The 164918-nt window shown below is 70.4% G+C and carries 155 protein-coding genes, 1 tRNA gene, 2 pseudogenes and 1 riboswitch; of the genes and pseudogenes, 94 read left to right on the forward strand and 64 right to left on the reverse strand.

The window, feature by feature from the left end; translation table 11 throughout:
* Positions 1–654: 654 nt before the first annotated feature.
* From disA to Ato02nite_RS26185, 4 genes are all read right to left on the reverse strand, one after another.
* Entirely contained in the window at positions 655–1845 is a 1191-nt protein-coding gene (disA, locus tag Ato02nite_RS26170) for a DNA integrity scanning diadenylate cyclase DisA (protein WP_213009280.1), read from the reverse strand.
* Between the two features lie 83 nt (positions 1846–1928).
* The gene (gene radA, locus Ato02nite_RS26175; protein WP_213009281.1) at positions 1929–3335 is read right to left on the reverse strand and encodes a DNA repair protein RadA; all 1407 of its coding nucleotides are present in this window, start codon (positions 3333–3335) and stop codon (positions 1929–1931) included.
* A 29-nt stretch (positions 3336–3364) separates the two neighbouring features.
* Positions 3365–4090, reverse strand: coding sequence for a hypothetical protein (locus Ato02nite_RS26180; RefSeq protein WP_213009282.1), 726 nt, complete (start codon positions 4088–4090; stop codon positions 3365–3367).
* Positions 4091–4172: 82 nt separating this feature from the next.
* Positions 4173–5000 carry a UbiA family prenyltransferase gene (locus tag Ato02nite_RS26185; RefSeq protein ID WP_213009283.1) on the reverse strand — a complete coding sequence of 276 codons (828 nt, stop codon included), beginning with the start codon at positions 4998–5000 and terminating at the stop codon, positions 4173–4175.
* Between the two features lie 46 nt (positions 5001–5046).
* Here Ato02nite_RS26185 and Ato02nite_RS26190 point away from each other — a divergent pair, with 46 nt between their 5' ends.
* The 4 genes from Ato02nite_RS26190 to Ato02nite_RS26205 are packed head-to-tail and all read left to right on the forward strand — an operon-like array spanning position 5047 to position 8448.
* The gene (locus Ato02nite_RS26190) at positions 5047–5760 is read left to right on the forward strand and encodes a methyltransferase domain-containing protein (RefSeq protein ID WP_438873074.1); all 714 of its coding nucleotides are present in this window, start codon (positions 5047–5049) and stop codon (positions 5758–5760) included.
* Positions 5757–6911 (forward strand): acyl-CoA dehydrogenase family protein, encoded by a 1155-nt coding sequence (locus tag Ato02nite_RS26195; protein ID WP_213009285.1) that lies wholly within the window; start codon positions 5757–5759, stop codon positions 6909–6911. Before Ato02nite_RS26190 ends, Ato02nite_RS26195 begins: the two co-directional genes overlap by 4 nt.
* Positions 6912–6925: 14 nt before the next feature.
* Complete coding sequence (locus tag Ato02nite_RS26200) at positions 6926–7990, forward strand: type III polyketide synthase (protein WP_213009286.1); 1065 nt, start codon at positions 6926–6928, stop codon at positions 7988–7990.
* The gene (locus Ato02nite_RS26205) at positions 7990–8448 is read left to right on the forward strand and encodes a DUF6023 family protein (protein WP_246607443.1); all 459 of its coding nucleotides are present in this window, start codon (positions 7990–7992) and stop codon (positions 8446–8448) included. The genes Ato02nite_RS26200 and Ato02nite_RS26205 overlap by 1 nt, the downstream gene beginning before the upstream one ends.
* Here Ato02nite_RS26205 and Ato02nite_RS26210 read toward each other — a convergent pair.
* Entirely contained in the window at positions 8445–9215 is a 771-nt protein-coding gene (locus Ato02nite_RS26210; RefSeq protein ID WP_213009288.1) for a hypothetical protein, read from the reverse strand. The genes Ato02nite_RS26205 and Ato02nite_RS26210 overlap by 4 nt on opposite strands.
* A gap of 334 nt (positions 9216–9549) precedes the next feature.
* On the opposite strand from Ato02nite_RS26210, the gene Ato02nite_RS26215 reads away from it, so the two are divergent.
* The 5 genes from Ato02nite_RS26215 (at position 9550) to Ato02nite_RS26235 (ending at position 12958) form a co-directional block, all read left to right on the forward strand.
* On the forward strand, positions 9550–10035 hold the full coding sequence (locus Ato02nite_RS26215) for a CarD family transcriptional regulator (RefSeq protein WP_026206027.1): 486 nt from the start codon (positions 9550–9552) through the stop codon (positions 10033–10035).
* A gap of 39 nt (positions 10036–10074) precedes the next feature.
* Positions 10075–10800: a 2-C-methyl-D-erythritol 4-phosphate cytidylyltransferase gene (ispD, locus tag Ato02nite_RS26220; RefSeq protein ID WP_213009289.1), complete on the forward strand. Its 726-nt coding sequence runs from the start codon at positions 10075–10077 to the stop codon at positions 10798–10800.
* Between the two features lie 4 nt (positions 10801–10804).
* Positions 10805–11278: a 2-C-methyl-D-erythritol 2,4-cyclodiphosphate synthase gene (ispF, locus tag Ato02nite_RS26225; protein ID WP_213009290.1), complete on the forward strand. Its 474-nt coding sequence runs from the start codon at positions 10805–10807 to the stop codon at positions 11276–11278.
* Between the two features lie 71 nt (positions 11279–11349).
* Positions 11350–11736 (forward strand): PPOX class F420-dependent oxidoreductase, encoded by a 387-nt coding sequence (locus Ato02nite_RS26230; protein WP_213009291.1) that lies wholly within the window; start codon positions 11350–11352, stop codon positions 11734–11736.
* A gap of 43 nt (positions 11737–11779) precedes the next feature.
* Entirely contained in the window at positions 11780–12958 is a 1179-nt protein-coding gene (locus tag Ato02nite_RS26235; protein ID WP_213009292.1) for a tetratricopeptide repeat protein, read from the forward strand.
* Positions 12959–13123: 165 nt separating this feature from the next.
* Here the strand turns inward: Ato02nite_RS26235 and Ato02nite_RS26240 are convergent, their stop codons facing one another.
* From Ato02nite_RS26240 to Ato02nite_RS26265, 6 genes are read right to left on the reverse strand one after another with little or no spacing between them, the layout of a single operon-like run.
* The gene (locus Ato02nite_RS26240; protein WP_246607429.1) at positions 13124–14272 is read right to left on the reverse strand and encodes an N-acetylglucosamine kinase; all 1149 of its coding nucleotides are present in this window, start codon (positions 14270–14272) and stop codon (positions 13124–13126) included.
* Complete coding sequence (locus Ato02nite_RS26245; protein WP_213009293.1) at positions 14269–15525, reverse strand: family 4 glycosyl hydrolase; 1257 nt, start codon at positions 15523–15525, stop codon at positions 14269–14271. Before Ato02nite_RS26245 ends, Ato02nite_RS26240 begins: the two co-directional genes overlap by 4 nt.
* Entirely contained in the window at positions 15522–16403 is an 882-nt protein-coding gene (locus Ato02nite_RS26250) for a carbohydrate ABC transporter permease (protein ID WP_246607430.1), read from the reverse strand. Before Ato02nite_RS26250 ends, Ato02nite_RS26245 begins: the two co-directional genes overlap by 4 nt.
* Positions 16400–17299: a carbohydrate ABC transporter permease gene (locus Ato02nite_RS26255; RefSeq protein WP_246607431.1), complete on the reverse strand. Its 900-nt coding sequence runs from the start codon at positions 17297–17299 to the stop codon at positions 16400–16402. The genes Ato02nite_RS26250 and Ato02nite_RS26255 overlap by 4 nt, the downstream gene beginning before the upstream one ends.
* 29 nt (positions 17300–17328) lie before the next feature.
* On the reverse strand, positions 17329–18600 hold the full coding sequence (locus Ato02nite_RS26260; protein WP_246607432.1) for an ABC transporter substrate-binding protein: 1272 nt from the start codon (positions 18598–18600) through the stop codon (positions 17329–17331).
* Positions 18601–18660: 60 nt separating this feature from the next.
* Positions 18661–19833, reverse strand: coding sequence for an ROK family transcriptional regulator (locus tag Ato02nite_RS26265; protein WP_213009296.1), 1173 nt, complete (start codon positions 19831–19833; stop codon positions 18661–18663).
* A gap of 192 nt (positions 19834–20025) precedes the next feature.
* On the opposite strand from Ato02nite_RS26265, the gene Ato02nite_RS52595 reads away from it, so the two are divergent.
* Genes Ato02nite_RS52595 through Ato02nite_RS26300 form a run of 7 tightly spaced genes read left to right on the forward strand, consistent with a single transcriptional unit; the run spans position 20026 to position 26410 of the window.
* On the forward strand, positions 20026–21249 hold the full coding sequence (locus Ato02nite_RS52595; RefSeq protein ID WP_213009297.1) for a chitosanase: 1224 nt from the start codon (positions 20026–20028) through the stop codon (positions 21247–21249).
* 48 nt (positions 21250–21297) lie between these two features.
* Positions 21298–21951 (forward strand): hypothetical protein, encoded by a 654-nt coding sequence (locus Ato02nite_RS26275; RefSeq protein WP_213009298.1) that lies wholly within the window; start codon positions 21298–21300, stop codon positions 21949–21951.
* Between the two features lie 57 nt (positions 21952–22008).
* Positions 22009–22854, forward strand: a complete 846-nt coding sequence (locus Ato02nite_RS26280) for a hypothetical protein (RefSeq protein ID WP_213009299.1) — start codon at positions 22009–22011, stop codon at positions 22852–22854.
* Positions 22851–23948 carry a fumarylacetoacetate hydrolase family protein gene (locus Ato02nite_RS26285; protein WP_213009300.1) on the forward strand — a complete coding sequence of 366 codons (1098 nt, stop codon included), beginning with the start codon at positions 22851–22853 and terminating at the stop codon, positions 23946–23948. The genes Ato02nite_RS26280 and Ato02nite_RS26285 overlap by 4 nt, the downstream gene beginning before the upstream one ends.
* A 46-nt stretch (positions 23949–23994) precedes the next feature.
* Complete coding sequence (locus tag Ato02nite_RS26290; RefSeq protein WP_213009301.1) at positions 23995–24453, forward strand: SRPBCC family protein; 459 nt, start codon at positions 23995–23997, stop codon at positions 24451–24453.
* Between the two features lie 14 nt (positions 24454–24467).
* Positions 24468–25616, forward strand: coding sequence for a PQQ-binding-like beta-propeller repeat protein (locus tag Ato02nite_RS26295; RefSeq protein WP_213009302.1), 1149 nt, complete (start codon positions 24468–24470; stop codon positions 25614–25616).
* Between the two features lie 2 nt (positions 25617–25618).
* Entirely contained in the window at positions 25619–26410 is a 792-nt protein-coding gene (locus Ato02nite_RS26300) for an SMP-30/gluconolactonase/LRE family protein (RefSeq protein ID WP_213009303.1), read from the forward strand.
* Here Ato02nite_RS26300 and Ato02nite_RS26305 read toward each other — a convergent pair.
* Both Ato02nite_RS26305 and Ato02nite_RS26310 read right to left on the reverse strand, forming a co-directional pair.
* Entirely contained in the window at positions 26403–26789 is a 387-nt protein-coding gene (locus tag Ato02nite_RS26305) for a VOC family protein (protein ID WP_213009304.1), read from the reverse strand. The two genes, Ato02nite_RS26300 and Ato02nite_RS26305, sit on opposite strands and share 8 nt — an antisense overlap.
* 10 nt (positions 26790–26799) lie before the next feature.
* Complete coding sequence (locus Ato02nite_RS26310; RefSeq protein ID WP_213009305.1) at positions 26800–27171, reverse strand: hypothetical protein; 372 nt, start codon at positions 27169–27171, stop codon at positions 26800–26802.
* Positions 27172–27273: 102 nt separating this feature from the next.
* Here Ato02nite_RS26310 and Ato02nite_RS26315 point away from each other — a divergent pair, with 102 nt between their 5' ends.
* Positions 27274–28635: an FAD-binding oxidoreductase gene (locus Ato02nite_RS26315; RefSeq protein ID WP_213009306.1), complete on the forward strand. Its 1362-nt coding sequence runs from the start codon at positions 27274–27276 to the stop codon at positions 28633–28635.
* Here Ato02nite_RS26315 and Ato02nite_RS26320 read toward each other — a convergent pair.
* The 3 genes from Ato02nite_RS26320 to Ato02nite_RS26330 all read right to left on the reverse strand — a co-directional run bounded on the left by Ato02nite_RS26320 (position 28632) and on the right by Ato02nite_RS26330 (position 32202).
* On the reverse strand, positions 28632–30290 hold the full coding sequence (locus tag Ato02nite_RS26320; RefSeq protein ID WP_213009307.1) for a fumarate hydratase: 1659 nt from the start codon (positions 30288–30290) through the stop codon (positions 28632–28634). The genes Ato02nite_RS26315 and Ato02nite_RS26320 overlap by 4 nt on opposite strands.
* Positions 30291–30360: 70 nt before the next feature.
* Positions 30361–31653 carry a PQQ-binding-like beta-propeller repeat protein gene (locus Ato02nite_RS26325; protein WP_213009308.1) on the reverse strand — a complete coding sequence of 431 codons (1293 nt, stop codon included), beginning with the start codon at positions 31651–31653 and terminating at the stop codon, positions 30361–30363.
* A gap of 63 nt (positions 31654–31716) precedes the next feature.
* Positions 31717–32202, reverse strand: a complete 486-nt coding sequence (locus tag Ato02nite_RS26330) for an Lrp/AsnC family transcriptional regulator (RefSeq protein WP_213009309.1) — start codon at positions 32200–32202, stop codon at positions 31717–31719.
* A gap of 88 nt (positions 32203–32290) precedes the next feature.
* Between Ato02nite_RS26330 and hppD the strand changes: the two genes are divergently transcribed.
* Genes hppD through hisC form a run of 4 tightly spaced genes read left to right on the forward strand, consistent with a single transcriptional unit; the run spans position 32291 to position 36078 of the window.
* The gene (hppD, locus tag Ato02nite_RS26335) at positions 32291–33421 is read left to right on the forward strand and encodes a 4-hydroxyphenylpyruvate dioxygenase (protein ID WP_213009310.1); all 1131 of its coding nucleotides are present in this window, start codon (positions 32291–32293) and stop codon (positions 33419–33421) included.
* Positions 33422–33432: 11 nt separating this feature from the next.
* Positions 33433–34002, forward strand: coding sequence for an RDD family protein (locus Ato02nite_RS26340; RefSeq protein ID WP_246607433.1), 570 nt, complete (start codon positions 33433–33435; stop codon positions 34000–34002).
* Positions 33999–35012, forward strand: coding sequence for an RDD family protein (locus Ato02nite_RS26345; RefSeq protein ID WP_213009311.1), 1014 nt, complete (start codon positions 33999–34001; stop codon positions 35010–35012). Before Ato02nite_RS26340 ends, Ato02nite_RS26345 begins: the two co-directional genes overlap by 4 nt.
* On the forward strand, positions 34990–36078 hold the full coding sequence (hisC, locus tag Ato02nite_RS26350) for a histidinol-phosphate transaminase (RefSeq protein ID WP_213009312.1): 1089 nt from the start codon (positions 34990–34992) through the stop codon (positions 36076–36078). The genes Ato02nite_RS26345 and hisC overlap by 23 nt, the downstream gene beginning before the upstream one ends.
* A 1-nt stretch (position 36079) precedes the next feature.
* On the opposite strand, the gene Ato02nite_RS26355 is transcribed toward hisC, so the two are convergent.
* Positions 36080–37285 carry an MFS transporter gene (locus tag Ato02nite_RS26355; protein ID WP_213009414.1) on the reverse strand — a complete coding sequence of 402 codons (1206 nt, stop codon included), beginning with the start codon at positions 37283–37285 and terminating at the stop codon, positions 36080–36082.
* Positions 37286–37338: 53 nt separating this feature from the next.
* Between Ato02nite_RS26355 and Ato02nite_RS26360 the strand changes: the two genes are divergently transcribed.
* Complete coding sequence (locus Ato02nite_RS26360) at positions 37339–38448, forward strand: ROK family protein (protein WP_213009313.1); 1110 nt, start codon at positions 37339–37341, stop codon at positions 38446–38448.
* Here Ato02nite_RS26360 and Ato02nite_RS26365 read toward each other — a convergent pair whose 3' ends face one another.
* Both Ato02nite_RS26365 and Ato02nite_RS26370 read right to left on the reverse strand, forming a co-directional pair.
* Complete coding sequence (locus tag Ato02nite_RS26365) at positions 38449–40227, reverse strand: calcium-binding protein (protein ID WP_213009314.1); 1779 nt, start codon at positions 40225–40227, stop codon at positions 38449–38451.
* 39 nt (positions 40228–40266) lie between these two features.
* Positions 40267–40782 carry a hypothetical protein gene (locus Ato02nite_RS26370; protein WP_213009315.1) on the reverse strand — a complete coding sequence of 172 codons (516 nt, stop codon included), beginning with the start codon at positions 40780–40782 and terminating at the stop codon, positions 40267–40269.
* Positions 40783–40947: 165 nt separating this feature from the next.
* Between Ato02nite_RS26370 and Ato02nite_RS26375 the strand changes: the two genes are divergently transcribed.
* From Ato02nite_RS26375 to rlmB, 3 genes are read left to right on the forward strand one after another with little or no spacing between them, the layout of a single operon-like run.
* Positions 40948–42345, forward strand: a complete 1398-nt coding sequence (locus tag Ato02nite_RS26375) for a class II fumarate hydratase (RefSeq protein WP_213009316.1) — start codon at positions 40948–40950, stop codon at positions 42343–42345.
* Between the two features lie 22 nt (positions 42346–42367).
* Positions 42368–43777, forward strand: coding sequence for a cysteine--tRNA ligase (gene cysS / locus Ato02nite_RS26380; protein ID WP_213009317.1), 1410 nt, complete (start codon positions 42368–42370; stop codon positions 43775–43777).
* Positions 43777–44901, forward strand: coding sequence for a 23S rRNA (guanosine(2251)-2'-O)-methyltransferase RlmB (rlmB, locus tag Ato02nite_RS26385; protein WP_213009318.1), 1125 nt, complete (start codon positions 43777–43779; stop codon positions 44899–44901). Before cysS ends, rlmB begins: the two co-directional genes overlap by 1 nt.
* A gap of 172 nt (positions 44902–45073) precedes the next feature.
* Here rlmB and Ato02nite_RS26390 read toward each other — a convergent pair whose 3' ends face one another.
* On the reverse strand, positions 45074–45742 hold the full coding sequence (locus Ato02nite_RS26390; protein ID WP_213009319.1) for a hypothetical protein: 669 nt from the start codon (positions 45740–45742) through the stop codon (positions 45074–45076).
* 812 nt (positions 45743–46554) lie between these two features.
* On the opposite strand from Ato02nite_RS26390, the gene Ato02nite_RS26395 reads away from it, so the two are divergent.
* Positions 46555–46854: a hypothetical protein gene (locus Ato02nite_RS26395; protein WP_213009320.1), complete on the forward strand. Its 300-nt coding sequence runs from the start codon at positions 46555–46557 to the stop codon at positions 46852–46854.
* 75 nt (positions 46855–46929) lie between these two features.
* On the opposite strand, the gene Ato02nite_RS26400 is transcribed toward Ato02nite_RS26395, so the two are convergent.
* Together Ato02nite_RS26400 and Ato02nite_RS26405 are read right to left on the reverse strand one after the other, a co-directional pair.
* Positions 46930–47628 (reverse strand): SPFH domain-containing protein, encoded by a 699-nt coding sequence (locus tag Ato02nite_RS26400; protein WP_213009321.1) that lies wholly within the window; start codon positions 47626–47628, stop codon positions 46930–46932.
* Between the two features lie 34 nt (positions 47629–47662).
* Positions 47663–49015 carry a glycosyltransferase gene (locus Ato02nite_RS26405; protein WP_213009322.1) on the reverse strand — a complete coding sequence of 451 codons (1353 nt, stop codon included), beginning with the start codon at positions 49013–49015 and terminating at the stop codon, positions 47663–47665.
* A gap of 474 nt (positions 49016–49489) precedes the next feature.
* Here Ato02nite_RS26405 and Ato02nite_RS26410 point away from each other — a divergent pair, with 474 nt between their 5' ends.
* The 3 genes from Ato02nite_RS26410 to Ato02nite_RS26420 all read left to right on the forward strand — a co-directional run bounded on the left by Ato02nite_RS26410 (position 49490) and on the right by Ato02nite_RS26420 (position 51649).
* Entirely contained in the window at positions 49490–49927 is a 438-nt protein-coding gene (locus tag Ato02nite_RS26410) for a sigma-70 domain-containing protein (RefSeq protein ID WP_213009323.1), read from the forward strand.
* Positions 49928–50750: 823 nt separating this feature from the next.
* Positions 50751–50996: a hypothetical protein gene (locus tag Ato02nite_RS26415; protein WP_213009324.1), complete on the forward strand. Its 246-nt coding sequence runs from the start codon at positions 50751–50753 to the stop codon at positions 50994–50996.
* Between the two features lie 200 nt (positions 50997–51196).
* Complete coding sequence (locus Ato02nite_RS26420; protein ID WP_213009325.1) at positions 51197–51649, forward strand: hypothetical protein; 453 nt, start codon at positions 51197–51199, stop codon at positions 51647–51649.
* 72 nt (positions 51650–51721) lie between these two features.
* Here the strand turns inward: Ato02nite_RS26420 and Ato02nite_RS26425 are convergent, their stop codons facing one another.
* The 3 genes from Ato02nite_RS26425 to Ato02nite_RS51875 are packed head-to-tail and all read right to left on the reverse strand — an operon-like array spanning position 51722 to position 53215.
* Complete coding sequence (locus Ato02nite_RS26425) at positions 51722–52699, reverse strand: hypothetical protein (protein ID WP_213009326.1); 978 nt, start codon at positions 52697–52699, stop codon at positions 51722–51724.
* A 2-nt stretch (positions 52700–52701) separates the two neighbouring features.
* Positions 52702–52926: a sigma-70 family RNA polymerase sigma factor gene (locus Ato02nite_RS51870; RefSeq protein WP_246607434.1), complete on the reverse strand. Its 225-nt coding sequence runs from the start codon at positions 52924–52926 to the stop codon at positions 52702–52704.
* The gene (locus tag Ato02nite_RS51875) at positions 52886–53215 is read right to left on the reverse strand and encodes a sigma factor (RefSeq protein ID WP_246607445.1); all 330 of its coding nucleotides are present in this window, start codon (positions 53213–53215) and stop codon (positions 52886–52888) included. The genes Ato02nite_RS51870 and Ato02nite_RS51875 overlap by 41 nt, the downstream gene beginning before the upstream one ends.
* Positions 53216–53522: 307 nt before the next feature.
* Here Ato02nite_RS51875 and Ato02nite_RS26435 point away from each other — a divergent pair, with 307 nt between their 5' ends.
* Entirely contained in the window at positions 53523–53660 is a 138-nt protein-coding gene (locus tag Ato02nite_RS26435; protein ID WP_213009327.1) for a hypothetical protein, read from the forward strand.
* Here Ato02nite_RS26435 and Ato02nite_RS26440 read toward each other — a convergent pair.
* The 4 genes from Ato02nite_RS26440 to Ato02nite_RS26455 all read right to left on the reverse strand — a co-directional run bounded on the left by Ato02nite_RS26440 (position 53654) and on the right by Ato02nite_RS26455 (position 64151).
* Positions 53654–56254 (reverse strand): LuxR C-terminal-related transcriptional regulator, encoded by a 2601-nt coding sequence (locus Ato02nite_RS26440; RefSeq protein WP_213009328.1) that lies wholly within the window; start codon positions 56252–56254, stop codon positions 53654–53656. The two genes, Ato02nite_RS26435 and Ato02nite_RS26440, sit on opposite strands and share 7 nt — an antisense overlap.
* Positions 56255–56420: 166 nt before the next feature.
* The gene (locus Ato02nite_RS26445; RefSeq protein ID WP_213009329.1) at positions 56421–59405 is read right to left on the reverse strand and encodes a TIGR03767 family metallophosphoesterase; all 2985 of its coding nucleotides are present in this window, start codon (positions 59403–59405) and stop codon (positions 56421–56423) included.
* Between the two features lie 31 nt (positions 59406–59436).
* The gene (locus tag Ato02nite_RS26450; protein ID WP_213009330.1) at positions 59437–61668 is read right to left on the reverse strand and encodes a hypothetical protein; all 2232 of its coding nucleotides are present in this window, start codon (positions 61666–61668) and stop codon (positions 59437–59439) included.
* 29 nt (positions 61669–61697) lie between these two features.
* On the reverse strand, positions 61698–64151 hold the full coding sequence (locus Ato02nite_RS26455) for a helix-turn-helix transcriptional regulator (RefSeq protein WP_213009331.1): 2454 nt from the start codon (positions 64149–64151) through the stop codon (positions 61698–61700).
* A 243-nt stretch (positions 64152–64394) separates the two neighbouring features.
* On the opposite strand from Ato02nite_RS26455, the gene Ato02nite_RS26460 reads away from it, so the two are divergent.
* The gene (locus Ato02nite_RS26460; RefSeq protein WP_213009332.1) at positions 64395–66149 is read left to right on the forward strand and encodes a PLL family lectin; all 1755 of its coding nucleotides are present in this window, start codon (positions 64395–64397) and stop codon (positions 66147–66149) included.
* Between the two features lie 695 nt (positions 66150–66844).
* On the opposite strand, the gene Ato02nite_RS26465 is transcribed toward Ato02nite_RS26460, so the two are convergent.
* Positions 66845–66918: transfer RNA gene (locus tag Ato02nite_RS26465), tRNA-Thr, on the reverse strand.
* Positions 66919–67053: 135 nt separating this feature from the next.
* On the opposite strand from Ato02nite_RS26465, the gene Ato02nite_RS26470 reads away from it, so the two are divergent.
* Positions 67054–68139 carry an ABC transporter ATP-binding protein gene (locus Ato02nite_RS26470; RefSeq protein WP_213009333.1) on the forward strand — a complete coding sequence of 362 codons (1086 nt, stop codon included), beginning with the start codon at positions 67054–67056 and terminating at the stop codon, positions 68137–68139.
* A gap of 48 nt (positions 68140–68187) precedes the next feature.
* On the opposite strand, the gene Ato02nite_RS26475 is transcribed toward Ato02nite_RS26470, so the two are convergent.
* On the reverse strand, positions 68188–71193 hold the full coding sequence (locus Ato02nite_RS26475; protein WP_213009334.1) for an Hsp70 family protein: 3006 nt from the start codon (positions 71191–71193) through the stop codon (positions 68188–68190).
* A 28-nt stretch (positions 71194–71221) separates the two neighbouring features.
* Positions 71222–71761, reverse strand: coding sequence for an SbtR family transcriptional regulator (locus Ato02nite_RS26480; RefSeq protein ID WP_213009335.1), 540 nt, complete (start codon positions 71759–71761; stop codon positions 71222–71224).
* 75 nt (positions 71762–71836) lie between these two features.
* Here Ato02nite_RS26480 and Ato02nite_RS26485 point away from each other — a divergent pair, with 75 nt between their 5' ends.
* The 3 genes from Ato02nite_RS26485 to Ato02nite_RS26495 are packed head-to-tail and all read left to right on the forward strand — an operon-like array spanning position 71837 to position 73850.
* Positions 71837–72223 (forward strand): nuclear transport factor 2 family protein, encoded by a 387-nt coding sequence (locus tag Ato02nite_RS26485; protein ID WP_213009336.1) that lies wholly within the window; start codon positions 71837–71839, stop codon positions 72221–72223.
* Between the two features lie 23 nt (positions 72224–72246).
* The gene (locus Ato02nite_RS26490; protein WP_213009337.1) at positions 72247–72675 is read left to right on the forward strand and encodes a GNAT family N-acetyltransferase; all 429 of its coding nucleotides are present in this window, start codon (positions 72247–72249) and stop codon (positions 72673–72675) included.
* Complete coding sequence (locus tag Ato02nite_RS26495) at positions 72672–73850, forward strand: low temperature requirement protein A (RefSeq protein ID WP_213009338.1); 1179 nt, start codon at positions 72672–72674, stop codon at positions 73848–73850. The genes Ato02nite_RS26490 and Ato02nite_RS26495 overlap by 4 nt, the downstream gene beginning before the upstream one ends.
* Here the strand turns inward: Ato02nite_RS26495 and Ato02nite_RS26500 are convergent.
* Positions 73843–74463 (reverse strand): TetR/AcrR family transcriptional regulator C-terminal domain-containing protein, encoded by a 621-nt coding sequence (locus Ato02nite_RS26500; protein WP_246607435.1) that lies wholly within the window; start codon positions 74461–74463, stop codon positions 73843–73845. The genes Ato02nite_RS26495 and Ato02nite_RS26500 overlap by 8 nt on opposite strands.
* Before the next feature lie 69 nt (positions 74464–74532).
* Between Ato02nite_RS26500 and Ato02nite_RS26505 the strand changes: the two genes are divergently transcribed.
* Positions 74533–75084: a peroxiredoxin-like family protein gene (locus tag Ato02nite_RS26505; RefSeq protein WP_213009339.1), complete on the forward strand. Its 552-nt coding sequence runs from the start codon at positions 74533–74535 to the stop codon at positions 75082–75084.
* Positions 75085–75097: 13 nt separating this feature from the next.
* On the opposite strand, the gene Ato02nite_RS26510 is transcribed toward Ato02nite_RS26505, so the two are convergent.
* Positions 75098–76003, reverse strand: coding sequence for a hypothetical protein (locus Ato02nite_RS26510; protein WP_213009340.1), 906 nt, complete (start codon positions 76001–76003; stop codon positions 75098–75100).
* A 116-nt stretch (positions 76004–76119) separates the two neighbouring features.
* Here Ato02nite_RS26510 and Ato02nite_RS26515 point away from each other — a divergent pair, with 116 nt between their 5' ends.
* A complete protein-coding gene (locus Ato02nite_RS26515; RefSeq protein WP_246607436.1) occupies positions 76120–77850 on the forward strand; it encodes a potassium channel family protein in 1731 nt (576 codons plus the stop codon).
* Here Ato02nite_RS26515 and Ato02nite_RS26520 read toward each other — a convergent pair.
* A complete protein-coding gene (locus Ato02nite_RS26520; RefSeq protein ID WP_213009341.1) occupies positions 77847–79064 on the reverse strand; it encodes a DUF4032 domain-containing protein in 1218 nt (405 codons plus the stop codon). The genes Ato02nite_RS26515 and Ato02nite_RS26520 overlap by 4 nt on opposite strands.
* Positions 79065–79179: 115 nt before the next feature.
* Between Ato02nite_RS26520 and Ato02nite_RS26525 the strand changes: the two genes are divergently transcribed.
* Together Ato02nite_RS26525 and Ato02nite_RS26530 are read left to right on the forward strand one after the other, a co-directional pair.
* Positions 79180–80601: a trypsin-like serine peptidase gene (locus tag Ato02nite_RS26525; RefSeq protein WP_213009342.1), complete on the forward strand. Its 1422-nt coding sequence runs from the start codon at positions 79180–79182 to the stop codon at positions 80599–80601.
* Positions 80602–80611: 10 nt separating this feature from the next.
* A complete protein-coding gene (locus Ato02nite_RS26530; protein ID WP_213009343.1) occupies positions 80612–81295 on the forward strand; it encodes a phosphatase PAP2 family protein in 684 nt (227 codons plus the stop codon).
* Here the strand turns inward: Ato02nite_RS26530 and nagA are convergent.
* The 3 genes from nagA to Ato02nite_RS26545 are packed head-to-tail and all read right to left on the reverse strand — an operon-like array spanning position 81246 to position 84162.
* Positions 81246–82343: an N-acetylglucosamine-6-phosphate deacetylase gene (gene nagA / locus Ato02nite_RS26535; RefSeq protein ID WP_438873076.1), complete on the reverse strand. Its 1098-nt coding sequence runs from the start codon at positions 82341–82343 to the stop codon at positions 81246–81248. The two genes, Ato02nite_RS26530 and nagA, sit on opposite strands and share 50 nt — an antisense overlap.
* Positions 82343–83251: an ROK family protein gene (locus Ato02nite_RS26540; RefSeq protein ID WP_213009345.1), complete on the reverse strand. Its 909-nt coding sequence runs from the start codon at positions 83249–83251 to the stop codon at positions 82343–82345. Before Ato02nite_RS26540 ends, nagA begins: the two co-directional genes overlap by 1 nt.
* Entirely contained in the window at positions 83248–84162 is a 915-nt protein-coding gene (locus tag Ato02nite_RS26545; protein WP_213009346.1) for an SIS domain-containing protein, read from the reverse strand. Before Ato02nite_RS26545 ends, Ato02nite_RS26540 begins: the two co-directional genes overlap by 4 nt.
* Positions 84163–84371: 209 nt before the next feature.
* On the opposite strand from Ato02nite_RS26545, the gene Ato02nite_RS26550 reads away from it, so the two are divergent.
* The 4 genes from Ato02nite_RS26550 (at position 84372) to Ato02nite_RS26565 (ending at position 88380) form a co-directional block, all read left to right on the forward strand.
* Positions 84372–85157 (forward strand): DeoR/GlpR family DNA-binding transcription regulator, encoded by a 786-nt coding sequence (locus tag Ato02nite_RS26550; RefSeq protein ID WP_213009347.1) that lies wholly within the window; start codon positions 84372–84374, stop codon positions 85155–85157.
* Positions 85158–85999: 842 nt separating this feature from the next.
* Positions 86000–86971, forward strand: coding sequence for an ATP-binding cassette domain-containing protein (locus Ato02nite_RS26555; RefSeq protein WP_213009348.1), 972 nt, complete (start codon positions 86000–86002; stop codon positions 86969–86971).
* A complete protein-coding gene (locus Ato02nite_RS26560) occupies positions 86968–87975 on the forward strand; it encodes an ABC transporter permease subunit (protein ID WP_213009349.1) in 1008 nt (335 codons plus the stop codon). The genes Ato02nite_RS26555 and Ato02nite_RS26560 overlap by 4 nt, the downstream gene beginning before the upstream one ends.
* An 81-nt stretch (positions 87976–88056) precedes the next feature.
* Positions 88057–88380: a DUF3263 domain-containing protein gene (locus tag Ato02nite_RS26565; protein WP_213009350.1), complete on the forward strand. Its 324-nt coding sequence runs from the start codon at positions 88057–88059 to the stop codon at positions 88378–88380.
* On the opposite strand, the gene Ato02nite_RS26570 is transcribed toward Ato02nite_RS26565, so the two are convergent.
* Complete coding sequence (locus Ato02nite_RS26570) at positions 88381–90591, reverse strand: AAA family ATPase (protein ID WP_213009351.1); 2211 nt, start codon at positions 90589–90591, stop codon at positions 88381–88383.
* A gap of 110 nt (positions 90592–90701) precedes the next feature.
* Here Ato02nite_RS26570 and Ato02nite_RS26575 point away from each other — a divergent pair, with 110 nt between their 5' ends.
* The 4 genes from Ato02nite_RS26575 (at position 90702) to Ato02nite_RS26590 (ending at position 97053) form a co-directional block, all read left to right on the forward strand.
* Entirely contained in the window at positions 90702–93458 is a 2757-nt protein-coding gene (locus Ato02nite_RS26575) for an alpha/beta fold hydrolase (protein WP_213009352.1), read from the forward strand.
* The gene (locus Ato02nite_RS26580) at positions 93455–94312 is read left to right on the forward strand and encodes an ABC transporter permease (protein ID WP_213009353.1); all 858 of its coding nucleotides are present in this window, start codon (positions 93455–93457) and stop codon (positions 94310–94312) included. The genes Ato02nite_RS26575 and Ato02nite_RS26580 overlap by 4 nt, the downstream gene beginning before the upstream one ends.
* An 81-nt stretch (positions 94313–94393) precedes the next feature.
* A riboswitch (SAM riboswitch) is annotated at positions 94394–94530 on the forward strand.
* Positions 94531–94541: 11 nt separating this feature from the next.
* On the forward strand, positions 94542–95822 hold the full coding sequence (gene thrC, locus Ato02nite_RS26585) for a threonine synthase (protein ID WP_213009354.1): 1281 nt from the start codon (positions 94542–94544) through the stop codon (positions 95820–95822).
* A 256-nt stretch (positions 95823–96078) separates the two neighbouring features.
* Complete coding sequence (locus Ato02nite_RS26590) at positions 96079–97053, forward strand: GNAT family N-acetyltransferase (RefSeq protein WP_213009355.1); 975 nt, start codon at positions 96079–96081, stop codon at positions 97051–97053.
* Here the strand turns inward: Ato02nite_RS26590 and Ato02nite_RS26595 are convergent.
* Positions 96992–97477, reverse strand: coding sequence for a hypothetical protein (locus tag Ato02nite_RS26595; RefSeq protein WP_213009356.1), 486 nt, complete (start codon positions 97475–97477; stop codon positions 96992–96994). The genes Ato02nite_RS26590 and Ato02nite_RS26595 overlap by 62 nt on opposite strands.
* Entirely contained in the window at positions 97477–97938 is a 462-nt protein-coding gene (locus Ato02nite_RS26600; RefSeq protein WP_213009417.1) for a GNAT family N-acetyltransferase, read from the reverse strand. Before Ato02nite_RS26600 ends, Ato02nite_RS26595 begins: the two co-directional genes overlap by 1 nt.
* A 144-nt stretch (positions 97939–98082) precedes the next feature.
* On the opposite strand from Ato02nite_RS26600, the gene Ato02nite_RS26605 reads away from it, so the two are divergent.
* Both Ato02nite_RS26605 and groL read left to right on the forward strand, forming a co-directional pair.
* Positions 98083–99009 (forward strand): hypothetical protein, encoded by a 927-nt coding sequence (locus Ato02nite_RS26605; RefSeq protein ID WP_213009357.1) that lies wholly within the window; start codon positions 98083–98085, stop codon positions 99007–99009.
* Between the two features lie 289 nt (positions 99010–99298).
* Positions 99299–100921 carry a chaperonin GroEL gene (gene groL / locus Ato02nite_RS26610; protein WP_213009358.1) on the forward strand — a complete coding sequence of 541 codons (1623 nt, stop codon included), beginning with the start codon at positions 99299–99301 and terminating at the stop codon, positions 100919–100921.
* Positions 100922–100969: 48 nt separating this feature from the next.
* On the opposite strand, the gene Ato02nite_RS26615 is transcribed toward groL, so the two are convergent.
* Entirely contained in the window at positions 100970–106228 is a 5259-nt protein-coding gene (locus Ato02nite_RS26615) for an Ig-like domain-containing protein (protein WP_213009359.1), read from the reverse strand.
* Positions 106229–106251: 23 nt separating this feature from the next.
* Positions 106252–107160: a GNAT family N-acetyltransferase gene (locus tag Ato02nite_RS26620; RefSeq protein WP_213009360.1), complete on the reverse strand. Its 909-nt coding sequence runs from the start codon at positions 107158–107160 to the stop codon at positions 106252–106254.
* 45 nt (positions 107161–107205) lie between these two features.
* On the opposite strand from Ato02nite_RS26620, the gene Ato02nite_RS26625 reads away from it, so the two are divergent.
* Both Ato02nite_RS26625 and Ato02nite_RS26630 read left to right on the forward strand, forming a co-directional pair.
* Complete coding sequence (locus Ato02nite_RS26625) at positions 107206–109005, forward strand: glycerol-3-phosphate dehydrogenase/oxidase (RefSeq protein ID WP_213009361.1); 1800 nt, start codon at positions 107206–107208, stop codon at positions 109003–109005.
* A pseudogene (locus tag Ato02nite_RS26630) lies at positions 109002–109259 on the forward strand (DUF4031 domain-containing protein); the annotation flags it as partial. The gene Ato02nite_RS26625 and the pseudogene Ato02nite_RS26630, both read left to right, overlap by 4 nt.
* Here Ato02nite_RS26630 and Ato02nite_RS26635 read toward each other — a convergent pair.
* The gene (locus tag Ato02nite_RS26635) at positions 109255–109896 is read right to left on the reverse strand and encodes an HD domain-containing protein (RefSeq protein WP_213009362.1); all 642 of its coding nucleotides are present in this window, start codon (positions 109894–109896) and stop codon (positions 109255–109257) included. The pseudogene Ato02nite_RS26630 and the gene Ato02nite_RS26635 sit on opposite strands and share 5 nt — an antisense overlap.
* 30 nt (positions 109897–109926) lie before the next feature.
* Between Ato02nite_RS26635 and Ato02nite_RS26640 the strand changes: the two genes are divergently transcribed.
* Together Ato02nite_RS26640 and Ato02nite_RS26645 are read left to right on the forward strand one after the other, a co-directional pair.
* Positions 109927–111093 (forward strand): FUSC family protein, encoded by a 1167-nt coding sequence (locus tag Ato02nite_RS26640; RefSeq protein WP_213009363.1) that lies wholly within the window; start codon positions 109927–109929, stop codon positions 111091–111093.
* Positions 111094–111122: 29 nt separating this feature from the next.
* Positions 111123–112643: a PrsW family intramembrane metalloprotease gene (locus tag Ato02nite_RS26645; protein WP_213009364.1), complete on the forward strand. Its 1521-nt coding sequence runs from the start codon at positions 111123–111125 to the stop codon at positions 112641–112643.
* A gap of 12 nt (positions 112644–112655) precedes the next feature.
* On the opposite strand, the gene Ato02nite_RS26650 is transcribed toward Ato02nite_RS26645, so the two are convergent.
* A complete protein-coding gene (locus Ato02nite_RS26650; RefSeq protein ID WP_213009418.1) occupies positions 112656–112952 on the reverse strand; it encodes a GroES family chaperonin in 297 nt (98 codons plus the stop codon).
* 192 nt (positions 112953–113144) lie between these two features.
* Between Ato02nite_RS26650 and Ato02nite_RS26655 the strand changes: the two genes are divergently transcribed.
* Entirely contained in the window at positions 113145–114419 is a 1275-nt protein-coding gene (locus tag Ato02nite_RS26655; RefSeq protein ID WP_246607438.1) for an AI-2E family transporter, read from the forward strand.
* 18 nt (positions 114420–114437) lie between these two features.
* Here the strand turns inward: Ato02nite_RS26655 and Ato02nite_RS26660 are convergent, their stop codons facing one another.
* From Ato02nite_RS26660 to Ato02nite_RS26675, 5 genes are all read right to left on the reverse strand, one after another.
* Positions 114438–114767, reverse strand: a complete 330-nt coding sequence (locus tag Ato02nite_RS26660; RefSeq protein ID WP_213009365.1) for a DUF1416 domain-containing protein — start codon at positions 114765–114767, stop codon at positions 114438–114440.
* A 2-nt stretch (positions 114768–114769) separates the two neighbouring features.
* Entirely contained in the window at positions 114770–115618 is an 849-nt protein-coding gene (locus Ato02nite_RS26665) for a sulfurtransferase (protein WP_213009366.1), read from the reverse strand.
* Between the two features lie 167 nt (positions 115619–115785).
* The gene (locus Ato02nite_RS53075; RefSeq protein WP_369076926.1) at positions 115786–115995 is read right to left on the reverse strand and encodes an Ms5788A family Cys-rich leader peptide; all 210 of its coding nucleotides are present in this window, start codon (positions 115993–115995) and stop codon (positions 115786–115788) included.
* Positions 115934–116728, reverse strand: coding sequence for an LmeA family phospholipid-binding protein (locus Ato02nite_RS26670; protein WP_246607439.1), 795 nt, complete (start codon positions 116726–116728; stop codon positions 115934–115936). The genes Ato02nite_RS53075 and Ato02nite_RS26670 overlap by 62 nt, the downstream gene beginning before the upstream one ends.
* A gap of 64 nt (positions 116729–116792) precedes the next feature.
* Positions 116793–117782 carry a hypothetical protein gene (locus Ato02nite_RS26675; protein WP_213009421.1) on the reverse strand — a complete coding sequence of 330 codons (990 nt, stop codon included), beginning with the start codon at positions 117780–117782 and terminating at the stop codon, positions 116793–116795.
* 292 nt (positions 117783–118074) lie between these two features.
* Between Ato02nite_RS26675 and Ato02nite_RS26680 the strand changes: the two genes are divergently transcribed.
* Both Ato02nite_RS26680 and mshD read left to right on the forward strand, forming a co-directional pair.
* Positions 118075–118791 carry a winged helix-turn-helix transcriptional regulator gene (locus Ato02nite_RS26680; protein ID WP_203812040.1) on the forward strand — a complete coding sequence of 239 codons (717 nt, stop codon included), beginning with the start codon at positions 118075–118077 and terminating at the stop codon, positions 118789–118791.
* 5 nt (positions 118792–118796) lie between these two features.
* Positions 118797–119666: a mycothiol synthase gene (gene mshD, locus Ato02nite_RS26685; protein ID WP_213009367.1), complete on the forward strand. Its 870-nt coding sequence runs from the start codon at positions 118797–118799 to the stop codon at positions 119664–119666.
* A 384-nt stretch (positions 119667–120050) separates the two neighbouring features.
* Here the strand turns inward: mshD and Ato02nite_RS26690 are convergent, their stop codons facing one another.
* Entirely contained in the window at positions 120051–120491 is a 441-nt protein-coding gene (locus tag Ato02nite_RS26690; protein ID WP_213009368.1) for a universal stress protein, read from the reverse strand.
* 9 nt (positions 120492–120500) lie between these two features.
* Positions 120501–122201, reverse strand: a complete 1701-nt coding sequence (locus Ato02nite_RS26695; protein WP_213009369.1) for an MFS transporter — start codon at positions 122199–122201, stop codon at positions 120501–120503.
* A 293-nt stretch (positions 122202–122494) separates the two neighbouring features.
* On the opposite strand from Ato02nite_RS26695, the gene pstS reads away from it, so the two are divergent.
* Genes pstS through pstB form a run of 4 tightly spaced genes read left to right on the forward strand, consistent with a single transcriptional unit; the run spans position 122495 to position 126567 of the window.
* A complete protein-coding gene (pstS, locus tag Ato02nite_RS26700; protein ID WP_213009370.1) occupies positions 122495–123589 on the forward strand; it encodes a phosphate ABC transporter substrate-binding protein PstS in 1095 nt (364 codons plus the stop codon).
* Between the two features lie 40 nt (positions 123590–123629).
* The gene (gene pstC, locus Ato02nite_RS26705; protein ID WP_213009371.1) at positions 123630–124697 is read left to right on the forward strand and encodes a phosphate ABC transporter permease subunit PstC; all 1068 of its coding nucleotides are present in this window, start codon (positions 123630–123632) and stop codon (positions 124695–124697) included.
* A gap of 32 nt (positions 124698–124729) precedes the next feature.
* Entirely contained in the window at positions 124730–125779 is a 1050-nt protein-coding gene (pstA, locus tag Ato02nite_RS26710) for a phosphate ABC transporter permease PstA (protein ID WP_438873077.1), read from the forward strand.
* Positions 125780–125790: 11 nt separating this feature from the next.
* Positions 125791–126567, forward strand: coding sequence for a phosphate ABC transporter ATP-binding protein PstB (pstB, locus tag Ato02nite_RS26715; RefSeq protein WP_203812058.1), 777 nt, complete (start codon positions 125791–125793; stop codon positions 126565–126567).
* Between the two features lie 30 nt (positions 126568–126597).
* Here the strand turns inward: pstB and Ato02nite_RS26720 are convergent, their stop codons facing one another.
* Positions 126598–127416, reverse strand: a complete 819-nt coding sequence (locus Ato02nite_RS26720) for an NUDIX hydrolase (protein ID WP_213009422.1) — start codon at positions 127414–127416, stop codon at positions 126598–126600.
* Between the two features lie 135 nt (positions 127417–127551).
* On the opposite strand from Ato02nite_RS26720, the gene Ato02nite_RS26725 reads away from it, so the two are divergent.
* From Ato02nite_RS26725 to Ato02nite_RS26740, 4 genes are all read left to right on the forward strand, one after another.
* Positions 127552–128529: a Gfo/Idh/MocA family protein gene (locus Ato02nite_RS26725; protein WP_213009373.1), complete on the forward strand. Its 978-nt coding sequence runs from the start codon at positions 127552–127554 to the stop codon at positions 128527–128529.
* Between the two features lie 14 nt (positions 128530–128543).
* The gene (locus Ato02nite_RS26730) at positions 128544–129590 is read left to right on the forward strand and encodes a LacI family DNA-binding transcriptional regulator (protein ID WP_213009374.1); all 1047 of its coding nucleotides are present in this window, start codon (positions 128544–128546) and stop codon (positions 129588–129590) included.
* 32 nt (positions 129591–129622) lie between these two features.
* Positions 129623–131248: a glycoside hydrolase family 13 protein gene (locus Ato02nite_RS26735; RefSeq protein ID WP_213009375.1), complete on the forward strand. Its 1626-nt coding sequence runs from the start codon at positions 129623–129625 to the stop codon at positions 131246–131248.
* A 262-nt stretch (positions 131249–131510) separates the two neighbouring features.
* Positions 131511–131648, forward strand: a complete 138-nt coding sequence (locus tag Ato02nite_RS26740) for a hypothetical protein (RefSeq protein ID WP_213009376.1) — start codon at positions 131511–131513, stop codon at positions 131646–131648.
* Positions 131649–131714: 66 nt separating this feature from the next.
* On the opposite strand, the gene Ato02nite_RS26745 is transcribed toward Ato02nite_RS26740, so the two are convergent.
* The 3 genes from Ato02nite_RS26745 to Ato02nite_RS26755 all read right to left on the reverse strand — a co-directional run bounded on the left by Ato02nite_RS26745 (position 131715) and on the right by Ato02nite_RS26755 (position 134429).
* Entirely contained in the window at positions 131715–132719 is a 1005-nt protein-coding gene (locus Ato02nite_RS26745; protein WP_213009377.1) for an inorganic phosphate transporter, read from the reverse strand.
* 3 nt (positions 132720–132722) lie between these two features.
* Positions 132723–133349, reverse strand: a complete 627-nt coding sequence (locus tag Ato02nite_RS26750) for a DUF47 domain-containing protein (RefSeq protein ID WP_213009378.1) — start codon at positions 133347–133349, stop codon at positions 132723–132725.
* A 117-nt stretch (positions 133350–133466) separates the two neighbouring features.
* Positions 133467–134429 (reverse strand): PI-PLC domain-containing protein, encoded by a 963-nt coding sequence (locus tag Ato02nite_RS26755; protein ID WP_213009379.1) that lies wholly within the window; start codon positions 134427–134429, stop codon positions 133467–133469.
* An 89-nt stretch (positions 134430–134518) separates the two neighbouring features.
* Between Ato02nite_RS26755 and sigJ the strand changes: the two genes are divergently transcribed.
* On the forward strand, positions 134519–135418 hold the full coding sequence (gene sigJ, locus Ato02nite_RS26760; protein WP_213009380.1) for an RNA polymerase sigma factor SigJ: 900 nt from the start codon (positions 134519–134521) through the stop codon (positions 135416–135418).
* Here the strand turns inward: sigJ and Ato02nite_RS26765 are convergent.
* Positions 135398–135904: a DUF402 domain-containing protein gene (locus Ato02nite_RS26765; protein WP_213009381.1), complete on the reverse strand. Its 507-nt coding sequence runs from the start codon at positions 135902–135904 to the stop codon at positions 135398–135400. The genes sigJ and Ato02nite_RS26765 overlap by 21 nt on opposite strands.
* A 56-nt stretch (positions 135905–135960) precedes the next feature.
* Here Ato02nite_RS26765 and Ato02nite_RS26770 point away from each other — a divergent pair, with 56 nt between their 5' ends.
* Together Ato02nite_RS26770 and Ato02nite_RS26775 are read left to right on the forward strand one after the other, a co-directional pair.
* A complete protein-coding gene (locus tag Ato02nite_RS26770) occupies positions 135961–138015 on the forward strand; it encodes an ATP-dependent DNA helicase (protein ID WP_213009382.1) in 2055 nt (684 codons plus the stop codon).
* A gap of 52 nt (positions 138016–138067) precedes the next feature.
* On the forward strand, positions 138068–138877 hold the full coding sequence (locus Ato02nite_RS26775; RefSeq protein WP_213009383.1) for a hypothetical protein: 810 nt from the start codon (positions 138068–138070) through the stop codon (positions 138875–138877).
* Here the strand turns inward: Ato02nite_RS26775 and Ato02nite_RS26780 are convergent.
* Positions 138871–139245, reverse strand: a complete 375-nt coding sequence (locus Ato02nite_RS26780; RefSeq protein WP_213009384.1) for a DsrE family protein — start codon at positions 139243–139245, stop codon at positions 138871–138873. The genes Ato02nite_RS26775 and Ato02nite_RS26780 overlap by 7 nt on opposite strands.
* A 14-nt stretch (positions 139246–139259) precedes the next feature.
* On the opposite strand from Ato02nite_RS26780, the gene mtfM reads away from it, so the two are divergent.
* Positions 139260–139364 carry a small membrane protein MtfM gene (gene mtfM / locus Ato02nite_RS52600; protein ID WP_275407434.1) on the forward strand — a complete coding sequence of 35 codons (105 nt, stop codon included), beginning with the start codon at positions 139260–139262 and terminating at the stop codon, positions 139362–139364.
* Between the two features lie 2 nt (positions 139365–139366).
* Entirely contained in the window at positions 139367–139969 is a 603-nt protein-coding gene (locus tag Ato02nite_RS26785) for a heme-binding beta-barrel domain-containing protein (protein WP_213009385.1), read from the forward strand.
* Here Ato02nite_RS26785 and Ato02nite_RS26790 read toward each other — a convergent pair.
* The gene (locus Ato02nite_RS26790; protein WP_213009386.1) at positions 139966–140703 is read right to left on the reverse strand and encodes an aminotransferase class IV; all 738 of its coding nucleotides are present in this window, start codon (positions 140701–140703) and stop codon (positions 139966–139968) included. The two genes, Ato02nite_RS26785 and Ato02nite_RS26790, sit on opposite strands and share 4 nt — an antisense overlap.
* A 62-nt stretch (positions 140704–140765) precedes the next feature.
* On the opposite strand from Ato02nite_RS26790, the gene Ato02nite_RS26795 reads away from it, so the two are divergent.
* The 8 genes and pseudogenes from Ato02nite_RS26795 (at position 140766) to Ato02nite_RS26830 (ending at position 146123) form a co-directional block, all read left to right on the forward strand.
* Positions 140766–141161: a Fur family transcriptional regulator gene (locus tag Ato02nite_RS26795; RefSeq protein WP_213009423.1), complete on the forward strand. Its 396-nt coding sequence runs from the start codon at positions 140766–140768 to the stop codon at positions 141159–141161.
* Positions 141161–142201 carry a CAF17-like 4Fe-4S cluster assembly/insertion protein YgfZ gene (gene ygfZ, locus Ato02nite_RS26800; protein WP_213009387.1) on the forward strand — a complete coding sequence of 347 codons (1041 nt, stop codon included), beginning with the start codon at positions 141161–141163 and terminating at the stop codon, positions 142199–142201. Before Ato02nite_RS26795 ends, ygfZ begins: the two co-directional genes overlap by 1 nt.
* Before the next feature lie 14 nt (positions 142202–142215).
* The gene (locus tag Ato02nite_RS26805) at positions 142216–143058 is read left to right on the forward strand and encodes a beta-keto acid cleavage family enzyme (RefSeq protein ID WP_213009388.1); all 843 of its coding nucleotides are present in this window, start codon (positions 142216–142218) and stop codon (positions 143056–143058) included.
* A complete protein-coding gene (locus tag Ato02nite_RS26810) occupies positions 143055–143969 on the forward strand; it encodes an asparaginase (RefSeq protein ID WP_213009389.1) in 915 nt (304 codons plus the stop codon). The genes Ato02nite_RS26805 and Ato02nite_RS26810 overlap by 4 nt, the downstream gene beginning before the upstream one ends.
* A gap of 68 nt (positions 143970–144037) precedes the next feature.
* A pseudogene (locus tag Ato02nite_RS26815) lies at positions 144038–144397 on the forward strand (helix-turn-helix domain-containing protein); the annotation flags it as partial.
* Between the two features lie 29 nt (positions 144398–144426).
* The gene (locus Ato02nite_RS26820) at positions 144427–144873 is read left to right on the forward strand and encodes a hypothetical protein (protein ID WP_213009391.1); all 447 of its coding nucleotides are present in this window, start codon (positions 144427–144429) and stop codon (positions 144871–144873) included.
* 54 nt (positions 144874–144927) lie between these two features.
* A complete protein-coding gene (locus tag Ato02nite_RS26825) occupies positions 144928–145242 on the forward strand; it encodes a DUF2516 family protein (protein WP_213009392.1) in 315 nt (104 codons plus the stop codon).
* The gene (locus Ato02nite_RS26830) at positions 145239–146123 is read left to right on the forward strand and encodes an alpha/beta fold hydrolase (RefSeq protein WP_213009393.1); all 885 of its coding nucleotides are present in this window, start codon (positions 145239–145241) and stop codon (positions 146121–146123) included. The genes Ato02nite_RS26825 and Ato02nite_RS26830 overlap by 4 nt, the downstream gene beginning before the upstream one ends.
* Here the strand turns inward: Ato02nite_RS26830 and Ato02nite_RS26835 are convergent.
* Complete coding sequence (locus Ato02nite_RS26835; protein ID WP_213009394.1) at positions 146120–147121, reverse strand: hypothetical protein; 1002 nt, start codon at positions 147119–147121, stop codon at positions 146120–146122. The two genes, Ato02nite_RS26830 and Ato02nite_RS26835, sit on opposite strands and share 4 nt — an antisense overlap.
* Positions 147122–147294: 173 nt before the next feature.
* On the opposite strand from Ato02nite_RS26835, the gene Ato02nite_RS26840 reads away from it, so the two are divergent.
* Together Ato02nite_RS26840 and Ato02nite_RS26845 are read left to right on the forward strand one after the other, a co-directional pair.
* Positions 147295–147708, forward strand: a complete 414-nt coding sequence (locus Ato02nite_RS26840; RefSeq protein ID WP_213009395.1) for a hypothetical protein — start codon at positions 147295–147297, stop codon at positions 147706–147708.
* 62 nt (positions 147709–147770) lie between these two features.
* Positions 147771–148565, forward strand: a complete 795-nt coding sequence (locus tag Ato02nite_RS26845) for an EI24 domain-containing protein (protein WP_213009396.1) — start codon at positions 147771–147773, stop codon at positions 148563–148565.
* Here the strand turns inward: Ato02nite_RS26845 and Ato02nite_RS26850 are convergent.
* The 3 genes from Ato02nite_RS26850 to Ato02nite_RS26860 form a co-directional block, all read right to left on the reverse strand.
* On the reverse strand, positions 148530–149540 hold the full coding sequence (locus Ato02nite_RS26850) for a LacI family DNA-binding transcriptional regulator (RefSeq protein WP_213009397.1): 1011 nt from the start codon (positions 149538–149540) through the stop codon (positions 148530–148532). The genes Ato02nite_RS26845 and Ato02nite_RS26850 overlap by 36 nt on opposite strands.
* A 4-nt stretch (positions 149541–149544) precedes the next feature.
* Positions 149545–150969 (reverse strand): GH1 family beta-glucosidase, encoded by a 1425-nt coding sequence (locus tag Ato02nite_RS26855; protein ID WP_213009398.1) that lies wholly within the window; start codon positions 150967–150969, stop codon positions 149545–149547.
* Between the two features lie 111 nt (positions 150970–151080).
* On the reverse strand, positions 151081–151845 hold the full coding sequence (locus Ato02nite_RS26860; protein WP_213009399.1) for a maleylpyruvate isomerase family mycothiol-dependent enzyme: 765 nt from the start codon (positions 151843–151845) through the stop codon (positions 151081–151083).
* A 68-nt stretch (positions 151846–151913) separates the two neighbouring features.
* Here Ato02nite_RS26860 and Ato02nite_RS26865 point away from each other — a divergent pair, with 68 nt between their 5' ends.
* Complete coding sequence (locus Ato02nite_RS26865; RefSeq protein ID WP_438873075.1) at positions 151914–152978, forward strand: UDP-N-acetylmuramate dehydrogenase; 1065 nt, start codon at positions 151914–151916, stop codon at positions 152976–152978.
* A gap of 43 nt (positions 152979–153021) precedes the next feature.
* On the opposite strand, the gene Ato02nite_RS26870 is transcribed toward Ato02nite_RS26865, so the two are convergent.
* Entirely contained in the window at positions 153022–153528 is a 507-nt protein-coding gene (locus Ato02nite_RS26870) for a CAP domain-containing protein (protein WP_213009401.1), read from the reverse strand.
* A gap of 381 nt (positions 153529–153909) precedes the next feature.
* On the opposite strand from Ato02nite_RS26870, the gene Ato02nite_RS26875 reads away from it, so the two are divergent.
* From Ato02nite_RS26875 to Ato02nite_RS26940, 14 genes are all read left to right on the forward strand, one after another.
* Entirely contained in the window at positions 153910–154608 is a 699-nt protein-coding gene (locus Ato02nite_RS26875; RefSeq protein ID WP_020513053.1) for a response regulator transcription factor, read from the forward strand.
* A 64-nt stretch (positions 154609–154672) separates the two neighbouring features.
* Positions 154673–157057: a chemotaxis protein CheW gene (locus Ato02nite_RS26880; RefSeq protein WP_213009402.1), complete on the forward strand. Its 2385-nt coding sequence runs from the start codon at positions 154673–154675 to the stop codon at positions 157055–157057.
* 1 nt (position 157058) lies between these two features.
* Positions 157059–157496 carry a chemotaxis protein CheW gene (locus Ato02nite_RS26885; RefSeq protein WP_203812089.1) on the forward strand — a complete coding sequence of 146 codons (438 nt, stop codon included), beginning with the start codon at positions 157059–157061 and terminating at the stop codon, positions 157494–157496.
* Positions 157496–158368 carry a hypothetical protein gene (locus Ato02nite_RS26890; RefSeq protein ID WP_213009403.1) on the forward strand — a complete coding sequence of 291 codons (873 nt, stop codon included), beginning with the start codon at positions 157496–157498 and terminating at the stop codon, positions 158366–158368. Before Ato02nite_RS26885 ends, Ato02nite_RS26890 begins: the two co-directional genes overlap by 1 nt.
* A gap of 13 nt (positions 158369–158381) precedes the next feature.
* The gene (locus Ato02nite_RS26895; RefSeq protein WP_213009404.1) at positions 158382–159563 is read left to right on the forward strand and encodes a protein-glutamate methylesterase/protein-glutamine glutaminase; all 1182 of its coding nucleotides are present in this window, start codon (positions 158382–158384) and stop codon (positions 159561–159563) included.
* Entirely contained in the window at positions 159560–160405 is an 846-nt protein-coding gene (locus tag Ato02nite_RS26900; RefSeq protein WP_213009405.1) for a CheR family methyltransferase, read from the forward strand. Before Ato02nite_RS26895 ends, Ato02nite_RS26900 begins: the two co-directional genes overlap by 4 nt.
* A gap of 16 nt (positions 160406–160421) precedes the next feature.
* The gene (locus tag Ato02nite_RS26905) at positions 160422–160799 is read left to right on the forward strand and encodes a response regulator (RefSeq protein WP_246607441.1); all 378 of its coding nucleotides are present in this window, start codon (positions 160422–160424) and stop codon (positions 160797–160799) included.
* A complete protein-coding gene (locus tag Ato02nite_RS26910) occupies positions 160796–161284 on the forward strand; it encodes a chemotaxis protein CheX (RefSeq protein WP_213009407.1) in 489 nt (162 codons plus the stop codon). The genes Ato02nite_RS26905 and Ato02nite_RS26910 overlap by 4 nt, the downstream gene beginning before the upstream one ends.
* Positions 161281–161643, forward strand: a complete 363-nt coding sequence (locus Ato02nite_RS26915) for a response regulator (RefSeq protein ID WP_203812095.1) — start codon at positions 161281–161283, stop codon at positions 161641–161643. Before Ato02nite_RS26910 ends, Ato02nite_RS26915 begins: the two co-directional genes overlap by 4 nt.
* Before the next feature lie 7 nt (positions 161644–161650).
* Positions 161651–162139 carry a hypothetical protein gene (locus Ato02nite_RS26920; RefSeq protein ID WP_213009408.1) on the forward strand — a complete coding sequence of 163 codons (489 nt, stop codon included), beginning with the start codon at positions 161651–161653 and terminating at the stop codon, positions 162137–162139.
* Between the two features lie 168 nt (positions 162140–162307).
* Positions 162308–162859: a flagellar hook assembly protein FlgD gene (locus tag Ato02nite_RS26925; RefSeq protein WP_213009409.1), complete on the forward strand. Its 552-nt coding sequence runs from the start codon at positions 162308–162310 to the stop codon at positions 162857–162859.
* 34 nt (positions 162860–162893) lie between these two features.
* Complete coding sequence (locus Ato02nite_RS26930; protein ID WP_213009410.1) at positions 162894–164156, forward strand: flagellar hook protein FlgE; 1263 nt, start codon at positions 162894–162896, stop codon at positions 164154–164156.
* 203 nt (positions 164157–164359) lie between these two features.
* A complete protein-coding gene (locus Ato02nite_RS26935; protein WP_213009411.1) occupies positions 164360–164644 on the forward strand; it encodes a flagellar FlbD family protein in 285 nt (94 codons plus the stop codon).
* Positions 164644–164918: motility-associated protein (locus Ato02nite_RS26940; RefSeq protein WP_369076927.1), on the forward strand; the 275-nt coding region annotated here is incomplete at its 3' end. The genes Ato02nite_RS26935 and Ato02nite_RS26940, both read left to right, overlap by 1 nt.

Below are 164918 nucleotides of genomic sequence, written 5' to 3' on the forward strand. Positions count from 1 at the left end.
GCGGCGGCACTTGAGGCGATCACACCGGCGGGCGGCCCACAAGCAAAACCCGCTTGCGCGCCACCCACCGGCGCGATCTTTGGGGCGTGCCGCCGCAAGGAGATCACCCAAGCCCAAAACCGCTGGTTGTGGCGTGAATGGGCGGTGCTTGCGTTTGATGCAGCCGCCAGCCGCCAGCCGCCAGCCGCCAGCCGCCAGCCGCCAGCCGCCAGCCGCCAGCCGCCAGCCGCCAGCCGCCAGCCGCCAGCCGCCTGTCTCCGGCCTGCTGCGCGCGTCCGCCTGCCTCGGGCTGCCTGCTGGCCTTCGGCTTGCTGCCGGCCTCCGGCCTGCTGCGCGCGTCCGGCCGCCTCGGGCTGCCTGCTGGCCTCCGGCTTGCTGCCGGCCTCCGGCCTGCCGCCCGCCTCCGCCCGCCCCGGGCTGCCCGCCCACCTCGGGCTTGCTGTCGGCCTCCGCCCGCCTCGGGCCGCCTGCCCACCTCGGACTGCCTGCCGGCCTCCGGCTTGCTGTCGGCCTCCGCCCGCCTCGGGCTGCCTGCCGGCCTCCGGCCTGCCGCGCGCCTCCGCCCGATCGCTTCCCGCCGACCTCGGGTCCGTCCGCCGTCCATCTGCCCGGTCGGACATATCTGATATGCCGGATCCGGTCGGTCAGGTTGCGTTAGACGTAGCGCTCCAGGATTGACGCCTCGGCCAGGCGGGACAGGCCCTCTCGGACTCCCCTTGCTCTTGCGTCGCCTACGCCGTCTACCGCCTGTAGGTCTTCTACTGTGGCGCCCAGCAGGCGCTGCAGGCTGCCGAAGTGGTCTACCAGGCGGTCGACGATCTGGGACGGGAGGCGCGGGACCTTGGCCAGCAGGCGGAAACCCCTCGGCGACACGGCCGCGTCGAGGGCGTCTGACGCTCCTGGGTAGCCGATCGCCTTGGCCACCGCTACCAGGTCGATCATCTCGGTGGCCGACAGGAGGTCCAGTTCTACGAGAGCCTCGTCCAGCGTCCTGGCCTTGCGGCCGGTGGGCAGGTAGTCGCGGATCACCAGGGTGCGGTCGGCGTCCACGCCGGCCATCAGCTCGTCCAGCTGCAGGGCCAGTAGGCGGCCGTCGGTGCCGAGCTCGACCACGTAGCCGGAGATCTCGTCGGCGATTCGGCGGACCATCTCTAGTCGCTGGACTACCGCGACAGCGTCACGGACTGTGACCAAGTCTTCGATCTCCAGGGCCGACAGGGTGCCGGAGACCTCGTCCAGCCGGAGTTTGTAGCGTTCCAGCGTGGCCAGCGCCTGGTTGGCGCGGGAGAGGATGGCGGCCGAGTCGTCCAGGACGTGGCGCTGGCCGTTCACGTAGAGGCCGATGATGCGCATCGACTGGCTCACCGAGATCACCGGGAAGCCGGACTGCTTCGCGACGCGCTCGGCGGTGCGGTGCCGTGTGCCGGACTCCTCCGACGGGATGGACGGGTCGGGCATCAGGTGCACGGCGGCCCGGACGATCCTCGTGCCGTCGCTGCTCATGACCACGGCGCCGTCCATCTTGCACAGCTCTCGCAGGCGGGTGGCGGAGAACTCGACGTCGAGCGGGAAGCCGCCGGTGCAGATGCTCTCCACGACGGCGTCGTGGCCCAGGACTATCAGGGCGCCGGTGCGGCCGCGCAGGATGCGCTCCAGGCCGTCGCGCAGGGCTGTGCCGGGGGCCATCAGCGCCAGATTGGCGCGTAGCGGATCGGCGGTCACGCCGCCGCCGGAGAGGCCCGGGGTGGACGTCGTCGACGCGGCGCGGTGCGCCGAACCGTTGACGCCGGGTCGCGGCGTCGGGGTGGCGGCAGCGGGCTTGGAACCATCGCGGTCGAGCGGCACCTGTACATTCTACGGAATGTCATCCAGGCCAACGAGCCGTGGTTCGATGAATGCTCCGTAGCGTGATGAAACATCACGCTGTGTCACCCGGCGGAGGCCTTGGCTGCGGCCTGTAGTGCGCCTCGCAGGTCGGAGACCTCCGTTACCCGCATCCCTTTCGGCGCGGTGCCCTCGGGGTCGCAGCCGGGCGGCACCAAGGCCTCCTTGAAACCCAGGCGGGCGGCCTCGGCCAGGCGGCGGCCGACCGCTCCGACCCGGCGGATCTCGCCGGTCAGGCCGACCTCGCCGATCGCCACCAGGTGTGGGGCCATCGCCAGGTCGAGGCCGCCGGACGCCACGGCCAGGGCCATCGCCAGGTCGGCCGAGGGCTCGGTCAGGCGGATGCCGCCGACGGTGGCGGCGAAGACCTCGCGGTTGTAGAGCTTCAGCTGTTTCGTGCGGCGCTCCAGGACCGCCAGGACCATGGCCAGCCGGGCGCTGTCCAGGCCCGACACCGTGCGCCTCGGGCTGCCCTGCACCTCGGCGCCGATCAGCGCCTGCACCTCGGTGACCAGGGCGCGCCGGCCCTCCATGGCGACCGTGACGCAGGTGCCGGGCACCGGCTCCTGGTAGCGGGTGAGGAACAGGCCGGACGGGTCGGCCAGGCTGGTGATGCCGCCCTCGTGCATCTCGAAGCAGCCCACCTCGTCGGCCGCGCCGTAGCGGTTTTTCACGCCGCGGACCAGGCGCAGCGACGAGTGCTTGTCGCCCTCGAAGTGCAGCACGACGTCGACCAGGTGCTCGAGCACGCGGGGGCCGGCGACCTGGCCGTCCTTGGTGACGTGACCGACCAGGACGGTGGCGATGCCGCGCTCTTTCGCCACCCCGACCAGGGCGGAGGTCACCGCGCGGACCTGGGTGACGCCGCCGGGGACGCCCTCGGTGCCGGGGGCCGAGATGGTCTGCACCGAGTCGAGGATGAGCAGGCCGGGCTTGACCGCGTCGAGGTGGCCGAGCACGGCGCCGAGGTCGCTCTCGGACGCCAGGTAGAGCTTGTCGTGCAGGGCGCCCAGGCGCTCGGCGCGCAGGCGGACCTGGCTCACCGATTCCTCGCCGCTGACCACGAGCGACGGTGTGCCGGCGCCGGCCGCCCACTGCTGGGCGACATCGAGCAGCAGTGTGGACTTGCCCACACCGGGCTCGCCGGCGAGCAGCACCACCGCGCCGGGGACCAGGCCGCCGCCGAGCACCCGGTCGAGCTCGCTGACGTTGGTCGGCACGGCCTTGGCGGGGGCCGCGCTGATCGTGGCGATCGGGCGGGCCGGCTCGGCCGGCAGGCGGGAGCTGACCACTCGCCCGGCACCCAGTGGGCTGGTCACCGTGGACTCGATCACCGAGCCCCACTCGCCGCACTCGGTGCACCGGCCGAGCCATTTCGGTGGCTGGTGCCCGCAGGCGTCGCAGACGTAGGCGGGGCGGGCTGCCTTGGCGGCCGTGCGGGAGGTGGTCACCCGGTCAAGTTAGCCGGGGGGTACGACAATTACTCCTCGGAGTTCTCGCCCTCGATACCCGGAGCGCGCGAGACCGGGGAGGCCGGGACCCCGAACGGGGCAACCACGTCGAGGGTCTGGCCGTTGTCGACCTGGATGGTGAGGCTCAGCGAGTAACCCGGGCGGAGCTTGCCGCTCAGGCCGGAGGCCACCAGCATCTCGTCGTCCTGCGGCAGGAAGGTGGCGCTGCTCAGCCCGGGGATGGTGATCTTGGCCGGCTGGAGCGCTGCCTCGGCCGGCTCGGCCGGGGCCGCCGGCTCCGACGACGTGCCGGCGGAAGGGCCTTCGACCTGCTCGGAGGGGAGGCCGGAGTTGGCCGGCGGGCGGCTGCCGGACGGCTCCGGGTTGGCGCTCGGCGAGGCCGCGGCGGCACCGCCGCTCAGGCCGATCTGCTGCGCCGAGACGACGCCCTCGGTGGCCTCCTGCTGCGGCTTGCTGGTGATCGTCACGGTCATCGGCTGCTCGGTCTGGTTGAACAGGCTGAGCTCGATCGGGGCGGTGCCGTTGGCTTCGTAACCCTCGGGGTTGTTGTAGATCACCTGGAGGTTGCGGACGAGCAGGGCGCCGTCGGGGCTCTGGGTGTTGAGGCCCGAGACCGGCGCCTTCAGGATGGCGGTCTCGGCCACCTGCCCGGCCGAGCAGCCGGCGAGGGCGATCACGGCGACCATCGCGGCACCCGCGGCCTGTGCGACGCGGCGGGTTCCCAGCGAGCGCATCACGATCCTCCAAGTAAAGACACCAATGGCGTGAGACTCAGGCTATCGGTCCGAGATCGGGCTCGTGCGCCGACCCGTCCATTCACACCACCGGGCCCGAGAAGATCAGCAAAAGGACGTCGATCAGGGCCACCACGATCACCGCGCGGAACATCGCCACCCGGCGTCCCGTCGCGCGCCGGGCGGCGTACCAACCGAGCGGCAGGACCACGACGGCGGCCGCGGCGGCCGACCAGCCGGACCACGACGGTGGCCCGGACGGTCCGAAGACCAGCGTGAGAGTCGCGCCGAGCAGGAGAAACGCGGCCGCCAGGGCGGAGCCGGCGGCGCCCAGGCGATGCGGCAGGCCGTGCACCCCGGTGGCCGCGTCGTCGTCCAGGTCGGGCAGCACGTTGGCGAAGTGGGCGCCGCCGCCGAGCAGGGCGCCCGCGGCGACCAGCCAGGCCGGCGGCGTCGGGTCGCCCGGCAGCGCGGTGATCACAAAGGCCGGGAGCAGTCCGAAGGTGACCAGGTAGGGCACCACCGAGAACACCGTGGACTTCAGCGGCCAGTCGTAGAGCAGGGCGGACGCCGCGGCGACGACGAGAATCAGCGTCGGCCGGAGGCCGAACGGCAAGGCCAGGAAGGGTACGGCGAGGGAGGCGAGCAGTCCGGCGACCCCGACCGTACGGCGGCCGACCGCGCCCGTGGCGATCGGCTTGTCCCCGCGCCCGGCGACCCGATCGCGCGGCGCGTCCAGCCAGTCGTTGACCCAGCCCACCGAGAGCTGGGTGGCACCCACCGCCAGGAAGATCCCCGGGAGGGCCCAGCCACGGTGGCCCGCGCCGGCCGCGAGCAGGGTCATCGCGACGGTGACCGCGCCGCCCGGCTCCGGATGCGAAGCCTTGATCAGGGCGAGCGCGCGTTTCATGCGGCCAGTGTGGTGGATGTGCCGGATGCGTGCCAGAGTCGATCACATGCGGTCGATGCCTCGTAACGATCCGCTCCAATACGACGAACTCGCCGACCAGTGGTGGCACCCGGGCGGCGGGTTCGAAATGCTGCACTGGCTCGCCGAGGCCCGGGCGGCCCTGATCCCGCCGGCCGGCCGGGCCGGCGCGGTGCTGGTCGACGCCGGTTGCGGGGGCGGGCTGATGGCGCCGCACGTGGCCGGCAAGGGCTACCGGCACATCGGTGTCGATCTCGGGCGGACCGGGCTGCGGCTGGCCGCCTCGCACGGCGTGCAGCCGGTCAACGGCGATGTCACGGCGCTGCCGCTGGCCTCCGGAACGGCCGACGTGGTGGCGGCCGGCGAGATCCTCGAGCACGTCACCGACCTGCCGGGGACGGTCGCCGAGCTGTCCCGGGTGCTGCGGCCGGGCGGCCTCGTGGTGATCGACACGGTGAACGACAACGCGCTGAGTCGCTTCATCACGATCACAGCGGGTGAGTGGCTGGGCCTCGCCCCGCCCGGGATTCACGATGCGTCACTGTTCGTGCGGCCGAGCCGGCTGATCGCCGAGTTCGCCCGCCACGGCGTGCGGCTGACCGTGCGCGGCGCCCGGCCGACGCTGGGCGGTGTCGTGCGCTGGCGGCTGCGCCGGCGACCGACCCGCGGGCGGATCGTGCCGACCGGGCTGACCGCGGTGCTCTACCAGGGGACCGGCCGCAAAGAGGGGGAGCGCTCATGATCGACGAGGCGAGGCGGCTCGTGCCCCGGTTCGCGGCCCGGGCCGCCGCGCACGACCGGGACGGCACGTTCCCCGCCGAGGACTTCGCCGATCTGCGCCGGGCCGGCCTGTTCGGGCTGATGGTGCCCGAGCGGCTGGGCGGGGCCGGGGCCGGCTTCGCCGACTACGCGGCGATCGCCTACGAGCTGGCCCGGGGCAACGGGGCCACCGCCCTGGTCTTCAACATGCACGCGTCGGTCACCGGGGCACTCAGCGGGGTCACCGACGAGCTGGCCGAGGCACTCGGGCTGCCACCGTCGGCGCTGGCCGCCCGGGACGCCTACCTGCGGGCGGCGGCCGAGGGGTCGTGGTACGCGGTGGCGATGAGCGAACGCGGGGCCGGCTCCCGGCTGTCCCAGATGTCCACCCGCTACACCGCGGTCGACGACGGCTACCGGATCGAGGGCGCCAAGACGTTCTGCTCCGGCGCCGGCCACGCCGACGCCTACCTGGTCGCGGCCCGCAGCAGCGCCGACCCGACCCGGGTGTCGCAGTTCCTGGTGCCGCCCGGCGACGGCCTGCGGGTCGAGGAGACCTGGGACGCCCTCGGCATGCGCGCCACCTCCTCGCACGACCTGCACGTCGACGTCACCGTGCCGGCCGATGCCCTGCTCGGCGGCGTGGAGGGTCTCGCCCTGGTGGTCGCCCAGCTCGCGCCGCACTGGATGGTGGCCAGCTACGCCGCGGTCTACGTGGGCGTCGCCCGGGCCGCCGTGGACGCCGCGATCGAGCACGTCAACGAGCGCAAGCTGGGCCACCTGCCGGCCATCCGGGCGCGGATCGGCCGGGCCGACGCCGCGGTCGCGGCCGCCCACCTGGCGGTGCTGGAGGCGGCCCGCCGGGTCGACGCGGCACCCGGTGACGCCGAGACGAACCGCTGGGTGTGGCGGGCCAAGCTGCTGGCCGGCACGACCGCGGCCGAGGTGGCGGCGTCGATGCTGGAGGCGGCCGGCACCTCGGCGATGCGCCGCGGCCACCCGCTGGAACGCCTCTACCGCGACGCCCGCGCCGGTTCCCTGCAACCGGCCACCAGTGACGTCTGCGCCGACTGGCTGGGCGTCGACGCGCTCGGCGGTGATCCCGATTCGGAGGGGTTCGCCCCGCGCTGGTAACAGGAGAGGACGACGTGGAGCACTACGCGACCATCGCGGGGCTCGGCATCGCACTGCCACCCTCGGTGGATCAGCGCGAGATCTGGGACGGTTACTTCCAGCACCAATATTCGGGTCCACGTCGCGCCCTGGCCAAACGGATCTTCGAGAACTCCGGGGTGCGCACCCGGCAGGCCGCGGTGAGCCCGCTGCTGGAGGACGTCGCCAACTGGTCGACCGAACAGCGGATGCGCCGCTACCAGGCCGAGGCCATCCCGCTCGGGAAGGAGGCGGCCGCCCGGGCGATCGCCGACGCGGGCCTGACCGCCGACGAGATCGGCCTGTTCGCGGTCTGCTCCTGCACCGGTTACGCCACCCCCGGCCTGGACATCCTGCTCGCCCGCGACCTGGGCATGGCGCCCGACCTGCAGCGGCTGTTCGTCGGCCACATGGGCTGTTACGCGGCGCTGCCCGGCCTGGGCACGGCAGCCGACTTCGTGGTGGCCCGCGGCCGGCCCGCCCTGCTGCTCTGCGCCGAGCTGACCAGCCTGCACCTGCAGCCGCCCGCGGTGCGGGCGGACGTGCAACAGATCGTTTCCCATGCGCTTTTCAGCGACGCGGCGGCCGCCGTCGTGCTCAAGCCGGGAGACGGCGGCGGGTACGCGGTACGCGAGGTCGCCGCGGTCACGGACAGTACGACCGCCGACCACATGACCTGGGAGGTGACCGACCGTGGCTTCCGGATGGGGTTGTCGCCCCGGGTGCCGGACGTGCTCGCCGTGCACGTCCGCGGTCTCGTCGTCGATCTGCTCGCCCGGCACGGCCTGACCATCGGCGACGTGGATGGCTGGGCCGTGCACCCGGGCGGCCCGAAGATCCTCGACGTGGTCGGCGAGCAGCTCGGCCTCGACGAGGCGGCGCTGGCTCCCTCGCGGGCGGTGCTCACGGCGTACGGAAACTGCTCCTCTCCGACCGTGCTCCTGGTGCTGGACGCGCTGCGCCGCCGTGCGGCGCCGCCGCGTCGCGTTCTCATGCTGGCCTTCGGGCCGGGTCTCACGCTGTACGGAACTCTGCTCGAGACCTCTACAGTCACAGCGTGATGGGGGAGCGGGACCGGGGTGTCGTGCTGTATGCGTGTGCCGCCCTGCTGCTGGCCGGTGGCGGCGCCTGGTGGTTCGCGACCGCGCCGCGGGCGGAGGCCGATCCGCAGATCGAGCAGTGGCGTGCGACGGCCGAGCGACTGCTGCCGGACATCGACCAGCAGGAGGAGGCCCACACGGTGCCTCTCGCGCCCAACAGCGACCGTGAGCTGACGGCCAACGTCGGTAACGGGGAGTACCTGGTGACGGTGCTCTGCGTGGGCGGCGAGCAGAGTCAGGTGCGGGTGAGCCTCGGCGACGCGGGAACCGACACCGGGCGCGGGCTTTCGTGCGGCGATGATCGGCAGAGCTCCGATTTCACGGTGGGCTCAGCCGGACAGTTTCGGATGAATGTGTCCGTCAACGACGCGGGGCCGGTCGTCTTTCGTTACTCCCTGCTGCGGCAGGCCGGTTCCTAGAGGCGGGCCAGATCGGGGCGGAATGTCTCGATCGAGGCGGTGCGCGCATCCGTCCGGATGATCTCGCCGTCCTTGTTGACCAGCAGAGCCGCCGCCGTGCCGTCGGGCGAACCGAGCTTGAGCTGAGTGCGCAGGCTGCCGGACGGGTCGTGCAGCACCCGCACGGTCTTGCCCTGCGCCTGCGGGGTGGCGCCGGTCGGCGGGATGGTGCCGGCCGAGGCGACGACCGTGCCGCCGACCGCGATCACGGTGATCTCGGGGCGGACCGCGTCGACGGTGTCGGCGACCAGCGTGGCACAGTCGCAGCCCTCGATCAGCAGGATCACGACGGGCAGGTCGTGGCGCAGCGAGACGGCCTGGCCGTCGGCGTTGATCAGCTCGAGGGCGGGCAGCGCGCTCGTGCGGACGTTGGTGGTGCTCGCGGTGCGCTGGGTGTTGGGCTGCAGGACCGGCCCGGGCCAGGCCGATGCGAAGAGGCTGGCCACGGTCACGAGCACGGCCATCGAGATGATCAGAACAGGGGCGCGGACCGCACCGGAGGCGATCTTGCGAAGACCGCGCATCACCGGGCGATCGGCGAAGCGGCGCCAGCGGGAGGGGCTCTGGGTGGCGCGCAGCTCGGCGCGCACGGCCTCGACCTCGTCGGAAAGCTCGGACAGATCGTCGGGAATGACGATCACGCCCCACTCCTCGGGGAGATCAGGCAGATCATCCGGCGAGCCGCCGTTCGACGACCATCCGCCGCCGTTATCGCTCGAACCAGCCATGACTCACCCTCCCCCCTGGCCGACCCACTGGTTCTTCGGTCGGGGACCCACTGCCAGCCTCCCTTAACCTCGGCCGAACCGCCAGTAGTGCGCGCTTCCGGACCTTAGCGATAAGCTTGACCTCACAAACGCCGTAGGTGCGAAATATCCGACTCGCTGGTCAAAGCGGTCACGCAATCGTCACATAGCGTCACCGAGGCAGCTCCCGCCGCTTCTGTCAAGCCGTAGAAAGGCCCGTCACAAGGCCCCTGAGCTGCACTAACAGTCACCGGCTGGGCGGGACATAGCTGCCTGAGCGTGTTACCCTAGACACAGCGAAAGGGGCTTCGAACCTATGGTTTTCAGTGTCGGCGAGACCGTTGTTTACCCCCACCACGGGGCCGCACTCATCGAGGCAATCGAGACTCGGGTCATCAAGGGCGAGCCAAAGCAGTATCTCGTTCTGCGCGTTGCCCAGGGTGATCTGACTGTTCGGGTGCCCGCTGAGAACGCCGAAATCGTCGGCGTGCGCGAAGTGGTTGGCGAGGAAGGCCTGGGCAAGGTCTTCGACGTCCTCCGCGCTCCGCACACCGAGGAGCCGACCAACTGGTCGCGGCGTTACAAGGCCAATCTCGAGAAGCTGGCCTCGGGTAACCCCCTCAAGGTTGCCGAAGTTGTTCGTGACCTTTGGCGTCGCGAGCGCGAGCGTGGTCTCTCGGCCGGAGAGAAGCGCATGCTTGCGAAGGCCCGCGACATTCTGGTCGGCGAGGTTGCTCTCGCGGAGAAGAGCACCAAGGACGAGGCCGAGGTTCTCCTCGACAAGGTCCTCACCGAGGCCTGACGACGCCTCGACAACACCATCTCTGCACAGGACCGCGACGTGACCGCGCAGCTTAATGCTCGGGGTGACGTCGCGGTCCTTGTTCCAGCGGCTGGTGCGGGGCTGCGACTCGGGCCGGGCGGTCCGAAAGCGCTCCGCCTGCTGGCCGGCGAGCCCCTGCTGGTGCACGCGATCCGGCGCATCGCCGCCGCCGGATCGGTGCGCGCGATCGTCGTCGCCGCCCCCGCCGGCGAGGTGGAAGCCGTTCAGGAACTGCTTGCCCCGGTCGCTCCGGTGACCGTCGTGGCCGGTGGTGCCGAACGGCAGGAGTCCGTCTCGCTGGCGCTGGCCGCGGTGCCGGCCGGTGTCGGCATCGTGCTGGTGCACGACGCGGCCCGCGCGCTCACCCCGCCGCAGTTGATCGAGTCGGTGGCCGCCGCCGTCCGGGCCGGCCATCCCGCGGTGATCCCGGTCCTCCCGGTGGTCGACACGATCAAAGAAGTGGGTCCCGGTGCGGCCGGGCCCGCCGATTCCGGTCCTCCGCTCGAAGTCGTTCTCGGGACCGTGGACCGGGCGGTTCTTCGCAGCGTGCAGACGCCCCAGGGGTTTCGGTATGACGTTCTCGCGGCCGCGCACGCGGCGGCGGCCGACCCGCTGACCGATGACGCGGGGCTGGTGGAGAAAGCGGGCGTGCCGGTCACCTGCGTGCCGGGGTCCGAGCTGGCCATGAAGATCACTCGGCCGCTCGACCTGATCCTGGCCGAGGCGCTGCTGCACGTATCGTGATCGGGTGATCAATCAGCGGGTCGGCATCGGCACCGATGTGCATGCGTTCGCGGCGGGGCGGCCCTGCTGGGTGGCCGGGCTCCTCTGGCCCGGTGAGGTGGGGCTGGCCGGGCACTCGGACGCCGACGTGGCCGCGCACGCCGCCTGCGACGCGCTGTTCGGGGCGGCCGGGCTGGGCGACCTGGGCAGCAACTTCGGCACCAGCCGGCCGGAGTGGGCCGGTGCCTCCGGGGTGGCCATGCTGACCGAGACGGCGCGGATCCTGCGGGCCGCGTCGTTCGAGATCGTCAACGTCTCCATCCAGGTGATCGGCAACCACCCGAAGATCGGCACCCGCCGCGCCGAGGCCCAGCAGGTGCTCTCCGCCGCGGCCGGCGCACCGGTCACCGTGTCCGGCACGACCGCCGACGGCCTCGGCCTGACCGGCCGCGGCGAGGGTGTCGCCGCCACGGCCGTCGCCCTCGTCACCGCGCCCTGACCCGGGGCTGTCGCTCGGAGCGCTCGACCTCGTCGTCGCACCCTGATCCGCGATCCGGCAAGATCCCGGGTATGACTGTGGGATTGCCGGAGGCGGCGCGGCGGCTGGTGGACGGGAACACCTTTGCGGTGTTGAGCACGATCAATGCGGATGGAAGCCCGCAGTCGACCGTGGTGTGGGTTCGGCGGGACGGGGACGACGTGCTTTTCTCGACCATTCGGGGGCGGGTCAAGACGCGGAACATGGAGCGCGATCACCGGGTTTCGCTGTGCGCCTACGACCCGGCCGATCCGTACGTCTATTTCACCGTCGAGGGGACCGTCGCGCTTGTCGAAGAGGGCGGGGACGCGCTTATCGACGAGTTGAGCCGGAAGTATGACGGGAAGCCCTGGATTCCTACGCCCGGCGCGGTGCGGGTGGTCGGCCGGCTCACGCCCACTCGGGTGATCTCGCGGTAGCCCCCGACCCGCGTGGGGTGCGGCGGGCGCCTACGCTCGACCCGTGGCCGCTCCACTGGATCCCGAGACCTCGCCGGAGGAGTACCGGCAGCGGGCACTGCTGCTCGCCGATCTCGGCCGCTACGACGAGGCGACCGAGGAGATCGCGGCCGGGCTGACCGCGGCGCCCGGCGAGCCGGGACTGCTGGCCACCCTGGCCCGGATCCACCTGGCCGCCGAGCAGCCGGCCGAGGCTCTCGCGGCGGCCGAGCGGGCCGTCTCCTCGGCGCCGGGCACCCTTCCGACGCTGGTCGTGCGGGCCATGGCGCTGACCGACTCCCGGCGCTACGCCGAGGCCGCCCGGGTCGCCGCCGACATCCTGCGCCGCTGGCCCGCCGACGCCTATGCCCAGCGCACCGGCGCGGCCCTGCTCAGCGAGTCGCGCAACGGGCAGGAAGCGCTGAACGCGGCCTGGAACGGGGTGCGGGTGGCGCCGGCCGAGGGCGAGGCGCACCTGGTGCTGGCCGTCGTCGCGGCCCGGCTGCGACTGTTCGACCTGGCCCAGCGCGCCTACGCGGAAGCCCTCGACCTCGACCCGGCGATCGGCGAGGCGCAGCACGACGTCGGGATCGTCCGGTTCGAGCGCCGCCGCTGGGCCGCCGCACTGGAAGAGCTGGCCGACGACGCCTCGCTGCCGGTTCCGGCCGAGGACGGCGGGCCGCCGGGGCCGACGGTGGACGACGGGGCCTACCCGACGCCGTTCCCGCGGCCCTATCCGGCGCCGGACCGGCCCGATCCGGAGGGACCGCCCGCGCACACCTCGGCCAGCTGGACCGGTCAGGTCAGCCGCCCCGGCAAGCCGGTGCTCGACATGTCGTCCGACGTGACCGCCGCGGTGCGCCGCGGCGCGCAGACCGGAGCCAACGCCACCTTGATCGCCGCCGTGGTGGTGGCCGGGATGATGCTGGTCAACGAGAGCATCTCCCGGATCTGGGCCGGCCTGATCGGCGTGATCATCCTGGTCGGCGTGATCGTCTGGCTCAACCGGATCGTGCCGGGGCGGCTGGCGCCGGCGCTGGCGGGTCTGCGCACGGGTAACCGGCCGCTGGCCGCGGCGGCCTACCTGAGTTTCGCGGCGCCGCTGCTGTTGCCGGTCTACGCGCTGGTCGGCGGGGTGATTCCGCTGATCGCCGGAATGGTGCTGGCGGCCGCGGCCAGCATTTTGATCTTGACGAGGCGCTGACCGGAAGCCAGGCGGACGGTCTTTCCAGGTGCGCGATTTCTTGAACGACACGTCCGGCGCCTGCCCACCGCGCGCCGGCTGACATGAGGATGGCGCCGGCTCGGAGGGGTGGACCTCCGGGCCGGCGCCGTCGTTCGCGGGGCACAGGTCGTGTGCCCCGGCGTCTCAGTCCGCGATCGGATCGAGCCGCGCGAGTTTCGCGGCCGGGGCGGGGATCGCGGCCGGCGTTGCGACCTGGCCCGGGAACGCTGTGAGGTTTGCGGTCGGGGCGGGAAGGGTGGCTCGGTCTGTGGTCGAGGTGAGGGTGACGGTGGGGACCTGGGGGGCGGGGGTGGGGGTGCGGTTGGCCAGGGCGGTCCGCAGGGTGGGCTCGGCGACTGGGGCCCGGCCCATCGCGTCCAGGGCCAGCAGGGCCGCGCCGGTTACCGGTGGGGTGGACAGGACGGAGACCTCTACCAGGGGGGCCTGGCGGCGGGCGCCGGCCTTGATCTGGTCGTTCAGTTGGGGGTGGCGGGCTCGCATCACGCCGCCGCCGAGGACCAGGGCGTGCGGGCGGGTGAGCAGGTCCAGACGGGCGGCGGCCACCCGGTGCTGGGCCAGGATCTCGGCGGCCTGGCGGTCGATCAGGGCCGAGGCCACCTCGTCGCCGGTCGCGGCGACCGCGAACAGCAACGGGGACAGTTCGTGGATTCGTTCCATCGGCAGGTCGCCCAGGTGCAGCGCGATGCTGACGGCCTCCACCGTGGGCAGGCCGAAGTGGGCCGCCACGGCCGCCGACAGGGCTGTCGAGCGGCCCCGGCCGTCCTCGCCGCGGACCGCCTCGCGCAGCGCGTGGTCGGCCAGGTCGTGGCCGCCGCCCCAATCGCCGGAGATCGGGCCGAGGGCCGGGAAGCGGGCGGTCCGGCCGTCCGCGGCGCGGCCCACGCAGTTGGTGCCCGCGCCGCAGACGACCGTTACCGCGTCCGGCATGGCGGTGCCGGCGCGCAGCAGGGCGAAGCAGTCGTTGTCGACGATCGTCGTGCCGGCCCACGCCTCGGCCGCGATGACCTCGTGCAGGCGGCTCACCTCGATCGGCAGGTCGGCGCCGGCCAGGTAGACGGCGATCGTGTCGATCGGGGTGCCCAGCGGCAGGCCGGCGTCGGCGTGCACGTCCCGGATCAGCCGGCCCAGCACCTCGACCGTGCCGGGTAGGCCGATGTTGTGCGGTGATGACGTGCCGCCCCGGACGAATCCCAGGACCTGGCCGGATGCGTCGCCGAGGACGACGTCGGTCTTCGAGTTGCCGCCGTCGGCCGCCAGATAGAGCGCTCTCATGAGGCCCACGCGAGATGCTGCCGACCGGCCGCGATGAGCCTGTCGGTCAGGGCGTCCGCGTACTCGTGCTGGCCGATCAGGGGATGGGCGAGCAGGGCGCGGTAGACCCGTTGGCGGCCACCCCGTAGTGCGGCGTCGATCGCGAGTTCCTCGTACCCCCAGACGTGCGTGATGAGACCGGCCAGGTCGGGCGGCAGTGCGGTGACCGGCAGCGTGGCCGGGCCATCGAGGCCCGCCCGGGCCGAGACCTCGATGACCGCGTCGGCCGGGAGGAAGGGCAGCGTGCCGTTGTTGCGCACGTTGACCGAGTGGACCGAGGTGTCGTCGTGACCGTGCAGTGAGGCGAGCAGGCCGACGGCGGCCTCGGAGTAGTAGGCGCCGCCGCGTTCGCCGAGGAGGGCCGGTTTTTCGACGAGGGTCACGTCGCGGTACATGTCGAGGAGGACGGCCTCGATCTCGGCGACGCGCTGCCCGCGGGTGGGCTGGCCGAGGGACTCCCGGACGTGCTTGTCGTGACGGTAGAAGTAGGACAGGTAGTAGGACGGGACGTTGCCGAGGGTGGTGAGGACCTCGGCGGCGATGTCCACCTCGTCGGAAATTTCGGATAGATGCCGTGCAAGCAGGTCAGGGAGGCGGTCTACGCCGTCCACATAGGCTGCCCGCTCCCACGTCAGGTGGTTGAGGCCTACGTGGTCGAGGACCACCGCGGACGGGTCGACGCCCAGGTAACCGGCGAAGCGGCGCTGGAAGCCGATCGCCACGTTGCACAGGCCGACGGCGCGATGGCCGGCGTCGAGCAGGGCGCGGGTGACGATGCCGACCGGGTTGGTGAAGTCGACGATCCAGGCGCCCGGCTTGGCGCGGCGCCGGATCCGGTCGGCCACGTCGAGCACGACCGGGACCGTGCGCAGCGCCTTGGCCAGGCCGCCGGCGCCGGTCGTCTCCTGGCCGACGCAGCCGCACTCGAGCGGGAAGGTCTCGTCGGTGATCCGGGCCTGCTGGCCGCCGACCCGCAGCTGGATCACCGCGGCGTCGGCGTCGGTGACCCCGGCGTCCAGGTCGGTGGTCCAGGTGACCTTGCCCGGATGGCCTTGAGCAGCGAAGATCCGGGCAGCGAACGCGCCGACGATTTCGAGCCGCTCAGCTGCCGGGTCGATCAGGACGAGTTCGTCGACCATCGAGCCGAGCCGTGCGAAACCGTCCACGAGTTCCGGCGTGTAGGTGGATCCACCGCCGATAACCGCAATTTTCACCCTTTGAACCCCGTTAACGTGATGCCCTGCACGAACGCGCGCTGGGCGAAGAAGAAGATGATGATGAGCGGGGCCATGGCCAGCACCGTTGCGGCCGTGACCAGGTTCCAGTCGACGTGGTGGACGGTCCGGAACGACGCCAGGCCCAGCGTCAGCGTCCACGAGTTCTCGTTCTCGCTGGTGTAGAGCAGCGGGCCGTAGTAATCGTTCCAGCAGTAGAAGAACTGGAACAGGCCGGCCGCCGCGATGCCCGGCCGGGCCATCGGCAGCACGACCCGCAGCAGCGTGCGCCACTCGCCGCAGCCGTCGACCCGGGCCGCGTCGAGGTATTCGGACGGGATGGTCAGCAGGAACTGGCGCAGCAGGAAGATGCAGAACGCGTCGCCGAACAGGGCCGGGATGATCAGCGGCGCGAGCGAGCCGGTCAGGCCGTAGCGGGCCCACATCAGGTAGAGCGGGACGGTCACCACCTGCGGCGGCAGCATCATCACGCAGATGATGGTGAGGAACAGGGCGTTGCGGCCGCGGAATTTCAACTTCGCCAGGGCGTACGCGGCGGGCACGCTGGACGCCAGGGTGAGCACCGTGGAGCTCACTGCGTAGATCATCGTGTTGAGCAGGTAGTGCGGCAGCGGCGTCGACCGGAACACCTTGACGTAGTTCTCGGGATGCCAGGTGTTGGGCCAGTAATCGCTGGTCAGCGCCTGGTTGCTGGTCATCAGCGAGAGCAGCACGAGGTAGATGACCGGCGTCAAGAACATGATCACCAGGACGATCGCGATGCTGTGCTTGGCGATCCAGGCGAGCCGGTTCTGCCGTTTGATCTTGCGGGCCGGCAGGTCCGCGATCGCCGGCGGCGCCTCCAGAAGAGTCGTCACGATTCCTCCCCGGAGAAGGCCTTGGCCCGGCGCATCAGGATCACGGTGACCGCGAGCGCGACCACGAACAGCGCGATCGCGAGGGCGTTGGCGTAGCCGAGCGCGTTGTACCGGAACCCGACCGTGTAGAGCCACAGTGGATAGGTGAAGGTCGAGCCTTCGGGATAGCCGAAGGACTGGGAGATCCCGGCCCCGACGGTGGCCTGCCCGCTGGCGATCGAGCCGGCCACCGCCGCCTGGTCGAAGTACTGCAACGTGTAGATCACGCCGGTGACCGCGGCGAACAGGATCACCGGGCGGATCGACGGCAGGGTTATCGACTTGAACCGGTGCCAGGCGTTCGCGCCGTCCAGCGACGCGGCCTCGTAGAGGCTCTCCGGAACGCCCAGCACCGCGGCCAGGAAGATCACCATCAGGTCGCCGATGGCCCACAGTCCGAGCAGGACCAGCGACGGCTTGGCCCAGGTCGGCGAGTTGAACCAGAGCGGACCGCTGATCCCGATCTTCTCCAGGAAGTGGTCGACCGGACCGGTGCCCGGCTTCAGCAGGTAGACGAACGCGATGGTGGCGGCCACCGGCGGCACCAGGGCCGGCAGGTAGAAGACCGTACGGAAGAAGCCGGCGCCCCGCCGCAGCTGGGTGAGCAGCATCGACAGGCCGATCGCCCCGATGATCCGGGCCGGGACGAAGACCGCCACCATCCACAGCGTGTTGCGTACGGATTGGAGCAGGAACGGGTCGTCCGCCATCCGCTTGTAGTTGTCCAGCCCTACCCACTGGGGCACGGAGAGCAGGTCGAACTTCGTGAAGGAGAAGTAGACCGCCGAGATCAGGGGGTAGACGAAGAACACGGCGATCCCGATCAGTGCCGGGGCCAGGAACGACAGCGTCGTCAAACTACGACGAAGGCGAATGGCGGACATGGTCAGCCGCCCAGCTGCATGACGCTGTTGACCTGCTTGTCGGCATCGGCGAGCCCGGCGTTCAGGTCCTTGACCTTGCCGGCCTGGTAGGTCAGCAGGAACTGGCCGAAGGTCTCCTGGTAGGCGGGTCCGGACGCGGACGGCGGGGTGGTCTGCGAGTTCGGGCTGTTGAAGATGTCGATGAACGCCTTGAAGTCGGGGTCGGCGTTGAGCGTCGGGTCGGCGATCGACTTCGTCGTGGTCGGCACGTTCTTGATCAGCCCGGCCAGCTTGGTGACGGCGGCGTCGTCCGTGGTCAGGTACTTGATCAGCGCCCAGGCCGCCTCGGGGTTCTTGGCGTTCTTGGAGATGCCCATGATGTTGCCGGTGACGTAACCGCCGCCGTACCGGGAGGCGTCACTCGCCGGGAGCGGAGCCACGCCGTACTTCAGGGAAGGTGCCTGGTCCTTGAGGAACGCCAGGCGGTACTCGGCGTCGATGTTGATCGCGACCTGGCCCTTCTGGAACGCGTTGTCCGCGCTGAACTCGTCGCCGAGGCCGGCCTTGAACTTGGTGAGGTTGGCGTAGCCGTACCAGTCGACGAGGTTCTTCTGCCAGGTCAGCAGGGTCTTCCAGGCCGGGTCGGTGCCGACCGCGGACTTGCCGTCGTCGGTCAGCCACTTGGCGCCGACGGCCGGGGCGAGGTGCGCGGCGGCGTTCTCGTAGAAGTCGTAGAGCGGCAGGAAGCCGACCGTCTTCAGCGAGCCGTCCGAGTTGCGTACGGTCAGCTTCTTGGCGTCCTCGGTCAGCTCGTCGAGGGTCTTGGGCGGGCCGGCGATGCCGGCCTTGGCGAAGAGGTCCTTGTTGTAGAACATGCCGTAGGCGTCGGCGAGGAACGGCATTGCGCAGCGCTTGCCGCCGAACTCGGTGTACGACCGGGTGGTCGCGTTCAGCTGGTTGAGGTCCACTTTGTCGCGGTTGATGTACGGGGTGAGATCCACCCACGCGCCGGACGAGCAGAACTTGCCGACGATGTCGGTGGAGTAGGAGAGGCCGATGTCCGGTCCGTTGCCGGCGCCGATCGCCTGGGTGACCTTGGAGTCGTCCTGCCCGGACTTGACCGTGACCTTGATGTTGGGGTGACTCGACTCGAAGTCCTTGATCACCTGGTCGATCGCGTCGGCCTCGCGTTCGGTGAAGAAGTGCCAGAGCTCGACGGTCCCGGACACCGAGGCGCCAGGGTCGGCGACCTTGTTCTCCTTCGGCGCGGGGGTGCAGGCGGCGGTGGTGAGCAAGGCAAGGGCAAAAAGGGCAGAGGGTAGCCGTTTGTTCACTTTGGGGCCTCTCAGGAAACGTCAGCTATCGCGGATGGCAGTGATGAGTGCTTCCCGGATCGCGGCGAGGCCGGCGTCGAGAGCGCCGAGCAGCACCGCGTCGTCGTCGATGGTGGTGACCGCGATCGAGCTCTCCAGCGGCGCGGCCCGGCGTACCGCGGTGTTCACCGCGGCCAGCAGGGTCTCGCCGCCGGCCTGGGCGATCGGGCCGGCCAGCACCACCAGATAGGGGTCGAGAACGGCGATCACCGCGGCCAGGCCGACCGCGACGCGGTCGGCCAGCGTGGTGAGGAATTCGCCGGACGCGGCCGTGGCGGCCCGGACGACCTCGGCCGGGGTGTTCCCGGCGATGCCGTTGTCCCGGGCCAGTTCCATGATCGCGGCGCCGCCGAAGAGGTCCTGCAGGTCGAGCTTGCGATCCGAGGAATCCGGCGAGTAGAGCGGCATGTAGCCGATCTCGCCGGCACCGCCGCGGGCGCCGCGGATCAGCTTGCCGGCGATGTCGATGGCCAGACCGAGACCGTCCTGGCCCATCCAGAGCAGCGCGAATCCCTCCGCGTCCCGGGCGGTGCCGCGCTTGCGCTCGGCCACCGCGGCCAGGTTGACGTCGTTGTCGACGCCCACATGGGTGCCGAGGGCGGCCGCGATCTCCGGCACCAGGCCGGCCCGGCCGAAGCCGGGCACGTCGACGTGCCGGATGGTCTCGGTGCGGGCGTCCCAGGAGCCGGGCACGCCGAGCTGCACGTGGCCGATCCGGTCGGCCGGGACGAGGGCCTGATCGCGCAGCCGGGCGACGACGTCGACGAGCGCGATGGCGGGTTCGGTGCCGAGGAAGTCGATGCGCGACTCGAACCGGGCGCGGACGGCGCCGGTCAGGTCGCAGAGGGCGGCGGTCACCGACGGCGTGCCGCTGGTGCCGATGTCGCGCACGGAGACCGCGACCGCGTACGCCGCATCGGGGTTCGCCGCGTAGATCTCGGCGTTCGGCCCCGGGCGGCCACTGTTGTGGCCCACCACATTGACCAGGCCGGCGTCGGTGAGTCGGCGCAGCACCTCGGAGATGGTCGGGGTGGACAGGGCGGTGAGCTTGCGCAAGTCGGAGCGGGTGAGCATCCCTGGGTCGAGCAGGTGCGCTAGAGCGGCGCTCTCGTTCATGGCGCGGAGCAGCTTGGACGAGCCGGCCAGACGCGTCAACGGGGCTCCCTGCGGATAGGCAAACTGACTAACAGTTGCTCGGACGGTAGACAGAGCCCTCCCCCATGTCAAGGCCCATCAAGCAGGCTAGACCACCTCATCGAAGCCTATTGATAAACCTGGTTAACTGTTCTAGCGTCACTGCCCATCACGCGCGTGATCCCCTTCATCCCCCCTCCCCACAGGAGTGCCATGAAACGCGTGCGGGCAGTCGCATATGCCTCACTTGGCCTGGTCGTCCCCGCTGCAGCCATCGCTTATGGGCTGCTTCCGGCCAGCGCCGCCGTAGCCGGCCCGATCAAGGGACTCGGCAGCAAGTGCATCGACGTCGCTGGCGGTTCCAGCGCCAACGGCTCCGCCGTGCAGCTCTACGACTGCAACGGCAGTGCCGCCCAGCAGTGGACCGTCGGGAACACCGACAACACCATCCGGGCGCTCGGCAAGTGCCTCGACGTCACCTCCGCCTCGACCGCGAACGGAGCGAAGATCCAGCTCTACGACTGCAACGCCACCGGCGCGCAGAAGTGGACCGTGTCCAACGGAGCGCTGGTCAACAGCGGGTCGGGCAAGTGCCTCGACGTGACCGACAAGAGCACGGCGAACGGCGCTCGGTTGCAGATCTGGACGTGCTCGAACACCGCGAACCAGACTTGGGCCATGCCCGGTGGAACCAGTCCCACAACACCGCCCACCTCGTCACCCACCTCTGCCCCTTCAGGCAAGAGCCTGGACGATCCGGCGAAGAAGGACGTCGCCATGCAGCTGGTCTCGGCGGCGGAGAACTCGTCGCTGAACTGGCGGGCCCAGTTCGCCTACATCGAGGACATCGGCGACGGCCGCGGCTACACCGCGGGCATCATCGGGTTCTGCTCCGGGACCGGCGACATGCTGGAACTGGTGGAGGCGTACACGGCCACCAAGCCGTCCAACGTGCTCGCCAAGTACCTCCCGGCGCTGCGCAACGTCGACGGGACCGACTCGCACTCCGGTCTCGACCCCAACTTCACCAAGGACTGGAAGACCGCCGCGGCCGACTCGGTGTTCCAGGCAGCTCAGGAAGCCGAACGCGACCGGGTCTACTTCAACCCGTCGGTGCGGGACGGTAAGAGCGACGGCGTGCGGGCGCTCGGCCAGTTCGCCTACTACGACGCCTCGGTCATGCACGGTTACGAGGGCTTCCGGTCCATCCGCAGCCGCGCCCTGACCAAGGCGAAGCCGCCCTCGCAGGGCGGTGACGAGCGCGCCTGGCTCAACGTCTTCCTCAACGAGCGGGTCGTCGAGATGAAGAAGGAGGAGGCGCACTCCGACACCTCGCGGGTCGACACGGCCCAGCGCGTCTTCCTCAACAACAGCAACTTCGACCTGAACACGCCGCTGGACTTCGCGGTCTACGGCGAGAACTTCCACATCGGCTGATATACCGGGCACCCGGGGCGCTTCGGCGCCCCGGGTACCTTGTCGGTCATGGTCGATCTTCTGCTCGCCGGCGCGGCGGTGGTGGTTCTCGTCGCGGTGACCGTGGTGCTGGTCCGGGGCGAGCGCCGCGGCCTGGTCGCCCTGGTGGCGCTGCTCGTGCTGGCGGCCGGCACGTTCGCGGTGGCGGTCTACCACCGCGCGTCCACCGGCGACGAATCGGACAGCGTTCTTCCTGATCTGCCGATCGCGGTGTCCAGCCCGGCCGCCCAGGGTCTCGGGGCGGCGATGCTGCACGTCGAGGTGCCGATGGGAAGCGGCGACAAATACCCGCAGGGTGCGATCTGGCTCGATCCGCCGCGGGCCGGCACCGACGCCTACACCGGCGACCTCTCGCTGCTCTGCTCGACGCCGGGCAAGACCGATCATGATCAGAACTGCACGGGCGGCGATCAACGCGTGTGGACCGTCGAACCGCTCGAGAAGCGGGCCCTGGTCAGCCCGGCCACCGGTGATCCGTTCGCCGATCCGGCGGCCTGCGACGAGGGCAACGTCAGCTATCAGCCGGGCTATCTGGAGCTGGTCGCCGGCAAGGGGTACTGCGCGCGCATCGCCGATCGCGTCTTCGCGCTGCGGATCCCGAGTTTTCCGGCCGATCAGCCGCTACCGAAGGCGCTGAGCGCCGAGGTCGCGGTCCTCGGGTGAAAACCGACATAGCGGGCCTGGTTGTCCGGCCTCTCAAGCGTCCATTAGGTTCAGATGGTGTCAACGATGGTGCCTACGCTGTTCGCCGGGCTGGTCGATGACGCCTCTTTGCTTCCGCCCAGTCTCATCGGCCTGCCCGATGCCGTGGCCAAGCACGTCGAGCACCGCGGGGCCTGGTTCGCCGGACTGCTCGGTCCGCTCCTGATCCCCGCCTCATTGATAAGCGTCGAAATGCCTCGGCGTGAGCTGCCGGTCGCGCTGGTCGGCGACGTCGCGGTCGGCGCGATGCCGATCGCGGTCGAGAAACTGCGCGCGGCCGGGGCGGTGGTCTTCCACCTCGAGGCGCCGGTGGCCCGGCGCGGCGAAGACCCGCAACCCGGGCTCAGTGATCTGCGCACGCTGGCCGAGCAGGACAAAGACCTCCAGGTGTACGCCGAGATCCCGCTCAGCTGGGGTCTCCTCGGCGCGCTGGACACGGTGGCCGAGTGCCGGGCCGCGAGCCTGCGGATGGCCCCCAAGTTCCGGGTCGGTGGGCTGGCCGCCGAGTTGTTCCCCACCCCGGTCGAACTGGCCGCGGTGATCTGCGCCTGCCGCGACCGGGAGTTGCCGTTCCGGCTGGCCGCCGGCCTGCGCCACGCGATCCGGCACACCGACCCGGAGACCGGCTTCACCCACCACGGCTTCCTCAACGTGGTGGCCGCCGGCATCCTCGCGGCCGAGGGCGCCGAGGTGGCCGAGGTGGCCGAGGTGCTGGCCGCGACCCATCCGCTGCCCCTGGTCGAGCCGTGCCGGCGGCGGCGCGACGACACCCGTCCGCTGTTCGTCGGCTTCGGCGCGGCCAGCGTGGTCGAGCCCCTGACCGAGCTGATCCGGCTCGGCCTGATCAACGGTGGTCCCGAATGAGCCGGTACGGCAGCGAAAACCTTCCCTACGGCGTCTTCAGCCGGCCGCGTGGCGAGCGCCGTCTCGGCGTACGCCTGGGGTCCTCGGTTGTTGATCTTTCGTCGTTGGGTGGGCAGTTGGCCGCGGCGACGCTGAATCCCCTGCTCGCGGCCGGTCCGGCCGAATGGGCGGCGGCCCGGGCCGCGGTCGCCGACCTGGTCTCCGGCTCGCCGGAGCGCATTCCGCTCAGCGAGGTCACCCTGCATCTGCCGTTCGAGGTGGCCGACTACACCGACTTCTACTCGTCCGAGCACCACGCGCGGAACGTGTCGGCGATCCTGCGGCCCGGTGAGTCGGGCCTGCCGCCGCACTGGAAACATCTGCCGATCGGCTATCACGGCCGGTCGAGCACGGTGGTGGTGTCCGGCACCCCGATCCGGCGGCCGCACGGGCAGCTCGGCGAGGGCGTGTTCGGGCCGTCCCGGCGGCTCGACGTCGAGGCCGAGGTCGGGTTCGTGGTGGGGGTGCCCGGCCGGCGGCTGCGCACCACCGACTTCGCCGACCACGTCTTCGGGATCACCCTGGTCAACGACTGGTCCGCCCGCGACATCCAGGCCTGGGAATACCGTCCGCTCGGCCCGTTCCTGGCCAAGTCGTTCGCCACCTCGGTGTCGCCGTGGGTGGTGCCGCTCTCGGCGCTGTCCTCCGTTGTGGCGTTGCCGCAAGATCCGCCGCCACTCGACTATCTGCAGCCGGCCGGGCCGGCCTTCGATCTGCGGCTGTCGGTCGAGTGGAACGACACCCGGGTGTCCGCGCCGCCGTTCGCCTCGATGTACTGGACCGCCGCCCAGCAGTTGGCCCACCTGACCAGCAACGGCGCCTCGGTGCGCACCGGTGATCTGTTCGCCTCCGGCACCGTCTCCGGGCCGGCTCGCGAGGAGGTCGGCTCGTTCCTCGAACTCACCCGCAACGGCGCCGAGCCGGTGAAGCTCACCGATGGCAGCGTGCGCGGTTTCCTCGAGGACGGCGACAAGGTCACCATCAGCGGTACGGCCATCGGCGCGGCCGGCGTGGAAATCGGTCTGGGCGAGGTAACCGGAACCGTAGTGCCCTAGCGCCCGCGCGCCTTACCCTCGTAGCGTGTACGCGGGAGGTCACTCTATGTCCACCGTCGCGGTGACACGCCTGATCGAGGCACCGGTCGCCTCGGTCTGGCAGGTGTTCACCGACCTGGCCCGGCGACGGGACTGGTTGTCGGCCGTAACGCGGGTCGAGGTGCTCAGCAAGGGTCCGTTCGGCGCCGGTACGGCATGGCGCGAGACCCGGCCGATGGCCGACGGTGGCGAGATCACCGAGGAGTTTCACGTGCTCGAATGCGTGATCCCGGATCGGTTCGTGGTCACCTCACCGGGCATCGGCGCCGACTACACGATGACCTACTCGTTCGTACCGGTCGTCTCCGGCCGGCACCGCGGCGGCACGATGGTCACCGTCGTACAGGATGGTGGCGCGACCCAACCGGGCGGCCGTCTCCTCGCGCTGATCTTCGGCGGTTTGGCCGCCGGCACCGCCGAGGTGGCGATGCGCCGCGACCTGGACGACCTGGCCGCCGTGGCCTGACATAGTCTCGGCTGGTGCAAAAGGTACTTCTGCGGGCGCTGGTCGCGCTGGTCGTGGCCGCCGCGGCGGTACTGGTCGGCTGGCGGGTGCTGGCCCCCGCCGAGGTCCTCGCCGTCGTCAAGCCGCCCTATCCGGCCGCCGGTCAGGCGCTTCCCGGCGTGACCGGCCGCCTCCCGGTCGCCCCGCTGATCGTCGACCAGCAGATCCGGGTCTATGCCTCGAAACGGCAGATCCGGGCCGACGCGCCGATCAACGCGAAAACCGTCCGCACCGCGATCTGGTCGTTCCGGCGCTGGCCGCAGCAACTCTCCGGAGTGGTTGCGGTCGGACCCACCGTGATCAGCCGATGGTCCGACGGCGCGCTGGTGGCCATCGACGGCCGCACCGGCACCATCGCCTGGCGGGCCGACGGGCCCGCGGCACCGGGTTGGTCCGGGCATCGGACCGGCGCCGGCGCGGTCTGGCGACCGGCCGGCCTGCACGTGGCCGGCGACGTCGTGCTGGTCACGGCCGCTTCCGAGTCTTCCGCGTACGCGGCTAGCACCGGCACCCGCCTCTGGACAGCGTCGGGTCTCTGCGCCGACGGCTTCACCACCGGCGGCGGCCGGTACGTCTGCCCGCTCGGTGCCTACGACACGGCGACCGGTGGTGCGGTCGCGTCCTTCCCGGCCGGGCCGTACACGCCGCTCGGCTGTGATGTCGCCGCGTCCGGCTGTGCCGGGCTCCGCGACGGCTCCGGCCGGGGCTGGCTCACCGACGGCTCGACGCCAGTGCGCGCGCCCACCCTGGATGCCGCGGGCAGCACGGTCGCTCTCGGCCTGGTCTTCCAGCCCACGGCCGACGCGCTGGTCGCCGTCGATCCGGTCACCGGTGTCGCGGTGCGGCGCTATCCCGCCGGCGCGCAGGTGCTCGGGGCGGCCGGCGACGTTGTCGTGCTGCTGACCGCGGACCGGCAGGTCATGGAGGTGTCGCCACGATCCGGGACGGTGCGGGCGACGTTCCCGGCCGCTTTCGGCACCGAGCGTCCACATTTCGACGTCGGCGGTGTGCAGGTGACCTCGCGGTATGTTGCGATCGAGCGGCTCGCTGTCGCGCGACCCGCCAACCCGGACACTCCCGGTTACTACTACTCGGCCGACACTGTGCTGATGGCGGCGATGTGACGATGGGTTCTCCACGCGAAGTGCTCACCGGGATCGTGATGGGCGAGTCGGCTCGCTGGCACGACGGGCAACTCTGGTTCTGCGACTGGGGTGCCGGCGAGGTGATCCGGCTCGAGGGTTCGTCGCCTTCGGTGGTCGCCAGGGTGCGCGGTCTGCCGTTCTGCATCGACTGGCTGCCCGGCGGTGACCTGCTCATTCTGGATGGGCCAGGGGCGCGGTTGCTGCGTGCCGGCTCGCTCCACGCCGACCTGTCGGACATCGACGGCAGCCACCCGTGGAACGACATCGCCGTCGACTCCCGGGGGAACGTCTTCGTCAACAACATCGGCTACGACTTTCCCGCCGGCCCCGCGCCCGGCCTCATCGCCGTGGTGACCCCGTCCGGTTCCGTTCGCCAGGTGGCCGACGGCCTGGAATTCCCGAACGGCATGGCCGTGACCGCCGACGACGGCACCCTTATCGTCGCCGAGTCGCACGCTTCCCGGCTGACCGCTTTCGACATCGGCGCCGACGGCTCGCTGACCAACCGCCGGGTGTGGGCCGACCTGCCCGGCGCGGCCCCCGACGGCATCTGCATCGACCGGGCGGGCGCGGTTTGGTACGCCGCCGTTCCCAACCAGCACTGCCAGCTCGTCCGGGAGGGCGGCGAGGTGCTGGCCACGATTTCGCTGCCGGACGGCGCTTTCGACTGCGCCCTGACCGACGACGGTCGGACCCTCTACGCGCTGACCGCCGACTACGCCAACTTGTTCGGCGGCCGCACCGGACGGCTGTTCGCGATCCCGCTCAGCTGACCTTCGCGACGATCTCCACCAGGTTGCCGTCCGGGTCCTTGAGCAGGGCGTTGCGATTGTTGTTGCCGACGTTGCGCGGCGCGATCAGCCCGGGGACGCCGGCCGCCGTCAGCCGGTCGAAGTCGGTGTCCACGTCGTCGGTCCAGAAGACCAGGGCCATGGCCGGACGGCCGGGCTCCGCCTCGACGCCGTGGACTCGCTCGGCGGCCTGCACTGTGCCCAGACCCAGCGTGAAGCCGCCGACCTGGAACTCGATGTGCTCGGGCGTGCCCTCGGTGGGCGTCCGGAACGTCTCGTTCAGGCCGAGCAGGTCCCGGTAGAAGTGGATCGCTGCCTCGATGTCGCGGGTATAGATGTTGATCAGCCCGTCGGTGAACATGGCCACCAGGCTAGATCTCGTGGATCCGGGCCGCACGGGCGATCTTGCGCTGCACGGATCGCAGCAGGCGGATCGTCTCCTCGTCGGACCGGCCGGTGGTGGCCGACCAGTCCCAGCCCGACCCGAACACGTCACTGGCGAAGACGATCTCGAACGAGACGAGGGCTCTCCGCCAATCGCGGCGAGTCAGAGGGCGGTCCTCCTTGATCAGGAGCCTCAGCCGTCGGGCTTCCTCGAACAGGTCTGCGGCGCTGCCGAAGTCCATGGCTACGGCGAGGGCATCGGTGCAGTGGGCTGGTCCGCCCCACTCCAGGAGGCTGCGAGCGAGCACCTGCCGCTCCTCGTCGGTCAGGTCGGGCACCGTGATCTCGTCGGCTGTCACGGCCACGATGATGCCGGATCAGGCACCGGCCGGCGCGTAAGGTCGCTGGTATGGCGACCATCAACCCGACCTGACCGATGCGGCGATCCTGGAGTTCGTGAAATGAGGGAAATACTCGACGGCCTCGAGGTGGTCGATGACCCGGACGTGCTGGAAAGCCTCAGCCACGACGACGCGGAATGGGCACCCTACGGGAAGGCGGTCGCGGCCGTCCGGCCACGGACCACCGAGGAGGTACGCCGGGTGGTCGCGGCCTGCGCTGGGCGGAACGTCCCGATCGTGCCGCGCGGCGCCGGCACCGGATTGTCCGGTGGAGCCAATGCCGTCGACGGCGCGATGATCCTCGATCTGTCCAAAATGAACAAGATCGTGGAGATCGACGTCGAGAACATGACCGCCACGGTGCAGCCGGGCGTGGTCAACGACGACCTGAAGCGGGCGGTCGCCGAGCACGGGCTGTGGTACCCGCCCGATCCGGCCAGCGCCCCCTGGTCGACCATCGGCGGCAACGTGTCGACCAACGCCGGCGGTCTGTGCTGCCTGAAGTACGGCGTGACCCGCGACTACGTACTCGGCATGGAGGTTGTGGTCGGCGGCCCGGCCGGCGAGTACGGCACCGTGGTGCGGCTCGGCCGGCGCACCACCAAGGGCGTCAGTGGTTACGACCTGGCCGGCCTGTTCACCGGCTCGGAGGGCACGTTCGGCGTGATCACCGAGGTCACCCTGCGGCTGCGCCCGGCCCGCCGGGAGGCACCCAAGACCGTGGTCGGCGCGTTCGGCAGCGTGGTCGCGGCCGGCGAGGCGGTCGCGGCGGTGACCCGGGCCGGGCTGCTGCCGGCCGCGCTGGAACTGCTCGATCGCACCTGTCTGAAAGCCGTGGAGGACTGGAAGCACCTGGGCCTGGAGTCGGACGCCGCGGCGCTGCTGCTGGCCCAGCTGGACACGCCGGGCGACGCGGAGGCGACCGCGGTGGCCGAGGTGTTCCGCGCGGCCGGAGCACTCTGGGCGGAACAGTCCACCGACGAGATCGAGGCCGAGGCGCTGTTCGCCGCGCGGCGGCTGGCCTACCCGGCGCTGGAGCGGCTGAGCCCGGTACTGACCGAGGACATCTGTGTGCCGCGGTCACGCGTACCGGAAATGTTGTCCTCGATCGAAGCGATCGCCGCCCACCATGGCGCGACCATCGCGGTGATCGCGCATGCCGGCGACGGCAACCTGCACCCGCTGATCCTGGCCCCGACCGGCGACGAGGCCGCGAAACGGGCGGCCCAGGGCGCGTTCGAGGACATGCTGAGCGCGGCCATCGCGATGGGCGGCACGGTGACCGGCGAACACGGCGTCGGCCTGCTGAAGCGGGCCGGCATGCGGCAGGAACTGTCCGCCGGGGTGCTGGCGATGCAGGTGGCGGTCAAGCAGACGCTGGATCCATTGAACCTCTTCAACCCCGGCAAGGTGATCGGCTAGCGGCGGCTGATGCCCAGGACCGGCTTGGTTACCTCGGCGAAGAAGTCGTTGCCCTTGTCGTCTACCACGATGAAGGCTGGGAAGTCCTCTACCTCGATCTTCCAGACCGCTTCCATGCCCAGCTCGGGGTATTCCAGGACCTCTACGTGGCGGATGCAGTCCTGGGCCAGGCGGGCGGCCGGGCCGCCGATCGAGCCCAGGTAGAAGCCGCCGTAGGACTGGCAGGCTCGGGTCACCTGGGCTGAGCGGTTGCCCTTGGCCAGCATCACCAGGCTGCCGCCGGCGGCCTGGAACTGCTCGACGTACGAGTCCATGCGGCCGGCCGTGGTCGGGCCGAACGAGCCCGATGCGTAGCCCTCGGGGGTTTTCGCCGGGCCGGCGTAGTAGACCGCGTGGTCGCGCATGTATTGCGGCATCGGCTGGCCGGCGGCCAGGAGCTCGGCGATCTTCGCGTGGGCGATGTCGCGGGCCACCACCAGCGGGCCGGTCAGCGACAGGCGGGTCTTTACGGGGTATTGCGAGAGCTCGGCGCGGATCTCGGCCATCGGGCGGTTGAGGTCGACCCGGACGACCGGGCCCTCGTTCAGCTCGACGTCGGGGAGGAAGCGGGCCGGGTCGGTCTCGAGGCGTTCCAGCCAGACGCCGGACGGCGTGACCTTGGCCAGGGCCTGGCGGTCGGCCGAGCAGGAGACGGCGATGGCGACCGGGCAGGAGGCGCCGTGCCGGGGGAGGCGGATGACGCGCACGTCGTGGCAGAAGTACCGGCCGCCGAACTGGGCGCCGATGCCGAAGTCGCGGGTCAGCTCGAGGACCGCGGCCTCCAGCTCGACGTCGCGGAAGCCGTGCGCCGACATCGTGCCGTGCCGGGGCAGGTTGTCGAGGTATTTGGCGCTGGCCAGCTTGGCGGTCTTGAGGGCGAACTCGCCGCTGGTGCCGCCGATCACCACGGCCAGGTGGTAGGGCGGGCAGGCCGAGGTGCCGATCAGCCGGAGTTTCTCGTCCAGGAACTCCATCATCCGCGCCGGGTTCAGCAGCGCCTTGGTCTCCTGGTAGAGGTAGCTCTTGTTGGCCGAGCCGCCGCCCTTGGCCATGAACAGGAATTTGTACGCGTCGGGCTGGCCGCCCGGGTCTTCCGCGTACAGCTCGATCTGGGCGGGCAGGTTGGAACCGGTGTTGCGCTCGTCCCACATGGTCAGCGGGGCCAGCTGCGAGTAGCGCAGGTTGAGCCGGGTGTACGCCTGGTAGACGCCCTGGGCGATGGCTTCCTCGTCGGTGCCGTCGGTCAGCACGTGCCGGCCGCGCTTGCCCATCACGATCGCGGTGCCGGTGTCCTGGCACATCGGCAGCACCCCGCCGGCCGCGATGTTCGCGTTGCGCAGCAGGTCCATCGCCACGAACCGGTCGTTCGGCGACGCTTTCGGGTCGTCGATGATCGAGCGGAGCTGGGAGAGGTGGGCCGGGCGCAGGTAGTGCGCGATGTCGTGCATGGCCTCGGCGGTGAGCTGGGTGATCGCGGCCGGTTCGACGGTGAGGAACCGGCGGCCGCCGGGACCGTGCACCACGTCCACGCCCTCGTCCGTGACCAGTCGGTACTCGGTCAGGTCGTCGCCGATCGGCAACAGCGGCGAGTACGAGAATGCGGCGCCTCTGCTCATGACGGGCAAGCCTAGGACAGCGGCATCGGGATATGCGAACCGCTCCCGCCGTGCCGACATACCAGTTCGGTCAAGTAAAGGGCAGGTAGGCCATGTCACGGCCGTCGACGACGATCATTCCGCCCGGTCCGGTGGCGAAAATCTTGGCATTCGTCCGAACCTCGGCGAGGACTCGGCCGCTGGACGGCGACAGGGCGGCCACCCGGCCAGGCTTTGTGGTGACGATCACCACGGCGTTGGGGGTGATCGCCACGGAGCCGGAGTTCGCGCGTGTCCAGGACACCGATCCACGGGACAGGGCCAGGCCGCGCAGCGAGGTACCGCTGCGGATGACCGCGAACGAGTCGTTCACCGCCTGCACCTCCTCTCCCTTGGCGCCGTGCCACAGGATCCGCCCGTCGTGGGCGGCGATGAGTTCCTGCCGGCCGACCGGGTCGACGCCGAGCACCACGTCCTCGCCACCGGCCGGGTCGCGGTCCTGTTTGCAGCCGGACCCGTTGGACGCGGTCCGCAGGTTGAGCCCGTCCCTCTTCCAGACCGTGCCACCGCCGGGTGGGTCGCTGGCGACCACGCCGAAGTAGCAGGTGCCGTCGGCGGAGGTGGCGGTGACGGTGAGGACCCGGCCGCCGGCGATCGCGACCCGCTGGTCGGCGCCCGGTTCGGCGGTCTGCACGAGTTTGCCGGTGGCGGTGTCGATGACCCGGACCTTGCCGTCGTCGGGCAGCCCGATCAGGGACGGCATCTGCCGGGGGCCGGCCACGTCGTCGTCGATGTTGTTGGCGGTCATCGGCTTGGTGTCGGGCAGGTCGGGGTTGGCGGCGTCGAGCACGAACCCGATGCCGCCGGTGCTGACCCGCCAGCGGGCTTTGCCGCGGGTGTCCCAGGCGGTCAGCTCGCAGTCGCTGCCCTTGCCGCAGCGCAGGTCGAGGATGCCGGTGCGGTAGGTCCACACGGCGGTGGCCTCGGTGTCGGCTCGCCGCACGGTGCCGCTGCGCGGGTCGAGGACCTGGTAGCCCTTGGTGAGCAGGCGGCCGGTGACGACCACCGCGTCGTTGCCCTCGCCGGCCACGCCGGCCCAGTCGGCGTCGTTGCCCCACAGCTTGACGCCGGCGGTGAGCCCGTACGCCTCGATGGAGGTGCGGTATTCGACGATCACCGCGTCGCCCGCGATGGTGACGCTCTGTGGGCTGCCGCCGATCGTGCTCTGCCATCGGGAGACGCCGGCGGCGATCGGGTCGCTGGTGTTGAACCAGGTCCAGAGCTTGGGCCAGGGGTTCCAGGTGTGGGTGGTGGCCAGCACGACCAGAACCACGACGACGGAGATCAGCATGTATCCCATACGGGAGTTGCCACCCGACGCCATGGGCGACACGCTAACTAGATCAATCCCCCGGACGAGGGATCGCGATTTGCCCGTGTCGTTGGCTTATGCGAGGGATGCGGCCTTCACCAGCGGCAACGTGCGGTAGTGGATCAGCTCGGCCAGGGCGATGATCGTGTGCGCTCGGACGATGCCCTCGTAGCCGACGATCAGGTCGATCACCCGCTGCAGGTCGGCGTTCGACCGGGCCACGATCCGGCACAGCACGTCGCCGCTGCCGGTGATCGTGTGCGCCTCCAGGACCTCGGGGATGTCGGCCAGGTGTTCGGCGACCGCGCCATGCCCGTACCGCTGGCTGATCTCCAATGTCACGAAGCTCATCACCCCGAAGCCGATGGCTTCGGGAATGACCTCGGGCCCGAAGCCTTGGATCGCGCCCCGCGCGATCAATTTGTCCAGCCGGGCCTGAACCGTCCCGCGAGCGACGGCCAACCGTCGGGACAATTCGAGTACGCCGATGCGCGGCTCGGCCGCAAGCATCTCCACCAGCCGCGCGTCGAGGGCGTCGAGCTGGACAGATCGCATAGTCATCCCCGGAAGTTACCGTACGAATTGCGCAGGCTGACCAGCGTGAAATGCAACTGTTGCCTACCTCGAAGGGTGCGGGCAGCCTCGGTTCATGACGCAGATGATGGAATCCGAGACCCGCCAAGCCGACGTCTTCCCCGTCAAGGGCGTCGACTACCTCCAGTTCCTCGTGGGCAACGCCAAGCAGGCCGCCCACTACTACTCCACCGCGTTCGGGATGACCTGTGTCGCCTACCGTGGCCCGGAGAACGGCTATCGCGACCATGCGGAATATGTGCTGGTCAGCGGCTCGGCCCGGTTCCTGATCACGGGTGCGGTGCACGCCGGTGCGCCCGGCGCCGACCACGTCACCAAGCACAGCGACGGGATCTACGACATCGCCCTCGAGGTGCCCGACGTCGACGCCGCCTACCTGCACGCGGTCAACGCCGGCGCCCGCGGCGTCACCGAGCCGCACGACGTCACCGACGAGCACGGCACGGTGCGGATCGCGGCGATCGCCACCTACGGCGACACCGTCCACTCGCTGGTCGACCGCTCGAAGTACGACGGCCCGTTCCTGCCCGGCTTCGTCGCCCGCGGCCCGATCGGCACCCCGCCCGCCAAGCGCTACTTCCAGGCCGTCGACCACGTGGTCGGCAACGTCGAGCTCGGCAAGATGGACGAGTGGGTCGAGTTCTACGGCCGGGTCATGGGCTTCACCAACATGGCCGAGTTCATCGGCGACGACATCGCCACCGACTACTCGGCGCTGATGTCCAAGGTCGTCGCGGACGGGCACCGCAAGGTCAAGTTCCCGCTGAACGAGCCGGCCGTGTCCAAGCGCAAGTCGCAGATCGACGAGTACCTCGAGTTCTACGGCGGCCCGGGCGCGCAGCACATCGCGATCGCCACCAACGACATCATCCGCAGCGTGGACGCCATGCGGGCGGCCGGTGTCGAGTTCCTGGACACGCCCGACTCGTACTACGACGACCCGGAGCTGCGCGCGCGGATCGGTGAGGTTCGGGCGCCGATCGAGGAGCTGAAGCGGCGGAAGATCCTGGTCGACCGGGACGAGGACGGTTACCTGCTGCAGATCTTCACGAAGCCGGTGCAGGACCGGCCGACCGTGTTCTTCGAGCTGATCGAGCGGCACGGGTCGCTGGGTTTCGGCAAGGGCAACTTCAAGGCGCTCTTCGAGGCCATCGAGCGGGAGCAGGAACTCCGCGGCAATCTGTAACACTGCTCCGCGTGAGCTACCCGCCCCTTCCGCCGGGTTACTACTACGTTCCCGTGCGCCCGCCGGTGCCGGCCAGCCCCGGCGGGCTGCCGCTCGCCGATTTCGGTACGCGTCTGGTCGCGTACATCATCGATGTGGCCGTTCTCGGCGCCGCCGCGATCGTCCTCGCCGTGCCCGGCTTCTTCCTGCTCTTCGCCCAGCTGCCCGACCCGCAGACGTTCGCCTACGACACCGGCCCGGGCCGGATGATGCGTGAGTTCCTGCTGCCGCTGCTGCTGTTCGAGCTGGCCTTCTACGTCCTCGTGCTGCTGCTCTACTACCTCTACGTGGTCGAGTACATGCACCGCAGCGGCCAGACGATCGGCAAGAAAGCCATGAAGATCCGGGTCGTCCCGCTCGACCCGACCAGGCGGCTCACCCGGGGCATGGCCGCCAAGCGCTACCTCATCGAGGTCGTGTGCGGCACCTTCGTTCCGTTCTTCAGCTACGTCGACGGGCTGTGGCAACTCTGGGACAAGCCCTACCAGCAGGCCCTGCACGACAAGGTGGCACAGACCGTGGTGGTTAAGGTTTCCCCATGAGCTCGCTGCCTGCCGGCTGGTACAAGGATCCGGCCGACCCCACGACCCAGCGCTACTGGGACGGTGAGGGCTGGCTCGGCAAGGCCATCCCGGCCGACGCGGTCCCGCCGGACGGACCGCCCCCGGTCGAGGAGGAGGAGCCGCCACCGGCCCCCGCTCCCGAGCCGGCGTCCCCGGCCGCCGCGGCCCCTCCGCCGCCACCGGCCTGGATGCCGCCGCAGCAGCAGGCGCCGCCCGGCTGGGGTCCGATGCCGCCACCGCCGCCCGGCTGGCAGCCGCCTCCGGGGTGGCAACCGCCCCCGGGCATCCCGACGCCGGGGACCGTGCCGCCCGGGGCCCTGCCGCCCGGGGCCCTGCCCCCGTCCGGGGTTCCGCCGCAGCCCGGCTGGCAGTACGCGCCCTACCCGGTCCAGGCCCGGCCGCACGGCTTCGCGCTGGCCGGGCTCGGCCCGCGGCTGGCCGCCCGGCTGCTCGACATCCTCGCCGTCCTGCTGCTCAACATCGTCGTCAACGGCTACTTCGCCTACCAGTTCTGGCAGGAGTTCCTGCCCACCTATCGAGCCAGCATGGACGCGGTGGCGAACGGCCAGAGCGCCTTCGACGTGCAGCCCGCCTCCGGGCGCACCGACTCGCTGCTCTGGGTCATGCTGATCGTGGCGACCCTGCTCTGGCTGCTCTACGAGGCGCCGTCCACCGCGAGCACCGGGCAGACCCTCGGCAAGCGGCTGATGCGGATCAAGGTGGTCGCGATCGAGAACACCGAGCCGCTCGGGTTCGGCCGTGCCTTCGGCCGGTGGGCCCGGCTCGGGCTGTGGACCCCGGCCTGGGGCTGTGCCGGCTTCGGCCTGGTCATGCAGTTCGTCGACTCGATCTCGCCGCTGTTCGACCAGCAACTGCGGCAGGCGTTCCACGACAAGACGGCGCGCACGGTCGTGGTCGCGCTGCCACCCGACTACCAGCCCCCGGTTCCCCGGAAGGACAACACCGATGACTCGGCTCACTCGCGCTGACCTGGACAGCCTCCCGGCCTACGTGCCCGGTCGCAGTCTCGCCGACCTCACCCGTGAGCTGGGGATCGCCGAGGCGATCAAGCTGGCCAGCAACGAGGTCCCCTACGGTCCGCTGCCCGGCGTGGTCGAGGCCGTCGCCGAGGCGATGCTGCAGTCGCACCGTTACCCCGACATGGGCGTGCTGGCGCTGCGCGACGCGCTGGCCGCCCGCTTCGGAGTGGCCGCCGACCGGATCGTCACCGGCTGCGGCTCGGTCGCCCTGGCCGAGATCCTGGTGAAGGCGACCTGCCTGCCCGGCGACGAGATCGTCTACTCGTGGCGTTCGTTCGAGGCGTACCCGATCATCTCGGCCGGGGTGGGCGCCACCAGCGTGCGGGTGCCGAACACGGCCGAGCACGGCCACGACCTGCCGGCCATGGCCGACGCGATCACCGATCGGACCCGCCTGGTGATCGTCTGCAACCCCAACAACCCGACGGGTACGGCGGTGCGGAAGGCCGAACTGGACCGCTTCCTCGCCGAGGTGCCGTCGGACGTGCTGGTGGTGCTGGACGAGGCGTATCGCGAGCTGGTCACCGACCCCGACGTGCCGGACGCCATCGACACGTACGCCGGGCGGCCCAACGTGGTCGTGCTGCGCACCATGTCGAAGGCGTGGGGCCTGGCCGGCCTGCGGATGGGTTACCTGGTGGCTCAGCCGGAGGTGGCCGCGGCCATCCGCAAGGTGCTCACCCCGTTCTCCACCAGCCTGGTCGCGCAGGCCGCCGCGCTCGCCGCGCTCCAGCAGGAGGACGAGGTCAAGCGCCGGTGCGCGCTGGTCGTGTCCGAGCGGTCGCGGGTCACCGAGGCGCTGCGCAAGCTCAACGTGGAGGTGCCGGAGAGCCAGGCCAACTTCGTCTGGCTGCCGCTGGGCGACAGATCCGCGCCCTTCGGCGCGGTCTGCGAGGGGCGCGGGGTCATCGTGCGGCCGTTCCAGCCCGATGGCGTACGGGTGACCATCGGCACCCCGGAGGAGAACGACGCGTTCCTGGCCGCCGCCGAGATCGCCCTCGACCAGCTCGGCTAGGTCAGTGTCGCGGACCGCCGGCCAGTTCGACGGCGGGCGCTTCGAGCCGGCTCGGGAACAATTCCCGGGCCGGCACCACCAGGGCCAGCGCGATCACCGCGAAGCCCGCGGCGAGCAGCGGCAGCGCGCCCAGGTAACCGGCCGAGGTGAGGCGCTCGCCGACGAACGCGCCGCCGCCGATGCCGATCTGGAACGACACGACGTAGACGGCGCTGGCCGCGTCCCGGGCCCGCGGCGCGATCCGCAGCACGGTCGCGGCCAGGCACACCGGGATGGCGCAGAACGCCCCGCCCCACAGCAAGGTGGCCAGCACGGTCGGCACCGGGCCGAGCACCGGGGCGAGCGCGGCCACCGACACCGCCATGACCCCGAGCAGCACCGTCAACGCGGGGCCCGGCCGGCGGTCGACGAACCGGCCGACCGCGTATCCGGCGACGAGCGCGGCCGCCCCGTACCCCAGAAGCAACGCACTCAGGCCGACGCCCTCCAGCCCGCCGTCGCGGCGGGCCAGCGGGGCGATGTAGGTGTAGGCCGCGAAGTGGCCGATCACGAGGAGACCGGTGATCGCGCAGAGCAGCGCCACCTTCCGGTCGCGGATGATCGCTACGGAGGCGCGCAGCTGGGTGCCGAGCCGGGTCTCGCGGTCGTGCGGGAGCGGGTCGAGCTTCGGCAGGAACCTCATCAGGAGCACCAGGCAGATCGCCGCGCCGACGGCCATCGTGCCGACCGCCACCCGCCAGCCCAGCCACTGCCCGACAGCGGTGCCGATCGGCACGCCGGCCACGATGGCCAGCGAGTTGCCGACGAAGACCAGCGCGGTGGCCCGCCCGGCCTGGCCGGGCGGCGCGAGCCGGGCGGTGATCGGCCCGATGATCGACCAGAACACACCGTGGGCGAGCGCGCAGATCAGCCGGGTCCCGCCGAGCACCAGGAAGTTGGGCGCGAACGTCGCCGCGGCCTGGGAGACCACGAAGATCGCCATGGTGACCGCGATCAGTACGTGCCGTGGAATCCGCATGGTGAGCGCGGTCAGCGGGATCGTGCTCAGAGCCGCTACAACTGCGTAGCTGGTCAGCAGCAGACCGACGTCGGCCTCGTCCACGTGCAGACCTTGGGAGATCTGCGGGAGCAACCCGACCGGCAGGGTCTCGGCGGTGACGAAGCAGAAGGCGGAGGCCCCTAGGACGGCCAGCGCCGGGCGGTTCATGGACACGTTGGCAGAATAAGCTCTTGATCAGAGTAAAAGGAGGAGGTCTGGCTGTGACGACGCGCTCAACCGAGCTGCTCCGGGTGGCCCACGCCCGCCCGGGAGTGACCCGGGCCGAGGCCGCCCGCCTGCTCGGCGTGGGCACCGGCGCCGCCACCGAGATCGTGGCCCGGCTCGTCCAGGCGTCGCTGCTGGCCGAGGCTCCGGCCGCGCCGAGCGGCAGCCGTGGCCGGCCGACCATGCAGCTGGTGCCGCACCCGTCCGGGCCGCTGGTGCTCGCGGCCGCGATCACCCACGAGGCCTGGCGGATCGACGTGGTCGAGCTGGGCGGCAACACCCTGACCTCGGTGGGCGGCCTGCACGACGGCGGCGGGTGGGATGCGGTCGCGGCGGCCGTCACGGCCGCGGTCGGTGAACTGCTTACGGCGTATGGTGATCGCCTGCGCGCCATGGGTGTCTCGGTGCCCGGCACGGTGTCACCGGAGCTGCGCCTGGACGCGAGCACCTCGGGCTGGCACGACGCCGACCTGACCGCCCTGTGGGCCGGCCCGGTGTTCGTGGCCGGGAACGACGCGACGCTGGCCGCGGCGGCCGAGACGGCCCGGGGCGCGGCCCTCGGCGCCACCGTGGCCCTGCACCTGCGGATCGAGGGCGGCCTGGGCGGTGCCGTGGTTGACCACGGCAAGGTGCTGGTGGGGGCCCGGGGCGCGGGCGGCGAGTTCGGGCACATGCCGTTCGGCGACCCGTCGATCGACTGCCCGTGCGGGGCCCGGGGCTGCTGGGGCACGGCGGTCGACGGCACCGCGCTCGCCCGCCTGCTCGGCCGGCCGGCCCCGCCCGACCCGGTGACCTACGCCCGCCGGGTCATCGCCGCCGACTCGCCGGCCGAACGGGCCGCCGTCCGGCAGGTGGCCGCCGCCCTGGGCCGCGGCATCGCCGGGCTGGTCAACGGGCTCGACGCCGACCTGGTCACGCTGGGCGGCATCGGGGTGGACCTGCTCGCGGCAGCGCCCGCCGAGCTGGACGCCGCCTACCGGGCCGGCCTCATGAGCGTCCACCGGGCGTCCCCGCCACCGGTCCGGCCGGCGGCCCTGGGTGACGACGGCCCGATCGCCGGCGCCGGCGAGGAGGCGTGGTCTCGCCTCCTCCCCGGGCTGGCCTGATCAGTACTGCCAGATGGTCTCGCAGTCGACGACCTCGTCGGCCCGGCCCACGGCGCAGCTGTCGCCGGCCGACCAGTGGATCCCACCGTCCAGCAGCACGCCGACGCCGGTCTGACCCGAGCCGTACAGCAGGTCGTCGCCCGCCTCGCCGTAGAGCTTGGCGTGACCGAGCCCGGCGGTGAGCGAGTCGTCGCCGCCCAGGCCGTGGATGACGTCGTCGCCGCCTTGCCCGTAGATCCGGTTGTCGGCCGCGCTGCCGGTCAGGGAGTCGGTGAACCGGGTGCCGGCCAGGTCTTCCACGTCGACGCCGATCGTGTCGCCCTCGCCGGCCGCGCCGTCGTCGCCCGCCTCCGCGTCCAGGTCGACGGTGACCGGCCGGTCGTGCTCGCCGTAGCTGACCAGGTCACGGCCGTCGCCGCCGACGAACACGTCGGCATCGACCGAGAACTGCTCGCCGGACAAGTACGTCTCCCCGGACAGCGTGTCGTCGCCGGCGCCACCGTCGAGGTGGTCGCGGCCGGGTCCGCCGGCCAGGCTGTCGTCGCCGTCGCTGCCCACCAGCGTGTCGTTGCCGGCGCCGCCCGTCAGCGTGGCACCGCCGGGCGGTGCGTACAGGGTGTCGGCGGCGCTGCCGCCGCCGAAACCGCCACGGAACGCGGCGTCGACCGTGTCGTGCTCGCCGGCCTGGCCGTCGTCGCCGCTGATCCCGTCGGCGTCCACGGTGACCGGCTGGGTGCGCAGAGCGTAGGTGAGCAGATCGTGGCCGCCGCCACCGACGATCAGGTCCGCGTCGGCCACCCCGGCCCGGTAGTCATCGTTCTGCCAGAACTCGTCGTAGTCCGGCCCGCCGTACTCCTTGTCGTTGCCCAGGCCGCCGCCGAGGTCGTTGTTACCCGGGCCGCCGTAGAGCGTGTCGGTGCCGTCGTGGCCGTACACGTCGTCGTTGCCGGCACCACCGCTCAGGTAGTCGTTGCCGGCCGAACCGTCCGTGGTGTCGTTGCCGGCCGCGCCCCAGATCCGGTCGTCGCCGGCGTCGCCGGTCAGTTGGTCGTGGCCGTCCTGGCCGAGGACGGTGTCGTTGCCGGTCCCGGCCGCCACCTGGTCGTTGCCGGCGCCCACGTCGATGGTGTCGTGGCCGGCGTCGCCGTACACGAAGTCGTTGCCGGTGCCGGTGGCGGCCCGGTCGTTGCCGTTGCCCAGCCAGACCCGATCGTGGCCGTCGCCGGCGCTGATGGTGTCGTTGCCGTCGTCACCGCGCGGGTAGTCGTTGCCGGCGCCGGTGTTGATGCTGTCGTTGCCGGCACCGCCGTAAACCACGTCGTTGCCGTCGCCGCCCCAGATCGCGTCGTCGCCGGCCTCGCCGTACAGGCTGTCGCCGGCCGTGCCGCCCAGGACCCGGTCGTTGCCGCTGCCGGCGTACGCGGTCATCGGCAGAGCCGCGCTGTCCTGTACCGAGTCGTTGCCGTCGGACAGGTAGACGGTGACTCGGGCCGGGGTGCGGCTCGTGGTGCAGCGCACCTTGGTGGCATCGCCGGAGACCGCCTTGCAGCCGATCCCGGCCCGCACCGTCACCCGGTCGTCAACGGTGATCGTGTTACCGGAGCGCGTCATCACGACCTGGTTGATGCGGCCCGGACCAGCCTTGTACTGCACCGTCGTGCCGGCCACCGACGCGACGCCGGAACTGGCCGCGTCGGCCGGATTGATCGCGATGACGGTCAGGACGACCGGGACGGACAGGACGGCACCGAGGCGGAGCAGGGCTCCTGGACGTAACACGCCGAGGATCCTAGACGCTCCACCGGCGACAGTGGATGGTTACGGCGTGGTGCAGTAACCGGCCACCGGGTTCAGCCACTCGGTGAACTGGGCCTCGACCGTCTTGTTGAGGTCGGTGAGGGTTTTCACCTTGTCGAAATAGCGGCGATCGGCGGCGCTGGACTCCAGTTTCGAGGCGGAGACCTTGCCGGCCGCGATGAAGTCCGGGTCCTGAGCCGATGCGGTCTCCTTGCGGATCTTGGTGGCCGCGGCCTTCAGCTGGGCCGCTGCCGCCGCCTCGGCCTTGTCCGCCTCCGCCGTCTGCTTGGCCTCCTTGTAGGTGACCATCTTGCCCATCGCCGTCCCGAAACTGCGCAGTTCGGCGGTGTAGAGCGTCTGCAGCTTGGTGCACACCAGCTTGGTGCTCGCCGAGTAGTCCGGGGCCGACGTGCTGGCGGCGGCGGTCGGCGCGGCCGACTGGGCGGCCGCCTCGGGAGCAGCGGGTGCGTCGCTGTCGCAGGCGGAGCCGGCCAGTACCACGGCACCGGCGATCACGGCCAGGATGGCGCGTCGCATGCAGAATCCTTCTCGTCGGGGACGTCCGAACCCGCTCGACGGTACGTTCCGGTTCGCGACTCGTCCAACCGAGAGTGATCATCGTGATACGAACAGCCCACCCGGGCGACGTCCGGGTGGCGCGGATCATCTGCGGCCGCGGCCACGCCGAGAGACGATGGTGGGGTGACTACCGAGCAGAGTGGCTATCGCGTAGAGCGGGACACGATGGGCGAGGTCCGGGTGCCGGCCGACGCCCTGTGGCGAGCGCAGACCCAGCGGGCCGTGGAGAACTTCCCGATCTCGGGGCGGGGACTGGAACCGGCGCACATCGTCGCCCTCGCGCAGATCAAGGGGGCGGCCGCGCAGGTGAATGCCGCCCTCGGCGTACTCGATGGGGAAATCGCCGAAGCGATAGCGAAGGCAGCGGCGCATGTCGCCGCCGGGGGTTATGAGGACGAATTCCCGATCGACGTGTTCCAGACCGGGTCGGGCACCTCGTCGAACATGAACGCCAACGAGGTCATCGCCACCCTCGCCGAGCGCGAGCTGGGCCGTCCGGTGCACCCGAACGACCACGTCAACGCGTCGCAGTCGAGCAACGACGTCTTCCCGTCGTCGATCCACCTGGCCGCGACCGAGGCGGTCGTGGCCACCCTGATCCCGGCCCTCGAGCATCTCGCCGCCGCCCTCTCCGCCAAGGCGGAGGAGTGGGCGACGGTGGTCAAGAGCGGGCGGACCCACCTGATGGACGCCACGCCGGTCACTCTCGGTCAAGAATTTTCCGGGTACGCCCAGCAGGTGGCCAACGGCATCGAACGGCTGAACGCCACGCTGCCCCGCCTGGCCGAACTGCCGTTGGGCGGCACCGCGGTCGGCACCGGCGTGAACACCCCGCCCGGGTTCGCCGCCGCCGTGATCGAGAAACTGCGGGAGACCACCGGCCTGCCGGTGACCGAGGCCCGCAACCACTTCGAGGCGCAGGGCGCGCGGGACGGGCTGGTCGAGGCGTCCGGGCAGCTCCGGACGATCGCGGTGGGCCTTTACAAGATCGTCAACGACATCCGCTGGATGGGTTCCGGGCCGCGCGCCGGCCTGCGCGAGCTGCGCCTGCCCGACCTGCAGCCCGGGTCGTCGATCATGCCGGGCAAGGTGAACCCGGTCGTGCCCGAGGCGGTCCGGCAGGTCTGCGCCCAGGTGATCGGCAACGACGCGACGGTGGCCTTCGCCGGCACCCAGGGCGACTTCGAGCTCAACGTCATGCTCCCGGTGATGGCCCGCAACGTGCTCGAGTCGATCCGGCTGCTGGCCAACGTCGCCCGGCTGCTGGCCGACCGCTGCGTGGCCGGCCTGGAGCCGAACGTCGAGGTCGCTCTGGGGTACGCGGAGGGATCACCGTCGATCGTCACCCCGCTCAACCGGTACCTCGGCTACGACGAGGCCGCCGCCATCGCCAAATCGGCGCTGGCCACCGGGCGCACCATCCGCGAGGTGGTGATCGAACGCGGCCACCTCGACTCCGGCAAGCTCACCGAGAAGCAGCTCGACGAGGCCCTCGACGTGCTCCGCATGACCCGTCCGTGACCGTTGTCGCTACCCTTGTACGGTGACGCTGCGCTTGTACGACACTGCGACCCGATCCGTCCGGGACTTCGTCCCGAAGACGCCCGGTCAGGTCGGGATCTACCTGTGTGGTCTCACCGTGCAGTCCACGCCGCACATCGGGCATCTGCGCTCCGCGGTGAACTACGACGTGTTGCGGCGCTGGCTGCTGCACACCAACCACGAAGTCACCTTCATCCGGAACATCACCGACGTCGACGACAAGATCCTGGACAAAGCGTCCGCCGGGCGGCCGTTCTGGGCGATCGCGCACGCGAACCGGCTGGTTCTCGACGCCAACTACCGCGACCTCAACGTCATCCCGCCCACCTACGAGCCGCTCGCCACCGGTCACATCCCGGAGATGCACGAGCTGATCGCGGCGTTGATCGCGCTGGGTCACGCCTATCCGGCGGCGGGTGGCAACGGTGACGTCTACTTCGATGTCCCGTCCTATCGGGAGTACGGCGCGCTGTCCGGGCAGAACCCGGATGACATGCGCCCGCCCACCGACGGCGGCGAGCCCGACAAACGGGATTATCGTGACTTCGCCCTCTGGAAGGGCGCCAAGTCCGACGAACCGGCCGACGCCACCTGGCCGTCGCCGTGGGGTCGCGGCCGGCCCGGCTGGCACATCGAGTGCTCCGCGATGGCCCGGCGCTACCTCGGCGACGAGTTCGACATCCACGGCGGCGGCCTCGACCTGACCTTCCCGCACCACGAGAACGAGATCGCCCAGTCCCGCTCGGCCGGTCTGCCGTTCGCGCGTTACTGGGTGCACCACGCGCTGCTCAACCTCGGCGAGGCCAAGATGAGCAAATCGCTGGGCAACGTGATCGATGTGGCGGCGGTGCAGGCGATGGGCATCCGCCTGGTCGAGTTGCGTTACTACCTGGGCACCCCGCATTATCGCTCCCGGATCGATTACTCCGACGACGCGCTGCGCGAGGCCGCGGTCGCCTACCGCCGGATCGAGGGATTCGTGCAGCGGGCCGCCGAGATCGTCGGGCCGGGCCGTCCCAAGGACGTCCCGCCGCAGTTCGCCGCCGCCATGAACGACGACCTCAACACGTCGGCCGCGCTGGCCGTCGTGCACGACACGATCCGCGAGGGCAACACCGCTCTCGCGGCCGGCGAGGAAGCCGGCATCCGGGGCGCGCTCACCGCCGTCCGCGCGATGCTCGGGGTCCTCGGCCTCGATCCGCTCGACGCGGCGTGGACCGGCGGCACCACCACCAGCGACCTCAAGCCCGTGGTCGACTCCCTGGTGAAGCTCGCGCTCGAACAGCGGGCGCAGGCGCGGGCACGGAAGGACTGGTCGGCCGCCGACTCGGTCCGTGATCAGCTCAAGAACGCGGGAATTCAGGTGGAGGACACTCCGGCCGGGCCGCGCTGGACGGTAGGAGAGCACTGATGCCGGGTAACTCCCGCAACGTAAGCAAGCGGGTCGTGTCCAAGAAGGGCGCGGTCAAAGGTTCCGGAGGCAAGAACCGGGACACCCTGAAGGGCCGGGGCAAGACCCTGCCCGCCGACGAACGTCCCTGGCACAAGGGCTACTCGGGCAGCGAGAAACTCCCCGAGAAGACCGCCCGCAAGCAGGACAAGGAACGCCGCGCCGCGGCCGCCGAGGGCCGTGCGCCCAAGATCGGTACGCCCGGCAGCAAGGACACCACCTGGGGTCGCGGCGGTGGCCGGGGCACCGGTCGTCCCGCCCCGCAGCGCGGTGGCCGGGGCGGCCAGTTCCGCAGCGGCCCCCGGATCGCTCCGGGCCGCCGTTCCAACCCCACCAAGGAGGGGCCGGAGCTGCTGCTCGGCCGCAACCCGGTGGTCGAGGCGCTGCGCGCGCTGGTGCCGGCCACGGCGCTCTACATCGCGCAGGGCATCGACATCGACGAGCGGGTCACCGAGATCGTCCGGACTGCCGGGGACCGGGGCATCCCGATTCTGGAGATCGGCCGGCACGAGCTCGACCGGATGACCGGCGGGGTGCTGCACCAGGGCATCGGCCTGCAGGTGCCGCCGTTCGCGTACGAGAACTTCGACGACCTGGTCGCCGCCGCTCTCGAACAGACCGCTCCGCTGCTGGTCGCCCTCGACGGCATCACCGACCCGCGCAACCTCGGCGCGGTGATCCGCTCGGTGGCCGCCTTCGGCGGTCACGGCGTGTTCATGACCGAGCGCCGCGCGGCCGGCATCACCGCCACGGCCTGGCGCACCAGCGCCGGCGCCGCGGCTCGGGTCCCGGTGTCCCAGGTGGTCAACCTGACCCGGGCCATCAAGACCGCGCAAAAGGAAGGCTTCACCGCGATCGGCCTCGACGCCGACGGCGAGACCGACCTCTACCAGCTGGAGGCCGCGGTCGGCCCGCTGCTGGTGGTGGTGGGTTCCGAGGGGCGCGGTCTGTCCCGCCTGGTCGGCGAGACCTGTGACCTGCGGGTGAGCATCCCGATGGCCTCCGATGTCGAGTCGTTGAACGCAAGCGTCGCGGCGGCGGTCACCCTTGCCGAGGTGAGCCGCCGCCGCATCCACGGTCGATGAGTCAGTAAGTACTGACACAAAGCGGTACCGCCGGGCGAGAGAAAGCCCGGCGGTACCGCTTAGACCCCATGAAGTTTTGTCGCAAGGCTTCCGGCTATATGCCTCCTGGTTTTCGCCTGCCCGCTGTCAGCGCGCTAAATCTCGAAAATCAGCGACCGATGGCCGGACCGATTCAGCGGATCGGACCGGTCCGAACCGGGCCGGTCTGGGTGCCGGGGCCGGTCTGAGTGCCGGGGCCGGTCTGAGTGCCCGGGCCGGTCTGGGGGCCGGTCCGAACCGGGCCGGTCTGAGGGCCTGTCTGCGTGGCCGGGCCGGTGCGCGGGAAGCCCGTGCCGGTACGCGGCGGGATGCCTACACCGGGACGCGGGAAGCCCACACCGGGACGCGGGAAGCCCACGCCCGGACGGGGGAAGCCCACGCCGGGACGCGGGAAGCCGATACCCGGGCCGGGCCGGAAGGCGCCCGGCCAAGACGGCCGGAACCGGGACGGGAAACCGCCGATGGCGCGGAAGGGCACGCCGAAGCCGATGCGGTCCCAGTCGTCATCACTGGCGACCTGCAGGGCCCAGGCACCGCGCCGGACGCCGACGTGGACCGGGGTGCAGTTGTGGTCGTCCCAGTTACCGACCCGCTCGCCGAAGTTGCCCGCGAGTTCGCAACCCTGCAGCGTCCGGTAATAGCCGACGACCTGTTCGCCCGACCGCCAGTGGATCTGGTGTTCAGCTGCCGACCTGGGCTCGTGGTTACCGCTCGGGGTCGCCGCGGTAGCCGGCCCTGCGGTTGCCAGGGCGGCGAGCAGACCAAATCCACCCATCGTCAGGATTCGGGTGAGCTTTTTCATCGCGATTCCTTTCATGCGGTATTTCCGCCGTGCATTTCGAAAGGGAAAACCCGATTAGCGCTACGTCGGTTGTCGCCAGAATGACCGCTGACGGATGACCGTTCGGATGACAGTTTTGGTGGCATTGAGAACATTAGGTCGGTTTCACGTTAGACACGAGATCGGTTCATGCTAAACGCGCTTAGTCGCCACTTCTCGCTCTCCGTAATTACGTGACTACTCGTTCGATGTAATGCGAATGGTTGAGACGGTCGACCGATCACCAGGTGGGACCGTCCATCCGGAGTCCGGGCGGCGCCGAAATCCCGACAATGGCTGGCCGGGCGGCGGTCTTGTTCGTCGTTCCTAACTCGAATGGTGGCATATCCGCTTTTGATCCCCATTGCCTTAGGTCCGGTCCGCTGATAGCGGTGCGCGGAGGGCCGGAATGGGCCCTCGTGACGTACCCAGACCCTTCTGGCATGTTTATGGAATGCCGACAAACGAATGGCCATTTGGCCACGCTGCCGCGTTGTCTGATCTGTACATTGTGGACAACAGAATTGCGGTGCGGACCGGAAGTTTGATCACCTGCGGTGCGCGACGGCGCCGTCGCTTCGCCGGAAAAGGCTGTGTGGTGTCCCGGCGATCATTGCCGGCGGCGTCGAGCCGGTTATAGCCGACAGCGCATCAGGGGGAGCCCGGGCGACGAGCTGCGGGCAACGGGGTCATCGGGGGATATCTACTTATCAGGTGCATACCGGACTGGCTGGCCTCGGGCGGGGTAAGGCCGAAGTACCGGACAGGCAACAACGCGACGAGGAACCAACTCCATGGAACACAGCAACAATCTCTTGGAACGCACCAACACTGCCCTGCCGGCTCGGTGGCGAGCGGCCTACCGGGCAGCAGTGGAGATGCTCGAGAGCGATCAGCCGTACAGCGATCCGTCGGACCCCGTCGCCCGCGCTCGGGTGCAGCGTCTGCGCACGGACACCCGCAGGTGGATCCGTGACCAGAAGACGCTCGCATCCGTCGGCGTCCTCGATCCCGTCCAGACCTTCTTCATCGCGCAGATCCCGGACAACTGGCGAGAGATCGACCTGCGGCGACGTCATCGTCGGCGGGCCTGACCACCGCCCGATCAACAGCGAAAGCGTCTGAACCGCGAGGTTTCGCGGTTCAGACGCTACAAAATGAGATCTCGCTCAGCCTTCCCCGGCCGAACCCACCGGTCCGCCGGGCAGTTGTGCTCGAGCCTCGTGTTCCCCGGCCGCCTCGGACCGTTCCCCCCACAGCACGCGCAGCTGGGTGTGCATGAACGAGGCGAGTTGATGCCGGTAGTCGGCATCGAAGACGACCAGCGTCTCGATCTGCTTCTGCAGCGCTTCCCGCTTGATCTCCAAGCTGCCGACGGCGTCCTCGTACCGGTGCCGGGCCCGGAGATCGGACTGCTCGGCCCGATCACGTCCGTCCGCGACGATCCGTTCGGCCTCCGCGCGCGCCTCGGCCAGTGCTGCCGCGGCCTGACGCCGGATTTCGTCGGCCTCCGCATCGGCGTCGCGTTTGAGCAGCTCGGAAGCGGCCCGCGCCTCGTCAACGAGCCGGTCCGCCTCGGCCTTTACCTGGTCGGCGTACGCATGAGCCTCGGCCCGGATCTGCTCGGCCGAGGTCTGGGCCTCGGACCGGACCGTCAGCGCGTGCCGGTTCGCCGCGGTGATGTGGTTCTCGGCCGTGCGCTGGGCCAGCGCCAGCACCTGAAGAGCTTCATCCGGCATCGCGGGTGACTCCGATGGCTCCGGCGGTGTCTCCGGCGCCGGCGTCGTCGGGATCACGACCGAAGCACTGCCGATGGCGATGTGATGGCGCGCGACCTTGACGCGCTCCACCGTCTGGTTGTCACTCACAACGGCCTCCATGATTCCGAGCAGGGGCGAGCGGTCATGATCCGTTGCCGTCGGGCAGGTAGCCGCTGTAGTAGACCGATCCGAGCGGCGTCACCGATACGGTCGAGGGCCCCGGACGATGGCCGGGCCGGGCTCGCCGGCCGCGCACCCAGAGCCCGATCAGGGCGAGATACCGGATCGGGATGACGAGCACCAGGTTGACCACCGCCTCGGCCGGAGTGAGCAGAAGCCAGGTGCGGAGCTTCTCCCGGCGGTTCATCGCGGGCAGATCGATCAGGTGCAGTGCGGCCGCGGCGTACCGCAGGAGCAGGTAGAACGCCGCGCCGAGAAAGATCGCCGGCCATTGCGGGCCGGCCCACCAGGTGCTCGTCGCGATCGCGGCGACCGAGCCGGCGCTCGCCGCCGGAATGACGACCAGGTGCATCAGCGCGAGCAGCCGGGAGATCCCGCCGCGGTCGGCGCCGGTCGACGCGAGCCGGACCAGGCGCCACCACGAAGCCGACCAGGCCAGCCGCTGGCGGTAGGCGGTGCTCGCGCCGACCGCCGCCGGGGTCCAGGCGAGTGCGTCGCTCACCCCCACGACCTCACCCTGGTCGAGGGCGAAGACGGCCAACTTGCAGCTGTCGTCGCTGCCGCCCCCGGCGAGATGGCGGCGCCGATGCTGGAAGGGGATTCGGGCGCGGTACAGGACCGGCATCCCTGCAATGATCTTGAAAAGACGTGCCGGTGATCTCCCCGCCACCGGTGTGGCGGCGGAGACGCCGAGGTTCAGGTCGGCGATCCGGGTGAGCAGCGTCGGCCGGGAGGTGCGGGCGATCGTCTTCCCGACGGTCGCCATCACCCGGGGCCGGGAGAACGCCCGGAGCTGACGCGCGATCGAACGTTCCTCGAGCACGCAACCGGCGTCGACGACCAGAACGAAATCCCAGTCGTCCGGCTGGAGCCGGTCGAGCACGTAGCCCGCGGCGGCGTGCCCGCCGGCGTTCTTCGTGCGATGCCAGCGGACCCGGGGATGCGAGAACGGTTTCACCGGCTGACGGGTCGATCCGTCGTCGACGACGTGCACCTCCTCGACCGTGACGCCGCGCTGATCGAGGATCGACCGGACGCAGGCCGCCAGATCCTCGGCGGTCTGCTCGTAGGCCGGAACGATCGCGACGATGCGGCCGCTCGCCATCGGCAGCCGGCGTACGTTGCCGCTCCTGAGGTAGGCGAGGACGAAGAACAGCAGCATGGTGTTGCCGAGCCACCAGACGACGAGGAAGGCCGGGCCGGAGATCGAGTGATGCAGGTATCCCGTCGCGACGGCCAGCACGAGGACGAGGATTCCCCCGGTCGGCGCGAGGGCCGGCCAGCCGCGCCGGACGAGGAGGCTTTCAGGCGACACGGATGGACCTCCCCCCGGTCACGAAGCGGAGAACTTGCACGGAACCGGTCGTACCGGCGTCGGGGTACATGCGCGTGGACCTTTCGGCTGGGAGTGGTGGGAGGCGTCCGCGTCCCGGCGCGAATGCTGGCAAAAACCCCCAAAATTGGCAAAGCCGATCAACGTGTTCATATTAAATTCAGCCTTTCAGCGTCAAATTCGAGCGCCGTGGAATCGGCCGGCTACGGGTGCCCTCGTCCGAACCGGCAACGCTGAATTCCGAACGGGCGATCGCGCTCGTCGGCCGGGGTGCGGGCAATCGAATACCGATCTTTCGATGGGCGCACCGCAGGTGTTCACGCCGTTGGGAATAATGCTTATGGGTGGACCTGCCTGAAGGATCGGTGCGGGTCGACGATGCGTACCGCCGAATGCCTACGTATATATCTCGCGGTTGTTCGGAGTGAGGGTCCAACGGCGAGAGGAAGCCGAGCCATGCGAGAAGTCGACCTCACCGATGATCGGCGCAGTCGGGAACCCGGCTGCGCCGGCGAGCGCTGGCGACCGCTCGCCCAGCAGCTCGCGGCCCGCTTCGTGGCGGCCGGGGACAGCGACGAAGGAATGGTCCGGACCGCCATCGAGGTGATCCTCGTCGTCGAGCGCCGCCTCGGTTCGCGCGGACCCGAGTTGATCTCCCTGGCCGTGCCGCTGGTCATCCGGGCTCTGCGACGTCTGCGGCGCGAGCGGTTCCGGATGTGGCCGGAATCCGTGCCGCCGTTCCCGCTGCTCCAACTGGCGATCGCCAACGCCGAGAGCGAGCTGTACGCGCGCCTTCGGCGATCGCCCACGGTCGGCGAGGTCGCGAGCCACCTGGACGTGGCCGAGGATCAGGTCATCGCCGGGCTGGAGGCCGCATGGCCGGCCGGCGGATGACACCCCACGGCCACTCTCGGCCGATCGGTCAGCCGCCGGCGTCCCAATTGTCGGCAACGGCGGACCCGCGACCGAGATCCGGCGTGGCCGAATGCGAGTTTCTCACCACGCAACACGCGGTTAGCGAAAAGTGATCGGGCCGATAAACCCTTAACCGGCAGCAGTGCCGGCGGGGCTTGAATCGCAACGCGAACCAGCCGGGGGTTCTCCGGTCACGACTCGTGAGAACCCCCGGTTCAGTCATGGACCGGAATACGGAATGACATAGCAGGTGACCGATGATCGCGCCCGGAAACTACCATCTCTATCTCGCTCTCACGCTCGGCATCCTCATTTCCAGCGGTTACGCCGTCGGGCGGATCCATCAGTGGCACAAGGACGGCCGAGAACGTGACGAAGCGTATCGCCGCGGATATGAAACGGCCTCGTTGTCCGTACTCAGCACGATGATTCGGGAAAATCCGGCCGGCGGCCCGCCGACGGCACACACCGTACCCCGGCACCACGGGCGGCACGTTCGCAGTAGCGCCGCCCCGGCCGATCGGCCGAAGGCCTATCCGCGGCGTACGGAACGTCTACGCGCCGGCAGCTGAACTTTTCTGAACCGTCCGAGAATGCGATGCCTCCCTCGCTAAATCGGACGCAAAGGGTGGCCCATCCTCCGCGAACCCGGGATGGGCCGCCCTTTTATTGCATATCGTGCCGCCCCGCCGCAAACCGCGAGAACGCTGGTCTGATCGGCTGACAAGGGCAACCCGAAAGTTCTGAATCAGGCGCCTCGGGCGGCATTACTCCCCGTGGTTCGGTGCTTTAAAATAGTCGAGTGCCGACCGTTGATAACAGTGCCTTTCAGATCATTGCCTACATGTTGGTAATAGTGCTGTGTGCCTACGGCGGCGGACGGGTCCATCAGTGGTACAAGCACAGCATGGACCAGGACCAGTCATTCCGGGACGGCTACAACCACGGCTATCGCGCCCTCTTCGCCCTCGCCGCCCGGCACGCTCAGCCGACGACCACTCGACCGAGCTCGATCGAGCAGCGCGACCAAGAGCTGTTTCGTGACTGAACCGAGCGCTTCTATCGTTCCGGGCCGCGGGCCGGGCGGTAATCGTCCGATTAACACCAAAAGAGCTACCGTCGTCTTATCGTTGGCGTGACGAGGGGTATTAAACGGGCACCTTGGGCCACTGATGATCGTTTGGTGGGCTGGACGGTCGTGCGTGATCGTCCATTCGCCAAGATGAGATGAGTTGCAGCATGTCAATCTTGCCCAAGGTTGTCCTCGCCGCCGCGGTTACCGCTGGTGCGCTCCTCCTGCCGGCCACGGCGGCCCAGGCGGCCGTTGACCACCGCCCGTGTGGCGGCTTCGGCGCCGGCCCCGGATTCGGTCCCGGTTTCGGCCCGGGATTCGGTCCGGGATTCGGTCCCGGTTTCGGTGGCCGTCACCGTTTCTGCGGCGGTCCCGGTTTCGGCGGCCACGCATTCTTCGGAAACCCGGGCTTCCTCGACGACGATGACGACTTCCCCTTCCTCGACGACGATGACGACCTGTTCTTCGACGACGATGACGACGACAACGACACCACGGTCGTGATCGTCAACAACGTCCCGGCAAAGCCGCACCACCACCACAAGCCGAAGCCGGCCACCGCCGACGACAACGGCGCCGACGCGGGCTACGAGAAGCCGGCCGACAACGACGGCTACAAGGGTTCCTGACGACGCAGTCCGACGGGTGACCACCCACCGGGGGCCGGCCACGAGGCCGGCCCCCGCATCAGTCCTAGTAGTTCAGAACTTGCCGTCGGCGACGTCCGCGATGGTCTCCCGGGTCACCGTGTAGTTGATCGCGACGTCGTCGGCGGCGTACTTGATCGGCAGGCCGGTGTCGGCGTTGACGGTCAGGCGTTCCTTGCCGACCGCGGCCGGCAGGCCCGCGGTCAGAACCAGCACCGGCTGAGCACCGATGGTGCTCTTCCGCACCGTGATCTCCGGCATCTGGCCCAGCAGGCGCAGCACACCGGCCCGGACGAGCGGGTCGCCGGCGCCGTCCCGCAGGGCGTCCATCGAGTTGGTCCAGACCCAGTTGTCAGTCTTGTTGACCTTGGCGAGTTCCTGGATGTCCTTGGGAAGCTTCGTGCTGACCGGCCCCGGCGGCGTGACGCCGGGCGCCTCGATCGTCGGCTTGACCTTCGGGTTCTTGGGCAGATAGGCGAGGGCCATCCGCTTGCGGGCGTCATTCAGGTTGCCCTGGGCCGCCAGCTTTGCCGCCGCGACCGCCTTCTTCCGCCCGGCCTCGTCCTCCTGCTTGTGCCCGCCCTTCACCTGCGCCGGGAGCGCGCCCCGGGTCTTGGCGAAGTAGTAATCGCCGTTGTCGGCGTGCAGGTCCCACACGTCGACCTTGAGGCCGTTCGTATACACCTGGTCACGCCGCAGCAGCGTCGCGTCGCCGGCGGGCTTTGGCGCGGTGGTCAGGTAGCCGACCAACTGGGCGAGGGGGGTCTCGGCCGCCGCACTGCTGGTTGCGGTCGGGTTCGGGGCCGCGAGCTGGGTCGCCGGCGCGTGGGTGCCGGAGCCGGTGGTGGCCACGGCGACCGCGGCGATCGCGGCGGCGGCGAACGTCGCGCCGCCGGTCAGGCGCCAGGCCGTCCGGCGGTGCCGCAGCTTGCGACCGCGGTTCTCGATCCGGTCCAGGTCGGGTGCGTACGGCCGGTCGCCGGCGATGTCCTGCATCGCGGCGCTGAGGCGTTCCTCGGTGTCGTACGACATGATCAGTTGTCTCCTCGGTTCAGGGCGGACTTGAGTTTGATCAACGCCCGGCTGGTCTGGCTCTTGACGGTGCCCTCGCTGCAGCCGAGGGTCTCGGCGGTCTCCCGCTCGCTGAGCCCTTCAAGAAACCGCAGGACAACGGTCGCCCGCTGCCGAGCAGGCAGCGACTGCAGCGCCTGCACCAGCTCAGCCCGGTCCACCACGCCGGTCAGACAGGTCCGCAACATTGCCTTCGGCTGCTGGCAGAGCAGTCACGGCCGGCCGATTCCGGCGCCAGCCACGTCGCGATTCGTTGATCAGGATGCGCCGCACGTAAGCGGACGGGTTGTCGGCCCGCTGGACCTTGCCCCAATGGCTGTAGGCCCGTGCCAGAGCCTCTTGGACAAGGTCATCAGCCAGGTACCAGTCCCCGCACAGCAGATAGGCAGTGCGGTGCAGCGATGCGGCAACCCCCTGGACGAAAGCCCGAAACTCCAGCTCCGCCCCGCGAGCCGTCCCACCCGGTCGGTGCTTCATAACGGTCGTCACACCCACCAAGACCCACCCCGACCCCCAGGGGTTGTCAACGACCCAGAACTTTCTACGCAAGCCCCGCACAGCCAAGGAACCAACCGCCACCACCCGGAGTGCGACCCACCCGGAGCGCGGCCACCGCGGAGCGCGACCAACACACCGTGGGGGGTTCGGGGGGCTCGGCCCCCGGCAAGCATGCGAGGCGGAAGGTCTGCGCTTTCCTCAGACAGACTTCGCCGCCGCCGAGCCCCCGGTCCTCTTCCACGTCCCGTGGGATGACGAGGTCTTCCCCCGCAACGGCCAGTTCCCGGTGTTCGATGCCATCGGCTCAGCGGAGAAGGAACTGATCGCGATGCCCGGCCACCACGCGGAGAACAGACCGTCGGCCGTCGCCCGCTGGCGCGACTTCATCACCCAGCACCTGGGCAGCAACGATTCGGCTCACTGAGAAACGTTCATCGCCTGAGCCAGCTCGCGGCGGCCGGCGACGCCCAGCTTCGTGTAAGCGCGGGTGAGGTGATTGTCGACGGTGCGCACCGACAGGGTCAGGCTGCGGGCGATGTCCCGGCTGGAGGCGCCGGACGCCGCCCGCAACGCGATCTCACGTTCCCGGCCGGTCAGCGGGACGATTGTGTCGCGCACGGCCAGCAGCGGGGTCGCGGCGCCGTCGTGCCGGGCGAGTGCGGTTGCCGCAGCCGCGCGGCGGGCCTCGCCGTCCGCCGCGAACGCCAGCGCCGCGCAGTTGGCCGATTCCGCCGCGACCAGTTCCGCACCCGTCTCGCGTAGCAACGCGGCCGCGTCGAGCAGCCGGTGCGGGTCGTTTGCCGCCAGCGCGGTGATGAACGCGACGCGCGCGGCGGCCAACCGGCCATCACAGGCCGCGGCCAGCGTCTCGGCCCGGGCCGAGACGTCGGCCGCGCCACCCAGCCGGGCGATCTCGGTCAGCAGGTACAGCTCGTCGGTGACCGCGCCGAACTCCCGCGCCACCGTGACCGCCCGGGTCAGCAGGGCGCGCGCCTCGGTCAGGGCACCAGACGCGGCCAGAGTCCAGGCCCGGCCCACGCGACCGTCGACATCCACCGGCCAAACCTCGGCCGTCGCATCGGGCAGCGCCTTGCCCTGCTGGCCGGCCACTGCGGCCAGGCCCGCCGTCGCTATGGCGTACGCCCGCCGGTAGCCGAGTCCGCGGGTGAGGCTGGCCGCCTCGCGGTACCACTGCTGGGCCGCGCCGAGCTGGCCGGCCAGCAGTTCGGTGCGGCCCAGCGCGATCGCCGCCCATGCTCGGGGCAGGCCGGCGCCGGCGTCGAGCAGTTCGGTGAACGCCCGGCGCAGTGCCTCCCGGGCCGCCACCAGGTCACCCGCCTCCGCCTGGGCCGACCCGAGTGAGGTCAGATGTGTGGCCGCGTGCGGCAGGAGAGCATGGTCGGCGTTGCGCAAATTGGCCTCGTACGCACGCCGGGCCCACTCGACCGCGTCCGCGGTCCGGCCGACGGCGACCAGGGCATCCGGCGTCGGGCCGGCGGCCAGCAACCACAACGGCATGCCCGCCGGGTCGATCGAGCCGGGGTCACCGACATCGAGCAGGCGTACGGCCTCCGCCGCGTTGCCGAGCGCGAACTGCAGGCCGCCCTCGTTCAGGTCGAGCACCGCGCGCAGGTCCTCGCTGGCCAGGCCGGCCTGGGTTCGGCGGCTGAGCTCCAGGGCCCCGGCCGCCGAGTGGCCGCGCCAGAAGAGATCACGGGTGCGGATGAGGGTGACCCGAACCCGGTCCTCATCGGTGGCGGCCTGGGCGGAGGCGGTGGTGAGGGCCTCCTCGGCCAGCTCCGCCGATCCCATCTGGACCAGTGAGTCGGCGACCAAAAGGGTGTCGGTGAGGGTACGCCCGGCTTCCGGAACCGCGCGGAGCAGCCGGATGGCGTGCGGGTAGTCGTGTGCCTGCCGGGCGATGGTGGCGGCACGCCGCAACAGTGCCGGGTCGGCGGTGCCGGTGGCAGCCAGCCGGTAGCTGGCGATACGCAGGGCGTCCTCGCGACGGCGGCCGCCGTACGACTCGATCTGGGCGACCGCCTCCAGCAGGACCGCCCGATGCCGCAGTACCGGTATGTCGGCGCGGGCGGTCTCGGCGTACAGCGGATGGGCGAAGGAAAGCATGGTCCGCCGGCCGTCCCGGTCCACCCGCAGCAGGCCGGCGGCTTCCACGTCGATCAGCTCCGGCAGCGGCGCGACGTGTTCGGCATCGGCCAGCGACACCGGCGCGCAGAGGGCGACCATTTCGACAAGCGGGCGGTTCGCCGACGCCAGCAGCCGGCGGACGATGTCGCGCAGCCGCGCGGTGCCGCACAGCTCGTACTCGGACACCTCCCACATCCGCCCGTCCGACCGGAACATCTGCCGGCGCAGCGCGTTGACCACCAGCTCGTGCAGGAACAACGCGTTCCCGCCGGAGGCGGTGAAGAACTCGTGCACGGTTCGCTGCCCGGCCGGCCCGCCGAGAACCCGATGCAGGAGTTCGGCGACGTCGTCGCGGGTCAGCGGCTGGAGATCCACATGCCGGACCGCGTCGCTGCCGCACAGCGCGCTGGTAGCGGCACAGGCCGGCGCCCCGCCGCGCAACGTGGCGACGTAACGGGCCACCCCGGTGTCGGCCAGCTGCCGCAGGAGGACGGCCGACGCACCGTCCATCAGGTGCAAGTCGTCGATCATGAGGACCCGACCCGGTTCGCCGGCCCGGACGGCGAAGGTGTCGGCGACCCGGTGAAACGCGGTGACCGGGTCGGCCAGGCCGACGTCCGGCGGCAGGAGGTGGGCGATCGCGCCGAACGGCACCGTCTGGGCCGCCTCGGAGCAGGTGACCCGGGTGGTCCGGAACCCGGCCGCGGCCGCCCGGGACAGGCACTCCGCCGCCAGCCGGGACTTGCCGGCGCCGAGCGGGCCGCGAAACACCAGGCCGGGGCGTACGCCGGAGAGCAGGCCGGCGCAGGCCTCGAGCTCGTCGTCCCGGCCGACCAGCGGCCATTCCCGGTCGTCGTTCCATCTGTACATGGGACCTCCGCCGGCCGACCCTACCGGCGCGAGCAGCGCGGCAGAGTCGGCCGGCGGACGCCGCCAGGGTGCGGCGGATCACTGAACTCTTCAACGTGGCCAGGCCGGCAGCGCCCGGCGCCGGTCATCGCGCCGGAACCGCAGGCCCGATGCCGGTTGAACAAATTCACTTGGTGATGACACAGCCCTCCCCGGTCTCCACCGTGAAGTGCACCGGTGAGTCCGGCAGCAGCTCGTGCGGCCCCGCATCGGGGTGCTGCGGCGCGACGATGGTGCCCGGCGCCTCGATGCACTTGGCGATGTGCGAGATGACCCCCACCCGCAGCCCGATCGCCTTGAGGGCGGCACCGGCTTGGTCCGGGGTCATCCCGATCAGGTCGGGAACGTTGTAGGTCTTCTTCGCGACCGGCGGCGGCAGGGTGAGCGCCAATGCCGCCGACAACGACGGGGTGGCGCCCGTCGCGACCGCCGCGCCCGTCGCGATCACCTGACCGCTCGCGGTGAGCCGCCGCAGTTTCCCGTCGCTGTGCTGGAACAGCACGTCGAATCCGGCGGCGGTGACCGCGATGCCCGGGCTCGCGGCCGACGCCATCGGCTGCCCGGTGGTGACCATTGAACCGGTCGGGCCGACCGTTGCCAGGACACCGCTCTGGTGCTGGAACGCGATGCGGTAGTCGCCGGCCGCGTTGAACGCCACGCTCGGGTTGGTTCCGGCGCGCATCGCGATGCCCGGCTCGACCAGGTCGCCGGCCGGATTCAGCCAGCGCAGGTTCCCGTCGGCGCCCTGGAACGCCACGACGTACCCGCCGTTCGGCGCCGATCCGACGGTGGGGCTCGCACCGGCCGGCATCGCCAGACCGGTCGGCACGCCGCCGCCGGCCAGGGTGGCGATCCACAGGGTGCCGTCGTTGGCCTGCATGGCGATCACGCAGTTGTCGCCGTTGGCGAGCGGTGCGATGGACGGGCTGGTGCCGGCCTTCATGCCGAGGCCTAGGCTGGTGTTCATCCAGGACGGGCTGACGAAGCACAGACCGCCGGTGTTCGCCGCCTGGTAGGCGATGACGAATCCGCCGGCCGGTAGGGCGGCGATGCTCGGGCTGGTCGAGGGGGCGACGACGATGCCGGCGATGCCGCCCAGCTGGCCGCCCTGCCCGCTGGGTGACCGGTACCAGAGCTTGCCGTTGTTGGCCTGGAACGTGGCCTGCCATTCGCCGGTCGCGTTCATGGCGATGCTCGGGCTGGTGCCGGCGGCCATGCCGAGGCCGAGGCTGCTCACCGAGCCGCCGGAGACGATGCACATGTTGCCGGTGGCACCGTCCTGCAGCACGCCCGGCCCCTCGACGACGACCGACTTCGGCAGCGGGAACGGCGTCTTCAGCAGCAGCTGGCTGTTGCGCTGAGCTGAGTTGGCGCCGCGCCGCCCGACCGTCATGTCATTCGGGTTGCCGTCCTCGTCGAGCCGCTCCTGCGGATCGTTGACGGCCAGCTCGCGGGCGGTGGCGGCGAGTAACGCCGGGGTGCCGTTGCCGGCGTCTCCGTTGAGCGGAGCATCGATGTCCACCACGGTGGTGAAGATCGAGAGGGTGCCGCCCCCCTCGGCGATCTCGATGGTCCGGCTCTGCGCCGGCCAGTCGATGTGCGACGCGGCGCTGACCTCCCAGAACCCGCCGTCGCCGACCAGCGCGTTGACCTTCGTGCCGACCTCCCGCAGGTGCGCCTTGACCTCGTTGCGGTGGGTGTGGCCATTGGCCATCAGGATCACGTTGGGGAACCGGCGCAGCAGGTCCAGGACGTCGGCCGCGCCGTGATTGCCGTCGCTGTCGTTGCTCATCGTCAGGATCGTGTGGTGGCAGAAGATCACAAAGAGCTTGTCCTGGACCTTCGGCTGGACGACCAGTTCGAATTCCGGATTCATGTAGCGGGAGCTGTTCGCGATGAGCTGCTGCGTCAGCCACTTGAATTGGACGTCGTCCACGCGGCCGTCGGCCGAGTCCTCGCTGGTGGTGTCCAGGACGATGTACCGGACGATGTCGTTCGGTCCGTGCGGGACGGCGTAGTACGCCTTCTTGCCCGATCCGGCGAAGCCGTGCCCGAGGGGGAAGCCGGCCGTGGCGAGGTGCTCAGCGACGAACTGTTCGCGGAAGAGCAGGCGACGGTACGGATCGGGCGTCACCGTGATGGCGTCGACCCCGTCCTCGACGACATCCCACCAGTCGAGTATGCCGTCCGGGACCTTCGGAAACGTCTTGAACAGCTTCCAGTCGTTGACCGCCACCCACTTGAGCGAGTGCAGGAACAGGATGTCGAAGTCGACCGGAACGTTTCCCTGGATCAGGGCGTCATGGTTGCCGTAGACGGCGTACCACGGCATCCCGAGCCCGGTCGAGGTGAATTGCTTGCGGGCCGCGGCAAGCAGGCCGGGCCGATCGCCGAAGCCGAGACCGGGATGGACGTCCCCGGTCTTGGCCTTCTCCGGGTGCCAGAAGAACTTCTCGCCCGCCGGGAACAGGCCGAATCCGCCGGACACGCTCTGCTCCAGAGCCGGGTTGCCGGAGTTCGGGACGATGTAGCGGCCGCCGTCGAGCAGGTCGATGTACCAGCGGGTCTCGTTGTACTGGGCGTTGTCGACCGCGTCGCCGGTGACGGCGGTGAAGCCGAGCGGCAGCCTGGTCACCGGCCCTCGGCCGATCTTGCGCAGCGCCCGGGCCATCGCGTCGACGACCTGGGTGGAGAGGAACTCGTGCGGCCGGTATGCCGAGCCGGTCGGCCACGGGTCCTCGCCGGGGTCGGCCAGGTGGTCGACGAACTCGACCCGCAGCGGTGACTGGTCATCGACGATGTGCAGGTCGCTCATGTGCCCGAACGCCGCGAGCACGGTGGCCGGAGTGGTCACCGGAAATTTGCCGGGGTTGTTCAGCACGTGCGGCTCGCCCGGCCCGGCCTTCAGCTTGCGGTAGCCGAGTGCGTTCGGCGCGTCGGGCAGCACCGTCTTGGCGAGCGTCGTGCCGGCCGCACCGACGCCGGTGGGGTTCGGTATGGGCTGGGCGGCCGCGTCCGCCTGGGATGCCAGGGCGATCAGAGCCGGGCCGGCCACGGCCGCCGCCGTACCCGCGCCGAAGGTTTTGAGGGCTTTTCTACGGGACATCGTCATGGTTGTCGTCTCCTCGATGGACGGATCGGGGTCAGCGCTGGTTGACGAAGACGGAGCCGCCGGCGACCACGTCGCAGCGCCCGTCGCCGTTGACGTCGCCGAGTTGGACAGCGGCCACCCGGGCCGCGGACTGGTCGAGGTACACCCAGCGGCCGCCCTGCGCGCTGGACGCGTACCACCAGGTCACGCCGGTGGCCATGAACGGGTCGGCGGTGCCGTCGGCGTCGAAGTCGCAGGATTTACGCTCGTCGAACGCGCTGGTGCCGAAGGTGTTGCCGAGGCCGGCGTGCAGGCCGGTCTCGGTCTGATCGAGTGCGCCGTCGGTGACCGCGGTGGCGAACTCGATGGTGTGCCGGAAGACGTTGTGCTCGACGTTCATCTGGTCGGTGGGGGTGCCGCGCAGCATGATCGAGGTGCCGTCGGTGTCGGCCACCGCGTTGTACTGGATGTCGGCGTACTCCCCGGCCGGGCCGCAGTTGTAGTGCGCGGCACCACAATCGTTGCGGCCGTGCATGTCGATCAGGTGGTTGTAGTGGACGTAGCCGAGCTTGCGGCTGTCGATCCCGGCGTGCAGCAGCAGGTTCCGGTACGCGAGATAGCCGGTGCCAACCTTGCCGTCACCGGTGATCGAGTGCCGGTTGTCGCTGAACACGTTGCGTTCGATCAGGGCGTACGCGCCGTCGGCCAGCGTCACGCCGTACCCGGCGCCGTGCCCGGACGCGGTGGGATCCCACGAGTCGACGGTCGGGTGCTGGTTGTCGTGCAGGTAGTTGTCGTGGACGTGCACGGTGCCGGCGTTGCCGCGGTTGATCCGGCCGAGTCCGTCGTGGACGTTGATCGCGGAGCCGCGCCACCGGCTGAACTCACTGTGGTCGATCTCTACACCGGTGCTCGACCACACCGTCACGCCGTCCGCGTCGGTGGTGCCGACCGAGGCGTACGGGTCGGAGGACGCACCACCGTCGAAGCGCAGGCCGCTGATCCGGACGTCGTCGGCAGTGGCCCCGCTCTCCGTGCCGATCTCGAACAGCCGGCGCGGGAAGGTCGTGGTGCGTAGCCGCGGGCCGCGCGGGTTCACCGACCGGTCGCCGGCGAGCAGCACCCCCGCGGCGATCGGCAACGATTCCAGGCCGCTCAGATCTAGCTCGACACCGCCGGCGACCAGCACGACTGCTCGGGGCGTCGCGATGCCCTGGAGGAACTGCTCGAGCTGGGCGCCCGACGTGATGCCGAAGAACGTGGTCATGCCCAGCCCCAGGTCGGTGGCGGTGCCCTCGGCGGAGCGGAACCACAGCTTGCCGTTGTTCGCCTGGAATGCGACCTGCCATCCGCCGGCGCCGGCCGCGGCACTCGGGCTGGTGCCGCCGAGCACGCCCAGGCCCAGCCCGGTGGCCGTGCCGTCCGGCGTCACCTGGCCGAGCAAGCCATCGCTGGTCTGGTAAAGGATGCGGTAGCCGCCGGCCGGGTCGGCGATGACACTGGGCGCGCTGCCCGGCATCATCGTGCGCGCGGCGCCGGTCGCCCGGCTCGCGGCCCCCGCCGACGTCCGGGTCCAGAGTGTGCCGTCGTTGGCCTGGAACCCGATCTGCCACCCGCCAGCCCGGGCGGCGATGCTTGGGCTGGTTCCGGCGGCCATGCCGAGGCCGAGGCCGGTCACCGCGCCGCTGGGCGCGACCGTCCCGAGCAGCCCGTCGGCGGTCTGGTAGGCGATCTCGAACCCGCCGTCCGGCAGCGCGACCGCGCTCGGGCTGGTCCCGGCCGCGACCGGGTGGCCGGCGCCGACCGGACCGGCCGTGCCCGCCGACGTCCGGGTCCACAGCTTGCCGTCGTTGGCGACGAACGCGATCGTCCAGTCTCCGGCCGCGTTCGCGGCCATGCTCGGGCTGGTGCCGGCTGCCATCCCCAGGCCCAGCCCGGAGACCGTGCCGTCCGCCGCGACCAGGCCGAGCACCGCGTCGGCGGTCTGGTAGGCGACCTGGAACGCGCCGTTCGGCAGCGCGACGATGCTCGGGCTGGTGTGCGGCGCGACCAGGTGACCGGTGCCGGCCTGGCCGGCCGCACCCGTCGACGACCGGGTCCACAGCTTGCCGTCGTTGGCCTGGAACGCGATCCGCCACGCACCGGAGGAGGCCACCGCGATGCTGGGGTTGGTGCCCAGCACCGGGTTGGCCGCGCCACCGGGCGCCGGGCCGGCCTGGGCGGGCCCGGCCACGACGAGGGTTCCGGCCACGACAAGGCCGGCCATGCTCACGAACAATTTCACGGAATGCCCTTCTTGAGAAGAGAGCGTGCTCAGGAACCGGCGACGCGTTGCAATGCACGCCGATTCAGCACGCCCATTTTTCGATAAATGCGATAAAGGTGATTGCCGACCGTGCGCGCGGAAAGGGTGAGCCGATCGGCGATCTCCCGATCGCTGAGGCCCTGCGCGACCAGCAGCACGATCTCGCGTTCCCGCAGGCTCAGCGGACGCGTGCTCTCGAGCAGCAGAAGGGCCGGGGTGATCGCCCCCGGGCAGCGACCGGCCAGCTCACGCGCCTGGGACGCGGCGGCAGTGGCGGCCCGGACCCGGCCGGCGGCCCGGTTGAGGCGGCTCAGCTCCGCGTATGCCTCGGCCGCGAAGAGATCCGCGCCGGCCCCGGCGAAATCGGCGGCGACCTGTCGCAGCCGCGGGATGTCGCCGGCCGCCAACGCTCGCGCGTACTCCATTTTGGCGCGCAGATACATTCCCTGCGGCTGCGGTGCGCCGTCGGCCAGGGACGGATCAGCCATGCCCATCCGCGCCATTTCGTGCATGAGCATCGCGAGGTCTTTTCCGGCGCCCGCGGCCCGCGCCCGGCCGGCCGCTGCCGTGAGCACCTCGCGGGCTTGACGGCGGTCGCCGGCCAGGAAGGCCGGCCAGGCCCTGGCCAGAGCTCCGGCCGGGTGGGCCGGCGCCGAGCCGGCGGCGACGTCGCCGGCCCGGCCGAGGTTGGCCAGTGCGATGGTCGCCCGGATCGCGACCTGCCCGTGCCACCGGGGCCACCCGAACTGGTCGTCGGTGTGAAACCGGAACAGTTCCAGCGCCCGCCGGGGCCGGCCACGTTCCAGCAGGGCCACGCCGAGCGCGTACCCGAGCTGCTCCTCGAGCCGCATCCAGCCCTCGCCGATCGCCCGTTCGTAAGCGTGTTCGAGCAGGTCGACCGCGTCCACCAGGCGGCCAAGATCCTGCAGCGCGGCGGCCCGCAGCTGCGGCAGCCAGTCGGCATGCAACGCGGTCACGCTCGCCCGGGACGCGGCGGGCAGGGCGCGATCGCAGAGCGCGAGGGCGTCCTCGGGCCGGCCCATCCGCAGCAGGGCCGCGGTACCGAACGCGGCCGCCTCGGCGAAATCCGCACCGTTCTCATCCGCCAGCATCGGCTCGGCCAGCGCGACGACCGGGGCGAACTCGTTCCGGAAGAACGCCGCCATCAGCCCGAGCAGGCCGCTGTCCGGGCCGGAGGGGTCTTCGTCGCCGCGGAGCAGGGCGATCCGGGCCCGTACCACGCCCAGCTCGGCCGCCTGCGGAAACGCTGCCTCGGCCGCGGTCAGCGCCTCGTCGGCCGCCGCCAGGTCGGCGGTCGAGACCAGCGACAGGATGTACGCCACAGCGGTACTCAGGTTGGGAAACGCCTGCCAGGCCACCGCGGTGAAGCGAACGGCGGCCCGCAGGTCGTGCGCGGCGGCCGCCTCATCCGCCGCCCGCAAAAGGTCGGCCTCGGCGACCGGCTCCCCGGTCTCCAGTCGCCACCCGATGATCCGGCGAAGGTCGCCGTCCGCGGGATACCGATCCAGCCAGGCGCGCAGATGAGCACGGCGGCGCAACGGCGGAAGGGTGCGCCGGATCAGATGGCCGACCAGCGGATGCGAGACACCCACCGCATCCGCCGGCCCGACCTCGATGAGGCCCTCCTCTTCCAGCCGTTGCAGCAGCTCGGTCGTGAAGGCCACCTCCAGCAGGCCCAGCGGGGCGGGTTCCACCAGGGCCACCAGCTCCAGGACGGAACGCGAGGCGGGATCCTGGCGGTCCACCCGGCCGCGGATTAGCTCGCCGAGCGGCACCGACAGCGGCACCCGCTCGGCGAGCTTCCAACCGCCGGCCGAACCGGCCAGCCCATCCTGTTCGACGGCGGCCCGGGCCAACTCGCGCAGCAACGCGGGGTTGCCGGCGGAGAGCCGGGCCAGCCGCACGGCGGAGCTGTGCGCGAGCCGCTCGCTGACCATCGAGCAGGCCAGCCGCCGGGTGGCCACCGGGTCGAGCGGCCGGAGCTCGACCCGGTGCAGGTGGTCGTCCTTCCACAGCGCGGTCACCCCGGCCGGGACCGGCACGGCGGTGTCCACCGTGACCAGCACCCGGGCATGACGGTGGCGGGCGACCTCCAGGAGCAGGCTCACCGACGCCGGATCCAGCAGGTGGGCGTCGTCGACGAAGACGACCGGGGTACGCCGGCCCGGATCTGGCTGCCGCAGCCGGCGGATCGCCTCCGGCATCGAGGTCCCGGCGTCCACCACGCGATGGGTCGCGGCCAGCGCCTCGAGAACCTCGCGAGCCAGCCGGGTACGTCCCACCCCGCCCGCCCCGGCCAGCAGTGCACCGGCGTAGTAGCCGCCCTGGCCGAGGAGCCGGACCAGCCGGGAGAGCTCACTCTCCCGGCCGACCAGCGGTACCTGCTCCGGGGACAGCAGGCCGATCATCGGGGCCTCGGTGGTGCCGGCCCGGTCGAACAACTTCGCACGCGTCAGGGGGCACTCCGCCGTATCCGGCCGGCCTCCCGGGTTCTGTCCAGTCAACTCGCTCTCCGTTCGAGATCCGAGTCTGTGGGCGGAACGGCCGGCGCCCATGAGTAATCACTACTCATCCGGTTCAGGCCGCACCGATTGAGTAGCGACTACTCAGGGTTCGCGTCGTTCGCGGTGTTTCGCTGGCCACCGGAAACACGCGAACTCTCAGGAGGAATCACAGCGATGCCGGTGACAAGAAAGAGGCGGCTGCTCAGTGCGGTCGTCCCGGTGGTGGCGGCGGTGCTGATCGGCGTGGGCCTCGTGCCCGCGCGAGCCGGCGTGGGCGACACCCTGTCGGCGTACGGCGGCTACCTCTCGACGGCCTACAACATCTACAACAAGCTGCTGGGCAACGAGGTCTCGGTCGCCGACGCGCTGGAGCAGATCACCGCCCAGATAGAACAGGTCCGGACCGAGGTCCTCGCCGAGGTCGGCCGGCTCGCGGCCGGTCAGGTCAAGTCCTGCACCGAGGACGCGGTGATCAACCTCGACGACCTCGACAAGTACAGCCCGGACGTGTCCCAGCAGTTCGCCCTGAACGCAACCAAGTGCGTGACCGATGCCAAGGCCGGGATCAGCGGCGTGTCCGAGCTGGCGGCGGCGGACGTCATGGGGACGGCGCTCAATGCGATCGGCCCGATCGCGCTGATCGCCCGCGCCCACGCCGGACTGAGCACCGGCGCACTGCGCCAGAGCCTGATCATCGCCAACCAGCAGTACCTCGCACGGATCACCCCGAAGCACGAGTACGTCCTGTGGTGGGGAGACGGCTACACCGAATACAGCACCATGGGTAAGTGGTACGCGGGCTCCCGGGGTTACGACGGCACCGTCCGGACCGATCCCAGCCGCATCTACAAGATCCCGTTCAAGGAGCCGCTCGTTGTCGGCAAAACCCCGGTGGTGGCCGACGGCGCCCCGCAGCTGGACTGGTCCGGCACGGACACGCAGGTCCTGGAGGCGATGAGCAAGGGCGCCCCGATCGCTCGCGCCGTCCTGCCGCAACTCCAGCTGATGGACACCCCGACCGTGGCCGCCCGCTTCCAGTCGGCCGGGCACGGCTTGGCGGTCAGCTCGGTTTCCGGCGTGACCGAGCAGCTCACCCAGCAGATGGCGGCCAACTCCACCCCGGCGGTCGCGGCCCTGCCCACCGGTGGATTCGTCACGGCCTTTCAGGCGCCGGACAACAACCTCGCGTTCGTCTCGCCGACCGGCGCGGTGAGCGGTCTGGGGCTCGGTATGGCGGCCGGGACCAGCCCGAGCATCGCGGTTTTGCCGGACGGATCCTGGACGATCGCGTTCATCGCCAACAACGGCCGCCTGTGGACCCGCTCCGCCAACGGCACCGGCGGCCCGGTCGGCCCCGGCGCCGGCCTCCTCGCCGACGACGGCAGCAGCCCGGCGATCAGCGTGAATGCGCTGGGCGGCTGGGTGATCGCCTACCAGTCGGCCGAGCATCTGCTGGTCACCGTCACCTCGTCGGGTGCCGTCACGAGCAGCGGCCTGGGCATGGACCACACCGCCACCCCGGCGGTGACCCGGTATCTGCCCGGCGGGTTCAAGGTGGCGTTCCGGGACTCGCACGACGGCCTGTGGACGTACGACCCGATCACCGGCGGCACCGACCTCAAGCGGACCATGGACCCGAACGGAAACCCGGCGATCACCACGCTTTCCGACGGAAAGACCGAGATTGCGTACGGAACCAGCGACTACCTGCTGGCCACCGTCTCCCCGGCCGGCGCCGTCGCCAGTGTCGGACTCGGCATCGTCCCCGGCACCAGCCCCGCCATCACCGCAACGGCCGGTGGCGCGTTCGTCATCGTCGCCCAGGGCCAGGACGGCCATGCCTGGCAGTACCCGTCAACGACCGGAATCGGCGTCCAGCTCAACCTGACCCTGGACCGCTACTCCAGCCCGGCCGTCACAGCGTCGGCCGGCTGAGACGTTCATCGGCCTGTCCGACCGAAGACGGACCAGGATCTACAGACCCGTGCCGGCTGCGGCCCAGCCAGTCCTGGGCAGCAGCCGGCCGCCGGCCTCGGCGTCGATCTTCCTCACCCGTCGACTCAACCGGAGTGCCCAGGTTGACGCTGTCAACCTGGGATGCCCGCCGGGCCCGGCTCGGGGCCGCCTGGCAAACGGCCAACGTTTCAGGGCGGAGTCGTTGTCTTCTGGGACGACCCAGCGGTCTGACCGATCACGCGCCCGCACCGTCGCGGCGAGGCGACGGCCAAGCACGGCGACTTCTTGCTCGCCGGTCGACAGCTGCTGCAGGTTCGCCAAAGCCATGGCCGACAGATCAGGCGCCAGCCGCAATCGCGGTCATCGTGAAGGCTCGAGCCGAAGTTCCAGCCAAGATCCCTACCCTCGCCGACCGTCGCCTCGGCAAGTAGCGATGGCTGGCCTAGAAATCATGCGCTTACCAGCGCAAACGTTCTGAGCGCGGAGTTCGCGGCCGAAGGTCGAACCGATGGCCACCCGTTTACCGGTGGGGCGCTGTTGTTTCGCGCTCCTGATGGCCCCTGACCTGGTCGTATGCGAACGCATGGAGCACGCACCAGGGCTGGAGACAGGGGGCTGGGCGCGCAGCGGCTTGAGTTTACGGGCGAGAGTTTCCGCAGGTCAGGATCCGTTTGAGCCCCCGGTCGGGATCGAACCGACGACCTCCCGTTTACAAGACGGGTGCTCTGGCCATCTGAGCTACAGGGGCGTGTGCGGGAAGCATAACGTCCTGAATCCTGGTGGCCGCCTTGGCAGGTCACGTAAAACGGTTTACGTTTACACAGCTGTTTCCACTCGGATCGTCCGGCACGTTCCTGCCGGTGGAAAGGAAGTTGGTTTCACCATGGCTACGGTCACCTATGACAAGGCCTCTCGTATCTACCCGGGCTCTGAGCGCCCCGCGGTGAACGAGCTCAACCTCGAGATCGGCGACGGGGAGTTCCTCGTCCTGGTCGGCCCCTCCGGTTGCGGTAAGTCCACGAGCCTGCGCATGCTCGCCGGCCTCGAGGACGTCGACAAGGGTCGCATCCTCATCGAGGGCAAGGACGTCACGAACCTCCCGCCGAAGTCGCGTGACATCGCGATGGTGTTCCAGAACTACGCGCTGTACCCGCACATGTCGGTGTACGAGAACATGGCGTTCGCGCTGAAGCTGCGCAAGACCAGCAAGGCCGAGATCGACCGCCGGGTCAAGGAGGCCGCCGCGCTCCTGCAGCTGGAGGAGTACCTTTCGCGCAAGCCGAAGGCCCTCTCCGGTGGCCAGCGTCAGCGTGTCGCCATGGGCCGCGCCATCGTGCGTGAGCCGCAGGTGTTCCTCATGGACGAGCCGCTGTCGAACCTTGACGCCAAGCTCCGGGTCCAGACCCGTTCGCAGATCGCCACGCTGCAGGCCAAGCTGGGCGTCACCACCGTCTACGTCACCCACGACCAGGTCGAGGCCATGACCATGGGTCACCGGGTCGCGGTCATGCTGGACGGCGTGCTTCAGCAGGTGGACACCCCGCGGGCGCTCTACGACACCCCCGGCAACGTCTTCGTGGCCGGCTTCATGGGCTCCCCGGCCATGAACATCAAGACCGTTCCGCTGACCGAGGCCGGCGGCCACTTCGGTTCGCTGGCCGTTCCGCTGTCCCGCGAGCAGGTGGCGGGCGCGCAGAGCGGTGGCGGCAAGGTGACCATCGGCTTCCGCCCGGAGGCGGCTGACCTGGTCTCGGAGACCGAGGGTGGCTTCCCGATCGTCGTCGACCTGGTCGAGGACCTCGGTTCGGACGCCAACGTCTACGGCCACGCCGAGCTCGAGGGTGGTTCGGAGCGCTTCACGGTCCGCACCGACCGGCGGCACATGCCCAACATGGGCGACACCGTCTACGTCAAGCCGCAGACCAACAGCCTCCACGTGTTCAACGCGGAGACCGGCGTCCGCATCTGACGCAGCTCTGGAAACCGGGCGGTCCCTGACGGGGCCGCCCGGTTTTTGCTATCCCGCGAACTGCTGCAGCACGAAGTTCTCGTCGGCCACGCAGGCCAGCATCGACGTGTTCCAGGCGCAGGTGTCGGAGCGGATGGCGTTGAGCGAGCCGAGCGGCACCGCCTGATCGCCGAGGTGCCGGCCGGCGAGCGCCGGGTCGCTGGGCGAGAGGCTCAGCGCCTTGGAGAACTCGAGCAGGTTGCCGCCGTCGAGCCGGGCCGCTTCCCCGGTGTGCGTCCAGATCCGCTTGCCGGTGCCGTCGATCAGCGTGGTCTCGGGCACCGTGGTGGTGACCAGGACGGCCTCGCCGACCGGGATGATCGTGTCGACGTTGGCCAGCTTGTACCGCCAGACCACGGTGTCGTCCTCGGCGGCCACGTCCAGCGCGACGACGGTGGTGGTCTTCGCGTCGTACGAGATCTCCTCGTCGAAGCAGACCCGGTCGTCGCCGCAGGGTGTGACGTCCTTCATCTCGCTGTCGGCCGCCTGGGTCGTGTAGACCACCTTCGGTTCGCCCAGTTTGTCCAGCCGGTAGGAGAGAATTCGCTGGTCGTCGGGCTGCAGCACGATGAGCCGGCCGTTGTGCGCGACCACCTCGTCCTTCGGTTCGGCCACGTTCTGCCGGGAGGTCAGGATCTTCCCGGTGTTCGCGTCGATCACCCGGGCCGACTTGTCGGCACCGATCTGCACGATCCGCGGGTCGTCGGCGAGGTCGGGCTCGTAAGGGCGGCCGAACACGGTGGCCGGCCCGCCGAGATCCTTCGGCGTGGTCACGGTGAGCACCTTGGTGTCGGTGGTCAGGGTGCTCACCGGGTCGGCCTGGGACCAGCGCTGGCTGCCGTCGGTGAGTTTGACCCCGATCAGCCGCTTGCCGGCCCGGTCGGCGATCACCGCGGAGTCCCCGGCGAAGAACACTTCGTCTTCCTGTTCGAGGGTGCGCTGCCAGAGCAGGTTGCCGTGGTCGGCACCGAGGACGACCAGCCGTCGCCGATAGTCGTTCGCCGAGTCCAGATCGGTGAACAGCGCCACCCCGACGGGCAGCGGCACCATCGATTTCCAGCGGGTCGCGGTGCCGGCTTCCCGGCTGGTCCAGGTGGGCTTTGTCGCGTTCAACCGGATTGCCACCACGCCCACCGCGCCGTTGCTCGTGGAGTCGGAGCTGGCGAAATAGGCCCGGTCGCGGTAAATCTCCGCATCGGACCAGTCGGAGGTGACCGGCACGAGCGGCGTGATCACCCGCGGCTCACTGAGCGGGTGATAGTCGAGGGCCCGATACTCGGGCCAGAAAACCCAGGCCAGGACGGCACCGGCGGCAAGGACGACGGTCACGGCCGAGGCAATGAAGATGTACGCCCTACGCCGGCGTCCCGTGGTTCGGGCGCCGGCTTCCGGCTTGGTCGCGCCCGCCGGCCCGGCGCCGGGCGGCGTGCGGGGTTGCGACGCCGCGGTCCCGGGCCAGGCCGGGCTCTGCGGCTGCGGGTTGTGGTGCTGCTGGTTGTGGTGCGGCGGATAGCCCGGCGAGGTGGGCGCCGCGACGTAGGGCGGCGAGGACGGCGTCGGCGCGGGCGTCGAGGGCCCGACGATCGGGTCGGCCGCGGTCGGCAGGGCGGCCGCCTCACCGGTGGCCCAGGGGTCGACGGGCGCGGCCCGCAGCCGCTCGTCGGTCTCCTCCTCGGGCGGCGCGGCCTGCGTAGGCGGCCCGGACTGCGGGGGCCCGGACTGCGGGGGCGCCGAGGTGGGCGCGGCCGGCTCGGCGCGCGTGTCGGTGATCGGCGGCGGCGAGTCCTGCCGAGTGGCCGGCGTCGGCGTCGGAGTGGCCGAGGTAGCCAGCCCGGCCGCAAACTTCACCGGCTCTGCTTGAGCGCCCGCGGATCCGCCTGCCGCGGCCTCAGCCGTGCCCGGCCTGGGCTGTGCGGGTGTGGGTGCTGGGGTGGCCTGGGCGGCGGCGATGATCGCGCCCTCGGCGACCGGCAGCTCGGGCTGCTCGAGGACGGTGGGGGCGATGCCCAGTTCGCTGTGCAGCAGGCGGGCCACCAGCGGGATCCGGGACGAGCCGCCGACCAGGAACAATCCCGCCAGGTCGGCCGGTTTCAGGCCGGCCGCCGCGATCACCTCGGCCGCCTCGGACACTCCGCGTCGCACCAGTGGGTCGGCCGCCGCCTCCAGCTCGTCGCGGGTGAGGTGCACCGCGTGCTCCACGCCGGGCACCGGCACCGGCGCGAACGAGCTGCGGGACAGCATCTCCTTGGCGCCGCGCACGTCGTCCCAGAACCGGCGGCGGGCCCGCCACTCGGCCAGCGTGGTCGGCTCGGTGAGCCGCTGCCACGCGGCCGGCTCGCCCCCGGCCAGGGATTTGCCGAGGTGGTCGACGAGTGCCGCGTCGATGTCGAGCCCGCCCAGGTCGTCGGCCCCGCCCGAGGCGGTCACCACGAAGCTGCCCTGGTCGGCGCGCACCACGGCCACGTCGAGCGTGCCGCCGCCGAGGTCGAAGACGGCGAGTGAGGAACCGGCCGGGACCGGCCGGCGCAGCACCTCGGCGAAGTAGCGCGCGGCCGCGACCGGCTCAGGCACCAGCCGGGTCTCGGCCGGCCAGCCGGCCCGGGTGAGCGCCTCGCCGAGCACCGCCCGGCGGCGGGCGCCCCAGGCGGCCGGGAAGGTCAGGATGGCCGGCGGCAGGAACCCGGTGGTGGCCACGGCTTCCCGGGCGACGGCGCCGAGCAGGGCCGCGAAGAGGTCGGCGACCGGAATGCTCTGGTCGGAGCCGAGCAGCACGGTGCCGTCGTCGACGTGGCGTTTCGGGTTGGGCTCGAGCCGGGCCGGGTCGGCGTGCCCGAGCCGCAGCGCGTCGGTGCCGACGTGCAGCCGGCCGGTGGTGTCCAGATAGACCGCGGAGGGCAGGAGCGGCTGACCGTCGAAGAGTAGAGGCCGGGTGCGCCCGTCGGGATGGCGCAGCATCGCCACCGTGTGCGATGTGCCCAGGTCAACCCCGAGCACGAAGCCATCGGTATCGGTCACGCTGCCCCCTCACCCCTCGGCCGTCATGCTACGACCCGGGTACGACGGTTCCGGCGGGGCGCAGGCCCGCGAAGACGATGGCGAGGGTGTCCCGCTGCAACGACGGCGACCATCCGCCCCGCAACGCACCCTGGCAGACCGCGACGAGCAACGCCATCACCTCGTCCGGTCCGATTTCGGGGCGCACCTCGCCGGCTTCCCGGGCGCGGGTGAGCAGCCCGGCGACGACCGCGTGGAACTGGGCGATCGACTCGGCGACCTCGAGGTGTGGCAGCAGGTCGATGACCGAGCGCCGGGCGGCGGCCGATGCGACCAGGTCGGTGAAGACGCCGAACAGGGTCGCGTCCGGAGCGGCCACCCGCGCGGCCAGGCCGGCCAGGGTGTCCTTCATGATCGCGGCGAGCAGGTCGGCCTTGGTCGGGAAGTGCCGGAAGACCGTGCCGATCGCGACGCCGGCCTCGGCGGCTACCTGCTCGGTGGAGGCCGAGGCGCCCTGTTCGGCGAAGACCCGGGCGGCGACCTCGAGGATCTTGGCGCGGTTGCGGACGGCGTCAGCCCGTGGCGACATGGACACTCCCGTTGACAAGATGAGTCGCGACTCATAATTTACCTGAGTCATGACTCACTTTATCGGAGGTGCGCGATGAACACGCGTGAGGTCTTCGAGCGGGCGATCACGAGCGGCGAGGTCCGTACCGATCACCTGGCCGACGATGTGGTGATCGAGTGGCCGTTCGCGGCCGGCGGTCCCCGCCGGATCGAGGGCCGGGCGGCGTTCGCCGCGATGGCCGGCACGGCCCGGGCCGCCCTGCCGTTCCGGGTCGACGCCATGGTGATCGACGTCGTCCACGAGACCGCCGACCCGGAGGTGATCGTGGCGGAGTACCACCTCGACGGCACCATGTCGGCCACCGGCGAGCGTCGCTCCAGCCCGCTGATCGCGGTGATCCGCGCCACCGGCGACCAGATCACGCACTGGCGCGAATATCAGGACACGCTGGCCATCGCCCAGGCCATGACCGGGTCGTGACCAACTGCACCTAGGGTGGCCGCATGCGGGTCGAACGGATCAAGGACGCCGCCCCGGTCCTGGCCGCGGCGGACCTCTTCGATGCGCCGCCGATACCGGCGGCGACCGAGCGATTTCTCGCGGCGCCGGGCCACCATCTGCTTTTCGCGTACGACGAGAGCGGTCGCGCCGTCGGCATGATCTCGGGAGTCGAGATGACCCACCCGGACAAGGGCACCGAGATGTTCATCTACGAGCTCGGGGTCGCCCCGGTGGCGCGCCTGCAGGGGGTCGGCACCCGCCTGGTGACCGAGCTGGCCGGCATCGCCCGGGCGAACGGCTGCTACGGCATGTGGGTCGGCACCGAGATCGACAACGAGGCCGCCCTGGCCACCTACCGCCGGGCCGGCGCGACCGACGAGACGTCGTTCACGCTGCTCAACTGGGACCTGCTCGAGGGAGTTGGCGAATGACCGCCCCGACCCGCAACTGGCTGATCCCGATGCGGGCCCGCAGCACCGACGAGCCGCACCGCGTCTCCACCCCGCTCGAGCTGTTCTTCGACCTCTGTTTCGTGGTCGCCGTGGCGCAGGCGGCCGCGCCGCTGCACCACAGCATCGCCGAGCACCACGTGCTGTCCGGCCTGCGCGGCTATCTGATGGTCTTCTTCGCCATCTGGTGGGCGTGGATGAACTTCACCTGGTTCGCCTCGGCCTACGACACCGACGACGACGTCTACCGCCTCACCACGTTCGTGCAGATCGCCGGGTGCCTGGTGCTGGCGGCCGGCGTCGGCCCGGCGTTCGAGGACGCCGACTTCCGGATCATCACCATCGGGTACGTGATCATGCGGCTGGCCCTGGTGGCGCAGTGGCTGCGCGCGTCCCGTTCCGACCCGGAGCGCCGCAACGTCGCCCTGCGCTACGCGATCGGCGTCACGGTGGTGCAGCTGTTCTGGGTCCTGCGCCTGTGGACGCCGGAGTCCTGGCCGATCGTGCCGGTCTTCGTGGTGCTCGCGCTGGCCGACCTCGCGGTGCCGATCTGGGCCGAGCGGGCCAGCGGCGGCCCCACCACCTACCACCCGCACCACATCAGCGAGCGCTACGGACTGTTCACGATCATCGTGCTCGGCGAGTCGATCGCGTCCGCGACGGTCGCCTTCCGCGGCGCCTTCGACGAGGGCAGCGACTACAACCAGGTGCTGCTCCGGCTGGCCGTGGCGGGCCTGGTGATCGTCTTCGCGCTGTGGTGGCTCTACTTCGACCGCTCGGCGCACGCCCTGGTCACGACGCTGCGTACGTCGTTCCTGTGGGGTTACGGCCACTACTTCATCTTCGCCGCGGCGGCCGCGGTCGGTGCCGGTCTGGGTGTCGCGGTCGACCACGCCACCCACCACGCCGAGATCTCCTCGACCCTCACCGGCTACGCGATCGCCGTACCCGTCGCGGTCTATTTGTTCTTCGTCTGGTTGTTGCACATCCGCCCGCACCAGAGCGGTCCGATGCTGCTGGCCTTCCCGGTCGCCGTGGTGCTGGCGCTGCTCACCCCGCTCACCCATGCCTCGCTGGAGCTGCTGGCCGTCGTCCTGGTCGTGCTGGTCGCGGTGAACGTGACGCTGGGCCGCCGGGTTCCCGACCGGATCAGCTGACCATCGCGGCCAGGCCGCGCAGGACGATGGCCAGCCCGCCGTCGAACTCGTCGTCGAGCGAGACGGTGACGGCGCGGCGGGCGGTGTCGCGCAGCAGCGGGAAGTCGGCGGCCGGGAGGGCCGCCATGACCAGCGTGCCCGGGCCGCCCAGCGAGCCGAGACTCTCCTGCAGGAGCGCGCCGTTCAGGTAGGCGACGAGTCCGCGCAGCGCCACCACCCGGTCGGCGTCGTCGAATCCGGCCTGGGTGAGCACGGTGAGCACCGTCTCGGTCCAGCGCAGCACGGCGCGGCACCGCTGGCGGTTCGCGATCAGCAACGGCACCACCCGCTGGTGGGCGGCGAGCGATGCCCGTACGCGATGGCAAAGGGTTTTGATCTTCTCGGTCCAGACCGGATCGTCCGGCACGGTGGTGTCGAGATCGCGTAGCACCCACTCGCAGACCAGCAGCTCGAGCTCGTCGCGGTCGGCGACATATCGATAGAGGGCCATCGTGCTCATGCCGAGTTCGGCGGCGGCGGAGCGCATGGTCAGGCCGGCCAGCCCATCGCGATCGATGATCGCGACGGCGGCCGCGGCGAGGCGGTCCGGTTGCAGCGAGCGGGGACGAGGCACGGCTTGACAGCGTACGCGATACGCCTACGCTATTAAACGTACGCTGTACGCCTACGAAGGGCAGCTACCGTGCGCGACCTGACCGCGGTGGACGGCACCACCGTGCCGATCCCCGACCCCGACCATCTCGTCCACCTGCAGTTCCGGCGGTTCGCCGGCTGCCCGATCTGCAACCTGCATCTGCGCGAGATCGTCCGCCGGCACGACGAGATCGAGGCGGCCGGTGTCCGCGAGGTGGTCGTCTTCCACTCGCCGGCGTCCGAGCTGGTGGAATACGACCTTCCGGTCGCCGTCATCGCCGATCCGGAGAAGCTGCTGTATGCGGAGTTCGGGGTCGGCGCCTCCCGGCGGGCGCTGCTCCACCCGCGGGTCTACGGCCCGCTGCTGCGCGCCGTCACCCGCGGCACGATCGCCGTGCTCCGCGGTCGCGAGAAGGGCCCGGCCGCCCATCAGGCCAAGGGCCGCCTCGGACTGCCCGCGGATTTTCTGATCGCCCCGGACGGCCGCACGGTGGCCAAGAAGTATGGCCGGCACGCCTACGACCAGTGGACCGTCGACGAGCTGCTGCGCCTGGCCGCCGAGACGACGATGCCCGCCCGGCGCGGCCGGACGGGCATCTGATTCGGCGTAGGTACTACTTGTACTGCTCGTCGATGCCGGCCACCGGGCGGCCGTCGGGGGAGAAGTCGCGGCGGGCCTCGCCGTCGATCGGCTCCTCGTGCAGGCGCGGGTCGTCGGGGGTGGCGGCCGGGGTCGGCGTCTCGTCGGCGGCCGGCTCGGCGGGGCTGCTCGTGGCCGGGGCGGGCTTGGCCGGGTCACTCGCGGCGGGCTTCGGGGTGTCGTCGGCGGCCGGCTCGGCGGGGGCCTGGCCGGTCGCCGCGGCCGGGATGACGGCCAGGCCGCCGGCCGGAAGGCCGGAGGTGTCCGGGGCCTCGCCGACCGGGTCGGCCGTCGGCAGACCGTTCACCGGCAGCAGGCCGCCGAGGCCGCCGAGCAGGGGAACACCGCCGCGGAAGGCCTCGGCCTGACGCGGGGTCGTGGGCCGCACCGCGCTCGGCGTGCCACCGTCCGGCAGCAGGCCGCTGAAGAGCGGGATGCCGCTGAAGACGCTGCGCATCGGCATGTCGCCCACGGACATGCCGCCCATGCCGTTCAGCTGCGGCACGTTGACGTTGCGGCTGTTCGCGTCGCCGATCGGGCGGCTCAGCGCGCCGCTCACCACGTCGGCCGCCGGCAGGTTTGGGCGCGGATCGTCTGCGGACTCGCCGGTCAGGGCCGGCTTGAGGTCGGTGCCGTTGTTGCCGCCGGCGACGTCCAGCAGCGGGGGTGCGCCCAGCGGTGTGTTGCCCAGCGTGCTGTGGCGGAGCGGATTCTCCACAGTGGCCCCGTTGGAGCGGCCGAGCAGGTTGGCGAGCTGCTCGTCCGCCTGCTGTTCCGCCGTGCCGGTTCCGGGCAGCAGGTCGGCCTGCGCGGGGGCGGCGGCACCGAACAGGAAGATCCCGCCAGCGACGACCGCACCGGCATACCAGAACTTGCGCACTGAATTTCCTCCAGGCAATCGGGATTGGGTGACAACTGTGCAAACTCGGGCGAATAGCGTCGGAAAGGGCAACGACTCGCCCCACCGGCGGGTTCCGGCTCGATAACATCGCGGGTGTGCCCGGCGAACCGATCAAGGACTTGGTGTCACGTCTGCGCGATCGTTCCGGGGACGACCGTCCACATGTGGTGGTCTGCGGTTCGGATGCTCTCGTCTACACCGTCGCCGAAGAGTTGATCAGTGCCGATCGGCCCCTGCGGATCACCGTCATCACCCCACCCGATCTGCGCCCTGACGTGCCGAACTTCGACGATCTGAAGGCCCGCGGCGTCCGGGTGATCACGGCGGCTCGGCTCGACGAGCGGACCTTCCGGGAGGCCGGACTGGCCGGTGCTGCCGGCCTCGCGCTGGCCATGCCGGACGACATGGTGAACCTGCACGCGGCCCTCTGCGCCCGCGCGGTGGAGGGCGATCTGCGGTTGGTGATCCGAATGTTCACCACCGGTCTCGCACAGAATGTGCGTCGTCTCTTCACCGACTGCGCGGTCCTGTCCGACGCCGCGATGGCCGCCCCGGCGTTCGTCTCGGCGGCGCTCGGCGAGGTCGCGCCCACCCACTTCCGCTACGCCGGCCGCACCCTCTACGTGACCCGGCGCGAGGACGCGGCGGACGGCAGCGTGGTGCTGCCACTGACCGCGCCGGCCGACGGTGGGCAGATCGTGGTGCTGCCGGGCAACGACGAGGGCCGCCCGGCCGACCTGGTGCTGGCCGAGGCGGTCGGCCGGTCGTCCGGGCCGGCGGCGGCCCGGCGGCGACCGGCAAGATCCAGGCGCCTTTCCGTACGCCGTGCGTTGCGGGTGGGCATGACCCGCAAGCTGACCGTCGCGGTGGCGATCGCGGTGACGCTGACGGTCGCGGCCGGGGCGGTGCTCACCCGATACACCGGGGTGCACGGCTTCTGGGAGTCGATCTACCTGACCATGCTGACCGTCGTCGGCTCCTCCGATGTGGAGCCGGACCGTCGGCCGATCGCCCAGGCCGCCCAGCTGGTGCTGACCGTGGCCGGGGTCGCGCTGCTGCCGCTGATCACCGCGGCGGTGGTCGACGGGGTGGTGAAGACCCGGCTGGCCCGGGAGCGGGGCGAAGTGTTCGGCGAGCACGCCGACCACGTCGTGCTGGTCGGTCTCGGCAACGTCGGCACCCGGATCCTGCGGCAGCTGAACGACTTCGGCGTGGACGTGGTCGGGATCGACGTGGCGCCGGACGCGCGCGGTGTCCGGGTCGCCGAGGAACTCGGCCGGCCGGTGATCGTCGGGGACGCGTCGCAGGCCGAGACGTTGCGGGCGGCGTCGATCGACACCTGCCGGGCACTCGTCGTGGTCTCCACCGACGACGCCGTGAACCTGCAGGCCGCGCTGCACGCCCGGGCGGCCCGCAGCGACCTGCGGGTGGTGCTGCGGCTGTTCGACGACGACTTCGCCACCCGCGTCCAGGACGTCTTCGACATCAACATCTCGCGCAGTGTGCCCCGGCTGTGCGCGCCGGCGTTCGCGGCCGCGCTCCTCGAACGCGAGGTGCTCGCCACCATCCCGGTCGGGCGGCACGCGCTGCTGGTCGCCACGGCCGAGGTGGCGGCCCGGTCCGATCTGGACGGTGCACCGCTCGGCCGGGTCGACCGCCCGCAGAGCGCCCGGGTGATCGCGATGCGTTCGGCCGGCGAACAGTGGGTCGACTGGCAGCCCGACCCGCGCCGGGTGCTCAGCCCGGGCGACGAGGTCGTGGTGGTGGCCCGCCGGGCCGGCCTGCGAGCACTTCGCCAGCAGGCGGCGGCACCCCTGACCGGCTAGACGGCGGGCAGTGAGCTGACCTCGACGCCGAGTACGGCCTGCTCGTCGGGCTTCTTGGCCAGCACGTCGGTCAGGTAGGACTGCACGGCCGGGGCCATGCCCACGTCGCGCCCGGCCTTCTCGGACAGCAGCCACTTGTGCTGGATGATCTGGGTGAAGATCTCCTGCGGCTCCAGCTTGCGGCGCATGCCGTGCGGGACGGCCCGCACGACCGGCTCGAACACCTCGGTGAGCCACCGGTGCGCGGCCTGCTGCTCGTCGGTGAGCGCGCTCTCGGCCCGATAGGTGTCCAGGTCGTTGAGCAGCTGCCGGGCCTGATTTTCCTCGGCGTCCAGGCCGGTCAGGCGCAGCAGGCGGCGGGTGTGGTAGCCGGCGTCGACAACCTTGGGGCGCACCCGGATGCCGCCGTCCACGGTGGACATCGCCACCTCGGCCACGTCGAAGCCGAGCTCGTTGAGCCGGCGGATGCGGCCCTCGAGGTCGTGCCGGGTGTCCCGCTGGGCGATTTCCTGCTCGTAGGTGACCTCGTGCCACAGCCGTTCGTAGCGGGCCACGATGTCGTCGACCACCTGCTCCGGGTCGATCGACTCGTGCAGCAGCTCGGCGGCCTGCAGGTCGAGGCATTCGCCGAAGACGTTCACCCGCATGATCTCGATGTCTTCGCTGCGCTGGCCCTCGGACAGCTTGGGATAAAGATTGCCGGTCTCGGCGTCCACCAGGTAAGCCGCGAACGAGCCCGCGTCCCGCCGGAAGAGGGTGTTGGACAGCGAGCAGTCACCCCAGAAGAAGCCGGTCAGGTGCATCCGGACGAACAGCGCGACCATCGCGTCGAGCAGCCGGTTGAGCGTGTTCGGCCGCAGCACGTGCGAGAAGAGCGCCCGGTAGGGCAGCGAGAACTGCAGGTGCCGGGTGACCAGCACGGTCTCCAGGGGCTCGCCGTTGACGTCGAGCCGGTCGGTGACGGTGGCTATCGCCTCAACCGACGGGAAGTCGATGCGCTCAAGGGCGCGCAGCAGGTCGTACTCCTTCTCGGCGATCCGTTCCCGGGTCTCCTTGAGGGCGTAGACCACGTCGTTGAGCTTGACGAACCGCACGATGTGCCGGGAGATGCCCTGCGGAAGCGCGACCAGGTGGTCGGCGGGCCATTCCTCCAGCGGGATGCTCCAGGGCAGCTCGAGGAGCGCCGGGTCGATGAGAGCGGACGTGATGCGCACCCAACCAGTGTGCCCGTCGCCGCGGCGCGTCGCGGCCGCAGGTGGCTCGTTACACAGGTTCGAGAACGCTGGATCGGTTCAGATTTCCCGTGATATGACGTGAATGGCGGTTGAGATGCGACGTAAGGCAGGCGTGGCCGCCGGGGCGTGCGCGGCCCTGGTGTTGGCCGGCGCGACGGGCGTCACGGCGTGGCGGTACGCCGGTGACGACGGCCGCCCGGTCGGCACCTGGCACGAGGCACCCGGCATCGCCCGTACGCCTGTCTCAGCGGGTCAAGCGGAACGCCCGAACCCGGCGTCACCCGGCGCCGCGCGGCTTGACGAGGCGGTGCCGGGCGAGGCCAAGGGCGACGTCGTCGCCCCCGCGCCGGAGCGATCGACGCCGGAGCAGTCGGCGGCAGAGGATGGGCCGGCGGCGGAGCGGCCGCTGGAGTCCGGCGCCGTCGACGGCCGCCAGCGCGTCGGCGAGCTGCTGCGCGTCGACCGGCTGCTCGGTTACCTGAGCCGGAGCCCGCGGAAGGAGACGTTCAGCTACCCGGGCGCGTCCTACGTCAAGCTGCACTTCAAGCGCATGGCGATGCTGCCCGGCGATTACCTGACCGTCTCGAACGCGGACGGCACCGAGTCCTACCGCTACGACGCTCCCAAGGTCACCGAGACCAGGACCATCGACAAGTGGGCGATGTCGGTCACCGGGGACACCGCCGTGCTGGAGATGCACCGCGCGGTCAACCCGCTGGGGGTCGGCGACCTGCTCGGCACCCTCGGCGTCGGCGTCGACCGGGTCGCGCGCGGCTTCAGCCGTACCGAACAGGAGCGGCAGCCGGAGTCGCAGCTCTCCCCGCCCGGCCGCACCGGCCGGGAGGAATCGGTGTGCGGCAGCGACACGTCGAGTGACGCGGTCTGTTACCGCTCGGCCGACCCGGTCGCCTACACCAAGTCCAAGGCCATCGCCCGGCTCCTGATCAACGGCACCGAGCTGTGCACCGGCTGGCGGGTCGGCATCAAGAACCGCATGCTCACCAACAACCACTGCTTCACCTCGTCGAGCGAGGCCTACGACACCGAGGTCTGGTTCAACTACCAGTGCGCGACCTGCGGCGGGTACGACGTCTTCCGGCCCACCAAGGTGTGGGGCAAGCAGGTGCTGTCGACCGACCACACCTATGACTACACGCTCTTCACGGTCGACGACTTCGAGGCCGTCAAGAAGTTCGGCTTCCTCGAGCTCGACGCCGCCCGCCCGGCCAAGAACCAGGAACTCTACGTTCCGCAGCACCCGGCCGGTGAGCCCACCCGGATCGCCGGTTCGCTCGGCGAGAAGGCCGGGAACTGCTCGGTGACCAACCCGGGCTACACCGGTTACACGGCCGGCTCGGACGTCGCCTACTACTGCGACACCGAGGGTGGTTCGTCGGGTTCGCCGGTGCTGTCGAGGAAGACCAACAAGGTGGTGGCGCTGCACCACTTCGGCGGCTGCCCCAACTCCGGCGTCCGCGGTGACCTGCTCCTCACCAAGTTGCGCAGCCTCCTCTAGTTTTGAGGGCGTGATCTCGTCCCTCCGACGCTGGTGGATCGACGCCGCCCTGGTGGCGGCGTTCGTGGCGTTGACCGCCGCCCTGATCGACGGCCATCTGCTGGGTTTCGACCAGCGGGTGGCCGACTGGTCGTTCGCCCACCAACCGGCCCCGATCTACTGGACCGCCCGAGTGTTCAACTACCTGGGTCAGGGCGGTCAGGTGCTGATGCCGATCGGCCTGATCCTGACCGGTCTGCTGTTCTGGCGCACCCGGTCGTGGCGGGCGGTGATTCCGTTCGCGGCCGCGTTCGTGCTCACCTACATCACCATCGGCCCGCTGAAGATCTGGGCCGACCGGGCGGCGCCGCGCTTCGACGGCCCGGACAAGACGATCATGTTCAACCCCGCCGCCTCCGGCGTCGAGGCGATGAGCTATCCCTCCGGCCACATGGGCAACAGCATGGTTTGGTACGCGGTGATAGCGCTGCTGGTGGCCGCGTTGCTGGGTCGCCCGCTGGGCCGCTGGGAGTGGATCGCGGTGCGGGTGGTGCCGGTGACGATCCTGTTCTGCACCACGGTCTACACCGGCTTCCACTGGGTCACCGACTCGGTGGCGGGCGCCCTGCTCGGACTGTTCCTGGCCCGGCTGATCGAGCGGATCCCTACCCGGTGGTGGGCCGAATCCAGGTCCCGCCCCGCATCACACGTCTGACCCGCAGGTCGGGGTCGAGCACCACCAGGTCGGCCTTCTTGCCCACCCCGATCTCGCCGCGGTCGGCCAGCCCCAGCACCCTCGCCGGGGTGGCGGTGGCCATGGTGACCGCGTCCGGCAGGGAGATCCCGGCGGCGACCGCGTTGCGCAGCGCCGCGTCCATGGTCAGCGTGCTGCCGGCGATCGAGCCGTTGCGGGCCAGCCGGGCCACCCGGTCCGCCACGATCACCTCCTGACCGCCCAGGTCGTAGACGCCGTCCGGCATGCCGGTGGCGTCCATCGCGTCGGTGATCAGGGCGGCGCGGTCCGGTCCGGCGGTCGTCGCGGCGAACGCCAGCATGCCCGGGTGCAGGTGGATGTTGTCGGCGATCAACTCGCAGACCGCGGTCGACGCGAGCAGGCCGATCACCGGGCCGGGCTCGCGGTGGTGCGGCGGGCGCATCCCGTTGAACAGGTGGGTGCCGACGGTCGCGCCGGCCGCGACGCCGGCCAGGACATCGGCGTACGAGGCGTCGGTGTGCCCGATCGCCGCGACCACACCGTTGTCCCGGAGGAAGGCGATGGCGTCCAGGGCACCCGGCAGCTCGGGCGCGACGGTCACCATCCGTACCGTGCCCTCGCCCAGCTTGACCAGCGCGGACAGTTCCTCGACCGACGGGTCCCGGAGGAACTCCGGGTTCTGCGCGCCGCAGCGCGCCCCGGAGAGGTACGGCCCCTCGAAGTGCACGCCCGCGATGACACCGGCCCGCACCAGCGGCAGATAGGCGGCGGTGGCGTCGCGCATCAGGTCGAACGGGGAGCTGACCAGGCTGGCCAGCAGGGAGGTGGTGCCGTGCGCGAGGTGGAAGGCCGCGGCCGCGCGGGCGTCGCCCGGGTCGCCCTCGGTGAAGGTGTGCCCGCCGCCGCCGTGGCAGTGCAGGTCGACGAAGCCGGGCACGATGATGTCGTCGCCGGCCCGGTCGTCCTCGGTGATCTCGCCGATCAGCGGGCCGTCGAGGTGCAGGTGGCCGCGGATCACGGCGCCGGGGCGGACGATCTGGCCGCTGATCAAGCTTTCTCCAGGTGGTCGAGGGCCAGCAGGGCCGCGCCCTTGCATCCGGCGGTGTCGCCCAGTTCGGCTTTGACGATCCGCGGCATCCGGTGGAAGGTCAGGCGTTTTTCCAGCTCGCCCCGCAGCGGTTCGAGAAGCGCCTCGCCGGCCTCGGCCAGCCCGCCGCCCAGGACCAGGACATCCACGTCGTAGAGGGCCTGTGCGGTCAGAAGGCCGTCGGCCAGGGCGTCGACGGCCTCCTGCCAGACCTGGCGGGCCGCCGGGTCCTGATCGAGTCGGCCGACGACGTCGAAAGCGGTTGCCTCCGGGTTGCCGGAGATCTCGGCGTAGCGGCGGCCGATCGACCGGGCCGACGTCACCGCCTCCAGGCAGCCGCGCGCGCCGCACGGGCAGGGTGTGCCGCCCGGTCGCACCACGATGTGGCCCAGTTCGCCGGCCGCGCCGTGGGCTCCGCCGTAGGTTTTGCCGTCGACCACCAGCGCGGCGGCGATCCCGGTGCCGATCGCGACGAAAAGGACGTAGCGCTGGCCGCGGCCGGCGCCGAGGCGGGCCTCGGCCAGGCCGCCGACGCGGACGTCGTGGCCGAGCGCCGCGGGCAACCCCAGCCGGTCGGTGAGCAGCTTCCGCAGGGGTACGTCGCGGAAGCCCACGTTCGACGACCAGACCGCGACGCCGTTCTCCTCGTCGATCACGCCCGGGACGGCGATGCCGACCGCGATCGGGTTCTCCGCCCGTGCCGCCAGGCCGGCCGCGATCTCCAGGATGTTCTCGGTGACCGCCTCGGGCCCGCGGGCGGCCAGGGTGGGATGCCGTTCCTCGTGCAGGACGGTGCCGTCCGGGCGGACCAACGCGCATTTCATGCCTGTTCCGCCGACGTCCAGTGCTACGACGACGGGCCCGCTCACGCCAGGACCACTGATCGGGTCAGGTTCCTCGGGTGGTCGGGGTCGAGGCCCTGACTGGTGGCGAGCAGCACCGCCACCCGCTGGGCCAGCACCAGGTCGGCCATCGGATCGAGCGGGGCCCGGCCGCCGCACCAGCTGCCCAGCGCGGCGTAACCGCCGTGGTGGCGGCTGTGCACGAACAGGGCGCCGGTCGCCTCCACGTCGTCGGCCAGCCCGACCGGGATCTCGCCGAACGCCCACACCACCCGGCGCGGCGCGGCGATCGAGATCGGCCCGTGCCGGTAGTCCATCGCCGGGTACGCCTCGGCCCAGAACATCGCGGCCTCGCGGCACTTCAGCGCGGCCTCCTCGGCCAGGCCGACCGTCCAGCCGCGGCCCAGGAAGGTGATCTGCTCGGCCAGCGCCGGGTGCACCGGCAGCGGCATCCGCACGGCCACCTCGGCGTCCGCGGCCACCGACTCGATGTCCTCGCCCAGGTGGGCGCGGAGCAGGGCCAGGGCGCTGGTGGCGAAGCGGGTCTGCACCACCGCCTGCTCGTCGGCGAAGTCCAGCACGATCGCCGCGGTGGCGATGGCCGCGGCCGGCTGCTCGCTGTCGGCGGTGATCACCGTCGTGGTCGGCAGGGTGCTGAGCAGCTCGACGACCTCAGTCGTGGTGCCCGAGCGGGTGATCGCGACGACCCGGTCGTACTTACGGGTGTGCGGGAACTCGGAAGCCTGGAACGCGTCGGTCTCGCCGTGTCCGGCCCGCTCGCGGAGCGCCGCGTACGCCTTGGCCATGAACCACGATGTGCCGCAACCGACCACCGCGACCCGCTCACCGCGGACAGGCAGGCCCGGTGAATCGGCCAGCTTCGCGGCGAGCCGCCAGCAGTCCGGTTGGCTTGCGATCTCCGCCTTGACGTACGTCATGGGCCACCCTTCGGTCTCAAAGGCAGTTCGCATCGTCGCGGCTGCGCATAAGCGCGCGGTTCCCGGCACTTTCGAGCGTTATTCTGCGCGGAGGGCAGGCGTGGACGCAACAGTCATCCCCCGACCGCGCAAGGGGCGAGCTTTGCATCCCGGCCTTTCGCGCACTAATGTGCACACACTTATCACGAAACGTGCATCGGGAGTGGTTGGTGGACCGGTACGCGCGGTGGAATGCCCTGCTCGAGTTACTCACGGAGACCGGTCGGGTCAGCGTCGAGGACGCCTCATCGCGCCTCGACGTCTCGCAGGCCACCATTCGGCGTGACTTCGACCAGCTCGCCCAGCAGCAGATGATCACCAGGACCCGGGGCGGCGCGGTCGCCAACGGCGTCTCCTACGACCTGCCGCTGCGCTACAAGAGCGCCAAGCACTCCGCCGAGAAACAGCGCATCGGCGAGGCCGCGGCCGGCCTGGTCACCCCCGGCACGGTGGTCGGCCTCAACGGCGGCACCACGGTCACCGAGGTGGCGCGGGCCCTGGCGGTCCGCCCCGACCTGAACACCGGCGGTGAGGGCTCCCAGCTGACGGTCGTCACCAACGCCCTGAACATCGCGAACGAGCTGCTGGTCCGCTCCCGCATGAAGATCGTGGTGGCCGGCGGCGTGGTCCGCCCGCAGTCCTTCGAGGTGGTCGGCCCGCTCGGCGGCGCGCTGCTCAACGAGGTCACCCTGGACATCGTCCTGCTCGGCGTCGACGCCCTCGACGTGGAGCTGGGCGCGGCCTCCCACCACGAGGGGGAGGCCGCGATGAACAGCCTGATGGTGGCCCGGGCCAAGCGCGTCGTGGTGATCGCCGACTCGTCCAAGCTGGGCGGCCACGCGTTCGCCCGGATCTGCCCCATCACCAAGGTCGAGACCCTGGTCACCGACTCGGGCGCGCCGGCCGCCACGGTGGCCGCCTTCCGCGAGGCCGGCGTCCAGGTGATCAGCGCCTAGGCACCTTTTGAGGTCGGGGTCGGGAGAATCAAACCCACTTTCCGGTACGGGAGACACCCTCGACAACCGCACCATCACCCGACCGCCGCCACCCCGCAAGCAGCGGGCCACACCAGCACGTGCCGCGACTCTCGCGCAACGACACACGCACGCAGCCCCGCGCGGCAACGCCCGGCAACGCAGATCTTGTGGAGTAGCCGCTCTGTCCTCACGGCAAGTCCACAAGATTGCGTCTGGCCGAGCGGTCAGCGTCGGACATGGGCGATATGTCATGTTCTTTTGACCGCTGGGTGGCCCAGGTTGTGGAAGCGCTGCTCATCAGGCAGGACTGTGCCCGTGATGCGGGACGTCGACCCGATATCCGAGAGCAGCGACCACCGTGCGGGAGGTCGATGGCCGTCGCCCGGGCTGTTCGTCCTGGCCGGTAGGTGGGTTGGGGTTGCGAGCTTGGGCCGGGCCCGCCCGCAGCGGGCGCGCGGAGGGTGAGTTGCACCGGCCGGGACCGCGTGCCACGGGAGTGGAGCGGCGCGTACGGCAAAGGTCTGATCTTCCGCGCCGAGCGGTTCGTGCCGCGTGGATAGCCGCAGGTCGGGCTGGACGTGCTGGTACCGATCGCCCTCGATGTGCTCGCGGCGGAACCGCTCGCCGAGGGGACTATCCGGGGGACCTGCTGGCCTCCGTGCTGCGGGTGCCGGGCGAGTACTGGCAGGTCCATCCCCTCGTGGGGCGCTCGTTTGAGGGACATCGTCCGGGTGGTCGAAGCCGAAGATGAGTACCTACAGCGGGAGATTTCGGCATTTCGTGCGAGCGGATATTGACGGTGCTGCCTAGAGTCTCGCGGCATGGACGCCGTACTCGAGATAGCTGGGCTGCAGAAGACCTATCGCAGCCGGAAAGGCGTGCGCCGGGCGCTCGATGGGTTCGACATGGTGGTCGAAGCCGGGCAGGTGCACGGATTCCTCGGGCCCAACGGGTCGGGGAAGACGACCACGCTGCGTACCCTCCTGGGGCTGATCCGGCCCAACGGTGGCCGGATGTCGATCCTCGGGCAGGAGGTGCCGGCGCATCTGCCGGCGGTGGCGGGGCAGGTCGGCGCGATCGTGGAGAGCCCGCAGTTCTTCGGGAACTTCACCGCGCGGGACACGCTGTCGCTGCTCGCCGACGCGGGCGGGGTGCGGCGGGAGCGGGTCGACGCGGTGTTGGAGCTGGTCGGGCTGCGGGATCGGGCCAAGGATCGGGTGCGCACCTACTCGCTCGGTATGAAGCAGCGCCTCGCGGTGGCGTCGGCGCTGCTCAAGGAGCCGAGGCTGCTGATTCTCGACGAGCCGGCCAACGGGCTCGACCCGGGCGGCATCCGGGAGATGCGGACGTTGATGCGCACGCTGTCCGAGTCGGGCATGACGGTGGTGCTGTCCAGCCACATTCTCGGAGAGATCCAGCTGATCTGCGACTCGGTGACGATCATCGCGGCGGGGCGGCGGGTGGCGGCCGGATCGGTGGCCGACGTGCTGGCCACGCACACGTCGTCGTCGGTGAAGGTGCGGCTGGAGCCGGGTATCGATCTGCTCGGGGCGGCCGAGATCCTGCGGACCGCCGGTGCTCAGGTGGACCTCGGCACCGACTTCTTCACGGTGGGTAACGCCGGCAACCCGGCGCAGATCACCCGGATCCTGGCCGAGCGGCAGATCTACGTCAGCGAGCTGACGCCGGTCGCGGCCGACCTGGAGAGCGTGTTCCTGGAGTTGACCGGCACCGCGCCGGTCGATGGGCAGAACCGTCAGGTGGATCAGGTGGCGGCGGGGTGGGGTCAGTGAGTCTGTATCGAGCGGAGACGCGCCGGCTGGTCAAGCGGCGGTTCACCAAGCTGTTCACGGTCGGCGCGCTGCTGATCCTGGCCGCGGTGCTGGCGGGTGTGTTCCTCACCAATGAGAAGGTGGGGCCGGATCAGGTTGCTCAGGCGACCGCGCGGGCGCAGGCCGAGTACAAGCAGTCGGTGGCCGCCACCGAGCAGATCAGGGCGGAGTGCGAGTCGGTACAGGGCACTCCGCGGGCCAGTGAGTTCCCGCCGAACTGCGAGATCAGCGCGCCGTCCGAGTCGGACTTCAACCCCGAGTGGTACATGCCGCCCACCTTCGGTTTGAAGGACAACCTGCCCGACATGATCACGACGTTGGCCGCGGTGCTGGCGCTGGCGGCGTTCGTGATCGGCGCGTCCTTCGTGGGCGCCGAGTGGAGCAGCGGCGGCATGATGAACCTGCTGCTCTGGCGTCCGCGCCGGTTGCAGGTGCTGTCCACGAAGCTGGCCGCGCTGCTGGTCGGTGCGACCGTGCTGACGGTGGTGGTCGCGGCGATCTGGACGGTGGCCTTCTGGGGCGTCGCGAAGACCCGCGGCAACACCATCGGCATGACGTCCGGGACGTGGCAGTCGTTCGGGCTCATGGAGTTGCGGGCGCTCGTGCTGGTGCTGGCGGCGGGTGCGCTCGGCTTCGGGCTGGCCTCGCTGGGCCGGCACACGGCGATGGCCCTGGGCGTCGCGATCGGTGTGATCGTGGTCTTCCAGTTCGGCGTGGCCGCGGTGCTGGGGATCGCCCACGTCAAGTTTCCCGAGCTCTTCCTCGCGCCGTTCTGGGTGATCGCGTGGATGAGCAAGGAGTACGTCGCCCAGGACTACGACGCCTGCAATTACGACGTGCGCGGGGCCTGCCAGCCGGACACGTTGACGATCACCTGGCAGATGGCGGGCAGCGCCCTCGTCGTCATTCTGGTGCTCGTGGTGGGTGCCGCTATGTGGACAATGCGTAAGCGGGACATTACGTGAGGTAACGTCGGGCGGGTCATGCGGCGGGGTCGTCGGCAACATATGCTGCTGGCGGCCCCTCGCCTTCGCATTTGGAGCACCATGCAGCCCGCCGCCGCGGACCCGTCCGAAGAAGAGTCCACCCAGCACATTCCGGCACCGCGGCCGGCGGAAAGCGCGCCGCCCGAAAACCCCGCCGGTCTCACCCAACGTGAGCGAGACATCCTCGCGTTCGAGGCCCGCTGGTGGAAGCACGCCGGCGCCAAGGAGCAGGCCATCCGCGACACCTTCAGCCTGTCCTCGACCCGTTACTACCAGGTGCTCAACGCCCTGCTCGACAAGCCCGAGGCCACCGAGCACGACCCGGTCCTGGTCGGCCGCCTGCGCCGGCTGCGGGCCACGAGGGCCCGCACCCGGCGTCGATGATCAGCCGGGCTGATGGGTCGAGGCGTACGCCTCGAGCCAGGCCACCTGAGTCGGATCGAGCGAGGGCCGCACCCGCTTACGGGCGGTAGCCACGTTCTCCGCGGTGACCGTCGACGCCTCCAGCGAGTCCCGCATGGCCGCCAGGGCCGACTCCCGGATCAGCGCCGCGCAGTCCGCCGCCGAGAAACCCTCCAGCGCGGCTCCCAGTTCGTCGAGATCCACCGACTTGTCCAGCGGCACCGCCTTCGACGACGCCCGCAGGATCGCGGCCCGGGCCGAGGCGTCCGGCGGCGGCACGTAGACGAGCCGTTCGAGCCGGCCGGGCCGCAGCAGCGCCGGGTCGATCAGATCGGGCCGGTTGGTCGCCCCGATCACCACGACGTTGCGCAGGTCTTCCACCCCGTCGAGCTCGGTGAGCAGCGCCGCCACCACCCGGTCGGTGGTGCCGCCGTCGGTGGCCTGCCCGCGGGTCGGCGCCAGCGCGTCCACCTCGTCGAGGAAGACCAGGGTGGGGGCCGCTTCCCGGGCCCGCCGGAACAGCTCCCGCACGGCCCGCTCGCTGTCACCCACCCACTTGCTGAGCAGTTCCGCGCCCTTGACCGAGAGCACGTTGGCCTTCCCCGTCCCGGCGATCGCCTTGACCAGGTAGGTCTTGCCGCAGCCGGGCGGACCGTAGAGCAGCACGCCGCGCGGTGGCGAGACGCCGAGCCGGGCGAACGTGTCCGGGTAGGTGAGCGGCCACAGCACCGACTCGGTGAGCATCTGCTTGACGTCCACGAGATCACCGACGTCGTCCAGGGTCACCGCCGCGACCTCGAGGGTCGACTCGGCCATCGAGGTCGGCCGCACCACGTCGAGCGCGGCCTCGAAGTCCGCCATGGTCACGGTGGGTGATTCGGCGTCCTTCTGACGAAGGGCCGCCCGGACCCCCGCTTCGCGGGCGAGAGCGCCGAGGTCGGCGGCGACAAATCCGGGTGTACGGCCGGAGACGTCGTCCAGGCGTACGTCCTCGGCGAGCGGCATGCCGCGGGTGAGCACGCCCAGCTGTTCCCGCCGCATGGCCGCGTCCGGCAGGGGGACGGCGAGCTGCACCGCGAGCAGGTCGGGCGCGCGCAGCGACGGATCGACCGACTCGGGCCGGCTGGTCGTGCACACCACCGCGACGCCGGCCCGCACGATCTCCTCGAGCACCTGGTGGAAGACGGTGGAGATGGGCCCCGGCTCCTCGCGCGGGGCGAGCGCCTCGACGTCGGCGACGAGCAGCACGGCCGGCCCGTCGCCGCGCGCGTCCCGGGCCAGGCCGCGCAGCCGGGCGGCGGCCGAGTCGTTGGTCAGCGCGGCCAGCTCGGGCCCCCAGACCGGCAGCACCCGCGCGCCGACCCGGGTGGCCACCGCCCGGACCAGCGCGGACTTCCCCGACCCGGACGGACCCGAGATGAGTACGCCGAGCGAGACCTTGGTGCCGAGCCGGGCCAGCACCTCCCCGTGGTGGAAGCCGAGGTCGAGCAGCTCTTCCAGCTCCTTGGCCTGGGCCCGCAGGCCGGGCAGGTCGTCGAGGCTGGGCGGCGGCACCTCCGGGTCGGTGGCCGCCGGTGAGCTCGCCGCCACCGCGACCGAGCCGGTCGGGCCGCCGGCGGTGTGGTGACCGCCCACCCAGCCCACCACCGTGTCGGGGCTGACCAGGGCGGCGTCGGCGTCGTCGACCGCGGTGACGTTGAGCAGGGCGCTGGTGAAGCTGTAGCCGAGCCGGTTCTTGAGGCTCGGGGTGACCGTCTCGACGAGCGCGCGGTGGTCGCCGGGCAGCACGTCCTGCGGCAGCAGCGAGACATCGTCGCCCGCGCTGACCACCTTGCCCAGCAGGGCCAGCCGCAGCATCTCGGGCGAGACCAGGGCGACGATCTCGGCCGGTCCGCCGAGGGTGACCTGGCGGGCGTGCACGATCGGCACCTTGGTGATGGTGACCTGGCCGCCGTCGCGCAGCCCGAGATTGCCGATGATCAGGTCGTCGGCGTAGAGCAGGCCGCGGCTCGCGTCGGCCGACTTGGTCGGTATCGCGCGGCAGGCGGTGGTGAGCCGGCCGACCAGGCGTACCGGATCTCCGGGGTTGATCTCGAGGGCTGCCATCACCTCGGGGTGCAGCCGGACGACGCCACGGCGGGCGTCCAGGGGCGCCGACTGGGTGGTGACGGTCAGCGTCAGTTCTTCGGCCACCGCGGGATGCCCTCCATCGTCTGGATGTTGTGGGTCCACGCTATCGCTGACACGCCCGCGCTGAGACCGCTCACAGCACGGACTCAGACTGCGCCGGATAGCTTTGCCGCATGTCACTGTCGAGCCGGCTGCGCCGTGCGCTGCCCCGGCCCACTCGCCGCCGTGTCGTCTCCGGTTCGGTGGTCCTCGTCCTGGTCGCCGGGTTGGTCGGCTGGGCGGTGTGGCCCGACCGTCCCGGCTGGACCAGCGCGGACGAGCGGATCACCGTCAAGACCGGGCCGGCCGGGGCCGAGAGCGTCGACCTCGACGCCCGCCTCTACCTCCCGCGCGACCGCGGCGGCAAGGTGCCGGCGGTGCTGCTCGCGCACGGTTTCGGCGGCACCAAGGAGTCGGTGAGCGACAACGCCGAGGAGTTGGCCGACCGTGGCTACGCCGTGCTGACCTGGACCGCTCAGGGTTTCGGCCGCAGTGGCGGCCAGATCCACCTGGACAGCCCCGACTACGAGGTGCGCGACGCTCAGGGCCTGCTCGACTGGCTGGCCGCCCGGCCGGAGATCCAGCTGGACGCGGCCGGCGACCCGCGGGTGGGTGTGGTCGGCGGCTCCTACGGCGGCGCGCTGGCTCTGCTGCTGGCCGGGCAGGACGCCCGGGTCGACGCGATCGTCCCGTCGATCACCTGGAACGACCTGACCAACGTCTTCCTCCAGCAGTCGGCCGACACCAGCGCGACCGGTGTCTTCAAGAAGGGCTGGGCCGGCCTGTACTTCGGCAACGGCGCGGCGAGCCTGCTCCCCGACGCGCCCGAGCCGGCGGACAGCGATCCGGCCTGCGGGCGCTTCGCGGCCGACGTCTGCGCGGCCTACCTTCAGCTCGCCACCAGCGGCACGGCCGACGCGAAGACGCTGGAGGTGCTCCGCAAGTCGAGCCCGGCCACCGTGCTCGACCAGATCAAGGCGCCGACGCTGCTGATCCAGGGCGCGGTGGACACGCTCTTCCCGCTCTCCGAGGGCGACGCCAACGCCAAGGGCATCGCCGCGACCGGCACCCCGGTGAAGGTCGCCTGGTTCACCGGCGGCCACGACGGCGGCGCCGGTCCGCAGACCGACCAGGACCGGGTCAAATACCTCACCGTCCAGTGGCTCGACCACTACCTGAAGGGCGAGGGCGGCACCCCTTCGGACGACTTCACCTACTCGCGCGTGGCCGGTTTCAGCGCACTCGACCGCGGCCTGGTCACCAACGGGTACTCGACGGAGGAGTACCCCGGATTGGGCGGAACCGGAAGCACCCAGGTCTCCCTCTCGGGGCCGGCGCAGCCGGTCGCCAACCCGCCCAACGGCAACCCGGCCGCGCTGTCCTCGCTGCCCGGCGCGGGCAGCCGGCTGAGCGAACTGCTCGGCGGTGGTGTCGCGGCCGACATCCCCGGCCAGCACGCCACGTTCGAGTCCACCCCGGTGGCCGGCGCGATCGACGTGGCCGGCGCGCCCACCGTGCGGCTGCGCGCGGCGTCGCCGACCGGCGAGGCCACGCTGTTCGTCAAGCTCTACGACGTCGACGAGGCCGGTGCCGAGACGCTCAGCGCCGGGCTGATCGCGCCGGTGCGGCTCACCGGCCTGCCGACCTCGATCGAGCAGGCCCAGCCGGTCACCGTGACACTGCCCGCGATCGTCCGGCGGATCGACACCGGGCACACCGTCCGAGTTGTCGTCGCCACCAGTGACCAGGCGTTCCTCACCCCGGCGAAACCGGCCGTCTACACCGTGCAGGTCGAGTCGGCGATCACCCTGCCGACCGTCGTCGGCACCCCGATCGCCAACCCGCAGACCGTGTGGCGCTGGGTGCTCGGCGGTCTGCTGCTGGTGATCGCGCTGGGTCTCGCGGTGGTCCTGCTGGTCCGCCGCCGCCTGCGGCGCCGCCGGCACGACGAGACGATCGAGGAGTACGCCGAGACGCCGCTCGTGGTGCGGGGGCTGCGGAAGGCGTACGCGGATGGCTTCGTCGCCGTTGAGGAGATCAGTTTCGCGGTGCAACGTGGGCAGGTCGTCGGCCTGCTCGGGCCGAACGGCGCGGGCAAGACCACGACGCTGCGGGTGCTGATGGGCCTGACCATGCCGACCGCGGGCGACGCGCTGGTCTTCGGCCACCGGCTGATGCCGGGTGCGCCGATCCTGTCCCGGGTGGGCGCCCTGGTCGAGGGGCCGGGGTTCCTGCCGCACCTGAGCGGCCTGGAGAACCTGAAGGCGTACTGGCGGGCGACCGGCCGGCCGGCGGCCGACGCGCACTTCGACGAGGCCCTGGAGATCGCCGGCCTGGGCGACTCGGTGCACCGCAAGACCCGCAAGTACAGCCACGGCATGCGGCAGCGACTGGCCATCGCCCAGGCCATGCTCGGCCTGCCCGAGCTGCTGGTGCTGGACGAACCGACCGACGGCCTCGACCCGCCGCAGATCGCCGAGATGCGCCGGGTGCTCAAGCGCTACGCCACCGACGGCCGGGCCGTACTGGTCTCCAGCCACCTGCTCGCCGAGGTGGAGCAGACCTGCACGCACGCGGTGGTGGTCAACAAGGGCCGGATCGTGGCGTCCGGCCCGGTCGAGGACATCGTCGGCGAGTCGCCGTCGGTGCAGATCGAGGTCTCCGACGTGCCGGCCGCCTCCTTGATCTTGGAGGAGCTGGGCGTGCGGTCGGTGACCCCCGACGGCGTGTCCGGCCTGATCGTGGACATGAACGGCACGTCCCGGTCCGAGGCGGTGGCCTCGCTGGTGCGGGCCGGCGTGGACGTGGACCGAGTGGTGCCACGCAGACGTCTCGAGGATGCCTTCCTGGCCCTGGTGGGCGACAACTCGCGGGGGAGTGGGGACCGATGAGCGCGGTCACGGGTTACCGGCCGGCGGCGACGTTGCCGATCTGGGCCGAGGTGCGTCGGCAGGCGTCGCGGCGGCGCACCCAGCTGGCGCTCGGCTTCATGGTGCTGCTGCCGCTGATCATCCTGGTCGCCTTCGAGTTCGGCGGGAACAACGGCGACGACGACGGCAACGGCGGCGGCGCGTTCGGCAGCCTGGTCGACCTGGCCACCTCGGGCGGCCTGAACTTCGCGCTGTTCTGCCTCGCCGTCTCGGCCGGCTTCCTGCTGGTCGTGGTGGTGGCACTGTTCTGCGGCGACCCGGTGGCCAGCGAGGCGAGCTGGGGCAGCCTGCGCTACCTGCTGGCGATCCCGGTGCCCCGGGTCCGGCTGCTCGCCGTGAAGCTGGTGGTGGCGCTCGGCTATTCGTTGGTGGCGCTGCTGATCCTGGCCGCGACCGGCCTGCTGGTCGGCACCCTGCGCTACGGCTGGCACCCGCTGGGCAGCACCGTCGCGGCCGCCGTGCCGCCCGGGCAGGGTCTGCTGCGGCTGCTCGGCATCGTCGCCTACCTGGCCGTCATCATGCTGGTGGTGGCCGGCCTGGCCTTCCTGCTGTCGGTGCTGACCGACGCGGCGCTGGGCGCGGTCGGCGGTGCCGTGCTGCTCTGGATCCTGTCCAGCATCCTCGACCAGATCACCGCCCTGGGTAACCTGCGCTACCTGCTGCCGACCCATTTCAGCGACGCCTGGCTCGGCCTGCTGTCCACCCCGCCGCAGGTCGATGACCTGGTCAAGGGCGCGATCGCGGCGATCAGTTACGCCACCCTGTTCTGGTCGCTAGCGTTCTGGCGCTTCACCCGGAAGGACATCACCTCGTAGGCGTTGTCCGGCTCACACCTCGGGATTCTGCTGGCGGAAAGTCCCTGAGGCAGACGTAAGGTGTTGGAAACACAACTGAATACCTCATCCAGAGGGGCAGAGGGAACGGCCCTGTGAAGCCCCGGCAACCACCGCGCAAGTCTCGAAGAAGAGGCCGCCGCGCGGCAGGTGCTAATTCCGTCCTCGCTCGGCAGATTGCCGCCGAGGAAAGATGAGAGGGAAGGCCTCGATGACGTCTGCCGTCAGTTCACCCAGTGCTACCACTTCGCCGGCCCGCGGCCTCGTCTGCCGCGCCTGTGGCGCCGAATATCCGCTGGTCGCGCAGCATGCGTGCTACGAGTGTTTCGGCCCGCTCGAGGTGGCCTACGACCAGGACGCCCTCGCGCGGGTAACCCGTGAGCAGATCGAGGCCGGCCCGCAGAACATCTGGCGTTACGCCGGTCTGCTCCCGGCCGGACAGGACCCGGCCACCCGGGTCACCCTCGACCCCGGCCTGACCCCGCTGGTCGAGTCGCCGGCCCTGGCCGCCGCGGTCGGCCTGCGCGCGCCGCTGTACGTCAAGGACGACTCGGCCAACCCGACCCACTCGTTCAAGGACCGGGTCGTCTCGGTGGCCCTCACCGCGGCCCGCGGCCTCGGCTTCACCCGTTTCGCCTGCGCCTCGACCGGCAACCTGGCCAACTCGGTCGCCGCCCACGCGGCCCGGGTCGGCGCCCCCAGCATCGTCTTCATCCCGCACGACCTGGAACAAGGCAAGATCATCACCACCGCGGTGTACGGCGGTGAGCTGGTCGCCATCGAGGGCTCCTACGACGACGTGAACCGGCTCTGCGGCGAACTGGTCGAGACCGACGAGTTCGAGGACACCGCGTTCGTCAACGTGAACGTGCGCCCGTTCTACGCCGAGGGCTCCAAGACACTCGGCTACGAGGTGGCCGAACAGCTCGGTTGGCGCATCCCGGCCCAGGTCGTCATCCCGATGGCCTCCGGCGAGCTGCTCACCAAGGTGGACAAGGCGTTCTCCGAGCTGGTCGAGATCGGCCTGGCCACCGCGCCCGAGGGCGGCTGGGTGGTGTTCGGCGCCCAGTCGGCCGGCTGCAACCCGATCGCGACGGCGCTGCAGCAGGGCACCGACCAGATCGTCCCGGTCAAGCCGACCGGCATCGCCAAGTCGCTGAACATCGGCGACCCGGCCGCCGGGGCGTACGCGATCGAGGCGGTCCGCCGCACCGGTGGCTGGATGGACTACGCCGACGACGACGAGATCCGGGACGGCATCCGGCTGCTCGCCGAGACCACCGGCATCTTCGCCGAGACGGCCGGCGGCACCACCGTGGCCGTGCTCAAGAAGCTGGTGGCGAGCGGCAAGCTCGACCCGGAGAAAGAGACGGTCGTCTACAACACCGGCGACGGTCTCAAGACGCTCGACGCGGTTGCCGACCTGGTCGGGCCCACCCACACGATCAAGCCGTCGCTCCGCGGGGCCCGCGAAGCCGGCCTGCTGGGATAACTCTCAGTAACCACTAGTCTGCCTTAAGTTGAAGATTCCATCCGCAGAGGACTTGCGCACCGATCTCAGTGTCGGCAGGATGCTCTCTGCGGGAGGGCCGACGCCGTACGTGGCCCCTCACCTCCGAGCTTGGCGACAATCTCTCGAGGTGCCCAACGACCCAGCGCCGGAGGCGCTGTGCGTTCGTCCTCCCGACCAAAATCGTTTAGCCAAAATAAGTGGCACAGCATGGCCGCTGCCCGGCAGGGTGGCGGCCATGTCCGTAATCATCGATCCACTCGTGTCACCCGACGATGCCTACGAGATCGACCGGGCCTGCACCGAGCACGATCAGCCGGACGCTCCGATCCACAGCCGCGAGGTGTTCGCCGCCCGGCTGACGACGCCGCCCGCCGGCCACACCGCCGAATACCATCTGGCCCGCCTCGACGACGAGCCCGCCGGTTACCTCGAGCTGATGTACCCGCAGGTCGACAACCTCGGCAACGTGCACGTCGACCTGCTGGTGGCGCCGTCCGCGCGGCGGCGCGGAGTGGGCCGCGCGCTGTACGAGGTGGCCGTCGAACGCACCCGGGCGCAGGGCCGGCTGCGCCTGCTGTCCCAGTCGATCCAGCGCCCGTCGAGTGTGGTCTTCGCGACCTCGGTGGGGGCCCGGGCCGCGCTCGAGGAGCTGCGCAGCCGCCTCGACCTGGGTGCGGCCGATCAGACGGGTTACGACGCGATGCTGGCCGCCGCGTGGGAGCGGGCGGCCGGTTACCGCCTGATCCAGTGGAGCGGGGTGCCGCCCGAGGAGGTCATCGACGACGTCGCGACGCTCGACTCGATGTTCCTGGAGGAGGCGCCGATCGGCGACCTGGACTGGGAGCCGGAGAAAGTCGACGCCGCCCGGGTGCGGGCCACCGAGGAGAGCCGCACCAAGCGCGGCCGGGTCACCTTCCACACCGGAGCCCTGCACGGCGATCGCCTGGTCGCCTGGACCACGCTGAACTGCGCGATCGAGGGCGGCGAGCATGCCTGGCAGAACGCCACGCTGGTCGCCCCGGCCCACCGCGGCCACCGGCTCGGACTGCTGGTCAAGCTGGCCAACCTGGCCCACGCCCGCACCCACCAGCCCGGCCTGAAGGTGATCGACACCTTCAACGCCGCGACTAACGAGCACATGCTGCGGATCAATCGGGAGATGGGCTTCCGGGTGGTGGAGTCGGTGGTCCACTGGCAGCACGACCTTTGAGCTTCTTCATCCACGGTCGCACCGGCGGATCGACGGGATAGCCGCCGGCGTGCAGGCCCGCCCGCTTCTCGAAGAAGTTCCGGCTGCCCCACGAGCCGGTGGCGGCGTAGGACCAGCCGCAGGCGGCCCAGTAGGCCGGCCAGAACAGCGGGCCGAGCACCGCGTACTGCCCGCGGTGGTGGCACTCGTGGCCGAACAGGGCGGACCGCTCCTCGGCCAGCAGCCACTCGGCGCTGCGCCGGCACATGATCACCGAGCCGACCGTGAAACAGGTCGCGGGCGGCACCCGGCGGCGGTAACCCTCCCCGATCAGCACGCCGTCTCGGCCGCGCCGGATCTTGGCCCCGCCCGTCACGGCGACCAGCAGCCCCACCGCGGTCGTGCCGTTGATCGCGGTGAGCAGGGTGCGCGCCCGGGGCCCCATCAGATCCGCCGGCGCATCCGCAGCTCGGTGAGGACGGGCAGCACCGGGTGCGGCACCCGCTCGCCGGTGTCCTCGAAACCGAGCTTCTCGTACGCCCGGACGGCGCGGTCGTTGCCGACCACCACCTCGAGCATCAACCGCTCCCGCCCGCACTCGTGCGACCAGGCGGCCACCGCCTCGACCAACTCGGCGAGCACCTTGCCGCCCCGGCTCGACGGGGTCACGTAGACCGCGAAGATCACCGTTTCGTCCGGTTCCTCCGGCAGGACCGTGCCGCCGGCGTGCCCGACCAGCCGGGACCGGCCGCCCGGGTCGGCCACGAACTGGGCCAGCTGGCAACCCTGCGCCGCGTGGGCGATGCGCTGCCGATAGGCCTCGTGCGGACGGGCCGCGGCGGCCGCGAGGGTCTCCAGGAACGCCAGCGGGGTGTCGGCGAGCATCTCCAGCCGCAGCGCCCGCATGCGCGCCGCGTCGTCGGCCGTCACCCGGTGCACCCGCCAGCTCTCCACGTGGTCCTGCCTACCCTGCCGGAGCAGCCCGGGCAACCTGTTGCCGGGAAGCCGACCGGGTGGCGGACTGCAGCTTCGCTGAGGCAAAGTGTGTCGATGGACCGCAACGACGCGCTGCACCTCGTCGGTGACGTGGTGGTCGAGCGCGCCGATCCGTTCGACCCGGAGTCGCGGACGGTCGAGCTGCCCCGCCCGGGCGGGCCGGCCGTTCCGGTCGCCGACGAGGACGATCCACTGGTCCCGCCGCTGGGCTCCGGGCTGCGCGGCTGGGCCGAGCGGTTCGGCGGCGTGGCGCTGCGCTGCGGGGTGCCGCTGTCGCCGGTCGGCCTGCTGGCCGCGGTCCCGACGCACTTCTTCGTCGGCCGGGTGGACGACACGGTGGTGGCCGCGCCCGCCCTGTCCGACCTGCTCGGCGGCTTCGCCCTGCTGCTGCTCCCGCTGATGTGGCTGGCCTTCTTCACGGTGTCCGCGCTGCCCCTGGTGATCGGCCTGGCCGGCACCGTCGGGGTGGCGGTCTATCGGGCGACCCTCGGCGTCCCGCCCCGGCCGGCCGCGGTGTGGCGCCTGGTGGCTTACCGGTTGCGGGCCCTCTGGCTGTGGTTCGCCGCCTTCGGCGTGATCACCCAGGCGCTGCCGCTGGTGCTCACCACCGATCGGCTCGGCCCGGCGGTGGCCGGTCCGCTCGCCGTCGGCCTCACCCTGGTCTCCACCGCGGTGCTCACCTTCACCGGGGTGCTCGGCTGCGTCGTGCTGATCGAGCGGGGCAACGGCCGGCGCCGGGCCGCCCACCTGACCTCGATGATGCCGCTGGGCGGACTGATCGTCGCCTCGCTGGCGGTCACGGTGCTGCCCCGGCTCGCCGAGGCCGCCTGGGGTGGCATCGCCTCGACCGTGGTGTCGGTGCCCACCGTTCTGCTCTGGGCGATGGCCGCGCTGGTGGCCTACTGCCAGGGTCGCCGGGCGGAGGGCCCGGTGACCAGCAAGTCCCTCTATGCCGCGCTGTCCGCGCCCGAGCTCGACTGACCCTCGCACCGGTGCGCGCAAGGTGGCGTTTTCTTGCACTCGACCCCTGGGAGTGCTAAACAGGTCCTTGGCACTCCTGACAGGTGAGTGCCAAGCAGGTCGGGACGGTGGGGTCTCGGTCACGGCGTCGCCATCGACGCCGCGGCACGGGGTCGGTCGTCGCGGGCTAATCCGGCTCGGCCTGAGGACGTCACATCGCCAGGTGGTGACGTCCGCAGATCTCCGCAACGTGCGGGTTATGCGGGGCCTCGCGGCCCGGCACCGCGAATGTCCAGGAGGACACAGCCGAATGGCCAAGATCATCGCATTTGACGAGGAAGCTCGTCGCGGCCTCGAGAGTGGTATGAACCAGCTCGCCGACGCCGTCAAGGTGACGCTCGGCCCCAGGGGCCGCAACGTCGTGCTCGAGAAGAAGTGGGGCGCTCCCACGATCACCAACGATGGTGTATCCATCGCCAAGGAGATCGAGCTCGAGGGCACCTTCGAGAAGATCGGCGCCGAGCTGGTCAAGGAGGTCGCCAAGAAGACCGACGACGTGGCCGGTGACGGCACGACGACGGCGACCGTTCTCGCCCAGGCTCTGGTCCGCGAGGGCCTGCGTAACGTTGCCGCCGGCGCCAACCCGATGGCCCTCAAGCGGGGCATCGAGGCCGCCGTGGCCAGCGTCTCCGAGGCTCTCTCGCAGCTGGCGAAGGACGTGGAGACCAAGGAGCAGATCGCCTCCACCGCCTCCATCTCCGCCGGTGACTCCACGGTCGGCGAGATCATCGCCGAGGCCATGGACAAGGTCGGCAAGGAAGGCGTCATCACCGTCGAGGAGAGCAACACCTTCGGGCTCGAGCTCGAGCTCACCGAGGGCATGCGCTTCGACAAGGGCTACATCTCGGCGTACTTCATGACCGACGCCGAGCGTATGGAGGCCGTCTTCGACGACCCCTACATCCTGATCGCGAACAGCAAGATCTCCGCGGTCAAGGACCTGCTCCCCGTCCTCGAGAAGGTCATGCAGGGCGGCAAGCCGCTCGTCATCATCGCCGAGGACGTCGAGGGCGAGGCCCTGGCGACCCTGGTGGTCAACAAGGTCCGTGGCACCTTCAAGTCCGTCGCCGTCAAGGCCCCGGGCTTCGGTGACCGCCGCAAGGCCATGCTGGAGGACATCGCCATCCTGACCGGTGGCGCCGTCATCAGCGAAGAGGTCGGCCTCAAGCTCGACAACGCCGACCTGAGCCTGCTGGGCTCGGCTCGCAAGATCGTCATCACCAAGGACGAGACCACGGTCGTCGACGGTGGCGGTGACGCCGAGCAGATCCAGGGCCGGGTCAACCAGATCCGTGCCGAGATCGAGAAGTCGGACTCCGACTACGACCGCGAGAAGCTGCAGGAGCGCCTGGCCAAGCTGGCCGGCGGCGTTGCGGTCATCAAGGTCGGCGCGGCCACCGAGGTCGAGCTGAAGGAGCGCAAGCACCGCATCGAGGACGCCGTTCGCAACGCGAAGGCGGCCGTCGAGGAGGGCATCGTCCCCGGTGGTGGCGTCGCGCTGGTTCAGGCCGGCAAGACCGCGTTCGAGAAGCTGGACCTGGTCGGCGACGAGGCGACCGGCGCGCAGATCGTGAAGCTCGCGCTCGACGCCCCGCTGCGCCAGATCGCCGTGAACGCCGGCCTCGAGGGCGGCGTCGTGGTGGAGAAGGTGCGCAACCTCGAAGCGGGTCACGGCCTCAACGCCGCGACCGGCGAGTACGTCGACCTGCTGGCCGCGGGCATCATCGACCCGGCCAAGGTCACCCGCTCGGCGCTGCAGAACGCCGCGTCGATCGCCGCGCTGTTCCTCACCACCGAGGCCGTCGTGGCCGACAAGCCCGAGAAGAACCCGGCTCCGGCCGGCGCCCCGGGCGGCGGTGACATGGACTTCTGAGTCCAGTCGTAACAACCGGTAAGGGCGGGTCGCTTCGGCGGCCCGCCCTTACTGCGTCGGCGGGGGTGCTGCCGCGTCCTTCGGCCGTGGCAGCCCCACCCAGTAGATGAGTCCCCCGGTCGCCACCGCGATCAAACCGGCCCGGGCCAGGACGAGCGCGTCGCTGCCGGTGATCGGCAGGGTGTCCAGCGTCCGCACCTCGATGGTCACCGTCGCGGTGGCGAGCCCGCCGCGCCCGTCGGCGATCGTGTAGGAGAACCGGTCCCGGCCGGCCTCGCCGGATCGGTAGATCACGGTGTCGTCCGGGCCGGCCGCGACCGTGCCGTGCGCGGGCCGGCCGAGCTTGACGATGGTGACCGGATCGCCGTCCGGGTCGGTGTCGTTGATGGTGGGCCGCAGCTCCACGCTCTCCCCGGCCGCCATGGTCACCGAGTCGGCCGCCGCGATCGGTGGCCGGTTGGCGGCGGGCGGATCGGTCACGGTCACGATCACCGAGGCGGTGGCCACGTTGCCGTCCGCGTCGACCACCTCGTAGGTGAAGGTGTCCACGCCGGTGAAGCCCGGGTCGGGGGTGTAGGTGACGCTGCCGTCCGGGTTGAGCACGGCCGTACCGTGCGCCGGCTTGCCGACCCAGCGGACGGTGACCGACCGGCCGCCGTCGTCGGTGGTCGGCAGCGGCACGCTGACCGACCCGCCCGGCTTGGCGACGGCCGACTTGTCCGGGACGGCGGGCGGCGCGCCGACCGTCACGGTGACTGCGGCGCTGGTGCGGTGCCCGCCGTCGTCGGTGGCGGTGTAGCTGAAGCCGGCGATGCCGCCGAAACCCTCCGGCGGCGCGTAGGTGACGCTGCGGCCGGCGAGCGAGGCCGTGCCACTGGCGGGCTGGGTGACCGAGGTGAGGGCCAGGGTGCCGGCCGGGTCGAAGTCGTTGCCGAGCACGCCGATGGTGACCGGCTTGTGATACGGCGTGTCGGCCTGGTCGGCCACGGCCACCGGCGAACCGTCGCTGATCGTGATCGTGATGGTGGCCGTGGCGGATCCGCCGTGGCCGTCGCTGATCCGGTAGGAGAAGACGTCCCGGCCGGTCCACCCGGCCGCCGGGACGAACCGCACGCGCCCGCCGGCCACGCTCGCCGTGCCGTGCGCCGGCGTGCCCACGCTGTCGATGGTCAGCGTCTGCCCGAGGTTCGGGTCGTCGTCGTTGGCCAGCACGTCCACCGTCACCGGCCGGTCGGCGAGCCCGGCACCCTGATCCGGCCGGGCGCGCGGGGCGCCGTTCGCCACCGTCACGCTGACCCGGGCGGAGGCGGTGTTGCCGATCGGGTCGCTGATCGTGTAGCCGAAGAAGTCGGTGCCGGAGAAGCCGGGCGCCGGGGTGTAGTGGACCGAGCCGTCCGGATTGAGCCGGGTGTTGCCGCTGATCGCGGTGACGCGCAGCGGCCGGGCCTCCGGGTCGGTGTCGTTGTCGAGGACCCGGATGTCGACCGGTGTCGCGTACGGCGTGGTGGCGGTGTCGTCGACGGCGGTCGGCCCGCCGTCGATGGTGATCGTGACGTCGGCCGAATCGGTGCTACCCCGGTCGTCGATGAGCAGGTAGGTGAATCCGTCCGGCCCGATCTGGCCGGCCGCAGCCCGGTAGGTGACCGTCCCGTCGGCGCCGAGCACCAGGGTGCCCTTGGCCACCGGGCCGACCGAGGCGACCCGCAGGTGCTGACCGGTGTTCGGGTCGGTGTCGTTGGCGAGCAGGTCGAGCCGGGTGGACACGTCCGGCCGGACCCGGAAGGTGTCGTCGGCGGCGACCGGGGGCGCGTTGCGCACGGTGACCGTGACGATGGCCGAGTCGGTGAGCCCGCTCGGGTCGCGGATCGAGTAGAGGAACGCGTCGGTGCCGAAGAAGCCGGTGGCCGGCGTGTAGGTGAAGGTGCGGTCGCCGTTGTCGGCGACCGTGCCGTGCCCACCGCCGCCGACCACGTCCAGCGTGATCGGATCGCCGTTCGGGTCTTCGTCGTTGGCCAGCGCCGGGATGATCACGGCGGTGTTCGTATCGGTGCTGACCGAGTCGGGCCGGGCCACCGGTGCCGTGTTCACCGCGGTGATCGTGACGGTCGCGCCGCTCACGCCACCGTGCTGATCGTCGAGCTGGTAGTGGAAGCTGTCGGTGCCGAGGAAGCCGCTGTTCGGCGTGTAGGTGATCCGCCGGTCGGCGCCGATCGAGTAGTTCCCGTTCGGCGGCGGCACGTCGACCGTGATCGTGAGGGCGTCACCGTTCGGATCGTCGTCGTCGTTCGCCAGCACGGCGATCACCACGGGATGGCCGCCGGTGGCGGTCGCGGCGTCCGCCCGGGCTATCGGGACGCCGTTGTCCACGGTGACCGTGACGGTTCCGGTGTCGGTGCCGCCGTTGCCGTCGTCGATCGTGTAGGTGAAGGTGTCGGTGCCGGAGAACACGACGTCCGGGAGGTAGGTGATCTCCCCGGTCGTCTCCAGGGTGACCACCCCGTGGGCCGGGTCGGTCACGCCGGTGACCTGCAGGGTGTCCGGATTCGGGTCGATCGCCCAGTGCACCGGGTCGAGTGTCACCGCGGTGCGGTAGGGCGTGGTCACCGGGAAGTCCGCCGCGGCCGGCGCGGTGTTGGCCACGGTGACCGTGACGGTCGCGGTGTCGGTGCCGCCGCTGCCGTCGTCGATCGTGTACGTGAAGGTGTCGACACCGGAGAAGCCGGCCGGCACCGCGGTGTAAAGGACGCTCAGCTTGTCCGCCGCGGGCGTCACCGTGCCGTGCGCGGCCGGACCGGCGGCCGAGACGGTGATGGTGTTGTTGCCGTTGGGGTCGGTGTCGTTGGCGAGCACCGGCAGCGACGTGCCGCTGGCCCCGGCCGGCGCGGACAGCGTGTCGTCGGCCGCCGTCGGCGCCGCGTTCTCGACATCGACGTGCACGTCCGCGGTCGCGGTCGCGCCGTGCCCGTCGTCGATCGTGTAGCCGAACGAGGCTGTCCCGGCGAAGGCCGACGTCGGGGTGAAGGTGACCGTAGTCGGCGTGAACGTGACCGTGCCCTCGTTGCCCGGCGGCTGGGTCACCGCGACGACGGTGAGCGTGTCGGCCGGGTTCGGGTCGGCGTCGTTGTCCAGCACGGTGAGCGTGACCGGGCTGTTCGACGGCGTGTTGATCATGTCGTCGCCGGCCGTCGGTGCGGCGTTCGCGGTGGTCACCGTGGCGGTGGCGGTGGCCGTGCCGCCGTGCGGGTCGGTCACCCGGTAGACGAACGGGTCGGCACCCGCCCACCCGCCGGCCGGCGTGTAGGTGACGGTCATGTCGGCGTTGACCACGGCCGCGCCGTTCGCCGGACCACTGACGATCGAGACGGTCAGGGTGCCGGTCGCGTCGTCCGGGTCGGAGTCGTTGGCCAGCACCGGGACGGTGACCTGACTGCCGTTGGTGGTGCCGGCGGTGTCGGCGACGGCGACCGGTGGCGAGTTGACCGCGAGGGTCGCGGTCGCGGTGTCGTTGCCGGCCGTCTGGTCGTTGCCGCTGCCGGCGGCCCGCAGTGCGGCGACCGCGCTGTCGGCGGCGGTGCTGTCCACGATCACCGGGATCGGCACGCTCGCCGAGGTGCCGGCCGCGAGCGGGCCGAGGGGGCAGGTGACCACCGCGCCGGACGCGGTGCAGCCGCCGGTCAGGCTGCCCGGGGTGACCCCGGCGGGCAGGGTCAGCACGGCCTGGGCGGTCGGTTCCAGGTCGCTCCCGGACGCGTTGGTGACCGTGGCGGTGTAGGTGGCGGTCACCGGGGTGGCCGAGCGCTGCACGAACGCGGGGCTCAGGGTCAGGGTGGCGGACCGGTCGACGTGCGGCTGCAGCACCGGGGTGGCCACCGCGCCGCCCAGGGCCGCGACGCTGACGCTGGTGGTGTGGCCCGAGTAGGCGACGTTCACCAGGTTGGTGATCGCGTAGCCGGCCGGGGTGGACACGTCGACGGTCACCCGGAAAGTGACGTACTTCGTGGTCAGGTAGGGGATGCTCCCCAGATTCCAGGCGGCCGTCCCCCCGGTGAACCAGCCGTCGTCGTCGCCGGTGGCGTCGGTGACCGCGGCGCCCTGCACGGTGAGCGACCCCGGCACGTAGGTGGTGTGCGGCGGCACGGCGTCCGACAGCAGCAGGTTGTCGGCCGTGTCGCTGCCGTCGTTGCGCACCGCGATCCGGTACTCGATGACGTCGCCGGGCAGCAGGTCGTTGCCGTTCACGTCGGTGCCGGTCACCGTGGTGGTGATCTTCGGGGCGTACAGGTCGATGCTGAACGTGACCACGCCCGGGTAGTAGGTGTCACCGACCGTGGTCAGGGTCAGCGTGGTCGACAGTTGGCCGTTGGTGAACATGCCGGTCGCGTCGACCTGGTCGATGTCGACGCCGAGCAGGTTGGGATAGGGCGGATCGCGGGTGGTCACGGCCATGCCGGCGTCACTGACCGTACTGTTGAAGAAGTTGTTGGCGGGGTTGAGGTTGGTCACGTCGTGCAGAGCCTGCCCGTCGACCTGCAGGCTGTCGCCGACGTTGCCGAGGTCGCCTTCGTAGGCGATCGCGCCGACCTTGGCGTGCACCGCGCCGGTGTGCGGGGTCTCGAAACCGCTGATCGGGATGTTCACGGTGCCCGACGAGATCGATCCGAAGCCGTCGTAGATCCGCAGGCTGCGCATGTCCTCGGCCGGATTCGAGTACGCGATGGCCAGCCCCCACCCGGCGTAGTAGCCGACTCCGAGGGTGGCCTGGATGTTCGCCACGCCGTACGCCCCGTTGCCGGCCCCCGCGACCAGTGCGGTCACGTCCGCGAAGCCCTGGTAGACCCCGCTGGCCGGCAGTGCGTGCACGGTCGACGCGGTGACCGTGGTCCAGGACGATCCGGCCGGCGTCCGGAACAGGACCTGATTGCGGCTGCCCGGGGTGAGCGCGAGCGACGAGTCGGCGCCCCAGTACAGGCCGGCGAAGAGCACGGTGCTGCCGCTGGGCATGCTGATCGTCGCGGTGCTGTCGTTGAACGTGGCCAGGCTGCCGTCCGCGTCGGTGTAGACCATCGCGAAGTTGTTGTTGTTCAGCGAGCCGCCGGACCCGTTCCGGGCGGCTGAGCAGGCCAGGCTGAGCGTGCACGTCAGGTTGCTGTTGCCGCGCAGCAGGATCGACCCGTTCGCGTTGGTATCGAAGCGCGACGTGAACGGCGTGGTGATGGCGGCGACTGCCGGACGGGTAGCAAAGGTCGTGGCCGCCAGCAGGAGCGCGACGGCCACCGCCAGGGCCGCGGCTACCCGGCGAACCCCCACCCCCGGAGCCTAGGGAGAGCGGGTCAAAGTTGTTTGCGATAAAGGAAAAACACTCGCTCGACCCGGGCGCCCACCGCCGACGAGTAGAACGGGACCGGCCCTACCCAGCCGATCTGGGCCGAGTCGAGCCCGCTGTCCCGCTGGTCGGCCAGGCAGCGGCGGAGCAGGATCGACCCGATCCCACGGCCCCGGGCCGCCGCGGTGGTGCCCATCGGGCCGAACCAACTGGGCCGCGACGACCCGTACGCCGCGAAGCCCAGCAGCGTGCCGTCCTTCTCCACGGCGATGTGGCACCCGGCCCGGTCGCGCCCGATCGAGTCGGTGATCTCGCCGGCCCAGCCGGAACCCCAGTTGGCCAGCGCGAACTCGGCCAGCCCGGCCGAGTCGGCCGGCTCGGCCCGGCGGATCGTCACTCCCTCGCCGGCCAGACGTTCCTCCGCGGCCGAGGTGGGCCGGAGGTGGCGCAGGTCGGCGGTCATGTTCCAGGCCGGCTGATCCTGGGCGAAGCCGAGCGCCATGGCCGCGCAGATCGCCGGTGTGTAGCGCACGTCGATGCCCGGCCAGGCGTAGTGCGGCGCGTTGCCGGCCAGCACCACGTCATCGGCGCCCAGCCCGGCCAGCGCGCCCTCGACCCGGGTCATCAGCGCCCGGCCGATGCCGCGGCGCCGCTCGGCCGGGTCGACCGCGATCAGGTCGACGTGCCCGATCGAGGCGTCCCGATGCGACACCGAGCCGAGCACCACCCCGATCACCCGCTCGCCGGGGGCGACGGCCAGGAAGCCCGTGCGGCGCGGACCGGTCTCGCGCAGCCGCCGGACTATCTCCGCCGCCTCGGTCGCGTCCTCGGGCAGGTCCAGGGCGTTCCGGCACAGGGCGATCACGGCAGGTAGGTGTTCGTCGGTCAGCTCGGAGATCCAGAACTCGCGGTCCACAACCGCCGAACCTATCCGACGGCTACGAGCGCTAACGTGGGACGGGTGCGTGAACCCTCCGTCTCCCGATACGCGGCCGGCCGACTGTCTCCGATCCGCCGGGTCGCCGACCTGAGGCGCCTCCGCGACGAGCAATTCGACGTGCTGGTCGTCGGCGGCGGTGTCACCGGTGCCGGTGCCGCCCTCGACGCCGCCTCCCGGGGGCTCAAGGTGGCCCTGGTCGAGGCGCGTGACCTGGCCGCCGGCACGTCCAGCCGGTCCAGCAAGCTGATCCACGGCGGCCTGCGTTACCTGGAGCAGCTCGAGTTGCACCTGGTGCACGAGGCACTCACCGAGCGCGGCCTGCTCTCCACCCGGCTCGCGCCGCACCTGGTGCGGCCGGTGCCGATCCTGGTGCCGCTGCCCGCCGCGAAACCGCCGGCCCGGGTCTGGCACCGGGCCTACTACGGCCTGGGCGTGGCGGCCTACGACGTCTTCGCCGGCATCTTCGGCTCCGGCCGGGGCATGCCGTTGCACCGCCACCTGACCCGCGACGGCGCCCGGCACCTGTTCCCGAGCCTGCGGGCCGACGCCATCACCGGCGCGATCCGCTACTACGACGGCCAGGTCGACGACGCCCGCCTGGTGGTCAACCTCGCGCGCACCGCGGCCAGCCTGGGCGCGGCCGTGGTGACCAGCGCCCGGGTGGTCGGTTTCGTGCGGGAGGCACGCGAGGTGGTCGGCGTCCGGGTCCGCGACCTGGAGTCGCCCGACTCGCCGGAGTTCGAGGTGCGGGCGCGCACGGTGGTGGCCGCCACCGGTGTCTGGAGCGACGACATGTCGCGCATGCTCAGCGACGTCGGCGTCCGTCCCGGCCTGCGGGTGCGCGCCTCCAAGGGGGTGCACCTCGTGGTGCCCCGCTCGGCGATCACCGGCGAGGCCGGCCTGATCCTGCGCACCCCGACCTCGGTGCTCTTCGTCATCCCGTGGGGCGGGCACTGGATCATCGGCACCACCGACACCGACTGGAAGCTCGACCGCTCCCACCCGGCCGCGTCGGCGCGCGACATCCGCTACCTCCTCGACCAGGTCAACACGGTGCTGGACCGGCCGCTGACCACCGACGACATCGAAGGCGTCTACGCCGGTCTGCGCCCGCTGCTCTCCGGCGAGGCCGACTCGACCTCCAAGCTGTCCCGCGAGCACGCCGTCTTCGAGCCGATGCTCGGGCTGCTGCTGGTGGCCGGCGGTAAGTACACGACCTACCGGGTGATGGCGGCCGACGTCATCGACCGGGCGGTGCGGCGGCTGGGTGGTGCGGTCCGCCCGTCGCGCACCGATCAGCTGCCGCTGCTCGGCGCGGACGGCTTCGCCGCCGCCTGGCGGGACCGTCAGGACGCGGCCCGGCGGCACGGCGTCACCGCCGGGGTGATCGAGCACCTCCTGGAGCGGTACGGCACGCTCACGGTCCACCTGCTCGCGATGATCGAGGCCGATCCCGCCCTGGCCACCCCGCTCACCGGTGCACCGGAATACCTGGCGGCCGAGGTGGCCTACGCCGCGCTCGCCGAGGGCGCGCTGCATCTCGACGACGTGCTGACCCGGCGCACCCGCATCTCGATCGAGACCCCGCACCGGGGCAGCGAGACCGCCGCCCACGCCGCCGAGGTCATGGGGGAGGCGCTGGGCTGGGACAAGGCGGTGCGCGAGCGCGAGGTCGAGCACTACCTGGCCCGGGTGGCCGCCGAGCGGCAGTCGCAGACCATGCCCGACGACCTGACCGCCGACGCGGCCCGGATCGGCGTGCCGGACGTCCGCGGTTTCGCCGCCGACCGAGGCGTCGACCTCCTGGAAGTCGATCTTTGATCCTCGTCGACGAGCCGCTCTGGCCGGCCCGCGGCCGGTTGTGGTCGCACCTGGTCAGCGACCTGTCCTACGCGGAGTTACACGCGTTCGCCGAGATCCTGGGGGCGCCGCGGCGGGCCTTCGACCGGGACCACTACGACATCCCGGAGCAGCGGTTCCGCAGCGCGATCTGGCTCGGCGCGACCCTGCTGCCCTCCCGCGAGCTGGCCTTCCGGCTGCGGGCGGCGGGCCTGCGCCGCCCGAAACACCTCAGCCCGCGAGTTCCCGCTCAAGGTTCCGTCGCGCCCGCTCTTCCCACCTCTCGCGCAGCGGCTCGAGACGGTAGATCGTCGGAAGCTCCAGCAGTGCCTTGAGCACCTGCGCCCGGCCGTCCTTGAACGCGGCGTCCGGCACGTGTGCGTACTCCCGGCGGATGGCCGCGGTGTACGCCGCGTACGCCTCGTCGTCGCCGGCCAGGATGGCCAGATCGGCGTCGCAGAGCAGTTCGCCGTCCGGGTCGTCCGCGCCGGTGGCGTGCCCGGCGGTCAGCCCGACCAGCCGGGCCACCTCGTCGGCCACCTGAGCCGGCACCCCCAGGGTGGCCAGCAGGCCGGCCGCGAACTCGGCGCTGTCCCGCTCGTTGGCGTCGCCGAGCGCCCGCGGGTCGTAGACCGCGTCGTGCATCCACGCGGCCAGCCGCACCCGTTCCGGATGCGGAGCCAGACCGGCAAAATCTTCAACCACTTCGAGTACGGCGGACAGGTGCGCCACGGTGTGGTAGTGCCGCTGCGGCTCCGACCAGCGGGAGAGCAGATATTCGCCGGCGGCGTCCAGATCGGCGGCGTCCGCGGTAGCACCGGCCGAACGGGCGGCCGCGCGGAACTCGTCCACGAGAGATGTCACGAGTCCCATCCTGACACGCTCGTAAGTAGGGTCTGGACCATGACGTCCGCAGTGGCCCGGCTTGCCGCCCGGTCCCGCACCGGGCTGGCCGCCGGCCTGCACCGGGTGCGCGGCGGCCTGATGCTGGCCGTGCAGGCCGGTGTCGCCGCCGCGCTGGCCTGGTTCGTCGCGCACGACGTGATCGGCCGCCCGATGCCGTTCTTCGCCCCGATCGCCGCCGTGATCACGCTGGCCTCCTCGGTCGGCCAGCGTGCCCGCCGCACTGCCGAGCTGGTGCTCGGCGTCGCGATCGGCATCGGCATCGGCGACGCGCTGATCCTGCTGATCGGCACCGGGCCGTGGCAGATCGGCCTGGTCGTGCTGCTCGCCATCCTGGTCGCCACCGCGGTCGGCGGCGGCACCCCGCTGGTCGTGCAGTCCGCCTCCTCGGCCGTCCTGGTCGCCACCCTGACCAGCAACACCGGCCTGCCCTGGACCCGCTTCTTCGACGCGCTGGTCGGCGGGGGCGTGGGCCTGGTGGTGATGACCGTGCTGTTGCCGCTGAACCCGCTCAACGTCGTGAAACGGGCCGCCGACCCGGCGCTGCGGGCACTCGCCGAGGGCCTGCACGAGGTCGCCGCGGGCCTGGCCGACCGCGATCCCGAGCAGATCCAGCTGGCGCTGGCCCGGCTGCGCGCCGCCGAGACCGCCTTCGCGGCGTTCGCCACGGCCGGCACCGCGGCCAGTGAGAACGTGGCGTTCGCGCCGGCCCGGTGGCGAACCCGGGGCGCCCTGGCCCAGTACGTCGACGGCGCCAAGGAGGTCACCTACGCGCTGCGGAACGTCCGGGTGCTGATCCGGCGGGTGGGCACCGCGCTCGGCGACGAGGAGAAGCTGCCCGAGGTGCTGGCGACCGCGGTGGGCCTGCTCGGCGACGCCGTCGATCTGCTGCGGGCGGAGTGGGCCAAGGGCGCCGAGCCGATCGCGGCGCGGGAACGTGCTCTGCGCGCGGTCACCGAGGCCGCCAAGGCGTACGACGAAGGGGTGGGTTTTTCCGGCGGTGTGGTGGTGGCCCAGATCCGCAGCACCGCCACCGACCTGCTGCGGGCCGCCGGTGTCGACTTCGCCGAGGCGCCGCGTCTGGTCCGCCGTGCGGCCGGTTGGCACAACCGCCCGCGCGCGAACCGGCGTCCCGGCCGCCGTCCGCCCGCCCCGGGGCACGCCTGAACCCGCTCGGGGTGACTACGCTGGCTGTCATGGCCGACGTTTCGCCGGGCGGGCCGCCGCCCGACCCCTACGCCGTGGCATACGCGTCACCGCCCACGCCCGACGTAACGCCGGCCGGAGCCGGTCTGCCGGCCGCCGCCGGTCGCAAGACCGGTTGGCGGCGCTGGCTGCCGATGGCCATCGTGATCAGCGGCCTCGGGCTGGCCGCCATCGCGATGCTGCTGTTCCTCGGCGTCGACATCGGCATCGTCGGCCTCACCGTCGGCCTGATCGCCGCGATGCTGCCGGTGCCGCTGCTGGTGGCCAGCTTCATGTGGCTCGACCGCTACGAGCCCGAGCCGGTGCGCTTCCTGGCGTTCTGCTTCGTGTGGGGAGCCGCGGTCGCCACCGGTGTCGCGCTGGTGGTCAACACCGCCGCCTCGGTCTGGTTCGACCGCTGGGGGCTGCCGGACGCCCTGGTCGCGGTGCTGGTGGCGCCGTTCATCGAGGAGTCGATGAAGGCCGCGGGCCCGATCCTGCTGAGCTGGCGGCGGCGCAGCGAGTGGTCCGGCATCACCGACGGCATCGTCTACTGCGGCATGTCGGCGATCGGCTTCGCCATGGTGGAGAACATCCTCTACCTCGGCAAACACGGCTACGCCACCGGCGTCGAGGAGTACGGCCCGGCCACCGGCCTGCAAAATCTCTTCCTGATCTTCATCGTGCGCATCCTGTTCACCGGCTTCGCGCACCCGCTCTTCACCTCGATGACCGGCATCGGCCTGGGCATCGCCACCCGCTCCGGCGACCGCCGGGTCCGCTGGCTCGCGCCGGTCGCCGGGCTGCTGCTGGCGATGATCCTGCACGGCACGTTCAACCTGCTGCCGACGCTCTCGGTGAGCTTCTCCCAACCCCTGATCATGCTGTACGGCTACCTGGGCTTCATGGTGCCGTTCTTCTTCGCCGTGGTCGGTTTCGCGATCGCGCTGCGCTCCTGGGAGGGCCGGCTGACCGAGCGGGTCCTGCCGCTCTATGTGCGCAGTGGCTGGTTCTCGCCGCCCGAGGTGGCGGCGCTGGGCAGCCTGGGCCGGCGGCACTCGGCCCGGCAGTGGGCCAAGCGGGTGGCCGGCCCGGCCGGGGCCAAGGCGATGCGCGACTTCCAGTTCGCCGCGACCCAGCTGGCCCTGCTCCGCGACGGCATGCAGCGCGGCCTGCACGCGCGGCCGCTGGAGCAGCAGGTCGACCTGACCGAGGAGCACCGTCTGCTGGTCGACCTGCAGGGTTACCGCACGGCGTTCAACGGGAAGGACCCGACGGCTCCGCAGGCCTTCTGGGACGGCGTCAACTACCAGCTGCTGTTCCCGGACGGCGTGGCCCGGACGGTCGCGGCACCGGAGAGCCCGGTGGTGCCGGTCCCGATCCGGCTGGCCCCGGCCTACCACCCGTACGGCGGCGGTTATCCCCAGCCGTTCTCGGCGCCGCCGGCCTACCCGCCGGGTTACGGCACGTGGGGGAACGGGCCTTCGGCCTACGGGGGCGGATATCCCGCTCCGCCGCCCCGCCAGAACTGATCCGGGGCGGTCTCAGAGGTAGAGGCCGGTGCCGTCCGGCTCGACCCGGCTCGCGGCCACCGCGTGTACGTCCCGCTCGCGCAGCAGGACGTATTCGCGGCCGTGCAGTTCCACCTCGGAACGCTCCTCCGGGTCGAACAGGACCCGGTCGCCGACCACTATCGACCGCACGTTGGGGCCGATGCCCACCGCGGTCGCCCAGGACAGCCGCCGGCCGACGGACGCGGTCGCCGGGATGACGATGCCGGACACGGATCGCCTCTCGCCCTCGGCGCCGTCCTGGCGAACCAGCACGCGATCATGCAACATCCGGATCGGCAGTCCGGCCTCGGTACGGGTGTCCGTGCTCACGATTGCAGACGGTACGCCGGTGATCCGAGACCCTTGCGCGCCGGTCCGGATGGTTTTGCCCGTGGTGCCGGAGGGGTCTGAGGGGCACTCGACCATTACGGTGGTTACCGCGTGCCGCGATGGTGCCGTTACCGCGAGGGGGTTGGCCGGTTGAGCCGCTTGCAGCGTGTCCGGGACAACTTGCGCAAGGCCTACGACTCGGGTCGGGAGTCGGTGCGCTCGGCCAGGACCGACGAGGTGGCAGCGGAGGGACCAAGCATCGACGACGACTACGAGCCGCCGCCGCGCGAGCCCGAGCTGGTGCACGATTCGACGAACAGCCGGGACGACGCGGAGGTGCCGCATTCGCTGCGCCTGGCCGCCGCCTGGAGCTGGCGGCTGATCGTGGTGGGGGTGGTCGGCTGGGCGCTGCTGCACTTCGTCGCGATCGTCAGCATCGTGGTGGTCCCGCTGGCCATCGCCCTGCTGCTGTCGGCGTTGCTGGCCCCGGCGGTGGGCTGGCTGCTGCGGTTGCGGCTGCCCCGATCGCTGGCCACGTTCCTGGTGCTGATCTGCGGCATCGGTGCGGTGGCCGGCACCCTGACGCTGGTGATCAGCCAGTTCGTGGACGGTGTGGGCGAGCTGACGCAGAAAGCCAGCGATGGTGTGCGGCAGATCCAGAACTGGGCCCGCACGGGTCCGCTGCACCTCTCCGACGACCAGGTCAACAAGGCGATCGATCAGGGTCAGCAGTGGGTCAACGAGCACACCTCGCAGCTGACCTCGACGGGCATCGCCACCGCGGCGACCCTGTTCGAAGTGGTCGCCGGGATGCTGCTGGTGCTGTTCTCGACCTTCTTCTTCCTGCGCGACGGCCGGAAGATCTGGCGCTTCATCGTGCGGCTGTTCCCGCTGAACGCGCGCTGGTCGCTGGCCGACGCGGGGGACGCGTCCTGGGTGACGCTGAGCGCCTACGTGCGGGCCACCGTGCTGGTGGCGTTCATCGACGCGCTCGGCGTCGGCATCGCCCTGGTGATCCTCAAGGTGCCGTTCCCGTTCCCGCTGGCCGCGCTGGTGTTCCTGGGAGCGTTCATCCCGATCGTCGGCGCGAGCGTGTCGGGTGCGGTGGCGGTGCTGGTCGCGCTGGTCGATCAGGGCTGGGTGATCTCGCTGGTGGTGCTCGGCGCGGTGATCCTGGTGCAGCAGGTGGAGGGCCACCTGCTCCAGCCACTGATCATGGGCCGCGCGGTGGCCATCCACCCGCTCGTGGTGATCATCGGAATCGCCTGCGGTGCCACCCTGGCCGGCATCATCGGAGCCCTGGTGGCGGTGCCGCTGATCGCGGTGCTCAACACCGGCATCCGGCGGCTGTCCCGAACCCGTCCCGAGGTGCCGCCGACCGCGGTCGTAGTAGGAGGCGGGACCCGAACGGATCCCGCCTCCTGAACTGCAACAGAGCGTGGGTCAGGCGGCGGCCACGCTGAGCGCGACCTCGTTGACGCCACGGGTGACGTCGACCGTCAGCTCACCGTTGCCGGCCCGGCTCAGCGCCCGCAGGGTCCACGAACCCGGCGCGGCGAAGAAGCGGAACACGCCCTCGGGCGAGGTGACGACCTCGGCGGTGAACTCGCCGGACGAGTCGAGCAGGCGCACGTACGCGCCCCCGACCGCCTCGCCGTCGGCGGTGTTCACGAAGCCGGTGATGACGGTTTCCTTCTCCAGGTCGACGCTCGCGGGGAGGGGCGCCGACTGGTCGGGGGCGGCGCAACCGGCCGCGATGTTCGGAGACGTCATGGTCACGCCTTTCCGGGCTCGTCGCCGAGCGCGATCGGCACGCCGATGAGCGAGCCGTACTCGGTCCACGAACCGTCGTAGTTCTTCACGTTCTGCTGGCCGAGCAGCTCCTTGAGCACGAACCAGGTGTGCGAGGAGCGCTCGCCGATCCGGCAGTACGCGATGGTGTCCTTGCTGCCGTCCAGGCCGGCCTCGCCGTAGATCTTGCCGAGCTCGTCGTCCGACTTGAACGTGCCGTCCTCGTTGGCCGCCTTGCTCCACGGCACGCTGATCGCCGTGGGGATGTGGCCGGCCCGCTGCGACTGCTCCTGCGGCAGGTGCGCCGGGGCGAGCAGGCGACCCGCGAACTCGTCGGGGCTGCGCACGTCGACCAGGTTCTTCACGCCGATGGCCTGCACGACCTCGTCGCGGAAGGCGCGGATCGACAGGTCGGGCGCGGAGGCCGTGTAGCTGGTCTTGGCCCGGCTCGGCACGTCCTTCGAGTACGGACGGGCGTCGAGCTCCCACTTCTTGCGGCCGCCGTCGAGCAGCACGACGTCGCGGTGGCCGTAGAGCTTGAAGTACCAGTACGCGTACGCGGCGAACCAGTTGTTGTTGCCGCCGTAGAGCACGACCTTGTCGTCGTTGCCGATGCCGCGCTCACTCAGGAGCGCGGAGAACTGCTCCTGGTTGACGAAGTCCCGCCGGACCGGGTCCTGCAGGTCCTGCTTCCAGTCGATCTTGACGGCGCCCGGGATGTGGCCGCCGTCGTAGGCGGTGGTGTCCTCGTCGACCTCGACGAAGACGACGCCCGGAGCGTCGAGGTTCTTCTCGGCCCAGTCGGCCGAAACGAGTGCGGTGTCGCGACTCATCGGTTCACTCCCTTGGTGAGGTGAGAGATGGGGGAGAGTCAGCGCACAGGGATTTGGTCGCACCCCGCGCGGGACCCATTACTGGTTGGGATCTCGGGCTGTGCGACGGCGCCACTGCCGGCCGTTCAGGAGATTCGAGCTAGAAAATGCTCAGCACAGTGGCCCCGTCAGATGACAGGGCGACACAGGCACGCGGCCACGCGACACAGGTCGATCGCGCGCCTTTTCGTGAGCAAGAGGCTCATAGAAATGGACCCTACCAGCGGTTCCAGACCGCGGAACAGCCTCGACCACCATCCGGGATCGAGTCGGGGGTCACAGGCCACTCGAGTTGAGCGGAACGTCGGTCGCGCCGGCCGTGACCCGCAGGCCCTCATCGGTCGCTTCGACGTTCTGAACGGTGAGTTTGAGCGGCAGCGCCGGAACTCGAAGATCAAAGGCCAACTTATTGACGTACGAGTTGACGAGGCCCTTGACGATCGGGTTGTCCGGCAGACCCTCGGCCGACACATTGCTGAAACGCACCTGAACCACGTTCCCGTTCTTGACGGTCAGCTGCGCGGTGCCGGTGACGTTGACCGTCTGGCCGAGCACCTGAACCGGCGCCGAGCCGGTCAGCTTGCCGTCCTTGGCGGCCAGCTTCACACCCGGCTGCCCGACCAGCTCGACGAGTTGCGCGTAGTCGACCAGGCCGACGCCGGTGACCGTGCCCGCCACGATGTCGCCGGTGCCGGAGCGGATCGTCTCCAGCGGCGCGACCACGTCCTTCGCCCGTACGTCCAGAAGCTTCATCTTGATCGTGCGGTTGTTCCCGGCCGGGCCGGCGAAGTTGGCCAGCTCGATCTTGATTTCGTCGTACCGGCCCCGGGCCACCTGGGTGATGAACGGGAAGCCCTCGATCGTGACGGCCGGTTTCTCACTGGTCGCCTTCTGATTGGTGACCTGCTCGGCCACCTTGTCGCTGATCATCCGCTCGGCGTAGGAGCGCCCCACCCGGTCGGCCACGAAGGCCGCGCCCAGCACGAGTAGCAACAGCACGATGAACGTGATCAACAGGCGTCGTCCCCACCGTCGCCGCGGCCGGACCTGCTCGCCGTATACCTCGCCCACCGGGCCTCCCGACCATCGACTGTGGTGGACCGTACATGCCCGGTTCTACCGGCCGCCGAAACAGCTATTGGAGATACCAGTGTGCGATGGCGTAGGCGGCCGGGGCGGCCAGCGCGAACGCACCCAGCGGGCCCTGCATGTGCCGGGCCACCCAGAACGTCGGCGCGTCCCCGGCCAGCCGCCGGCCCGCCTCACCGAAGTTCACCGCCAGGTCGACCAGGTTGGCGATCACCGCGGCGATCAGGCCGGCCACCGCGCCCTTCGCCGGCGTGAACGGCAGCACCAGCACGCTGCCCAGCGCCGCCGACGCGAGCGTGCCCAGCATGGAGCCCAGCACCACGCCGGTCGCGCCGCGCGGCACCTGAGCGGCGATCCGCGGCTTCGGGAAAACTGCGTCGGTGGCCCGGGCGACCAGCAACGCCACGCCCGCGCCCGCGGCGCAGACCACGATCGTCTGCGTGCCCAGCGACTGCCGGGTCATGATCACCGGGATCGCGTACGCCACCACACCGAGCACGATCCACAGCGTCGTCCGCCAGGAATCGGTGACCCGTTTACGGTCCTCGGCCCGGAACAACTGCCCGACCACCGCCGCCACGAAGCCGCCCAGCGCGATCAGGAACAGCGGGAACAGCCCCGGCGGCTCCCGGGTCACCGCGAAGTAGTCGGCCACCAGCGCCACCACCGCGCAGACCGCGGCGGTCGCCCCCGCCGCCGGCGGATGCAACGCCATGATCCAGGCGAGCAGGTAGAGCAACTGCACACCGAAGAGGACGATCGCGTACGGCAGTCGGTAGTCGGGTGCGGAGGTCTGCGCACCCAGCGCGAGACCGAGGCCGAGCAGCCCGGCGAAGCCCGCGATGGCCAGCGACAACTGCCGCCGGACCGGGACGACCTGGATCTCCTCGAACTCCTCCTCGTCCTCCGCGTCCGGATCGGTGGCGGGCGTGTCGGCGTCCGGCATCGCACCGTAAAAACCGGTTGGTGGTCGACCCGGGCCCGAACGCGCGATCTCGCGCGAGGCGTCGGGTTCCCAGGGATCTTCCTGCGGCACGGTGGGGAACACGCCTGCGATGGTGCCAGACCCGGGTGCGGTTCGGTCAGGCGCGCTGGGCGGTCCGCTCGGGTAAAAGGCTGGTTACGAATCGGCCGTTCGGCCACCTTACGAGCGTTTACTACATCACTTGCACACACGATGAGGGCGCTCAACCCGATGCATCGGTTAAGGTAACGCCAGCCCACCCGTCGGTGACGCCGGGGAAACAGTCCTCCGGGAGCGGTCCGTTCACATCGGCCGCAGACCGGGTCACCCGAGCGGCGATTGCGCCGCAAGGACGGAGGTGAGTGTGGAAATCCTTCTGTTGGTGACAGCACGCGCCGGCGAGCCCTCTGCCGTGCTGCCCGCGCTGGATCTACTTCCCCACTCCGTACGCACCGCCCCTCGCGACGTCCGCACCCTGGTTTCCGGGCCCAGCCCCGACGCCATCCTGGTGGACGCCCGCTCCGAGCTTTCCGAGGCTCGCGCCACGTGCCGCATGCTGCACGCGACCGGCGTCGGTGTTCCGCTCGTCGCGGTGGTCACCGAGGCGGGCCTGATCGCACTCAACGCCGACTGGGGCGTCGACGACGTCATCCTGGCCAGCGCCGGTCCCGCCGAGGTCGAGGCCCGTCTGCGCCTGGGCGTCGGCCGCCTCAACAACGCCACCGCCGGTGCCGGCGGATCGATCCGGGCCGGCGAGCTCAACATCGACCCGGACACCTACGCGGCGAAGCTCAAGGGCCGCCCGCTCGACCTCACCTACAAGGAGTTCGAGCTGCTCAAGTTCCTGGCCCAGCACCCCGGCCGGGTCTTCACCCGCGACCAGCTGCTGCGCGAGGTCTGGGGCTACGACTACTTCGGTGGCACCCGCACGGTCGACGTCCACGTGCGTCGCCTGCGCGCCAAGCTCGGCGTCGAGCACGAGTCGATGATCGGCACCGTGCGCCAGGTCGGCTACAAGTTCGTCGTGCCGCCGACCGGCCGCCAGCTGCCCGACAACGAGCCGGTCTCCCTCCCGGTCTGAAATCCATGACGAAAATCCGGTCGCTTGACCGGTTGAGTGACGCCGAGGTGGCCGACGTTCTCGCGTTGGCAACCTCGGCCTCCCTCGCCGACGGGGTCTATCCACTGTCGGAAGATGTTGTCCTCCGCGTCCGTAACGGGGGCGGACTCCACCTGCTGTCGCAGGCCGAAGACGGCGTGCTGGCGGGCTACGCCTTCGTCGACAAATCAGGCTCGGGCGAGCTGGTCGTCGCCCCCGCCTATCGCCGGCAGGGGCACGGCACTGCGCTGCTCGCGGCCGCCGGTAGTGGCACGCTGGCTTTCTGGGCGCACGGGGACGAACCCGGCGCTCATGCCTTCGCGGAGAAGAACGGATTCAGCCGGGCGCGGGTGCTGTGGCAGATGCGCCGTTCCCTGACCGACTTCACCGCCGAATCCGTGCTGCCCGAGGGCATTACTATTCGGCCGTTCAGTGTCGGGCATGACGAAGAAGCTTGGCTTGGGGTCAATGCCCGGGCCTTCGCTCATCATCCTGAGCAAGGGCGCTGGACCCTCGACGACCTGCGGTTACGCGAGACCGAGCCTTGGTTTGATCCGGCCGGGTTTCTCCTGGCCGTCGATATCTCGGACACTCTGGTCGGGTTTCACTGGACCAAGGTTCATCCGCCGTCGGGGAACGATCCGGCATTGGGTGAGATTTACGTCTTGGGCGTTGATCCCGGGGGGCATCGGCGCGGGTTGGGTGTTGCCTTGAGTGTCGCTGGTCTTCGGCATCTGGCTGATGCTGGGCTTACTCAGGCGCTTCTCTACGTCGATGAGTCTAATGCTGCTGCTGTGGCGCTTTATCGGAAGCTTGGCTTTTCGGTTTATAAGACTGACGTCAATTATCAGCGGTAAGCGCTTCGCTTTCGGGGCGCCCCGGACCCCGGCCGGGCGCTCGGAGATGCCTGCCTCTTCGCTTTCGCCTTGCTTGGTGTTGGGCTTTAGAGCTTGGCTTGGGGTGGGCTGTTGCTCGGGCTCGGCTGCCTGTCGTGGGGGTTGCTGCTTGGGGTCGGGCTTGGGCGTGGGGGCTGCTGCTGGGGTCGGGCTTGGCGCGGGGCGTGCTGCTTGGGCGCGAGCTTGGCGCGGGGGCTGCTGCGGCGATCTTGTTGAGTTTGGGTTCGGAGCGGACTGGAAGTCGACAACCTTGGGCTTTGGCCGCCTCGCATATCGTAAATAGGCGTTTCGTCGAGCGGAGTTTGTCCGCTTTCTGGGACGCTTCGCCGTCAGATGGGAAAGGCGCTAGGGGACTACCGTTACGGGCCACTTTCCGTAGCGGACCAGGCGGATTGCCAATGAGCCGGCTATGCGGTGGCCGAAGCTTGCTGAGGAACCCACTATCAGTGCGTCCGCCCTTGTTTCTTTTGCTACTTCGGCCAGCACTGTCATGGGGTCACCCTGGCGGATGATTACCTCCGAGTCTGCGCCCCAGCCGTGGATCTCGGCTCTCAGCTGTTGTTCCAGTTCCTCCTGGGCATCCAGGACCGCGTTCACCGCCATGCCGCTGTGGTCGGCGATGGTCAGCAGCGTGGTGGGGGTGGTGCGGGCGTAGACCGCGATCAGGCGGGTGCGCTGGCGCCTTGCCAGGCCGGCAGCGTAGGCGGCGGCTCGCATCGACGTGGGGGAGCCGTCCACCCCGACCACTATTGCGCCGGGGCCGTCGGTTCCTAGCTCGAATCCCATGGCGAGAACCTAAGCCTGGCGCAGGCCCGCCAGCACGGCCGGGTTCAGGGGGTGCGGAGTTTCGCCCTCGCTTAGCAGGACCACGGTGCTTCGGGTGGCGTGGGTCAGGGCCGAGGTGAAGCTTCCCTCGGCGAACTGGGACGCCGGGCCTCGTGCGGAACGGCCCACCGCGACCGTCCGGGCGTGCACCTCGTCGGCGTGCTGGGCCAGGACTCGGCCGGCCGCGGCGTGGTCGCCGACGCTGTGCAGCAGGAGGGCGGTGGCGGTTACGCCTTGGGCGGTCAGCTCGTCGACCAAATCGTTTACCGCCTGCCGGGCATCGCTGTCGTCCTCGGGGTCGATGGCCATCTCCTCGATGATGACCGTCTCCCGGACCCGGACCACCTCCAGCGGGGCGCCGGCCTCCCGGGCGATGGACGCTGCTGCCGCTACTACCTCGGCGGCGTCGGGGGTGGCGCCGATGGCTACCACCACCGGGCGCTGCACCGGAACAGCCTCGCCCACCGGCTCCAGGACGGGAGTCGGTGCCAGGTCGGCCTCGGCCGCGCTGATCAGTCTGTGGCCGCTGGCCAGCACGACTATGGCCAGCAGGAAGGCCACTCCGCCCAGGTAGAACGGGACGCTCAGGTCGAAGCGGTCGGCCAGCTTGCCGGCCACAAACGGGGCCAGGCCGCCGCCGATGAAGCGCACGAAGCCGTACGACGACGAGGCGATCGACCGCTCGACCGGAGCTACCAGCATTACCGCCTGGGTGGTCAGGGTGTTGTTGATGCCGATGAACGCGCCGCTGACGATGACCGCGACGATGACCACGGTGGGGGTGTTCACGCCGGCGGCGATCACGGCCATCACGATGCCCAGCGCGAACATGTTGGCGTAGAGGACCTTGGCCGTGCCGAAGCGGGCCTGCAGCCGGGGCGCGAACCAGACGCTGAACGCGGCTACCAGCAGGCCCCAGCCGGTGAAGACCAGGCCCAGCTTCTCGGCGCCCAACTCCATGGGGTACGGCGCGTAGCCGAGCATGGTGAAGAAGCCCCAGTTGTAGAGCAGCGCCATGATGCCCATGGTCAGCAGGCCGCGGTGGCGCAGCGCTTTGATCGGTGCGGCCAGGGCGGTGGGCTTGGCCGGCTTCGGCAGCTCGGGGACGAAGAGAACGGTGGCTACCAGGGCGATCGCCATCAGCGCGGAGACGCCGAAGAAGGGGCCGCGCCAGCTGATCGAGCCCAGCTCGCCGCCGAGCAGCGGGCCGACCGCGATGCCCAGGCCCAGGGCCGTCTCGTAGAGGATGATCGCCCCGGCGAAGCCGCCGCTGGCCGACGCCACGATTACGGCGAGGCTGGTGGCGATGAACAGGGCGTTGCCCAGGCCCCAGCCGGCCCGGAAGCCGACGATGCCGCCGACCGTGTCGGTGGTGCCGGCCAGGGCCGCGAACACCACGATGATCGCCAGGCCGGTGATGAGCGTGCGCTTCGCCCCGATCCGGCTGGAGACCCAGCCGACCACGAGCATCGCCACCGCGGTGACCACCAGATAGCTGGTGAACAGCAGCGAGACCTGGCTGGGCGTGGCGTGCAGGTCGGACGCCAGCGCCGGGAGGATCGGGTCGACCAGGCCGATGCCCATGAACGAGATCACACAGGCAAAGGCGACGGCCCAGACGGCGCGGGGCTGGCGGAACGGATTCGACGCGGGTTTGGCACCTGAGCTCATAACTGCATTATGCAGCTACCTGGGCGAGGGCGGCCAGTCTCATGCGTCACGGGACGGACACCGCGGGATCTCAGGGCGGTAAAGACTACGCGAAAATGTAGGATTTTTCGGACTTACGTCCCCCGGTTCACGGAACGGACAACTCGGGCTCAGCAGAAAGCAAACTTGAGGTGCGTACGTGTTCACCCTGCGTTCACTTGTGCCGGGGAAACCGGCTACCTGGCCCTTTTAACTTCGGGGTGCGCCGTTGAGATCGGCGCCTGTACCTCACCCCCCGAAGGGAAATTTTCATCGTGAAGCTCCAGCGGTCCGGTTACCTCGCCGGCATTGCTTTGACTGCGACGCTCGCGCTCGCTGCTTGCGGGTCGGACAACACCGCCGAGCCGAGCGGGAGCGACAACTCCGCCGCGCCTGGCAGCTGTTCCTCGGGCAGCCTGACGGCTCAGGGCTCGACGGCCCAGAAGAACGCCATGGACGAGTGGATCAAGGCCTACCAGGCCCAGTGCTCCGGCGCGAAGATCGACTACCAGGGCACCGGCTCGGGCGCCGGCATCCAGGCCTTCATCGCGGGCACGGCCGACTTCGCCGGCTCCGACTCGGCCCTCAAGGACGACGAGCAGAAGCAGGCCGACGCCAAGTGCGCCACCGGCACGGCTCTGAACCTCCCGATGGTCATCGGCCCGATCGCGGTCGTCTACAACCTGGACGGTGTCGACAACCTCCAGCTGGACGCCTCGACGCTGGCCAAGATCTTCGCCGGCAAGATCACCAAGTGGGACGACGCCGCGATCGCCGCTCTCAACAGTGGCGTCAAGCTGCCGTCGACCGCGATCCAGGCCGTGCACCGCTCGGACGAGTCGGGCACGACCGACAACTTCACCAAGTACCTGAGCAAGACCGCCGAGGCCGACTGGACCTTCGGCAACGCCAAGGCGTGGAAGGCTCCGGGCGGCACCGGCGCGGCCAAGTCGGACGGCGTGGCCAGCCAGGTCAAGAGCACCGCGGGCACCATCTCCTACGTGGAGCTCTCGTTCGCCGAGAACAGCGACCTGAAGAAGGCGAAGATCAAGAACGGCGCCGGTGAGTTCACCGAGCTGACCGGTGAGAGCGCCGGCAAGACCATCGAGGGTGCCAAGATCACCGGCACCGGCAACGACCTCAAGCTGTCGATCGACTACGCCACCAGCACCGCGGGTGCGTACCCGATCGTGCTGGTCACCTACGAGATCGCCTGTGAAAAGGGTTCCGCCAAGGCCGCCGACATCAAGGCGTTCCTGAACTACACCTCGAGCACCGCGGGCCAGACGGCGCTGAGCGAGCTGGGCTACGCCCCGCTGCCCGCGTCGATCCAGTCGAAGGTCGCGACCTCCGTCGCCGCCATCAGCTGACGCTGTAACACATCCCTCCGAGACGACAGCGAGCGAGCAGATGGGTGACTACCCCTCGAGCTCGACGAACGCCACCGCCGGCGGCTCGGGCGTGACAGGACGTCACGCCCGGTCCGCCGGCACCGGCGTTTCGCCGAGTAGTTACGAACCCCCGATCGGTGGCGGTGACGGCCTGCCCAAGAAGGCCCGTTTCTCGATGGAGAGCGGGTTCCGCGGGCTCTCCACGGCCGCCGGTGCCATGGTGCTCGTCATCATCGTGGCCATCGCGATCTTCCTGATCTCGAAGGCCGTCCCGGCGCTGCGCGCCGACACGGTGAACTTCCTGAGCTACAAGCAGTGGTTCCCGAACGACGCCGACCCCAAGTTCGGTATCGCGGCGCTCGCCTTCGGCACGGTGCTGTCCTCGGTGATCGCCCTGATCGTCGCGGTGCCGATCGCCCTCGGCATCGCTCTGTTCCTCTCGCACTACGCGCCCAAGCGGCTCGCCAACCCGCTCGGCTTCGTCATCGACCTGCTCGCGGCCGTGCCCAGTGTGGTCTTCGGACTCTGGGGCCGGGACGTCTTCCTCGAGCCGGTGCGTGACTTCTCGGTCTGGCTCAACCACTACTTCAGCTGGCTGCCGATCTTCGGTGGCGACGGCCCGTTCGGCCGGTCGATCCTGCTCGGCAGCCTGGTGCTGGCGATCATGGTGCTGCCGATCGTCACCTCCCTGTCCCGCGAGGTCTTCCAGCAGACCCCGGGGATGAACGAGGAGGCCGCGCTCGCCCTGGGCGCCACCAAGTGGGAGATGATCCGCACCGCGGTCCTGCCGTACGGCAAGCCCGGTGTGATCGCCGCGGTGATGCTCGGCCTCGGCCGCGCACTCGGTGAGACGATCGCCCTGGCGCTGACCCTCGGCACCGTCTTCAGCATCTCGTTCAACGTGATCGAGAACGGCGGCAACTCGATCGCCGCCAACATCGCCAACACGTTCGGCGAGGCCAACGCCACCGGTCGCGGCGCTCTGATCGCCTCCGGTCTGGTGCTGTTCGCCATCACCCTGGTGGTCAACATGGCGGCCCGGGCGATCATCTACCGTCGTCGCGAGTTCCGGGACAGTGCCGCATGAGCCTTCTAGATCGTGAGCTCGCCGGCGTCGTCATGACGCCCGACAACATCCGCACCAAGAAGCTGTCGTTGGTCGCCAACCTCGGCGTCGCGGTGGCCGCGTTCGTGATCGCCGCGGCCGTCGTGCTGGGCTTCGGCATCGGCAACTGGGTGCTCATCGTCGTACTGGGCTGGGTCTTCTACCTCGTCGGGCTGCTCTACGCGGCCGGCCGGGTCGAAGGCCGCCGGGCCGCCCGCAACCGGGCCTGGAAGTCGCTGATCTACTCGGCCTGCATCCTGGCGATCCTCCCGCTCGCGAGCGTCGTCTGGACCCTGGTCTCCAAGGGCGTCGGCCGGCTCGACGGCGACTTCTTCGGCACCTCGATGAACAACATCGGCGCCCGCGACCAGAACGGTGGCGCTTACCACGCCATCATCGGCACCCTCGAGCAGGTCGGCATCGCCGCCCTGATCGCGGTTCCGCTGGGTGTGCTCGGCGCGATCTACCTGGTCGAGTACGGCCGAGGCAAGTTCGCCGGCACCGTCCGGTTCTTCGTGGACGTGATGACCGGTATCCCGTCGATCGTGGCCGGCCTGTTCGTCCTGTCGTTCTGGGTGCTGATCGTGAGCCCGTGGTTCAACGACGGGAACCCGCGGTTCTCCGGCTTCGCCGCCTCGCTGGCACTGTCGGTGCTGATGTTGCCGACGATCGTGCGGTCCACCGAGGAGATGCTGCGCCTGGTGCCCGGCCCGCTGCGAGAGGGCGCCTACGCCCTCGGCGTTCCGCAGTGGAAGACGATCCTCAAGATCGTCGTGCCGACCGCGCTGCCCGGCATCGTCACCGGCGTCATGCTGGCGATCGCCCGCGCCGCCGGCGAGACGGCACCGGTCCTGCTGGTCGCCGGCGGTGCTGCCGCGATCAACTTCGACCCGTTCAACGGCAACCAGTCCTCGCTGGCGCTCTTCGTCTACCAGCAGGCCGGCGACGCCTCGAAGTACGCCCCGGCGCGCGCCTGGACCGCCGCGCTGACCCTGGTCGCGATCGTGCTGGTGCTGACGATCGCCGCCAAGATGCTCGCCCGTCGCAACAGTTTGACCCGTTAAGAGGTATGACCATGGCCAAGCGCATCGAGGCGAGCAACGTCTCCTCCTACTACGGTTCGTTCAAGGCGATCGACAGCATCTCGATGACCGTCGAGCCCAAGACGATCACCGCCCTGATCGGCCCGTCCGGTTGCGGCAAGTCCACGTTCCTCCGGTCGATCAACCGGATGCACGAGGTGCTGCCGAACGCCCGCATCGAGGGCCGGCTGACCATCGACGAGCAGAACATCTACGACCCGGACGTCGACGTCACCGCCGTCCGTCGGCTGATCGGCATGGTGTTCCAGCGCCCCAACCCGTTCCCGACGATGTCGATCTACGAGAACGTGGTGGCCGGCCTCAAGCTGAACGGCGTCAAGAAGAAGTCGGCGCTGGACGACGCGGCCGAGCAGTCGCTGAAGTCGGCGAACCTCTGGAACGAGGTCAAGGACCGGCTCAACCGGCCCGGTGCCGGCCTCTCCGGCGGCCAGCAGCAGCGTCTCTGCATCGCCCGCACCATCGCGGTCGAGCCGCAGGTCGTGCTGATGGACGAGCCCTGCTCGGCGCTCGACCCGATCTCGACGCTGGCGATCGAGGACCTGATGTTCAAGCTGAAGGACCGCTTCACGATCATCATCGTCACGCACAACATGCAGCAGGCCGCCCGGGTCAGCGACAAGACCGGCTTCTTCTCGATCGACAAGACGGGTGACCCCGGCCGCCTGATCGAGTACGACGACACCCAGAAGATCTTCAGCAACCCGACCCAGAAGAAGACCGAGGACTACATCACCGGCCGCTTCGGCTAGGTCTTTCTCCGCGTCACAGCGCCCTGCTGCTCATTCGATGTGCAGCAGGGCGCTGCCGTCTTCGCGAAAGACAACGCGAGGCATGACCGGCGTCGCGGCATCGCGGCGACTCGAGGCCGCGATCACTTCCGCAATTTTTTCGTACGGGCGGAAAGAGTTCACTGTCGACAACGTAGGCGGGAGCATCGGAAGCTCCTCGGCCGCCTGCGCGCGGGCCCACGCGGCCACCTCACTCTCACCGGACACGTCGCGCGCCGTCTGCCCTTCCGGCAGGAGAGCGACGAAGAACCAGGTGTCGAACCGCTTCGGCTCGAACTCCGGGGTGATCCAGCGCGCCCACGGGAACAGCAGGTCGTCGCGCAGCCGTAGGCCACGGCGCTGCAGGACCTCGGTCAGGGTCAGCTCGCGGGCGGCGATGGCGGCCCGGTCCGCCTCCCAGTCGGCCGCGCTGACGTCGCCCACCACCAGGTCGTCGTCGACCTCCCGGCCGTGCGTCACGGAACCGCCCAGCGTTCCGTCGCTGACCGTCCGGTCCGGTTCGTCGAGCGGCCCGGCCAGAAGGACGCCCGCCTCCTCGAACAGCTCGCGGGCGGCGGCGCCGACGATGGCCCGGGCCTGCTCGTCAGCGACGCCGAGCCGCGAGGCCCAGTCGGTGCGGAGGGTCTCGGGCCGGTCGGTGGGGTCGACCCCGCCACCCGGGAATGCGTAGAGACCGCCGAACACCATGGTTTTCGCGCGCTTCAGCACGTACAGCTGGAATTTGTCCTCGTCGGGGCGCAGGAGGACGACGGTGGCCGCGGGCCGCGGGGTGGCCGGCTCGCCGCGGAACTCGCGCGCCCGCCGGACCATCGCCTCGGGGATCGGAAAGGTCAGCGTGCCTGGCTCTGCGTCGGTCACCGGTCGATCCTCCCACCGGACCGGCCGTCAGCCCGATATTGGGCGGTCGTCGGGGCGGTCGGACGGGCGGCGGATAACGTTGTGATCATGACTGCTCAGAAGGTGCGCTGGGGCATCGTCGGCCCCGGCGGGATCGCCGCCCAGTTCGCCAAGGACCTCCCGCTGGTCGAGGGCGCCGAGCTCGCCGCCGTCGGTTCCCGGTCGGCCGAGACCGCGGCCGCGTTCGCCGAGCGCTACGGTTTCGCCCGCGCCCACGGCTCGTACGCGGATCTCGCCGCCGACCCCGAGGTCGACGTCGTCTACATCGCGACCCCGCACGCGCAGCACTTCGACGCCGCGTTGCGGTGCATCGAGGCCGGCAAGGCCGTCCTGGTCGAGAAGCCGATCACGCTGGACCTGGTCGCGGCGGCTCAGCTGGTGCAGGCCGCGCGCACCAACAACGTCTTCCTGATGGAAGCGATGTGGATGCGGTTCAACCCGGCCATCCGCAAGATCCACGAGCTGGTCGAGGAGGGCGCGATCGGCTGGGTCAGTGCGATCCACGCCGACTTCGGCCTGCAGGGCCCGTTCGAGCCCGAGCACCGGCTGCGCAACCCGCGGCTGGGCGGCGGCGCGCTGCTCGACCTCGGCGTCTACCCGATCAACCTGGCCCACCTGATCATGGGCGCGCCCACCTCGGTGCACGCGTGGGCGCACCTGACGCCGGAGGGCGTGGACGAGAACACCGGCGTGCTGCTCGGCTGGCAGCCCGGCGCGGTCGGCGCGCTGACCTGCAGCATCAACGGTGAGAGCCGCAACGCCGCGTCGATCACCGGCACCGACGGCCGGATCGACCTGCCGCCCGGCTTCTTCATGCCGCGGTCGTTCGTGCTGAACCGGGCCGGCCACGATCCCGAGACGGTCGAGGTCCCGTTCGAGGGAAACGGCTACCAGTTCGAGGCGGCCGAGGTGCAGCGTTGCATCCTGGCCGGTGAGCTGGAAAGCCCGCTCATGTCGCACGCCACCACGCTCGAGCTGATGGGCCTCCTGGACACGATCCGTGCGGATATCGGCGTCGTCTACTGACTAAAGTGGTCCGCATGCCGTCGAGAAGAGTCGGCGGCAAGCCGACTTCGAGCGATGTGGCCGCGGCCGCGGGGGTCTCCCGGTCCGCCGTCTCGTTCGCGTTCAACAACCCGCAGCGCATCTCGACGGCCACTCGCGAGCGGATTCTCGCGGTGGCCGCCGACCTGGGGTATGCGCCGAACACGCTGGCCCGGATGCTGCAGGCCGGCACCACCAACTCGATCGGCGTGCTGCTGCCGCAGCGGCTCGCGCAGATCCTGGAGAACCCGTACTACGCCCGCTTCCTGATGGGGGTCGGGCAGATCTGCGACCAGGAGGGTTACACCCTGCTGCTCACCCCGCCGCTGCAGGACTCGGTGCTCAAGGCGATTCCGTACGCCGCGGTGGACGGCTTCATCGTCTGCGGTCTGGAGACCGAGGGGGCGGAGGTGGCCGAGCTGATCCGGCGGGACATCCCGTTCGTGCTGATCGACTCGGACCGCTACGAGAACGCGCCGAGTGTCGAGGTGGACGACTGGGGCGGGGCCCGGGAGGTGACCCGCTACCTGCTGGAGCTCGGTCACCGGCGGATCGCCGTACTCTCCATCGCACCCGGACCGGACGTCGCCGAGCGGGGATATCGCGGCCCGTTGGGCCGCCGGATGAGTGGCATCGAGGATGCCCTCGCCGCATCCGGCCTGACCATGGCCGACGTCGCGCTGGCCGAGGTGCCGGTGACGCGGGTCGACGGTTACCGCGCGACCAAGGAACTGCTGGCCGCGCCGGAGCGGCCGACCGCGATCATGGCGCTCTCCGACGTGCTCGCCTACGGCGCGGTGGACGCCCTGCAGGAGCTGGGCCTCAGCGTGCCCGACGACGTCTCGGTGACCGGCTTCGACGACCTGGCCGAGTCGGCCTGGTTCCGGCCGCGGCTGACCACCGTGCGGCAGCCCATAGTCACCAAGGGCAGAAGTGCCGCTGCTTTCCTCATCTCTGCCGTTCGGGGGGAGGACCAGCACCCCCACCAGCTGCTCGGCACCAACCTGATGGTCCGCGACTCGGCGGTCAAACCGCTGATGTAACACGAGTTAGTAACCTGCTACGGTGCTGGCTTATGACTTCAGGGTTGTCTTCGTGGTGGCGCGATGCGGTGATCTACCAGATCTATCCCCGCAGCTTCGCCGACCTGAACGGTGACGGCATCGGCGACCTGCCGGGCATCCGCAGCCGCCTGCCGTACCTGCGTGATCTCGGCGTCGACGCGGTGTGGCTCTCGCCGTTCTACCTGTCCCCGCAGGCCGACGCCGGCTACGACGTGGCCGACTACCGCACCGTGGATCCGATCTTCGGCACCGTCGACGACGCCCGCGGCCTGGTCGCCGACGCGCACGAGATCGGCCTGCGCGTCATCGTCGACCTGGTGCCCAACCACTCCTCGGACCAGCACGTCTGGTTCCAGCAGGCGCTCGCCGAGGGGCCCGGCTCACCGCTGCGCGAGCGGTATCACTTCCGGGACGGCCGCGGTTCACAGGGCGAGCTCCCGCCGAACGACTGGCCGTCCATCTTCGGTGGTCCGGCGTGGACTCGGGTCGAGGACGGCCAGTGGTACATGCACCTGTTCGCCCCCGAACAGCCCGACTTCAACTGGGACCACCCGGCGGTCGCCGACGAGTTCCGTACGATTCTGCGCTTCTGGCTGGACCTTGGGGTTGACGGTTTCCGCATCGACGTGGCGCACGGCCTGGTGAAGGAAGAAGGCCTGCCGGACATCGGCCACGAGGCGACCTGGCACCTGCTCGACGTCGGCGAGAGCCCGTGCTTCGACCGCGACGGCGTGCACGACATCTACCGCAGCTGGCGCCGGATCCTCGACGAGTACCCCGGCGAGCGCATCGCGGTGGCCGAGGCCTGGGCGCCCACCCTCTCCCGGGTGGCCAACTACGTCCGCCCCGACGAACTGCACCAGGCGTTCAACTTCAGCTACCTGGGCACGGCCTGGGAAGCCGGCGCGCAGCGCGCCATGATCGACGCCTCGCTGGCCGCCAACGACGCAGTCGGCGCACCCACCACGTGGACGCTGTCCAACCACGACGTGGTCCGGCACACCCACCGCCTCATGCAGGTCAACGAGGGCGACGTGGCCGGCAGGAAGCCCACCGAGGTCGACCGGGTCGCCGGCCTGCGCCGAGCCCGGGCGGCGTCGCTGCTGCTGCTCGCGCTGCCCGGCTCCGCCTACCTCTACCAGGGCGAGGAGCTGGGCCTGCCGGAGGTCATCGACCTGCCGCCGGAGGTGCGTCAGGACCCGGCGTTCCACCGCGCGACCGGCCAGGACGGCTACCGCGACGGCTGCCGGGTGCCGATCCCGTGGTCGGGCACTTCCGCACCCTACGGCTTCGGTCCCGAGGGCGGCCCCAGCTGGCTGCCCCAGCCCGACTCGTGGGCGTCGCTGAGCGTGGAAGCTCAGGACGGCGTGGCCGGCTCCACGCTGACCATGTACCGCGAGGCGCTGACCCTGCGCCGCAAGGTCTTCGCCGCCGCCGACCCCCTGACCTGGCGCGACGCACCGGCCGGCGTACTCACCTTCGACCGAGGCGCAGGCTTCCGCTGCACGGTCAACATGAGCACCGAGCCGGCCCGGCTGCAAGCCCCCGGCCGGCTGCTGACCACCAGCGGCCCGGTAACGGTGGAAGACGGCACCGCCATACTCCCGCCGGACACCACCGTCTGGTGGTCGATCTAGGAGTCAAGCGGTGGGGTGCCGCCCGCCTGCGACGGCCGCCACCTCACCGCCCCGACGTCGCCCTGGCCGATCCTCCCGCGTGTCTGAGCTTCCGCTTTGGCGAGCCACCCAGCGTCAGCGCGGTACCGTCCTCGGCGCGGTTCTGCATGCCGTCCTCCTTCGGCGAGGCAACCTTGTCGCGCTATAGTCGCGAGTCAGCTAGCTTCAAGACTAGCGAATGCCCGCCTTGCGGTGCACCTGGCGGAGCCGGAGAGGAACGCTGATGAGCGATTTCACGGACTGGCGCGATGTCAAGGCGAAGGCTCGTGAAATCGATCCCCACTGGCATGACGCGGACCGCGTCGAGCAGCGGGCGCTGATGCGAGGAGATGCTCAAGTCGGTCCAGAACCGCGAGCATGACGACTTCCTGTTCGGAGCGAACAGCAGTTCTTCAAGATCGCGGCCCCCGCTGCTGCAACCGGCGGCTCAGTTGAAGAGGGGGCGGACGGCGAAGTAGCAGAGGGCGGCGATGCCGCCGGCGCCCGGGAAGGTCAGGATCCAGGCGCCGACGATGTTGCCGGCCACGCCCCAGCGGACCGCCGACAGCTTCTTGGTGGCGCCTACGCCCATGATCGCCGAGGTGATCGTGTGGGTGGTGCTGATCGGGGCGCCCAGGCCGATGCCGAACGTGAAGAGCAGGCTGCTCGCCACCGCCTCGGCGGCGAAACCCTCCGGTGGGCCCAGGTCGATGATCTTTCGGCCCAGGGTGCGGATGATGCGCCAGCCGCCGGCGTACGTGCCGAGCGCCAGCACCGTCGCCGACGTCCAGTACGCCCACTGCGGGATGTGGTCCTTGTCGCTCTGGAAGCCGCCTACGTAGAGGGCCAGCACCACGACGCCGATGGTTTTCGCAGCGTCCTGCAGGCCGTGCCCGATCGACATCAGAGCGGCCGAGACGGTCTGGGCCCAGCGGAAGCCGCGGTTCAGCTTGGCGGGGCGGCCCTTTCGGAAGGTCCACATCAGGGCGACCATGACCAGGAAGCCGAGCACGAAGCCGGCCACCGGGGAAAGGATCATCGGCAGGACCACTTTTTCGAGGATGCCGTTCCAGTGCACGCCGGCGCCGGCGACGAGGGCCGCGCCGACCAGGCCGCCGATCAGCGCGTGCGAGGACGACGAGGGCAGCCCGAAATACCAGGTGATCAGGTTCCAGGCGATGGCACCCAGCACACCGGCCAGGACCAGCGCCAGGCCGCTGAGTTCCTGCGGCACATCGATGAGGCCGCTGCCGACGGTCTTCGCGACCTTCTCGCCGAAGTGGGTGCCGATGAAGTTGCCGATGGCCGCCATGAGCAGCGCGACCCGCGGAGTCAGGGCCCGGGTGCTGACGCTGGTGGCAATGGCGTTCGCCGCGTCGTGGAAGCCGTTGGTGTAGTCGAACACCATCGCCGCCAGGATCACCGCGAGGACGGCGATGAGTTCGGCTGACAAGGTCTAGGACTCCTTGACCGCGATGGTCTCGACGGTGTTCGCCACGTGCTCGAAGGCGTCGCAGGCCGCCTCCAGCTCGTCGGCGACCTCCTTCATCTTGAGCACGGTGAGAGCGTCGTACTCGCCGGAGAAGAGGCGGACCAGCAGCATGCGGTAGGCGCGGTCGCCGTCGTTCTCCAGGCGGTTGACCTCGATCCAGTATTCCTCGAGGCCCTTCATAGAGCGCAGTCGCGGCATCGCCTCGGCGGTGATCTTCGCCTGCTGGTCGAGCACGTTGATCAGCTCGTGCATCTCGCGGGGCAGCGACGGCAGTTCGGTCAGCCCGTACAGGTAAAGGAGGTTGCCGACCGCTTCGAGGTGGTCCATCACGTCGTCGAGCTGGGAGCCGAGTGAGTAGATGTCGGCCCGGTCGAACGGGGTGATGAAGGTCGAGTTGATCTTTTTGTAGAGGTCGTGGGTGATCTGGTCGCTGTCGTGTTCCACATCGGTCAGGCGGTCGCTGACCGACTGCACGTCCACCCCGGGCAGCGCCAGCTCGTTGAGCAACTCGGTGCCCTTGACCAGGTTGTGCGCGGCGGACGTGAAGAGGTCGTAGAAGGCCCCCTCGACGGGGCGGAAGGAGAACTTCACGGCGCGGACCTCGATCGACGGGGGTGGGACGGATCTCCGGGCATGCTAGCGGTCGCTCGGGGTTCACTTTGCGTTCGCCCGGCCCGGCAGCCCACCGATGCCCTCTTTTGCCGGCGTTTACACCGGCTCGTGACGCCGGTCCGGCCGGGCCGGGTGTGGTCGCGGCGAGGAACGGCGGACGGCCCGGGTGGGTAGCGGCGCGCGCGGCACCCAGCGGCTCACCGGGTGGCGGCGCAGGTGCCGGACCAGTCCGAGCTGGTCGGTGTCGGCGATGACGTCGACCCCGGCGGCACCGAGTTCGGTCCAGATCGCCCGGCGGGCCCGGCGGGAGCCGTCCGGCAGGCCGGTGATCCGGACCGTACGGCCGTCCTCGTGGGCCTGGCGGACCAGGGCGTGCAGCAGGTGGCGTTCCTCGGCGGAGATCGGTTCGCGGCCGTCCCAGCCGAACCGGCGGGTCCACGGTTCGCTGATCATCGGGACCAGGGTGGGTGGCGCCGACCGGGAGCCGAGGTCGTCGAAGGTGCCGTCCGCGAAGGCGTACCGCTTCTCCTGGCCGGCGAGCAGTTCCCGCACGTCGACGATGCCGGTCACCGAGACGGTGACGGCGCCCGGCACGAGGCTTCCGCCTTCGCAGTGGCTGAGCAGGGCGGCATGGTCCCGCAGCTGCTGATCCAGCATGCGGTACGCGCGGAGCAGCGTCTCCGCCTCGCGGTTGGCCCCGACGAACTCGACGACCAGCCGGAACGGCACCTGCTGGTCACGGGCGAGGCGGCCACCACGGCTGCGGGCCCGCGCGAAGAGTGGCGTGAGGACCAGCCGGCGCAGCGTACGCCCGGGTTGTGGCCCGCCCGGGCCGAGGAAGAGCTCGCCGTGCGGTCCTGGGGTGACCGGGACGGTGAGGCCGCCGAGGCCGCGCCGGAGCACGTCGGGCAGCGGGTCGATCTGTTTGGGCAGGGCGATGGCGTGCCCGGTCGGCAGGAACGGGCCGGGCCGCCGCGCGAGGACGGTGCCGACCGACACCGCGCCCGCGAGACCGGCAAGGCCGGCCAGGCTGCCGGCGATCGTCGCACCGTTGCTCACAACGCTCCATCCGATTAGCCCGAAATGGGTGTTTACTACTGTGTCACATCCGGTACCCGAGCCCGGGTAATCTCGCGCAGAATTCCCCCATGCCGTCGCCGACCGCCGCCACCACCGCCGACGAGTTCGAGGCGGAGCGTCCCCACCTGCTGGCCCTGGCCTACCGGATGCTGGGCAGCCGGGCCGAGGCCGAGGACGCGGTGCAGGAAGCCTGGCTGCGATACGCCCGGGCCCGGGACGGCGGCGAGATCCGCGACCTGCGCGGCTGGCTCACCACGGTCACCGGCCGCATCTGCCTCGACGTGCTCAAGTCGGCGCGGGTGAGCCGGGAGGCCTATCCGGGGCAGTGGCTTCCGGCGTACTCCGTCGACCCGGACCCCGGGCCGAGCGAGCGGGCCGAGATGAGCGACCAGGTCGCCCTGGCCCTGCTCGTGGTCCTCGAACGACTCACCCCGGAGCAGCGTGTGGCGCTGGTCCTGCACGACGCCTTCGCGGTGCCGTTCGAGGAGGTCGCGACCGTGCTCGGCACCACCGAGAGCACCGCCCGCCAGCACGCCTCCCGCGGTCGCCGGGCGGTCAGCGAGGGCGGGGTGCGGCATTCGGCCGGGCTCGCCGAGCAGCGCGAGGTGCTCAGCGCGTTCCTGGCCGCGGCCAACAGCGGCGACCTGCAGGCGCTGGCCGCGGTGCTGGCGCCCGACGTGGTGGCCATCGGCGACGGCGGCGGGTTGATCCCCGGCGTCGGCACCCGGCCGGTCGTCGGCGCGGACCGGGTCGCCCGCTTCTACCTGGGCATTCTGGGCAACAAGCTGGGCGAGATCACGGTCGAGCCGGTGGTGGTCAGTGGCTCGGCCGGGGTTCTGGTGCGCGGCATCTACGCCGACGGGCGGCCGCTGCTGTCCGTGCTGGCCGTCGCGGTCGACGAGGGCCGGATCACCGGGCTGTTCAACCAGCTCAACCCGGACAAGATCCTATTGGGTGACCTCGGATAGGTATTTGTGGTACTGCGTGGCGAACGGCTCACTGCCGTCGCCGAGCGCGCCCATCAGCTTGGCCGCGGCCGCCTGGGCCTCGGTCACCAGGTCGTCGGGGTAACCGAACTGCACCCGGTGCTCGTCGAACTCGTCCTCGTCGCGCAGCTCCACCCGGCCGGACTCGCGCCGGCGCACCACATCGAGGTCCAGATCGATGATGTGCACCGTGTCGCCCTCCCAGCGGGCCGGCGTGGTGATGTCGCAGTAGACCTCGCTGGTCCGCGGCGGCGGGTTGAACATGCCCGTCCACCAGGCGTGATGCGGGATCAGCAGGACGAACGGGATCTGCTCGACCGACGGGCGGCCGTGGTAGACCGACGGCGTCCCGTGCGTCACTCCGACCCACACGCCGAGGTCGTCGGAGCCGAAGCGGCGAGCCGGATAGTCCCGGTGGGCCGAACCGTCGTACTTCGTGTAGACGACTCGGACCATGTCTTGCGGCATGACGAGAACCCTAACGGTGGTCGGCTTCTGTCGGTGGTGGCGGGTACCGTCTCTGCGTGCCCGCAGCTACCCGTAAGAAGGCGACCGCCGAGCAACTTCTAGCAGCCGCCGTCGGTGCGGTCCCGGGTGGCGGTGAGCGCCCCGGCCAGCAGGCCATGGTGGCCGCCATCGACCGCGCGGTCAAGGAGCGCGAGCACCTGCTCGTGCAGGCCGGCACGGGCACCGGAAAAAGCCTCGCATATCTGACCCCGGCCCTGCTCGTCGACGGCCCGGTGGTGGTGTCGACGGCGACCCTCGCCCTGCAGAATCAGTTGGTCGAGCACGACCTGCCCCGCCTCGCCGAGGCGGTCGAGCCGGTCCTCGGCCGCCGCCCCACGTTCGCCGTGCTCAAGGGCCGCCACCACTACCTGTGCCTGGCGAAGATGGAGCACGCCGACGAGGAGGCGCCGACCGACACCCTCTTCGACGACGCGCCGCCCAAGGCACAGTGGCTGGGTGAGGCCGGCAAGCTGGGCAAGCAGATCCAGCGCCTGCGGGCCTGGTCGGAAAAGACCACCACCGGCGACCGCGACGAGCTCGACCCCGGCGTCGACGAGACGGCGTGGCGGCAGGTCTCGATGCCGGCCCGGGACTGCGTCGGCGCGCAGAAATGCCCCTACGGCGCGGAGTGCTTCGCCGAGGCCTCCCGCGCCCGCGCTCGCGAGGCCGACATCGTGGTCACCAACCACAGCCTGCTCGCCGTCGACATGCTCGCCGACCGGCACATCGTGCCGCCGCACAAGCTGCTCGTCATCGACGAGGCCCACGAGTTGGCCGACCGCGTCTCGTCGGCGGCCCAGGCCGAGCTGACCCCCGACGCGATCGAGCGTTCGTCCCGGCGCGCCAAGCCCTTCATCCCGCCGGCCACCGCCGAGCAGCTGGCCGAGGCGGCCGACGCCCTCACGGTGGGCCTGGCCGAGACCCCGGCCGGCCGCCTGACCGGCGGCCTTCCCGACCTGTTGCGGCAGTCGGTCACGTTGCTGGAGGCGGGCACCCGGGCCGGCCTGACGGCCATCGGCGACATCAAGGGCGACGACCCCGATCCGGTACGCAAACAGCAGGCCAAAGCTTCCCTGAGCGACCTGTCCGACACCGCCCAGCGGCTGCTCGAGGAGTCCGACTTCGACGTCGCCTGGGTGGAGAAATCCGATCTGGGCAGCGGCCGCCGGGCGCTGGTCGTGGCGCCGCTGTCGGTGGCCGGCACACTGGCCCAGGGGCTCTACGAGGACCGCACGGTCGTCGCCACCTCGGCCACCCTGACCCTGGGCGGTCGATTCGACACGGTGGCCCGCTCGCTCGGCCTGCCCGCCTCCGCCCCGGTCGTGCCGTCGGCCCGCAGCGCGGTCGCCGAGACCGCCGCCCCCGGCTCGCTCACCGCCGGCGCCCCGCCCACCTCGGGTGACGGCTGGACGTCGCTCGACGTGGGTTCCCCCTTCGACTACCCCAAGCAGGGAATTCTGTACGTCGCCGCGCACCTGCCCCGGCCCGCGGCGTCCGGCCTGCCCGACGCGGCCGGCGAGGAGTTGCTGCGGCTGGTCGAGGCGATCGGCGGCCGCACGCTGGGCCTGTTCTCCTCCCGGAAGGCCGCCACCCAGGCCGCCGAGCTGCTGCGCGCCCGCACCGACCTGCCGATCCTGCTGCAGGGCGAGGAAGCGTTGCCGCTGCTGGTCCGCAAATTCCGCGAGGTCAAGGAGAGCTGCCTGTTCGGCGTGATGTCGCTGTGGCAGGGCGTCGACGTCCCCGGCGAGGCGTGCCAGCTCGTGGTCATCGACCGCCTGCCGTTCCCCCGCCCCGATGAGCCCCTGGCCGCGGCCCGCTCGGCCGCCGTCGACGCGGCCGGCGGTTCGGGCTTCGCCTCGGTGAGCGTCCCGATCGCGGCGATCCGACTGGCCCAGGGCGTGGGCCGGTTGATCCGCTCGACCGGCGACAAGGGCGTCGTCGCGGTGCTCGACTCCCGCCTGGAGACGGCCCGGGGCTACGGCGCTTTCCTGCGCAAGTCGCTCCCCCCGTTCTGGTACACGACGAAGCCCGAGGTGGCGCTGGGCGCCCTGCAGCGGCTGGGCAAGAGCTGATGCTGCAGATCGCCTGCGTCTTCCTGACCTCACCTGAGTACACCCAGCTGCCGTGACGGATCCCAGGAAGCGGCGGTGGTGGCTGGTCGGGCTGGTTGTCGCGTGGATCGCGGTGCTCGGCGGGCTGTCGGTGTGGTCGGTCGGGCATGAGAAGGCCAGCGTGCCCGAGCAGCGGGACATCGCCGATGCCGTGCCCGAGTTGCAGCAGGCGGCGGGGGTGCTCATCACCGCGGCCGACGGGGACGGGCGGGCTCTCGTGCTGGGCGGGCTGGAGCTGATCGGGAACTGCCGGATCACGCCGCTTCGCTCGGGGGTGGTGGCGGCCCGGGACCTCACCGTCTACGTGCCGGAGGGGGCGGCCCGGACGGCGCTGGAGGCCATCGCGGACGGGCTCCCGCCGGGTTACCGGGCCGAGCTGGCGTCGGACAAGGGTGGGACGCGGCTGGGCTTTCACGCCGACGCCGGGAACTTCATCGGGATCGACGGCAAAGCCGAAGCCACCGCCAAGGTGCTGACGTTGCGGCTGAGCAGCGGCTGTCGTCCGGACAGTGACCGGATTCCGGGCGAGACCGACCCCGATGCGGGTGCGCCGCCGGCCGCGTTCCAGGCGGTGCTGGCGGCGCTGGGTGGGGGCACCGCGGCGCCGGAGGTGCAGGCGGTGAACCGGCCGGACGGCGGCGTGGCGGCCAGCTGGAGTGTCGAGCTCGACGAGCCGGCCGATCTGGCCGGGCGGCTGCGGACGGTGAGCGCGGGCGCTGCGCTGCTGCGCTCGGACGCCAGTGCCTGGGCCTATCGGGCGGGGGACACCTCGGTGGTCGTGGTGCCGGACGGGAAGAACGTGCGGGTGACCGCCACTCAGTAGACGAGGGCCTGGGCGTCCGGTGAGGTCACTTCCTCGACGAAGACGGCGGCGCCGGCGATCCGGATGCCGGGCAGCACCGCCTCGGGCGTGATGTCGCGGCGGGCGGCGCACTGGGTGCAGGCGGTGACCCGGCCCTCGGCGAGCAGCAGGTCGATCAGGTCGGGCAGGGGAGCGGCGTGCGGCAGTTCGAACTCGGCGGCCCGGCCGGGCAGGGCGAACCAGGTCGACTCGCCGGTCAGCCAGAACGAGACGTCCACGCCGGACGCGGCCGCGGTCGACGCGACCGTGAAAGCCTGCGAGCAGCGCTCGGGAGCGTCGGCCCCGGCGGTTGCCTTGACGACCAGTAAGCGTGCCATGGGCGCCAGCATAAGATGGTCCGGTCATGGTTACCGAGATCGGGTTCGTGAGCCTGCTGGTCGCCGGTTTGGGCGCGCTGGCGGGTGGCATCGGCTATCTGGCCGTTCGTGTTTCCAGGGGGCGTTGGTAAGAGTGAGTGACGAGTCGGACAATCCTCTCGGGCCGCCGCCGTGGCTGAACGCCCCGCCGGTGGAGGCGTACCCGTACGAGGACACCCACGACCTGCGCAAGGGCGCTGACCTGCATCCGGCGCTGCTCGGGCTGCTGCCGTTCGTGGGGCTGTGGCGTGGGCGCGGGCAGGGCGGTTTCCCGGCGGACCACGACTACGACTTCGCGCAGGAGATCCGGATCAGCCACGACGGCCGGCCGTTCCTGCGCTTCGAGGCTCGGTCCTGGCTGCTCGACGAGGACTCCAAGCCGGCCGGTGAGTGGCTGTTCGAGACCGGATTCTGGCGGCCGGTGCTCAACGACGGCCGGGCCACCGACGAGATGGAGGCCACGATCGTCACCCCGGAGGGGACCGCCGAGATCTACCTCGGCAAGACGATCGGCCCGACCCGGCTGGAGATGGAGGCCGACGCGATCGCATACACGCCGTCCGGCCTGCAGTTGACCGGTGCGCACCGGCTCTTCGGCATCGTCGACGCCGCGCTGCTCTACGCGCACGAGGTCGCGGTCGGCGAGAGCGGCCTGCGCCCGCACATGTCGGCCCGGCTGCTGCGCATCGGCGGCTAATAGCCGAGCAGCGCCGACAGGCGGGGCGACCAGGGCGAACGAGCCCGGGCCACCCCGTCGAGCGAGATCACTTCGGCGAGACCGCGCAGGGCGGAGGCGAACCAGATCGCGTCCGCCCTGGCCAGCTCGTCCAGCGTGATCATGCGGAAAACGGGCCGGAGGCCCGCCGACCCGGCGCGGGACAACAGCTCGGCGGCGGTGGTGCCGGCCAGGATGCCGGCCTCTTCCGGGGGTACGGAACACAGCTCCTCGCCCGCCAGCCAGACCAGTGACGCGGTCGGGGCTTCCAGCGCGTACCCGTCAAGCGAAACCCACAAGCAATCGTCGCCTCCCTGAGCCTGCGCCCATCGCCGGGCGGCGAAGTTCGGTCCGTAGGACAGGGTTTTGGCCGCGGACAGCGACCACGGCGGTCGCGGGCCGACGGCCGCGCTGAGCACCCGGATGCCGGATCGCCGCTCGCGGCGGACCGAGTCGGGGATCGGCGAGACCGTCACGTGCAGTGATTCCCGGGTCTGGATGATCCGGAGTGCGCTCTCCGTGATTACCGGCGGTAATGCCGCGACCCGTGCCGCGGCCTCGTCGGTCGAGGCGGTGAAACCCAGCCGGGCGGCCGAGCGGGACAGCCGGGCCAGATGTTGATCTAGCAGCCAGGGGCCGTCCGGACGCAGGTGAACGGTCTCGAAGACGCCGTCGCCGAACAACTCGGCCGGCGAGACCAGAACTCGGTCGGTCACGGGCGGAGCGTAACCACGAGCCGAACTATGCTCGTAACGTGTCCGCCACATCGCTAGCCGAAATGCTCCGTGAGCGCGGGCTGCGGCTCACGCCACAGCGCCAGCTCATCCTGGAGGCTGTGCACGGTCTCGGGCACGCCACGCCCGAGCAGGTGCACACCGCGGTCCGTGAGCGGGTCGCCGGGGTCAACATCACCACCGTCTATCGCACCCTTGAGCTGCTCGAAGAGCTCGGGCTGGTCAACCACACCCACCTGTCGCACGGTTCGCCGACCTACCACGCCGCGGGTGAGGATCAGCACGTTCACCTCGTCTGCCGTGGATGTGGGTCGATCAGTGAGGTAGACCCGACAGTGATGCTGCCGGTGACCGATCGGCTGCTGGCGGAGCGTGGCTTCCGGGTGGACGTCGGCCACGTCTCGCTCTTCGGGGTCTGTGGCGACTGCAAGGAGCTGTGATGACCGTCGTGATGGTCGAGGACCTCGATCCGTCGTCCGCCGATGCGGGGGTGGCCGCGCACTACGGCGACCCCATGCGGGAGCAACGCACCCTGGCCACCGCCGTCGGCCTGGTCGACCGTTCGAACCGCGACGTGATCGCGGTGCCGGGCGACGAGCGCGCCAGTTGGCTGCACACCCTGACCACCCAGCATCTGTCCGACCTGTCCGCCAAGCAGGGCAGTGAGCTGCTGGTCCTCTCGCCGAACGGGCACGTCGAGCAGCACGCCTACGTGACCGAGGACGGCACGACGGCGTGGCTCGACACCGAGCCGGGCGCCGGGGTGGGGCTGCTGAAATACCTGGAGATGATGCGGTTCTTCACCCGGGTCGAGCCCCGCGACGCGACCTCCGAGATCGCGGTGTTGTCGCTGGTCGGGCCGGGTGCGGCCGACCTCTTCCCCGATCTGGCGGAACCCCGCCTGACGGCGGTGCCGGGCCCGAAATTCGCCGCCGGCGAGCTGCCGGGGCACGCCACGAGCACTTATGCCGTACGGGAATTTGAGGGTGGCCTGGCTCGTCGGGTTCCTCTTGGTGTTGATCTTCTGGTGCCGCGCGCTGCCAAGACGGCCGTGATCGAGAAACTGGGCGTGCCGCAGGCCGGGCTCTGGGCCTACGAGGCGATCCGGGTGGAGCACCGCACGCCGCGCCTGGGCTGGGAGACCGACCACCGCACCATTCCGGCCGAGGCCGACCTGATCGCCGCCGCCGTGCACCTCGACAAGGGCTGCTACCGCGGTCAGGAGACGGTCGCCCGGGTGCACCACCTCGGCCGCCCACCGCGCCGGCTGGTGCTGCTGCACTTCGACGGCATCGCCTCCGACCACCCGCCGGTTCGGGGCACCCCGGTGAACCTCGACGACCGCCAGGTCGGCTTCATCGGCACCGCGGTCCGGCACCACGAGCTGGGCCTGATCGCCCTGGCCGTGCTGAAGCGCAACGTGGCCGACGACGCTTCGCTTCAGGTCGGGGATTCGATGGCGGCCATAGATCCGGCCTGAAAAGCAATGGCAGGATGCGTCTCATGACCGGGACCGTGATCACCGTTGCTCCGACCGGTGCGGAGAACACCAAAGAAGACGTACCCGCCCTGCCTGTCACTCTCGACGAGCTGGTGCGGACAGCCAAGGAGTGCGAGGCGCTCGGCGCCTCGATCATCCACGTGCACATCCGGGACGCCGACGCCCAGCCGACCCTCGACCAGGGCCGGCTGCGCGACACGGTGACCGGCCTCCGCGAGGCCACCGACCTGATCGTCCAGCTGTCGAGCGGCGGCGCGGTGACCGACCCGGAGTCGGACCGGCTGGCCGTGCTCTACGCCGCCCCGGAGATGGCCTCCTGCACGATGGGCACGGTCAACTTCGGCGACGGCGTGTTCCTGAACCGCTGGGAGTTCATCGTCGACCTGCACACCCGCATGCAGGACCGGGGCATCGTGCCGGAGTACGAGATCTTCGACCTGGGCCAGCTCACCACGCTCCAGCGCCTGCTCGGGAGATATGGCCTGCCGGCCGGTGGCCACGTGCACGTCGACCTGGTGATGGGTGTGCCGGGCGGGATGCCGGGTACGGCCGCCGCCCTGGTCGCCTGTGAGCAGGCGATCCGCGACCTGCCGGCCGGGACGACCTTCTCGGCGACCGGTATCGGCCGCAGCACCATCCCGGTGATGCTGGCGTCGCTGTCGGCGGGCGGTCACCTGCGGGTCGGCATGGAGGACACGGTCACCTACGCGAAGGGCCAGGCGGTCGAGTCGAACATGCAGCTGGTGGCCCGGGCGGCCGGGTTCGCCCAGCTGGCCCAGCGCCCGCCGCTGACCACCGCCGAGACCCGCGAGCTGCTCGGCATACCGACCCGATGATCATCGCGGAGGTGGTGCGTTCCGGCTTCGTCGAGAGCGTGCACCACGGCTCGGTGGCGGTGCTGGCCGACGGCGGCGAGAGCCGCGGCGACGTGACGACGCCGATCTTCCCGCGATCGGCGCTGAAGCCGTTGCAGACCGTCGGCATGCTGCGGGCCGGCCTGGTGCCACGGGACGAGTCCGACCTCGCCATGATCAGCGCCAGCCACTACGGCGAGGTGCTGCACGTCCGGCGGGTGCGGGAGATCCTGGCGGCGGCCGGCCTGGAACCGGGCGCCCTGCGCTGCCCGCCCGCCCTGCCCCTCGCCGAGCGGGCCCGTGACGACTGGCTGCGGCAGCAGGGCGGCCGGGAGCGGATCCTGATGAACTGCTCCGGCAAGCACGCCGGGATGCTCGCCACCTGCGTGGCGAACGGCTGGCCGACCGAGACCTACCGGGACCGGGACCACCCGCTGCAGAAAGCGCTGGCCGAGGCGGTCACCGAGCTCACCGGCGAGCCGATCGCCGCGGTCGGGGTGGACGGGTGCGGCGCGCCCTGCTTCGCGCTGTCGCTGACCGGTTTGGCCCGGGCGTTCCGGCGGCTCGTCGAGGCGTCCCCGGGCACGTTCGAGCGGCGGGTGGCGGACGCCATGCGGGCGCATCCGGTGCTGGTCGCGGGCACCGGCGTGGACGACTCGGTGCTGATGGAGGCGGTGCCCGGCCTGCTGGCCAAGGGCGGCGCCGAGGGCGTGGTGGCGGTGGCCGTGCCCGGTGTCGGCGCGGTCACCCTCAAGGTCGACGACGGCGCGAGCCGGGCCCGGACCCCGGTGCTGCTGGCCGAGCTGCGCCGGCTCGGGGTGCCGGTGCCGATGATCGAGGCGCTGGTGCTGGGCGGCGGCGAACCGGTGGGCGACGTTCGTCCCGTACGGTGACTCGTTTCACGCTAGCTGTAGTTAGCGTTTTGCTTGCAACAGCTAGCACCCCGAGCTAGCGTCGAGACATGGCCACCCCCAAGGATCTGCCTCAGGACATCGGGAGTTTCATCCGTGACCTGCGGCAGACGGCGAAGATCTCGCTGCGCCAGCTCGCCGACAAGGCGGGCGTGAGCAATCCGTACCTCAGCCAGATCGAGCGTGGCCTGCGCAAGCCGAGTGCCGAGGTGTTGCAGCAGATCGCCAGCGCGCTGCGGGTGTCGACGCCCGCGATGTATTTGCGGGCCGGCCTGCTCGACAGCGAGGGTCAGCAGGGGGTGCTGGCCGCGATCGCGGTCGATCCGGACCTCACGATCGCCCAGAAGCAGTCGCTGTCGCAGATCTACGAGACGTTCCGTAACGAGAACATCCGGCACGCGCCCGAGACCGAGCCCAGCCCGAACTCCGAGGAGTCGAAATGACCGACCAGACCAACACCCGTATCCCCGCCCCGCTCTACGCCGCCGCCGGTGCCGGTGACCTCGCGGTCCAGCAGCTGCGCAAGCTGCCGGCCGTGGTGACCGAGCTGAGCGAGCGCGCCGCCGCCTCGCTGCGCGTCTACAACGAGCAGGCCAACGTCAAGGCCGCCCAGCTCCGCGAGAAGGCGTCCACCACCGACTTCGACGCCCTCCGGGGTAACGCCGCCAGCGTGGCGACCTCCATCGCCCAGATCGCCCAGGACCGGGCCGTCGCGGCGTACACCGCGCTGGTCGCCCGCGGCGAGAAGGTCGTCGGCTCCGGTGTCGTCGAGGCCGCCGACGTGGTCAACGCCGACATCGAGACCACCGAGGAGCCGAAGGTCATCGAGGCCGCCAAGCCGGCCCCCAAGCCGCGCAAGCGCGTCGCCAAGCCGGCCGCCGAGTAAAACATGATCAGCGGGCCCCGGCGGTTGCCGGGGCCCGCGTCATAGACTTCTCACATGGCCTACTCCGCGCCCATCTTCTACGGCGCCGTCCGGGACTACATCGATCTGGTCATCATGATCTTTTCGCTGATCGTCCAAGCGGTGGCGCTGATTCATTGCCTGACCCAACGGGGCGACGGGTTCCAAGCCATCGGCACGCTGCCCAAGGGTGCCTGGGCCGCGATCCTGGCCGTCTGCATCGTGCTCACGCTGCTGTTCAGCGGCCCGATCGGCATCTTCAGCCTGATCGGCATCGGTGCCGCCCTGGTCTACCTGCTCGACGTCCGGCCCGGCCTCAAGGACCTGTCGGACGGCAAAGGCTTCTGGTGAGGCGGTTCGGTCCGCCGCCACCGGACGGCGGGCCACGCCTGCAACGCCCCGATCGCACCGGCCCGCGTTCGGGCCGGCCGACCCTGCCCCCGCCGGTGACCGAGCTGGTCGCCACGACGTCCGGCGTCCGCCTCGAGCAACTGATCACCGGGGTGGGTGAGCCGGTCACCGTCTTCGCGCACGGCCTCGGCGGCGACATCGCCGGCAGCCGCCCGCTGGGCAGCGCGGTGACCGGGCGCCGGGTGTTCTTCCACTTCCGCGGCCACGGCCGCTCGGACGCGCCGCCGGGGCCGTGGAGCTTCGGTGATCTCGCCGGGGACCTGCGGGCGGTGGCCGACCTGTCCGGTGCCACCCGAGCGCTCGGCGTGAGCATGGGCGCCGGTGCCCTGGCCCGCTTGCTCAGCGAGACGCCCGACCGGTTCGAACGGGTGGTCTTCTACCTTCCGGCGCCGCTCGACGGCACCCGCCCGGCTGCGGCCGAGGCCCGGGTGGAGCGCCTGCTGGCCGCCGTCGAGTCCGGTGAGGCCGCCTCGATCGCCGCCGCCGTGGAGTCCGAGATGCCCACGGTCGTGCGCAACACCCCGACCGGCTGGAGCTTCCTGCGGCAGCGGGTCGAGCAGTTGCAGACCGACGGGCTGGCGCCCGAGCTGACCACACTGTGGCACGAGCCGGCGGTGCCCGACGAGTCGAAACTGGCGGCCTTCCGCGGGCGGGCGCTGGTGCTCGGCTGCCTGGGCGACGAGGTGCACCCGGCAGCGTGGGCCGAGCGACTGGCCGGGCTGCTACCGGGTGCGGAGTTGCACGTCTACGACCGGCCCGCGGTGCTCTGGACCAATCGGTCCGAGCTCCGCGAGCGCATCTCGTCGTTCCTGAATTCCTAGCTGGTCAGGGCGTAAGCCACGTAGTGGTCGTCGGAGATGTTGCCGACCTTGTCCCAGGCGTAGTAGTCGACCTCGAACGTCCAGCCCTTGCCCAGGCCCTTGGCGGCCACCGACCAGTTGCCGGCCGCGTCGACCGGGCGCAGCGCCTGCGCGGTGTACGGCAGGGCCTGACCGGTGGTGTATTTCACCCAGGTGCCGGTGGAGAAGTTGTAGTAGTAGATCGTGGTCTGGTTGTACTTGTAGTACTGGACGCCGACCACGTCGATGCCGGCCTCGCTGTCGGCGGCCCGGCCCCGGACGGTCGCCCAGGAGGCGGCCTTGTTGGGGCTGGCCGGGACGGTCAGCGAGACGGTCGGCCTGGTGGTGTCCTCCAGCACGGTCAGCTGATTGGCGGCCCGCGCGGTGGCCCTGCCCTGGCCGTTCTGCAGGGTGATCTTCGGCGTCCAGGTTCCGTAGCCGAACCAGTGGCGGGCGGTCGCCGACGTGCCGGTCCTCAGCAGGCTGGTCTCGCCGTCGCCCCAGGCGTTCCACACCTGGGCGGTGGCCGGCAGCCCGGAGGCCAGCATGGTGGCCTGCTCCTGGTAGGTCGGGAAGATGTAGATCGGCGACTTCTGCCAGGCGTAGGTGCCCGGGGAGGTCGTGACCGTGACCGCGGAGCCGGTGGTGAACACGCCGCTGCCGTCCAGGGCGCCGTCGTTCAGAGTGACCTTGACTCCGAAGGTGCCGGTCGACTGGTACTGGTGGGTGAACCGGCCGTCGGTGGTCCCGTCTCCCCAGTCGACGGTGCGGGTGATGGCGTCCGGCGCGGTGGTGTCGTCGGTGACGCCGCTTTCGGTGAGGATGACGCTCTGGCCGGCCCAGATGGCGGTGCTGTCCAGGGCGTACGACGCGGTGGGTGGGGTGTTGACCGGGTCGTCGGCGTGCGCCGGCGAGGCGATCGAGACGGCTCCGGCGGTGAGCGCCAGGCCGAGTAGGACGGGTAGTGAGCGACGGTTCATTTCTCCCCCGAGGTAACCCGCTCGTCCGTCCACATGGACGGAGGCCTGCGGACATTACCGGCTGCCCGAGCCATTGATCAAGCTGCTTCCCGACCGCTGGGCCGTAACCTTTTTCGCGCTGATGCGGTGTTCCGGTCGTGCGGTTATCCCCTAAATCCATCTTTATCGGACTGGTGGCCCTCGGCCTGCCGATCTCCGTGGCGATCGGCTGGACCCTGGCGACCCCCACTCGTGGTCCCTCCTCCATCGGCGCGCCCGGCGGCACCGGTGCTCTCGGCAACGCGGCCGGCAACGGTGCGGTCGGCGCGGCCCCGGAACGAGCCGCCGCTCGTCCGGTCACCACGGTGAAACTGTCGGCGCGGCCTACTCAATCGGCCGCTGCGGCACTGCCACCGGCCACGGCACCGTCGGCGGCGCCCACCGCCACCACGGCGCCACCGGTCATCCCGACGACGACGGCGTCCACCCTGCCGCCGCCGCTGCCGCCGCTGAACGAGCCACCGGTGCCGACTCCCACCGAGATCACGGTGCCGACCGGGTCGGCGAGCGCCTCGGCTTCGGCCGATCCCAGTGCCGCGGCGGGCTGATCTGGCGGCATGCTGATCTGGCGGCATGCTGATCTGGCGGGCAGGCAATAAGCTCCCGGATCGTGACCGCTGTTCGGCAGTTCCTGCAGGGCGCCGCCCTGCTCGCCCGTGGCCTCGGCCTGATCCTGCGCAGCCCTCGGCTGCTCGTGCTCGGCCTGATACCCGCGGTGATCTCCGGCGTCCTCTACACGGCCGGCCTGGTCGCGCTGGTCGACTTCCTGCCGCGGCTGTCCCGCGGCGTCACCTGGTTCGCCGACGACTGGGCCGAGGGCTGGCGTGACCTGGCCCGGGTGCTGGGCGGGGCCGGCCTGCTCGGAGTGGCCGTGCTGCTCGGCATCCTCACCTTCACGGCGGTGACGCTGCTCATCGGCGACCCGTTCTACGAGCGCATCTCGGAACTGGTCGAGGACCGCTTCGGCGGGGTGCCCGACGAGGTCGAGGTGACTTTCTGGCAGTCACTGCGCCGCAGCCTGGTCGACTCGCTCCGGCTCATCGGGCTGTCCATCCTGTTCGGACTCCCGCTCTTCGTGCTCGGGTTCCTGCCGGTGGTCGGGCAGACGGTGATCCCGGTGCTGGGCGCGATGGTCGGCGGCTGGCTGCTCGCCGTCGAGCTGACCGGCGTGCCGTTCCAGCGGCGCGGTAAACGACTGGCCGCCCGGCGGGCCACGCTCAAGGGGCAGCGGCCGCTCGCGCTCGGCTTCGGCGTGGCCGTCTTCTGCTGCTTCCTGATCCCGCTCGGCGCCGTCCTGCTCATGCCGGCCGCGGTGGCCGGTGGCACCCTGCTCGCTCGGACCGCACTGGGTCACCCGACCGCGGAGCCGTCACGCACTCTCGCGGATCACCAGCTCGGTCGGTAGCACCACGGCGTCCGGCAGGTGCGGCTCGTCGTTGATCAGGCCGAGCAGCTGGCGGGCCATCGTGCGGCCCATCTCCACGATCGGCTGGCGCACGGTGGTCAGCGGCGGCTCGCTGTAGCGGCTGATCTCGAAGTCGTCGAAGCCGATCACCGCGACATCGGCGGGCACCCGGCGACCGGCGTCCTTGAGGGCGGTCAGTGCGCCGTGCGCCATCATGTCGGAGGCCACGAAGACCGCGTCGAGGGCCGGGTCGTCGTCGAGCAGCTTGCGCATCGCCAGCATGCCGGACTCGCGGGTGAAGTCGCCGATCTGCACGTGCTGGGCGAGACCGGCCTCCTCGAGGGTGGCGCGGTAACCGGCGAGCCGATCGATGCCGGCCACCATGTCCTGCGGGCCGGCGATGGTGGCGATCCGGCGGCGGCCGGCCGCGACCAGGTGACGCACCGCCGAGCAGACGCCGCCGAAGTGGTCGACGTCGACGTACGGCACGGCGGCCTCGCCGATCGGGCGGCCGCTGCAGACCACCGGGATGCCGAGCCGCACCAGGGTGCCGGGCAGCGGGTCGGCGCCGTGCATGGACGCGAACATGACGCCGTCCACGTGACCGGCCACGGCATAACGCTCGACGCGGTCGTGGCTCTTGGCCGAGCCGGCCATCATCAGCACGAGTTGCTTGTCGGCGGCCTCGAGCTCGCCGCCGACGCCGCGGATGATCGCCGGGAAGAAGAGATCGTCGGAGAAGACCCGGTTCGCCGTTTCCGGCAGGATCAGCGCGATCGACTCGGTGCGTTGGGTCACGAGGCTGCGGGCGGCCTGGTTCGGCACGTAGCCCAGCTCCTCGACGGCCCGGGTGACCGCCTCACGGATGGAGGCGGCCACCGATGTCGAACCGTTGACGACTCGGGAAACGGTCGCCCTGGACACTCCGGCGCGTCGCGCCACCGCCTCCAGGGTCGGTCGTTCCCGCGTCACCACCAGGTCACCCCTCGCTCTCTCCCGGCTCGGCGATGCCGTTGCGGCGGATCACCTCCCGGTACCACTTCGCGCTGTCCTTGAGCCGCCGCTCCTGGGTGGCGTAGTCGACGTGCACGATCCCGAAGCGCTTCGCGTACCCCTCGGCCCACTCGAAGTTGTCCATGAGCGACCAGACGAAGTATCCACGCAGATCGACTCCGGCCGCCAAGGCATCATGGCAGGCCCGCAGGTGGCCGTCGAGATACTCGATGCGTCGGGTGTCGTGCACTTCCCCGTCGGCGCCCGGGCCCTCGGGGTATGCCGCGCCGTTCTCGGTGATCAGCATCGGGGTGCCCGGGTAGTCGTCGTGGATGCGCTTGAGCAGGCGGGTCAGGCCGGACGGCTCGATCGGCCAGTTCATGTCGGTGACCGGGCCGTTCGGTGCGCGGAACGCGATGCCCTCGCTGCCGGGCTGGTCCGGTGCGGCCGGCTCGCCGGGCTTCGCCGAGACGTACGACGGCATGTAGAAGTTGACGCCCAGTACGTCGATCGGGGCGTTGATGGTGGCGAGGTCGCCGTCCTGGATGTAGGACAGGTCGGTGAACCGGGCCATGTGGGCCAGCATGTCGGCCGGGTATTGCCCTTTCAGCAGCGGATCGAAGAAGACCCGGTTGGACAGCCCGTCGATGATCCGGACGGCCTCGCGGTCGGCCGCGTTGTCCGGGTCGACCGGGAAGACCGCGGACGGGTTGAGCGTGATGCTGACGCTGCGGGCGCCGGCCGAGCGCAGCGCACGAGCCGCCAGGCCGTGGCCGAGCAGGAGGTGATGCACGGCCGCGAAGGTCGCCGCCGGGTCCTGCTTGCCGGGCGCGTGCCGGCCGCTGGAGTAGCCCAGGTAGGCCGAGCACCACGGCTCGTTGAGCGTGGTCCAGGTGCCGACCCGGTCGCCGAGCCGGCCGTAGACGATCTGGGCGTACTCGCCGAAGGCCTCCGCGGTGAGCCGGTTGGCCCAGCCACCGAGGTCTTCCAGGGTCTGCGGCAGATCCCAGTGGTAGAGCGTGACCACCGGGTCGATGCCCTTACCGAGCAGTTCGTCGGTGAGCCGGTCGTAGAAGTCCAGACCCTTGACGTTCACCGGGCCGGTGCCGTCGGGCTGGATGCGCGGCCATGCGATCGAGAACCGGTACGACGCGAGACCGAGATCTGCCATCAGCGCCACGTCGTCGACGTAGCGGTGGTAGTGATCGCAGGCCACGTCGCCGGTGTGCCCGCGGTAGACCCGGCCCGGCTCACGGCTGAAGGTGTCCCAGATGGACTCGCCGCGACCGTCTTCCCGCGCCGCGCCCTCGATCTGGTACGACGCGGTGGCCGCGCCCCAGACGAAGCCGTCGGGGAAGGTGATCCCGGCGAGGGCCGGCTGCGCCGACGTGGACGTGACGGTTGCCGTCATGCGTTCCCCGCTTCCTGGTGTTGCGAAGTGTGTTCGCGAAGTCACTTAACCGGTTAATCATAGGGGCCCAAGTGGCCAGCACGAACCGCCGGTAAGACGAATTTAAACGGGTCAGCCGGTCCGCAAGGCCGAGATCAGGCGAGGATCACCGGTCACTACCAGGCGTTCCATCCGCAACCGGCCCATCAGGGCGAGCAGCAGGTCGCTGGCCGGGCCGGTCGCCTGAGCCCGCGCGTGATGGTCGTCGGAGTCCAGAATCGTGCTGGTGTCGAGCAGCGACACCCCGGCACCGCGCAGCCGCACGAACCACTCGTAGCCCGCGTCGCCGGCCACCAGGTGCACGACGCCGTGCAGGTCGGTGGGGCCTTTCCGCCGGCCGGCCGGCAGCCAGGTGTCGAGCACCTCGCTCACCCCGTCGGCCGCCAGCTTGGTCTCGATCGGCGTGGGGCGGCCGGCCGCGGCCTCCGCATCCCAGCGGTGCACCGAGACCTCGTGGGCCATCCGGCGGTGCCAGAAACCGGCCTGCTTGGCCTGCGGCGCCCAGTTCCACGCCGGGAAGTCGGCCTCGACGGCCTCGAGGGTCTCGATCGTGCCGGTCAGCTCGCGGCGCAGCTCGTCGAGCGCGACGTCCCACTCGGGGCGCTCGCCCTGGCGCACCGGCGCGGTGGTCGGGCCGCTGGTGACGCCGCGCGGCACCGTCTCGCGCACCCAGTGCATCAGGGTCGTGATGTGCTCGACCAGATCGGCGCAGGTCCAGCCGGGGCAGTGGGGCACCTCGGCGGACGGGCCGGCCTGCGCCACCGCGTCCTGCAGCGCGGGGCTGTCGGCCCGAAGGGCGGCGAGCCAGAACTCCTTGGTCGCGTGCAGCCTGTTCATCGCGATTCTCTCCCACTCCATCGGACCGCCGATGAGTGCCCCGGCGCCTTGAGCCTAGGGTGAACGTCGTGCCTGACGTTAGTCGCGACCGCCAAACCGACGCACCCGCGAATTCACCCCTCGCGGCGTACACGACGCTACGCCTCGGGGGCGAGCCCGGCACCTTGACGGTAGCCGCCGAAACGGACCAAGCGGTCACTACCCTGCGTAATGCCTCGGCCGAGGGTCGCCCGGTCCTCGTGCTGGCCGGCGGCAGCAACGTCGTGATCGGCGATGCCGGCTTCGCCGGCGAGGTGCTGCTGCTGCGCGCCCGCGGCATAGAGGTGGTCGGCCAACAGGCCGGGACCATCACGGTACGGGTCGCCGCGGGCGAGGTCTGGGACGACTTCGTGGAGTACGCGGTGACGAACGGCTGGTCCGGCCTCGAGTTCCTGTCCGGCATCCCCGGTTCGGCCGGCGCCACCCCGATCCAGAACGTCGGAGCGTACGGGTCGGAGGTCGCCGACACGATCGTCGCCGTGCACGCCTACGACCGGGAGCAGGACACCGTCCGGGCGATGTCGGCCGCCGAGTGCGCCTTCGCGTACCGCTCCAGCGTCTTCAAGTACAGCGACCGCTACCTGGTGCTGCACGTCGACTTCCGGCTCGCGGTCGCGGACGAGTCGGCGCCCATCCGCTACGCCGAGCTGGCCCGCAGCCTGGGCACCGAGGCCGGCGACCGGGTCTCCCTGCGCCAGGCCCGCGACACCGTGCTGAAACTGCGCGCGGGCAAGGGCATGGTGCTCGACCCGGACGACAGGGACACCTGGTCGGTGGGTTCCTTCTTCACCAATCCGGTGGTCACCGCCGCGCGCTGGGCGTCACTCGGGCTGGAGCAGGCGCCGCACTGGCCCGGCCAGGACGGCAGCGTCAAGCTCCCGGCGGCCTGGCTGATCGAGCACGCGGGCTTCCCGAAGGGCTTCGCCGGCGACGGCGTCTCGATCTCCACCAAGCACACCCTGGCGCTGACCAACCGCGGCGACGGCACGACCACGGCCCTGCTCGACCTGGCGAGGACCATCCGCGACGGGGTCCTCGAGAAGTTCGGCATCGAGCTGCACCCGGAGCCGGTCCTGATCAACTGCGAACTGTGAAGGTCTTCAGTCCGGTCAAGGAGGTGGCGGGGCCGGTGGTGGTTTACTCGTAGCCGAAGACCTGGGTGTAGTACGGCAGGCCGTTGTTGCCGTAGGCGACGCCGGTGCCGATCGAGCGGGCGCTGCAGTTGAGGATGTTCTCCCGGTGGTCCGGGCTGGCCATCCAGGCGTCCAGTACCTCCTCCGAGGTGCGGTAACCCCAGGCGATGTTCTCGCCGGACGGCTGCGCGTAACCGGCCGCGTGCGAGCGGGCCACGAACGTCGTGCCGTCCTTCCATACGTGGGTGAACTGGCCGGTCCGGGCCATGTAGAGGCTCTGCCGGATGGAGGCGATGGTCAGTTCCAGGTCGACGTCGAGCTTGCCGCACCCGTTGGCCCGGCGTTCCTGGTTGGTCTTCGTCACGACCTCGGACATCAGCTGGGCCGGGGTGAGCGCGGCGGCCGGCGCGTTCGCCGGGAGCGGTGGTGCCGGGACTCGGGCCTGGGCCGGCGTTCCGACCGCGAGCAGCGCCGTGGGCGCGGCTGCGAGCAGGGCGAGACGTCGTAACACCAGTGCCTCCCGGGTCCGGGTGGGGCCGAGTCGCCCACCTAGGTATATCGCAGCCGTTCTTTGGGCGTATGTCCCTTATTTGGCGGAAACCGGTATCGGCGTACGCAAAAGTGTCAGGCTGGTGGGATGGCCGAGTGCGTCGGCCCGTCCCTCGATTCCGGAAACGTGCGGACCGCCCCCGCTGGCCGGATAGCCCGCTAAACTGTCACTGTCCGTAAATAGACCGTGACATCACGCTATCGTGGCTTTGCGCGGTTAAATCCGTTGCCCGCTGTCGTGCGAGCAACGCCGAGCAAGACGCTGACTTCTTCGACGGGCCGCCTCCGGTGAGCCCGGCGGACAGCCGTGTGCAGCGAGGGGTGGGGCCAGGGTGAGGACACGATGAGTCGCCTTCTCGTCGTCGAGGACGACCCGGACATCGCGCTCGCCCTACGGCTGCTGTTCAGCCGGGCGGGCTACGAGGTGGCACATGCCGGTGACGGCCGTACCGGTCTGAAGGAGGCGTACGCCGAGCATCCCGATCTGGTGGTGCTCGACGTCGGCCTGCCCGAGATGGACGGCTGGCAGGTGCTCGAGCGGCTGCGCGACGTCTCCGACGTACCGGTGCTCGTGCTGACCGCGCACGGCCAGGAGGCCGAGAAGGTACGCGGCCTGCGCGGCGGTGCCGACGATTACCTGACCAAGCCGTTCGCCAACAACGAACTGCTCGCCCGGGTCGAGGCGCTCCTGCGCCGCTCCTCCAGCGGGCAGAACAGCTGGGCCAGCCAGGTCTACGACGACGGGCTCGTGCACCTCGACCCGACCAAGCGCCGGGTGTACGTCAAGGGTGACGAGAAACGGCTGACCCCGACCGAGTTCCGCCTGCTCAATGCGCTGGTTCGGCACGCCGGCGCGGTTCTGAGCCCCAATCAGCTGCTGACTCAGGCGTGGGACGACCCGACCGGTATCGGTCAGGAACGCGTGAAATTTGCCGTACTGCGGCTGCGGCGCAAGCTCGGGTGGTCAGACCCGGACGAATCGCCCATCGAATCGGTCCGAGGATTCGGCTACCGCTACCGCCGCCCCGGCGGCGAGTCCTGATTGCTCAGGTGACGGATGCAACCGTCGATGAGAGCTGTGGAAGCCGAGCAGGAGGTAAGTAAGCGTGGAAGACCTTGGTGAAATCGTTGCTGAATTCCTTCTGGAGAGCCACGAGAACCTGGACCAGATCGACCGCGACCTGGTCGCCCTCGAGCAGGAGCCGAACTCCCGGGATCTGATTTCCCGGATCTTCCGGGCGATCCACACGATCAAGGGCACCAGCGGCTTCCTGGCCTTCAGCAGGCTGGAGAAGCTCGCCCATGGTGGTGAGTCACTGCTCTCCAAGCTGCGCGACGGCGTGCAGCCGGTCACCCCCGCGACGATCACGGTCCTGCTCGCGATGATCGACGGGGTCCGGTCGATCCTCTCCTCGATCGAGGAGAACGGCACCGAGAACGACGTCGACATCGACAGCATTCTCGCCCAGGTGCACGCGCAGATGAACGCCGGCGAAGCGGCGGCCGAGGCCGCGGCCGCGCCGGCCGCCGAGGCGCCCGCGGAGACCGCGGAGACCGCGGAGACCGCGGCCGAGACGCCGGTGCCGCTCGAGGAAGCGCCGCCCGCGGTCCGGCCCGAGCCCGAGCCGGTCGAGGAGCAGCGCAAGCCGATCGGCGAGCTGCTGGTCGAGTCGGGCGGCGCGCAGCCGCAGGACGTCGGTTCGGCGCTGGCCCAGCAGCTCGAGGGGGACGAGCGCAAGCTCGGCACGATCCTCCTCGAGGAGGGTAAGGCCAAGCCGGCCGCCGTCAACGAGGCGCTGCAGCAGCAGGCGCCGAAGCGCAGCATCGCGGACAGCGCGATCCGGGTCGACGTCGACCTGCTCGACACCCTGCTGAACATGGTCGGCGAGCTCGTCCTGGCCCGGAACCAGCTGGTCCGGGGCGTGATGGAGATCGGCGACGCGACCCTGGTGCGCAGCGCGCAGCGGCTCGGCATGATCACGAGCGAGCTGCAAGAGGGCATCATGAAGACCCGGATGCAGCCCATCGAGCACATCTGGTCGAAGCTTCCCCGAGTCATCCGGGACCTGAGCAACTCGCTCGGCAAGAAGGTCGAGCTGGTCATGCAGGGCAAGGAGACCGAGCTCGACCGGAGTCTGCTCGAGGCGGTCAAGGACCCGCTGACCCACCTCGTGCGCAACGCGGTCGACCACGGCATCGAGGACCCGGAGCGCCGGATCGCGGCGGGCAAGGGCCCCGAGGGCACGCTGACCCTGCGCGCTTACCACGAGGGCGGGCACGTCGCGGTCGAGGTCGCCGACGACGGCGCAGGCCTGGACGTGGATCGCATCGCCCAGAAGGCCGTGGAGAAAGGCCTGCTGCGCGCGGAACAGGTCCCCAACATGGACAAGCGCGACATCATGGCAATGGTCTTCCAGCCGGGCTTCTCCACCGCTGCCAAGGTCACCAACGTGTCCGGCCGCGGCGTGGGCATGGACGTCGTGAAGACCAACATCGAGAACATCGGCGGCGCGGTCAGCGTCGACTCGACGCCCGGCGAGGGCACGGTCTGGCGGCTCACCATCCCGCTGACCCTGGCCATCATCCAGGCACTCACCGTCGACTGCGGCGAGCAGCGCTACGTCGTACCCCAGGTTGCGGTCTTGGAATTGGTCTTCATCGACGGCAATTCCACCAAGATCGAGTACGCCTCCGGCGCGCCCGTCTACCGGCTGCGCGGCAAGCTGCTCCCGCTGGTCCGACTGGACCGGACGCTCGGCCTTGACGTCGGCGGCGACCAGGGTGTCTACATCATGGTGCTGCAGGCCGACGGCCGCCGGTTCGGCCTGGTCGTGGACCGGGTGCTGAACACCGAAGAGGTCGTGGTCAAGGCCCTCAACAGCCGATTCAAGGACATCGGGCTGTACGCCGGCGCCACCATTCTGGGCGACGGCAAGGTCGGCCTGATCCTGGACGTGTCCTCGCTCGCCCGGCGTAGCCACCTGACCGCCGACGCTGATCGGAAGAGTCTCGAGGGCTCGTCGCGGGCCAACGCCGCCGCCGGCACCGGAGAACGGCTGCTGGTCACCGCGGTCGGTGAGCGGCGGGTCGCGATCCCGCTGGATACGGTCACCCGGCTCGAGGAGTTCCCGCGCGAGCGGATCGAGCACGCCGGCTCCCGCGAGGTCGTGCAGTACCGCGGGCAGATCCTGCCGCTGGTGCGGCTGTCGCACCTGCTCGGGGCGTACGGCGAAGAGCCCGAGGGCGACACCGTGTCGGTGGTGGTCTACAGCGAGGGCGGTCGCAGCGTGGCACTGGTGGTCGACCGGATCGTGGACATCGCCGAGAACTCCACCACGGCCCGCCGGGACGCGGAGGAGGACGGCCTGGTCGGCACCGCGGTCATCCAGCAGCGGGTGACCGAGCTGCTCGACGTCCGCCGCGCGATCCTCGCCGCCGACCCGAACTTCTACTCCGACCTGGAGAACGACGAGATGCTGGTGGAGGCCTGAGATGGCGAGCCGACAGTTCGCCACCTTCGAGGTGGCCGGTCAGCTCTTCGGCGTCGAGGTGGACACGGTGCAGGAGGTGCTCTCGTACAACGAGTACACCCCGGTGCCGCTCGCGCCGCCGGCCGTCGGCGGGCTGTTCAACCTGCGCGGTCAGGTGATCGCGGCGGTGGACCTGCGGGTCCAGCTGGGCATGGCCCGTAAGGCGCTGCAGGGCCCGGTGATGAACGTGATCCTGCGCGGCGACGGTGAGCCGGTCAGCCTCCTGGTCGACAAGATCGGCGAGGTGGTCGACCTGGACGACGAGCGGTTCGAGCCGCCGCCGGACACGCTCAGCGGGCCGACCCGGGAGCTCGTGGTCGGCACGTTCAAGCTGGACGGACGGCTGATGCTGGCCCTCGACGTCAACCAGGCCGTCGACACGTACCGCGCAACCACCTGATGTACAGCCTGGTCAGCGCCCCGGTGCTCGGCTTCGACCTGACCCGCCTGGCCGGCGGGTCGGCGACGGCCGAGGTGGTGCTGCGTGGCCTGCGGTTGCAGAAGGACGATCTGCACGTCCTCGCCGACCGGCTGCCGGACGAAGGAATCCGGGGGCCGCTGTGGGTGGAGGTGGAGAGCGCGGCGCGCCGGATGCCGTCGCTCAAGGGCATGTCGAAGGAAGACCCGGCCGGCAGCCTGGCACTGGTCGAGCGGGCGCCGATCGGTTCGGTCGACGCCTTGCTCACCTGCCTGCGCTACGACGTGATGGCCTGGACCTGGTCCGGGACGGGCCGGGATGCGCAGCAGAGCGAGACGGCGGCGGCCGCCACGGCGCTGCTGTGTGATGCCGCGGTTGCCAGTTACCTCCGCGAGGTGCTGGACACCGACTCGCGCCGAATGCTCGGCGCCGGCTGGGTGTCGGCGATGCGCAAGCTGCCGACCGGCGCCCCGATCGACCTGGGCCCGCATCACTACGTGGTGTCGGCCCTGCTGGACCGGCTGCGCTCGCTGCGGTCCAAGGACGTGAACCGGCTCGCCACCTCGGCGGAGGATGCGCGCCGGAATGCGGGTGGCTGGTCCCCGGCCGTCCACTCGGCCTCCTGGGCCGCGTATCTCTCGGATCGGGTCCGCACCGCCGCCGCGGCGCAGATGCTGTTGGTACAGGCCGTCGATACGGCCGACATTCCGCTGGCCGACCGGGCCGGCGGGGTCTGGAACATGCTCAGCGGTGCGGTGCAGGCGCTGGTGGTACGTGACCTCTTGGACACCTCCACCGCGCATCGGCTACTCGCACCAGTAGTCGCGGCATTGGGCCCGGCGTGGCTCGGGTGAAGGAGGTGGTCGGATGATTACGGTGCTGGTCGTCGACGACTCGGTCGTGGTTCGTCGGCTCATCGTCGACGCCCTGGGCGGCGCGGAGAACATTGAGGTCGTCGGTACGGCCTCCAACGGTCTGCTGGCCCAGGCGAAGATCGATCAGCTCAAGCCTGACGTGATCACGATGGACATCGAGATGCCCCAGATGGACGGCATCGAAGCGGTCCGGGAACTGCGCAAGCGGCACAAACAGATCCCCGTGATCATGTTCAGCACGCTCTCCGCGGCGGGTGCGTCGGCCACTTTGGAGGCTCTCGCGGCGGGCGCGACGGACTACGTCACCAAGCCGAGCAACGTCGGCTCGGTGAACGAGTCCATCGCGGCGGTCCGGAGCGAGCTGGTCCCGAAGATCCATGCGCTGGGCGGTAAGCGGCGCGCGGCAGGTGCGCCGGCCGGTCCCCCCGGCCGTCCGGGTGCCGCCGCGCCGACCCGGCTTCGCCCGGGTGCCGCGCCACCGCGGGCGGGTCTTCCGCCGGCCGGGCCGCCCGGCCGTCCGGGCGCGGCGCCGGCCGGACCGCCTGCTCGCCCGGCCAAGCGGGGTACGCCCGGCGGGAAGGTCGACATCCTGGCGATCGGCTCGTCCACCGGCGGCCCGGACGCGCTCACCAGGGTGCTGACCGGAATTCCGGCCGACATCCCGGTGCCGATCGTGATCACACAACACATGCCACCCGTCTTCACCCGGATGTTCGCGGAACGCCTGGACCGCAGCACACCGCTGCACGTGGTCGAGGCCACCGACGGGATGGAACTGCAAGCCGGATGGGCGTACATCGCCCCCGGCGACTCGCATCTGGTGCTGCATCGCCGGGGAACGGCGACGCTGACGCAGCTCAGCAGCGCGCCGCCGGAGAACTCCTGCCGCCCGGCCGTGGACGTCATGTTCCGGTCCGTCGCGGCTCTCTACGGGGCATCTGCCTATGCCACCGTACTTACCGGAATGGGACATGACGGACGAGGTGGTGCGAAGGTGCTGAGAGACGCAGGTGCCGAGATATTGGCCCAGGATGAGGCCACCTCGGTGGTGTGGGGTATGCCGGGTGCCGTGGTCGGTGCCGGTTTGGCGGACGAGATCCTGCCGCTGGACCGGATCGCCGCGCACCTGATCAGCCGGGTGAAGACCGGCCGGTCGGCGGCGGTGGCGCGATGACTCTCTCGCAGGCCGAATTCACCTACGTCTCGACGCTGGTCCGCAAGGAAGCCTCGATCGTGCTCGCCCCGGGCAAGGAATACCTGGTGGAAGCGCGGCTGATTCCGGTGGCCCGGGCGGTCGGGGCGGCGAACGTCAACGAGTTCCTCGCCGACCTCCAGCGCCGGCCGAACCCGGCGAACCAGCGCCGGATCATCGACGCGCTCACCACCAACGAGACCTCGTGGTTCCGCGACCGGGAGCCGTTCATGGCTCTCACCGACGTGGTGCTGCCCGAACTGGTCAAGGCCCGTGCCTCGACCCGCAAGATCCGGGTCTGGTCGGCCGCCAGCTCGAGCGGCCAGGAGGCCTACAGCCTGGCCATCACGCTGCAGGAGAACCTGCCGCCGGGCTGGTCGTACGAGATCATGGGAACCGACATCTCCACCGAGATGGTCAAGCGGGCCGAAGCGGCCGAGTACAGCCAGGTCGAGGTCAACCGCGGCCTGCCGGCTCAGCAGCTGGTGCAGTACTTCGAGCGGGCCGGCGCGCACTGGCGGATCACCGCGCAGCTGCGCAAGAACGTCTCGTTCCGGCTGATGAACCTGACCGCGCCGCTGCCGGCGATGCAGCCCTTCGACATCGTCTTCCTGCGCAACGTCCTGATCTATTTCGATGTCGCGACGAAGCGGACCGTGTTGCAGAACGCGGCCAAGCTTCTCCGCCCCGACGGATGGCTTTTCCTCGGCGCGGCCGAGACGACCATCGGGATCGACGACAACTACGAGCGGGTGGCCGCCGGCCGCACCTCTGCCTACCGAGTCCGTAACGGGGTGCCCGCGGGCGCTCCGAGAAGGGGATGACGCCGCGATGCGCGCCATGGTGATCGACGACTCCCGCGCGATGCGCATGATCCTCAAGCGCATTGTCACGAAGCTGAACTTCGATGCGGTGGAAGCAGGCGACGGCAAGGAGGCTATCGACCTGCTCGCCGACATGCCCGAGGTGCCGGATCTGGCCCTCATCGACTGGAACATGCCCAACATGAACGGGCTCGAGTTCGTCATCCACGTCCGCGCCGATCCGCGTCTGCGGGAGATGACGCTGGTCATGGTCACCACTGAGAGCGAACAGAGCCAGATCGTGCGTGCGCTCGCCGCGGGCGCCCACGAGTACGTGATCAAGCCCTTCACCGAGGGCGCGATGATCGAAAAGCTGGCCCTGCTGGGCCTCGTCCCGACCGGAGCGAACTCATGAGTGTCGAAGTCGAGGTCAATGAGGACGACCTCGCCGAGATGGTAGGACAAGTCTGGGAGTCGTACCTGGATCCGGAGGGCATCAACCCGCTGATCCCGACGTACGACGAGCACCAGCCCTCTGAGGTGCATTCCTCGGTCTCCATCAACGGTTCCTGGACCGGGCATCTGGTCTACGCCTGCTCCACCTTGGCGGCTCGTCGCGCCGCTGCCGCGTTCCTGGCCATGGAACCGGACGAGGTGAGCGAGGACGACATGTCCGACGTGCTCGGCGAACTCGCCAACATCGTCGGCGGCAACGTCAAGGCGATGCTGCCGCCCGGCGCCCTTCTCTCCCTGCCCCAGGTTGTCCTGGCTCCCGAGTCGTCGGCCCGGTATCCGAATACCGAGCGGATCGGGGGCGTCTACGGCCTCTGGGAAGACGAACCCGTGTCCATTTCCATGTGGCATAGCCGCGCGGAGAACAGTGAGGAGGACGGCGCATGAAGATTCTCATCGCCGACGACAGTCGGGTCATGCGGCAGATCGTGGTCCGCACGCTGCGGCAGGCCGGCTTCGGGGACCACGATCTGATCGAGGCCACGAACGGCCGGGAAGCATTCGACATGACCAAGTCAGAGAACCCTGATCTGGTGTTGTCCGACTGGAATATGCCCGAAATGACCGGTATTGAGGTACTTCGTCAGCTTCGGGCAGCGGGTAACGCCGTGAAGTTCGGTTTTGTGACGTCGGAGAGCACGCCTGAGATGAAAGACCAGGCGGACGCTGCCGGTGCACTCTTTTTCATCGTGAAGCCCTTCTCGGCTGAGCGATTCGACGAGGTATTCGCTCCGATTTTGGGATGATTAAGACATGTCCGACGTATCGGTTCTTCCTGGCACAGTGGCCGTTCGCAACCTCTTCGAGGACCTGCTCGGCCGAGAAGTGACCGTCAGCCCCGGCGATCCGATCTCCGCTGAGGAGATCGCGACGGCGACGGTCGCGATTTTCACCGACACCGCACAGAACATCTACGGCGTCATGGGTATGGATCTCTCCCTGTCGGCCAACGCGGGCGCCGCGCTCGGCCTGATGCCGGCCGGTGCGGCCGAGGACAGCATCGACGAGAAGAAGTTGTTCCCCAACCTCGCCGAGAACGTCTTCGAGCTCTGCAACGTGCTGACCAGCCTGCTCAACCGGGAGGGTGGCCCGCACATCAAGATGTACCAGGTGGTCTACCCCGGCGATCCGCTGCCGGCGGACGCCCGGGCGCATCTGATGGCGCTCGGCCGCCGGGTGGACCTCCTGGTCGAGGTCAACCGGTACGGCAAGGGAAAGTTCAGCCTGTCTCTCGCGCCCTGACAGCTCCACCAGCAGAGAATGCATCGCGGGTCCGCTTCGGCGGGCCCGCGATTTCTTTTTGTTGAGCCTTCAGTCCGGTCAAGGAGGCGGCGGGGTTGTGGACGGCCTAAGAAAAAATTGGGGGCCGCCGAAGCTTAGGTCGAGCGAAGCAAACGGACAGGAGCTGTTATGACCTCGCCGACCTCGGGAATATCGGGAAATTCGGGTGTTACGGGAGCAAATGCCCCAACGCCCTCGAAGAGTATCGGGGACAAGGCAAAGGACCTTGGGGACAAGGACACCTTCCTCAAGCTGCTCGTGGCACAGCTCAAGTATCAGGACCCCAGCAACCCGGCCGACTCGACCCAGTTCCTGGCGCAGACCGCGCAGTTCACCCAGGTCGAGAAGCTCGGCGACATCGCCGACATGCTCAAGTCACAGCGCATGATCGGCGTGAGCAGCCTGGTCGGGCACGAGGTCACCTACATGGACGAGAACGGCGGCCGGCAGACCGGCGTCGTCTCGGCGGCAAAGCTCAACGGAGACAGCGAACCGATGCTTCGGGTCGGGAACACGGATGTGCAGCTGTCCAAGGTCATGGAAGTCCAGACACTGGGTCAGGCGACCGGCGGCACCGTCGCCACCGCTGGTCCCACCGGCCTCGCCGGTATGACCAGCCCGCCTGCGCCCAAGCCGGAGGCCGACAAGGCCAAGCCGGCATCCGGTCCAGCGACCGCCTGATCGGCCTTCCCGACTCCGCAAAGGACATCGATTCATGCTGCGTTCTCTCTACTCCGGCATCAGCGGCCTGCACGCGCACCAGCAGATGATGGACGTCACCGGTAACAACATCGCCAACGTCAACACCGTCGGCTACAAGGCGAGCACCGTGCAGTTCCAGGACACGCTCAGCCAGATGCTGGGCGCGGCCGGTGCTCCGCAGAACGGCCAGGGTGGCACCAACCCGGCCCAGGTCGGCCTCGGTGTGCGTAACGCCGGCATCCTCTCCAACTGGGCCCAGGGCTCGCAGGAGACCACCGGCCGATCCGGCGACATGATGATCCAGGGCGACGGCTTCTTCATCACCCGCAGCGGCGGCGAAAACCTGTACACGAGGGCGGGTTCGTTCTCCTTCGACGGAAACGGCCTGCTGACCACCGCCACCGGCGAGCCGGTGCAGGGCTGGACCGCGGAGGACGGCGTGGTCAACGCCGCCGGCAAGCCGGGTGACATCACGATGCCGCTGGGCAGCACGATCCCACCCAAGGCGACCTCGACGGTCACCCTCAAGGGCAACCTGAGCAGCGACGACGTCCCGAACTCGACGGATCCCGACAACTCCGGCCTGAACTACACCACGACCATCCCGGTCAAGGTGTACGACGCGCAGGGCGCGACCCACACGGTGACGGCGAGGTTCAGCCGGACGGCGAACGACAACGTCGCCGACACCTCGGCCTGGACGGTGGACCTCTTCGCGGAGGGCGCCGACATGACCACCGCCACCCCGATCGGCACCACGACGATGAACTTCGAGAAGGGCAAGTCGACCGACGGCGCCGGTGTGGCGAAGGATGAGCTGACACTCGGCGACTACACCGTCGACGTCGGTGACATCACCTCGTTCTCGGGCCTCTCCGACGCACGTGTCTTCGACACCGACGGCCAATCGGCCGGCGCACTGACGTCGCTGTCGTACACCGTCTCCGACACCGGCCAGATCATCGGCGTCTACAGCAACGGTCTGAAGCAAGTCCTCGGGCAGATCGCCATGGCGACCTTCAAGAACGTCAACGGTCTCGAGAAGACCGGTGACTCCTCGTACCGCTCGACGGTCAACTCCGGCTACGCCCAAGTGGGCCTGCCGGCCAGTGCCGGCATGGGTCAGGTCATCAGCGGCGCACTGGAGATGTCGAACGTCGACCTCGCACAGGAGTTCACCAACCTGGTCATCGCCCAGCGGGGCTTCCAGGCGAACTCCCGCGTCATCACGACCTCCGACGAGCTCCTCCAGGAGCTCGTCAGCATGAAGCGCTAGCACCACCAGCAGTAGTCCGGCCGGCGGCCGGGACGGGCACTCACGTGCCTGTCCCGGCCGTCCGTTTTTAGCCGAACGGCTGCACCCGTAGTGCGACCGGTTGGATCTCATCAGCAACCGTCAAGTCGCCGAAGTTACATGTGAAAGCGGGCCACGGACGGCCTACCAGCCAGGACCACACCACCACCCAAGGACGGATGTAAGTGATCCTCGTAACTCGCCTAAACGGTGCCGTGTTCGCCCTGAATCCGGACCTGATCGAGCGTGTGGAATGCACGCCCGACACGGTCGTAACGCTGGTCGACGGCACCAAGTACATCGTCGCCGAGTCCGTGCCCGAGTTCATCGACTCGGTTCGCCACTACCGCGCCTCGCTTATCGCCCAAGCGAGTCGCCTAGAGGCTGAGCCTGCGCCAGTTGCCATGTCGTCCACGGACGACCAAGACCACGACGCCAAGGTGCTTCCGCTGCACCGGAAGGAACGCTGATGGACATCTCAACCATCGTCGGTGTAGTTGTTTCACTGATCATCGTCTTCACCGTTCAGATCCTCGAGGGCGGCTCACCGGCCTCCATCATCCTGATCCCCTCGATGCTGCTGGTGTTCGGCGGCGCGTTCATGGCCGGTATGGCCGGTGGTGTGCTGAAGGACGCGACCGGCGCCGGCAAGCAGCTCCAGAAGGCGTTCCTGGCCAAGGTCACCCCGCCGACTCAGCTGGTCGAGAACGTCGTGAAGCTGGCCGAGCGGGCCCGCCGCGAGGG

This window comes from Paractinoplanes toevensis, from assembly GCF_018332695.1.
In the GTDB taxonomy this organism is placed as follows: domain Bacteria; phylum Actinomycetota; class Actinomycetes; order Mycobacteriales; family Micromonosporaceae; genus Actinoplanes; species Actinoplanes toevensis.

What these genes read in the sequence shown, in the direction of transcription:
- Ato02nite_RS26180 (WP_213009282.1), bottom strand. Translation starts at nt 4,090, where the DNA reads ATGCGCTCGCTGGGAACCCGCCGCGTCGCACAGGCCGCGGGTGCCGCG.
- Ato02nite_RS26185 (WP_213009283.1), bottom strand. Translation starts at nt 5,000, where the DNA reads ATGAAACGCGCGCTCGCCCTGATCAAGGCTTCGCATCCGGAGCCGGGC.
- Ato02nite_RS26190 (WP_438873074.1), top strand. Translation starts at nt 5,047, where the DNA reads ATGCGGTCGATGCCTCGTAACGATCCGCTCCAATACGACGAACTCGCC.
- Ato02nite_RS26195 (WP_213009285.1), top strand. Translation starts at nt 5,757, where the DNA reads ATGATCGACGAGGCGAGGCGGCTCGTGCCCCGGTTCGCGGCCCGGGCC.
- Ato02nite_RS26205 (WP_246607443.1), top strand. Translation starts at nt 7,990, where the DNA reads ATGGGGGAGCGGGACCGGGGTGTCGTGCTGTATGCGTGTGCCGCCCTG.
- Ato02nite_RS26210 (WP_213009288.1), bottom strand. Translation starts at nt 9,215, where the DNA reads ATGGCTGGTTCGAGCGATAACGGCGGCGGATGGTCGTCGAACGGCGGC.
- Ato02nite_RS26215 (WP_026206027.1), top strand. Translation starts at nt 9,550, where the DNA reads ATGGTTTTCAGTGTCGGCGAGACCGTTGTTTACCCCCACCACGGGGCC.
- Ato02nite_RS26230 (WP_213009291.1), top strand. Translation starts at nt 11,350, where the DNA reads ATGACTGTGGGATTGCCGGAGGCGGCGCGGCGGCTGGTGGACGGGAAC.
- Ato02nite_RS26240 (WP_246607429.1), bottom strand. Translation starts at nt 14,272, where the DNA reads ATGAGAGCGCTCTATCTGGCGGCCGACGGCGGCAACTCGAAGACCGAC.
- Ato02nite_RS52595 (WP_213009297.1), top strand. Translation starts at nt 20,026, where the DNA reads ATGAAACGCGTGCGGGCAGTCGCATATGCCTCACTTGGCCTGGTCGTC.
- Ato02nite_RS26275 (WP_213009298.1), top strand. Translation starts at nt 21,298, where the DNA reads ATGGTCGATCTTCTGCTCGCCGGCGCGGCGGTGGTGGTTCTCGTCGCG.
- Ato02nite_RS26285 (WP_213009300.1), top strand. Translation starts at nt 22,851, where the DNA reads ATGAGCCGGTACGGCAGCGAAAACCTTCCCTACGGCGTCTTCAGCCGG.
- Ato02nite_RS26290 (WP_213009301.1), top strand. Translation starts at nt 23,995, where the DNA reads ATGTCCACCGTCGCGGTGACACGCCTGATCGAGGCACCGGTCGCCTCG.
- Ato02nite_RS26300 (WP_213009303.1), top strand. Translation starts at nt 25,619, where the DNA reads ATGGGTTCTCCACGCGAAGTGCTCACCGGGATCGTGATGGGCGAGTCG.
- Ato02nite_RS26305 (WP_213009304.1), bottom strand. Translation starts at nt 26,789, where the DNA reads ATGTTCACCGACGGGCTGATCAACATCTATACCCGCGACATCGAGGCA.
- Ato02nite_RS26315 (WP_213009306.1), top strand. Translation starts at nt 27,274, where the DNA reads ATGAGGGAAATACTCGACGGCCTCGAGGTGGTCGATGACCCGGACGTG.
- Ato02nite_RS26320 (WP_213009307.1), bottom strand. Translation starts at nt 30,290, where the DNA reads ATGAGCAGAGGCGCCGCATTCTCGTACTCGCCGCTGTTGCCGATCGGC.
- Ato02nite_RS26325 (WP_213009308.1), bottom strand. Translation starts at nt 31,653, where the DNA reads ATGGCGTCGGGTGGCAACTCCCGTATGGGATACATGCTGATCTCCGTC.
- Ato02nite_RS26330 (WP_213009309.1), bottom strand. Translation starts at nt 32,202, where the DNA reads ATGACTATGCGATCTGTCCAGCTCGACGCCCTCGACGCGCGGCTGGTG.
- hppD (WP_213009310.1), top strand. Translation starts at nt 32,291, where the DNA reads ATGACGCAGATGATGGAATCCGAGACCCGCCAAGCCGACGTCTTCCCC.
- Ato02nite_RS26345 (WP_213009311.1), top strand. Translation starts at nt 33,999, where the DNA reads ATGAGCTCGCTGCCTGCCGGCTGGTACAAGGATCCGGCCGACCCCACG.
- hisC (WP_213009312.1), top strand. Translation starts at nt 34,990, where the DNA reads ATGACTCGGCTCACTCGCGCTGACCTGGACAGCCTCCCGGCCTACGTG.
- Ato02nite_RS26355 (WP_213009414.1), bottom strand. Translation starts at nt 37,285, where the DNA reads ATGAACCGCCCGGCGCTGGCCGTCCTAGGGGCCTCCGCCTTCTGCTTC.
- Ato02nite_RS26370 (WP_213009315.1), bottom strand. Translation starts at nt 40,782, where the DNA reads ATGCGACGCGCCATCCTGGCCGTGATCGCCGGTGCCGTGGTACTGGCC.
- rlmB (WP_213009318.1), top strand. Translation starts at nt 43,777, where the DNA reads ATGCCGGGTAACTCCCGCAACGTAAGCAAGCGGGTCGTGTCCAAGAAG.
- Ato02nite_RS26390 (WP_213009319.1), bottom strand. Translation starts at nt 45,742, where the DNA reads ATGAAAAAGCTCACCCGAATCCTGACGATGGGTGGATTTGGTCTGCTC.
- Ato02nite_RS26395 (WP_213009320.1), top strand. Translation starts at nt 46,555, where the DNA reads ATGGAACACAGCAACAATCTCTTGGAACGCACCAACACTGCCCTGCCG.
- Ato02nite_RS26410 (WP_213009323.1), top strand. Translation starts at nt 49,490, where the DNA reads ATGCGAGAAGTCGACCTCACCGATGATCGGCGCAGTCGGGAACCCGGC.
- Ato02nite_RS26425 (WP_213009326.1), bottom strand. Translation starts at nt 52,699, where the DNA reads ATGTCGTACGACACCGAGGAACGCCTCAGCGCCGCGATGCAGGACATC.
- Ato02nite_RS51870 (WP_246607434.1), bottom strand. Translation starts at nt 52,926, where the DNA reads ATGTTGCGGACCTGTCTGACCGGCGTGGTGGACCGGGCTGAGCTGGTG.
- Ato02nite_RS51875 (WP_246607445.1), bottom strand. Translation starts at nt 53,215, where the DNA reads ATGAAGCACCGACCGGGTGGGACGGCTCGCGGGGCGGAGCTGGAGTTT.
- Ato02nite_RS26440 (WP_213009328.1), bottom strand. Translation starts at nt 56,254, where the DNA reads ATGTACAGATGGAACGACGACCGGGAATGGCCGCTGGTCGGCCGGGAC.
- Ato02nite_RS26445 (WP_213009329.1), bottom strand. Translation starts at nt 59,405, where the DNA reads ATGACGATGTCCCGTAGAAAAGCCCTCAAAACCTTCGGCGCGGGTACG.
- Ato02nite_RS26470 (WP_213009333.1), top strand. Translation starts at nt 67,054, where the DNA reads ATGGCTACGGTCACCTATGACAAGGCCTCTCGTATCTACCCGGGCTCT.
- Ato02nite_RS26480 (WP_213009335.1), bottom strand. Translation starts at nt 71,761, where the DNA reads ATGTCGCCACGGGCTGACGCCGTCCGCAACCGCGCCAAGATCCTCGAG.
- Ato02nite_RS26485 (WP_213009336.1), top strand. Translation starts at nt 71,837, where the DNA reads ATGAACACGCGTGAGGTCTTCGAGCGGGCGATCACGAGCGGCGAGGTC.
- Ato02nite_RS26490 (WP_213009337.1), top strand. Translation starts at nt 72,247, where the DNA reads ATGCGGGTCGAACGGATCAAGGACGCCGCCCCGGTCCTGGCCGCGGCG.
- Ato02nite_RS26495 (WP_213009338.1), top strand. Translation starts at nt 72,672, where the DNA reads ATGACCGCCCCGACCCGCAACTGGCTGATCCCGATGCGGGCCCGCAGC.
- Ato02nite_RS26525 (WP_213009342.1), top strand. Translation starts at nt 79,180, where the DNA reads ATGCGACGTAAGGCAGGCGTGGCCGCCGGGGCGTGCGCGGCCCTGGTG.
- Ato02nite_RS26545 (WP_213009346.1), bottom strand. Translation starts at nt 84,162, where the DNA reads ATGACGTACGTCAAGGCGGAGATCGCAAGCCAACCGGACTGCTGGCGG.
- Ato02nite_RS26555 (WP_213009348.1), top strand. Translation starts at nt 86,000, where the DNA reads ATGGACGCCGTACTCGAGATAGCTGGGCTGCAGAAGACCTATCGCAGC.
- Ato02nite_RS26565 (WP_213009350.1), top strand. Translation starts at nt 88,057, where the DNA reads ATGCAGCCCGCCGCCGCGGACCCGTCCGAAGAAGAGTCCACCCAGCAC.
- Ato02nite_RS26575 (WP_213009352.1), top strand. Translation starts at nt 90,702, where the DNA reads ATGTCACTGTCGAGCCGGCTGCGCCGTGCGCTGCCCCGGCCCACTCGC.
- Ato02nite_RS26580 (WP_213009353.1), top strand. Translation starts at nt 93,455, where the DNA reads ATGAGCGCGGTCACGGGTTACCGGCCGGCGGCGACGTTGCCGATCTGG.
- thrC (WP_213009354.1), top strand. Translation starts at nt 94,542, where the DNA reads ATGACGTCTGCCGTCAGTTCACCCAGTGCTACCACTTCGCCGGCCCGC.
- Ato02nite_RS26590 (WP_213009355.1), top strand. Translation starts at nt 96,079, where the DNA reads ATGTCCGTAATCATCGATCCACTCGTGTCACCCGACGATGCCTACGAG.
- Ato02nite_RS26595 (WP_213009356.1), bottom strand. Translation starts at nt 97,477, where the DNA reads ATGGGGCCCCGGGCGCGCACCCTGCTCACCGCGATCAACGGCACGACC.
- Ato02nite_RS26600 (WP_213009417.1), bottom strand. Translation starts at nt 97,938, where the DNA reads ATGCGGGCGCTGCGGCTGGAGATGCTCGCCGACACCCCGCTGGCGTTC.
- Ato02nite_RS26605 (WP_213009357.1), top strand. Translation starts at nt 98,083, where the DNA reads ATGGACCGCAACGACGCGCTGCACCTCGTCGGTGACGTGGTGGTCGAG.
- groL (WP_213009358.1), top strand. Translation starts at nt 99,299, where the DNA reads ATGGCCAAGATCATCGCATTTGACGAGGAAGCTCGTCGCGGCCTCGAG.
- Ato02nite_RS26635 (WP_213009362.1), bottom strand. Translation starts at nt 109,896, where the DNA reads ATGGGACTCGTGACATCTCTCGTGGACGAGTTCCGCGCGGCCGCCCGT.
- Ato02nite_RS26640 (WP_213009363.1), top strand. Translation starts at nt 109,927, where the DNA reads ATGACGTCCGCAGTGGCCCGGCTTGCCGCCCGGTCCCGCACCGGGCTG.
- Ato02nite_RS26645 (WP_213009364.1), top strand. Translation starts at nt 111,123, where the DNA reads ATGGCCGACGTTTCGCCGGGCGGGCCGCCGCCCGACCCCTACGCCGTG.
- Ato02nite_RS26650 (WP_213009418.1), bottom strand. Translation starts at nt 112,952, where the DNA reads ATGTTGCATGATCGCGTGCTGGTTCGCCAGGACGGCGCCGAGGGCGAG.
- Ato02nite_RS26660 (WP_213009365.1), bottom strand. Translation starts at nt 114,767, where the DNA reads ATGACGTCTCCGAACATCGCGGCCGGTTGCGCCGCCCCCGACCAGTCG.
- Ato02nite_RS26665 (WP_213009366.1), bottom strand. Translation starts at nt 115,618, where the DNA reads ATGAGTCGCGACACCGCACTCGTTTCGGCCGACTGGGCCGAGAAGAAC.
- Ato02nite_RS53075 (WP_369076926.1), bottom strand. Translation starts at nt 115,995, where the DNA reads ATGAGGGCCTGCGGGTCACGGCCGGCGCGACCGACGTTCCGCTCAACT.
- mshD (WP_213009367.1), top strand. Translation starts at nt 118,797, where the DNA reads ATGACGAAAATCCGGTCGCTTGACCGGTTGAGTGACGCCGAGGTGGCC.
- Ato02nite_RS26690 (WP_213009368.1), bottom strand. Translation starts at nt 120,491, where the DNA reads ATGGGATTCGAGCTAGGAACCGACGGCCCCGGCGCAATAGTGGTCGGG.
- Ato02nite_RS26695 (WP_213009369.1), bottom strand. Translation starts at nt 122,201, where the DNA reads ATGAGCTCAGGTGCCAAACCCGCGTCGAATCCGTTCCGCCAGCCCCGC.
- pstC (WP_213009371.1), top strand. Translation starts at nt 123,630, where the DNA reads ATGGGTGACTACCCCTCGAGCTCGACGAACGCCACCGCCGGCGGCTCG.
- pstA (WP_438873077.1), top strand. Translation starts at nt 124,730, where the DNA reads ATGACGCCCGACAACATCCGCACCAAGAAGCTGTCGTTGGTCGCCAAC.
- pstB (WP_203812058.1), top strand. Translation starts at nt 125,791, where the DNA reads ATGGCCAAGCGCATCGAGGCGAGCAACGTCTCCTCCTACTACGGTTCG.
- Ato02nite_RS26720 (WP_213009422.1), bottom strand. Translation starts at nt 127,416, where the DNA reads ATGGTCCGGCGGGCGCGCGAGTTCCGCGGCGAGCCGGCCACCCCGCGG.
- Ato02nite_RS26725 (WP_213009373.1), top strand. Translation starts at nt 127,552, where the DNA reads ATGACTGCTCAGAAGGTGCGCTGGGGCATCGTCGGCCCCGGCGGGATC.
- Ato02nite_RS26730 (WP_213009374.1), top strand. Translation starts at nt 128,544, where the DNA reads ATGCCGTCGAGAAGAGTCGGCGGCAAGCCGACTTCGAGCGATGTGGCC.
- Ato02nite_RS26735 (WP_213009375.1), top strand. Translation starts at nt 129,623, where the DNA reads ATGACTTCAGGGTTGTCTTCGTGGTGGCGCGATGCGGTGATCTACCAG.
- Ato02nite_RS26740 (WP_213009376.1), top strand. Translation starts at nt 131,511, where the DNA reads ATGAGCGATTTCACGGACTGGCGCGATGTCAAGGCGAAGGCTCGTGAA.
- sigJ (WP_213009380.1), top strand. Translation starts at nt 134,519, where the DNA reads ATGCCGTCGCCGACCGCCGCCACCACCGCCGACGAGTTCGAGGCGGAG.
- Ato02nite_RS26765 (WP_213009381.1), bottom strand. Translation starts at nt 135,904, where the DNA reads ATGCCGCAAGACATGGTCCGAGTCGTCTACACGAAGTACGACGGTTCG.
- Ato02nite_RS26780 (WP_213009384.1), bottom strand. Translation starts at nt 139,245, where the DNA reads ATGCTGGCGCCCATGGCACGCTTACTGGTCGTCAAGGCAACCGCCGGG.
- mtfM (WP_275407434.1), top strand. Translation starts at nt 139,260, where the DNA reads ATGGTTACCGAGATCGGGTTCGTGAGCCTGCTGGTCGCCGGTTTGGGC.
- Ato02nite_RS26795 (WP_213009423.1), top strand. Translation starts at nt 140,766, where the DNA reads ATGCTCCGTGAGCGCGGGCTGCGGCTCACGCCACAGCGCCAGCTCATC.
- ygfZ (WP_213009387.1), top strand. Translation starts at nt 141,161, where the DNA reads ATGACCGTCGTGATGGTCGAGGACCTCGATCCGTCGTCCGCCGATGCG.
- Ato02nite_RS26805 (WP_213009388.1), top strand. Translation starts at nt 142,216, where the DNA reads ATGCGTCTCATGACCGGGACCGTGATCACCGTTGCTCCGACCGGTGCG.
- Ato02nite_RS26810 (WP_213009389.1), top strand. Translation starts at nt 143,055, where the DNA reads ATGATCATCGCGGAGGTGGTGCGTTCCGGCTTCGTCGAGAGCGTGCAC.
- Ato02nite_RS26820 (WP_213009391.1), top strand. Translation starts at nt 144,427, where the DNA reads ATGACCGACCAGACCAACACCCGTATCCCCGCCCCGCTCTACGCCGCC.
- Ato02nite_RS26825 (WP_213009392.1), top strand. Translation starts at nt 144,928, where the DNA reads ATGGCCTACTCCGCGCCCATCTTCTACGGCGCCGTCCGGGACTACATC.
- Ato02nite_RS26835 (WP_213009394.1), bottom strand. Translation starts at nt 147,121, where the DNA reads ATGAACCGTCGCTCACTACCCGTCCTACTCGGCCTGGCGCTCACCGCC.
- Ato02nite_RS26855 (WP_213009398.1), bottom strand. Translation starts at nt 150,969, where the DNA reads ATGACGGCAACCGTCACGTCCACGTCGGCGCAGCCGGCCCTCGCCGGG.
- Ato02nite_RS26860 (WP_213009399.1), bottom strand. Translation starts at nt 151,845, where the DNA reads ATGAACAGGCTGCACGCGACCAAGGAGTTCTGGCTCGCCGCCCTTCGG.
- Ato02nite_RS26875 (WP_020513053.1), top strand. Translation starts at nt 153,910, where the DNA reads ATGAGTCGCCTTCTCGTCGTCGAGGACGACCCGGACATCGCGCTCGCC.
- Ato02nite_RS26885 (WP_203812089.1), top strand. Translation starts at nt 157,059, where the DNA reads ATGGCGAGCCGACAGTTCGCCACCTTCGAGGTGGCCGGTCAGCTCTTC.
- Ato02nite_RS26890 (WP_213009403.1), top strand. Translation starts at nt 157,496, where the DNA reads ATGTACAGCCTGGTCAGCGCCCCGGTGCTCGGCTTCGACCTGACCCGC.
- Ato02nite_RS26895 (WP_213009404.1), top strand. Translation starts at nt 158,382, where the DNA reads ATGATTACGGTGCTGGTCGTCGACGACTCGGTCGTGGTTCGTCGGCTC.
- Ato02nite_RS26900 (WP_213009405.1), top strand. Translation starts at nt 159,560, where the DNA reads ATGACTCTCTCGCAGGCCGAATTCACCTACGTCTCGACGCTGGTCCGC.
- Ato02nite_RS26905 (WP_246607441.1), top strand. Translation starts at nt 160,422, where the DNA reads ATGGTGATCGACGACTCCCGCGCGATGCGCATGATCCTCAAGCGCATT.
- Ato02nite_RS26910 (WP_213009407.1), top strand. Translation starts at nt 160,796, where the DNA reads ATGAGTGTCGAAGTCGAGGTCAATGAGGACGACCTCGCCGAGATGGTA.
- Ato02nite_RS26915 (WP_203812095.1), top strand. Translation starts at nt 161,281, where the DNA reads ATGAAGATTCTCATCGCCGACGACAGTCGGGTCATGCGGCAGATCGTG.
- Ato02nite_RS26920 (WP_213009408.1), top strand. Translation starts at nt 161,651, where the DNA reads ATGTCCGACGTATCGGTTCTTCCTGGCACAGTGGCCGTTCGCAACCTC.
- Ato02nite_RS26925 (WP_213009409.1), top strand. Translation starts at nt 162,308, where the DNA reads ATGACCTCGCCGACCTCGGGAATATCGGGAAATTCGGGTGTTACGGGA.
- Ato02nite_RS26930 (WP_213009410.1), top strand. Translation starts at nt 162,894, where the DNA reads ATGCTGCGTTCTCTCTACTCCGGCATCAGCGGCCTGCACGCGCACCAG.